Here is a 230,686-nt window from a genome sequence, read left to right on the forward strand (position 1 = left end):
TCATCACTATAAACAATTTTTAACTCATCAACTTTAGTAGCGATATTTTCTAGCCGTTGTTTTAACTGCTCAATTGTAATTCTAGTTGGTATAACAGCAATCATATCTGAAAAATGACGTTCTAATGTTCCATTCATAGCTGCGCGGTATGTTTCTGTTTGCACTTCCATCCAATCACTCCTATTCAAATGAATCCATTTTACATACCAATCAAATGTCGATATTTTCTGTTTTCTCTCTCTAACATTATAGAGTGCATTTGTAGAAGGTGTAAAATTATTATTTTGTATTATAGTTTGAAAGCTTGTAAATTAAATAAATCTTTTGTAAAATTTGTCGAAAAATAGTTCTATATAACGAATCATTTGTTATGATAGAAATGCTGAGAAAATATGAAATAGGGAGAGGAAAATGGCTGTGAAGAAATTGTTAAGCGTCTTTTTATCATTCTTGCTATTGCTTTCATTTACTGGAACTTTAGCGCAAGCAGAAGAAACTGCTTCTATGTCAGTAGAAAAAGCAATTCAAGTATTTAAGCAGCAAGGGAAAACGAAGGGGATTGTGGAAGGATATATTGTCGGATATACGCAAAGTTCTTCTAAATATACGAAGGATCCAGCTAAGTTTGATGATACAAACGTAGCAATTGCAGATTCGCCAAACGAAACGAATCCAGACAAAATCATGCCCGTTCAGTTGCCAAAAGGTGATGTGAGAACGGCAGTGAATGTAAAAGATCACCCTGAAAATATCGGGAAGAAAGTTAGTTTGACTGGGACTCTTGAATTATATTTTAGTAACCCAGGTTTAAAATCAGTAACAGCTTATAAGTTTCAAGGTGAAGGACAAAACCGTGTTAGCGATGTAGTAGCTTCACCGAACGGCGGAGAAGTTGCTAAAGGAACAGCGGTAACATTAACGACGAATACAGAAGGTGCAACGATTTACTATACGTTAGATGGCTCTAATCCTACTAATAAAAGTGTTCTTTATAATGGACAAATTATAGTGAATGAAAATAGTGTAGTGAAAGCAATCGCAGAAAAAGAAGGACTTACTTCTTCAGCAATTTCGACATTTTCATTTATTATCGTAAATAATGAACAGGTTCGTATTCATGACATTCAAGGAAAATCACATATGTCTCCTTACAACGGGAAGAAAGTAAACAATGTGGAAGGCGTTGTCACAGCGCTTGATAAAAATGGTTTTTATATAGAAGATAATCAGCCAGATAATGATCCAGCTACTTCAGAAGGTATGTACGTATATAAAAAAGATGCGAATGTAGCAGTAGGAGATCTTATTCAAGTTGATGGAGTAGTAGAAGAATATGTTGGACCAGGATATGCAGAGCGATTTGAAACAGACTTAACGACGACAGAAATTAAGGCGAGTCGCGTTGCTGTAATCGCAAAAGATCAATCTTTGCCAGCACCGATTGTACTTGGGGAAAACGGTGTGAAAATCCCAGACCAGATTATTGATAATGATGCATTTAGTTTATTTGATCCAAATGAAGATGCAATCGACTTTTATGAAAGTATAGAAGGTATGCGTGTTACGATGCCAACACCAAAAATTATTACACCTCAGAAAAACGGAAATTTATATGTAACAGTAAAAAATGGTGGAGATAAAGTAGTAACACAATATGGCACACCTCTATTAGATGAAAATCAATTAAACCCAGAGCGCCTTTCTGTAAAAGTACCTCGCGATTATGTAGCAAAAGTAGGAGATACTTTCACTGGAGATATAACAGGGGTAGTAGGATATGATTACGGTTCTTTCCGTATTTCGCCAATAACAGAACTGCCAGCTGTAGTGGATGGTGGATTTAAGCAAGTAGGCGCAAATATTCAGCCACGTCTTGATAAGTTAACGGTTGCTACATATAACATTGAAAACTTCTCAGCGAATAAAAAAGAAACAACAGATGAAAAGGTAAAAGCGTTAGCGTATTCTATTAAATACAACTTAAAAATGCCAGATATTATCGGTGTAGAGGAAATGCAAGATAATAACGGATCAATTAATGACGGTACAACAGATGCGTCATTAAGCGCAAAACGTATCATTGATGCAGTGCTAGAAATTCGTGGACCGAAGTATGAGTATGTAGAAATCGCTCCAAACAATAATCAAGACGGAGGAGCACCAGGAGCGAATATTCGCGTCGGCTTCTTCTATAATCCATCACGCGTGAAATTAGCGACGGTACCAAAGTTACTTGATAAAAATGTTGTTCGTATTGGAGACGAAAATCCATTATTTGAAAGTACACGTAAACCGTTAGCGGCAGAATTTACGTTCCAAGGACAAAACATTGTTGTCGTTGCAAATCACTTAAACTCAAAACTAGGAGATGCAACGCCATTTGGAAAAGTGCAGCCGCTCGTATTAAAAAGTGAAGACAAACGAATTCAGTTAGCACAAGAGGTAAATCATTTCGTGCAAGGAATTCAGAAAAAGAATACGAATGCACCAGTTGTCGTGTTAGGTGATATGAACGATTTCGAATTCTCTAAACCACTAAAAACACTAGAGGGAACAATCTTAAAAGATATGTTAAACACAGTGCCAAAAGAGAATCGTTACACGTACATTCACGAAGGAAATGCACAAGTGTTAGATCATATTTTAGTAACAAATAATATCGCACCACACACAATTGTAGATCCAGTGCACTTAAACTCAAATATAATGAAAGAGCACGGACGTGTAAGCGACCATGACCCAGTACTTGCTCAAATTGATTTGAAGAAAGCTTCTTAAAGAAAGGAACGCTTAGGTAACTAAGCGTTCTTTGTTTGCATCGTTATAGAATAGTATAAAGAGATGATTCCTTTTTTTGTAATCTAATGATAAAATTGATCGAATATTTAGTTTTTAATAAGGAGGACAACCATGCAGTTACAAATAAATGGAAAGGTAATGAATCAGTTTGCAATTTTTTTTAGTACGATCGTCATGCTTCAGTTTGTAGCTGATATAACAGGACTTACAAGCAATCTAGATATTACGTATAACTTAATACATACAGCAGCTTCTTATATAACATTTAGTTTGGCGGTTATTTTCACTTTAATAGGTGCAAGAAGAGAATTAAGTAAATATGCAATTGTTTCATTATGTTTAGTAATAGCGATTAAAGCGATTTATTTTGTAGCGGTTGTTATTTTATGGGGATTGGCAGGTACACCGTAAGTGAATAGTAAATAAAACCCTAATTTCCAATATAGTAAGGAAATTAGGGTTTTATTATACTTGAAACGCTTTTCTGCACCGCTCTCTTTTTTGCAACCTTCTTCTATATTTTTTTCTATCACGTTTTACTCCTTGTATATACATGATTAAGCTAACGAAGAGGAAGAAGGCACATTGTATTGTCAAAATATATGGTGACATGCCATGCAGCGGCTGCCTTGGATCATATAAATGAATAGGTGCTCCGCCTATTGTAGGGAGTACCGTATTTAGCAGGACGTAAGGAATAGAGGTAGTTGCAAATGGAAATAGAAGCGCCATATAGTCCTTTTGGGACCATGCAGATGCAGCAAGTCCTAAAAGAGCCATCAAACCTGCAAATAAAAAATTAATTCCGATATATACAGCAATGTAAGTGATGGGAGAAGTTTCATATAAGTTTGCGAACATCCCGTTATCATTTATAATGCCTGAACCAGCCGTTGGTACTCCGTCTGGAATGGTTAATTTGCAAAATAATAACGATAAGATGAATGGAAATGTATAAAGAAGTCCGCCGCAAAAAAATGTAACGATATATTTCGTTACTGAATAAGAAAATAAAGAAATTTCTTTACTGACAAACGGTTTAAAACCATCGGACTTATCCGAGTTATAACTTGTACTAAAGGGAAGACTTGCAATAACTGGCATTAATAATAAATAAACATCCATTTCATTTCCACGAAATCCAATCCATTTAATATCCGTCGATATAGGTCCATTCGCAGCGTCTCCTAAATAACGAATTACATAATAATAATGATAAATACAAATAAGAACAAATCCACTAAACATAATAATTAAAGAAACACGATTACAAAAAGCTTGCTTTATATTTAAACGAAGCGCACGCATCATGACTGAAAAAGCCTCCACTATTTTGATAAACTTGTCTATTTTCTATATTACTATTAATTGTAAAGATTTTCTTGTTTTTTTATTTGATTATTTGAAAAAGAGGAATTTTGTTGTTGTGAAGTAAGGTTTAGCTGAAATTAATTTTTCTAAAATATGGTTGACAATTAAGTATTACATTTGTAATCTTAATTATAGATTACAAATGTAATACTTAGGAGTGAAACATACGATGACAAATCAATTACCTAAAATATCTGAAGCGGAATTAGAAATTATGAAAGTACTTTGGTCGAATTCTCCACAAACAGCGAATGAAATTATAGAAGAACTGGAAGATGCAATGGACTGGAAACCAAAAACAATCCGCACATTAATTAATCGATTAGTACAAAAGGAAGCCGTTTCTTACCATCAAGATAAAGGGCGAATGTATGCTTATTATCCGTTAGTATCACAACATAATTATTTGCAAGTGGAAACGAAATCTTTACTAAAACGTTTTTGCGGTGCAGCGTTTAAGCCATTACTTGTTAATTTCTTAAAAGAGGAGAAATTATCTTCAGAAGATATTAATGAATTAAAACGCATTTTAGATGAGAAGACAGAGGAGAATAAGAGGAAGGATCGATAAAAATGATAAACACGCTTATAAATGTATACCTTCCTCATTTTTTTGATTGGCTTATAGAAACGTCACTTATGGCTAGCATATTAGTCGGATTTATTTTATGTATAAAAGTTCTATTTAGAAATAAATTAACCCCCCGGTGGCAATATATGCTGTGGATCGTATTAATGATAAGACTCCTTTTACCGTGGTCGCCAGATAGCTCTTATAGCATTTACTCATTACTTTCTTATAGTTCTAGCGTATCGGAAGTTATTCCAAAAAATATGCCGGCTACTGAGAATATAGTAAACATAGAAAGCGACCGTAAAGTGGAATTGGAATCAAATTCTAAAATGGTGACAAAAACTAGCGAACCGGAAGTAAAAGTCAGTTCGGAAAAACAGACTACATTTTCTTTATACAAACTTGCTTTGTATGTGTGGCTAGCTGGGTTAATCATATTAGCGGTCATCACGTTTCTTACAAATAGACGTTTATATTCTTACATAAAGAAACAACCGGATATTACGGATGAACAGGCCATTACAGTGTTTAATCGCTGTAAGCAATCTATGAAAATGAAGAAGGCGGTTTCGTTACGTCTAGCGGGAAAGATTGCGAGCCCAACTGTGTTTAGTTTCTTTCGTCCGAAAGTATTACTATCAAAAAAACATATGAAAGTATTAAATGAGCAACAATTACAATATGTCTTTTACCATGAGTTAGCTCATATTAAGAGAAACGATGTAGCTGTAAATTGGATTATGTACAGTTTAATCCTATTAAATTGGTTCAATCCGATTCTTTGGTACGCCTATTTTTGTATGCGAGAAGATCAAGAATTAGCCTGTGATGCATATGCACTTACTTTTATAGATAAAGAGGAACAAATTGCATACGGACATACAATTATTACCCTTCTACAACACTATTCCTATCAAGTACCAAGCCTAGCAAATTTAAGTAGAAATAAACGAACACTAAAAAGGAGAATCGTTATGATTAAAAAATTCCAAAAGAAATCGTATCGTCTTTCTTTACTTGGAGTTATTGCTATAGTTGCTATTGCATCCCTTTCTTTATTCAATGCACGTGCAACGGAAGGAAAAGAAAAGCAAGAGGATAAAGTAGAGCAGTCAAAGGATGCTTTCCAAAATGCTGTAGATACATTATTTGGTACAGAGGAAAAGGCGAGAAAAGAGTGGGGAATGTCAAACTGGCAATATGAAAACCGAACAGCCTTTTTATATCATGCTGAAAAAGCTTTGACAAAGGAAGAGTTTGAGAATTATGTGCAGTTATATAAAGAGGTATTACAGATCGAGAAAAAAGGATTAGTTAGATTAAACTTACCCGAAAATTTCCAAGGGGATATAAAAGAGGTGAAAGAAGAGCGCTTAAGTACAGAAAATCGTGAAAAATTAAAAGAAATTCGTAATAAAACAACTCCTTATGAGGATAAGGTAGGGAAGTATTTAACATATACAGTTGAAGAAGTGCAGCAACATGTTGATTTCAAAATCAAGAGGCCAACTTATACAATTAAAGGATATACCCAAAAAGACGAAAGAGTGAATTATTATCTTAAGATAAAGCCGGAATTCACTATTGAATTAGAATATGCGAACGGAAAAGGAAATTATACAATTTCTCAATCGCAAGTTTTTGGGGAAAGCAAAGACCCATTTAGCCACCAGTTTATAGTGACTGAAAATATAGAAAAGTACGAACTAGAAGGGAATCAAATATTCTACGCTACTCATCACTCGGATAGTAATTTACAAGGTATGAAGATGATTGTTCCAGCAAAAGGGAAAGATAGTGCATATCAAATTGTCATTATTAATCATAGTTTAGAGAAGCAAGGAGAAGCAGTATTTGATAAGAATGTAAATAAAGAAGAGTTAGAGAAGGTTATGCTTTCTATGGTGAAATAATAAAAAGGTGTTCTTAAGATGTATATCTCAAGAACACCTTTTCCTTTTCTCTTTTCTTCTGATAAACTATGGACAGTATGATATACACTGACTGGAATTTTTTTATACTGGAAATAATAAAAAGAGAACTTGTATAGAATGTAAGCGTGTGGTAATATCAAAGATGTACTGATTGACTATATTATCCAATTGGTCATTTTTGGAGGTGACAATGTGGCGATAGATCGAAAACGTTCTATTATTGAAGCTGCAACAAAGTCTTTTTCAGCGTTCGGTTATAAAGCAACAACGATGGATCAAGTAGCGAAGTTAGCGAATGTAGGAAAAGGAACGATTTATACTTTTTTCAAAAATAAAGAAGAGCTATTTGGTGAAATTATTTCTAATTTAATTACAGAAATGAAGCAAGTTGCAGAAAGTGCAATTCGTTCAGATGTTTCATTTTTTGAAAATGTACATAGAGCATTATATAGCATCTTGGAATTTAGAAAAGAACATCAGCTCATGATTAAATTAATTCAAGAAGAGCGCGATATGGGAACGAAAGAAGTACAAGAAGTTATGCAACAAGTTGATGTGGAAATCGTTTCTGTTATTCAATCGTATTTAAAGATTGCGATTGAAAAAGGTGAAATTAGCAAATGTGATCCAGAAATTACAGCATTTATTATGCTGCGTCTATATGTATCGCTTATTTTTGATTGGGAAAAAAATCACGAACCGCTAGAAAAAGAAAAAATTGCAGAGTTATTTGAACTTTATTTATTAAAAGGATTGTCAAACTAAGATAATCCTTTTAATTTTATAAAAAATGACCAAATGAACAATGCGGTCATATATTTAAGTTAAGGGGGGATATAGAAAAATTATAATCATAATAAGAAAAAGTTGCATAGTAATAAATTCAGGGATAAGGCATATGTATGAACAAGTATAGCCTTTTTGTTTGGGTAAAAATGACTATATGAACATTTTGGTCATTTTATAAAAAGGGGGAGAAATTATGAAAGGGAATCAGTTACTTCGGAAAGAGTTCACGGAAATTATAAAAAGTAAAAAAATATTAATTCCAATTATTGCGGTCTTATTCGTACCGATTTTATATGCAGGGATGTTTTTGTGGGCCTTTTGGGATCCGTATAAACAGTTAGATGACTTACCAGTTGCAGTAGTCAATTTAGATAAAGGCGCAGTATTTGATGGGAAACCAATTGAGGTCGGAAAAGGGCTCGTTGATAATTTAAAAGATAATAAAAGTTTTAAATGGGAGTTCGTAAGTGAAAAAGAAGCGAAGAAAGGAATGGAAGGTAGAAAGTATTACATGTTAGTGCGCATTCCAGATGACTTCTCAAGTAACGCTACAACGTTACTAAAAGACAATCCAAAGCCATTAAACTTAGAGTACATTCCAAACGAAAGTTTAAACTTCTTATCTTCACAAATTGGAGGAACAGCCATTGAAAAGATTAAAACTGAAGTATCAAGTACGTTAACGAAAACATATGCAGAGAAAATGTTCGATTCTATTAAAGACGTCTCAAAAGGATTAGCAGATGGATCAGAAGGGGCAAGTAAACTACACGACGGATCAAGTGAATTGCATGATGGTTCAAGTAAAGTGACGGATGGCCTTCATACACTTCAAGGGAAGTCTGGGGAGATGAAGGATGGAGTTCAGAAATTAGCGGATGGATCTAATAAATTAGTAGATGGGTCAGGCAAAGTAACAAACGGTTTAAATGTGCTAAATAGTAAAACAGGTGAAATGCAGGTAGGTATAGGGAAATTAGTAGATGGGTCAGGCAAAGTAACAAATGGTTTAAATACACTAAATAGCAAAACAGGTGAAATGCAGATAGGTATAGGGAAATTAGTAGATGGGTCAGGCAAAGTAACAGATGGTTTACATGCATTAAATAGCAATGCAGGTATTGGGAAACTAGTAGATGGATCAGGTAAAGTAACAGATGGTTTACATGCATTAAATAGCAATGCAGGTATAGGGAAATTAGTAGACGGATCGGGCAAAGTAACAGACGGTTTAAATACGTTAAATAGTAAAACGGGTGAGTTGCGTGATGGATCTGAGAAAGTGACCGGTGGCTTGAACAAATTAGTAAGTAAATCCGGTGAATTAAAAACAGGAACAACGGACCTATCAAATGGTATGGGAAAACTCGTTGAAGGGCAAAGCCAATTAGAGGAAGGTTCTCAAGCGATCCAAAAGGGATTGCAAGAGTTAAATAGTAACGTACAAAAGTCTGCTGCAGGCTTAGAGGAAATGCAGTCGAAAGTTCCTTCTATATTGAATACAGTAAATGAAAAAATAGATGGAGCTGGGGCGAATGTAAATCAGTTAAATGAACTTACACAATCAACAGCAGGAGATGCAAAAAATGCAGCACAAGAGGTAGCGAATTTACAAAAGCAAATTGAAAGTTTACCAAAAGAATATCAAGAGCAGTTACAACCGTTCATAACAAGTGCTGTAAAAAGTACAGCGACAGTTCAGCAAAAGGCTGCCGGAGTAGCAGGTGGAACAAATAAACTAAATGAAGAAGTAAAACAATTAAAGGGCGAAATACATCAAACAACAAATGGGTTGCAAAAAAACTTACCAAATCCAGCAGGGATAAAAACTCTAGCAGGTGGTATTGAGAAACTAACGAGCGCACAAAATGAATTTGTTAGTAAGTTTCATGGATTTGGTGAGGGATTAGATAATGCAAAAATAGGTGCCGATAAATTAAAAGATGGATCAGTTCAATTAATTGATGGAGTAACGCAATTACAAAGTGGCTCTGGAAAAGTGACAGCAGGATTAGGTCAATTATCTGCAGGAGTAAATCAATTAGCAGATGGGTCTGGTCAAGTAACAGGCGGTTTAGGAACATTATCTGTAGGAGTATCCAAATTAGCAGATGGGTCTGGTCAAGTAACAGGCGGTTTAGGGACATTATCTGTAGGTGTAACGAAATTAGCAGATGGCTCAAGCCAAGTAACAGGTGGTTTAGGAACATTATCTGCAGGAGCAAACCAAATGGCAGGTGGCGTAAATCAATTAGCAGATGGTTCAAGCCAAGTAACAGATGGTTTAGGAACATTATCTGTAGGAGCAAACCAAATGGCAGGTGGCGTAAATCAATTAGCAGATGGATCTAATCAAGTAACAACTGGCTTAGGTACTCTAAATGGTGGCCTAAATAAAATGTCAACCGGCTCAACCCAGCTAATCGACGGAGTAAATAAACTAGCAGACGGATCAGGAAAAGTAACTGATGGACTAGTGAAAGTAAACGATGGTTCAGGTGAACTTGCAGAGAAACTTGGCGAAGGAGCAGAAAAAACTGGTGAAGTAAAAGGGACGGATAAAACGTATGATATGTTTGCAAGTCCTGTAAAAGTGAAGACGGAGAAAATGGCGGAAGTTCCAAACTACGGAACTGGATTTACGCCGTACTTCTTATCACTCGGTTTATTCGTTGGGGCATTACTATTATCAATCGTATATCCATTACGTGATACAGTCGGCGTTCCGAAATCAGGGTTTAGTTGGTTTATTAGTAAGTTCGGCGTACTACTATCAGTTGGTATTATTCAAGCGATAGTAGCAGATGTTATATTACTGTTCGGATTGGGTGTAGAAGTACAAAGCATTCCATACTTCATACTCTTTAGTATCATTACAAGTTTAGCATTTATCGCATTAATTCAATGTTTAGTAACAGCATTCGGTGATGCAGGCCGTTTTATCGCCATCATCACATTAATTATGCAGCTTACAACAAGTGCTGGAACATTCCCGTTAGAGTTGATTCCGAAGTTTTTACAACCATTCAATGCTTGGTTACCGATGACATATTCTGTATCAGGACTGAAAGCAGTCGTATCAAGCGGAGACTTTGACTTCATGTGGCAAAACGTAGGGGTGCTCATGATTTTCATTGTTGTATTATCACTTGGAACAATTGCATCCTTAACTTGGATGCACAAACGACAATTTAGAAATATTGCGGAAAATCAATCGATTGAAGCTTAGAAAAAAGCACCTTTTTGGTGCTTTTTTATTTTAATAGAGGGCATCTTTTCCTTAGTTCATCTATAAATCTTTCTAAAAGCTATAGAAACGAAAGAAAAGGAATTACAACAATTTACAGAGAAACATAGGGTAGAGGAGTTGATATGATGAAAGGCAATCTTACTTATTATTTTATCGTAAATCCGCTAATAATCTTTCTTGTTTATGCCCTTTCACCTATATTGTTTGATAAAGAAGTATATACAAGTATGAAAGATGCATTTGGAATACTTACGTTCTATTATGTGTTAATGGGTGGATATTACTTTATTGATATTTTAAGTGAAAAGATAAAGAAAAAAAGTGATGGAGGATAACAAAATGACTGAAAGTGAAATGAAATTCCGGGATACGACCATTCGTAACTTTTTCGATAAAGAGGATCGTTTAAAATCGATTCCAGGTCAAAAGAAGAAAAAACTAGTATTGTTAGAGCATTTAATTAGCAAGTTAAATGCTGAAAATCAATATACAGAAAAAGAAATTAATACATTTATAAAACAATATCATGATGATTTTTGTACAATTAGACGTGAATTTATTGTACAGGGGTTTATGAATAGAGAGGATAATATGTACTGTATAAACGGGAGAGAAGTTTGGACGAAGTGGGAGGAGTTAAAATAATGAATCAGCGAGGGGATCCCCGCTGATTATAAGCCTGTGCTAGTCTTGCTGTTTCTTTGTAGTAAGTCTATGAACGCTTCAACATTCGAACTTGTAATGTATCCAAGCGTTATATGTTCATCTTCATAGTAAAATATTATTTTTTTGTCAAAGATTCTTCTCTTCGTTTCTATGGATAGAATTTTTTCATAATCAAATTCGGCAATGAATGTGTTTTTATATTGGCTAAAAAAGAGAAGTCTTTGATTAGTAGCAAGTAACATGCCAGGATACGGGACTTTATGCGTAATCATATAGCCAGTAAGTGAACATTTTAAAGTAGATAAAATTTTTTCTTCTTTATGTAATAGTTGTTTTGCAGCTGTTAAGATTGGATTCATTGTATACATTCCTTTTATTTTGATATATGAATATTGTATCAAGAGTAAAAAGATTCTCAATATGTAATATTGCATATTGGCCGTTTTATAGTTGTAATATTATTTTTAAAAAGAAAAAGTACGAGGTGATTCAATGATACGGTTAGTAAAAGAGACTGATGCAGAAGCAATTATGAATATTAGAAAAGAAATTATATTATCGGAAACTACTACAAAATTTTTCATAGTATCCCCAAAGAAGTTACCGAATGATATGAATGCAGAAAGAGAAAAGATACGGAAAAGTAATGAGAAAGGTAATCTTTATATCGTGTATGAAGTAGATGGGAAGGTAGTTGGCTTTTTAATTTTCAACCGATATGAACTAGAACGGTTACAACACGCAGGCACAATGGGAATGGGGATTAAAGAGGCGTATTGTAATCAAGGCATCGGCACGAAATTAATTGAATTTCTTATTAGTTGGGCGAAAGGGCAGAAAGGTTTAGAGAAAATTTGTTTAGGTGTAGTTTCTGTTAATGATCGGGCAATTAAAGTGTACAAACGTATGGGCTTTGTAGAAGAAGGCAGACAACGAAAGCAAATAAAGTATGAAGATGGATCATATGGAGATGACGTATTGATGGGGTTTTATATTGAATAAAGGATATATGGTATTAAGAAAAGGAATGTACATAACGTAAATTTCTAAAAGCAGTATATTGCCCATGCATTAACAGACTTTTACCTATGTATAATATTAATATAGTAAAATCATAACAACCGATATTGCAGTTTCCAATAATATACTATATAATCAATTTAAGAAAACGTTTTCATGCAAAGGGGGAGAATTTCGTGTCGACTATAGAGGACGTGGCGAAATTAGCGGGGTTATCAAGGACAACGGTTTCTAGGGTGATTAATAATCATCCATATGTTTCAGATGAGAAGAAAAAAAGGGTTCAATTAGCAATGAAGCATTTAGGCTTCGTTCCTAATTCTGCGGCGAGAAGGCTTCGTAAACAAAAAACAGAAACAATTGCGGTGCTCGTTCCAAGGATTACAAATCCTTTCTTCAGTAGATTTATCGAAGCAATCGAGATTGCTGCTTCTGAACATAAATATAAACTGATTATTTGTCAAACAAGATATTTACCGGAAAAAGAGATGGAGTATTTACAATTATTATCTACGAAGCAAGTAGATGGGATTATTCTATGTTCACTAGAAAATCCGTGGGAAGATGTAGAGCCATACTTACAGCATGGTCCAATCGTGTTGTGTAATGAATATATTGAGGAAGCAAATATTCCAACAGTGAAGTTTGATCATGCGCAAGGAGCATACATAGCTGCGAAGCATGTGTTAGATCAAGGATATCGTAATCTTATTTTTTGCCGTGGTAACGAAACCAAAGTCGTTAGCCAGCAGCGAAAAATGGGCTTTTTACGTGCAATAACTGAGAAGAGCCGCCAAGTAGAAGCGATTGACTTTCTTGAAAACGCTTTCTCTTGGGAGGATGGAAAACGAATATTCCATGAAGTATTAAAGGACAAAAAAAATCCTACCGCGATTTTGGCAGGAGGCGATGAGGTAGCAGCTGGAATTATCTCAGAGGCGAAACGCCATAACTGGAGCATTCCAGATGATCTCGCTGTTATCGGTTTTGATAATCAAATATTATCGCAGATTACAGAACCAGGTATTACGACTATTGAACAGCCAATTGATGAAATGGCCCGAAAAGTTGTCGACCTGATGATGGATAAAATCCATACGAAAAATTATCGGAAAAAAGAATTGTATGAGTTTGAACTGGAGCTCTTGGTGAAAGGTTCAACGATGAAGGATAAGATGTTATTAGCCTAGTAGACTATGTCTGCTAGGTTTTTTTATGTTCACAAACTACTATTCTTCGTGAACGCAATCGTCACATTTGTTATGGTATGCTTCGTGTTGCTCATCAATTTCTTTCCCACAGTGCGCACAAGTTTTCGTCGGTAAATTTCTGAAAAACTCCATTGGTTGATCGATCATGTCAATCCCTCCATTTCCATTTCTTACTATCATTGTATTAGTACAAAAAATAAAAGTCAACAACTGTTTTATAACAAAATTGAAAATTAATGAAAAAGTTTAGGAAATGGATTATAGTTAACAATGTAGGATGTAAGTAAAAAACTTTCTCAAGTACGGAGAAAAACTGCATTCCTACTCGGTTTTAGAAAGGATGGATACATATGAAAATGACTGTTGTCGGCTTTTGGGGCGGCTTTCCAGAAGCGGGAGAAGCAACGTCGGGGTATTTGTTTGAACACGATGGTTTTCGTTTACTTGTAGACTGTGGTAGTGGTGTACTAGCACAGCTTCAAAAATATATAACACCGTCTGATATAGATGCAGTTGTACTATCGCACTATCATCACGATCATGTTGCAGATATTGGGGTATTGCAATATGCGAGATTAATTACGAGCGCGACAACAAGGCAACTACCAGAACTACCAATATACGGTCATACGTTTGATGAGAATGGTTTCCATTCTTTAACACATGAACCGCATACGAAAGGAATCGCGTACAATCCAGAAGAAACACTTCAAATTGGACCGTTCTCGATTTCATTCTTAAAAACTGTTCATCCTGTTACATGCTTTGCGATGCGCATTACAGCAGGTAGTGATATCGTAGTATACAGCGCTGATTCCAGTTATATTCCTGAGTTTATTCCATTCACGAAAGATGCTGATCTTTTCATTTGTGAGTGTAATATGTATGCACATCAAGAGGCTGCAAAAGCAGGGCATATGAATAGTACAGAAGTAGCAAGTATTGCAAAAGATGCGAATGTAAAAGAACTTTTATTAACGCACTTACCGCATACAGGCAACCCATCTGATTTAGTAACAGAAGCAAAACAAATTTTCAGTGGTCACATTACGCTAGCGCATAGTGGCTACGTATGGAACTCATGAGGTGATACGATGTTATTTATTGATAATAAAGGAATTACAGACCCTAGAATAAACTTAGCGATTGAAGAATATTGTTTGAAGAATTTAGATATTAACGAAACATATTTACTGTTTTACATTAATGAGCCTTCGATTATCATTGGTAAAAACCAAAACACAGTAGAAGAAATTAATGCAGATTACGTAAAAGAAAAAGGTATTCATGTCGTTCGTCGTCTATCAGGCGGAGGCGCAGTATATCATGATTTAGGAAACTTAAACTTCAGTTTTATTACGAAAGATGATGGAGACAGTTTCAGCAACTTCAAAAAATTCACAGAGCCTGTAACGAAAGCGCTTAGTAAATTAGGCGTAAATGCTGAACTAAGTGGTCGTAACGACATTTTAGCTGAAGGTAGAAAAATTTCAGGTAACGCACAGTTCGCAACGAAAGGTCGTATGTTCAGCCACGGTACGTTACTATTTGACTCTGAAATCGATCACGTCGTATCAGCGTTAAAAGTAAAAATGGATAAGATTCAATCAAAAGGAATTAAGTCAATCCGTAGCCGCGTTGCGAACATTACAGAGTTCCTAAACGAAGAAATGACGACAGAGGAGTTTAGACAACTTCTTCTAGAAACAATTTTCGAAGGAGAAACAGAAATCCCAACGTATGAATTAACAGAAAATGATTGGAAAGAGATCCACAAACTTTCTGAAGAACGTTACCAAAATTGGGATTGGAACTACGGAAAATCACCGAAGTTCAACTTACAACATTCACACCGCTTCCCAGTTGGACAAGTTGATGTTCGTCTTGAAGTGAAAAAAGGAACAGTAACAGAATGTAAAATTTACGGCGACTTCTTCGGTTCACTAGATGTTCATGATATCGAAGAGCGTCTAACAGGCGTTCAGTTCGATAAAGATGCATTCACTGCAGCTTTAGAAGGCGTAGATATCGCACGCTACTTCGGTAACATTACAACAGAAGATTTCTTACATTTATTCTTCTAAAAATGAGGGAGGCTGCCATAAAGGCAGCCTCTTTCTTTTTGTAGTTTTGTCGATATAATTCCATTTACCACAAAATGTATACTTACAGGACATCTGCCTCTTATAAAGGAATATATATATGAAAAGGAGGCGAATCGAAATGAAAAGAGTAATGTACGTTATATTATTGCTCAGCTTCGTCATCGGAATGACAGCGTGTAACAGTGGATTGCCCTCAAGTCGTACAATTTTGTCTATCGGAAAACCGGCTGAGGATAATGTTATATATTTTACGCATACAGATAACAGACGAAAGATACAGGAAATACAAGACATGTTTCAAAATAAGAAGTGGAAAAGAAATGAAACATTCAGCACTGTTAATAAGACACCAGATGTCGTTTTTTCAATAGATGAAGACAATACAGGGTTACCGACATTATATGTTACGGTGTATTTTCATGAAGATGGAGCGGACGCTCTTAACTTGCACGGCGAGCATACGACGTTAAATAAAGAGGAACTTAATAAACTTAGAGAAAAGATGAATGCATATTATCCTAAAATGATTTCTGGTCTAGTTTCATAAATTACTTACAAATAAAATCCCCTTATTTTTCCAAAGTAAACTAAGAGTAGGTGGTCTGTCTATATGCAGTTAATAGAATATCACTTGCCACTTTAATTTTCTTTTAATATAATTAATTTAGAATTTTTAAATATTCTAAATTTTATAAAGGTGGGGTTTTTGTGAATCTCGTTCAATCTTTGGCTGAAACGGCAAAAAAGAAGGGGGATAAACCGGCTTATATATTTATGGATCAGTCGGTCTCATATGACCAATTAAACAAAATGGTCACAAGGTTTTCTGGCAATTTAGCAGAAATGGGCATTGGAAAAGGGGACAATGTCGCATTAGTTGTTGGGAACTCACCACATTTTTTGGTCGGTTTATACGGAACAATGAAAGCCGGAGCAACTGTTATTCCAGTTAATCCAATTTATACAGCAGACGAAATGCATTATATTTTACAAAATGGAGATGTAAAAACAATCATCGTACTCGACGTCCTTCTACCTGTTATACAATCTCTTACAACAAGACTTCCTTCATTAGAAAACATCATCATATGCGAAACCTCATCAGATTTTAACCATACAGAAACCGAAAAAATGAAAACGTTTACTAGTTTTGTGGGGACTGGAGATACAACTTACGAAGGTCCTGAACTAGATGAAGAAGATGTAGCGGTTATCCTATACACTTCGGGCACAACTGGAAAACCGAAAGGCGCTATGTTAACACATAAAAATTTATATAGTAATGCGAGCGATGTGGCTTCGTATTTACAATATACGGCTGATGACCGCGTTGTTGCGGCACTGCCTATGTTCCATGTATTCTGTTTAACAGTTGCGGTAAATGCACCGATTGTGAACGGGGCAACGATTTTAATGTTACCGAAATTTAGTCCGAAAGAAGTATTCCGTATTTGTCGTACGTACGAACCAACGATCTTTGCTGGCGTACCGACGATGTACAATTATTTATATTTATTTGAAGAAGCAAGCGCAGAAGATGTGAAGACGCTTCGTCTTTGTATTTCCGGTGGCGCATCGATGCCTGTTGCTCTTCTACAAAACTTTGAAAAACGTTTTAACGTTATTGTTTCAGAAGGATACGGTTTATCAGAAGCCTCACCAGTTACTTGTTTCAATCCGCTAGATCGTCCTCGTAAACCAGGGTCGATTGGCACAAATATTTGGCATGTAGAAAATAAAATTGTAAATGAACTTGGGGAAGAAGTACCTGTCGGCGCAGTCGGTGAATTAATCGTTCGCGGACCTAACGTTATGAAAGGATACTATAATGCACCAGAAGATACAGCTGCGACATTGAAAGACGGCTGGCTATATACAGGTGACTTGGCGAAAATGGATGAAGAAGGTTACTTCTATATCGTGGATCGTAAAAAAGATATCGTCTTAGTTGGCGGTTATAACGTATACCCTCGTGAAGTAGAAGAAGTATTATATACGCACGAATCAGTAGCGGAAGTTGTTGTAATCGGTGTTCCTGATGAAAACTTAGGAGAAGCAGTGCGAGCTTACGTCGTTCTGAAACAAACGAACGTAACAGAAGAAGAACTAATGCATTACTGTACGTTACATTTAGCGAAATATAAAGTGCCGAAAAGCATTGAGTTTTTAATAGAATTACCGAAGAATACGACGGGTAAGTTGTTAAGAAGAGCATTGAGAGAGAAAGCGATGCAAGTGTAAAAATGAGGCAACCATCTTTGAAGGTGGTTGCCTCATTTTTTTGTGCATTGATTAAGCTGTGGTGCCATATATTTAAAGCTTCATATGACCAACAAGGAGGAGATATACATAGAACAGAAGGGATTAACGCTTACGGCGAGTGCAATATCTTATTTGTGAAATTATGGATGAACTCTGAAAATGATAAGAACGGTAATTTTAATCAAAATGGAGTAGTGGACTGTGAATCAATGGCTACGGTGTTAGTAAATACATATAAATTAGAATGGAATGAAAATAGTAAGTTACCAAAAGAATTTGCTGATTTGAAAAATCATTGGGCTCGAAGTATGCCAATATTTTAGTTTAGCAAGAAAATTCAAATTCCAAGTTGACACATATGAATTACAGAATTAAAATGAAAAGAAATCGAATACAATACATTAGAAGCTAATCAGATAAACTGAAGGCGCACAATGTTCACATTTGTGAATATATTGTGTGCCTTTTTCTATTGTATAAACTAAGGGGGCTTAACGATGAAAAAGTGGGGTAAGACAGCGTTTATGAAAAGTACAGGTGTTTTATTATCAGCAGTTGTACTTTTATCAGGGTGTGGTTCGGCAACATCCACTAGTAATTCTGAAGGAAGTGGAGATAAAAAAACAGTTGAGCTTTTAAATGTTTCTTATGATCCAACGAGGGAGTTATATCAAGATTTCAATAAAGATTTTGCGAAGTATTGGAAAGAGAAGCATGGGCAAACAGTAAATGTAAAACAATCACACGGGGGATCTGGAAGTCAAGCGCGCTCTGTTATTGATGGCTTAGAAGCAGACGTTGTTACACTAGCACTTGCTTATGATATTGATGCGATTAGTAAGAAAAAACAATTAGCAGAAGATTGGCAGAAGCGACTTGCGAATAATTCCACTCCATACACGTCAACGATTGTATTTCTTGTTCGAAAAGGAAACCCGAAAGGTATTAAAGACTGGGATGATTTAACGAAAAAAGGTGTGTCTGTCATTACACCAAACCCAAAAACATCAGGCGGGGCACGTTGGAACTATTTAGCGGCGTGGGGATACGCACTGAAAAAATATAATAATAGTGAAGATAAGGCGAAAGAGTTTGTTAGCCAAATTTATAAAAACGTAGAAGTATTAGATTCAGGAGCGCGCGGAGCAACGACAACATTTGTTGAAAAAGGAATTGGTGACGTATTAATCGCATGGGAAAATGAAGCGCTATTATCCCAAAAAGAGCTTGGAAAAGATAAATTTGAAATTGTAACTCCTTCTATTAGTGTACTTGCAGAACCACCAGTAGCGGTTGTAGATAAAGTCGTTGATAAAAAAGGAACGAAAAAAGTAGCAGAAGGGTATCTTGAATATTTGTACTCAGAAAAAGGACAGGAAATTGCGGCAAAAAACTTTTATCGTCCGCGTAATGAAAAAGTAGCAGAAAAATATACATCCCAATTTCCGAAAGTTCAATTATTTACGGTAGATGAACTATTTGGTGGCTGGAAAAAAGCACAAGAGAAACACTTTAATGACGGCGGCGTGTTCGATAAAATTTATCAAAAATAATGCGTACTGCTAAAGGGGGATGAGGTGAAAGAGGATGAGGAAGAAACGTATTTTACCAGGGTTTGGATTATCGCTTGGATTTACAATGTTGTACATGAGCTTATTCGTACTTATACCACTTTCTATCGTATTTATTCAAACTTCACAGTTAGGTTGGAAGAAGTTCGCTGGGGTTATAACGAACGAGCGTGTGTTGCATTCCTATCAAGTTAGTTTTACAACTTCATTTGCAGCTGCTATTGTAAATGCCATTTTCGGTTTATTAATAGCTTGGGTGCTCGTACGCTACAAATTTCCAGGGAAACGACTATTAGATGGACTTATTGATTTACCGTTTGCACTTCCGACAGCTGTAGCTGGTATTACACTTACAACGCTTTATGCGGAAAATGGATGGATTGGGAAAATATTTAGTCTGTTTCATATAAAAGTAGCTTTTACACCACTCGGAATTATCGTTGCGCTTACTTTTATCGGTTTACCATTTGTCGTTCGAATGGTGCAACCAGTGCTGCAAAATATTGATAAAGAAGTAGAAGAGGCGGCTTCGAGTTTAGGTGCATCCCGCTTGCAAATATTTGTGAAAATCATTTTACCAGAGATCTTTCCCGCTCTTCTTGCCGGTTTTTCACTCGCATTTGCAAGAGCATTAGGAGAATACGGATCTGTCGTTTTCATCGCAGGTAATATGCCGATGAAAACAGAAATTGCACCACTGATGATTATGACGAAACTAGAACAATATGATTACGCGGGGGCAACAGCTGTAGCGACCGTGATGCTTATTATTTCTCTCCTTTTCCTTCTTCTTATTAATATGATTCAAAGCTGGAGTAGAAGGCATGAACTAAAAAGTGAATAGGGGGAGAGAAAATGGAACCAACAGTATTAGAAAAGAAAATAGTAAAAAGCGTATCAGCTAAAAAAGAATCTAAGCTTGTACCAGGCATATTAATTACGATTACAGTTTTATTTTTATCTCTCTTTCTATTACTGCCACTCATAACTATTTTTCTAAAAGCCTTTGAAAGAGGGATGGATGTATACTTTGCCGCTATCACTGATCAAGAAGCATTTTCAGCAATTAGGTTAACGCTTCTCGTTGCGTTAATCGTTGTACCGCTGAATACGGTATTCGGAATCGCAGCGGCATGGCTTATTACAAAGTTTCAGTTTAAAGGAAAACAAGTATTACTCTCTCTTATTGAACTGCCGTTTGCTGTGTCACCAGTTATCGCAGGATTAGTATTCGTTTTACTTTTCACACCGAGGGGTGCTCTTGGCGAATGGCTACTTGAACATGGAGTGAAACTCATTTTCTCTGTACCAGGCATTATTATCGCAACAATCTTTGTAACCTTCCCGTTCGTTGCACGTGAATTAATTCCGATTATGCAGGCGCAAGGGAAAAGTGAAGAAGAGGCAGCTTTATCACTTGGCGCAAGTGGCTGGAAAATGTTTTGGCGCGTTACGCTTCCAAATATAAAATGGGGTCTTTTATACGGCATGATTCTATGTAATGCCCGTGCTATCGGTGAGTTTGGAGCCGTTTCTGTCGTATCAGGTCACGTGCGTGGCATTACGAACACGATGCCGCTCCATATTGAAATTTTGTACAATGAATATCAATTTTCAGCAGCATTTGCAGTAGCGACGTTAATGTCATTAATTGCAGTGTTTACACTCGTTATAAAAAACTGGATTGAATGGCGAATGGAAAAACGACAATAAGAGGGGGATTACGGTGAGTATTCAAATTCAAGGTGTATCAAAGCAATATGGTACATTTCAAGCACTAGCAGACATTCATTTGGATATTCCAAAAGGCGAACTTGTTGCCTTATTAGGCCCATCAGGTTCTGGGAAAACGACGTTATTACGCATTATTGCAGGATTAGAAGAAGCGGATGGAGGCTCTATTTCATTTGATGGAGAAGATTTAACAGACATTCACGTGAAAAACAGGCAAGTCGGTTTCGTCTTTCAGCACTATGCGCTCTTTAAACATATGAATGTATTTGAGAATGTCGCTTTCGGTTTAAAAGTAAGAAAGAAAAGCTTAAGACCGTCAGCAGAAGCGATAGAAGAAAAGGTAACAGAATTATTAAAGCTCGTAAAAATGGATGGCTTTGCTAAACGTTATCCAGCGCAATTATCTGGTGGACAACGTCAACGTATTGCACTAGCCCGGGCACTTGCAGTCGAACCGAAAATTTTATTACTCGATGAACCGTTCGGTGCACTCGATGCGAAGGTGAGAAAAGAATTACGCAGATGGCTCCGAAAATTACATGACGAATTTCAAATTACGAGCGTATTCGTAACACATGATCAAGAAGAGGCGTTAGACGTTGCAGACCGCATCGTTGTAATGAATGAAGGCTGCATTGAACAAATGGGAACACCGGAAGAAGTATATGAAAACCCAGCAAGTCCGTTTGTATATGACTTTTTAGGAAATGTAAATTTATTTCACGGCCGCGTTCATAAAGGAAAGCTAAATGTAGGATCGGTCGAACTAGAAGCACCAGAGCATAAGCACGTTTCCAACGTAGACGGAATAGCCTACGTAAGGCCGCATGACTTATCAATCTCTCGTACGAAACAAAGCATAGATGCAATCCCGGCAAAAGTATCTTATTCTCACGCAGTCGGAAATATCGTATATGTAGAATTAAAACGAGACGGAACAGATGAATATTTAGAAGCAGAAATTACGAAAGAACAGTTCAAGCAGCTGAACATTCAAGCGGGTGATTTCGTATACGTACAGCCGAAAGAAGTGAAAGTGTTTATTCCGGAGGATTTTGTAATTTAAGAGTGTTCACTCTTAAATTACAAAATCTATTAATAAGAAAAGGTCTCCTAAAAGATATTTTAGGAGACCTTTTCTTTGTTTATCGTAATAACTTTTCTCATATGAAATGTAGTCGGAAGTTTGCATATATAATAGCGGAGCGTGTTCACACAACTATTTGGTACGAGTAGTAATGAAGAGATTCTTCTTACTTTCTTAAACACAGTTATTACAATTAGAAGACCCACATTTACGCTATTCCAATGAAACTCAATGTATTAGCTTCATTGGAATGCTAGAACAAAAGTGAATGTAAAAGTTTAGTTGAATCATGTTCATATTCTGTCGTTAGTAAATAATAATAGATGTAATTATTGTAATCTTAAATTATATAACAGAATTAATTATCTGAAATGAAATTTTAAAAATTGTTATTAAATTGTCGTATTTTGTGCACAAAATCTTCAAAACTTTAAAACTGTATTTACTTTACTCTTTGGTTTATATAAATTGTGATATGTAACATTATATATGTTAAAAATATTTCAGTGAGGTGAGTTTATGGAAGGTAAGAAACAAAGGAAGTGGTATCAGTATTTAATACAACTTATCGTAGTTGCATTAATTGTTACTTCTATACCACTGAATGGGTTGGCAGAAACGGCACCGCCGTTTACACCATCTCCAAATTCAGAACAAAGTCCAGAAGTGGAAAAGAAAGAGGAGCAGGAATTACCAGCTCCACATCCAGATCAATTAAAGAAGGATAAGGCTAAAGCACAGGCGAGTCCGACTGAGATTGTAGAAGAAAGAACGGAAACCGAAAAGGTTTTTGATAACAATGATGGTACTTTTACAAAGAGGGTATATACGGAACCGATTCATGCAGAGAAAGATGGAAAGCTAGAAGAGGTTTCACCAAAATTAGTAGAAGCACCAAATGAAAAAATTGTAACGGAAAATACAACATTAGAATCAGAGTTTGAGAAAGCGACACAAGATGGAAAGTACGTTCAATTTAAAGTAAAAGATCATACGATTCAGTATAAACTAATAAGTGCAAATGGTGAAAAAGGTGAAATGAAGCCATCACCAGTCACTGCAACACATGAAAATAATACAGTATGGTATAAAGGGGTCTTCCCAAATATTGATTTAAAGAGTACGACATTCAATGAAAATGTAAAAGAAGATTTTGTATTACGTGAGTATACAGGACACCACATTTTTACATTTGCATTAGAAACAGATTTAACACCTAGCTTACAGGAAGATGGTTCAATCGACTTCCAAGATGAGAAAAAAGAAAAAGTATTCACATTGCCGAAACCATATATGGATGATTCCAATGTGGACCAGCAATCAGGTGAGGCTGTAACGTCAGATGCAGTTCGCTACAATATTGAGAAGAAAGATGAGAAAACATATACATTAACTGTTACTGCAGATCCGCAGTGGTTACAAGCACCAGAGCGAAAATATCCGGTATATGTAGATCCTTCAATTGAATTGGATAATTTTGAAAATGCTTACGCTTCAAGTGCGTATCCAACTGTCAATTATTCAGGGGGAAAACTTTGGGATTCAGGTCAAAATGCTTATACGTTAAAAGTTGGATATTATGATGGAGCATCTGGAACTAATTTTTCATTTATTAAACCAGATGTTTCAAACTTAAAGGGTGCAAAGATTGAAAGTGCAACATTCCATGCCTATGCAGTTTGGCATTATTATGCGAATCAACCAAATGGTGTTTGGTTAGATGAAGTAACAAGTGGATGGAATGTTGGAAGTGTAAACTGGAATAACAAACCAGGTTCTAACAACATTGCACACGCTGATGTGGGCCGCGGAAAATGGGCCCAGTTCAATGTAACGAATACAGTGAAAGCATGGGTAGAAGGCGCGAGAACAAACAATGGCTTTAAGCTACATGCAAATGGTAATGGTCAAAACCATTGGAAGAAATTCATTGCAGCTGAAAATGGAACGAATGCACCATTCTTGGAAGTGAAATATTCCTACGCAAAACCAAATAAGCCAAGAGTACAAGCTTACTCAAATGGCAGTGGGAGTGGTTCTGGTCACTTCAATGTACAATGGGACGCAGTTCCAGGAGCAACAGGTTATAAAGTTGCCATTTTTAATGGATATGACTATGAATATATTCCTGTTGGGAATGTGACAAGCTGGACGACGAAAGATAAAAAGATATTCCCGACGCCAGAAGAAATTGCACAAGGGCGTTACTGGATACATGATGACGGGAAAGGTGCAGAAGCGCCTACTAACCCAGGACAAATATATAAAAATGCTTACGAGTCAGGAGGTCCATACGGGGATTATAGCGGAAGAAGTAGCTACTGGATTCGTATTGTAGCAGAGTATCCGTTTGGGGATAGTCCACTTTCAGATGAAATAGTTCCATTTATTCCATTAGAACAAGTGAAAAAGCCAGATGGATCGGCCTACATTAATGCGACAGATAAAGAAACAGGATATGTCACATTAAAGTGGGATGCAGTTCCAGCGGCTGCAGGCTATAAAGTTTGGATTTATAACGGAAAAGATTACGAAGCGTTCGATGTAGGAAATAAAACAAATTGGACAACGCAAAATGAGAAAATTTGGCCAACGAAAGATGAAATTGCAAAAGGCCAATATTTACTTCATCATGATAAAAAAGGTGCAGAATTAGCAGTTGATCCATCACCTGTGTATAAAAATTCTGGCGGAATTTATGCTGGCTTTAAAAATTATTGGTTCCGTGTAACAGCGTATAGTAAAGCCGGACATGCTGAAAGTGAAATTTCGCATGAATTTGTACCTAAATTCTCCCAAGACTTTGGATTTATGGGAATGTTTGATTACTGGGCATCTATTCCAGTTTTAAACGGACAAGTAAATGCATTTAATGGGAACTTCTTAATGAAAGAAACGGATATGACTTTATCTGGTCGTGGCCCAGATGCATCCTTAGTCAGAACTTATAATAGTCAATTAGGGCATATAGGTTTGTTTGGTAAAGGGTGGTACAGTAGTTTAGAAGAAAAAATTTGGCCAGATGCAGAGGGGAACTTACTGCTACATACTGCAAATGGTGCAGATATTACCTTTACTAAAACTGGTGAAAATACGTACCAAGCACCAACTGGTGTATATTTAGAAATTAAGAAAGTATCAGGTGGTTATGAAGTAAAAGATAAAGATCAAACAGTTACTTTCTATCATCATACAGATTTAAGAGGAATCGGGTATGTAAAAGATAAATACGGAAATACGACAACTTATGAATATGATGATGAATTCCGTTTATCAAAAATAAAGAACGCTTCTGGTAAAGAGTTAGTTGTACAATATGATGGAAATAATAAAAAAGCAGCAAAAGTAATCGGTCCAGATAGCAAGACGATTACATTTAAATATGATGGAGATTTACTCGTTTCTTCTACAACACCAGAAGGAAAAGTATATAAATACGGATATGATAATGGATTACTAACATCTATTTATGATCCGCAACATACAGATACCAAACCATATAAAACATCATATGCATACGAGAATAATAGATTAGTAAAAGTAACGGATCCATTAGGAAAAGCTACGACATTAGCATATAATACAGATGCGAAAGAAGTTACGTTAACGAATCCTAAAGGGCGTAAAACTGTTTATACGTATAACGATGCTGGAAACCCAGTCAAAACAGTTGAAGATTCTGGGCGTCTAAATTTAACAACAACATATGAATATAATGCAAATAACCTAGTAAAAACAACTACCCCGAAAAATCAAACAGAAACAGCGACCTATGATGGTAATGGGAATGTAACTTCTGTTACTGATGAAATGGGAACAGAAAAGTTTGAGTACAATAAAGACAACGGGCTTATAAAAGCGACAGATAATGAAAATCGTGAAACAACAGTTGCTTATAAAGCAGCAAATACAGAAGTGTCTGAAACTGACCAAGCAGCAAATACATCATCTTTCATGCAGTATGATCAGTTTGGAAATCCAATTGCAACAACTAGAGAGCTGGGAACAGGAGAAAACCTGATTCAAAATCCAAGCTTTGAAATGAATAACACTGAGAGATGGAATGAAGAGAAGACTAATAGTCATGGATCATTGAAAAAAGATGCAATATTCGCGCCAGGTGGATTGGGTGGATCTTCATCTTTACAAATGATAGTAAAGGCGCAAAACGCTGGTTGGGGATACCATAGTGCGATTCAAGATGTGGTAGTAGAACCAAATACAACATACACATTAAGTGGGATGATGAAAACATCATTAACTCACGCTGGTGCATTTTTTAATGTTCAGTTATTAAAAGAAGATGGAACCCCTCTTGGAAGTGGGAATAACTGGTTTGATACACGTCATAATAGGATAGAGGGCGAGAAAGATTGGACGAATCGCCAAGTAACCTTTAAGACAACAGATCAAACAAAAAAAGTTAGAATATATCTACAAGTTGATTATAATCGAGCAGATTCAAGTGGTTCCGCATGGTTTGATAAGATTCAACTAGAAAAAGGTGAAGTTTCTTCTAGCTTTAACCCAATTGAAAATAGTAGTTTAGAAAATATGGCGGGAAATGGCTGTATGCCAGGTTGGATTAGAGGAGATGGAACAAGCTGTGATTCGAAAGATGTTTCTCAGCAAGAGAGCTTTACGGGACATTCATCTATTGTATTAGAGCGTAGCCAATATGGTGGTTCAGATGTAGGATATGGCAAGCATATCACTATAAATCAGAAAAAAGCAGAACCAATTACGCTAACAGGAATGTCTAAATCAGTAAATGTAGAAAATACTGCACCAGATAAACTCTCTCGAGATTACTCTATTTGGGCAGATGTACATTATCAAGATGGTAGTGGGGAAAATTTCCAAGCGAAATTCCCAAGTGGGACAAATGATTGGAATCGTAGTGCGGTTGTAATCCCTGCCACTAAACCAATTAAACGTATGGAAGTTTATCTGCTCTTTAGAAGAGAGAATAAAGGAAAAGTTTGGTTTGATGATATACGCCTATTAGAAGGAAATGCTCTTATAAAAAATGAGTACGACAACGATGGAAATGTTGTTGCTATGTATGATGAAGAAGGACAGAAAAATACATTCACATACGATGCATCAGGAAATAAAAAGAGTGAAACCGATGAAAAAGGAAATACAAAATTATATGATTACAACAAAGATAATCTATTAACAAAGGTTACATTAAAAAATGGTACCTCTGTAAATTATCGTTATGATCATAATGAAAATACAACAGAGAAATCTGTCATGTTTGGCGGGAAAACGCAAACACACAAATATGAATATGATGTAGATAATAAAAATACAGTGTATATCGATGCGTTAAACCGTCGTATTGAAAATACGTATGATGAAAATGCAAATAATATTAAAACAAAAATGCCAAATGGCTCTATTTTAGAATCTGTTTATGATACTGCAGATCGCGTCATTGGTGAAAAGCGAAATGGAAAAGATTCATTTACATTCGAACGTGATCAAAATGGACAAGTTACGAAAGTGAAAGATCTTGTCAACGGCGTAGAACGCACGAAAACATACGACAAGGCTGACCGCGTTATAAGCGCAACAGATAGCCGAGGCGGAAAAGTTGACTGGACATATCATGACAAAGCAAATAGTAAGACAGAAAAGTTAAAAGAACAAACGATTACGCAAGGTGGATACACAAATAAAGTATCGTATGACTACAACACGTTAGATCAAAATATTCGTGTGACAGATGGGTCTCAAACGTATCGATTTGATTATGATGATCAAGGAAATGTTCGTACGTACACAGCTGGTAATGGTTCAGGTTCTACTTTTAACTATGACCATGCGAATAAAATTAAAGATTTAGTAGTAGGCACATCAAATAGTATTCTACTTTCGGAGCGATATGAATATGACCAAGCAGGTAACCGAACGAAGATTAAGTATGAAGGTGCGGGCGGAAAAGTAACAGAAACAAACTTTGTATACGACCCGATTAACCAATTATTAAATGAAGCATTACCAAACGGAACAAGTAAATCTTACACATACGATGGATTTGGAAACCGCACAAGTGTGAAAGTTGTAGAGAATGGAAAAGAAACAAAATCTATAGCGGCAACATTTAATGAAGGAAATCAGCTTGTAAAATTCGGAAACGAATCGTTAACGTATGATGTAAATGGAAATCGTACATCTGATGGAAAGTACAAGTATACATGGAACGAAGATAATCAGATTGTAGCTATCACAAAACAAGGTGAGAGCAATGCATTCGTAACGTATAAGTATGATGAGGATAATCGTCGTATTGAAAAGAATGTCAATGGTCAAGTAACACGCTACTTCTATGATGGAGATAGTATTAACCCATTGTATGAGACGGACGGTAGTGGAAAGGTACTTCGCCAATATGTGTATTCCGTAAATGGTTTACGCATGGCTATGAAATCGCAAGGGCAAACATTATACTATCACTATAATCCTCGTGGTGACGTAGTTGCGATGACAGATCAAAATAGAGAAGTTGTCGCAACGTATGAATATGATTCGTGGGGGAACGTATTAAAGAGTGAAGTAAAAGGTATCGCAGCAGAAAATCCATTTGGATATGCGGGATACATGTATGATAAAGAAATTGGTATGTATTATCTGATTGCGCGTTACTATAATCCGGAGCATGGTGTGTTCTTATCGATAGATCCAGATCCAGGTGATGAAGATGATCCAGTCACACAAAATGGTTATACGTATGCGGATAATAATCCGATGATGATGACGGATTCGGATGGTCACTCACCAACGCTATTAATTAATGCTGGTTTTGCGATTTACGATGGATATGGAGCGTATAAATCAGGCGCTAATTGGAAACGGATTGGAATAGCAAGCGCTAAAGGTTTTGTAGGTGGAGGACGAATTGGCGCTGCGAAAAGAGCACTGAAAGGTGCGAACTATCTGATTCGACCTGGTAAATACGCAAAAGGTTCGATTCCAGCATTTAAAGGGAAGTCACGTAATTTTTCAGCTAATACTCGAAAGGTAATTAATGAGTTAGGTAATAAAAATGGTTGTCATAGTTGTGGAGTAAAAAGACCAGGTACAAAAAGTGGGAATTGGATTCCGGATCATTTACCTGCCAACTCTCTTGCGAAAAAAAGAGTAAAACAAAGATTGTACCCGCAATGTTTGAAGTGTTCTAGAAAGCAAGGCGGTAGACTTTCTGCTATAGCTAAAAAGAAAAAAGCATTTAATAGGAGAAACAATTAGATATGAAACAAGAAATTGATAGAGTTAAAGAGATTCAAAAAATGATGCAGTAATATAATTAAATTGAAAATTATGTAATAAGTTAATATGTATAAAGTGGCTGTGTTATTAAAAGGAGAGGATTAATGTTCTCTCCTTTTAATTGATTATAGTTATTAAAATTAGTGGAGGTGCTTGATGAAAAAATTGATAGTAATATGTTCTTTTTTTGTCCTCTGTGTAGGTATATTGCATTACCTGTCAAAAGATGGTGAAAAAAGCAGAGGCTATTATAATGAACAAATTTCTTTTGAACAATTAAAGGAGGATTTAAAGAGGGAAGAAGAACGAGTAGTTTATTTTTATAAAGATGATTGTCAATATTGTAAAAGACTAACACCTACCGTTGTGCCGTTAGCAAAAGAAGGTGCCATCGCTTTGAATGTGCTAAACGCTGGGAAGTATATAGAAGCTTGGGATGAATTTAATCTTGAAGGAGTACCTGCAATTATTCATTTTAGAGAAGGGAAAGAAGTTTCAAGAATTGTAGGAGTAGAAGAAAAAGATGTGTATAAAAATTGGTTCCTAGAAATAAAAAAAGAGCATTCTTAATCTATATTCTGTGCCCTTTTCTAGAAGTCGATCAAAAAAACTTAAAGATTTATCGATAGCTGATTTTAGCTACGTATTAGATTTGAAAATGAAAAAATTAGAAACTTACAATCTTTACAATTGGAAGTTAATCTTTATAAAGGTATAGAAGTTTTTGCGGTATTCGATATTTAGAGTTGATAGATATTATAAATAATTTGAAAGAACTAAATTGTTTTTCTTTTGTAGGTAGTACTGTTGTCGATGGAGATTTAAATTTTTGTGAAGGAATAGAATATGTGAGCTTTACAGATAAGAAACATTATTCACATAAAAAGTTATCTTTTAACAAGGTATAATGAAAGGGGAAAAAAATGAAATTCCCAAAAGATGAAGATGGACAAGTATTAAATATGTTATACAAGCAAGGGATAGATTTTAATAAAAAACATATAGTAGATTTTTTTATTGTAATTCCTGATCAAGGTAATGGAGAAAAAATAATTGGCAGACTACAAGAGCTGGGCTTAAAGTGTGAATTAGATTATAATGAAGAATTTGAAGATTGGACATGTACTTGTTCTAAAGAAATGTTCTTAATTTATGAGGATATTGTAGAGATGCAAAAGGAATTGAGTACCCTAAGTGATGCGTTTGGTGGATATACAGATGGTTGGGGGACTTTTGTCTAATAATGAGTTTGTTTATGATAATATGCTAAATTAGACTGGGTAAAGAAATATTTGTGGAAAGAAGAGCTATTATTTGCTCTTCTTTCTTTATGTATAAATGGATTTTGGGTAGTGGAATCAGAAAGACAAACGTCTATCACTACAACCCTCGTGGTGATGTAGTTGCGATGACAGATCAAAATAGAGAAGTTGTAGCAACGTACGAATATGATTCGTGGGGTAACGTATTAAAGAGCGAAGTAAAAGGTATCGCAGCAGATAATCCGTTTGGATATGCGGGATACATGTATGATAAAGAAATTGGCATGTATTAATTGATTGCGCGTTATTATAATCCAGAGCATGGTGTGTTCTTATCGGTGGATCCTGATCCAGGTGATGAAGATGATCCTGTGACACAAAATGTATATACGTATGTAGATAATAATCCAGTAATGTTAATCGATCCAGATGGTAATATACCTGTTGCTCCACTTGTAGTGGCTGGAGCGAGAATGGCTGCCCCTCATGTAGCTCGCTATGCAGCTAAAAAGCTAGGCACTATATATATAGATATGCTAGAGGTCGAGGTTTTGAAAAGAAAGTATTAAAAGAGCTTGGATTAGCGAAAAATACTAAAAAGGTAATGGGCCGGATTCCTGATAGTTTATCTAAAGGGAGAATTACAGAAATTAAAGATGTCCGAAAGATATCATATTCCAAGCAGTTTAAACAATATGCGAAGTCAGGTAAGCGGATTGATTTGATAGTTTCTAAACATTCTAAAGTTTCCAAGCCGTTAATAAATGCGATTAACAAATCTGGTGGGAAAATAAAAGTACGCTATGGAAAAAATAAATATTATACTTATAGATAATATTTATAAATTTAAAAAATGGAGGTTTTTATGTCTATACAATTAGATATTTATACGAAGGAAGATATTTCTTCGCATGAATATGCAAAATTTTTCTTTGAAGCAATCGAAAAAATGGGATTGAAATTTACAAAAATGGCACAATATGAACCAATTAATAAAGTATTTACAATTGAACAGGCTTTGAAGATGTGGATGCATGAAGAACCAGGTTGCTATGATTTTGAGTTAGATGAGATGATGGGTACAGCCGGTGGAATGCTTGGGAGAGGAAATGGCTTTTGGTTTAATGTAGCGTGGTGGAAAGATTCTAGGGGAAAGAGTATCAATTATTTAACTATATCGTTCACAAAGAAAATTTTTACTAAATACCAAAAAGAAATACTAAGTTTTTTTGAAGGAGCATTGGTTGAATTTAATGCCATATACGGATATATCAGTGATGAAAAAATGGTAGATAGACAACATATAACAGGAACAATAAAGAATAGAATACCCGGAATATTTGAATATAATTATTTCGGGAAATCATTTGCTGATTTTATAGGGAAGGATAAGCTTCAATCTCTTCCATGGTCTAATTCTTTTCCGCTAAACGAAGGACTACTAACAGTTTTAAATGATAAGAAGGAAGAAGAATTTTTACTGTTAGAACAGCGAACGAAGGAGCTCATTGGATTGAACCTTTTTAATGGGAAATCAAGTGATTATCCAGATGTTTTGAAGGGATAGAAAAAGATTCATGTCTTTTTGAGAACTATTTTTAGAAAGAAGAGCTTATATAAGCTCTTCTTTCTTTGTATATATTAAGGTAGCTTAGTGGTAAAAACATATATGGTGTGTGGGATAATCTTATTAAAAAGTGATGCAAAAAGAATCATGATAGACAAACTTTGTATATGACCCGATTAACCAATTATTAAATGAAGCACTACCAAACGGAACAACTAAATCATACACATATGATGGTTTTGGAAACCGTACAAGTGTGAAAGTTGTAGAGAATGGAAAAGAAACAAAATCTATAGCAGCAACATTTAATGACGGAAATCAGCTTGTGAAATTCGGAAACGAATCGTTAACGTATGATGCGAATGGAAATCGTACATCTGACGGGAAGTACAAGTATACATGGAACGAAGATGACCAACTTGTAGCTATCACAAAACAAGGCGAAAGCAATGCATTTGCGACTTATAAATATGATAATGATAGTCGTCGTATTGAAAAGAGTGTAAATGGTCAAGTAACACGTTATTTCTATGATGGAGATAGTATTAATCCGTTATATGAGACGGATGGTAGTGGAAATGTTCTTCGTCAATATGTATACTCAGCAAGTGGCGCGCGTCTAGCGATGAAATCAAAAGGACAAACGTTATACTACCACTACAACCCTCGTGGTGATGTCGTTGCGTTGACAGATCAAAATAGAGAAGTTGTAGCAACGTATGAATATGATTCGTGGGGTAACGTATTAAAGAGTGACGCAAAAGGTATCGCAGCAGACAATCCATTTGGATATGCAGGATACATGTATGATAAAGAGATTGGTACGTACTACTTGATTGCGCGTTATTATAATCCAGAGCATGGTGTGTTCTTATCGGTTGATCCTGATCCGGGCGATGAGGATGATCCGGTTACGATGAATGGGTATACGTATGCGGATAATAATCCGGCGATGATGACGGATCCAGATGGGCATGCTGCTTGGTTAGTTGTTAATGCTGGTTTTGCACTTTATGATGGATATGGGGCATATAAATCAGGAAAAGGCGCAAAGGGAATTGCTAAAGCGGCTGCCAAAGGTGCAATTGGTGGTGGTAAACTTAAAGTTGCAGGTAAAGTGGCGAAAACAGCTGTTATTTATCTAAGGACAAATAAAGCAACAGGAAAACAATATGTTGGTAGAGCGAAGAATATGCAAAGGTATGAAAAGCGCCAAAAAGAACATGCAAAGAAAAATAATGCCAAATATGATTTTCAGATTTTACTTAGAACGAAACCAGGGCGACAAGCAAGAAGATATGAACAAAAAATGATTAATAAATTCGGCGGCCCGCAAAAATATGGTGGGAAACTGGAAAATGCACGTCATGAAATCGCTAAGAAAAAATGGAAACAATACTATGTTTAATTAGTGAAGGAGTGAATAAATGCAATCAGTATTATTTAATAAATTAAATTACACGTTACAGGTCGGAAAAATTCGTATGTTTATACCGGATTTTAGTTCAAAAGAATATATCATTTTTGAGGATTTAGCCGGGCTTTTAGATTTAGAGACAAATTATGATGCAATGGTTTTTATACGAAATCAAGTTAAAGAAGCGGGAATAAAAGGTAAAGTCCGTTTTGATTCAGAGAGCGATTGTGTAGAGATATATTCAACAAATGGAAAGACAATGTTACAAGTTGCGATTTTGGTGAATAAGCTTATAGACGAAGAATTTACATTTGAGAATAAAAGAGAGTATGAACAATTCATTGAATCTTGGAAACGACCTAAAAAACAACAATGGAAAGTTGGGGATGTATTTTCTATCTCTTTACCAAATGAAACATATTTTTTCGGACAAATTGTTGAATTGATGGAAGACGTGTTTCCTTTATGTGTTATATTCGATTTACATTTGAAAACAGTGCCTACTAAAGAGGAGATCGATAATGCTAACATTTTAACAGCTTTGATGCTTAATGGAATGGTATTTGACGATTATACTCTTAAGGTTATTTTTGATATGGAAATAATGGGAGAAATAAATGAAAACACTAGGAGAAATCCAGTTCGAAATGTGACTTGGTCTACGTCTCATTTAATAGATTTCTGCATGGAATACAAGTTAGAAAAAAAACAAAAGTTTGTAGAAGAGATATCCGCTAATAGAAATTTTATAATTGAGTATAACTGAGGATAGCAACTTTTATCCGTACTATAAAGCGATTTAAGGGAGATTTATAAATGACAGAAAAAATTCATGAAAGACAAGAAAGAGAAAATCAGGATATAGAAACATTAGCAGCTTTGGAGGATGCAGGATCTAATTTAACGAAAGTGCACTATCTAGAACATTACTTTTTAGTAGATACAATAGAGACTGCAGAGAAAATTGCAGAGGTACTACATGTAAAAGGTTATGATATTTATGAACCATCTGAACAACTTTCAGAAGATGGGCTACGTTACTATGTATTTATAGTGGGGAAAAATTGTATACCAACAAAAGAAAATGTTTGGGAAGAAACAAAGCAAATGGCTGAGTTAGCGATTTTATATAGTGGAACATGTGATAGTTATGACGGATGGGAAACACAAGTAATAGAATAAGTTCGGTGGTAAGGTTTGAAAAAAGCATAAACAGAACAATGTTTAGGTAATAGCTAGTAATTGTTGAAGTTCAGTGTACATTGAAAAGGCGGAGTCTCTTGGAAGGCTTCGCCTTTGTTTATATAAGATATAAATTAGTCTTATTATTCTACCACTACCGTGCACGTGGCGATGTAGTAGCGATAACAGATCAAAATGGACAAGTGGTAGCAAACTATGAATATGATGCTTAGGGAAATGTCCGAAAGGGCGACGCAAAAGGTATCGCAGCAGATAATCCATTTGGATATGCGGGATACATGTATGATAAAGAGATTGGCATGTATTATCTAATTGCGCGTTATTATAATCCAGATCATGGTGTGTTCTTATCGGTGGATCCAGATCCGGGTGATGAAGAATGGATATACGTATGGTGATGATGGTGGATCCGGATGGACATTGGGCATATCGTCTTTGGGTGACGACACAATTGTGGATTTATGATGACAGAACAGCTTATGCTAACTCTAGGGGAGTAAAAGCGGGAATAAAGGGTTGGGCAGAGAGCTATAGTTTTAATTTTATGGGTGGAGGGAATTTTGTTAGTAAATTGGGATCGTTTATAACGGGAGCATCTAAAGGGTGGAAACAATCTAAAATAAAATGTAAGGTAAAGGCGTCCCAAGTAAAAGTTGGAAATCGAAAAGCGATGCAAAGTGTGCTGAAAAGTGCAGGTAAACAAGCAATAAAGGCTGCTATAGTAAGAGGTAGTAATAAAGCTGTAGTATCATCTAAGGTGATTTTAAATGCTGTTAAAACTGGCGAAAAAGTGCGGTAGAACTAAATATACTAGTAAACAGGCTGTAGTAGTTTTAAATAAAAAAGGTAAAGTAATTACAACTTTTGCTAAAGGTTCAAAATACATAAGGAAAGGAAAAAATAAGGTTGTTTAAATTAAATAAAGAGATGCAGATTTTATTGAAACAGACATTAGAATCACAAAATAAACATTTACTATGGTTAAATGTTTATGAAGACTTAAGTATGATAGAAACTGAAAAAATAAATAAATTGAGAGATATTATAGTAGATGAATTAATGGAAAAAGGTTTTGATGAACGAGACAATATAAACGGTTTGGGAAGAGCATTAGAAGAGCTAATTGATATCTTAGGAAATTTAATACCTTAGAAAATGTTAAGCTGTATGGCAACGTTTTTAGCAGATGGAAAGTTCCGTTAATTACAGAATGAAAGATTATATAACTTCTAACAATGCGCTTAATACGAGCGTAGTTATGATTAGAGAGTTTTGTATGTGTAAAATAACTCCAAAAATATAAGGATATATTCTGAGGGCGTATGATTATATAGTATATTTATTGATTCGAATCTTTAAAAGGAGAGGAAACATGGGGAAAATAATAGGGATTATTCTGATTATAGGTGGTATGATTCCATTAATTTATGCAATGATACAAATCTATCGGCAATGGAAAGAAAAAGGGCCTTCTTTTGCTCTTAAATCAATAATTTTCCTAGCCGTAAGCATTTTGCTAGATACTGCAACAACTATTATATTGTGTATAGTAACAGTATTCATTGGTATTTGTTTAATCATCTACACATAATAAGTTCAAAAAGGCTAACTTATCGGTTGTGACTAATTGGAGGGATTGTATGAACTTCATTTTACATGGATCTAAACATACAGTTTTAGCTTCCGTTTTTGACTCATTTCAAGGTAGGGAAAAAGAGTTTAATTGGCTTATAACAGACATAGAGATTGTCGCACATCAGGAAGAGAAACTTATCCGAGATTATCCTAAAATGTCGCATCCAATAGTTTGGATAGCAGGTGAAGAACTTTCAAATCTCGTAAAGAAATATAATCCTCAATTTATTTGGGGCGTACTATCTGCATTTGATAAGTCTATAAACATTGATATTCATAATTTGCTTGTAGAACCCTATGCAAATGGAAACGAAGGGTTCTGGGTACCAAGTCCAAATATTCAGCACCCTCAAGCAAAACTTGAAATTGTTTTTTGGGATTTCAGTTTGATGTTGTTATTGAGTAACGATATAAATATTGATGATAAATTTAGAAATTACTTTAAAGAAGCTAGGGATTTAAATGGCTATAATTCGGAATTTTGATTTAAATGGAGACAACATTAATCTGTTATACGAAACAGATATGGAAAAGGGAATGGTATGCATACTCTACAAGTAGCGTATTATAAGGTGAAAAGCGGATTCTCTGTGAGGAGAATTAGATTATTATTGATTTATAAAAACAAATAGGAATAGATAAACTTAATATTATTAAATAAGAATAGTAGGATGGAATAGGGATAAATATAACTTTGAGAGAAAAGAAGGTGTATTATGGAGTTTACATTCGAAAAGGTTCAACGTATTGAAGATGCAAATATATACCGTGTTAGTAATATAACTGATATTTATGAAACAGATTTATTTGATGATTATAATCGTAATGTTGATAATTTAAGTTTACTTGTTCAAGAGAGGATTAATCAGTTTATTGTACATGTAGATAAATCTGAGGAAAAAAATGTGAAAGAAGAAATAGAGTCTAAAAACATTTCCTACACAGTTTTTGATTCGGGAAGAAGGAACATTTTCTTTGTTTTTGATTCTATACCAAGGACAGAAGTATCATATATAATCAAGTATTTTTATGGTGTAAGTATAGAAAATACTTTTGCTATTATCAGTTTAGGAAATAGCGTTGGTATTAAACTAGAGGAAATAAATCAAAGTAAATTGATGAAGTGTTTAATGGGAGAATGTGTTGTACCACAAATCGAATTAGTTCCATCATCGGCGTGTGCATTTATTCAATATGATGGTGCGCTTTTAACAATTGCTAGTAATAATTTCGATATTTATGCAACATGAAAATAATAAGAGGTAATTAAATGATTTTTTTAGCGCAAGGAGATACTGGAGATATCCAAAGTTAATTAATATGTATATATGTCGCACCACTTATATTTTTCAGAAAAGGTAACTTTAAGAATATAGGAGGATAAAAGATACATGGATAAAGAATATGAAGAACTCATAGTTAGGAGTTTTTTTTAAAAAAAAATCCAGGATAGAATTATTTTTGAACTAACTTCACCTAAAAAAAGAGTGAAGGCATTAGGGCGTTTGGCGCATAACCATGACACTATCTTAAATTCTATGTATTTTGAATCTACCCCAAAAAATATGGTGTATGCTGAAGGAATATCAACGCAATTAAAAAAATATGGAGCAAAGGATTCTTGTTACGTAATGTCCCTTATTAGTGAAATTGATGGGAGTTTTATGGGATTAGAATGTGCAATAGAAAAAGTTATTTGGTGTGGTTTACCTTGTTTAATTTCATGCATACCGAGTAAATTATTATATTTTCAAGCTGAGCAGGGGAGCGGCCCGCCTGAAAGATATATTCTACGTAAAATTTAAAAGTATATTCCTATAAAAAGATATATAAGGTAGGAGAAAGAGTGGCACCATCAATCCATTATATGAAACAGATAGAAAGCGTCCCCCGCTAAATAAAAGTAATAATTGAAAAGGATGAGTGATTATGAGGTTTTTTTTTGAGTGGTGAATTAGAAGGTGACATTGCTGAGGAATTTATAAATATAATTTCAGAAATCGGTAGTGACCTTGAAAAATTAAATAGTAATAATTATGGTAGCGAAGTAGAAGAAATAGCTATAATCCCTATAGTAGTTAACATAACTCCGGAATATGAAGCTGCGGGTTTCTTTAAAGAAAGAAAGCTTTTTAAAAAGAAGAGTAAAGTAGCAGACTTTCGATTAAGGATTGACTATGAGACAGTTTTATCTGCAGATTATGCTACGAAGAAAATATTGATAATTGAAAATATTATTCAATCTATTATACTGTTAGGGGAAAAGGCTACGTCGGACTTTAATGCAATAAAGTTAGAGCAAGATATTTTACAAGTTTTTAATATCAAAGAATTGATATAGTGGGACATTTTACAGGTGAATATTATGTAGTACGAAAATACTAAGGAACACCCTGTAGTTCCTCATAAAACATTATTTTAACTGGAAAAAGGAAAAGAAGAACATACTGTATGGTACTCTCTAGGAAAGAAATGGTGATACTATGAGATTGTATGTAGCAGATGATTCAGAATATATAAACGAAATGCTCTCATTTATGTTTGAGGATATGAGCAAGTATGATTGGATATTTGCAGATATGGTGCCGCACGTATTTAAAGGCGGAGCGGAAGTGATGGATACCATATTTGAGCAAGAAAAATTTTATATTTCAGGTGAAAATCTTTATAGCTTTTTGAAAGAGTATAAAGTTTTACTTATATTTGGAGTGGTGATTGCTGTGGAGAAAGGAAATGAAAAACTCCTTGAAAGTATTCCAGACACTCCAATTATTACAGAAAACAGAGAGTATTGGAAAGATGAGTACAATTTAACGTTGCCAGGATCATTAATGGAGTTTGGTTTTTTTGATACATCAATTTTAATGTTTGCCAGTGATGACGACTATAGCATAGAGAAATTTAAAAGCAGTTTTCAAAATGTAGTATTTTATGTAGAAGATGAATTATAAAAGCGTTAGTGAAATTTGAAAGGAAATCCATCGAGTTTTGGAGAGACGTATATAAGTAATTAGTATCTCCATGAGCGGGGATACTTCGTATTGATGCAGAAGAGCTAGTGTTGGCTCTACTTTTTTCTATATGTATTTTATAAACAATTCGATATAATCTTGATAACAAATTAATGGTAGTTTAAGATGCATGGTAATGTTACATATTAGTATGATGTGAATGCAAAACGATTGTTGAATCTTTCTAGTAAAAATAGAATAGCTGCATTAAAAATTTACAATGAACCTTATGCTATAGGAAAAGAAAGAGGGAATTGTTGATGTGGATAGCGTTTCTAGAATTTTTAGAGTTTATTATAGTTTTGAGTTTAAGTCTTATATTAACATTGGTCGTTTTTTTTCAAGAAAATTATCTGTTTGATATTAAAGAAAGTATTAGTAAGAATAGGTTTTTGTTTATTATTCTAATCATACGTATGTCTCTAGGAGTGTGGATATTATATGTTACAGAAACTACTATAATTGCTGTCTCAAAAGTGACTGCAATTCAATTAATTATTTTACTTCTTTTTTGGGCATGCTCGAAGTATGTAAAAAAAACTCGTGAAAATTGGCTAATTACTATAGTTGCTTTTGTTGTTTATGGTGTTGGTACATACATGTATATTCAGTTTGCTTTTAGAGGCTATTAATATATCATCAGAAAAGTTAGTGGTTAGAAAGATGCATTTATTAAATGTTTGTATGAAGGAAGAGCGAATATAGGCTCTTTTTTCTTTATATATAGGATAGGACATGTATCTAATCCTCGTGGGATAAATCAAAATAGAGAACGGAAGGAATCATATGAACAAAAAAGAATTAAAATTAAAGCTACTGCAAGATCTAGGTGAAGAGTTAAAAGAAGACGGTTATAAGACTAGGATTACACAACAAAGTTTTGTGAAAAAATTTGATAAAGGAAAAATTAGTATGCATTTAGCTTTTATCGATCATCCAGAAGATTTTCATGTGACGGTGGATGTGGGAATTCGGTTTGACGAATTAGAGAATATGAAAAATCAATGGGATGAAGGTTTAACAATTAAAGAGAAAAAGGAAACCTATACGATTGGGGTTGAGTTAGGGAATTTAGTCCATAGGGAGCAAAAAAGATGGTGTGTTGAAAAGAAAACCGATATTTTGCCTGTTACCATAGATATATTAAAAGAGATCAAACAATATTTCATTCCATATATTGATAAGTATGTAGATATAGAAAATGTATTTGATTTATGTGTAAGAGATGATGACGAAGCTGCATTACTAGGTACAACATTTGAGGGATATCGAGCGCAAAATGCTATTGGATTAGCTTTATTATTAAATAAAGAAGAGATGTTAGAGCAAATCATTGAAAAGAAGAAAGAGTATTTAAAGACGCGGGATAAATTTCAATTGGAGTTATTTGAAAACTTTCTTTTTAATATGAATTTAAGATAGGTGAATTTAGTTATTTATTGTAATGATTATAGTAGGTTTAATTGTTGATATTTAGTTAGCCTTTCTAGAAAAACATTAGACTCTGTTTTTTATTAATTATAAATATTAGCATCCTCTATAAGGAATCATTCAAAGTTTTTATGATTATATACAAAACCTTGAATGTAACTTATGGGGGATTTTATTTACAGATTGTGTAATGCGGAAAAGTCTATATTGAATTTTATTCGGTTTGATAGTGCCTGAGAGTGGTGATAACACACGGTAATCTTGTGCGTCAGCGATAGACCGCGCTTTTGATAGCGACTAATCCATTGATTTTAGTTAGCTTGCCTCTTTATTGGGAGTGTCAAAGAATAATTTATTTTTATAAGTTAAATGATTAAGAAGTATTATTATAAAATACTAGATAGATGCTTTTTATTATAATATATTTGAGCTCAATTATATTATGTGAAATAGGAGTGAGAATTTTGTTCGAAACAATAGTTTACGATAAAGCTAAATATCATTATGAAGGAGATTTCCCACAAGAGTTACCGATGGAGCAAGCATTTGTACATACTGGAATGTTCTTAGGTTGGATTATTGATAATCATTTATTTAGTGATGAATTCTTAGAAGAGACCGAAGAGGAAATTAATAAATTTAAACTTAGAAAAATGACTGGAACTCAGGTTTATATGTTCTGGGATGGGGTTTTAAGCGATGACATGTTAAATGATGAAGGGAATCAATTTGCAATAGATTATTTTGATTTTGAAAAAGGTTTATATTTAGATGATTATGATGATGTATTTTTAGAGTGTGATACATTATATCAAGTGCAAGATACTTGGGAAAATTACTTTAAATTAAAAGAAGTGATCGATATTAGGTATACAGAATGGAAAAAACTTAAAAATAACGGGTAAAGAGGACTTTAAGTAATGGAATATTTTTTGTTCCAAATGAAGGTTTATTATATGCTATAGAAAAGGGGAGAAATAATGAAATTCCCAAAAGATGAAGATGGACAAGTATTAAATATGTTATATAAACAAGGTGTAGATTTTAATAAAAAACACATAGTAGATTTCTTTATTGCAATTCCTGATCAAGGTAATGGAGAAAAAGTAATTGGTAGATTACAAGCATTGGACTTAAATTGTGAATTAGATTTTAATGAAGAATTTGAAGATTGGACATGTACTTGTTCTAAAGAAATGTTCTTAATTTATGAGGATATCGTAGAGATGCAAAAGGAATTGAATAAACCGGGTGAAGAGTTTGGTGGATATACAGATGGTTGGGGTGCATTTGTGTAATATTGAATTTATTTATCGTGATAAAATAAATTAGACGGAGTAAAGAAACTATTTATGGAAAGAAGGGCTTATATAAGTTCTTCTTTCTTTGTATATATTAAGATATCTTAGTGATAGAAACGTATATGATATGTGGGCGGGGGGATACCGGTAAAAGCCCGATTGGTAAGGACTAATTAAAGTTTCACTTTATATAGGTTTTGAGAGAGTAAGATATAAGGTATATTGTTTGTAGCGGAAATCTTGACGGAAGGAAGCGTGTGATAATTGGCAATGACGGATGAACAATTCGAGAATTATCTTGTTATGTGTTATGACAAATTAGAAAGTAAACAGCAAAAATTCATTTCGGATTATAATATCTATAACTTTGATGAGTATTGGTATGATCAAGATCAATGTATATTACAGTTTAAAAAAAATGGTCAAGTATTACTTGAATTTAGTGTTGTTTTTATAGGGTCTTGGTCTGGAAAGCGTAACAGTTGGATGTGGTCTTGGGCTAATGAGAATGTGGCTGATTATACAAGAAGTAAGTCTAACTGTTTGAAAGATTTACAAAAGATTACAGGAAGTGAGGTTTTTATAAATCCACTTTTTGAATGCGATCAAGAAATGGCGTATGAGCTAGCAGCCTTTTCCATTGAATATTTAGATGCAGAAGGAATGTATATGGCACCAGGTGAGAGAAGTGATGTATTTATGGCTGTTATGTCACCGCATGCGTTGTGAGTAGAGCATATGAAAAATATAGATAAGGTAAAATGAATAAGGAGTACAGTTTAATAAATTAATAAAAGGTATCATAGGTCCCTGATGCCATGGTGATAAATTTAAAGGAGTGAATTATATTGCTTGAAGTAAAGTTTTACGATTGGAAAAAAAAACGTCCTAAAAAACATTATTTGCTTGTACATGAAATTAGAATTTTCGAGCTAATTTTCTCAAAGAAAGTTAGCGAGTTTGAGATGGGATTAAGAGAGATTGAAAAAGTAACTGTCTTTTGTTTAGCTAACGAAAACACTGATATTTCATATGAAGTGAATAGAGCTTTGGGTGAAATTCGTATATATGTTCCATATGATTTTATGGACTTTTTAGCATTAAATTCAGTTGAAGAGAAATACAAAGAGTTTTGCAAATTAGTACGCCAATATGTTGTCCTTGGACTTGAAGAAAACTCTACTCTTTCATCATCTGTTGTTAAAGGGTATATAGAGGAATCTTTAGATGAAATTGTGAAGCAAAACTATGAAGGAATATTTTTAGTTGGGAAGACACCTAAGAAAAGCCCAAGCCGTAAGAAGATAGCGATATTAAAAGGAATTCATCGTGTTAAAGGTTTCCAGCTACGATGTGAAGTGTATGATGAAAAGGGATTAAAGATTCGAGATCAATTATTGGTGGAAGAGGTAGGAAATGAAATGGTGTATGCAAGATTTTTGGGTACATTAAAATGGGAAAGTGAAAATCTAATAGTAGTTCAATCTAAATCCAGTAGTTGGAAAGAAGAAATCTATCTTTAATAACAAGGTTGTATAGTAGAAAGAGGGTTGTAGAGCATAAATGAATTTTTTTCGAAAAAATAAATTAAGTGACATTCAGAAAAAATACTATGAACATTTTGGAGAGCCTAGTCAGATTCTTGAATATACCTGGGGTGAAAGAGGAGCTAAAAGAGTAGAATTAGATAATACCGCTCTAAAAAAAGGAATGCTATACGTTTTAGAATTCCCGAAAAATGAAGATAGGCCAGTATGGACATATGTGACATTAGGGATGTCAGCTGAATATATGACCAATGGTGCTAAAGGAGAATTAATTTGGTTAAATGCAAATCAAAATGAGGAAATGATTGATTTGCTTGCTGGATTAGCACATTATCCATTTATAGATGAGACCTCGTTTGATTATGGGGATACAATTTCTAATGCGGATGCTGAATCTGATTTTTCAATGAATGTGCTTTTAGTAAGCCCGGCAGTTATTGAGGCAGGAGAGTCTCCAGAGCTAATGGAGTTTTTTGAAGAAAAGGAGCTTGATTTATTTTGGTTATTACCTATTCATCAAGCAGAAAAAGAGTATATGATGGAACAAGGAGATGGAGATATTAGTGCGCTCTTTGACCTTTGGCTGGAAAAAGAGATTGATACAGAAACTTTCTGTGATCCACATCGTTTATCTACGGTTTGATAAAAATATTTTAAATAATAATTGTGAGTAAGCATCAAACTTATTAATATTAAGGAAGTTTGATGCTTATTTTTTATGTTTAGAATAAACGAGAGGTTTTTGATATATATGAAAGATATTGTATGTAAAGAATTAATAAGTCTTAAGTCTATTGTTGAAGCCTATCAATTTAAAAAAATGAGTTTGGATTATAACAAAATGTAATTTTGCTAGTAAAAGACAATCAGAATCGACCTTTTATTATTGATTTAGATAAAAAAAATGTGAATATAAATATTTTTAATTTAGAGGTGATAAATGTGAATGAACGTCTAAAGAAAATTGCAATGTTAAGAGAAAAGGTAGAGGAAAAGGCTACTAGAGAAAAGTTTTTAATGTTATGTCCGTCTATAAAAGAATTTCAGATTATTAGCGGGAAGAAAATTGCTTCATTAGTAAACTTTTTAATTGATGAAACACCGAATCCTATCAAAGTTATGAGTGAATTAAATGCTGAACAAGTTATCAATGAAATAAAAGAATTTGAACGTGAATTAACTAGTTTATTGTCTAAGAAGATTATTGTATGGTATGCACATGAAAATTGGGACTTTGGTGTGCAATTAGAATTAGAAGATTTCATGTTATATACAAAAGAAGTATTACATTTCATTGGATATGACGATGCTCAAAGAGGATTAATTTATTCTAGCCTTATTGTAGTAGATGAAGCAATGAGAAGTGCTTTTTCTTTTCTAAAGAATGAGTATAATGTCGAGATAGTACTATGGAAAGAAAGCTGAGTGTATTAGAGTGTTTTAAAACAAATTGGATGAATGGTTGAATTTATTATTAGAAGAAGTGGTGCGTGGTTTAGTGTGATAGAAAGAAAAAGAGAGTCTTCAAGGGATATGTATAAGAGAGTAAAGGAGAGAAAATATGTCTTTTTATAAAGAGGAAATAAAAGGGGATAAATTGATTATAAGTGATGAAAGCATTGATATTTTAATGGATGCTTTTCAAAATAAAGGTGAAGAGATGCCTAAAAATATATCATGGAATTTCATAGCGACGGTATTACTCGCGGGATCTTATTATGAATAAGTAAAAAACGAAGAGTCTAAATAGTCCCTTCGTTTTTTTTACTTATTTTTTCTCTACTAACTTTTTATTCTTCCAATCTAGTGTAAATAATTTATTAAATGTTTTTTGATCAACGTCTTTTACGTTGTTTCCAACCCAGTTTGCAGTTCCGAATGTGTAGCCTGGACGAAGTTGGTAGTCGTCGGCGTGTTTTGTATAAGCGACCTGTAAGTTAGATTGATCTGTATTTTTTTCAGAGATAACAACAGCAATCATACCAGGAGAGAAACCGCTATTTGTTAATGCTGGAAGTTGATCCATCGGTAGTAAATTACCTTTTGCATCAGATTCATATAGGTATGTGCGAGAGTACATGAACAGTTGGTTTCCATATAAAGAATGATAGGAGTCACGTGTGTAAATACCCCAGTTTTGATTGTTATATCCGTTAAAGAATACGTTCCACTTTACGTTTTTGTTTGTTTGGTCAATTAAATTTGTTTTATAACTAGTTTGTTTATAGCTTACAGAGTCAGACCAAGTGACTTGACCAGTTGCACCAGCTTCACCGCTAGGGCCATTAGGCGTTACAGAAGCTTTAACAGAGCCACCAAGTTGATAAGATACGCTAGATGTTACAGTCGTTTCTTCTACAGCATTTGTAGGTGCTACGTTAAAGAAACGAGCGCTGTTATCTTGAAGGTTAAATGCAACATCATATTGTGAAGGATAACGTAATGTTGCACTAGCGCCAGAGATTGGGTAGTTATCAATAGGTGCATCACTTATAGTAGGATTTGCTTTTAGAAAACTACCAGTTGTATTAATAACGGCAATCTGTTTATCAGCGCTTGGGTCATCGATAAAAGTTACCTTTAAAGACATTGTCATATTATCAGCTTGGTCATTATTAAATGTATTATAGCTCGTATGTGTTTTTGCATTTTGCCCGATATCTGTTACAACTTGCGATGTTGTTTGAGCATAAGCAGCAGGTGTTGAAAGAGTTACAGCGCTACTAGCAAAAACAGCGGATAATGCTAAATATTTTAAGTATGTTTTAGAACGTTTCATACAATCACTTCCTTTTATCTTTGTCGATATATGTCGTATTACATTTATATCGTAACATGAAAATAAAACGGAATGGATGGTTATGCATAATTGCATAGATGAGTTTTGAAGGATAACGATAATAGCATTTTATCAATCCTTATTAAGGAAATTGATGTGATTTTATTTTATCCCGCTATTTGCTGGGCAGTAAGACCCCCACCTCAAAATGCAGCGAAAGCAAAGAAGTTAGGTGGGGGATGAATAAATCCCCACTGATTAAAGTTTCATTTTATATATTCCTCCTAATCAATTCTCCAACTTGCGTCGCAACAAACGCAACATCACTATCAATTTCATCCAACACGTAAGACTCTAAAATGCCCATTACAGCTGTTCCTAAAAATTTTAAGACGATATGTTTATCGATGTTTTTATTTACTGATGTGTCTGTATTTAATTTTTTCTCTATTTCACCCATGATGAAAGTTAGTAATTTTTTTTGAAATGATAAGGTGCTGTTACTTCTAAATAGTGCCGCAAAAAATGGTTTGTGTTCTTTGAAGTATTCAAACCATATGATTGTTCCTTCTATAAATTCTTTGTTTTGCTTCTCGTAGCATATTTCTTTTAATTGGTCTAAATGATCGTCCACAATTTTATCTAATAAATTGTACTTATCTAGATAGTGTAAGTAAAACGTTTTTCTTCCGATATTTGCTTTTTCGGTAATGTTTTTAACTGTAATTTCATCAAATCCATCTGTAATTAACATTTCTATAAATGCCGATTGAATGGCGTTTTGTGATTTTATAATTCTTCTATCGATTTTCTCCATATCGTGTTCCTCCGTTGTTGATACACATATTTCTTTATGTGTGTATTATCACCCAAATGCGTAAATGTGGTCATTGAAACAAGGTTCTACTCATTTTATTATAAATATACATGTGAGTAATAACTCTCACAAGTGTAAAATTAATAATAAGATAAGGGTGGTTTTATATATGGCAGTTACGAAAAGAAATGTCCGTTTTTATGCAAGAGGATTACAAGTTGCAGGTATTTTAAATATTCCTGTAGGTGCTGAGGGAAAGAAACAAAATGCAGCGATTGTTTGTGTGCATCCAGGTAGTAGCTGTAAAGATCAAACGGCAGGATTATATGCAGAGAAGTTAGCAGAACAAGGCTATGTAACGCTTGCGTTTGATGCATCGTATCAAGGTGAAAGTGAAGGTGCACCGAGATATATGGAAGAACCAGCTGCGCGCGTTGAAGATATTCGCTCAGCGGTAGATTATTTGACTACTCTTTCTTATATAGATGAAGAACGTATCGGTGTGTTAGGCGTTTGTGCGGGCGGTGGTTATGCGGTAAATGCCGCAATGACAGAGCGCCGCATTAAAGCAGTTGGCACAGTTGTTGGTGCAAATATTGGCCGATTAAATCGTGAAGCTGATCCAATTGGGGTGTTAGAGGCGATTGGTAAACAACGTACTGCTGAAGCACGCGGAGCAGAGGAACTGATTACAAATTGGATTCCTAAAAATCAGGAAGAGTTAGTAGCAGCGGGTATGACCGATATAGATATTGTAGAAGCAGTTGAGTATTACACAACGCCACGAGGGCAAAGTGTTAACTCTCCAAATAAGCTAAACTTTACGAGCATGGGATCGGTAATTGGTTTTGATGCGTTCCATTTAGCAGATACGTTATTAACGCAGCCGCTGCAAATTATTGTCGGTAGCAAGCAAGGCGCATTCGGTTCTTATAAAGATGGTCATGAGCTGTATGAGAAAGCAGCTTCAGAGAAAAAAGATTTACTTGTTGTGGAAGGTGCGAGTCATTACGATTTATACGACCAACCAGAACCAGTAAGAATTGCAGTTGAAAAATTAACAAGTTTTTATAAAGAGCATTTGTAAAAACAATGTTGATATAAATGGTGCCTATAGTTGTTAGATACAAGTCTAACAACTATAGGTTTTTACTATGATGAGCGAAGTGCTTAATATTTACGTTATAAGTGCATAACAAGTTATAATAAAAGAAATCAATAAGGAGGCTGGCTGTGAAGAATCTTCGTTATCTCAATATATTTACGATATTAATTATATACACACTACTTATGTTTTACATCGGCTGGAACGGATGGGTTTGGCTTCATGCGGTATTTGGCTGGGAATCTTGGGGATATTATGCTTTCATAGTCGCATTTATTTCATATGCGTACATTCTCGTGCAAGTGTTTAAGTTTCTGCCATTTCTGCGAACGATAGGTTCGATTTGGTTTGCGGTCATACAATATGCACTTATGTTGTTGCCATTAGCTAATATTATGGTCTTTCTTTTACAGTTTTCAGTAGAGAAAGAAGAGGCAATTATTTGGACAGGAGCGGCTGTGATAGCTGCATTTATCTTTATCTTTGCGTACGGAGTATTTAATGCGTATAGTCCGGTAGTAAGAAAGTACGAGGTGCACATACCGAAAAAGGTAGAGGGGCGTAAAAGTTTACGCATTGCGATGGCTTCTGATATGCATTTCGGTAAACTGTCTGGCGTTTCACATTTAAAAAGACTTGTTCGTCATGTAAATGAGATGGAACCTGATATTATTTTACTGCCAGGTGATATTATCGATGATCATCCAGGTGTGTTCATTCAAAAGAATATGGGATCGATCATGAAACAAATGAAAGCTCCATTAGGCGTATATGGCGTTTTAGGAAACCATGAATACTACGGCAGAGCAGTTCCAGAGTTTTTACAAGAGATGGATAAGATTGATATTCGTATTCTTTTAGATGAAGTAATTACAATTGAAGATGACTTTTATCTCGTTGGAAGAAGAGATAAAACAGAGCGAGATCGTCAAAGCTTTAAACAATTAATGAGTACGGTAGATAAATCGATGCCTGTTATCGCAATGGATCACCAGCCATTTGAGTTGAAACAAGCAGCAGCGGCAGGTGTAGATTTATTATTATCCGGTCATACGCACCGCGGACAAATGGCGCCCAATCATATTGTAACGAGAAGAATGTACGAGCTAGACTGGGGATACGCACAAAAAGGCGCGTTCCACGCAATTGTTTCTTCTGGATTTGGATTTTGGGGACCCCCGCTTAGACTTGGTAGTAGGTCGGAGATTGTGCAGGTAGAAGTTACGTTTGAATAGGGGTTATGAAATAGAGAGCTGATTGCTCTCTATTTTTTTCAATAAAAACAAATAACAATAAATATTTATGTTGGTGCTAATTTCATAAAAGAGATACGATTATAAGACTCGATTAAAATAAAGGGGGGGGATTGTAAGTGATCATATCAGATGTACTATACGGAGAATTTGAAGTGGATCAAGTAGTAGAAGAATTAATTTCAAGTAAGTCTATGCAAAGACTAAAGGGAATTCATCAAAATGGCGCAAGTTACTTAGTGAACGAGAAATGGAATGTAACGCGCTTTGATCATTCAGTTGGTGTTATGTTATTAGTTAAAAAACTAGGTGGTTCAGTAGAAGAACAGATCGCTAGTTTACTGCATGACGTATCGCATACTGCCTTTTCCCACGTGATTGATTACGTTTTTGATAATGAAGATGAAAGTTATCATGAAGAGATATTTAGTTCTGTTGTGAAAAACTCAGAAATTCCAGCGATCCTTGCGAAGCATGGTTATAACTATGAAGATATTTTATTAGATGATTCGAAGTGGACATTACTGGAAAGGTCAGCGCCCGAATTATGTGCAGATCGAGTGGATTATACGTTACGAGATATGTATACATACGGATATATTTCTTTAGAAGAGGTTCATAGATTTTTAGAGGATATTATCGCAGTAGAGGGGAAAATGGTCCTTCAAAGTATCGAAATGGCAGAGTGGTTTACAGAAACGTATTACAAAGAAGTAATCGATTTCTTTATGAAACCAATGAATATTTACGGAAATGATATGTTAGTGAAAACGTTAAAGTTAGCTCTTCATAAAAAGGTTATTCATGCAGATGATTTCCTTCTTGAAGATGATGAGCTTATTTCGAAATTGCAGCAATGTAATGATTCAGAAGTCCATGCTTTATTAAGAAAGGTTCATCCCAATGTAAAAGTAAAAGAAGATAGAGACAATTACGATTTGTATCAGAAAAATAAAGTCCGTCTTATTGATCCTCCGTTACTTCGTGAAGGTGAAGTTATTCCAGCATCTGTTGTGTCAGAAAACATAAGACAGATGAGTGATATTGCTTATGAAAAAGCGGTGAGAGGGATGTATGTGAAAGTGATTTCGAATTAAAAAAGAAGTAGCGCATCGTTTTTAGAGCGCTACTTCTTTTTTATTAATGATCAAACCAATTCCAAATCTCAATATCTCCAAGAGTCGCATAACGTACGTGCGGGGAGTTTTGTAATTTTAATAACTCTTTCGATGGGCCAGTAATAACAATTCCGTATACTTTTACACCGTTGTCCTTTACATATTGATAACGTTTATCTAAGTTTAGTTCTTTCTCAGAAAGCGCTGATATTTTGCTTACCGTTTTTTTATGGATAGAAAGGATGCGCATCATTTCGGTTACTTTGTCTTCTTGCGTTTTCTGTCCGTCAGTTTCATTAGCGAGGAATCTTACATGTTCTGGAAACCCTATAGCTTCTCCGCCATGTAGGATATAGTCATCTACATTTTTTCTTTCTTGTCCTGTATCTAAAGCGTACCATACAGGAGTTGGAGGGAGTTCTTGTGCCTCGAATGTGCTATATAAAAGCGGTTCTAATTCTTTTAAAGTGTAAGCTTTATCAAAAGAAATTGCTACTTCTGCAACGGTTCCATCATGTACTTTTGCAAGTGTATCCCATACTTTTTTTGATGAATCCTTTAAATAATCACCCTGCTCTGTTTTTGGATGAACAAAGAAGAGTTTTGGTTGATAGAACGGATTCATCCAAGTTCGCTTCGTAACATCTACAGATGATAAGAAGCTTTTTGTTTCTATTGTACCGAGGGGCATTTCTTTTTTACCGACGGTTCGTACTAAATCAAATTGGCTATTCGTACGGAAAAAAGCTTCTACACTTGTTCCGCCTCCCATAACACGGCTATTTGGGATCGTTGCTTCAAGTGCAAGCGAAGGAACCTCTCTAATTTCTTCTAGCCTTTTATCATTATTAGCTTGAAAATAAAAGGCTGATAATACCCCGCCGATTATATAGATAACGATGCAAATTGATAATATAAAACCAAACGTTTGTAAACGATGTTTCCACTTAATTCTCCAAAAAGGAATTTTAAGATTTTTTGGAGGTAACTTTTTCTTAATTGGTTCTGTTTTTGTTAACAGCTCATCTAAGTAAGCTTCACACTCTTCACATGACTCAATATGACTTTCTAACAGTTCTTGTTCATCATGCGTGAGCGTTCCATTTTCATACTTCTTCCATAGTTTTTTAAATTCTGTACAACCCATCCGTATCACTCCTTTATGCTTTTCGTGTCTTTCCGTCCCCTGTGTAATTCAATTTTCACTTTCGCTAATGAGAGACCAGTCATTTCTGCTATTTCCTTATAGGAGAATCCATAGTAATCTCGTAGTAGTAGGACATTTCGTCTTTCGAGCGGAAGAGCGTATAAACTGTCTAACCAACTAGCAATCTCATGTTTTACGAAATATTCATGTTCTGTACTTGGCACGTTTGGTAAATGGAATTCTTCCACTGTAGTTGTTTTATACTTTTTTTCTTTTCGATACCAATCGATAAAGGCATTGTAGGCAATTGTAAATAACCACGGCCTAATTTCTTCTCCTTTATAATAGTCAATATGGACGAGCATTCGGTAAAATGTTTCTTGCATGAGATCTTCCGCATAGTGGGAATCTCCGGTTAGGGAGAGAAGATAGCGAAATAAATCTTGCATATGCTCTGAGTAAATTTCTTCTAATGATTGTTTACGTTTCACTACATTTCCCTCCCTTCATACATAACAACGAAATACATATAAAAAAGTTACAATTTTTTATGGAATTATAGTAAAAAACGTCAAGAATTGGATTACGTTCTCTTTTATCATAATACATATAAGGCGGGTGAACAGAGATGGAAAGCTATGAAACACAAATTCAAAGGTCAATTGATTATATTGAGGAAGATGTAATGGAAAAACAAACGCTGCGTAATTTAGCGCGGGTTGCAGGTTTTTCTGAGTCTCATTTTCATCGTGTATTTCAGGCGTTAGTAGGTGATACGGTAATGGAGTATGTTCGAAAGAGGAGGTTAGCCCGGGCAGCTTATCAACTTTCTCATACGGATGAAAAAGTTATTGATATCGCGTTTGAACATGGCTTTCAATCTCACGAAACGTTCACGAGAGCCTTTAAAAAATTATTTCAAATGACACCGAGTGAATATCGAAAACAAGAAATCGAAACACCGATGTATTACAGAGTAAATGTAAAGCAAAGAAAATTAAATCCGTATTTAGGAGGCATACAAATGGAATATCGTATTGTAAATAAACCAGAATTTTTAGTGGCGGGTTATGAACTGAAGACGACAAGTAAAGAAGGGAAAAACCATCAAGACATTCCAGCATTTTGGCAAGAATATTTACAAAAAGATCTTGGAACGACGATTCCGAATCGTAAAGATACGAGCCAATGGGTAGAGCTTGGATTATGTACTGATTTTAATTTAGAAACAGGAGACTTCACTTATATTATCGGAATGGAAGTTACAGACTTTGAAAATGTACCAAATGAAATTGCAAAGCGTACTTTCCCGGCAGCAACATATGCAGTATTTACAACGCCGAAAGTTCCTCATGAAGAAATGGTATCGTCTATCCACCAAACTTGGAATGCAGTATTCTCAGAATGGTTTCCGCATTCAGGATATGAACATTGCGGTGTTACGGAGTTTGAACTGTACGATGAGCGTTGCCACGAAGATAAGAGTGAGTTTGCACAAGTAGAGCTTTGGATACCGGTGAAGAAAAAATAATAAGAGGAGAAGCGAATCACTGTGGGTGGTTCGCTTTTTTATGAAATATGAAATAGTTGCTCTTATCATATGGTTTGCTAGATTTGTCGGTTTTTGTCGGTAAGTCGATATATTTAGAAAATCGCCGATATAATTTCATATACCGCTAAAACAACTCAGAAAGATGGTCTATATAATTTCATGTACCGCCGAACTCCCCCAAAAAAGAAAAGGCACCAAACAGCACCTTTCCTACGAACGAAACGGAAATACAAGAATAATCGTCGTTCCTTTTCCGAGTGCACTATCAATGGAAATTGTTCCGTTATGAGCATGAACGAGCTGTTTTGTAATGGCTAGGCCAAGTCCAGTTCCGATGTTGCTTTCTTCTGTGTTTGTTCCGCGGTAATATCGTTCAAATAGAAGTTCTTTCGTTTTTTCATCCATTCCTTTTCCGTCATCTGAAATGGAGAGTGTAAAGGAATTAGCGTTTTGTGATAGTTTTACGATGACAGTAGTTGTTTCATTATTATGTTTTACAGCATTTACGAGTAAGTTTTCGATAATACGCTGGAACCATTTTTCTTCAATGAAATATTGAATTTTATTTGAGCTCGGTACGAATTCAATATTTTGATTTTGGAGTGTTGGATTGTTAATAAATTGCAATAACACTTTTTGAACGAACTGATTGATTTCAACGTTTACGTGTTGGGCAGGAAGGCTGTTATTTTTTAATTGATACGTTAAGCTTAAATCATCAATTAATGTTGTCATATATTGAGATTTCTCTTTCATAACACTACCAAATTGCTGAATATCACGATCAGTCCAGTTATATTGATTCGATTCGAGTAATAATGCGTAGCCATATATAGAGCTAAGTGGTGTTTTTAAGTCGTGTGTTAGACCGGTAATCCATTCTTCTCGTGTTTGCTGGAGGACTTGCCTCATCGCATCATTTTTTTTGAGTGTAATAGAAAGGTGTTCTAGTGAACTTGTTACATCTCTAAACAAACGGAATGACCATTTTTCTTTACCAGATCGCCGGAACCTGACGGGTTTTCCTTTTTTACTAATAGGTTCTTCATACTTTCCACCAGCGATATTTTTAAGCCAGCGCATCGCATGTAATAACGGTTTCCCGAATTTATTACCGTACCAAATAGAAAGAATGACTAAATAAACAAATACGATAAGAAGGATTAATCCACATCCGATGAGAAACTTCTTAGTAAATACATCTTCAATTTCGTCACCTGGATAGTAGTGCTCATTTTTTGCAGTTACAACGAGAAGGTTGCCACTATTTGCATCGTAAAAGCTAGACGTATTTTCTTTATGATTCCACGGTTCTTTTTCATTAAGGGCGATTTGTATTGCTGAAAATGTTTTTTTCTTTCCAGCTGGATAGGCAAAAAACTCTTCGCCATTTTGATTAAATATTTGAAGTGCTGCTTTTTCTTTAGACAGTAACTGTTTTTCTTGATCTGTTAATGTGAACGAATCCATCGTTAAAGAGGAGTGATCCTTTTGAATTGCTGTCAGTAACGCATTGCTTTTTAACATACCACCATAAATAACAAGTACTTTCTTTTCTTCTAATTCAATTTCCCAATATGTAAATTTATAATTACTTTCGATATGATGTTGTATATATGCGACTAAAGATGTCTTCGTATAAGCATTCGGAACATCATTTGGTGTATTAAAGTGGTAGAGGATTTTTCCGTTTTCATCTACAACTTGGAGCCAATCATTTTTCTCCTTTATTAAATCTTGCACTTCAGATTGTAACGAAATATGCCCATCTTCTGAAGAGATGTATCTTGAAATTGTAAAACTATCAGAATCTGGAATGTTAGGTTCGTATAAAGTACTAGTAAGAAGAAAAATTAAATAAGTAAAAGCAGCAACTACAGCGATAAGTAATGTAACTAAAACAAAAACGTGTTGCATGATAAATTGAATAATAAGTCGTTTATTAAAATTCATATCGTCACCCTACTTTGTAACGAACTTATAACCAAGCCCGCGAACGGTTTTTATATATTCTGGTTTACTTGGATCATGTTCAATTTTTTCACGTAGTTTTCGAATGTGGACCATAACAGTGTTGTCATCGCCATTATAGGCAGGTGCTCCCCAAACTTTTTCGTATATTTCCTCTTTCGAAAATACGTAGTTCGGATTCTCGCAAAAGAAGAGTAGTAGTTGAAAGAGTTGAGCGGAGCATTCGACAATGTGCCCATCTACTGTTAGTTCTGCAGAGTGCTGATCAATTTCAAATCTTCCAAATGAAATCGAGTGTGATTTTTGTTCGTGTGGTACGGTTTGTTTCATATGTCTCCGAAGCTGTGCTTTCATGCGTGCTACTACTTCTAATGGATTAAATGGTTTCGTAATATAATCATCTGCACCGTATGAAAATCCGGATATTTTATCTAAATCAGATGCTTTTGCTGATAGGAAGAAAATTGGACAATCTGTTTGTTGGCGAATGATTGGACAAATATCAAAACCAGATTGTCCAGGAAGCATTACATCTAAAATAATTAAATCGTAATTGTTTTGCTTAGTTAGAGATAAAGCCATTTCAGCTGATGTTGCAGTTGTAATATGAGAAAAGCCTTCTTTTTCAAGAATGGTAGTTAGTAATTGTAAAATTGCTGTTTCATCATCAACGAGTAAAATATTTGCTTGGTACATAAACATCCCTCCTAATTTTCTCGAATATCATATCATCATTTTGTAACTTATGGAATTTTTAAGGAAATTTTAAGGTTTTCTTTCGCAAAAAATTAAGAATCAAATGATATGATAAAAGTAACATAGGGGAGGAGATGAGTGTGAACCCGTTTCAAGTGATGCGAGCTAGATATTTTTTAATTGTATTTGCACTATTAATTTTAATAGCGAGAAGTAGTGGCGATTTGCTAACAAGTATATTTCATATACAAAATTCTTCTTTTATAAATATCCTTATATTCTATATCCTTCCGATGGTATGGATTTCTTATGAGTATAGAAAGCACCACATTTCATTTTCATTATTTGTTAATAAAAATGAAACATTTAACTTGGTACAAGTTTTATACATTACGGTTATGTTATGCATGTTTAGTTACGGGTATCTTATTTTGTATATGTATAGTTTTGCATGGATTACACCGGACTTTATTATGAACGCCCTGCATGAACCAATTGTAGATAGTACTGGAGGATATGTATCTCAAGTCATTAGGGTCGTATTCATCGCACCAATTATTGGGGAATTTGTTTTTCGCGGATTTTTACTTCAACGTTTTGCAACAAAATGGGGAACGAGCATAGCGACCATCGTTGTAGCAATATTGTTTGCGTTGTTACATGTTGATTTCCTCGGTGCAGCCATATTCAGCATCGTATTGTCAATCGTATATATTCGTACGAAAAGTTTACTCATGCCAATTGCAATACATATGTTAAACAATGCATTTGTAATAGGTGCGTCTTTTCTAATAAGTAGAGAAAAAATTATGAGTTTTGCCGATTTCTCAAATTATACGACATTCTTTCCTGGACTTATTATTTTTATAACAGGATTAAACTTAGTACTTATCTTTTTATTTGTTAATCGTAAATATTGGAGTAAAGAAGTGCCAGTTATATATGCAGAGCAGGAAAAGAGCTTTTCAGATGTAGTCGGGAGTAAATGAGATGAAGAAGACGGTTGAAAAAATATTAAAAGACATTATAGATGTTACGTCTATTACAGATATGTGTGATAAAACATTTTGTAATCGGCTTCAACCTGTAGTAGATACGATTGTGTTTCCAGAGTAGTACTTATTTTCTAGTACTCATTTAAAAGAAAATATTATTTCTCTTCTTATTGTGTTCGGGGTTTTACTAATATTTGGTCTAATTGTAGAAGAAATGATGAAGCGCATCTTCAGAAAGAATGAAGAGAAGTATATGTGGATTCATAAAGTATTCGAGAAAGTAATGGTGGCTTTCCTTTTGTTTTATGGTATAAAAACAATCATTTACTTTATAGCTTTGAAACATCATTAATTCGAAATTTGAAAGGGATGTATAAAATTATATGAATGAAACGATATCATCAAATAAGTTTTTTTATTTGATTTTACTTAGTCTAGTGTTAATAACGACAGTGAATGTTATTTTGCGCTGGGAGGAAGCTTATTTTTTCATGTATTTAGCGCTTCATTTGCTAGGGATTTTATGTATAAGTGGTGGAGTCGTTACTGAAAAAAAGAATGAAGAAAGCGTTAATTATATGTGTGTGATCGGTCTTGTTTTACTTTTAGCTGTACAGGGGATTATGAAATATAGTTCTTTCTCTTTACAAGATTTTAGTTTATTAATAGATGTACTTCCTTAAAGAGGCTCTTTATGTTATCTAAAAAGCAAGTAGGGTACGTGTTGGTTTGCAAGTGCGATCCTTATTCCGGATTGTGAACCGAAGAAAGTGTTTAAAGATAGGCAAAACTCTTCTTATGTAGAAGAGTTTTTTTTGTAAATAAAAGGATTTCGAGCAATTCACATAATAAGCTTGTTCTAATTTAGCGTGTATGAACTTACAATAATAATAGACAGGCAGCATAGAGGAGGGAATAGCGTGAGGAAGGTTATCGGTTGGTCGCTTTTTTTGTACGTTGGATTTGCGTTACTTATATATTGGTATTTATTTGGATGGAATCATGAACTTATTCCGGACATGTATAAGGGAACGAGTGCAGATCCAGAAACGTTTATGAGTGCTAGAGAGCTTACGCTAAGCCAAGATTATTCGCGCGTGAAAAATTTACTATACTTTTTAGCGACGCCTCTTGAATGGATTATTTTATTATTTGTACTTGTGCTAGGTATTTCAAGAAAGTTTGAGAAATGGTCGAAGGAAACGACTAAAATAAGTGTTTTGCAAGTTGCGATTTATTTCTTTTATTTATCATTACTGACAACAGTGCTTGCCTTACCGATGCAATGGATTGGCCGGAAAGTGTCCGTTGATTACGGCATTTCAACGCAAAGTACACAAAGCTGGATAAAAGATCATGTTATCGGTTTTTGGGAAAGTTATGCGACTATGTTAATTGTAGTTACCGTTCTATTATGGCTTATCCGTAAATTTCCGAAGAGATGGTGGCTCGCAGGATGGGCACTCTCTGTTCCATTTACAATCTTTTTAACATTCATACAGCCTGTCGTTATTGATCCGCTTTATAACGACTTCTCGACGCTGAAAAATAAAGAATTAGAAACGAAAATTTTAGCAATAGCAGACAAAGCGGATATTCCTGCTAAACACGTATATGAAGTAAATATGTCAGAAAAAACGAATGCATTAAATGCTTACGTAACAGGAATTGGCCCTAACGCCCGTATTGTAATGTGGGATACAACGCTTAAGCAGTTAAAAGATAAAGAGATTTTATTTATCATGGCCCATGAAATGGGGCATTATGTTATGAAGCATATATATTTTGGCGTTGCAAGTTATGTATTGCTATCGTTTATAGGTATGTTTTTAATTAGTCGTATTATAAATATGTGTATTCGCAAATGGGGAGATACATTGCAAATTTCAAAAGTGGCATGTTTCTCCATTTTACCTTTATTTTTCTTAATTTCTTCTATACTCTCATTTGCAGTACAACCAGCAACAAACTATGTTTCACGTATAGAAGAAAGAGCGGCAGATCAATATGCTTTAAATATGACGAAGGACGGAAAATCTGGTGTGAAAACTTTTCAATATTTATCAAAAACAAGTTTAAGCCAAGTGAATCCGCCTGCGTTAGTGAAATTTTTCTTATACACGCACCCACCAATTTTTGAAAGAATTCATACGTTTGAACAATATGAGAAACAAAGAAAAAAGGAGTAGCTATTATGCTACTTTTTTTTATAGAGATATAAGTTTCATATTGGGAATATTTATCATTGCTTTTTATTGCGATTTTGTAAATAATAAGCTATAAAATTCTAAAAATCTATATATAAAGGAATAAAGGTGAAAAAATGTATTTTTTACAAAATTTAAAAGTGAAATATAAATTATTAGCGCTTATTTCATTAGCAGTTTTAGGTATGGTAATTATAAGCAGTGTAGCAATTCATTCTATTAATAAGATTAAGCACGATACAGAGGTTGTAGTAGATGATTATCAATATTCTGCAATTTTATTAGAAGGAATGCTTCGCACACAAAATTCACTAGAATATAACTTATTAGAGTTAATTACGGCATCACAAAATGAAGTGGCAAATAAAGAGGGAATAATTAATAATATTGAAAAGGATCTTAAAAAATATGATTCTTTATTAAAAGAATATGATGATGGTTTTAATTTAAGTAAGCAAGAGGATGAACTGTTTCAGAAGATGAAGAAATCTTTACCAAGTTATAAAGATACATATAAGAAATTATTTGAAAAGGCAAAGGCAATAAACGAGCCGCAAATGGTAAATGAATTTCAGAAGGAATTAAAACCGAAGGGAATAGAGTTAGCTGGTTATGCAGTGGATCTAGAATCGTATGTTTCAAATTTAGCTGACCAAGTATTTAAAGATTCGCAAAAAATGATTGATCGTTCCGTTATTACCTTTATCATTCTTGTAGTAGTTACTACAATCGTTATATGTATAGTAAGTTATATTATTAGCAAGCTTATAGTTGCTCCTTTACAAACGGTTAGTCGTATGATGGAAAGAGCGAAAGAAGGAGATTTAACTGTACATGGTGATTATACTGCTAAGGATGAATTAGGTGTATTAGTAAGTAATTTTAATGAGATGATTGCAGGGCTAAGAACAAATATGCAAGAAGTAGAGAATAATATTCAGCTTCTATTCCAATATGCAGACGGAGTAGCATCTGCGTCAGAAGTATCTAGTAGTGCAGCCAAAAAAATCACTATGGATATTGAAGAAGTCGCAAATGGTGCAGAGAGTCAAATGCAAGCAATGGAACAAACTGCGGGTGCGATGGAAGAGTTGACACAAGGAATGCAGAGTATAGTCAATACATCATCCTCTGTAAATGAATTATCTGCTCAATCAGCATTAGATGCAGAGAGTGGTAACAAATTAATGAAACAAATGATTCAACAGATGGATACAATCCAAAATTCGGTACATAGCGGTGTGAAACAAGTAGAGACTATGAAAGAACAATCAGAAGAAATTGTTAAAATCATTGATGTTATGCAAGGTATTACCTCCCAGATTAACTTATTAGCATTAAACGCCGCAATTGAGGCTGCACGTGCTGGTGAAAGTGGTAGAGGATTTGCAATTGTGGCAGATGAAGTGCGGAAATTAGCAGAACAATCTAGTGATTCTGCAAAACAAATTGAGAATCTTATTACTCAAGTTATGGGAACAACGAACCATACAGTACATATGATGGGGAAAGTAGATAATGAGGTACAGGCAGGTACACAAGTAGTAATGCATACAGAAAAAGTATTTGGAACAATTACAGAAAAAGTACAACAAGTATCTGAGCAAATTCAAACGGTATCTATGTCTACAGATGAAATTGCAGCGAGTAGTGAGGAAATCTCGGCTTCTGCAGAAGACATGGCTCAAATTTCTCAAAGATCATCTGACCGAACTGATAGGGTAAAAGAGTCTATTCAACAGCAAGAAAAATCTGTTCAAGAGATTTCGATTTCAATTGAACATATGCATAACGCAGCAGGAAAACTAAAACAAATAGTTGCCCAATTTACTCTTCAAAAGTAGTAGCATATTTGAGTGTTAATAAAGATAAAAAATCATCCTCTTTTAAGAAAAAAGGATGATTTTTTTATCTCGTTATTTGCTGGGCAGTAAGACCCCCACCTCAAAATTCAGCGAAAAATGCTACCCCTGAAATATAAACCATGAATATAGTAGCCTCCACTAGGTATCTCCTTTAGGTGCCAATAAAGGGAAGTTATAAAGTGAAAAGGAGTTTATAAAGAGATTGTAGAATGTTTTAGTATATAACACCTTAGATGTGACAACTTCCTTTTTGAAAAAGAAAGAAGGGAGTATAAAGCAGAAAGGTAGTGGAAATATTTCTTCTAGAAGATTTACATTTTATCTTACATTCACCAAAAAATAATACTCCTGAAACAATGAAGTTCATTTTATTTGAATGAAATAGGGAGAGAGGACAATGAAGAAAAAAATATTGGGTGTAATGATGATTGCGACAATGGCAGGAGGTATATTTGCAGGGACGAATGTGACGCCTGTAAAAGCGGAAGAGTATCCACAAATGATTGTGTTTGAAGATGTTCCATACGGATTTTGGGCATATGATGCTATTATGGACTTAGCATATCATAAAATTATATTAGGGTATGGAAACGGGAAGTATGGTGTTGGCGATCTTATAACACGTGAACAAGTAGCTGGGACTATTTACAGAACACTTGAGATAAAAGAAGAAGGGCCAGTAGCGAATCCATATAAAGATGTTTCTGATAGTACAACAACTTTTAAAAAGGAAATTTTGGCGTTAACAAAACGTGGTGTTTTTTCAGGGGATGGCCAAGGGAATTTTAGGCCGAAAGCACCAATCTCTAGAGCGGAAATGGCTGTCATTTTAAAACGAGCATTTCATTTTGAAACGAAACAAAAACATACATTTAAAGATATTCCAAAAGGCCACTGGGCAGAAGATGCAATTAGTGCGTTACAATCTAATAATGTTGTGAGAGGAACTGGGAATGACATGTATGAATTAAATCGCCCTGTACCTAGAGAACAATATGCTCAGTTTATTAATAATGCGATTATTAATTATCATTTGAAAGAGGATTGGAAGTAGAGTGAAATATGAAAGCACAAATAGAAATATTTGTGCTTTTTTGTTTGTTTAAAAAAGAATTATTATTCGTATTTATGTATTTTTATGGTTATACACAAGCTTTATAATCAACCCGATGAAAAAGACATGATGTTTAATATGATTCACAAAACCGTCACGAAATGTGTCGAAAAATATATTGTCACTATACCATTTATTCTGTATATTTTTAAAAAACATATACATATTGGGGAGATAATTTGATGAGCAAAAAATTATTAAAAACAGCTACAGCATTAACAATTATGGGTGGGGTGTTATTCTCAGCAGAGAGTAACAGTGTAAAAGCGGAAAGTGCACCGTTGCAAAAAACAAATACAATTGTATTTAAAGATGTACCACAAGGGCATTGGGCATATGAGGCAATTCATGAATTAGCGGAACAAGAAATTATTTTAGGATATGGCGATGGAATATTCGGTTTTGGGGATAATGTAACACGTGAGCAAGTTGCAGCTTTAATTTACCGTGTGTTTGATATGGAAGAACAAGATGAATATGAAAACCCATATGGAGATATTGATGAAAATTCAACAAGCTTTATCGAGGAGATATTGGCTTTAACGGAAATGGGAATTTTCCAGGGAGACGAGAATGGAAACTTTAGACCGAAGGCGACGTTAACGCGTGCGGAAATGGCACAAGTTCTTACGAATGCTTTTGACTTACAGGCAAAGGGATCTCATAACTTTAATGATGTTTCAACAAATTCATGGGCAACGAATGCAATTAGTGCAGTACAAACAAATGGTATTACAATGGGAATCGGAGAAGGTAAATTCGGTCCGTCTATGAAGGTAACGAGAGAACAATACGCACAGTTTTTACATAGAGCAATATTGCATGATATGGAACAAGGGCAGTAATAAAGTTTAACTAGTCAAAGTGAAATTTAAAAATAATACAAAAAGGTCGTTGTTGTATAACAGCGGCCTTTTTTGTATGAAATAAAGCGCGAAAGAATGGCGTTTTGAAAAAAAAATGAAATGAATTTTCAAAAAAAACTTCCTTTTCTGAAGATTTGTTATATAATATAAAACATGAAATCAAATCTGTTATAAAACAGTTTAAGAAGGGGATGCTAATATGTCGACGCAAACTTCACGGGTTACACTCGTTGGAGAAATGTTACCAGCGTACAACGAAATATTGACACCTGAGGTGCTTAGTTTTTTGAAGGAACTACATGAGAATTTTAATGAGCGCCGCATAGAACTTTTACAAAAACGTGTAGAAAAACAAAAGAGAATTGATGCAGGGGAGTTTCCGAAGTTTCTAGAAGAAACAAAACACATACGTGAAGCGGATTGGACAATTGCCAAGCTGCCAAAAGACTTAGAGGATCGCCGCGTAGAGATTACTGGACCGGTAGATAGAAAGATGGTCATTAACGCTTTAAATTCAGGAGCGCATCTTTTTATGGCGGATTTTGAAGATTCGAATGCACCAACTTGGGAAAACGCAGTTGAAGGGCAAATCAATTTACGAGATGCAGTAAAGGGAACGATTTCACATGAAAATGATAAAGGGAAAGAATATAGATTAAATGAGAAAACAGCTGTACTCATTGTACGTCCAAGAGGATGGCATTTAGAGGAAAAGCATATGCAAGTTGATGGGAAAAATATGTCGGGTAGTTTAGTAGATTTCGGCTTGTATTTTTTCCATAATGCGAAAGCTCTTTTAGCAAAAGGGAGCGGCCCATACTTTTACTTACCGAAAATGGAAAGTTATTTAGAAGCGAGATTATGGAATGATGTATTCGTATTTGCTCAAAAATATATCGGCATTCCAAACGGAACGATTAAAGCAACTGTGTTACTGGAAACGATTCACGCTTCGTTTGAAATGGATGAAATTTTATATGAGCTAAAAGATCATTCTGCTGGCTTAAATTGCGGAAGATGGGATTATATTTTTAGCTTTTTAAAGAGTTTCCGTAATCATAATAAATTCTTACTACCAGATAGAGCACAAGTCACGATGACAGCGCCATTTATGCGTTCGTATTCTTTGAAAGTAATTCAAACATGTCACCGCCGTAATGCACCAGCAATTGGAGGAATGGCGGCACAAATTCCGATTAAAAATAATCCAGAAGCAAATGAAGCAGCTTTTGAAAAAGTGCGTGCTGATAAGGAACGCGAAGCTTTAGACGGTCATGACGGGACTTGGGTTGCCCACCCTGGACTTGTACCGGTTGCAATGGAAGTGTTTAATCACATTATGAAAACACCAAATCAAATTTTTAGAAAACGTGAAGAAATATGTGTAACAGAAAACGATTTACTAGAGGTACCGGTGGGAACGATTACAGAAGAGGGCCTTCGCATGAATATTAGCGTAGGTATTCAATATATTGCATCTTGGTTAAGCGGACGGGGAGCAGCACCCATTTATAACTTAATGGAAGATGCGGCAACAGCTGAAATTTCAAGAGCACAAGTATGGCAATGGATTCGTCATGAAGGTGGAAAACTAAATGATGGTCGTAATATTACGCTTGAATTAATGGAAGAGCTAAAAGAAGAAGAATTAGCAAAAATAGAAAGAGAGATTGGTAAGGAAGCCTTTAAGAAAGGGAGATTCCAAGAGGCGACAACGTTGTTTACAGATCTCGTTCGAAATGATGAATTCGTACCATTTTTAACATTACCGGGTTATGAAATTTTATAAAAAATGAAAAGGGGATGGAACAAATGAAAAACGAAAGAATCGAGAAGTTACAAGAAAGCTGGGAATTAGATGAGCGTTGGAAAGGGATCACACGTCCATATTCGGCAGAAGATGTAATTCGCCTGCGCGGGTCAATTGATATTGAACATACGTTAGCGCGTCGCGGTGCTGAGAAGCTTTGGACATCGCTTCATACAGAAGACTATATTAACGCACTTGGCGCATTAACAGGAAACCAAGCGATGCAACAAGTAAAAGCTGGGTTAAAAGCGATTTACTTAAGTGGTTGGCAAGTAGCAGCTGATGCAAACCTTTCTGGACATATGTATCCAGACCAAAGTTTATATCCAGCGAACAGCGTACCTGCTGTAGTAAAACGAATTAATCAAACGCTTCAACGTGCGGATCAAATTCAGCATATGGAAGGAAGCGATGATACAGACTATTTCGTACCGATTGTAGCAGATGCAGAAGCTGGATTTGGTGGTCAATTAAATGTATTCGAACTGATGAAAGGTATGATTGAAGCAGGTGCATCAGGTGTGCATTTTGAAGATCAATTATCTTCAGAGAAAAAATGTGGCCATTTAGGTGGAAAAGTACTACTACCAACGCAAACAGCAGTACGCAATTTAATTTCTGCACGCCTTGCAGCAGATGTAATGGGAGTGCCGACAATTATCGTTGCAAGAACAGATGCGGATGCAGCTGATTTAATTACGAGCGATATCGATCCTGTTGATAAAGCATTTATTACAGGAGAAAGAACACCAGAAGGGTTTTACCGTACGAATGCAGGTCTTGATCAAGCAATTGCGCGCGGTTTAGCGTATGCACCGTACGCAGACCTCGTTTGGTGTGAAACGTCAGAACCAAATTTAGAAGATGCAAAACGATTTGCGGACGCAATTCATAAGGAGCATCCAGGGAAGCTACTTGCATATAACTGCTCACCTTCATTCAACTGGAAACAAAAACTAGATGAAAAAACAATTGCAAGCTTCCAAAAGGAAATCGCATCTTACGGTTACAAGTTCCAATTCGTAACACTTGCTGGATTCCATTCATTAAATTACGGTATGTTTGAACTAGCACGTGGCTATAAAGAGCGCGGCATGGCAGCATACTCTGAACTACAACAAGCAGAATTCGCAGCTGAAAAACATGGCTACTCTGCAACACGTCATCAACGCGAAGTAGGAACAGGTTACTTTGATGAAGTAGCACAAGTGATTACAGGCGGAACTTCATCAACGACAGCGTTAAAAGGATCTACGGAAGAAGCACAGTTTACGAAATAAAAGGAAGGGCACCTTTTTGAAGGGTGCCCCTTGTTATTTTCTAAACGATTCGAAAAGAGAGATTGAGTTGTCGGCAAAAAACGATACTTCCTTTTCTTTATTACTAAATCAACTCCACTCAGCCCTATGATTACGAATAAACTTCATATCTTTCTCATAATGCTCTAGATGTCCTTCATCAATCATTCTTTGGAAATTCAAGTCGCCTTCTTGCGCTTTTCGTTTCATATATGTACATAATCCTTCTAATCGAAGCAACACCATTCCTAAGTAATCTTCATCCATATTTTTATCATAGGACTGAACGAACAAATTCATTCTCTCTTTAATGCGATCTGCATGTTGCGATGAGTCATAATGAACAGCTTCACCGGATTCTGTATAATACACTCTACTTAAAGGCACACAAGTATAAAGTGTATAAGCGATATCCCATAGTCTTGGACCAGGAGCAGCAACATCGAAATCAATAATCCCTACTGGCTTCTCATTATTAAAAATAATGTTATATATGGCAAAATCATTGTGACATAAAACCTCAATGTTATTTGGCGTGTGATCCATCGGTTTCCAATCATCTAATAACAGAAAATCACTTACAGCATCATGGTAAAGGCGGAGCATCTTTGCTATTTCTTTTAATACATTATTAGATCGCATATATTCTTTTAAAGGATAATTGCCAGCTTCTCCTTCAATAAAGGATAAAATCTCTCTATCCTTTTCATCTACACCTAAAAACTTTGGAGCATAATGAAATCCTTTGTTTTCTAAATGTTGCAATAACTTATGAATCTTTTCATTGCCTGGCTTTAACTCTCGCCGAACAGTATTTTCAGAACGATATACGCTTGAGACGTTTCCCCCTGTTAGCCTTTCTTCTTTAGCGTAGTTTGACATGTGAAAATTCCCCCTGTGATTAAAAAATCCAATTCCAAATAGTAAATAGACCAACAACGGCAGAAAAGAGAAGGGAAGCAAGCAATGCTAGACAGCAAAAAGGAACTAGCTTATCTTGCCATGTTTCTTTATACTCATAAATTAACTCCTCTGCTACTTTCTTCTGCACTGAAGATAAAGGTTGATCTTTATACAAACCTTTTATATGGTTAGAATCGCCTTTAAACTTTAAAGCACGTGCAATATGATGAGGACTATTTCCCATTGATTTTTCAAATAATAAACATGATTCATGCATAATGTCTGTTTTATCCCGCTATTTGTGGGCAGTAAGACCCCCACCTCAAAATTTAGCGAAAGCGAAGAAGTTAGGTGAGGGATCAACTGCCCGTAAAAGCCCGATTGGTGAGGGCTGATAATCAGTGGGGAATGAACAAAACCCCCACTGATTAAAGTTTCACTTTATGCTCCTCTAGATACCAGTAACGTCCAGCCATTTCTGGATATTGTAATGTATAATAAATATCTCCGAGTTGTTTTCGAAGATGTAATTCATTTGGGTATGTAAAGATGAGGCCATGCAATCTATCCCTTGCTTTTCCAAGATTATTATTTTCAATATCCTCTTCAATTCTTTTTAATGTTTTTCTAGGAATTTTATTGGTCATAAACTCCTCCTTATTTAGAATAGAGATAATTATATTTTATAAGAAATACTAAAAATTAGAAATTCTATTTTCGAAAAAGATTGTACATTTTATTTTAATGTGCTATGATGATGTCAGTTGAATAGTTAAATTAAGCAATCCATATGTTATCAAGTGCTGGAAACGAACGAGAAAAAGTATGTGAGAACTAGTTTATGTTTCGTATTTGATAATGTGTGGATTCTTTTTTTAGACAGGAAGACTAAAAAATTAAAAATTTGTATTTTCTTAGGAGGAAATAATCATGGCAGTAACAGGACAAGTAAAATGGTTTAACAACGAAAAAGGCTTCGGTTTCATCGAAGTTCCAGGCGAAAACGACGTATTCGTACACTTCTCTGCAATCGAAACTGAAGGTTTCAAATCTCTAGAAGAAGGCCAAAAAGTTAGCTTCGAAATCGAAGAAGGTAACCGTGGACCTCAAGCTAAAAACGTAATCAAACTATAATTTTATAGTTGATGATGGAAAAAAGGATGGCTAATGCCATCCTTTTTTTGTTGTGGGGAAAGTTTTTTCAGAGCCTGTTTTTATATCTAAATCTCTTTTTCTATGTTACAACGGGTGAAAAATTATCTGGAATGCGTATTAGTTTCTGTAGAAGAATTAGTTCAGCAAGAGTATTTGCTGCGTATGATAGTAAATAACTATAAATTTGTATTCTCTATTGAAATAGGGGAATCTTTTCCAGATAGACCTTGAGTAACATCTTTTTTGTTAGCATTGTTGTTGGAATTTTGTACGTTTTGAGATGATGTTTCTAACAGTTGTTCTTGTTCCTTACTAGGGGTATTCAGAGCATCTGAGGGGATGCTATTAACCTGCTGGCTTAATAGATTTTCTTTGTCCATAGTATACAGCTCCTTTTTGGAATTCGATAAAAAGCAATGTAATTATAAATAGCTACTTATATATATTGTGTTTTTGAATGACATTATATACAAAACTTATATTACAAAGTTAACTAATTAACGAATTGTTAGTGATGGATAAAGATGTACAAATTTGAAGTGTTTAATAAAAATTAAAAGCGGGTAACAAGTACCAATACTCTTTCTCATGTTTTATATAAGGACCATATTACAAATCAAAAAAGATGTAGAGAACCTTGGGAGAAAATATAGTTGTTTTTTAGGGAGAAGAATAAATAAAATGATACTACAAATGTAAAAAGGCATTCCATAAAGGAAGGCCTTTTATTGTTCTTGTCCTGATTTTTTCTTCTCACGTTTTTTACATTCTGGACATTTTGATTTACGAAACGGTTTAGCAAAGAATAGCAGAATGAAAAATAAACCGAATATAATACTAGCTGAGTTTTTCACGATAATGACGCTACTATTTTTCATTTGAATCGATGGTTGGATCTCTTTTTCCTCCATAGTGGCCCTCCATATATTGGATTTACATTTTAATTATAGCAAAGTTAATTGTTTTCATGATGTGAAAATAGGAAGGGATAATAAATATTTATAGGTAGTATAAATGCTGTTTTTATAACTTTAAAATTAAATCATTACTATATCGTGATTTTTTTATTTAACAAATGTTTGATAAATGATAAAAAATTGTAAAAAAGCGGAACTTGTAAGCTATTTCCTTTTCATAGATGCTAAAATTATATATGCAGCTGCTAATATAAATGGAAAAAAGGAGATAATGGAGTATGGAAAGTAAAGTGGAACGCTATGTCGAAAATTATGTTGTAACGAAAAATACGATGGCCTTACTTCCTGTCGTTCTAAGTGAAAAGAAAATTGTTACGCGAGTCGTTGAAATGAATGATTCTTTTTTCGTATTTCAAAAACCTCTAGATATTATAGAAAGAAGTTGCCGCAAGCATGGCTCTAGTTTCTTAGGCAGAAAAGAAGGAACGAAAGAGTTAACTCATATTACACATAAAGCACCGATTGCGATTAGTCCAGCAGATCAACTTTATTTTTTCCCTACCTATTCTTACTCTAGAAAAGAGTGCGCTTGGTTGTCTCATTTTTATATTGAAAGTAATAAAGAATTAAAAGATGGAAATCTTATTATTAGATTTATAAATGGCTTTGCTGTGAAATTAGAAATATCAAAAACTAGTTTTGAAAATCAACAAAATCGTACAGCAAAATTACGTACTGAATATGAAGATCGTAGGAAAAAACAAGGGAGTCCTTGTTTTAAAGAGGTTGATAAAAAAGAGGAATCAACATTAAGACCCGCTTATGAGAGTGTGTATTTTGTGAAGGAAGGCGAAGTGTGAAAGGATGGGGGAATCCCCATTCTTTTTTGTTTATCCTGTTATTTGTGGGTAGTAAGACCCCCGCCTCAAAATTCAGCGAAAGCAAAGAAGTTAAGCGGGGGATCAACAAAATCCCCACTGATTAAAGTTTCACTTTATCAGTCTTTGTAGGTAAGGCGATATATTAGAAAAACCGAGTTGTAATTGTTATATTTAGAAAATCACCATTGTAATTTCATTTACTGAAAAAATCAAAAAAACAATCTAAATAACAAAACGAATGACACGTCCTGTCGAATATTGATAGATTATCATAGCTAAATAATGAAGGAATTCTTATGAAAGATATGGAAACTTTAATAAATACATCTCCATATGTCGTATCTACCATTTCCTCTTTCATATAAGCAATGATACAGTAGGGATAGTATTTAGAGTAAAGGGGTAAAGTGTAGAATGGATTTTCAGACAATCAAAGAGTATTTTTCACCAGAAAATATGGATCATATTGTTGAGAGTTATAAAGCGTTCGGACCACTTCTTGGTATTGGTTTACCGATGATAGAGGCGTTGATTCCAGCATTACCGCTTATCGTATTTGTACTGGCGAATGCTGTTGCATTTGGCTTTTGGCTCGGTTTTCTTTATTCATGGCTTGGATCAGTAATGGGTGCATTACTTGTCTTTTTCATCATCCGCCATTTTGGTCGCAGTCGTTTCTTTTCGTTTGTAAATAAGCATGAGAGAGTACGAAAAGCAATGGGGTGGATTGAAAGGAAAGGATTCGCACCGATTTTTGTTATATTTTGTTTTCCGTTTACACCGTCAGCGCTCATAAATGTTGTCGCTGGTTTATCCCGAATTAGTGTAAAACAGTTTGGTCTAGCGTTAGCATTCGGAAAACTTGTGATGGTTTTTATTTTAACGTATATCGGTCATGATTTAATGTCATTTATTCATAATCCGGTGAAATCAGTTATTGTAGCGATTGGTATTTTTATTTTATGGTATGTCGGTAAGAAAATCGAAGTAAAGTTAGAACTACATTAAGAATAGTCTTCTTTGTAAAGGAAAGCTTCAGTATTAAAGGATAAGGGGAGAAGCAGATGAAGAAAACTTTGAAAAAAGAAGGCATGGAGTGGATACGAACAATTTTAATTGGTGTATTATTAGCTGTATTTTTTCGAACGTTTTTCTTTTCAACGTATGTTGTAGAGGGGAAGTCAATGATGCCGACATTGCAAGATGGCAATATGCTAGTTGTAAATAAGGTGAGTTATCAAGTTGGGGACTTGAACAGATTTGACGTTGTGGTATTTCATGCGAATAAAAAAGAGGACTATGTAAAGCGGATTATCGGTTTACCTGGAGATCATATTGAATATAAGCAGGATAAGTTATATATAAACGGTCAATTTATTGATGAGCCGTATTTAGAGAAGTATAAGAAAGAGATAAACGGAAGGCAACTAACAGGCGACTTTACATTAGAAGAGTTAACGAAAGAAAAACTGGTGCCACCTGGGTTTATTTTTGTAGTAGGTGATAACCGGCTCGGGAGCTGGGATAGTAGACACTTTGGCTTTGTAAAAGCTGATACAGTCGTCGGTAAAGTTGATTTGCGATATTGGCCAATTCAAGAGGTGCAAACGAATTTTTCAAAAGGTTGATATAATAGATAGAAGTATAGAAAAAGGCAAACAACTCAGTTTGTCTTTTTTCGTGTCCTATAATACAATTATAGTAGCAAACTAACGTTCGTTATGTAAGTGAAAGGTGGGGTTACATGTCACTTCGATTTGTGATTGGTAGAGCGGGAAGTGGAAAAAGTACACTTTGTTTACGCGAAGTGCAAGAAGAGTTAAAACAACGCCCGAGAGGGAAAACAATATTATATCTTGTGCCAGAACAGATGACATTCCAGACGCAGCAGGCGTTAATTGGAAGTGAGGATGTAAGAGGTTCTATTCGGGCACAAGTTTTTAGTTTTTCACGATTAGCGTGGAAGGTACTGCAAGAAGTTGGCGGAGCGAGTCGTCTTCATATTGATGAAGCTGGTGTACATATGTTACTCCGTAAAATTGTAGAGTCTCGTAAAGATGGATTATCGGTGTTCCAAAAAGCAGCGGAGCAAAACGGTTTCTTTGAACATCTTGGTAGTATGATTGCAGAGTTTAAACGTTACAATGTAACGCCATCTAACGTATATGAAATGTGGCAACAATTAGATGCGCATAGTAGCAGTGCCGAACAAAAGTTACTAGCGAATAAAGTGTATGATTTACAGCTGTTATACGATGATTTTGAACGTGCTTTAATTGGAAAATATTTAGATTCAGAAGACTACCTGCAATTGCTAGTGGAAAAGCTTCCGCAGTCTGAATATGTAAATGGTGCGGAAATTTATATAGACGGATTTCATTCATTCTCCCCGCAAGAGTTAGAGATTGTAAGACAGCTTATGATTTGCGGAGCGAGAGTTACGATCACGTTAACGATAGATGAAAAAACGTTAGCGCAGCCAGTAAATGAACTCGATTTATTTTATGAAACGACGTTAACGTATGAAAAAATAAAACAAGTAGCGCGTGAAGAGAAAATAGAAATTGAAAAAACAATTCCACTTATGGAACAGCCGCGTTTTCATTCTCCGGCATTAGCGCATTTAGAAGCGCATTATGAAGCGCGTCCGAATGAAAAATTTAACGGTGAAGCGAGTGTAACGATTAGTACAGCTGCGAATTTACGAGCGGAGGTAGAAGGTGTTGCTCGTGAAATTCGTAAACTTGTTGCCGACGAAAAATATCGTTACCGGGATATTGCAGTGCTTCTTCGTAATGGGGAAAGTTATTACGATGTGATGCGAACGTTATTTACAGATTATAATATCCCGCACTTCATCGATGAAAAGCGCCCGATGTCACATCACCCATTAGTAGAATGTATTCGTTCTGCACTCGAGATTATTAGTGGGAATTGGCGTTATGATGCGGTGTTCCGCTGCGTGAAAACAGAGCTGTTATATCCATTAGACGTAAGAAAAGAAGCGATGCGTGAAGAAATGGATGAATTTGAAAATTACTGTTTAGCGTACGGTATACAAGGAAAGAGATGGACTGCTGAAGATCCATGGATGTATCGCCGTTATCGTTCTCTTGATGATACGAACGGGATGATTACAGACAGTGAACGTGAAATGGAAGAGAAAATAAATAGGCTACGTGACGTTGTAAGAACACCTGTTATTCGCATGCAAAAAAGGTTAAAGCGTGCAGGAACAGTTATGCAAATGTGTGAAGCAGTTTACTTGTTTTTAGAAGAACTGGATGTTCCGAAAAAACTAGAAGAATTACGTATACGTGCAGAAGAAAGTGGAGATTTCTTATTTGCGACAGATCATGAACAAGTATGGGAAGAAGTAATGAGCCTTCTTGATACATTTGTAGAGATGCTTGGGGAAGAGAAAATGTCTCTTTCTATGTTTACTGACGTTATGTCGACTGGTCTTGAGGCACTTCAATTTGCTAACATTCCGCCGTCATTAGACCAAGTGTTAATTGCTAATATTGATCACTCCAGATTATCTGATGTGAGAGCAACGTTTATTATAGGTGTAAATGAGGGTGTCATTCCAGCAGCACCTATGGATGAAGGTATGCTTTCTGATGAGGAAAGAGAAGTTCTTGGTGCGGCAGGGATTGAATTAGCGCCAACGACGAGACAAACTTTGTTAGAAGAACAGTTCGTTATGTATCAAATGGTAACAAGAGCATCTGAGAAGTTATACATTTCATGCCCGCTTGCAGATGAAGAAGGAAAGACGTTACTTGCGTCTAGCTTTATTAAGAAAATAAAAAGAATGTTCCCTAATGTGAAAGATTCATTTATTACGAATGACGTAAATGATTTATCACGTTCAGAACAAATTTCATATGTAGCAACGCCAGAAGTAACGTTATCTTACGTTATGCAGCAACTACAAACGTGGAAGCGATACGGATTTGAAGGGAATTTAGACTTTTGGTGGGACGTATATAATTTCTACGTAACTTCAGATGAATGGAAACAAAAAAGTAGCCGCGTCTTATCAAGTTTATTCTATCGAAATCGTGCGAAGAAACTAAGTACAGCAGTAAGTAGAGATTTATACGGAGATATAATTAAAGGAAGCGTCTCTCGTATGGAACTATTTAATCGTTGTGCATACGCTCATTTTGCGCAGCACGGTTTATCGCTTAGAGAGCGTGATATTTTCAAGCTTGATGCGCCAGACATCGGCGAATTATTCCATGCGGCATTAAAGAAAATTGCGGACAAGTTATTGCGTGAAAACCGCACTTGGGCGGATTTATCCATAAAAGAGTGTGAGCATCTTTCTGTTTTAGTAATAGAAGAAATTGCGCCGTTATTACAACGACAAATTTTATTAAGTTCAAACCGTCATTTCTATTTAAAACAAAAACTACAACAAATCATTTTCCGTACGTCAATCATTCTTCGTGAACATGCGAAGTCAAGCGGATTCGTACCAGTTGATTTAGAGGTGCCGTTCGGTATGGGAGGTACAGGGTCACTTCCGCCGATGGAATTCTCATTACCAAATGGTGTAAAGATGGAAGTAGTCGGCCGTATTGACCGTGTTGATAAGGCAGAAGATGAAAACGGGACGTTCTTACGTATTATTGATTATAAATCAAGTTCAAAAGCGTTAGATTTAACGGAAGTGTATTACGGATTAGCACTTCAAATGTTAACGTATTTAGATGTTGTTACTTCGAATGCACAGACGTGGATGAAAAAAGGCCAAGCAGCATCACCAGCTGGTGTATTGTATTTCCATATTCATAACCCAATCGTTGAGATGAAAGGTGACGCAACGGAAGCTGAAATTGAAAAAGAAATTTTAAAGAAATTTAAAATGAAAGGACTCGTATTAGGAGATGCTGACGTTGTTCGTTTAATGGATAACAAACTTTCAACAGGAAGCTCAGATATTATTTCTGCTGGCCTGAAAAAAGACGGTAGCTTTAGTGCGCGTTCAAGTATTGCAAGTGAGCAAGAGTTTAACGTACTGCAAAAATATGTACACCATACGTTTGAAAATATCGGAAAAGATATTACAGAAGGTGTTATCGATATTGCTCCTTATAAAATGGGGAATAAAGCAGCATGTACGTTCTGTAACTTCAAATCTGTTTGTCAATTTGATGAGTCACTGGAAGATAATCAGTTCCGATCGTTAAAAGATATGAAAGATAGCGAAGCGATGGAGAAAATAAGAGAGGAGGTTGGCGGAGAATGATAGAAAATTGGCCTAAAAAACCAGAAGGTAGTCAATGGACAGATGACCAGTGGAAAGCTGTTGTAGCTAACGGACGTGATATTTTAGTTGCGGCTGCAGCTGGATCAGGTAAAACAGCAGTATTAGTTGAACGTATTATTAAAAAGATTATTAATGAAGAGAACCCAGTCGATGTCGACCGCCTGCTCGTTGTAACATTTACGAATGCAGCAGCACAAGAGATGAAAAACCGAATCGGAGAAGCGTTAGAAAAGGTATTAATTGATGAACCAGGCTCTCAACACGTAAGAAAGCAGCTGAGCCTATTAAATAAAGCTTCCATTTCAACAATTCACTCATTCTGTTTACAAGTAATTAGAGGATATTACTACATGCTTGATGTTGATCCTCGTTTCCGTATTGCGAATCAAACAGAAAATGAATTGTTAAAAGAAGAAGTGCTAGATGACATATTAGAAGAAGAGTATGGCATCGAAGATAATACGATATTCTTTGAACTCGTTGATCGTTATACGAGTGACCGTAGTGATGATGACTTACAACGTATGATTTTAGCGCTTCATACAGAATCAAGAGCGCATCCAAATCCGGAAAAATGGCTTGATAAATTAGTAGAAGCATATGACGTAGAAGGAAAGACAATTGAGGATTTAGTATATGCTTCTTATTTATTAGAAGATGTGAAATTCCAGCTTGAAACAGCGGAACAGCATATTCGTAAGGCAACTGAACTCGCAATGCTTCCTGACGGTCCAGCGCCTCGCATTGAAACCCTGCAAGCAGATGTAGCTTTACTTGGAACGCTATCATCAGCTGCTCGTGAGTCGTGGACAAGTTTGTATGAAGCGATGCAAAACGTATCGTGGCAAACGTTAAAGCGTATTAAGAAAAGTGATTACAATGAAGATGTTGTAAAACAAGTAGACTCTCTTCGTAATAAAGCGAAAGATGAAGTGAAGAAATTACAAGAAGAGTTATTTAGCCGCAAACCTGAAAGTTTCTTACGAGATTTTCAAGATATGCACCCAGTATTAGAAAAGCTTGTTCAACTTGTAAAAGTATTTACAGAGCGTTTCCAAGCGATGAAGCGAGATAAAGGAATGGTCGATTTCACAGATTTAGAGCATTTCTGTTTACAAATTTTAAGTGAACAAAGTGAAAATGGTGAAATGAATCCGTCAGCAGTGGCGCTCCAATATCGTAATAAATTTGCTGAAGTATTAGTCGATGAATATCAAGACACGAACTTTGTACAGGAATCCATTATTAAATTCGTAACGAAAGATTCTGAGAGTGAAGGAAACTTGTTCATGGTTGGTGACGTAAAGCAGTCGATTTATCGTTTCCGACTAGCCGAGCCAGGCTTATTCCTAGGAAAGTATAAACGTTTCACACAAGAAGGATTGGGCGGCGGAATGAAGATTGACTTAGCGAAAAACTTCCGTAGTCGTCATGAAGTACTAGCAGGTACGAACTTTATTTTTAAACAAATTATGGGCGAAGAAGTTGGGGAAATTGACTACGATGCTGACGCTGAACTAAAGCTAGGTGCTACCTATCCAGAAGGTGAAGATGTAGCAGCAGAATTATTATGTATTCAGCAAACGGAAGAAGTAATAGACGGTGAAGAAGGTGCAGAAGTCGAAAAAGCACAGCTTGAAGCTCGCCTTATGGCGCAGCGCATTAAAGCGATGGTTGATTCCGGTTATGAAGTGTATGACCGTAAAAATGATAGTATGCGTCCGGTGCAATATCGCGATTTCGTTATTTTACTTCGCTCCATGCCGTGGGCCCCGCAAATTATGGAAGAGTTAAAATTACAAGGAATTCCAGTATACGCTGACCTCGCGACTGGTTATTTTGAAGCGACGGAAGTAAATATTATGATGAACGTATTCCGCGTTATTGATAATCCGATGCAAGATATTCCGCTTGCCGCTGTACTTCGTTCCCCAATCGTTGGGTTGAGCGATGAAGAACTTGCAACGCTTCGTGCTCATGGAAAGAAAGGCTCGTTTTATGAAGTAATGAGCTCATTCTTAAAAGGGGCACCGCTTGAAGAGGAGCAAGAACTTCATGATAAATTAGAGTGGTTTTATAACTTACTGCAAGGATGGCGTGAATTTGCCCGTCAACAATCCCTTTCTGATTTAATTTGGAAAGTGTACGGTGAGACAGGTTATTACGACTTCGTTGGCGGTTTACCAGCAGGAAAGCAAAGACAAGCAAACTTACGCGTACTATATGACCGTGCAAGACAATATGAAGCAACATCATTTAGAGGGTTATTCCGCTTCTTACGTTTTATTGAACGTATTTTAGAACGCGGTGATGATATGGGTACGGCGAGAGCCCTAGGTGAACAAGAAGACGTTGTTCGCATTATGACGATTCATAAAAGTAAAGGGCTAGAGTTCCCGGTCGTATTTGTAGCTGGACTCGGTCGTCGTTTTAATACACAAGACTTAATGAAACGTTTCTTATTGCATAAAGATTTCGGTTTCGGTTCGCAATTTATCGATCCGCGTAAACGAATTAAATATACAACATTATCACAGCTTGCGATTAAGCGTAAAATGAAAATGGAATTAATTGCGGAAGAAATGCGCGTACTATACGTAGCATTGACGCGTGCGAAAGAGAAGTTAATTTTAATCGGAACAGTTAAGGATGCAAATAAGGAAATGGAAAAATGGCTTGATGCGAGGGAACATAGTGAATGGTTATTACCAGATCACATACGTGCCGGAGCGTCTTGTTATTTAGACTGGATTGCACCTTCATTATATAGACACCGTGATAGTGAAATGCTTCTTGAATTAGGACAAGGAAGTATTCCAGATGAAATTTACGGATATGACACTAGCTGGAAAGTAGAAGTTGTGGACGGTAACACACTACTTGCACAAGAGCCAGTTCAAGAAGAGAAACAAGAATTGTTAGAAGCACTTCGTGAGAAAAAGGCTGTTCCCCTGCAAAGTGAACGGAAAGAAGAAGTGTACGACAGATTAATGTGGAAGTACGGATATGAGGATGCGACATCTCATCGTGCGAAGCAATCTGTTACAGAAATAAAGAGAAATTATCAATCTGAAGAAGGTAGCGATAACGCCTTTATTAAAAAACTACGTGCACCAATTAAAACACGCCCGCGCTTTATGGAGAAAAAAGGGTTAACGTACGCAGAGCGCGGAACAGCAGTCCATGCCGTTATGCAGCATGTTGATTTGAAGAAGCCGATTACGGTTGAAGTTCTTCAAGAGCAAATTGCTGGAATGGTAAATAAGGAATTATTAACATTCGAGCAGGCGGAAGAAATAGCGATTGAAAAAGTAATTTCATTCTTTGACAGTGACTTAGGTAAAAGGGTATTAGCGGCGAAAAGTGTTGAGCGTGAAGTACCATTTACGATGATGCTTGCAGCAGAAGAAGCATATCAAGATTGGCAAGGGAAGAGTGAAGAAACGATTCTTGTCCAAGGGGTTATCGACTGCATGATTGAAGAGGAAGATGGCATTACGTTAATCGACTTTAAAACAGATACGATTGAAGGGAAATTCCCAGGCGGATTCGAACAAGCGAAACCAATTTTAGAAGATCGATATAAAGTGCAGCTTTCGTTATATGCAAAAGCACTGGAGAAAAGCTTACAACATCCTGTAAAAGAGAAATGTTTATACTTCTTTGATGGGAATCACGTTGTAAATATTGAAGAATAGAGGGGCTTGAAAATGGTAACGGAAAAAACGTTAAGAACTTGTGAACAGGGACACGAGTACTATAAAAGTAGCGATTGTCCAACTTGCCCAGTCTGTGAGAAAGAGAGAAAACCAAAAGAAGGTTTTCTCTCTCTTCTTTCAGCGCCAGCAAGAAGGGCATTAGAGCACCGTGGAATTCAAACTGTAGAAGAACTCTCAAAATATAGTGAAAAAGAAATTTTAAAACTGCATGGTATGGGACCTGCGTCTTTGCCGAAGCTTAGGAAGGCTTTGGAGGAGAGTGGGTTATCATTTAAATAAAATGAAATAGTGCCTCTTCACTACTTACGTGTTTATACCACTATTTGTGGACAGTGAAGCTCTTGCTTATTAAAATTTCATTTTAATAATTTTGAATTACATAAAAGAAAAAAGTAGGAGAATATCTCCTACTTTTTTTACGCTGTTCCAATCTGATCTTGATCTGCCACATCAGAATCAAATGTATTCGTTGCACTAACACCGTTAAACGTATTCACGACAAACCCAACATTGGAAGCTCCAGATCCGTTATAGGCTTTCGTGTTTTCTTTCGGAGATACGTTATAAAAATCTCCTAAGTTGAAAGAGCCGTTACTGTTTTGCACGACGAGATTTCCTACAACTGAAGGCATACCATCCACCTACTTTACTAAGCTTTTTAATTACTATATGAATTATTGTGCGGAAGGTTCATCCGTAATATATTGGCGGATTTGTATAATACGAGAGTTATTAAAACCATAATCAACATTTCCAATTTGAAAGCAACCAGAATTTAAAAGTGTCCGCAATTCAACGTTATTCACTTCAATAAAAGGGCATTCATTTACAATATTTAATTTTACATCTGTCGTTCGTTTTGGAATTGTAATGTGTTCATCTGTAAAGATTTCAAAAGCATCAAAGCGACCTTCTCCCCGTATATAAAAAGGAATTTCACGGTGGACGGCAATAGCTCTACTTTTTAATTCCATTTGGTTTGCATCTCCAACTTGAAATACGGCAGTAATCCCTAAAGAAATAATAGAAACATTTTGGACAATGGACACATGATGCAACATAATTTTTCAGTCTCCTTAACCTGGAGTAGGAGGGACATCTGTTACTAATGGTACAAATGGACCCTCTGTAACTGTTTCAAATGGTGTATCGAGAATAGAAGATAGAATGAGGAGATTTGCATCTCCAATTAAAAAGAGTGCGGACGACGATACACCGTTCATTTTAATCTGTCCGACTTTTAACTCACGGTTTACAACGTTAAGGTTCATACATACTTACTCCTTTCGGAAATTTCCCGGTATGTGCTGAATAAAGGAGAGAAAGGCTTTGTCAATATCTTGTTTCATTGCCTGAATAATGATATCTCGTAAATAATCTGGATCTGTTGAAATACCTTCATATGATTGCGCTTGTGATAAATAATAAGGGAGTCGATGCTCCATCTGTTTTTTTATGTCATCCACCATCATTTGTCGATACATTTCATCAAGCGGTGTTCTCTCTTCTTGTTCAAAATGGAGAATACGATTATATGCTTCTTCATCTAAGTATCGATGCATTTCTTGGAGGATACCTTGATAAAAGTCTGGGTTTGTTTCGGTTTCAGGGTTTACCTTCAATGTTTCTGTATCCACTTGAAAATCTTCAATTTGTTGTCCTTTTGCTGAAAATGGGTTTAAACCAATATTTAAAGTACCATTTAAATTTTCGACTTTTAATTGATCGAATTTGTATTCCACTTTTCCTACAGAAGAGGAGGGGCGATTTTTTAATTCGTTAAGCTCTTCTTGGAGTTGGCGCACTTGATCTTCTAAATTTAGGATGGCTGCTTGTTGTGTTTGAAGAGCTTGTTGAAGTTGGTGTAAGTAAGTATATATATCTTGATTCATTTGTGAAACCTCCTTTTCAATAGGGAGGGTAAAAATATTCCTGCTATATATTTATGACAAGGATGTCTTAAGAAGAACTAGTTGATGGTTTGATAGAAATAATTTGTCCTTTTGCCTGTAATGGGCGAAGCGGTTCCGTAAATCCGCCCGTATTTGAAAATTTAGATAGGGCTTTAATACTTCCGGCAGTACCAATTTGGAACACAGAAGAGGTTGTAATGCTATCAATTTTAATACTGTTGATGATGATACTTTGGTTTACATAAAAATTCAATGCAATTGCCTCCTTTAAGTTGAGCCAATTATCGCTTGATCGATTACATCTGAATCGTTGACAGTCGTTGCACTTTGATAATTGTAGACAGAAACATTATCTCCAACGTTGAAAGAGCCGGCCCCGGCGAAAGCACGTGAGTAACTAATAGGCCTAATCGCAAATACATCTCCAATATGAAAAATACCACTTGATCCAATATTGACGATACGAATATGTCCGACCATAGCTGGCATACAAAACACCCTTCGTTTTTAAAATTTTCTTTTCTACTATTGTATGGGCGTTTCCAATAAAATGTGTATTTTTTTGAAATAAAAGAAACACACGCATTATTGCGTGTGTGTTTTGAACGTTTGATTAGGGTGTAAATCCGTATGTACATGACAAATTACATTTAAGAGCCTGTCCAGTTCTTGGCTACAATCCACTGTTTTTTGAGAAGTCATTCCATAGCGTTCAGCAAAATAAATCATTTTTTCACGTTTTTTTTCAATCGCTTGCTCAAACATTGAAATCGGCTCCATCTCTAAATGAAATTTTTAGTATATATGTAGTACATATTATACAAAAACTTCATAAAAAAGAAATGCATTCGCTAAAAAAAGTAAAATTTCTACATTTTATGCCAAATGATAAAGGGGTAACGAATAGGGGATGAGAAGAATATTGTAAAAATTAGCGTGCATGAGAAGGTTTTTTTCTTGCGGATGCGAATACAATTAAAGGGTATGAGTTTTAGGATGGAGAGTGGAAATATTGCGTTTTGTAACGGCGAAGAAAGAAGAAAAGGTATTTGTAGGTATTGTAGATGAAGAAGAAGAAAAGGTATTACACTTAAGAGAAGCGCAAAGACAAAAAGGGGAAAAGGTTACAATCCCTATTACAATGTTAGAGTGTATTGAAAGAGGGACTGAATGCTTTGAGAAAGTATGTGAAATTGTAAATTGGGCAAAAGAGAACGGGGAAGCGGCGTATTATCCGTTAACAGAGGTGAAAATATTAGCGCCGATTCCAAGGCCAAGAAAGAATATTTTGTGCGTTGGAAAAAACTATCGTGAGCATGCGGTAGAAATGGGCGGAGTAGAGTCTATTCCAGAAAATATAATGATCTTTACGAAAGCCCCAACAACAGTTATTGGCATAAATGAGCAAATTAATGGTCACCCTCATGCAACGGACGAACTAGATTATGAAGGAGAATTAGCTATCATTATTGGTAAGCGAGGGAAGCAAATAAAAAAAGAAAAAGCGCTTGAGCATGTTTTTGGTTATACGATTATCAATGATGTAACAGCTCGAGACATTCAAAGAAAACATAAACAGTTTTTCCTTGGGAAAAGCTTCGATACATTTTGTCCGATGGGACCGTATTTAATTCATAAATCGGTGGTTAATGCGCCGAATGCATTACACATTGAAACGGTAGTAAATGGAGAAGTAAGGCAAACTTCTAACACAAATAAAATGATTTTTTCAATAGAAGAAATTATTTCAACGATAAGTAAAGGAATGACTTTAGAACCAGGTGATATTATCGCAACAGGAACGCCGGCTGGTGTCGGAAAAGGTTTTACACCACCGAAGTTTTTACATGCTGGTGATGAAGTGGTCATTACAGTAGAAGGAATTGGTACTTTACGAAATGTAGTGAAATAAAGAAAAGAGCTATCTTGTTAAAAGATAGCTCTTTTTTTATGGCCTTGGGTTATAGAGGTAATCGATAACGGCAAAAGTGTAAAGACCAATGAATGCAAGTGTACAAATGCCAAATAGTATAACCGTAAGTGTGCTTTTTTCTCGTCCAAAACCAATGATAGTAAGAATAACAGCAGTCCAAAATGATGCTTTCAGTAGTGTGAGTGTAGTAGGAGTTGAGTAATGAAGCCATGTTGTGGAAAGTAGGAAACCAAAGAATGTAACTAAAATAAAAGCTGTAGCTAAATAGTTAATATGTTTACCATATCTTAATAGCATGTCGCACCTCCTTTACGATTTTAAAATACAGAAAATTACAATTTCATCTTAATATAAATGAATATAAAAAGAAAGAGGTTGTCCCAACATGTCGGACAACCTCTCTATCATTACGATAATACAGCTTTAATTTTTTGGAATGCCCACTCTAAATCTTCTTCAGAGATTACTAGAGGTGGTGCGATACGAATTACATTTTCGTGTGTTTCTTTACATAATAGACCAGCTGCTTTTAGTTGTTCACAGTAAGGACGAGCTGGCTCGTTTAATTCGATACCGATGAATAAACCTTTACCACGAACTTCAGTGATCATTGGGTTATCAATCTCTTTTAATTGCCCAACTAATTTTTCACCTAATTGAAGAGAACGCTCTGTTAATTTTTCTTCTTCTAACACTTCAAGAGCCGCGATAGAAACAGCACATGCAAGTGGATTACCACCGAATGTAGAACCGTGAGAACCTGGCTCAAATACACCTAAAATGTCGCGGTTTGCTGCTACGCAAGAGATTGGGAACACACCGCCGCCAAGTGCTTTACCAAGTATGTACATGTCAGGAGTTACATTGTCCCAGTCACAAGCAAATACTTTACCAGTACGGCCTAAGCCAGTTTGGATTTCATCTGCTACAAATAAAACGTTTTCTTTTTTACATACTTCAAAAGCTTCTTTTAAGTAACCAGTTGGTGGGATATTAATTCCTGCTTCACCTTGAATTGGCTCTAAAATGAATGCTGCTGTGTTTGGTGTAATTGCGGCTTTTAATGCTTCTAAATCACCGTAAGGAATTACAACGATGCCAGGAAGCATTGGACCGAATCCACGCTTGTACTCTTCATTTGAAGACATAGAAACAGAACCCATTGTACGTCCGTGGAAGTTATCTTCACAAACGATGATTTCAGCACGGTTTGCTTCCACTTTCTTCACATCATAAGCCCAGCGACGAACTGTTTTAATTGCAGTTTCAACAGCTTCAGCACCTGTATTCATTGGAAGTACCATTTCTTTATTAGTTAGTTTCGCAACTTTTTCGTACCAAGGACCTAATTGATCGCTATGGAAAGCACGAGAAGTTAACGTAACACGATTAGCTTGGTCAATTAAAGCGTTAATAATTTTCGGGTGACGATGACCTTGGTTTACTGCAGAATATGCACTTAATAAGTCCATATAGCGGTTTCCTTCAGGATCTTCTACCCAAACACCTTCTGCTTTAGAAATAACGATTGGAAGTGGGTGATAGTTATTTGCTCCGTATGTGTCTGTAAGTTCGATAATATCCTTAGTTTGAATCATGATTGTTCCCCCTTTTGTTATTACAAGAAGTTTGTAAATACTCTAAATATTATAGCATTTAAATGTAAAAAAGCGAAACATTTCCTGAAAATAAATGAACATGTTATCATATAGAGTGAAAAAGTGTGAAAAGAGGAGGTAAGGGATACGATGGTACATATGCATATTACAGCATGGGCGTTAGGTTTAATTTTATTCTTCGTTGCGTATTCACTTTATTCAGCAGGAAGAAAAGGGAAAGGTGTACATATGGGGCTTCGCCTAATGTATATCATTATTATTGTGACAGGCTTCATGTTGTACATGAGTATTGTGAAGACAGCAACAGGTAGCATGCACATGTGGTATGGCTTAAAAATGTTAGCTGGTATTTTAGTTATCGGTGGAATGGAAATGGTTCTTGTGAAAATGAGCAAAAACAAACCAACAGGGGCGGTTTGGGGCTTATTTATTGTTGCGCTAGTAGCAGTATTTTACCTTGGGCTGAAATTACCGATTGGCTGGAAAGTATTCTAATAAAAAATAAAGCCACCTTATAATCTCAAAGACTTGGGAGATTATAAGGTGGTTTTTTACTTTATCCCGTAAACATCAGATTGGTGAAGGCTAATAATCAGTGGGCTCCCCCGCTGATTAAAGTTTCACTTTATGTCGCATCGATATGCAACTCTTCTCCATTTACTTTCGTAAAACGGAACATATTTTTATTTGACGTAGTGTGACGGACGAAATGGTGCTGCAGTGTACAGATCATTTCTTCGTTATCAAACAAAAGAATATTTACTCCTTCGCGTGACTCCTCTTGCGGTAAGAAAGATAAATAATTATGACAATACATGCAATCATATAAAGAGTAGTGAAGTGATTGCAATGATTCGGTTAATAATGTGAAGACAGAGTCAGGTAATTCCTCCAGCCATTCATTATAGCTAAGAAGTAACTTTTTTCGAATACGTATCATTTCACCATTTTGCAAATGGTGTTGCTCGTTGGCGATTTGTAATACATCTTGTTCATAGAAACGGGCTGGTAGCCAATTGTTATTATACAAAATTTCAAACCCATCTTCGGCAATATCTTCTAATAAAAACGCTTCATCATTTTCATCATCAAAGAATACCCACTCATTGTTTATATATTCTACATTACCGACTGTATGAGCACGGGGCTGATTATATAAAATATGTTTACGTTGTATCATACACGATTTCTCCTTTATGAAAAGTAGTTATTCCTGTTATAGACAGTTCGTGCATTCTTTATAACTAGACACATATAGACATAGGTGGGCATACAATAAAACACGTTTTACTGAGTGAAAATGCTATTCCATATGTGGATAGTAGGTTATCGTCAAGTTTTTCATTTTTTTGATCCGCACTCACAGGGTGGGGATTACTGCACGTTCGAGAAAAGAAATAAGATGGAAGGATGATTTATATGTGCGGGATTACAGGATGGGTGGATTATAAACGCTCATTAGAAGGAGAAAGAGATGTCGTTACGAAGATGGCTGAGACGTTAGCGAAACGGGGGCCGGATGATAATAAAGTTTGGATTAAAGGAAATGTCGCATTTGGGCATAAGCGGTTAATCGTTGTGGATCCTGAGGGCGGTAAACAGCCGATGACTTGTTTAAAAGATGAAACGAATTACGCCATTTGCTATAACGGTGAACTTTATAACACAGAAGACATTCGAAAGGAATTATTAAGAAGAGGATATACGTTCAAAGGTCATTCTGATACAGAAGTATTATTAGCTTCTTATATTGAATGGAAAGAAGAATGTGTCGATCATTTAAACGGTATATATGCGTTTGCAGTATGGGACGAACAGAAAGAACAAGTATTTATTGCGAGAGATCGATTAGGTGTAAAGCCACTTTTTTATAAATATGATAGCGGACGCTTACTATTTGGTTCGGAGTTAAAAGCGATATTGTCGCATCCAGATGTGAAGGCGGAAGTAACGTTAGAAGGATTATCAGAAATATTCGGGCTCGGACCGTCAAGAACGCCTGGCCACGGTATTTATGCTGGTATAAAAGAATTGCGTCCAGGTCATGCGATGACATTTTCAAAGAACGGTTTGTGTATATGGAGATATTGGAATGTAGAAAGTAAAAAACATGAAGACTCTTTTGAAGAAACAGTAGAGAAAACGCGCTTTTTATTACAAGATGCTATTACAAGACAGCTTGTTTCTGATGTACCACTATGTACTTTTTTATCGGGTGGTGTAGATTCGAGCGCTATTACAGCTATTGCAGCGAAAGAATATGAGAGATCGGGAAAAGGGCAATTACACACGTATTCTATTGATTACGAAGATAATGACAAATACTTTAAAGCGAATGCATTCCAGCCAAATTCAGATGCTCCGTTTATTAATTTAATGACTGAGACATTTCAAACAACCCATCATCGCTGCGTCATTTCGAATGAAAAATTAGCAGAGTATTTAACTGAAGCAGTACTCGTTCGTGATTTGCCTGGTATGGCAGATATCGATTCGTCATTATTATGGTTTTGCCGAGAAATTAAACAAGATTTTGTCGTTGGCTTATCTGGAGAATGTGCAGATGAAATATTTGGTGGATATCCGTGGTTTTATAGAGAAGATGATTTACAATCGAGTGCATTTCCGTGGATGCGTTCTACAGAGGCACGTGAACAACTTCTAAAAAAAGAATGGAGAAATAAATTAAATTTACAACAATATGTACAAAGGCGCTATGAAGAGTCGATTCAAGAAGTTCCTATTTTAGAGGGGGAAAGTCCGCTAGAAGCAAAAAGACGCCAATTATTTTATTTAAATATGATATGGTTTATGACAACATTATTAGACAGAAAAGACCGCATGAGTATGGGAGCGAGCTTAGAAGTACGTGTTCCATTTGCAGATCATCGTCTTGTCGAATATGCGTGGAATATTCCTTGGGAAATGAAAATGTATAAAAACCGCGAAAAAGGTCTATTACGTAAAGCGTTAGAAGGTGTACTTCCACATGACATCTTATATAGAAAGAAGAGTCCTTATCCGAAAACGCACAATCCGCACTATACAAAAGCAGTAACAGTATGGCTTCAAAATCTATTAACGGATAAAGGTTCAATTTTACACGAACTGTTTGATAAAGAGCAGTTGAGCGGATTAATTCAGTCTGGCGGCAGTGCATTTCAAACACCATGGTTTGGTCAATTGATGACTGGGCCACAGCTTTTAGCTCATTTAGCACAAATTCACGTTTGGTTTAAAGAATATGGGGTAAATATTAAAGAATAGGAGAAAAGCGACTTACTTTATAAGTAAGTCGCTTTTTATTAAATAAATTGTCATATAAAATTCAGAATCATATTAGAAAAAATCCTTATTTAGAATAATTATCTTTACGTATTTATTATTAGTTGTTATAATTGGAAACAAATGTTCTTGAAAAAGATTCTCATTTATAAAATTGAGGTGTTATATAGATGAAAAAGAAAAAAATAGGTTTACTCGTAATGGCGTATGGAACACCAGAATCATTAGACGATGTAGAGGCGTATTATACACATATCCGTCACGGGCGTAAGCCATCAGAAGAAGCGCTTGAAGATTTAATTGGGCGCTATAAAGCGATTGGTGGAATTTCGCCGCTTGCAAAAATTACGAAAGAACAGGCGCATAAATTAACAGATTCAATGAATAATATATTTACAGAGTATGAATTTACTTGTTACTTAGGTTTAAAACATACTGCTCCGTTTATAGAAGATGCTGTAGAAGAAATGAAGCGTGATGGGATTGAGCAAACGATTAGTATCGTATTAGCGCCGCATTATTCTACATTTAGCATTAAAGCGTATAATGACCGTGCTATTCGTCTTTCAAAAGAAATCGGTGGTCCTGTTATTGAATCAATTGAACAATGGTATGATGAACCGAAGTTTATTTCGTATTGGGCAGACCAAATAAAAGAAACGTTTACAGAAATTGATGATAAAGAGAAAGCAGTCGTAATTTTTTCAGCGCATAGTTTGCCAGAAAAAATTATTGCAGCAGGAGACCCATATGTAGAACAACTAAAGCATACGGCAGATTTAATTGCAGAAGCTGCAAATATTCAAAACTATACAATCGGTTGGCAAAGTGCTGGGAATACTCCAGATCCGTGGATTGGTCCAGATGTGCAAGATTTAACGAAAGATTTATATGAAGAGCATGGGTACGAATCTTTCATATATTGCCCAGTTGGTTTTGTAGCGGAGCATTTAGAAGTTTTATATGACAACGATTATGAATGTAAAGTTGTAACGGATGAATTAAATGCCAAATATTTTAGACCAAATATGCCGAATGCGCAATCTGCATTTATCGACTGTTTGGCTGAAATTGTTTCCAAAAAAGTGAAGGAAATAGTTGACAAAGATCTAGTTTTGAATAATAATTAGTTTATAATAATTTTAAACAAATAATAATTACTATGAAAGAAAGAGGAGGATCCCCCTAGATGAATCCAAATAATCGCTTAACAACAAACCAAGGTGCTCCAGTTGGAGACAACCAAAATTCTCGTACAGCTGGTCGTCGTGGACCAGTATTATTAGAAGACTATCATTTAGTAGAAAAACTTGCACACTTTGATCGTGAACGTATTCCGGAGCGTGTTGTGCATGCACGTGGTGCAGGTGCTCACGGTGTATTCGTAACGAAAAATAGTATGAAGCAATATACGAAAGCTGCATTTTTACAAAATGAAGGAACTGAAACACCTGTATTTGTTCGTTTTTCAACGGTTATTCATGGTCAAGGTTCTCCTGAAACAGCACGTGACCCACGTGGGTTCGCTGTTAAATTTTATACAGAAGAAGGAAACTACGATATCGTAGGTAATCATTTACCAGTTTTCTTCATTCGTGATGCAATTAAATTCCCTGATATGGTACATTCTTTAAAACCAGCACCTGATACGAATATTCAAACGCCAGATCGTTACTGGGATTTCATGACGTTAAGTCCAGAATCTACACATATGATGACATGGGTATTTTCTGATTACGGTACACCAGCAAGTTATCGTGAAATGGAAGGTTTCGGTGTCCATTCATTTAAATGGATTAATGAAGAAGGTAAAATTGTTTATATTAAATACCACTGGAAACCACAGCAAGGTGTACGTAACTTAAATGCGAAAGAAGTGCAAGAGGTACAAGGGAAAGACTTCAATCATGCTACTCGTGACTTGTTCGACGCGATCGAAAAAGGAAATCACCCGAAATGGGATTTACACGTACAAGTTATGCAATTAGATGAAATGGATTCTTTAGACTTTGATCCACTAGATCCAACGAAAGTATGGCCAGAAGATCGCTTCCCGTTAATTGAAGTAGGGACAATGACGTTAAATCGTAATCCGAAAAACTTCTTTGCAGAAGTAGAACAAGTAGCGTTCTCTCCAAGTGCCACTGTAAATGGTATTGAGCCATCGGAAGATAAATTATTACAAGGTCGTTTATTCTCTTACCCAGATACACAGCGTTATCGTCTTGGTGCAAATTACTTACAAATTCCTGTAAACTGCCCATACGCAGCTGTTCATAATCAACAACGTGATGGTGCGATGCAAGTGAATCAAAACCCATCTACAATCAACTACGAACCGAGCCGTCATGCTGAAAATCCAGTTGAAGACCCAGCTTACCGCGATTCAACTATGAAAGTAGAAGGCTATGTATCTCGTGAAAAAATTGAGAAACCAAATGACTTTAAACAAGCAGGTGAGCGTTACCGTTCATTCTCTAAAGAAGAGCAAGATAACTTAATTGCAAACTTAACAAATGACTTGAAAGACGTAAATGAACGCACGAAATTACTAGCTGTTTGTAACTTCTTCCGTGCAGATCAAGAATACGGTATGCGTTTAGCGCAGGCATTAAATGTTGATATTACGCAATATGTAGGAAATGCTCCGAAATAAATCGGAAAAGACGACTGGGTTTCGGTCGTCTTTTTTATGTGTAAAGTTACACGCAGGTATTCTTCAGTTTCGTTATGTCGGAATTTGTTGGTAAATCGATATCTTGTGTCGAAACGTTGATATATTGAAAGGAACAATCGATATATTTGAAAAATCGTTGATATATCCAAAAAACCGTTAATATATTTCCAGTTATACTAGGTGGGGTATGTTGCCCGGTGCGCAAAAAAGAGATGCAATCTATTACTAATAGATTGCATCTCTTTTTTAGTTCACTCGCTCAGTATACTCATAAGCTTTCTCCCCATGCATCGAAATATCAAGTCCCATATGTTCCTCGTGCTCATCTACCCGGACAGGGAGGAAGAAGTTGATTGCTTTAATAATGGCATACGTCATTATAATTGTGAACGCATATGTTGCGCCGATCGCTACAAGTTGTTTCAACAGCAGCGAGGCGTTTCCGTAAAATAATCCGTTAGCGCCATCGCCGTTTACGGCAGTAGTTGCAAATAATCCTGTCGCAATACCGCCCCAAGTTCCACCGATGCCGTGACATCCGAATGCATCGAGTGTATCGTCGTATCCGAATTTTGTTTTTAAGAAAAAGACCGCTCCGAAGCATAATACGCCGCCAATTGCTCCGATAAGAAGAGCTGAGAAAGGTGTAACGAACCCGCAAGCTGGTGTAATAGCGACTAGACCGGAAACGGCGCCACAAGCAGCTCCCATCGCAGTCGGTTTTGATTGGAAGAACCACTCTGAAAGCATCCAAGTTAATGCTGAGGCAGCAGCGGCTATATTTGTATTAATAAATGCAGTTAAAGCTACGTCGTTTAAGGATAATGCGCTGCCGACGTTAAAACCGAACCAGCCAAACCATAATAAGCCTGCGCCTAACATTGTAAATGGCAAATGGTGAGGAGAAGAACCATTTATGTTTTTTCGTTTTCCGAGGAAAATAGCTAATACAAGACCAGCAACTCCGGAAGTGATGTGAACGACGTTTCCGCCAGCGAAGTCTAGTGCACCAAGTTCCCTTAGCCACCCGCCGACGCCCCATACCCAATGAGCGACAGGATTGTAAACAATCGTTGTCCATAAAAGGATAAAAATAAGAAAGGCAGAAAATCGCATTCTTTCAGCAAATGCACCTGAAATTAAAGCTGGAGTTAAAATGGCGAACATGAGTTGAAACATCATGAATAAATTGTGAGGAATAGTAGATGAGTAGTCTGGATTTGGTGCGTAGGTAACTCCGTTTAGACCGAACCAATCAAGTGTACCGATAAGCCCGTGCCAATCTGGTCCGAATGATAAAGAATAGCCGATAACAATCCATTGAATCGAAACGATAGCCATTGCACTATAACTATGCATCGTTGTACTGAGTACATTTTTGCTGCGAACCATACCTCCATAAAAAAGTGCCAATCCTGGTGTCATCAACATGACCATTACTGTCGTCACAAACATAAAAACTGTATCTCCCATATTCATGAGCTCTCCTCCTATAATGTTAGAAAAAATAACATCGTTTTGTTATGTTTCATATCATATTCGAAAAAGAACTAAAAATCAACTAAAAATTCAGAAAAATATATACATGATGTTAGAAAATGTAACATAGATTATTTTGTGAGGATTGAAATCGACATATGCGTTTCTCTCGGATAATTGGTATAATATTCTTACAATTAAAAACTTGGGGGATGCGTGTGGGAAAAATACGGACTAGGAAACTATTCATTTGTTTTTGCTTAGCTTTTGTTTTGTTTGTACCAATACATACTTTTGCAGACGAAAAAAGAGAGTGGAAAGATGAAGTTATATACTCCATTATGATTGATCGCTTCAATAATGGAGAACCGAAAAATGACAAACAATTAGAAGTTGGTAATTTAGAAGGGTATCAAGGCGGGGATATAAGAGGAATTATAAAAAGGTTGGATTACATAAAAGAAATGGGTTTTACTACCGTTATGCTTTCGCCGCTTTTTGAAAGTGGAAAATACGATGGATTAGACGTGCGAAATTTTAAAAAGGTAAATGAACATTTCGGGACAGACAATGATGTGAAAGAACTTGTAAAAGAAGCTCATGCAAAAGGAATGAAAGTTGTATTTCAATTTCCGCTTGGAGAAAACGAACGACAGGTAATTGACGCAATGAAATGGTGGATAAAAGAAGTTGATTTAGACGGAAGTTATGTTATACATAGTGAAAAAAAGCCGCGTTCCTTTTGGGATAACGCGCAAAAAGATATGCAAGTGATAAAGAAAGATTTTCGTATTATGACAAAGGAGGATAGCGAATACAACGAAAAAATCGTAGAATCGTTTTCCGAAGCGGATGTATCGGTGAAATCGTTATACGATGTGAGTAAAAAAGAAGGGGAATTTGTTACGTTTTTAGATGATCAAGAAACAAAAAGATATGCGCGTATTGCAAAAGAAAATATGTATTATCCGCCATCACGTTTAAAACTGGCGCTTACTTATTTGTTAACATCACCTGGGATTCCGAATTTTTATTACGGAACTGAAATTGCGTTAGATGGAGGAAGTGTACCCGATAATAGACGATTAATGGACTTTAAGTCAGACGAAAAGTTTATGCAACACATAACAAAACTAGGTGAACTTAGGCAGGCGAGACCGTCTTTACGACGCGGTACGTTTGAGCTTCTGTATGATAAGAGCGGGATGAGTATACTAAAACGAAAATATAAAGATGAAGTAACTTTAGTAGCAATTAATAATACGAAAGAAACACAAAAAGTCTCCTTACCTGCAAGTGCAATTGGTGAAAAACAAGAGTTAAGAGGATTGTTGCAGGATGAAATTATAAGAGAGGAAAACGGAAAATTTTATCTCGTTTTAAAGCGTGAAGAATCAAACGTGTATAAAGTTAACGGAGAAACAGGTGTGAATTGGTTATTTATCTCCTTAATCGTTGGTGTGAATGTATTATTTATTGCGTTTCTAATTGCAGTTAAAAGGAAGCGTAGATGAGATGAGAAATTACTCGCTCTATGTTCATGTCTTCTTATTGTATTTGTAAGTTTGTTCGGCGGGGCAATAGTGTTATTCTGTTGATATGAAATTTCTTAAGAGAAACGACGTGAGAATGAAAACGTCCCTAGTGAGAGGAGGGCTAGGTTAGGAAGAGGATTTTCTTCCTAACCTGTTTTTTGTGTTAGCACCGATAGGGAAGAATCTTTGAAGCAATCAATAATTGCAACTATATTAATTTTACATTACATTAAAAGTTAGAGAATACTCTTATACTAATACAGTGCTAAATAGTAGGTGGGAAAATGGAGTTTTACGATTTGGGTATTACCATTAAAGAGCTTAGAATTAAAAAAAATATATCACAATCCGAATTATGTCATGGAATATGTTCGCAAAGTCAAATTAGCAAAATAGAAAAAGGTGTGATTTATCCATCTAGTATATTGTTATATCAATTATCAGAAAGACTTGGTATTGACCCAAATAATATATTTGCATTAACTCAAAACAAAAAATTAAAATATGTAGAAAATGTAAAATGCGTAATAAAAGATTGCTTAAAGCAAAAACAATACAAAGAACTTTATGAAATAGTGAAAAAAGAGAAAAACGAAAATAACTTCCAATCAACAGAAGATAAACAATTTTTAATATGGCATGAAGCGATTGCTATATTTATGGTGGATAAATCAATAAAAACTGCTTTAGATTTTTTAAATAATGCATTAAAATTAACTGTAACTAATTCTGATTTTTTATCAGAAAGAGAAATAGATATTATGCAGACAATTGCTATATTCCATGGGGAAAATAAAGAATATGAAAAAAGTATTAATATATTAAGAAGGTGTTTAACTAATTTTAATAAGTTAGATTTTCCTAGAGATAAAGAAATTAAATTGAAAATTATTTTTAATTTAGCAAAAATTTTAGGTCATGCAAATCAACATGAAGAGGCAGTAAAATACAATGATATGGGTATCAAACTAGCTATTAATCTAAATACTTTATATTTACTAGGTGAATTATACTATGGAAAAGCTTGGAATTTATTGAAACTTAAACAACCTAATGAAGAAGATGTTGCAAATAACATGAAAAAAGCATTATTTATATTTGAACTAACAGAAAAAGAAAATCTGATAAAAATGGTTAAAGAAAAATATTTTGAAAACCAAACTGAAAAAAGTCACTCATAATTCATTTGGAAATCACTTGAAATATAATAAAACCTACAGGGGAAATCTCTGTAGGTTTTATACTTATAAACTTGCTTCTAAAATATTAGTGCTTAATATAAATTTTTGAATAAGAGTTTACTTAGCGCTTTAGTGTACTTTTTATTTTGAAGTCTGCATCTTTATTAACAATTTATGCTTCTTTTTAATTACATCCAAATATTGTTAAGATTGAGATGGTTCAAGTCGGAGGAAGGCACTTTGAGGTGTCTTTTTTTTATGACCTTTATCATTAACTATTTAATGTTTTTTAAATGATTACATGACATATTTTTTTTGTACCAAGCTTTGTTGATACAGTTAGATTTATCCGTTAGTGTATTCGTATTATTAGAACATCCTACAGTATTTAGGGAGAATGTGGCTAATAAAAACCATAATATTAATTTCTTCAAAAAACCACTTCTAACTCTTTTTTAATTAACATTTTTTAGACCCTTACTAATTTTACATTACATTAAAGGTTGGGAAATATTCTTATACTCATAAATTGTTACGTTTTGGCGGGGAGAGGAATTATGAGTTACAGCGATTTTTAAGATGACTTTGGCCCAGGATGTGGTTATTAAGAAAAGTAATTCAAATTGAAGGGGAAACGTCTTAAGGTATATTTTTCTTATTTTCAATAAGGTCTGCTAAATACATGCATAAAACAAATTCTACAATAAGGCCTAGTTTAATCATGTGCTCACTTGTAAAGTATTCGTATGGTTAGACTCTGTTCACTTAGTGATTTTCACCGCATATACCATTTTTCTATGGTTTGTTCTCGGAATATTGTCTCTACAAAACAAAAAACTCCTCTAATTAAGAGGAGTTTTCTTTTTAGCGGTAGTTAATGAACTGTACGTCGATTGGTAAATCAGCGCTACGAACAGCTGCGATTACTGCTTGTAAGTCATCACGGCTTTTCGCTGTAACACGTACTTGATCATCTTGTACTTGTGTTTTTACTTTTAATTTCATTTCTTTAATGATGTTGTTAATTTTTTTCGCGTTATCTTTATCGATACCTTGTTGAAGTGTTGCGCGTTGGCGAACAGTGTTGCCAGTTGCAGCTTCAACTTTTCCGTAATCTAAGTTCTTAATTGGAACGTTACGTTTTACAAGTTTAGAGATAAGAACGTCTTTTACTTGCTCTAATTTAAACTCGTCATCAGAAGTTAAAACAAGTACTTCTTTTTCTAATTTAATATCACTTTTACTTCCTTTAAAGTCATATCGGTTTTGGATTTCTTTTAATGCGATGTTAATTGCGTTTGTTACTTCAGGTAATTCTACTTTCGAAACGATGTCAAAAGAACTATCTTTTGCCATAGTTAGCACCTCCAAATAAATTTCTAATCTTGTTATGTACTGTACATACTAAAGTATAGCTGAAAACGAGTCTAGACTTAAGTGTTTTCGTACTTATATTCATGTAACCTTATTTTATTATAGTGAATTTTGGGCAGTTGGACAAATACAGGAAAAATCATGTTATAATTAACTTTTGTTTGGAATGATAAAAAAGATAATTTTATATATATAGAAGGGAATTAAAAAATATGTATTTGCAAATAGGATCGATTGAACAGGTAACTGTTTTACGCGAAACGGAAATTGGATATATGGTTGGGAATGAAGAAGAAGAAATTTTCCTACATAAAAACGAAGTAGCTGGAGAAATTGAAGAAGGCGATACGATTGACGTATTCTTATACCTTGATCACCAAAATCGTATTTCAGCAACAATGAAGGAGCCAATTATTACAACTTATGATTGGAACTGGGTAAAGGTTGTAGAAGTTATTCCTAGTTTAGGTGTGTTTGTTGATATTGGTGTGTCAAAAGATATACTAATTCCAGCTGATGAGTTCCCGATTTATATGCCAGTATGGCCAGAAGTAGGCGACGAATTATATTGTACGTTAAAATTAACGAATCGTGATCGTTTAATTGCTCTTCCAGCAAGAGATAGTGATATGCAAGAAATCGTTGTAGATGCGACACCATCTATGCGTAATAAAAACGTAAATGGACGTGTGTATCGTTCACTTCAAGTTGGTTCGTTCGTATTAACAGATGAGCATTTCCGTGCATTTTTACATCATACAGAAAGAAAAGAGCAAGTTCGCATCGGTCAGCGTGTAACGGGACGTATTATTGATGTAAAAGATGACGGTACAATTAACATTTCACTTCTTCCTCGTAAAGAAGAAGGAATGGAAGATGATGCTGCAGTAATTTATGCATATATGGAAGAACGAGGCGGAGCAATGCCGTTTTGGGATAAGAGCCATCCAGAAGATATTAAAGAACGCTTTAACATGAGTAAAGCTGCATTTAAGCGCGCACTTGGTAAGTTGATGAAAGAAGAAAAGGTTTACCAAGAAGAAGGCTGGACTTACTTTAAGAAATAAAGTAAATGAAAAAAGAACTATTCTTTCTCTGAATTTTTAAGAGAAGAGATAGTTCTTTTTTATTATAAAGTAGATAAAAAGTAAATAAAGTGTAATAAAACGTTTAATCTACAAATATTTTACTGTATTTATAAGGAAAAAAGAATATAAAATGGTAAATTGTCGGAAAATATACATTTTTAGAAAAAATGTCACAATATTGTCATTTTTATGTTGAACCCCCTCGGGAAATTCTTTAAATTGTTAATTGTAAGAATAAAACCGATGCGAATTAGGGGTGAATGTATGGAAAAGAGGCCAGTTAAGAAAAAATGGTATAGGCAATTAATCCAACTTATCGTAGTTGCACTAGGTGGAGTTGGAAGAGTTGGCTATTTCGCAGCAAAATTAAAATATAGTATTCATGCGACAGAGCACTTAGCGAACCCAGCGCGTCAAATGTCTAAATCTGCTACAGTATTAGTTCGAAGTTTTGGTAGAAAGCATATAGATAAAAGAAATCCACATGACCGATTTGTGCAAACGTTAGGTAAAAAACATATTGTTGTATCAAAAACTAAAAAAAATAACATTATTAGTCTAGGGCATCGCTCGAAGAAGGATAAAAATTGGAAGAAGGTGGAATGGTGGAAATAAAAAAAGAAATTGAGTTGGTGTTTTTAGGGGATGAAAAAAAGATAACCATTGTATCATTTGGGTCTATGTATCCAAATGATGATGAGCTGTATTTACGTGATTTACAACTGAATTTCTTAGCTGTATCCTCGAATAATATTCATTATGAGTGTAAAGGGCCAATGTTTTTGACGAGTGAAATAATTAAATTTGGGGAAGAACTAGAAGCATTACTACGAAAAGATATTAAGGAAGCTGTATTAAGTGCTGATGAAGAGGAAATAGAATTTAAAGTGAAGCTAAAAAAAAATCGATTTTTAGTATACTTTACTTTTGTTAAAAATGATTTGATTAATGAAAAATGGGAGTATGAAACATCATTCGGGATGGAAGTAAAAGTTGTAGAAGAGATGTGTTGTAAAATAAAAAAAATATATAGTTAATTAGGAGGTCATTGAAAAAGTCCACTTAAAAAGAAAAAGGAGTTCATCACCTACTATTTACAGGGGATGAACTCCTTTTTTCGAAATAATCACTTTTTTGGTGGAGGGTTTGATAAAATGATTTCTTATGGTATTTATTACAAAGGCTATGAATCTAATAAAAGGGTATAGTTATTAAAGACTGCTTGTATTTATTGATAGCAAGGAGGGGATGATAATGAAATTCCTAAAATATGAAGATGGACAAGTATTAAATATGTTATATAAACAAGGTATAGACTTTAATAAAACACACATAGTGGATTTCTTTATTGTAATTCCTAATCAAGACAATAGGGAAAAGTAATTGGCAGATTACAAGCATTGGATTTAAAGTGTGAATTAGTTTTAATGAAGAATTTGAAGATAGGGATTGCGCGTTATTATAATCCAGACCATGGTGTGTTCTTATCGGTGGATCCTGGATCCGGGTGATGAAGATGATCCGGTTACGATGACGAATCAGGATAAAGAAGTTGTAGCAACGTATGAATATGATGCATGGGGTAACGTCTTAAAGAGCGAAGCAAAAGGAATCGCAGCAGACAACCCATTCGGATATGCGGGATACATGTATGATAAAGAGATTGGTATGTATTACTTGATTGCAAGATACTATAACCCAGACCATGGTGTGTTCTTATCGGTGGATCCAGATCCGGGTGATAGTGATGATCCAGTGACGCAGAATGGGTATACGTATGGTGATAATAATCCGGTGATGATGGTGGATCCGGATGGACATTGGGCATATCGCTTTTGGGGTACGACGCCGATGCCGTATCATAATAATCGGACAGCATATGCACATGTTAAGGGAGTTAAGTCTGGGTTGGTTGCGGTAAGAGATAGTTATGCAGGATTTGTTGGAATGGGAAATGGATTGAATAAGGCATTTACTTTTGGTGTCGGCTGGGCTTTTGGATGGAAAACATCTAAAAATAACTCAAAAAAGAAAATTGCAAACTTATCTCCTGGACAGCGTGTTGCAAAACAGCAAATCATAAAAAATACAGTGAAATCAGCGGCTAAAGGGGCGTTTTTTGTTGGTAGTAAAGCTGTTGGAGGAATAGGGCTTATCCCGGACTTGGTAGTTTATGTAGATGGATATTATAAAGGATATAAAAAAGGATATACGGAGTATAGAACGAAAAAAACTAATTCTAAGAAAAGGAGGAAGTAGATTAGTAATATGGAGATGACACAGATATTTATTGGTGTATATAATGTTGTTTTAATTTTAGTTGTATTAGCGATTATGTTAAAAAAGAAACAATATAAAGTGGTAACGGTGTTAGTAGTGAGTCTAATATATATATTCATAGCAACCTTTACTCCATATAGATCGTTCTTTAGTAATACAATGAATGTATTAATAGTGATCTCTTTGATGATTAGTGGAATATTAGCTAGTATGTTTGAAAAAGAAAAATAAAGTAAAGTTGATTCAGTGTATCTCAAAATTTAAACAGGTAGTTTAATTTTGGGATACACTTTTTTATTTAAAATAACACCTTCCTGCTACTACAATTTTTGATTTGGGACGAAATTTGAGTAGTTGTTTAGAGAGTCGAAATGATGCTAGATTACATTCAATAGCATTAGATAGTTTATGTAATCCACTATGTCATTTAGAGGGGGCATACCTAGCTGCTTTTTATCATGCAAATAGAGAAGTTGTAGCAACGTATGAATATGATTCGTGGGGTAACGTACTAAAGAGCGACGTAAAAGGTATCGCAGCGGACAATCCATTTGGATATGCGGGATACATGTATGATAAAGAAATTGGCATGTATTATCTAATTGCGCGTTACTATAACCCAGAGCATGGTGTGTTCTTATCGGTGGATCCTGATCCGGGTGATGAAGATGACCCAATTACCATGAATGGGTATACGTATGGTGATAATAATCCGGTGATGATGGTGGATCCGGATGGGTATAAGGCAAAAAAAGTTGTAAGTGGATATAAATATTGGAAAAAAGGTAAGCATGAATATTACCAAAGAAGTTATAAGCAAACTAAATTTAATTATTATTCAGGACAAATTGCGAGAGCAGTTGTCAGTTTTAATGCTGGTAATGTAGTTAAGAACATTGGTTTAAAATATATAAAAGCTCCAAGTCGACAGAAGAGTTTAGAGATAGTAGGGGGCTAGTATGTTGGGGGAAAATTTATAAAGCCAGTCCCAGAACCGGGTACTAAAATTACTTTAACTTATAGAAAAAAATTGAATTCTAAACAGTGGTATTTAAAATATGACGAAGGTAAATCAAAAGGGAAATGGAAGAAAGCCAAATGGTAAAAGTGAATAATATGCTTAAAAGGTTCAGAATTATTGATTTGCTATTTATATATATAGTAGCTTATGTTTTAGTAGATCAGCCTTCGGATTTGAAAAAGATAGTCTTCTTTCTTGCTGGCATTACCATATTTATACTAGAGAAAGTTATGCTGTCTTCAAAAAAATTCAATCAATATTTAAAAAATGTCAGGGAAGGATTTATATCTGATGTACTGATAGGAGTGTTGTTTTTTTGGTATATCTTTAATGTTCTTAATATAGCTACTTTACTTGTTTTATTAATAATTTGTATTTTGAAATTCAAGGAAGATATTGATGTGCTTTTGCGTAAGTAAATAGTTTTCTCTTGAATTTATTATTGGCCTATGGATTAACACGAATGGAAACAGAGCAAATTGAAACATTAATAGATTATAAAATTAAGGGAAGAGGCGAGAAAATGTCTTCTTCCTTTTCTATACACATGGAATGAAGCAGATGGCTCTGTTGCAAAGTTTTTTACAGATAGAAAGTTAGGATGGGGCATATACGTTTACAACAAAGACGGTGTCCGCCTAGCAATGACCGACAAAGATGGACAAATAGTCGCAAGCTATGAATATGACGCATGGGGTAACGTCTTAAAGAGCGAAGCAAAAGGAATCGCAGCAGACAATCCATTTGGATATGCCGGATACATGTATGATAAAGAGATTGGCATGTATTACCTGATTGCGAGATACTATAATCCAGAACATGGTGTGTTTTTATCGGTGGATCCTGATCCGGGCGATGAGGATGACCCGGTTACAATGAATGGGTATACGTATGCGGATAATAATCCAGTCATGCTGACCGATCCAGATGGTCATTTTGCTTGGATGGCATTGAACGCAGGTTTTGCGGCTTATGATGGTTATAAAGCGTATAAAAAGAATGGCTGGAAAGCAGCTGCAGTAGCTGTTGGTGCTGGATTAGTTGGTGGGGCAGCTTATAAAGGTGCAAAATTAGCATATAACACATTTAAATATGGTACAAAGCTTAAGTTTACTAATATTACGACAAAGAAATCCAAGCCTAATTTTCAGGCGAATATAAGTCTATGCCAATTACACAATAGATTGGGAAAAGCAGGATGGAATCAAGAAACATTTTACAAAAATGGTTTGCAAATTAGGAATTTCACTAAAAATGGAAGGAAAATAACTACTCGCGATGGATCTAGTGGTGGTTTTAATACTGCTGATTATTATCCAAGAGGGAAGAAGAAAAAGAATAATGTTATTAAGTTTAGGTTAAAGGGAAAGGGGAAAAAGGTTGAAAAAAATAGATAGCTTATTTCAGCTTACCGAGAACGAGTATAGTTCTGTTTATACAAGGATTGCCGAGATAGTAGATATGGAAAAAAGTTTACCAGAGTATGTAGTAAGAGGTGATCTTGATAAATATGTATTGTTATTTAGTGACTATGAATTTGATGAAGATGAATTTCTTGATTCGTTAAAACAAATAGGCGAAGTTTTAGGAGAGCGTACGGCATATATATGTACAAAACAAACCTTTCAATATCGAACCTTTCTATTTTTTACTAAGAGTGGATATTATGATGAAGATGTAAAAAAGGCAGCAAAGTTTGATGTAAATATATCATCAGAAGACTATTGGGACATAATCACATGGCGGGAAGAAAAGGATGGAAAAGAGTTCGGATTATCACTGCGTGATCATTATGTACTGTATATACTATTTTCTTCTGGAAAGGTGTTATTGGTGATCGATGTTCATAATGAAGTGGCATTGTTAATTAGTGAAAAAGATATTTATAGAGAGCAGATGATTGATTCCATGATATGGAAGACTCTTTCTGATTTTCTTATTGAAACGGAGGAGTACCATAAAGAAATTTTTCGCGATGGAGGAAAAAGGTATAGGAAAGCTTTAATTGAAAACTATGCTGGTCTGCAATAAAGGAATGACAATGCAAGTATTGAAAGTAGTAATATTTTATACATGTCGTTCTAGGATTATAAAATTAATTCATTGCTAATATTCTTTTTAATGATGAGTGGGATATAAAGTTTTATAGATTCAGTGCATCTCGAAAATTAAACAGGTAATTTTTGAGATGCACTTTTTATTTTAAATAATCTATTATTCTTAAGGAAGGGGTAGTATTCCACCGTTATATGGGATAGATGGAAATGGGACTGCCCTTCGTCAATATATGCATTTAATAAATGGTGTACGTGGAGCAATGAAATCACGAAGACAAACAGTATACTACAACTTCTTCATGGTGACGTAGTCGCGATGACAGATCAAAATAGGGAAGCTGTAGCAACGTATGAATAGGATTCGTGGGGTAACGTATTAAAGAGTGATACGAAAGGTATCGCAGCAGACAATCCATTTGGATATGCGGGATACATGTATGATAAAGAAATTGGCATGTATTATCTGATTGCGAGATACTATAATCCAGAACATGATGTGTTTTTATCGGTGTGTCCTGATCCGGGTGATGAAGATGATCCTGTGACGCAGAATGGGTATACGTATGGTGATAATAATCCAGTGATGATGGTGGATCCAGATGGGCATTGGGTGTGGTTTGCAGTAAATGCTGGTTTTGCAGCTTATGATGGCTATAAAGCTTATAAATCAGGAAAGGGTTGGAAAGGGGTAGCAAAAGCTGCAGCTATAGGCGCAATTGGCGGAGGAAAATTAAAACTAACAAAAACAATTACAAAACCGGTTTATTTTACAAAGTTATTAGGAAAAAATGCAAGAGCGCATAAATCAAGAATTAATAAGGATTTGCCAGGTGGAAAAGCTGTTGCAAAAAGTATTTTTAGACATTATACAAAAGGGCAAAAGGTGATAAATCATAGAAAAGGAAATTCAGTTAGAAGACATACTAAAGACAATCGAATTCAAATTAGAATGGTAAAACGTAAAGATGGCACGTGGAAAGTTAATTTAGATATTAAAAGAAAAAGAATATACGAAGATATTCATTTTTAAGTATATAATACTGAAATTTTAATTAGGAGTGAAGAAGATTGATAGGAATGCCACATTATATAGTTCCGGTGCAAGTTCATCCAAAAGCTATAGATGCTTTAATGAAAGAAGCGGAGATCAAGATATTAAGTTTAACACCTATAATGCAAAAAGATGATAATACTATAATCAGTTCAGAAATAGCCATTCAACTAAAAGATAATTTATATTTAAATGTTTCTGTTGCTAGGTCAGAGATGAAATTTGAAGATGAAGTAGAGCACCTTCAGGTAATAGTGGGAAGAAATGTTCCCAATATAACCGATGGAAATCCTAAAAATATACTAGTTTTCGAAAAGTTTTTGAGGATAAGGGGAAATGTTCAGTGTGAACTATTAGTGGAAGAAGAAAAATATACAGATTTATCTTCAAAGAAAGTACTCTATACTTCCGAATGTGGAACAGGTATATTATTAAAAAATGATGAGGAAACTGTCTTAATAACTTGTAATGAATTTTGTACAATTTTAGTAACAAAAGATCAAGAAATAATTAATGATATATTAAATAAGCGTTATAATTTTACTAGATTAAAAGGATGAAATGAAAAATAAGGGAATGTAAATAAATCTGTACTATTTGTAAAGGACATATATTTAACAAAGGAATCCAGTTTGTCAAGTTTGGAAATAAATCGTTAATGTTTCGGGATGCATTTTTTATTTTAAATAATTCATTTTTTCATTAGCATTATAAAATAAAGAAAAAATTAGAAATAGTGATGGAAGATTAAAAAGCACGATCTTATTTTTAAATAAGGTCGTGCTTCCTTTTAATTCTCCTGCTCACGCGTAAGAGTAAACGTATCTTTCAAATCACTATCATTTATTTTAATATTTGCCTTTTTTAATTCCTCTTGTAACAATTTTTTGCTGAATACAGGATCAGCAGTACGTTCTTCCTCTAAGTTTTTGCGAATAGAGTTTTTTACCTCATCGTAAGGTTTTAAATCTTTTTTATCAGTTAATTTAATAACGTGATAACCGTTTGATGATTTTACGGGATTGCTAATTTGTCCAACATTTAGTTTGTAGGCAGCGGTTTCGAATTCAGGAGCCATTGTACCTGAATTGAAGTATCCAAGGTCTCCACCTTTATCTTTTGATAGCAGATCTTGTGATTCTTGTTTTGCTAATTCTTCAAATGAAGCACCAGCATCTAGTTTACTCTTTATTTCTTTCGCTTCATTTTCGTCACTTACTAAAATGTGACTCGCTTTAATTTCTGGCTTATAGTGGTCTTTTACATCTTTTTCTGTAATGCTTTTCTTAATCGCTTCATTCATAGCAAGTTTGAACTTAATTTGATTTTTGAAATCCTCTTCATCTTTTAAACCATAATTTTCTAATACTTTTTTGAATTGATCTCCATATTGTTTTTTTACTTTTTCTACTTCTTTATTTACCTCTTCATCAGGTACTTTATATTTTTTTGTGATGACGTCTTGTGCCATCATTTCGTATAGCATGTCTTTTCCGTAACGATCTTTCAATTGTTTTTCGAAGTTATCCTTTGTAATGGTGGAGTCTGTTGCTGTAGCGACTGTAGCTGAGCCATTCTTTTGTCCGCAAGCAGATAGCATCAATATACTTATTAGTGCAGTAATAATGAAAATATGTTTCCCTCTCATGCCAACACCTCATCCGAATATGTTATCGCTATTGTAGAATATAGAAGTGAACATGAAGTGAATTTTTAATGTTTTTTCCTTTAAAATGTAAAAAAGTACATCAACATAATTGTTGATGTACGATGGAATCAAAGGTGATCGGTCTTTTTAGAGTATGCACGTTTACCTTGCTGAATATTTTTTTGCTCTTGCTCATTTTTTTGTGTGCGTTTTGCGTTATTATCGCGTGCTTTTTTGTCGTTATCACTCGTATGTGGCATATGTATCAACTCCATTTCTAAACGTTGTACGTTTATCATTTCCTTTTTCGTAAAGACTATGTATAGCGGTGCATTTATGAAGGGTAAAGGTGGATTCGAAATGGATTTGAAGTTGAATTATACTGAACTTATAAAGAAGTTAATCGTTGTAATCATCGCAGGTTTATTAAACGCGATTGGGATGAATTTATTTTTAACGCCAGCAAAAGTGTATGCGAGCGGCTTTGCTGGATTGTCTCAATTATTATCACAAATATTAGGTGATTTTTTATCGATTCACATATCTACGGGAGTATTGTTTAGCTTATTTAATATTCCTGTCGTTATTTTAGCGTGGAAAAAGGTTGGAAAGGCCTTCACCTTTTTTAGTTTTCTTTGTGTTATATTTATGACTCTGTTTCTAGAAATCATCCCTGTTAGAGCGGTTTCGAATGATATCATATTAAATGCGATTTTTGGCGGGATTATTTCGGCAATTGGAGTAGGGATTGCTTTAAAGTGGGGTGCTTCTACAGGTGGATTAGATATTATCGCCATGATTTTATCAAAAATAAAAGATAAGCCTGTCGGTACATACTTTTTCTTTTTTAATGCAATTATCATTATCGCTGCTGGCTATGTATATGGATGGGAAAAAGCGTTATATACGCTAGTGACTTTATATGTATCAACGAGAATTATTGATGCAATTCATACTCGTCATGTAAAGATTACAGCATTAATTGTTACGAAGAATGGGGCAGATGTAAGAAAGGCGATTCACTCGCGATTAGTAAGAGGGATTACAACGATACCAGCAACAGGTGCTTATACGAATGAAAATAAAGAAATGTTAATGATGGTTATTACTCGTTATGAGTTATACGAATTAGAGAGGATTATTAAACAAGTGGACCCAGGTGCATTTACAAATATACTGCAAACAGTTGGGGTGTTCGGATTGTTTCGGAAAGATTAAAGAGGACCAAAGTTGGTCCTCTTTTTTAATGTAAATTCGTAATGTTTTGCAATTGCTCTTGCATTTCACGGAGCTGAACTTTTTCAGCAGTTGAAGAGTTTGCGTAAGCGGATTGCAAAGCATTTTTTGCTCTATACACGAGATCTTGTTGCTCAGTACCGCTTGAACAAGATACGGCATTTTCAACAGCATCTCTAGCTTGTTGGAATAGTAAGTTCCCCATTTAAACCCCTCCAAAAGAAGAGTTACTTCTTGCTTTTTCTGCCTCAGCTAATGTACCTCTGTACGGGAATCTTGCATCATGCTTCATAACAGCATCGGCTCCTTGTTGGATAAAACGTTTTGATTTGTTCTTTTTACCCATTCGAAAAACCCCCTTTATTTAGCTGAAAACAATCGACGCGATGTCTCATGCGTCTACTTATAGTATGGACATTTGGCAGGAAACTATAAGTAGGGAATTTTTAGATTACAACCCAAGAACCTCTTCTAAATATAAAGCAATACCATCTTCTTCGTTCGTTAACGTCGTATGGTTTGCGAGTGATTTTAATTCAGGGATGGCATTTCCCATTGCGATGCCGTGACCAGCAAATTCAATCATTTCAAAATCATTATCTTCATCACCGAAAGCGATAATGCGCTCTTGTGGAATGTTGTAATGACTAGAAATTTTTTGTAATCCAACTGCTTTATTTAATCCGCTTTTCACAATTTCAATAATCGGCCAAGGTGCGCCCCATTTTCTATGGTCGATTACTTCCGCATGCATATCGGTTAAATGTTGACGAATTGCAGTAGAATGCTCGTCATGTGCGTCAATTAATAAGCAAGTTGGATGATCGTTTAAAATATTTAATAAGTCTCCCGTAAAAATCTTAGGAGAGCCGAATTCGAAAATATGTTTTTTATCTTCATCAATTTCACGAACATACACATCGTCCATTACTTCCGCGTATATATTTTTTACGCCAAAATCAAAGCAAGCTCGGACAATTTCTTGCGCTGTTGCTAGCTCAAGAGGAGAGTGATGTGTTCCCCAGTTTGAATCAAGAGGATGATGTACGTAAGCGCCGTTAAAGTTTACGATAGGTGTGTTAAGATCAAGTTCTTTATAGTAATCATAACTAGCACGGAATGGACGTCCTGTTGAAATAACAACAATATGTCCCTGTTCCTTTGCTTTTGCAATTGTATGTTTCGTTCGAGTGGAAATTATTTTGTTGTCTGTTAATAAAGTGCCGTCTAAGTCTAATGCGATTAAATGTTGTTTGTTCATAATTTCACCTCTTATAATAATTTTTTTGTATCTATCTGTATTTCCGTTTTTAATATGCAGAAATAAGAGGTTAGACTCGGTGAAATCACCATAGATGGAAATTTCACTATATATCCATCTTACGTCTCAAAGTGCTGTGGTGTCTACTATTTATCGTTGGAAATTAAGAAAAGTCAATATCTTTTTAGAAAGTTCAAACAATGTTTCTTTCATTATGTACAAATTGTGAAAAGGGTTACATTGCTCGTGTGATGAGGCATATAATGAACATGTAATCTTCTCGTATATGTTTGACTCTCCTTTGAAACTAGCCTAGAGTAGGTTGGTTTCTTTTTTTTTTCTACAGGTAGGAAAGAAATCCCTGCTTACGCTTGTGTCATTCATATATATGTACAAGAATGAGATGTAGTACTGTTTCCTAAACATGACAGAAAAGCTTTCTTTTAAAATGGATATACTAATGAGGCAAGACGTCATGGAAGGAGAATGAAGATGGGACAAAATCGCAGGTTTCGTTCTGGACAAAAAGCGCCGAATGATGGCATTTACGTAGAAATTGGTGAAACGGGAAGTATGGTGAAAGATCCGCAAATGGTGAAATTAACTGCCGGTGAAAAGTTTCCGGATAACACGAATCATAACCGCCAGTGGACATATAAAAGAAAACCGTAACAGAAGCCGCAATCATTATTGCGGCTTTTTTGTCGTTACACATTGTAATTTCATTTACCGTATTTTTTAGCAGTATAATGAATGCTCTCTTTTTCTTTTTCAAATAATAAGTTTGAAAATACATAGGCAAAATTATTGTATAAAAAAGTCAGTTGGCGTATAATCAAATCAAAGGTCAAAGAAAGTCAAACTTTTGGAGGGCTGTAAAGATGGACTTAAATCAAATGACAACAAAAACACAAGAGGCGATTATGAGTGCCCAATCTTTAGCGGTATCTCATCATCACCAAGAGGTGGATACTGTTCATCTATTACTTGCATTATTAGAAGAGCAAGATGGATTAGCAGTACGTATATTTCAAAAAATGAATGTTGATATAGAAGCATTAAAGCAAGGTGCTGAAAGTTTAATTAAAAAGAAACCTTCTGTAACGGGGAGCGGTGCAGAAGTTGGGAAATTGTATGTAACGAGCGCTCTGCAACAACTTCTTGTAAGAGCAGGAAAAGAAGCAGAAAAACTGCAGGATGATTACATTTCAGTAGAACATGTATTGCTTGCTTTTTCTGAAGAAAAAGGCGATATAAATCAATTATTTACAAGATTGCATATTACGAAAGATAACTTATTACAGTCTTTAATGACAGTTCGGGGGAATCAAAGAGTGACGAGCCAAAATCCAGAAGCAACTTATGAAGCGTTAGAAAAATATGGTCGTGATTTAGTGGCGGAAGTGAGAGCAGGGAAAATTGATCCTGTAATCGGCCGTGATAGTGAAATACGACGTGTAATCCGTATTCTTTCACGTAAAACGAAAAACAATCCTGTTTTAATTGGGGAGCCAGGTGTTGGTAAAACAGCAATCGTTGAAGGGCTAGCACAGCGTATCGTGAAAAAGGATGTACCTGAAGGATTGAAAGATAGAACGATTTTTGCGTTAGATATGAGTGCACTCGTAGCTGGTGCGAAATTCCGTGGTGAGTTCGAAGAGCGTCTGCAAGCTGTATTAAATGAAATTAAAAAGAGTGAAGGACGCATTTTATTATTCATTGATGAACTTCATACAATAGTTGGAGCTGGTAAAACAGAGGGAGCCATGGATGCAGGAAATATGTTAAAACCGATGCTTGCGCGCGGTGAACTGCATTGTATCGGGGCGACGACGCTCGATGAATATCGCAAATATATTGAGAAAGATCCAGCGCTAGAAAGACGTTTCCAACAAGTATTAGCAGAAGAACCAACTGTTGAAGATACAATTTCCATTTTACGTGGATTAAAAGAACGCTTTGAAATTTATCACGGTGTAAATATTCATGACCGTGCGATTGTAGCAGCGTCAGTTTTATCAGATCGATATATTTCAGATCGCTTCTTACCTGATAAAGCAATTGACCTTGTTGATGAAGCGTGTGCAACAATTCGTACAGAAATTGATTCTATGCCAACAGAATTAGATGAAGTAACGCGCCGCATTATGCAGCTGGAAATTGAAGAAGCGGCTCTTGGGAAAGAAACGGATCGTGGTAGCCAAGAGCGTCTAAAAACATTGCAACGTGAATTATCGGATTTAAAAGAAGTTGCAAGTGGCATGAGAGCGAAATGGGAGAAAGAAAAAGAAGACATTCACAAAGTTCGTGACTTACGTGAACATTTAGAACGTTTGCGTCGTGAATTAGAAGAAGCAGAAGGCAATTACGATTTAAATAAAGCAGCGGAACTTCGTCACGGGAAAATTCCCGCAATTGAAAAAGAGTTAAAAGAAGCGGAAGAAATGGGCGCGCATAATAAACAAGAAAATCGTTTATTACGTGAGGAAGTAAGTGAAGAAGAAATTGCAGATATTGTTTCACGCTGGACTGGTATTCCTGTTGCGAAACTCGTGGAAGGTGAACGCGAGAAATTATTACGCTTAGAGCAAATCTTATCAGAGCGTGTCATCGGACAAGAGGAAGCAGTAAGCTTAGTGTCAGACGCAGTTCTTCGTGCTCGCGCTGGTATTAAAGATCCGAACCGCCCGATTGGTTCTTTCATCTTCTTAGGACCAACAGGTGTTGGTAAAACAGAACTTGCAAAAACGTTAGCCCAGTCTTTATTCGATAGTGAAGAGCAAATGATTCGCATTGACATGTCTGAGTATATGGAAAAACACGCCGTGTCTCGCTTAATTGGTGCACCTCCTGGATATGTAGGATATGAAGAAGGCGGTCAATTAACAGAAGCGGTAAGACGTAAACCATATTCCGTTGTTTTATTAGATGAAATTGAAAAAGCACATCCAGAAGTATTCAACATTTTATTACAAATGTTAGATGATGGACGCATTACAGATTCACAGGGCCGTACAGTGGACTTTAAAAATACAGTTATTATTATGACTTCAAATATTGGATCTGCTCATTTACTAGATGGATTAGAAGAAGATGGTTCCATTAAAGAGGAATCAAGAGACCTTGTAATGGGGCAATTAAGAGGACATTTCCGCCCTGAATTTTTAAACCGTGTGGATGAAATTATTTTATTCAAACCTCTTACAACGAATGAAATTAAAGGCATTGTTGATAAAATTGTAAAAGAACTACAAGGTCGTCTAGCTGACCGTCACATTACAGTAGAATTAACAGATGCAGCAAAAGAATTTGTTGTGGAAGCAGGTTTCGACCCAATGTACGGAGCTCGTCCATTAAAACGATACGTACAGCGTCAAGTGGAAACGAAATTAGCACGAGAATTAATTGCAGGAACAATTACTGATAATAGTCACGTAGTTGTTGATGTAGAAAATAACGAGTTAGTCGTTCATGTGAAATAAAAATAAAAAAGAGTTCGGATAAAATCCGGACTCTTTTTTTAGTGTTGTTCTACTGGCTCGTTTGGAATTGCAGCTGAAATTGCTAGTACTAACACAGCAAGAACAACTGAGAAAATAGACGCTTGGTTAAAGTCGTATGTACCGCCAGTCATAGAGCCGATTACATAGCTCATCATATGTACAAGTAAGAACGACCAAATTAATGCCCAAATGAAACGCATATTTTACACCTCTATTCGTTCAATCTGTCCTTATTGTAACACAATTGAAAAAAGAATATAGAAAAATATTTGTAGATTTTTCAACGCAAATTTGCATTCCGTTCATACATTATAAAAGAGTGGTTTTATATGTTTAGAAAATAAGGCGGGGGAAAAATGAGTATTACGGAACGTTTTTTTTACTTAGAAAAAGAACCATGTGTCATTTATTTACCGGAGAAGCCAAATGGATTTTCTGTTATGCTCCTCGGTGATTATAACTACTTTATTGAGAATGGTACAAGTTTATGGACACAGCATGCGGGTAGATCTTATTTTTTACATGGCCTTATTGAGCAAGGCTACACAGTCTTTTCTTCTAATTTATACGGAAGACATTGGGGAAACGACCAATCTGTTCGTCTAGCGAAACGTTTATATGACGTTGTGTTGAGAAAAGAGACATTGAATGCGAAAATGCACATTATGGCAGATGGTATGGGAGCACTTGTAGCACTCGAAATGATGAACAAATACCCTGAGTGTATACGCTCTGTCATTATGTTAAATCCGTGTTTAGATTTACCAGAATATGTGGAGTTTGAGAAAGAGCATAAGTTTTTTTACAAGAGACTCGTGAAGGAATTAAGTTTGGCGTATGATGCCAAAGAAGAAGAATTAGAATCAAAAATAAATAAGAAATCATTTACGCTTCTTCCATCTTGTGTACCTGTTAAAATTTTCGTATCAACACAAGAAAAAAGAGGAAGAAAACAGCAGTTGCGTAGATATGAGAAAATGAGGCAACTAAATCAATGTGATACTTCTGTCTTGTTCCATCTGCAAGATGTGAAATATAAAATGGTTAGGCAAACGACCGATTTCTTTAAAAAATATGAAGAAGAATTATGAAGCTCCCATATACATAAATGAGGAGCTATTTGTTTCAGAGGGAAAGGGTTGGTGGTATGGAACGCGTGCTAATTGTAGGTGCACTTACGTTTGTAGGTTATCACCTTGTAAATAAAATGATTGCAGAAGAAGTGGAAGTATATGGTCTTGATTTTGATGAATTCGATAGTATGACGAAAATTAATGAAGAGAAGTTATTATTAATTGGGCGAAATGCATTATTTACGTATTATTCGATAAGAGATGAAGAGGGATGGAGATCGGTTGAGGAAGAGAGATTCGATACTGTTTACTTTTGCTTATATGAGCCAAATCAGCAAAGTGGATTTCGGAATGAAAGAGTCATATTACAATATTTAAAGCGAATTATAAGAATGTGTGAAGAACAAAAAGTGAAGTTAAATTTAATTTCTTCTATTGAAGTAGGCAGTACAGATGAATCCGAAAATAAGCGACTATTTTTGAAAGTAGAAGAAGGATTGAAAAAAGGGAATTTACAATATAGTGTATTTCGAGTTCCAACATTATATGGACCGTGGCAACCGTCCTTTATGATGTTTCATCAGCTTATTTTATCAGAATTAGGTGAAAAAGAGTGCCGTTGTACGATTGAGGAAAAGGGGAATGATTTACTTTACGTTGAAGATGTATGTGAATACTTATGGGAAAATGGAACGAACGGGGCGCATCTTGGTATATACAATTTACTTAGTGGTAAACAGTCATTATGGGAAAAAGGTATGAATCTTTTACGCGCGGATGATAAAGTAAATAAAAATAATAACGAAGTAAGAGATGAGGCTATCGAGGTAATTTCAATAAAAAGAAATACTCCGTTAGAATACGGTTTAAATAAGCAACTGGCACACATGAAAAAATATAAAGAGTTATACGAAGGGTAGTACGCGTGTTACACTATTGTATGTGAAAGTTTTAATGGAGAGGAAGAGCATAATATGAACGAAAAAAGCATGCAGTTTTTACAAATCGCAATGAAGCATTTACCGGAAGCAAAGGCAATTTTAGATGATAATGGAATTGCACTTGATATGGAGAAGGCACAGCCGGTGTTAGAGTTGTTAATGAAAGTTATGAACGAGGCCTATGAGCTCGGGAAAGCAGATAAAGAATAAAAAGAATAAAAAGCATCTTTTTAAGATGGAAGAGAGGCCCGAACCGTGGATAGAAGCGGTCAGGGCCTTTTTTATTCTTGCCTGGGAGAAAACCAGAGATATGAAGAGGATAAAGGAAAAGTAGTGAGGAGAACTCTCTAGTTTAGAAGGAAAGCAGATAAAGAATAAAAAGCATCTTTTTAGATGAAAGAGAGGATCGAACTGTAAATAGAAGCGGTTTGAGTCTTTTTATATTTGAGAGGTATGTTTCCGTTTCTTTTAATGAAAAATAACGTGAATAATGCGTTAGCTTTCTGTTTTATGCGAAATATATTCTAGACAAAAATACATTTATGTTTTAAAATTAGTACCAAGTCATAATAATTGATATAAAACGGAGGGCTGCGATGTGAACGTGGGCATTTTAGGGATCGGAAGATATGTGCCAGAAAAAGTAGTCACAAATCACGATTTAGAGAAAATAATGGAAACATCCGATGAATGGATTCGTACGAGAACGGGAATTGCAGAAAGACGCATTGCCGATGATACAATAGATACTTCATATATGGCCGTAGAGGCTTCTAAAAAAGCACTTGAAGATGCAGGAATTAGCGGAGAGGATATCGATCTTATTTTAGTAGCAACAGTAACACCAGATCGTGCTTTTCCAGCAGTTGCTTGTGTAATTCAAGAAGCAATAGGAGCGAAACATGCAGCCGCAATGGATTTAAGTGCAGCATGTGCTGGTTTTATGTACGGAATGATTACAGCGCAGCAATTTATTCAAACAGGAACGTATAAAAATGTATTAGTAGTTGGTAGTGATAAACTATCTAAAATTGTAGACTGGAACGATCGAAATACAGCAGTACTATTTGGAGACGGAGCCGGTGCTGTCGTAATGGGAGCTGTTTCAGAAGGTAAAGGCGTTCTATCTTTTGAATTAGGAGCAGACGGAAGTGGCGGCAAGCACCTTTATCAAGACGAGTATGTTATGATGAATGGCAGAGAAGTGTTTAAATTTGCCGTTCGTCAACTTGGTGATTCTTGTCTTCGCGTTTTAGATAAAGCTGGTCTTACGAAAGAAGATGTGGATTTCTTAGTACCGCATCAAGCAAACATTCGTATTATGGAATCTGCAAGAGAGAGGTTAAATTTACCACAAGAAAAAATGAGTATGACGATTGAGAAGTTCGGTAATACATCAGCTTCTTCAATTCCGATTGCAATGGTAGAGGAATTGCAAAACGGACGTATTCAAGACGGTGATTTAATTATACTTGTTGGTTTTGGCGGCGGATTAACATGGGGAGCAGTCGCTCTTCGTTGGGGTAAATAAGGACTGAGAGAAAAAAAGGAGTGTATTTTGTATGGAAAAAAAGAGGGTCGTAATTACAGGACTAGGAGCTGTTACACCGGTCGGAACAGATGTTGAAACAGCGTGGGAAAACATTAAAAAGGGTGTATCTGGAATCGGGCGACTTACAAGAATTGATCCAGAACTATTTCCAGCAAAAGTAGCAGCGGAAATTAACGACTTTGAAGTCGAGAAATATATTGATAAAAAAGAAGCGCGCCGTATGGATCGCTTTACACAATATGCAGTAGCAGCAGCGAAAATGGCAGTTGCAGATGCAAAGCTTGAAATTACAGAAGAAAACGGACCTCGAATTGGTGTATGGATTGGATCTGGTATTGGCGGTATGGAAACATACGAAGAACAATTTAAGATTTTTACTGAGAAAGGCCCACGCCGCGTGAGCCCATTCTTCGTGCCGATGATGATTCCAGATATGGCAGCAGGTCAAGTATCAATCGCAACAGGAGCAAAAGGAATTAACACTTGTTCTGTAACGGCTTGTGCATCTGGTGCAAACTCAATTGGTGATGCATTTAAAGCAATTCAGCGTGGTGATGCTGATGCAATGATTACAGGCGGAGCAGAAGCACCGCTAACAAGTATGGCATTCGCAGGATTTAGCTCAGCGAAAGCATTAACATTTAATGAAGACCCAGCAACGGCTTGCCGTCCATTTGATAAAAACCGTAGCGGTTTCGTAATGGGTGAAGGTTCAGGTATTCTAATTCTTGAAGAATTAGAGCACGCATTAGCACGCGGTGCTCACATTTACGCGGAAATTGCTGGTTATGGTGCAACTGGAGATGCGTTCCATATTACAATGCCTGCTCCTGGTGGGGAAGGCGGAGTGCGTGCAATGCGTCAAGCTTTAGCTGATGCAGGCCTACAGCCAGAAGATATTGATTACATTAATGCGCACGGTACAAGTACTGATGCGAATGAAAAATATGAAACGATGGCAATTAAAGAAACTTTCGGCGAGCACGCGTATAAAGTAGCGATTAGCTCAACGAAATCAATGACAGGTCACTTATTAGGAGCAGCTGGTGCTGTTGAAGCGATTTTCTCTATTAAATCAATTACAGACGGAGTAATTCCTCCAACAATTAACTATGAGACACCGGATCCAGAATGTGACTTAGATTACGTACCAAATCAAGCGAGACACCAAGAAGTAAATGCAGTATTAAGTAACTCATTAGGATTCGGTGGTCATAACGCAGTGTTAGTATTTAAATCGTATAAATAATCGATGAAATAAGGAGTTTTTTCGCAATAGATTGCGAAAAAACTCCTTATTTATTTTTACGCCTTTTTCTCCTGTAGCATATACATAAGAAAAAGGAGGGATAAAGATGGGGATTGTTGAAACAGCTGAATGGCTACATTTATATTATGGACGGCCAGAAAAACTTTGTGAGAAATTTACGAAGTATATTCCGTTGCCAAAAGAAAGGTTGTATCGCTTTTTAATTTCAAAAGGGATGTATCGCCCGATCATGCGCGGAGAAAAGGAAATTAAAGAATTAGAGGAAAAGGAAATTTGGAAAGAATTGAGCCTGGAGTATGATAAACTGAAAAATTGGTTAAAAGGTCCAGATGTCCCTGTCTTTATTTTATTATCAGATTCCTATAATCGAACTGTACAAGAAGAGTATAACGGTAGGGCTGGATTATCTATGCGTCATGTTATTTTCTTATTCGTATGTGGGCGGAATTCGGTAGAAGAATTAAAAGTGTTATTGGCGCATGAATATCATCACATATGCAGGTTACATCAAATTGAGACGAAAGAAACAGAATATACATTACTTGATACGATGATTATGGAAGGGCTAGCGGAACAAGCAGTAACAGAAAGGTATACAGAAAAAAACAATGCACCGTGGACGGCGTATCTTTCAAAAGAAGAGGCTGTTTATTATTGGAAAAATGTTGTACATGAAAGAATAAGTATAAAACGAGGAACGAGGGAACATGACATCTTATTAAATGGCTTTCACTCTTATCCGAAGATGCTTGGCTATGCGCTCGGATTTCATATTGTCAAAGATTGTGTAACTTTGGAAGGAGAAGATACACTTTCTTTATTATCTATAGATGCAAAAGAAATATTGAATAAAGCAAATACATTTCATATATAAAAAAACAGGAATTCTATTTCCTGTTTTTTTAGTATTAATAGAAGAAAAAATAATAATTAGAATATATTTCCTCAAGTGGAATAAAGTTAAGCAAAAATGAACATAATGATTGGTACAAACAGTAGTGAAGTGAGGGGTAGTGAATGTTATATCTACATGATGTATGGGTAAATTGGTTTGAAGGTGAAGAGAATGGGTATAACGTTTGTCATTTTTACGAATGGCGGAAAGATGATACGATTGAGCTATTAGATCAAGTGCCATTATTAAAAGTAGATGCCACATTATATCATTACATCGAGAACGAATTGTTAGAGCTTCCGCAAAAAATGCTGGAAGACGTACATCATAAGGCTTATATTCGTAAAAATCATGAACGTTTGCAGCAAGAGTATTGCTTTGTTGTTACAGATGGAAAAGGAATTATTGCGATTGACACAATTGGTTACAATGTACCAATTCGCAAAAGTAGACTTATACCACGTCAAGAGCAGATGGTATATGAGATGGTAGAAAACGTACAAGCAGAAAAGTATGAGTTCCAAGTAGAAGAAACAGAAAAAGAACATCATATTTTATCACCATCGCCTTTCATTATGAATGGCTTGACTCGTAAAGAAAGACAGCTAAAACAATTATTATTTATGGCGTTAGATCAATTACATACAACGAAAAACACAGCAGAAATTCGCTATTGGTTCACAGAGTGGGATCCATCAGCATATGGAATGGTTCAACATATGGAATTTGAAGATATTTGGGCTAAGCTGTATGATGAAGCGAAAACAGGCTGGTCTGATAAGCACGAACAATTATGCGAGCGTCTCGTAAAAGGACAGCCATTTTTTGAAAAGTTATGGGAAATGGAAAATGAGCAAAAGGTAAATTAAAAAACCGCCAATTGGCGGTTTTTTAATTTTGTAGAAATCTAGTTCCAGCGGCAAGAATGTTCGGTGGCTTCGCGCCTTCCTGCGAGGCAAAAAGCGCCTCTACGTCAGGAGCTCCATCCCCCTCACATTCTAAACGAGCTCTTCGCATCTAAGAACCTTCCCCACAAGAAGGTAAAAAGGACCTTCTGTGGGGAAGAACCTTAGCCGTCAGGGCTAAGCAGTCGCCTCCGCTTTTTGTAGAAATCCAGCTCCGGCAGCGAGCTCTTCGTGTCTAAGAACCTTCCGCATAAGAAGACAAAAAGCGTCTTCTATGCGAAAGAACCTTATCCAGTCAGAGCTGAACGAGCTGCCTCCGCTTTATATGTTACCTACGTTTTCTGCTTAGTCCCATTGCGTTTTCTACTTTGCGTAGTTGTTTGAATGCAACGCGGTTTGCTTTTTCTGCACCTTTGTCTAGGATTTCGTCTAGTTCTGGTGAGTTGATTAGTTCGTTATATTTGTCTTGGATTGGACGAATAGCTTCTACGACTACTTGCGCTAGGTCGCCTTTGAAGTCGCCGTATCCTTTTCCTTCGTACATTGCTTCGATTTCTTCAACTGTTTTTCCAGAGAATGAAGAGTAGATTGTTAATAAATTAGAGATACCAGGTTTGTTTTCCTTATCAAATTTCACAATACCTTCAGAGTCAGTTACAGCACTCTTAATTTTCTTTTCAATTGTTTTTGGCTCATCAAGCATACTAATCATTGATTTTGGATTCGGATCAGATTTACTCATTTTTTTCGTAGGCTCTGTTAATGACATAACGCGAGCTCCTACTTTTGGAATGCGAATTTCAGGCATTGTGAAGATTTCGCGGTAACGTTTGTTGAAACGCTCTGCTAAGTCACGTGTTAATTCGATATGTTGCTTTTGGTCATCACCAACCGGCACGATTTCAGTGTTGTAAAGTAAAATATCAGCAGCCATTAATGGTGGATACGTAAGTAATCCAGCTGGAACTGAATCTCTACCAGAAGCTTTATCTTTATATTGCGTCATACGTTCTAATTCTCCAACGTAAGCAACAGATTGCATGATCCATCCTAGTTGAGCGTGTGCTGGTACTTCTGATTGTACAAATAAAGTAGCTTTTTCAGGATCGATGCCGCATGCTACATAAAGTGCAGCAAGACTGCGGATGTTTTTACGAAGCCCGACGGGATCTTGAGGTACTGTAATCGCATGTTGGTTTACAATACAGAAATAACAGTCGTGTTCATTTTGAAGCTCTGTAAACTGCTTCATTGCTCCTAAATAGTTTCCAAGTGTAATCGTTCCACTTGGTTGAATACCAGAAAAGATAACTGACATAAGTAATTCCTCCTAAAATAGAATGCGTGATGTGGGGAAGAGAAGGCAAACAAAAAAGCCCATTCATCCCAAAAACTATAGGGACGAATGGACCGTGGTACCACCCTAATTATTTCACTACTGTGAAATCTCTCTAATCCATAATAACGTTTGGATATAACGCCAAAGCCTACTACTTTCGGTTCGGTTTGGTGCTCAAAAGCCCATTCCATACTGTACAATTACTTGTTCACACCAACCACAAGCTCTCTGAAATTGCCTCAATATGTACTCTTCTTTATCATCGCATACATATAAATTTATTTATTGTTACTTGAGCTCTTTTAATATGAAAGAACTAAAGTTTTATAACAAAATGTTTTGCTGATTATTATATCATATGGGATAGTGTTTGCAAACTACATCAAAATAGTAAAGCTAATGAGGGTCGAGAACAACCCAAGGAAGATACCTGTAATACAAATTGGATATGTCCATTTGAATGAATATGTTTTATAAATACGTTCTTTCTTATCTGTAGGTTCCTCGACTTCTTCAATTAAAGAGTCAATCTTTTTGTTCGTACCAAATACTCTTTGGAATGCGTAAATGGTTACATTGAAAAAACCATTTTGAAATATGTATAAAAAACCGCCGATAAGAATAAAAAACAGTGCAATATAAAACAAAATGTTGACAAAGTTCAACAAAAATTGAGATGAAATGAGGAATGCACCAATACTAGAAGCAATCATCGCTATAAAAATTAGTATACAAGTATGAAAAAAAACTTTATTCAAAATATTCCCCTCCGTCAAAATATTACTAGAATTATTATACTATAAAAGCTATAATAAGTACTAGGATTAATTTTTTGAAAATTATACGCAATTAAAGGTCTGATTTTAAGATGATGGTAGCAATGTTAATGTATCCCTTTACGAAAAATTAAAAATATAAATATTTTATTAAAAATTTTAACAAAAAAACAAAAAACTATATTCACAATTGTTATATTATATGTATAATGAAAATTGTAGAAACTTGGAGATTATTCTTTCAATTCTACTTTTTAACAAGTGAGGGTACAGGAAGTGCAATTAGGGGAGGCAACACAACATGAAGAAAAAGATACCGTTATTACTTGCATCAACTTTAACTGCAAGTATGTTGCTTAGCGCGTGTAGCTACCAAAAAGATGACGCAAAAGCAAAAGGGAAAGAGAACGCTACGAGTAGTAGTAACGGAAAACAGATTCTTAATTTAACAGAGTTATCTGAAATTCCGTCAATGGATGCATCATTGGCATCTGATTCTTCATCTTCTACAGCATTAAATAATACGATGGAAGGTTTATATCGTATTGGCAAAGATCAAAAGAGAATGCCTGGAGTTGCAGAAGATGTCGAAAAGCTAGATGATGGGAAGAAATACATATTTAAATTAAGAAAAGATGCGAAATGGTCGAATGGGGAACCTGTAACAGCTAAAGATTTTGTGTATTCATGGAAAAGAGCAGTAAATCCAGATACAAAAGCAACGTATTCGTACATTATGTTCGATATTAAAAATGCAGAGAAAATTCATAAAAAAGAATTACCTGCTGACCAATTAGGTGTAAAAGCGATTGATGATTATACATTAGAAGTAGAATTAGACAATCCCGTTCCTTACTTTATCGATTTAACAGTTTATCCAGTATTTTACCCACTAAATGAAAACTTTGTAAAAGCACAAGGGGATAAATTTGGTTTAGAGGCAAATACAACATTATATAACGGTCCATTCGTTATGAGTGATTGGAAACATGAACAAAGTTTCCAATTCAAGAAGAATCCTTCATATTGGGATAATAAAACGGTTAAAATCGAAGAAATCAACTTTAATATTGTAAAAAATACAGCAACTGATGTAAATTTATATGAGACAAACGCGATTGATCGAGCGGCTTTAACGTCTGAATTTGTTGATAAGTTTAGAAAAAGCCCAGAGTTCCAAACAAGAAAAGAAGCAGGGGTTGCTTACTTAAGATTTAACCAAAGTAATCAGTACTTAAGTAATAAAAACTTAAGAAAAGCAATTTCAATGTCCTTTGACCGTGATAACATTGCAAAAGTTATTTTAAATAACGGTGCAATTGGAGCTTACGGATTTGTTGGAAAAGATTTCGCTGAAGGTCCGAATAAAAAAGATTTCCGAGCTGAAAATGGAAAGCTAGTTGAAACAAATCCAAAAGAAGCGAAAAAGCTTTGGGAAACAGCGAAGAAAGAGCTTGGAACTGATAAAATCGAACTAGAATTCTTAAACTTTGATAATGAAGATGCTAAAAAAGTTGGGGAATTCTTAAAAGGTGAGATGGAAAAGAACTTACCAGGTTTATCAATTAAAATTAAACAGCAACCATTCGCACAAAAAAATAAATTAGAAGATTCTCAGCAATATGATATTGCGTTTGGTATTTGGGGACCAGATTTCCCAGATCCAATCTCATATTTAGATATGTTTGTTACGAATGGTTCTCAAAATAAAACAGGGTATTCTAATCAGAAATATGATGAGTTAATCCTAAAAGCTAAAACAGATACAAAAGATTTACAAGCTCGCTGGGACAACCTTCTAGAAGTAGAGAAGATGTTAATTAAAGAGGATGCAGTTATCACTCCAATCTTCCAAAAAGGTTCAGCGTATGTAGTAAAAGGTGCCGTAAAAGATATTATCCCAATTAACTATGGTGGTAAATTAACTTACAAATGGGCATCTGTTGAACAAAAATAATCTTTTTTTCCATCGTTTACAAGGGTATATGCCTATGATGGGCATATGCTCTTATTTTAAAAAAATAAAAGTAAGAATATTTTAAACTATCTTATTGCTTTTGAGAAAAACGGGGAGGTGCTTGATATGGGACGTTATGTATTAAAACGTTTCGTGTACATGGCTTTGACATTATTTTTAATTACTACACTGACTTTCTTTTTGATGAAATTACTTCCGGGTTCTCCGCTTAAAAACCAGGAGAAGCTATCACCGGCACAAAAAGAAATCATTCTTGAAAAATACGGATTGAATGATCCGGTACCAGTTCAATACGCACGTTACTTAGGTAACCTAGCAAAAGGTGATTTAGGGGTATCATTCCAATATGATAACCGCCCAGTAACAGACATGATTGTGGATCGTATTGGACCATCAGCCCAATTAGGTTTACAAGCGATTATATTAGGAACATTTATCGGTTTAATTTTAGGTATTGTTGCCGCACTTCGTAATAATACGTGGGTAGATTATAGTGCAACAGTTATTTCGGTACTCGGAATGTCGGTACCATCATTCGTATTCGCCGCATTACTGCAATATTTCGTAGGGGTAAAACTTGGCTGGTTCCCAGTAGCATTCTGGAAAGGACCAGAGTTTACTGTAATGCCTACAATTGCATTATCGATGGGAGTTATCGCAACAATCGCACGTTTCTCTCGTGCAGAATTAATTGAAGTTATGCAAGCCGATTACATTTTAACAGCGAAAGCGAAAGGAATTAGCCAAGGCGTTATTATTGTCAAACATGCACTTCGTAATGCGTTAATTCCAGTTGTAACAATTTTAGGACCAATGGTTGCGGCATTAATTACAGGAACACTTGTTATCGAGCAAATTTATGCTGTACCAGGACTTGGGGAACAATTCGTTAAATCGATTACTTTAAATGACTATACAGTTATTATGGGAACTACGATTTTCTATAGTGCAATCTTCATTTTAGTTATTTTCATTGTCGATATTTTATACGGAATTATTGATCCTCGTATTCGTTTAGCGGGAGGGAAAAAATGATGAAAGATGTACAAAAATTATCTCCAGATTTATTTCAACAAGCCAATCAAAATAATGTTGATAATGAAGTCATTGCCCGTCCAAGCCTAACGTTTTGGCAAGATGTAAGAAGACGTTTATTCCAACATAAAGGTGCGATGCTTGGCCTTGTATTATTAGTTATCATTGCACTATTAGCGATTTTTGGACCGATGGTAAGTAAACACTCGTATAAAGAGCAAGATTTAGGTCGAGCGAAATTACCACCAAAAATTCCAGTTATTGAAAATGTTCATTGGTTACCATTTGACGGTACAGATCAATATGGTGTTGACCAATATGAAAAACGTGATATTAAAGAGTACTTCTGGTTTGGTACAGATGATCTTGGCCGTGACTTATGGACAAGAACATGGGAAGGTACACGCGTATCATTATATATCGCTCTTTTAGCAGCAGCAATTGACTTAGTAATTGGGGTTGCATACGGAGGTATTTCAGCATTCTACGGCGGTAGAGTAGATAACATTATGCAACGTATTATGGAGATTATTAACGGTATTCCATACTTAATCATCGTTATTTTAATGGTAATCATTATGGGATCTGGTATTTGGTCAATTACACTCGCGATGGCGATTACAGGTTGGATAGGGATGTCGCGTATTGTTCGTGGACAAATCTTAAAGTTAAAAAACCAAGAATATGTATTAGCATCTCGTACATTAGGTGCAACAAATACACAATTAATTGTGAAACATTTAATTCCAAACGTAATGGGACCTATTATCGTAATGACAATGTTTACAATTCCATCAGCGGTGTTTGGTGAAGCGTTCTTAAGTTTCATCGGTTTAGGAATTCAGCCGCCATTTGCGTCACTAGGTTCTCTTGTAAATGATGGTTATAAATCTATTCAAACGTATCCGCATATGATGTTCATCCCTGCGGTTGTCATCAGTATATTAATTTTAGCGTTTAACTTAATGGCAGACGGATTACGCGACGCGTTAGATCCAAAAATGCGTAAGTAAAAGAGGGGAGAGGCAAAGATGAAAACATTGTTAGAGGTAAAAGATTTACAAGTCTCCTTTGATACACATGCAGGTGAAGTACAAGCTGTACGCGGCGTTACTTTTGATTTGAAAAAAGGAGAAACATTGGCGATTGTAGGAGAATCTGGTTCAGGGAAATCAGTTACTTCTAAAGCGTTAATGGGATTAATTCCGAATCCTCCTGGACGCATTAAAAATGGTGAAATCGTATTTGAAGGTCGTGACTTAACGAAATTAACAGAAAAAGAAATGCAGCAAGTACGCGGTAAAGATATCGCGATGATTTTCCAAGATCCAATGACATCATTAAACCCAACGATGACAATTGGAAATCAAATTATGGAAGGTCTAATTAAACACCAAGGGATGAGTAAAGCAGATGCACGTAAAGTTGCTTTAGAATTAATTGACCTTGTAGGTATTCCAAATCCAGAAGCTCGTTTAAAACAATATCCTCACCAATTCTCAGGTGGTATGAGACAGCGTGTAGTTATTGCGATGGCGTTAGCTTGTAACCCGAAATTATTAATTGCCGATGAGCCGACAACAGCGCTAGACGTTACGATTCAGGCGCAAATTTTAGAACTTATGAAAGACATTCAGCAAAAAACAGAAGCAGCAATCATTTTCATTACGCATGACTTAGGTGTAGTAGCAAACGTTGCGGACCGAGTGGCAGTTATGTACGCTGGTAAAGTTGTTGAAATTGGAACTGTAGATGAAATTTTCTACAATCCGAAACATCCATATACTTGGGGTTTAATCGCATCTATGCCAAGTTTAGATGGTTCAGAAGAAGAGTTATATGCAATCCCTGGAACGCCTCCAGATTTATTGAAGCCGCCAAAGGGAGATGCTTTTGCACCACGTAACCCACAGGCACTGAAAATTGATTTTGAAATGGACCCACCTTTATTTAAAGTAAGTGATACGCACTATGCGGCAACTTGGTTACTTCACGAGCAAGCTCCAGAAGTAAAACCGCCAGCAGTCGTTGAAAAACGCATTCTTCAAATGAAAGCAGGTGAACAACATGACTAAACAACGTGAGAAATTAATTGAAGTAAAAAATGTAAAGCAGCACTTCGACGTGAGTGGTGGTGTTGTCAAAGCGGTTAATGATATTTCATTTGATATTTACCGCGGAGAAACATTTGGTCTTGTAGGAGAATCAGGTTGTGGTAAATCGACAACTGGAAGAACGATTATTCGTTTATATGATGCAACTGCTGGTGAAGTATTGTTCGATGGTGAAAACGTACATGGTAAGAAATCACGCGCAGAACTGAAGAAATTCAACCGTAAAATGCAAATGATTTTCCAAGATCCATACGCATCATTAAATCCTCGTATGACAGTAGGGGATATTATCGCAGAAGGTATTGATATTCACGGATTAGCGAAAAGTAAAAAAGAGCGCATGGACCGTGTTCATGAACTATTAAACACAGTTGGTTTAAATAAAGAGCACGCAAACCGTTTCCCACACGAATTCTCAGGTGGACAACGTCAGCGTATCGGTATCGCTCGAGCGCTTGCTGTAGACCCAGAATTTATCATTGCCGATGAGCCGATCTCAGCACTTGACGTATCGATTCAGGCGCAAGTTGTAAACTTACTGAAAAAGTTACAAAAAGAAAAAGGTTTAACATACTTATTCATCGCCCATGATTTATCAATGGTAAAATACATTAGTGATCGTATTGGTGTAATGTACCGTGGCCAAATCGTTGAGTTAACAACAAGTGATGAATTATATGCGAATCCAATTCATCCATATACGAAATCACTATTATCAGCGATTCCACTTCCAGATCCAGATTATGAGCGCAATCGTAAACGTATCGTATATGATCCATCACAGCATAATTATGGTAGTGAAGCACCAACAATGCGTGAAATTCGCCCGGGACATTTCGTACTATGTTCGGAAGCGGAGTACAAGAAATATAAAGAGATTTATCAATAAGAAAAAGAGCCATTCTTCTGTTATGGAAGGATGGCTCTTTTTCTACTATATAAAAGAATTGTATACATTTGTCGGTCAGTCGATATATTTAAAGAATCGCCGATATAAATCTCATGTATCATTAGTGATATCCATATGCAAAATTACTGAACTTGAACAGAGACATTCTCCTCTTGTTCTTCAGGTTTAACAAGTGCATAACGCTCCCATGCTCTACTTTTCCAGCGGAAGAACATAATAATGGCACGTGTCCATTCGTCGATGGCGATTGCTAGCCAAATACCAACGAGCCCCATATCTAAATGAAAGGCGAAAAAGTAACCTAGTGGTAAACTCATTAACACCATAGAGAATGCACCGATTAAAACAGGATATTTTGCATCACCAGCTGCACGAAGCGAATTAATGATGACGATATTCATCGTACGTCCCGTTTCAAGTAGTACACTTAGTAAAAGAACACTTGCGCCTAACCCGATAATGTACGGATTATCTGTAAACAGTCCCATTAATTGTGTACGGAATGTAATAACGAGAGCGACCATACATAAAGTTACACCAATCGCCCATTTTACACTTTTCCACAAGCGTTCGTATGCTTCATCTTTTTCGCCACCACCAACGAGGCGGCCAATAATAATGGCTGTTCCCATACCAATTGCAATAGCGAATAAATAAGTGAACATAGAAATGTTCGTAGCGTATTGTCTAGCCGCTAACGATTCCGTTCCTAAATATGTTGCATAGTATAAGAAGACAATTTGACAAGCTTGATACATAACTTGCTCAAAAGCAGATGGAATCCCGATTTTTAAAATTTTCCCGATATATTCTTTTGATAAGGTGAAATAATATTGTAATTTCACACGATATTCCATAACGCGGTATAGTAACCAGAAGAAAACAATAAGCGCTATAAGTCGGCTGACAGCAGAAGAAATGGCAGCCCCTTGTACACCGAGCTCAGGAAAACCAAATTTCCCGAAAATGAGTACGTAGTTTCCAGCGATATGAATCATATTCATTCCGAGTGAAATAAACATCGCTTGCTTTGTAAAACCGTGTACACGGATAATTGCGGCTAATGAGTTAATAATAGCTTGTAGGAAGATGGCTCCTCCGACGATAGATAAGTAGTTTTGCGCATACGTTAGTACATCGCCTTGTAAGTTCATTGCGAGCATCATATGTTTCGAAAATAAAAGAAAACCAGTGCTTATAACGAGCCCAACTATTAAATTTAATGTGACGGCTAATGCTGATATTTTAGATGCTTCCATAAAGCGTTTGGAACCGAGGTATTGAGATACGACGATAGCTGCGCCGTTCCCGATGACTTCTAGTACCAAAATAGCGATATGGAGGTATTGATTCGCTGCACCAACCCCAGATACAGCATCGTCTGATAATGCACTTAACATGAAAGTATCAGCGATCCCCATTAACATAAAAAGAAAAACTTCTAGAAAAATAGGCCATGTTAATAAGAATAAACTTAATTTCTCAGTAGGCCCGTTTTTTGCCTGAATTGCTGCCATGTCCGTCCCCTCTTTACCGATATCTATTTTTAGCAAAATGTATCGTAACATACTTTCTTAACCTTTGCACTCATTTTAGCCTACATATTTTTATTATGAAGAGAGTGCTATTTTATGATAAAAACAAAAGGATAATTATACATAAAGTATTATGAGATATAAAATTCATTTTTCTCTGATAATTTAGAAAAGTATAAAAAATATTGTTTTTAACACTTTAGTAAGAATAATCAGCAATATGAAACGTTTACAAAGATTTATTTTTTAACAGGAAATTTTAATGAAATAGAAATATAAATATACAAAAAATATATTTGTGTGTATAATATGAATTATTAGAACATATATATATTTCTTTCTGTTTGAAAATGAAAGGGCTAACATTTTTATGGAGGGTGGAAGTATGAAAAAAAAGATGCCAGTTTTTGTAGTATCAACAGTAGCAATGAGCATGATGTTAGGGGCATGTAGCTACCAAAAAGATGAACCGCAAGCGAACGCAAAAGGGGATAGCGGGAAAAGCGGTGCGAAGCAAGTTATTAACTTAATTGAAACGCAAGAAATTCCAACGATGGATCCAGCGTTATCAGCTGATGCAGTTTCTTCAAGAGTAATGGGTAATACGATGGAAGGCTTATACAGTTTAGGAAAAGATGATAAGCTAGTTCCTGGTGTAGCGAAGGAATTCCAAAAATCAGAAGATGGTAAAAAATATACATTTAAATTACGTGAAGACGCAAAATGGTCAAATGGTGATCCTGTGACGGCAAAAGATTTCGTATACGCATGGCAAAGAGCGATTAACCCAGATACAGCTGCGAAATCAGCGTACATTATGTATGATATAAAAAATGCAGAGAAAATTAATAAAAAAGAGATGAGTCCGGATCAATTAGGGGTAAAGGCGATTGATGATTATACATTAGAAGTGGAATTAGATAATTCAATTCCATACCTTGTAGATTTAATGGTATATCCAATCTTCTATCCTGTGAATGAAAAGTTTGTGAAAGAGCAAGGTACGAAGTTTGGTTTGGAAGCGAATACAACGCTTTATAACGGACCATTTACATTAAGTGATTGGCAACATGAACGTAGCTTTAAAATGACAAAGAGCGCGTCATATTGGGACAATAAAGAAGTGAAGATTGAAGAAGTAAACTTTAATATTGTAAAAGATACATCTACGCCAATTAACTTATATGAAACAAATGCAATTGATCGAGCGTCGTTATTAGCGGAGTTTATTGATAAATATAAAGGAAAACCAGATTTCCAAACAGTAGAAGATACATCTGTATTCTTCCTTCGTTTAAATCAAAAAGATCCAGCTTTAGCAAATAAAAATATTCGTAAAGCAATTTCACTTGCTTTTGACCGTAAGCCATTCGTGGATACATTATTAAATAACGGTTCTAAGCCAGCAACAGGATTAATTCCTGATAACTTCATTAAAGGGCCAGATAAAAAAGATTTCCGTGCTGTAAACGGGGATATTGTAAAACCAAACGTGAAAGAAGCGAAGAAATATTGGGAAGCTGGTAAAAAAGAACTTGGTAAAAATGAAATCGAATTAGAATTATTAAATGAAGATGTAGAGTTATCAAAGAAAACTGGTGAATATTTAAAAGGTGAATTAGAAAAGAATTTACCAGGTTTAACAGTAAAAATTAAACAACAACCATTCGCACAAAAACTAAAATTAGAAGATGCGGGCGATTATGTCATGTCATTCTCTGGATGGAGTGCGGACTTCCCAGATCCAATTACATATCTTGATATGTTTGTAACAGATGGGTCACAAAATAAGATGAAGTACTCTAATCCAAAATACGATGAAATCATTATGAAGGCGAAAAAAGATGGAAGCGATGTAAATGCTCGTTGGAAGAACTTATTAGAAGCAGAAAAAATGTTACTTGATGATGCTGCGATCGTTCCAGTATATCAACGTGGTAGAGCATATTTACAAAGAGATTCAATTAAAAATATGTATAACCATAAATATGGCGGCGATTTAAGCTTTAAATGGGCGTCAGTAGAGAAGTAAGAAAAAAAGCAGGTGATCGCCTGCTTTTTTTTAATACGTTCGTTTCTTATAAATGCCTTTTCCGCCAACTTGGTTCCAGCCAGATTGTACATCCAAACTTTTGTTAACAAACTTCATTTTTTCTTTTCCACCAAAGAGCTTTTCGCCGATGCTATTTGTAATGACACCAATCAATGCTGTTATTCCGATGATGAGGGCAGCAACCGTAATAAAATCAATAAAAAAAGCAATCATTTGAAAACTCCCCCTTTGCCTGTCTGTATGTTTATTGTATGAGATAAAAAATGAAAAAGAAAGAAATGTCAGAAAAATATTTAATTTACTTTAGAAATCGTGTAGACAGGAGGGAGGATATTTGTTAAAATGAGAACAAACGTTCCTTTTTATTCTCATTTGTATAGTCTTACATTTCTTAATTGATTTATCAAGAAAAAGTAAGAAAACGTTCTCTTTTTCATAGGGAAGATTATAGATAAATAACTATATATTATATGAAAAATCTATGAGAAGTGAGTAGTAAAAGGATTGAAAGTTATTGTTAAAGTACAGCTGAAGTGAGCGTAATCATGTTACATAGCAGTGAAATGCACGGAAGAGTTTTCTCAACTAGCAGGAAATTTACTGTATATTTCTTGCAAAATCTATTGTATAATGATTATAGAAGTTACTTATTAAAAGTAATTGTTGTTTATTATAAGTTGTTGCTTACATGAAATGCGATTTTTGTACTTTTCAATAAGACAAGTTATCGCGAAAAATTGCTGAAGTTAGAAATTAAAACTGTATTTAGTACAGAATTTGTACTCTTTAAGGAGAGTGAGCTTTGTATGGTAACATTATATAGTTCTCCAAGCTGTACGTCTTGTAGAAAGGCGAAATTATGGCTAGAGGAAAATCATATTCCCTATACAGAACGTAATATTTTCTCAGATCCATTAACGATTGAGGAAATTAAAGAGATTTTACGTATGACAGAAAGCGGAACGGATGAGATTATTTCTACTCGTTCGAAAGTTTTCCAAGAATTGAATGTAAACTTAGAGTCTTTACCACTTCAAGATTTATATAAGATGATTCGTGACTATCCAGGGATTTTACGTCGTCCAATTATGATTGACGAGAAACGCCTTCAAGTTGGTTACAACGAAGACGAAATTCGTCGTTTCTTACCACGTACAGTAAGAACGTTCCAATTACGTGAAGCACAACGTCTTGTAAATTAATTATAATAATATGAAAACCTTCTACCTATTATATAGTAGAAGGTTTTTTTTAATGTTTCACATTGCGTAATCGAACTTGTTGTACGATAAAGCCGATGCATAAAATAGTGAAAATGAACAAATAAGGAATGCTTGTAGTGAAACTTGGATTGTTATGAAAAAAGGTTGCAAGTCTGTCTTCATGTGTAACCATTTTTCCTGCAGTATAGGCAAGAATCGCTGCACCGCAATAAATGAGGAATGGAAATCGTTCCATAAGTATTAAAATAAGTTTGCTGCCCCAAATAATAATCGGGATAGAAATGAGTAAGCCGATTATGACGAGTAAAAATCTCCCGTGAGCTGCACCTGCAATGGCAATAACATTATCAAACCCCATAACGAGATCCGCGAAAACAATTGTCCGCACAGCTTGAAATAAAGTTGTTTTTCCTTGAATAGAAGAAAGATCGTTGCTATTATCGGTTAATAAATTGACTGCAATTAATGTAAGTAAAACCCCGCCAATCAATTGTAGAAATGGAATGTCGAGTAAATAGACAGCTAGTATAGTAAGGATGATTCTTAGTACAATCGCTAAAAGAGTACCGATCAAAATAGCCTTATTTCGTTTCGATTCAGGTAAATTTCGGCTAGCTAGTGCGATGACGATTGCATTGTCACCACCTAATACAACATCGATACCGACAATCATTAGTACGGATGTTAAAAACTCTAAGTCCATTCGTCTGCCTCCATTTATGATGTTTTAATAAGCGAACTATATGTATGTGATGAAGAAAGTTGTTGTTAAATAATCTCTTCTAATAGAAGTTTCACTTTATTACAGTGTACGGGGGAATGTGGAAATGTATGTCCAAATTTTTTGTAAGTAAGAAATCGCTATAATAATATATTTATGTAGTTTATCGAGTAAAGATAGGCATATAACTATTTTTGTAAAATAAATCGATTTTATTTCCATTCTGGAGAATCTTATCATAAAATGAGAGTACAAGAATCTATTGATTTGTCATATGAGTGGGGAATCCCTTCATAACAATTCTAAGCAGGAAGGGAGAGTTGTATTTTGGATATTGAAAGAATTAATGATCATACGATGAAATTTTTTATTACGTACATTGATATAGAGGATAGAGGATTTAATCGTGAAGAAATTTGGTATGATCGCGAACGAAGTGAAGAGCTCTTTTGGGAGATGATGGACGAAGCTCGTGATCATGACGATTTCTTTATTGATGGACCGTTATGGATTCAAGTGCAAGCAGTCGATAAAGGGATTGAAGTACTTGTCACGAAAGCAGAGCTTTCAAAGGACGGACAAAAGCTGGAACTACCGATAGGGGTAGACAAAATTATAGATATTCCTCTAGATGAAGGCATCGAATCATTATTCCAACAAGAATTAGTCGAAGAGGTAGAAGAACAAACAGGAACAAACTTTAATGAAGATGGTACGTTTGGCTTTTTAATTAAATTTAATGATTTTGAAGATGTCATTTCATTAAGTCATCGTCTTATCTTTGAAGATATAAAAGATGAGCTGTATTCATTTGAGGACCGCTATTATGTATATGTGGAATTCGATGAAGTGCTACATGATGAAGAAGAAATCGATCGTATTTTAAGTATTATTTTAGAATATGGAGAAGAATCAACTTTAACAATTCATCGTGTAAGTGAGTATGGAAAACAAATTGTGAAAGAGCATGCGCTTGAAACGATTCGCAATAATTTTCCTGCTAAAACGTAGGCCGATTTCTGTAGTATGAAATCGGCTTTTTATATGAAGAATAGGAAAGCTTTCTTAGTTAGGAGGTAAGAGATGAAAAATACGTTAAAGCTGATTTTCTTTATACTGCTATTGTTCGCATTATTTGTTTCGTTACGTATGTTTATTGATGTAGCATTTTATTCAGATGTGATTGGGATAAAAGATGTTTCGATTTTAGGTATTATTAGTATTTTATTTACAGTATCTGCGTTTTTAATTGGTTGCGTTATTTTCTTAGAAAATCGACATCCATCTAAAACACTTACATGGTTAATTGTTTTAGGGATTTTTCCGGTATTTGGTTTCTTTGCTTATTTATTATTCGGACAAAATTTTCGAAGAAAAAGAATGTTCCAAAAGAAGGCGTTACTTGATGAACAGGCGTTTTTACAATATAAAGGGCATGAAGATTACGAAGAACGAATTTTACGCAATCATAAGCATCAAGAACTGTTATTTCGTTTAGCGGATCGATTAGGAGCTTTAAATATTTCATTTCAAACTGAAACGAGGACATTAACAAATGGAGATGAAACGTTTCGGGCTATTTTAAATGGGTTAAAACGAGCGAAACATCACATTCATATGGAATATTACATTGTGCGTGATGATAAATTAGGAACAGAAATTAAAGATATTTTAATACAAAAATCGAAAGAAGGCGTTGTTGTTCGCTTTTTATATGATGCGGTTGGAAGTTTTAAGTTATCGAAATCGTATATTGAAGAATTAAACGATGCAGGTGTAGAAATGATTCCATTCTTTCCTGTGCGCTTTCCGATTTTAAACGATAAGATTAATTATCGAAATCATAGGAAAATTGTTGTGATTGATGGGAACGAAGGATTTGTAGGCGGATTAAATATCGGTGATGAGTATTTAGGGAAAAATAAATATTTTGGCTTTTGGCGAGATACGCATTTGTATTTACGTGGTGAAGCGGTTCAAAGTTTACAACTTATTTTCCTTCAAGACTGGTTTTATATGACTGGAGAGGCTGTGCTAGCCCCTGAATATTTACAAGCAAAAGCAGTTGAGGGTGATCATTGGGGAGGAGTGCAGCTAGTTGCAGGTGGCCCCGATAATAAGTGGGAAACGATTAAGCATTTATATTTCGCAATGATCGCTTCTGCTCGGAAATCTATTTGGATTGCAACGCCGTATTTTATTCCGGATGATGATATTTTATCCGCATTAAAGGTTGCTGCACTTGCTGGTATTGATGTTCGTTTATTAATGCCGAGTAAACCGGATAAGCGTACTGTCTTTTACGCATCGAGATCGTACTTCCCAGAGCTTTTAGATGCAGGAGTAAAGATATATGAATACGAAAAAGGTTTTCTTCATAGTAAAATTGTCATCGTTGATTCTGATTTAGCTTCAATTGGGACAGCTAATATGGATATGAGAAGTTTTCATTTGAATTTTGAAGTAAATGCCTTTTTATATGATACAGATAGCATTCGAAAACTTGTTCAAGACTTTAAAGATGATTTAGAAGAATCAAGTGAAATTCATGGTGATCATTTTCATAAAAGACGTCTTCATAGACGAATTGTTGAATCAACGTACCGATTATTATCACCTTTATTATAAAAAGAGATGTCCGAAATTGGGACATCTCTTTTTTAAAAGGAATTTGTAACAAATTGTAGAATATAAGGAGCTGAAAGGGTGTGATTACGATATTTATCGCTAAAAGAGAAAACGGTGAAAAAATTCATTTACTCTATAATTGTAATGAAGAGCTTTTGCGCCGTATGCGTCAACAAGAACGATTCTTTTGTGTAGCTTGCGGAAAGGAAGTGCAAATGAAATTAGGGAAACAAAAAAGTTGGCATTTTGCTCATAAAAAAGTGGATTCATGTCTTGCCTTTTATGAAGCGGAATCAAAGTATCATATGCATGGTAAAGAATTGTTATATAGATGGTTCAAACGTCAAAACTTTCAGGTGGATATAGAGTACTACCTCCCAGAAATTAAGCAACGACCAGATATTTTTGTAGAGAGGGCGGGTAGAAAAATTGCAATTGAATACCAATGTGCAAACCTCGCTATAGAGCAGCTGTACAAAAGAACATATTCGTATTGGCAAGCTGGTATACAGGTCATTTGGATCGTTGGTGGAAATCAATTGAAAAAGCAATCTGCATATTGGATGAAATTTTCCTCACTTATGGCTTTCTCCTTACAATCTTATCCTCAGCCACTTCTTATTTTCTTCTGTCCGAAACAAAAATCATTTATGAAATGTGCATTTGTCACTCCCTTTTCTACAAATGTTTTTTTCTCACATACTATATATTTACCAACTGATGCGACTACTTTTGAAATGCTTTTTTCTCCTGTTCCTTTCGGGAAAGAAAGACTGGGTGAAGAGTGGAAGAAGAGAAAGAAAAACTTTCGCCAAAATGCCTTACCGATTTGGAATTATAATTATAAGTCATTATTACGCCTCTTATATCAATTTAAATGTACCCCAGCGAGCTTTCCTTCTGAAATTGGTGTTCCACTCCCTTCTGCATTTGCTTTTCAAACAAACCCATTTATATGGCAAGCTTTTCTATATATGAAGTGTATAGGGGAGCTTGCAGTGGGAGAGTGTATTTCTCTTCAATACGTGTGTAGTTATGTAAAAAGGTATACGAAAAGGCGGATACTTCCGTACTTTTCGCAGCACATATGGAAAATGGCAGTTACTGAATATATGACATTTTTATGCTATATAGGTGTTTTACGTAAAGTGGGAACTTATACGTACCGAAAAATAAGGGATGCCGTGATGTTAAAAACAGAGGAGGAAATTATGAAACATGATGAGATTTGCTTAATACATGCGCTATCTTTATTTGAGGCAAATTTTAACATGAGAGGAGGAAAAGCGGATATAATAAAGAATGATTGTGAAGGAATTACATAAGAAAAAACGAATTGTACTTAAGTAGAGATATTTAAAGGAGGGCTTAAAGAATGTCTGAACAAAACAAAGCGAAAGCATTACCAGATCGCAACGAGATTGAAGAAGCAAGTACGTGGCGATTAGAAGATATTTTCCAAACGGATGCAGAATGGGAAAAAGAATTCCAAGCTATTAAAGAGCTATTACCGAAGTTAACTGAATTTAAAGGGAAACTTGGTGACTCTGCGGACAATTTACTTGAGGCATTGCAATATGAAGATGAAATATCAATGCGATTAGGTAAGTTATATACATATGCTCATATGCGTTACGATCAAGATACAACAAACTCTGTATATCAAGCATTAAATGATCGTGCAACAAATTTATATTCACAAGTATCTAGTAGCACAGCGTATATTGTGCCTGAAATTTTATCGATTTCAGAAGATACATTGCAAACATTCTTGAAGGAAAATAGAGATTTAAGTGTATATGAACATGCATTAGAAGAAATTACACGTCAACGCCCGCACGTATTATCAGAAGCTGAGGAAGCTTTATTAGCAGAAGCATCTGAAGTAATGAGTTCATCAAGCAGTACATTCGGTATGTTGAATAACGCGGATTTAAAATTCCCATCTATTAAAGGGGAAGACGGAGAAGAAATAGAAATTACACATGGCCGTTACATTCAGTTTTTAGAAAGTGATGATCCTCGTGTTCGCAAAGATGCATTTAAAGCTGTATATGAAACGTACGGAAAATTTAAAAACACATTCGCAAGTACGTTAAGCGGAGCAGTAAAACGTAATAATTTCAATGCGCGTGTTCGTAAATATGATTCTGCTCGCCAAGCTGCACTGAGCAATAATAATATTCCGGAAGCAGTATACGATCAACTCGTTGAAACAGTAAATGACAACTTACATTTATTACACCGTTACATCGATATTCGTAAGCGTGCACTAGGACTTGATGAGCTTCATATGTATGATTTATATACACCACTTGTACCAGAAGTGAAAATGAATGTGAAATACGAAGAAGCGCAAGACCTTTTATTAAAATCTTTAAACGTACTTGGTGATGAATATGTTGATATTTTGAAAGAGGCATATGAAAATCGCTGGGTAGATGTGTATGAGAATAAAGGAAAACGAAGCGGGGCATATTCATCTGGTGCATATGGAACAAATCCGTATATTTTAATGAACTGGCATGATAATGTAAATAATTTATTTACACTTGCTCATGAGTTTGGTCATTCGGTGCATAGTTACTATACAAGAAAAACACAACCGCACGTATATGGTGATTATTCCATCTTCGTAGCAGAAGTGGCATCTACTTGTAATGAAGCGCTTCTAAATGATTATTTATTAAAAACGACAGGAGATAAGAAAGAGCGTCTATATTTATTAAATCATTATTTAGAAGGGTTCCGTGGTACTGTATTCCGTCAAACGATGTTTGCAGAGTTTGAACATATTATTCATAAGAAAGTACAAGAAGGACATGCTGTTACGCCAGACATGTTAACGGAAATTTACTATGATTTAAATAAGAAATATTTCGGTGACGCTTTAGTAATCGACGAAGAGATTGGTTTAGAATGGTCTCGTATTCCACACTTCTACTACAACTATTACGTATATCAATACGCAACAGGATTTAGTGCAGCGACAGCTCTATCTAAACAGATTTTAGAAGAAGGACAACCAGCAGTAGAACGTTATATTAACGAGTTCTTAAAAGCAGGAAGCTCTGATTATCCAATTGAAGTGCTGAAAAAAGCAGGAGTAGATATGGCATCTCCTGAACCAGTAAAAGAGGCGCTACAAGTATTTGAAGAGAAATTAAATGAATTAGAAGCATTATTATTTGAAGAAAAGTAATGAAAAAAGACGAGGGATTGTATCCTCGTCTTTTTGTTGAATAGATTCAATGTCGATATTTGTCGGAGAGAAAGGTGAATTTCTTTGTTTTTCTAACTGAAAGGATAGTTTTACGACTGATTTTTAAAATTAAAACCCTTTGAATCGTTTTTTATAATTGAAATAAGAGAGAGTGATAACGATGATTCCGAATAAAAGAGGTAAGGCAATAATTTTAGGAAAAGCTTGTAGTAGAGAGAGGATGTACAAGAAAAAAGAAACGATGACAGCTAGAAAGAGAAGAGCAATATAAGATTTTTTCATAAATAAACCCCCTAAATGACCTTTTTTATAGCTTATTCAAAAATGAAAACGTTTAGAATGTGACAAAAGTGTGAAATTCGACAAAAGGGGTTGTCATTTGACGTCGAATCTTGTAATATAATAAGCGTGAACGAATTCACATACAAACATATACCCCTTTGTTTGAACGTGAAAATTTCTCCCATCCCCTTTAATATTTTTATAAGCCGTAAAGAAGAAGACCTGGTGTTTACACCAGGTCTTTTTCTTTTGCTATCCATTTCCAATAACGTTCGCATTTTACTTCTATCATTTGTACTTTTCGTTTCAGTTGTAATTTTTTTAGTTCGCGTTCAATTTCTTGTTGCGGACAATCATAAATAAATGCTACTTCTTTTGAAGATATAAATTGTGTTGCCTCTAGTAACACTTCTAAAGGTGGTAATGGTTCTGGCTCAATTTCACATTTTACAAGTTCTTTCAATAATTGTACGTATACATCGTAGGAATAATTTCCAGCGATTTTAATACCTTCTTCATCTGAGTTCGCATGAAAAAAGACGAGGGAAGGTATTTCTGTAATATGCATTTCATTCGTGAATTTCAAGTCACACTGGAAAGCTTTTTTTGCACTAGCAGAATGTAGATCTTTTTTAAATTCTTCTACATCAATATTGCTATCTTTCGCACATGCAAGTAATAGTTCGCAGTCAGGGTTTGATACATTTTCAAGGAAAATGTATTCTTGGAGTTTTCGCAAAAACTTCGAACCTGCTTTTCGGCCTTGCAACTCCGCTGCCTTAATTGCCATCGAAACTAAATATGGTGTTGATGATGCTTCTTGCATATGTACCTTTCCATCACATGAAAAACCTTGTAAACTGGTTGTCTTTTCCCACACAAATCGAATATTAGCAGGTTTATTCCATTTGTGTGAGGAAGCGTTCGTTCCATCCACTTTTCCTGTTACGATATGACGAATAGAGAAGTATTTCCCGTATTCAAGCCATAGTTTAATAATAAAAGGCTCAATTTCCCAGCAATCTTTACAAAGTGGATCAATAAATAAATATGCTTCTACAGACTTATGCTCGCATGCGGAAGGAGATGGCATATTTATATGCTTTGCTTCCTGCTTATCCATTACACTTCACCTGTTTCGTTTGGAGTATTAACCATATGCTGAGCGGTTAATGCTAAACGTTCAAAAACAAACTCTCTTATATGACCATGAACTCCAGTATCATCCATTGCTTGCTCCATACATGATAGCCAAGCCTCTGCTCGTTTTGGAGTAATCTCAAACGGAAGATGGCGTGCCCTTAACATAGGATGACCATGTTCTTCAGTGTACAAATTAGGACCACCTAAATATTGTGTTAAAAATTGCTTCTGCTTCCTAGCGGTTTCTGTTAAATCTTCCGGGAAGATGGGAGATAAGTCAGGGTGTTTACTGACATAGGAATAAAATGTATCTACTAATATTGCAATGCATTGTTCACCGCCAATTCCTTCAAATGGTGTCATCGGTTGCTTGCTCATCCTTTATAAACTCCTTTTTCCATGAAATGTATATCTATTGTAGCAATGGAATGTTCGAGAGGGCAAATAAACAGCTTTCTCAAAGATTCTTTGCTTATTCTACGGGTGTAAACTTTTTTAGTGAGATGTATCCACTAGTGAAACATATTCACTAGTGGAATTTTCACTTTAGCGTGCTTTTTTTTGTTTGGCAAGGAAAAAGCGTTTTACTTTGTTATTTGTATGGCGAACAGGTATGTTATGTTGCGTTAATAAATGAATAAATGCAGCTTTTCCTGTTTCTTCATCTTGTACTTCAAATTCAATTTCATAATCATCGTGATTGTAATAGAAACTATGATCAAAGACAAGCGTTCCGCCTTTAAATAATGTTTCTGCTCTTTCTGTTGTTAAACTACCCATATATGTTAAAGCAGAAACAGGAATTTGTAATTTGTGTAATTGATCTACTACTGCTCCTTGAATGATTGTGTTTGTTCCCATCATCATTTTTGCTTCGTCTTCTGTTACGACTTGATGCGTTTCTAATAAACCGATTTCTGCAGGTTGTTTCAACGTTAACGTATAAGTTGCTCCTTTATGACGAATACGAAGTGCAGAGCCAGCTTCTTTTAACGAGAAGTCAGGTGTTTCAAAGTAGTGATTCACTTGTTTTGTAAATGCTTCAATAGAAAACGATTTACATAATGTATCGAATTCTTCTTTTGTAACGATATTTTTGAATTCAATTTCAATTTCTTGTGTCATTGTATAATCTCCTTTTGAAAAATAATTCTTTACACATTATCGCTTTTTCATAAATTTGGTTCAATGTTTTATTTGTTTGCGTCCATGTTATGATACAATAATACTGTTAAGTAAGACAGGAAGTTGAGATGGAGGAGTTAGAGCATGCAAAATAAAATCCAAGTTAAGAGCGTAGAAAAGAGAGAGAATGCTCTTATTTTTTGTGCGGAAAATAGTGAAATAGAGGTAAAGGAGTTAAGTGCGCGTAATCACGTACTTGTAGACTCAGACAATTTATCATTTTTATATATCTTAGAAAATGAATCATCTTTCATTTATGTAAGTATTCCGCACACATGCTGGGAAGCAATGCATGAAGCGATGAATAACGATGTGGTTATGTTCGTTCGCGTGAATGACATTGAAATGGAATTAGAAGGATTAAAAGAAGAAGTAGAATATTTAGTTGAAAATATTGAAGGTAATGCAAATTACGGAGAAGAATTAGTAACTGCTGTAGAAAAAGTATTTCTATAAGCAAATGGATTGATTTTGGTGGTGGTTGAAATGAATCGAAATTGGGAAGAATTTTTAGCACCTTACCACCAAGCGGTGGCAGAGCTAAAAGTGAAACTAAAAGGAATGCGTACTCAATTTGCAATGTTAACAGAGCATTCTCCAATTGAGTTTGTAACAGGAAGGGTAAAGTCGGTTGCAAGTATTATTGATAAAGCGGAGAAGAGAAATGTACCGCTAGACCGATTGAGAGAAGATATGCAGGATATTGCTGGGCTTAGAATGATGTGTCAATTTGTTGATGAGATTAAGCCTGTTGTAGAATATCTTCGAAAACGAAATGACTTTGAAATCGTGGAAGAACGTGATTATGTCACGCAAAAGAAAGATAGCGGTTATCGTTCTTATCATGTTGTCATTAGTTATCCTGTTCAAACGATTCAAGGTGAACAAAAAGTATTGGTAGAAATCCAAATACGCACGCTAGCAATGAACTTTTGGGCAACAATTGAGCATTCTTTAAATTATAAATATAGTGGACGTTTTCCTGAAGATATTAAAATACGATTGCAACGTGCAGCTGAAGCGGCGTTTTTATTAGATGAAGAAATGTCTTCTATTCGTCTTGAAATTCAAGAAGCGCAAAAGGCTTTTTCAAGAAAGCAAGAAACGAAAGATTCCGAATCATAAACTAAAGGGTGTTGGGCGATGAAATTTACAATTATGTCAAAGGGAGATCAATCATCAGATACACTGGCAAGCACGATGAAAGAGTACTTGCTAGATTTTGGATTTATAATGGATGAAAAGGAACCCGATATTGTAATTTCTGTTGGGGGAGATGGAACGCTTTTATATGCGTTTCATCGTTATTATAATCGATTGGATGAAACAGCATTTGTTGGTGTACATACAGGACATCTAGGTTTCTATGCAGATTGGTTACCGACAGAAGTAGAGAAATTAGTAATTGCGATTGCGAAAACACCATTCCAAGTGGTGGAATATCCGCTTTTAGAAGTTATTATTCGCTATGTGAATGGAAGTAAAGAGTCACAGTATTTAGCGATGAATGAGGCGACTGTAAAAAGTGCAGAAGGTACATTAGTAACAGAAGTAGAAATACGCGGAGAATATTTTGAAACATTCCGCGGAGATGGCCTTTGTATCTCTACTCCTTCAGGAAGTACCGCGTATAATAAAGCGCTTGGCGGAGCAATTATTCACCCATCTATTGAAGCGATTCAAATTGCAGAAATGGCGTCCATTAACAATCGTGTATTTCGTACTGTAGGATCGCCACTCGTATTGCCGAAGCATCATACATGTGTGTTAAAGCCAGCTGCAGGAATGAACTTACAAATTACAGTGGATCATTTAACGATGGTTCATCAAGATGTGAAATCAATCCAGTATCGCGTCGCAAACGAGAAAGTACGATTTGTTCGTTTCCGCCCATTCCCGTTCTGGAAACGAGTTCGTGACTCGTTTGTTGCAGATAAATAGAAAGGGTTATATATTTGAACAGATTTACATTGAAATGGGATATAGGGCCGGCTGAAGAGGGAACTTTAGTTAGGGAATTTTTGAAAACGAAAGGTATTTCTAAAGCCGCTTTAACGGATATAAAGTTTCATGGCGGAGCAATTGAAGTAAATGGTCAACATGCGAGTGTTCGTCATCAGTTGCGTGCTGGTGAAGAATTACGTGTCTTTTTTCCAGTGGAGGAAAGAAGTGAAGGGATGATGGCAGAAGATATTCCTTTATGCATTATATATGAAGATGACGCGGTTCTTATCATTAATAAAGAGGCGAATATGTCAACGATTCCGTCTAGAGAACATCCGGCAGGAAGTGTTGCCAATGCGCTGTTATCTCATTATGATAAGCAGCATCTTGCAAGTACAGTGCACATCGTAACACGTTTAGATCGTGATACTTCGGGGCTTATGCTTATTGCAAAAAATCGTTTCGTGCATCACCTTTTATCGAAGCAGCATCAACAAAAAGCTGTGAAACGAACGTATGAAGCAATTGTTCACGGAAAGATTGTAGAACGAGAAGGAATGATTGATGCACCAATTGGTCGAAAATCTGATAGCATTATTGAGCGAATGGTTTGTGAGGATGGACAAAGGGCAGTTACTCATTTTAAAGTAATTGATAGTACATATCATAAGACACATGTAGCGCTTGAGCTTGAGACAGGAAGAACGCATCAAATTCGTGTGCATATGGCTCATATAGGACATCCATTACTTGGTGATAGCTTATATGGAGGGAGAAGGGATGAAATGAAACGGCAAGCACTTCATAGTAAATCTTTGACGTTTTATCATCCTATTTTAGAGAAAGAGATGTCTTTCACTATAAAGCTTCCAAGCGATATGCAAGAAGTGTTGCGGCATACTTAAAAAGGGAACAAAATTCTTATATTATAAAGAATTTTGTTCCCTTTTTTCTTAGCGGAATAATATTAAAATTTGGTTTTCACCCGTACGCTTTATAACGAAAAATCCACTTTCGGCTTTTGTAGCAATGCCATTGTCATTTGGAAGACAAAATCCATGTGCTTCGCAAGTTCCGTCATCACGTACTAACATTTGTCCAATTAATCCGACAGGAAGCCACTCGGCGCGATCTTTTCTTGCTACATATTTGCGAGTTGGATCCCATTCTGTATTTAAAAGAGGTTGTATTTCTTCGGTTTCCGTCCATACATATTGGCGTTTTCCAAAGTTATCTGTTTTATAACGTTTTTCCCAACTTAAAGCCCCGCTATTTCCTATAAGGGCAGGGGTTGCACTAGATATTCCTAAAATGAACGAGTCGTGTGAAGTAGCTATCCGAATTTTTTCTTCGCTACTAAATGTAACGAAATAACCGACATCAATAGGTTTATGATCTTCGGTTTCAAACATTTGTGCAAAATCCGTTCCACTTGCATTGTAAGACGCACCCTCAATGTACATTTCTCCATTATGGGCAAGCCATTTAGCCCCGATATTATGGTCGGTGTCGCTTACACCATTTGCAATAAACCAAGAATAAGCTTCTTCTGCAGTGCCGAAGCGCCCCATAATATGGCTACCTGCAAAATGAGCTGTTGATGTATGATGACCTTCCGCATGAGAAGAGGATCCGTTAGCGATAGTTGCGGTTCCTTCTGCGTGTGCTGCTTCGCCTAAAGCAATCGTCTGTTTACCCTCTGCATGAGAATAAGCTCCGCCTGCTGTCGTTTCACTTCCCTCACTATGCGAACTATGTCCAGTTGCTTTTGAGTTTGATCCCTCTGCATGAGAGAAAGAACCTTTTGCGTGTGTTAATAAGCCTTCCGCATGTGCTGCCATGCCCTCCGCATGAGAGTGAAGCCCTTCCGCATATGCATATCGGCCGCCCCTTTTAACTTTTGTATTTTCAGGTGTAGGTGTCTCAATTATGAGTGGTTTTTCAGTTTGTATATCATTCGATGAAGCCAATGCCTCTTTTATTTTTTTTACTTTGTTTATAATAGCAGCTGGAATTTCTGGTTCCACTTTTTTATTTATTGCTACAGAAATATTTTCTTCCGTCTTTTCTTCTGTTTGATTAGAATGTATTACCTGTTCATCTTGATTTGAGAGCTGTTTATTTTTTTGTTGCATCTTTATTTTTCTGCGATCGATTATGCGGCTCATCACAGCATTTTCTAAAGAGACATATGTTGGTTTTACTTTGCTTTTTTTTGATGACTCTTGTTCTTCCAGTTCTTCTATCGCTGCAGCCCGAATACTACACCAGTTGTTAATTCCGTACATGGGCAGATATAAAGGGGGAAATTTTCTTTTTTGTTTAGAAGATTTTTTCTTCATTCTGTCACCTCCTGCGACATTATATGTAGTGTAATTAAAAAAAGATGCACTTTATTGCATCTTTTTTTAATTACTTTACCTAGTTTTATATGAGATCTGCCTAAATAATACGGTAATCTTTCGCTAAGTAAGGTAGTTATGAAATTGGACGGAATTTCTCAGCGACAAAAGGTAAAGAAGAAGGAACAGAGATAGTCTCCATTTCAGGATAACGTAATCCGGTTAATTTGCCACCAAATACAGCACCAGTATCAATATTGACTGTCTGATTGACGAATCGAGGTTCTGCTACTGGTGTATGTCCATATACAATCCAAGCTTGCCCCTTGTACTCTTGCGCCCAATCGCGACGGACAGGTGAGCCATCGGCATGCTTTTCTCCTGTAATATCGCCATATAATACAAAGGTTTGTACTTTTTTATCTCGTCTTCCTATGTAATCTTGCCGAATCCCAGCGTGACATACGATTACTCTTTTTTCATCTAGTATGTGGTAGAGGGGTGATTGTTCATAAAGAGTGATAAACTTTTCTTTTATAATGATTTGCTTATGAGAAGGAAGTGCCTCATATTCAGCAACAGTTGTTTCAAGTCCGTGAGCGACTGTTACATTACGCCCAAGGAAAAATCGATATAGTTTATTACAGTGATTTCCAGGAGCGTAATAAGCTTCTTTTTTATGTATGACAAGTTCCCATACAATTTCAATCATACGTAATGAATGAGGACCACGGTCTGTAATATCGCCAACGAATGCAAGTTTACGTTGGTCAGGGTGAACCGGTAGACCGCTACTCCAGTTATATCCTAGCTTCTCTGTTAAATTTTGAAACTCTTGGAAGCATCCATGAATATCTCCTATAATGTCATATTTCATATTTAAACCTCCATCGTATTTTTCATTAGTATATCTGAAAAAGGATAGAGATAAAAATATAGCGTTTTTGTGTTGTTCATTTAAACATAAAGATTTTCGTTCTTGAGCGAACATTTAAAATGAATCCAATCGCAATCATGTATGTAAGCAGTGAACTTCCTCCGTAACTCATAAGAGGTAATGTTATCCCTGTAATGGGGAGTAATCCGATTGTCATCCCGATATTTTGGAATACTTGGAAAGTAAACATTCCGATTGTACCAGCGCAAATGTAACTACCGAAAGGGTCATTACTTTCTAAAGCAATATGAATCATTCGAAAAATGAGTAAGAAAAAAAGAGAAATAATGACACTTGCGCCTAGAAATCCAAATTGTTCAGCGACATTAGTGAAAATAAAATCTGTATGTGGTTCTGGAAAATATACTTGTCCATTTTCCCACCCTTTTCCTTGCATTTCTCCGGATCCAGTCGCTAAGAATGCTTGTCTTAATTGATAGCCTTGTGCATCATATTTGTAAGGTGCTAACCATCCGTAGAAGCGATTTAATTGATATTCTTTTAAAATGTGTGCTTTAAAGAAATCTGTGTGAGTAAAAAAAATATATATTAATGTAGATCCAGCAACGAAAGTACCTGAAACTAATCCAAAAATAAAACGCCATCGTATGCCAGAAACTAGTATCATTGCTGCAAGCATCGCTGAAATGACCATTGTGTTTCCTAAATCTGGTTCTTTTGCAATAAGTAGTAGTGGTGGCAAGCTTGTCGCAAATATTTTTCCAAGTAGTAAAAAATCATCATGTATCGTTTGGGAAAAATATTTCTCATTATGATTTGCTATAATTCGTCCAATGACGATAATTAAAAACAATTTCATAATTTCAGAAGGCTGAAAATTTCCGATGCCTGGGAGCCTGTACCAAGCGGTAGCGCCTTTAATTGTAACGGCACCTGGTACTTGAAGTTCTAGCCCAATAAGTAGTACCATTGCAAAGCTGTACAAATACCAAGCAATTTTTTGATAACGATCGAAGTCGATAATCATAATAACACCAATGGCTATAAATCCAATGAAATACCATTGGATTTGCTTTAGTACAAAATTGACGTTTTGTAAAAATGGCGGTAAAGAGGCTTGCGCACTTGCAATAGCACAACAACTAACAATCCCAATGGCAAATAAAATAAATAGTAATACGTAGTCTATTTGATATTGAGAATTTGGATCTTTCAATGTAGGTATTCCTTTCTACTGCTCTTTATAGTAATGGATTTTATCCCGCATTAATGGGCAGTAATACCCCCACCTCAAAATTCAGCGAAAGCGAAGAAGTTAGGTGGGGGATCAACTGGCCGTAAAAGCCCGATTGGTGAGAGCTGATTAAAGTTTCACTTTATAGTATGAGAAAGAATGTATGAACTATACGAATGATTCACATATAGTCCATACACTTTTAATTTTGCAGAGTAGTTTAATTGTTTAGCTCTTTAATAATTATATCCAAACAATGAGAGAGACGTACATGTGCGTCAGGAAAAATATCTAGTTGATGAAGATAGTATTTTAAGGAACTTTTACACCATTGGTAAGCACTAAGTAGAGCTGCTCTATAGTCCGTAGTATTTTGTAAAAAGCCATATTCTTTTGCTGTTATAACAAGGTGTGTGAAATCTTCACAACCTTGAAGGAGCTTATTGTGTATTTGTTGTCCAGCATGGTAGCGAAATTGACTTAAAGGCTCAGAAATGTATATTGCATTTCCTTTAGAAAGTAAAGAAATCCATGAGGCCATATCAACACTACAAGAATATTGTCGCTCTTTAAGGGTGCCAAAAGGTTCAGTGAGCAATTCCTTTCGGAACAAAGTAGTTGTAGGCTCACCGATAATGTTGTGTCCGCCCTTTAACATCCAATTACCTAAAAATATCCCGTTTAATGGGGTGTCTTCACTATATAACCTTTGTGTTGGATGGGAATCACCTATTAGATTTCCATGATCATCAATGCGTACTCGATAAGAAGTAACAAGAGCAAGATTTTTATTGGGATCTTGCTCAAAATAGGTCATCATTTTTTGTATTTTATGCTTATAAAACACGTCATCGTCCATTAAAAAATTTATATACTCACCATTTGATTTTTCTATGAGCATAAGGTCATTGTGAAATTGTCCTAGAGTAGGGGTATTTCGAATGTATGTTATATTTTTATAATTTGGTAAGTATTGTTCACGTATTAAAGTTGCTGTTTCATCATTTGTACTATCATCTCCGATGATGATTTCAATATTTGAATAAGTTTGTGCCAATGCACTTTCTAGAGCAATTTTGAAATAATGAGGCCGATTATAAGTAGGAATAAGGATGGAAACGAGAGGTGGATTTTTTTCATTCATCATACATAACTTCCTTTCAGAAGCTTTTTTTTGTAAGAACAATATCTTGGTAACTTGTATATTCATGTCTGCCGCACCATAAACCGTAATGCGGCTTATTGATTATTTCTAGGCCGTACTTATTCAATAGATTGCAAATATCTGTCTCAGGATAAGCAACTGCGAAATTCGGAATATCTTTATTTACAACGTAGCAATTTTCGATTCGATGATAAAAACCTAATGTACTTTGTCCTGCATTTAAATAATAGGACGATTCAGGGTTTATAAGAAAGAATGTAATGAAACATCTCCCGTCTTTTTTTAATACACGTACAATTTCAGATACGTAATGTTCTAATTCTTTTGGGAGAAGATGTGTAAATACAGAAGTTAAAAAGATAAAATCGAATGTTCCGTCTTCATAGGGAAAACGATATTGAGAGGCATCTTCTTTTCCTTCCGGATTATAGAATTGATTGTATATGTCAACATGTTCAAAGTGAAAATTATTACGCATAGTTGAAATGTTATTTTGACACCAAGTAATTCCATCTTTAAACAAATCAAATCCATAATACGCTCCATCATCATTTAAGTAATTCATTAATGGTACAGCCATTCGGCCGACACCGCAGCCTACATCTAATACTTTTTCATTTGATTTTAAAGCGCCAATTTGAATAAAATGCTTTAGGAACTCTTTTCCAACCTTTTTGAAGTCGCCACCTACATATTGGACGAGTTCAGGAGGGGGGAGTAAAGTCATTTCTTTGTTAAATTCGCTCATGAGTATACCCCTTTCTTATGTGAGAATATGCAGTAACTCTATTAATGAAATTTTCAATTTGTAGTGAGAGAACACAGGAAAACAATTATTATATGTAGGGAGATTCCGAAAAAGAATACTTAATTGGATCAGAAGTAAGAGAAGAATGAGTGAAAATGGAATCTCCTATAGATTAAATCTTTTTTATTCTTTTCTCCAATAAACGCCAAATACATCAATTTTAGTAATAGGGGCTTTTAAATTCCGTTGATTTCTAAAGTCTGTCACAGCCTCAGCGCATGGTGGTAGCCCGTAGTCATCGATAATTATATAGCCACCTTTAGAAACTTTATCATATAAGTTCACGAGACCATCCATGGTGGATTCATACATATCACCATCAAGCCGTGCAATTGCTATTTTTTCAATTGGTGCTGTTGGTAAAGTATCTTTAAACCAACCTTTTAAAAATTTCACTTGATCATTTAGTAAATCATATTTTTTGAAATTCTCTTGTACTTGTTCTAAAGAGACGCGTAAGTAATCGAATGTGTGTAAATAATCACCGTAATCTTTTGGATATTGCTCTAGATTCGGTGCTGGCAAACCTTCAAATGAATCTGCAACCCACACATTACGATCCGTAATGTTGTTTGCTTGTAAAAAACCATTCATAAAAATGCATGATCCTCCGCGCCATACACCTGTTTCAATAAAATCACCTTCTATATTTTCACGAACAACGGTTTCCATCGCCTCTTGTAATTGGTTCATACGTTCTCGACCAATCATGCTATGTGCTGCTCTTGGCCAATCCATTCCATCATGACGTTCACTTTTTGAGACATTTGGTTTTACAATTTTTAAGTTATGGTTTTCGGCATATTGCTTAATGAATAAAGGGAGGGGGACTGTAACTGGTTCGAATTCTAGTTCTTTCGAAATATGTAGAGATGCGGGTAAGTATGCCTCATATTCTAACCATATTTCAAATAAAATTGTCTTCTTTAGCAATTCGAGATAAAGCTGAACAGCAGATTTACTTTCCATATTTGTGCCTCCTGCAAAATGTCATACAACAATATGATTATGTAGGTACCGAATGTTTCATGATTGAATTTGAAATTGAAAAAAGCAGTAAAACTGATATCAGTTTTACTGCTAAGTAAAAATTAAGCAACCTTTTCAATAATAATGGATGCACTCGTGCCAAGAGCTAATGATAGCCCAAGCCCTGTAACAATTACTTCAACTAATGATGGAGTTGTCGTAATTTGCGTAATTGCTTGAATAACGATAGGTGCTCCGAGTGAGATTAAACTCGATCCAGTACCTGGTACAGGTACTCCATTCACTTGGATTGTAAGACCTCCTAATAGACTTGCAGTTGCAGTGTTAGCGATAACAGTGATTTTATAGAATCCAGTTTCACTAATTACGAAAGTATCAGCATCTAATTGAGAAATTGCTGTACCAAACTGAGATCCAACAGTATTAAATGGTACTGGATCATTAATTCCTAAATCTAAAGAAATCCCACCGGAGTTAAATGCGTATAGTCCTGCTGGAAGTCCTAGTCCTGATGGTCCAGTCGGTCCAGTCGGTCCAGTAGCCCCAGTCGGTCCAGTAGCTCCAGTAGCTCCAGTGTCACCAGTCGGCCCCGTAGGTCCAGTAGCTCCAGTGTCACCAGTCGGCCCCGTAGGTCCAGTAGCCCCAGTGTCACCAGTCGGCCCCGTAGGTCCAGTAGCCCCAGTGTCACCAGTCGGCCCCGTAGGTCCAGTAGCCCCAGTGTCACCAGTCGGCCCCGTAGGTCCAGTAGTCCCAGTGTCACCAGTCGGTCCAGTCGGCCCCGTAGGTCCAGTCGGCCCAGTCGGCCCCGTAGGTCCAGTCGGTCCAGTTGGCCCGGTAGGTACAGTCGGCCCCGTAGGTCCAGTCGGCCCAGTCGGCCCGGTCGGCCCAGTCGGAAGGGTAAACGGTGGTATCGGTGGTAATGTAGGTCCTACAAGATTAGGGTCAAATGCACTAGCTGATAAAGATTCATCGGGATTTAATCCATTTGAATAATTATTATTTGACATAAATTCACCTCCATAAAGCGTTCATTATATAGTAGATGCAAAACCGAAAGAAAATGACACGGACATTTGAATTATTGAAAAGAAATCTTAAACTACTTGAACAATTTAAAAAAATGGAAAGTTTAGTATATGTATAACATATGATTGATTTGGAAGAGGGTGATTATGTTGAACAAGCAAGGAATTACAATTAGTTTATGTATGATTGTTCGAGATGAGGAGGAGACAATAGCCCGTTGTTTAGACACAGTTGAAAAAATTGTGGATGAAATTATAGTGGTTGATACAGGCTCCGTCGATCGAACGAAAGAAATCGTAGAGAAATACACTTCTAACATATATGATTTCCAGTGGATTGATGATTTTGCAGCAGCAAGAAATTTTTCTTTTTCAAAAGCGACGCAAGAGTATATATTGTGGCTAGATGCAGATGACGTATTATTAGAAGATGCTCAAGAAGCATTGAAACTTTTAAAAAGAGAATTAGATCCTAAAATTGATGCTGTTTCGATGCCTTATCATCTTGCAATGGATTCTAACGGGAAACCTTTATATTGTACAAAAAGAAATCGACTTGTAAAGCGTGAAAAACAATTTCAATGGTTTGGAAAGGTTCATGAGTATTTAGCTATTTCTGGTGAGGTTTTTAGTAGTAATGTTGCTATTACACATAAAAAAGAAAAAAAAGTAACAGATCGTAATTTGAAAATTTTTCAAAATACTGTAGCTGCAGGTGAAGAATTGAGTCCGAGAGATTTATTTTATTACGCAAATGAATCTACGGATAACCAAAAATATGATGATGCAGTTCTTCTATATGAAACATTTCTTAATCAAGACGAAGGATGGTATGAAGAAAAAATTTATGCATGTGGTAAACTAGGAGATTGCTATGCGAAGCTCGGAATGTGGGAGAAGGCAATCGAATCTTGTGTGAAGTCGTTTCGGTATGACGTCCCTAGAGGAGAGAATTGTACAAGAATAGGATATATATATATGGAACAAGAAAAATATAATGAAGCGATATTTTGGTTTAAACTTGCAACGGAAGTACCAATGGCAACGGAAAGTCCTTTCCATAGTCCAGCTAGCTACACATGGCTACCCTATTTACAAATGTGTATTTGTTATAGCAGGTTAGGAGAGCAGGATAAAGCGTATTATTACAATGAATTAGCAGCTTCTTATGTTCCGAATAATGCTGCAATTGAATATAACCGTAAATATTTTCGGGGGGTTTTTGATAAACCATATAAAGTGTAATGGGTTTCGTTTTTTAGAAATGATGTATCTTTATTCTAACTCTAATAGATTGGTTATATATTAGAGTATCGGTAACGTAACCAATATAGATAAAAGATTTTATACTGCTATTTGTGGGCTAATAATCATTGGGGGATGAACAAAATCTGCACTTTATAGAATTCATATGAGATTTATATTTCTAATTCAATTTGCATAAGGAGTGTGTGAAATGAATCGCGAAAAAAGTTCTTTATATGAAGAAAAATCCGAGCATTATTATAATGCAGCGAATCCGAATTTATTAAAGCATATAAAAAAGGAATGGAAAGAAGTTCTTGATATTGGTTGCTCGAGCGGTGCATTGGGAGCGGCTATTAAAGAAAATGGTACACGTGTATCAGGAATTGAGGCATTTCCAGAGGCGGCAGAAAAAGCGAAAGAAAGACTAGATCATGTTATTTTAGGGGATATAGAAAAAATAGATCTTCCTTATGAGGAGGGACAATTTGATTGCATCCTATTTGGAGATGTATTAGAGCATTTATTTGATCCGTGGGCTGTGATAGAAAAAGTAAAGCCATATATAAAGAAAAATGGTGTGATTTTAGCAAGTATACCAAACGTTGCTCATATTTCAGTATTAGCTCCCTTACTTGCCGGAAATTGGACGTATACAGAATATGGTTTATTAGATAAAACACATATTCGTTTCTTTACATTTAATGAAATGCTAAGAATGTTTTTAAAAGCAGGATATGTTATTAGTAAAGTAGATCGTGTATATGTTGATCATAAAATGTATGAGCCACTTATTGAGGAGTTATATGGAATTTGTAAAAAATATCGTCTTGGAAGTGGCTTCATGGCTGAGACAGTTGTATTTCAGTATATTATTGAAGCTGAAAAATCACAATTATGAGTACTGCAGACAAAACAATATTATTTGTTACATGTATAAATGATCGGAAATTGTATGCAAACTGCGTTCGACATATATTGCAATTGTTAGTACCGCCAGGGTATATTGTACAATTTATGCCGATTCGAAATGCGAAAAGTATGACGAGTGGATACAATCAAGCCATTTCGCATCCAGCGAAGTATAAAGTGTATTTACATCAAGATGTTTTTATTATAAATAGGGCTTTTTTATACGGATTACTTCAATTATTTGAGGAACATGAACACCTTGGTATGATTGGGATGGTTGGAGCGCAATATGTTCCTCCGACTGGTGTATGGAACGAAGGGCGTGGAATTGTAGGAAAGGTCATTGGTTATATGAATGATTTGTTTTATATGGCAAGTTTAGAACAACCGTATCATGAATCAAAAACATTTATTCCTGTAGAATGTATTGATGGTTTATTAATGGCCACACAATATGATGTTCCGTGGCGAGAAGACTTATTTGACGGATTTGATTTTTATGATGTATCTCAATCATTTGAATTTAGAAAAGCAGGATATACAGTTGGTGTACCTGTACAGCGTGATGCTTGGTGTATCCATTATCATTTTGATGTGAATATGACGAACTATGAAAAGTATCGGAAAATATTTGTGGAACAATATATGTCAGATGTAAATAAGGAAGAATAAAAGGGGGGACAAAAATGAAAGATCATACAATATTAGTCGTTATCTGTGTAAATAATGAGGAGCTTTTCAAACAATGTGAGAGCCAAATAAGAAACATTTTTGTTCCCCCAGGTTATGTCGTGCAAATTTTTCCGATACGAGATGCACAAAGTATGGCAAGTGCATACAACCGAGCCCTTTCATATCCAGCGAAATACAAAGTGTATATACATCAAGATACATATCTTATTAATCGAGACATGTTTTCTACACTTATATCTCTTTTTAAAGAAAATGAAAAGCTTGGTTTAATAGGAGTCGCTGGGGCTCAGTTTTTACCGAATAACGGGATATGGTGGGAAGGAAAAAATTTAGTAGGGAAAGTGATTGAGTATAGAAGACAGAATTATCAATTATTAAATTTAGATCAGGTTTTTTATGGTAATCAACCATTTTTGTCAGTTCAGGCAATTGATGGCTTATTCATGGCAACGCAGTATGATATTCCGTGGCGAGAAGATTTGTTTCAAGGGTTTCACTTTTATGATGTGTCACAGTCTTTAGAGTTTCAAAGGGCTGGTTATTTAATTGGTATCCCAAATCAAGCAAATTTATGGTGTATTCATTACAACGGGGATGAGTTTGATGCGGATACATATGAGAAGTACCGGAAAGTGTTTGTAGAACATTACAAAGATATATTATCTCCATCATAAAGGAGAGATGCAAAGTGAAAGGAATTATTTTAGCAGGTGGTACTGGATCGAGATTATATCCAATAACGAAAGTAACGAATAAACATTTACTTCCTGTTGGTCGGTATCCAATGATTTATCATGCGGTATATAAGCTAAAACAATGCGATATTACAGATATTATGATTATTACAGGTAAAGAGCATATGGGGGATGTTGTTAGCTTTTTAGGGAGTGGTCATGAATTTGGGGTTTCCTTTACGTATCGTGTGCAAGATAAAGCGGGCGGGATCGCACAGGCGTTAGGGCTTTGTGAAGATTTCGTCGGGAATGATCGTATGGTAGTTATATTAGGGGATAATATTTTTTCAGATGATATTCTTCCGTATGTTGAAGAGTTTGCAAATCAAGAAGAAGGTGCGAAAGTGCTATTGCAATCTGTAGAAGATCCCGAAAGATTTGGCGTAGCACATATTCAAAACCGAAAAATAGTTGAAATTGAAGAAAAGCCGAAAGAGCCGAAAAGTTCTTATGCGGTTACGGGAATTTATTTGTATGATTCGAAAGTCTTTTCTTATATTAAAGAATTAAAACCTTCTGCGCGGGGAGAACTTGAAATTACAGATATAAATAATTGGTATTTAAAACGAGGGGTACTTACTTATAATGAAATGAGCGGTTGGTGGACTGATGCGGGAACTCATGCTTCGCTTCAAAAGGCGAATACGTTAGCGCGTGATATTAATTTTGGGAAACAGTTTAACGGAGAATAGGTGAGAATATGAAAGTTGTAGAAACAAATTTTACCGATGCAAAATTGTTAGAACCGAGGTTGTTTGGAGACGAGCGTGGCTTTTTTTCAGAGAGTTATAATAAGCAGGTGCTAGAAACATTAGGGATAACGTATTCATTTGTACAGGATAACGTATCTTATTCGGCTAAGGCAGGAACGATTCGGGGACTACACTTTCAAAAAAAACCGAAAGCACAAACGAAACTCATTCAAGTTATGCAAGGGGCAATTTATGATGTTATCGTTGATTTACGAAAAAAATCACCAACATTTAAACAATGGAAAGGATATATTTTAAGTGCAGATAACCATCGGCAATTACTAGTGCCAAAAGGGTTTGCGCATGGATTTTGCACGCTTGTTCCGCATACTATCGTTATGTATAAAGTAGATGAATATTATAGCGCAGAGCATGACTCAGGATTACTTTGGGAAGATAAAGATTTAGCAATTCCTTGGCCAGTAACCGATCCTATATTGTCCGATAAGGATCAGATATTACCATTATTAGAGGAATATGAAGATAGTTTTTAAGTAGGAGCGTTGTTTATGAATATATTAGTAACAGGTGGGGCTGGATTTATTGGAAGTAATTTCGTTCATTACATGCTACAAAGTTATGAAACATATAAAATTATTAATTACGATGCATTAACATATAGCGGGAATTTAAATAACGTAAAATCTCTTCTGGATCACCCGAATTACTCTTTTGTAAAGGGAGAAATTCAAAATGGAGAGCTATTAGAACACGTTATAAAAGAGCGGGACGTACAAGTGATTGTAAATTTTGCAGCTGAATCACATGTGGACCGTAGTATTGAAAATCCGATTCCTTTTTATGATACAAATGTAATTGGGACGGTCACTTTATTAGAACTAGTTAAAAAATATTCGCATATAAAACTTGTGCAAGTATCAACGGATGAAGTGTATGGCTCTTTAGGAAAAACAGGGAAGTTCACAGAGAAAACGCCGTTAGCTCCAAATAGTCCATATTCTTCAAGTAAGGCGAGCGCGGACATGATAGCTCTATCTTACTATAAAACATATCAATTACCGGTTATAGTAACGCGTTGTTCTAACAATTATGGACCGTACCAGTATCCTGAAAAATTAATTCCATTAATGGTTACGAATGCACTAGAAGGAAAAAAACTACCGTTATATGGTGATGGTTTAAATGTAAGAGATTGGTTACATGTAACGGATCATTGCAGTGCGATTGACGTTGTTTTGCATAAGGGACGTGTCGGAGAAGTATATAATATAGGTGGAAATAATGAAAAAACAAATGTAGAAGTTGTGGAACAAATTATTACTCTTTTAGGAAAAACAAAAAAAGACATTGAATATGTTACAGATCGTTTAGGGCACGATCGTCGTTATGCGATTGATGCAGAGAAAATGAAGAATGAATTTGATTGGGAACCGAAATATACGTTTGAACAAGGATTACAAGAGACGGTGAAATGGTATGAAAAGAATAAGGAATGGTGGAAACCACTAAAAGATTAGTAAGGGGCATGTTAAATGAAAGAGAGGGTTATCATAACAGGAGCAAACGGTCAATTAGGAAAGCAACTATTTGAAGAGTTAGACTCTGAAGAATATGATATATATCCATTTGATAAAAAGTTATTAGATGTGACAAATATATCCCGAATACAACAAGTGGTACAAGAAATAAAACCACATATAATTATTCATTGTGCTGCCTATACGAAAGTAGATCATGCGGAGAAAGAACAGGATCTTGCATATAGAATAAATGCAATCGGAGCTCGAAATGTAGCGGTTGCTTCACAATTAGTAGGGGCGAAGCTAGTTTATATTAGTACTGATTATGTATTTCAAGGCGCCAGACCAGATGGATACGACGAATTTCATAGTCCAGCGCCGATAAATATATATGGGGCCTCTAAGTATGCGGGGGAGCAGTTCGTCAAAGAGTTACATAATAAATATTTTATCGTTCGCACATCGTGGCTATATGGTAAATATGGGAATAATTTCGTGAAAACGATGATGCGATTAGGAAAAGAAAGAGATGAAATATCTGTTGTAGCGGATCAAGTTGGCTCTCCTACGTATGTGGCGGATTTGAATATGGTTATTAATAAGCTCATTCATACTTCTTTATACGGTACATACCACGTATCAAACAGAGGCTCATGCTCTTGGTTTGAATTTGCACAAAAGATATTTTCGTACGCCAATATGAAAGTGAATGTATTACCTGTTTCAACGGAAGAATTCGGGGCTGCGGCTGCGAGGCCCAAATATTCTATTTTTCAACATAACATGCTAAGATTAAATGGTTTTTCACAAATGCCGTCTTGGGAAGAAGGATTAGAGCGGTTTTTTATAGAAACCAAAAGTCATTAACAAATTTCTGTTAATGACTTTTTTGTTTGCCTTTAAGCGGTTTTATGGTACTATAATTATAGTATCAGGTACTAATAACAAGTATAAGTATTTCTGGGAGGATATATCATGGAACTATTACAAGGGAAAACATTTGTTGTTATGGGCGTTGCGAACCAAAGAAGTATTGCATGGGGAATAGCTCGCTCTTTGCATAATGCAGGTGCAAAATTAATATTCACATATGCAGGAGAACGTTTAGAAAGAAACGTTCGTGAATTAGCGGACACATTAGAAGGACAAGAATCACTTGTATTACCTTGTGATGTAACGAATGATGAGGAACTTACAGCTTGCTTTGAAACAATTAAACAAGAAGTAGGTACTATTCACGGTGTAGCACATTGTATTGCTTTTGCAAATCGCGATGACTTAAAAGGTGAATTTGTAGATACTTCTCGCGATGGATTTTTACTTGCACAAAATATTAGTGCATTCTCTTTAACAGCTGTAGCAAGAGAAGCAAAAAAAGTAATGACAGAAGGCGGAAATATTTTAACGTTAACATACCTTGGCGGCGAGCGCGTTGTGAAAAATTATAACGTTATGGGTGTTGCGAAAGCTTCATTAGAAGCGAGCGTGAAATATTTAGCGAACGATTTAGGTCAACACGGTATTCGTGTTAACGCTATTTCTGCAGGACCAATTCGTACGTTATCTGCAAAAGGTGTAGGCGATTTCAACTCAATCTTAAGAGAAATTGAGGAGCGCGCACCACTTCGTCGTACAACAACGCAAGAAGAAGTTGGCGATACAGCAGTATTCCTATTCAGTGATTTAGCTCGCGGTGTAACAGGAGAAAACATTCACGTTGATTCAGGGTATCATATCCTAGGATAAATATAATATTAAATTTTAAAGGACAATCTCTAAATGATGAGATTGTCCTTTTTATTTGTTCTGAGAAAGAACGATTTTTAACGAAAGTTCTTATCAGGTGATGAATATAACTATAATAGTACACGATTTATTTAGCTACGTATGGAAGTGGGAGGGACGAGTGTGAAGAATAAAAATAAAAGTTCAACAGTTGGAAAACCGTTGTTATATATCACGCAAGTAAGTTTAGAACTTGCTGCACCGAAAATAAAAAGGATTATTCTGACAAACTTTGAAAATGAAGATCAAAAAGAGCAAAGTAATAAACAAGAAAATATTGTAAGCAGTGCTGTGGAAGAGGTAATAGAGCAAGAACAACAAGAAGAGCAGCAAGTGGAAGAAAAAGTAGAAAAAATAGAAGAAAAAGAAGAACACGCAGAACAAGAAGAGGAAGAACTAGAACCAGTAAGAACTGTCCCGTATAATAAATCATTTAAGGATATGAATAATGATGAAAAAATTCATTTTTTACTAAACCGCCCTCATTACATTCCGAAAGTAAGGTGCAGAATAAAAACAGCTACAGTCTCATATGTTGGATCGATTATATCGTATCGGAATGGCATTGTATCTATTATGCCTCAAAATAGTATGAGAGATATTAGGTTGTCTATAGATGATATCCAATCGATTAGTATGGCCGGTTTTTAAATATGTAAAGGTGGTAGAAAGCTTCTACCACCCCAATAGTTTTTTAGTTTACTTAACGATAGAAACGTCGCGTAAGCATTGAATCGCACAGAAACAGCTTAAATCAACAGTAATACAAGTAGTTGTAGATATTAATCTTGCATTTGGTACAGCTAAAAACGTACAAATTGGATCGTCACCAGGTGGTACCGGAGAACTGTCACCTAAAACTACAGTTAATACACGTAGTACAGCACAGCTATCGTCATCTACACTTTCCACACGGAAAATTGGAGAACGGCAGCTAGTAAGGCTTGATGATGGTGCAAATGCTTCAAAAGGTTCTCCAGTTTTTGTGTATAAAATAAAAGGGCGTGTATTAGCTACTGATGCAGTATTGTGTGCACCTAAGAATGGGATTTCACAACCAGATCCACATGTTGTTGTAGAACAATCTTGTAATTCATTGATGAATTTTACAACGTCAACTACACAATGAGAAGAGCCATGGTGTTTATTTTCGTTACAACTCATTAATGTCACTCCTTATCTTCTTGTTTGTATTTACATTAATAAGATATTGGAGTCGAGGAGATTTGGTCACAATCTCAAGACCTTTTTTTTTAAATAGGCGAAAGAGGATAAGGGAAGGTGGAATCATGCTGTTTACAAGCTGGCTTTTATTTTTTATTTTTGCGTTAGCTGCTTTTAGGCTCACTCGTTTAATTGTTTATGATAAAATTACAGCCTTTTTGCGAAGACCATTTATTGATGAATTAGAGATTACGGAGCCGGATGGAAGTGTATCAACGTTTACAAAAGTGAAAGGTAAAGGATTAAGAAAGTGGATTGGCGAATTGTTAAGCTGTTATTGGTGTACAGGTGTATGGGTTAGTGCTTTTTTATTAGTCTTATATAATTGGATTCCTATCGTTGCAGAACCGTTACTTGCATTATTAGCCATTGCAGGAGCAGCAGCAATCATTGAAACGATTACAGGATATTTTATGGGAGAATAATATATTTTCATAATAAGAGAAAAAGCGGAGTTTAAAAGAATGAGGGAACGGAAATAAAGAGTTGTTCATATAGTAAATAGACAGAATTGACAGTAGAGGAGATGTTTGCTGTGAGCAATAATCCAAGGCAAAATTCATATGACCTGCAGCAGTGGTATCATATACAGCAACAACACCAAGCACAACAACAGGCATATCAAGAACAATTACAACAACAAGGATTTGTGAAGAAAAAGGGATGCAATTGTGGGAAAAAGAAGAACACAATAAAACAATATGAAGAATGAAACACTCATGCTACTGTGAGTGTTTTTTATTATATATAAAAAGCGGTATTTCTGTATTAGAAATACCGCTTTTTACTAGCTAATTTGTGCAACTGTTAATGCTGCAGCACGAATGTCTACAGTTCCAATTAACTGAACTGGCACAATTTGAATTAAGTCACCAGGATTTAAGTTAATAAGAATAACACCGCTGGATACGTCTACTTCACCAGTACCAATAACGTTAGAACGAACTGCTGTACCTGATCCAGGAATAATGTTAGCTGGTGTATTTAATGATAAGAAGAAACGACCAGCTTCTGGTGCAACAGGTGAGTTATCAAGACTAATTGTTAATGTATAACTGATTTGATAAATACCAGCTCGTAGAATTCGAATGCCATCTCCGACACTTACTGTATCATTTATTACAGGAACAGTAATATTTGGGTTTGGACTTACGCTAGGTAATAATAGTGGTGTAAATAGTGAAGCAAACTGAGGTGCAGACGCGTTGAAAGCAAAACCAAAGGCAGGTAGTGTACTAGCTGGCTTCGCCTCGCAATCGATTTTAGTAAATTCGCAATCAGAAGAGAACATGTTTTTCACTCCTTTATCTGTTTCTACTTTCAGTTAATGAAAAGGACAGGTTCTATGTTCTAGACAAGTTCCCAATTTTAAGAAATTTACATAAGAATACTCTTTAAGCATGGATTGGGTGGCAGAATTATCTGCCACCCAATCCATGCTTAACTCATTATTTAGTTTTAAATAGAAACATCGCGTAAGCATTGAATAGCGCAGAAGCAACTTAAATCAACAGTAATGCAAGTGGAGGTTGATATTAGTCTTGCATTTGGTACAGCTAAAAACGTACAGATTGGGTCGTCACCAGGTGGTACAGCGGTACCATCACCTAAAACTACAGTTAATACACGCAATACAGCACAGTCATCATCATCTATACTTTCTACGCGGAAAATGGGAGATCTGCAGCTAGTAAGGCTTGAAGATGGTGCAAATGCTTCAAAAGGTTCTCCAGTTTTTGTGTATAAAATAAAAGGACGTGTATTCGCTACTGATGCATTGTTATGTGCACCTAAAAATGGAACTTCGCAACCAGATCCACATGTTGTCGTTGCACATTCTTGTAGTTCATGTATAAAACGAACAACATTCGATACACAGTTGAAATCACACTCATGTTGATGATCTTCATTACAATTGCAGCTCATTATGTTCACTCCTTCTCGTGAGTTCTGACATACACTATTACAATATGAGTGGAATATGGCTGATATTACGTTAATTCTCACGATAAAAACAAGGAATTTATATAGGAGGGATGTACATAACGTGATATAAAAAAAAGACATCCTTATTTAGTGGATGTCTTTTCAGGTAAATCTTTTCGCACAGTATATAAAAAACGAGATATATCTAATTTCTTTCCTCTGAAAAATTGCGGAGAAGAAATATAAAGTTCTTCTTTCGCACGTGTAATGGCGACATACAGTAATCGGCGTTCTTCTTCTAACGCTTCAGAAGTTTCCGTAACACGATCATTTGCATCTTTTAAAGAAGAAGTGTGGGGCAGGATTCCATCACTCGCTCCAAGTAAAAAGACACATGGAAATTCAAGGCCTTTTGCGTTATGGATTGACATAAGTGAAACGGCATCTTTTTGCGGCATTGTTTTTAATGCTTCCATTTCTTTTTGACCTTGAATCGCCTCGTCGATAAATTGTAAATAAGCTGGAATATCGGTGAAACGAGTTGCAGACTCCAGTAATTCTTCCAACATTTCTTCTTGTATGTCTTTATGCATCGTAAAGGAAGAACGATCGTTACTTTGTAAGTACTCTAAATATTTTCCTTTACCATGAATGATTTCTTTTAATGCTTTTTTCGGTTCTAATTCTTTAATAAACTTAATAAAATCGATGCGCTCATTTACCTTTTTCACTTGAAAAGGTTTTAAGCTTGGATTTAATAGTAAGAAATGAAGAAGAGAAGGGAAGCGCCCCTCACCATATTTCCATTGTTCACGTTCAATAAATGAAATACAATCATCACGTCCGATATACATCGTCGGCAATATGTTTGAAAGTGATTCTAGTCGAAACGGCTCAATCACGAGTCTTAAATGATCTAATACAGGCTTAATTAAAGAATGTTCATAAAATGATTGGCTCGCCCCGTGTTTAATAAACGGGATTTTATGAATGGTAAGCTGATCAAGTAACGAACGACTTACAGAATGTGTGCGATACAGTAAACAAAAATCTTTATAGTTTCGGTCACCGCTATCTACTTTTTCTTGAATGAGCTGCAAAATTTGATTTGCTTCATCAAGAGTGGTAGCAGGTCTTGCATAAAAAGGTTGTACACCTTCTTCACGAACGGAGTATAGCTCTTTATCAAAACGTTCTTGATTTAATTTTATAACTTCATTTCCAAGCCCGACGATAAAGGGATTGGATCGATAATTCGTATTTAGTGCAATGATTGTTGTGTTATCAAATTCTTTTGGAAAAGATAAAATAATTTGGTGACTTGCCCCTCGCCAGCCATAAATTGCTTGATCATCATCACCTGCGATGAACAAATTATTTCTTGGCGTGGCTAACAATTTTACAATTTCATATTGTGCATAGGATGTATCTTGAAACTCATCTACTTCAATGTAGTGAAAACGTTGTTGTAATTGAGTTAGTAAAGGAGCATTATTTTCTAACATGTAATATGTTTCCAATAAGATGTCATCGAAGTCAATATAATTGTATCGTTGTTTTACCTCTTCAAAACGTTCATATACTTCTTTAAATTCTTGTTCCACTGGTGTTTTCGCTTTTACATCTTTCGGACGATTTAATTTGTTTTTCTCAAGTGAAATCATCGCGAGCATCGTTTCCGCATCATAATCGTCTTTTAAACGCAATTCTTTTAAGATTTTCTTTATCATAATTTGTTTATGTTTTTCATTTGCTAAAATTTGCTGATTATAACCTTGACTACGAAGTAATTTTAAGAAAACAGAGTGGAATGTACCAGCAACAACGTAGCTACTTGCTGCATGATTCATACCTGGTAACTTCGCAACACGACTTCGGATTTCTTCAGCTGCTTTTTGTGTAAATGTAAGTAATAAAATATTTCGTGGATGAACTTGTTTTACATTTACTAAATAACCAACGCGAGTTGTTAAAACCGATGTTTTCCCGCTTCCAGCACCAGCTAGTGTAAGAACAGGACCTTCTGTTGTGCGCACGGCTTCTAATTGTTTTTCGTTTAAAAAAACATTTTGTTGTTCAAGAGCGCGGAAATAAGCCGCGTCTACATCTTCTTCCATAATTAAATGGGTAGATGTTTTCGGAATATGATATGTCGCACGCGGAATATCAGCGTGTGTTAACGATTTTTGTGAAAATTTTTCTTGTGTCATATGTTCACCTTCAAAACTATAGCATCAACATTTAACTTTAGCGGAAGAAAAAGAAAATAGCAATGTAAAAAAACAGGAGGGGTCACCTCCTGTTTTCAAATTACAATTTTTTTATCATTACAACGTGCGGGATATTTGCTTCCATAAATACATCAGAACTTGTTACATATCCAAGTTTTTTATAGAAATTTTCAGCATGTGTTTGAGCGTGAAGTTTCAATTTTGGTAGCGAATTTTCTTTTGCATACGCTTCAAGAGAATCCATAACAATTTTTCCAATCCCTTTTTTGCGATGGGAATTTAGCACGCAAATGCGTTCCATTTTTCCTATACCATCAAGGATGCGAAAACGTCCAGCACCAACTGGAACATCATTGTCATATATAACAACGTGTGTTGAAGTTTCTTCAAACTCATCGTACTCTTCTTCAGCAGAGACACGTTGTTCATTTACAAACACTTGTTTACGTACAGAGAATGCATCTCTTAGTTGTTCGTCCGTTTGTACAATCTGTGCGTGCAAATTAGTTGTTCCCCTTTCCAAGACGGAATGTTTCGTGTACAGTCCATGTTCCATTTTCTAATTGATATAGAAGATGGAAACGATCAATTGGTTGTTCGTAATAGAAATCTTTCATACGTAATCGGCCCAACACATCAGCATGCTCTGCATCTGATAAGCCTTGTCCGATTGTTAAATGAGGTACGAAAGCATATTCGCGTTCTTGCGTGAATAACCCGCTATGCATTTCTTCATTTAAGAAAGTAAGTTCAGGTGTTTTTTCTACTTTAAAGTAAAGGACGTTATTAACAGGTGCGAAAGAACCAACTTTCCCAACATGAAGGGTGAAAGGGTTCGTTTTACTTGCGATTGTATGTAACTCGTTTACAATCGACTCTAATTGTTCATCTTGCGCCTCAAAGGGTGTTTTCAATGTAATATGTGGCGGAACTAATGCGTAGTGCGGGTCATAACGTTTACGCAATCCGTTCGCTTTATCTTGAATCATTTTAGATGGAAAAATTACAATGCCTAATTTCATGTTCCAATTCCTCCCTTTGTAAGTCTAGTTAGATTTTGAGATAAATAAATCTCTTTATCTATTATATCAAATTATTCTGAATACTGCTCTCTATTATTTCATTGATAGAATATGAGAGAAGGCTTTCGGTAAATCAGTCTGCCAATATTTCCAAGTATGATTGCCTTCAAATTCCTCGTAATGCGTGATGAAGTTTCTATCTGTAAGAAGCGTATTTAACTCACGGTTCGGCCCTACGAAATCAGATACTTGTCCATCAGTACGCTTTACAGCCGTTTCTTCTGTACCGATGACGTGATACAGTTCTAACGCCTGTGGATCTTTGAATTCTTTTGCTAAGTTCATCACTGTCTCATCCACAAATGGTGATTGCATAACGACTTTACCGAATGTATGCGGATACATAAGTGCAGTCATAAAGGAAACTGTTCCGCCAAGAGAATCACCAATTAAAACACGACCTTTTCCCATTTGATACGTTGGATAATTTTCATCAATATATGGTGCAAGTTCATGAGCAAGGAAACGAATATATGCAGCATTTTTCACTTCATTTGGGAAATATTTTTCTTTACGATCATGTACATTTTTATATGGAATACCGACAATAATTGTACGGTCAATTTCTTCGGTTTCACGAAGGCGCTCAATTACACGGTGCGCTTTACCGAGCTGAAAATAATCTCTACCATCTTGTGCAATTACAACTGTATGTTTGTGCAGTGGTGTGTAATTTACTGGTAAATAAACGAGAAGTGTAACATCTTCTTGAAGTGATGCGCTATAAAATGAAATTTCTTCAATTCTCCCTATTGTTTGACTCATGTAGATCCCCCTAAATAAAAATTTACTGTAACGATTGTAAGAGCGACGCTTGTAGTGAAAAGGAAAGAAATATTCACTAATTGGTGCCTTAATTTCTATTTTACCATAATGGTACGAAGAATCTAAAAAATTAGTATTTAAGTTACGAAAGAAAACGGATATAATGAAGTGGGATTTTTGACAGGTGAGAGGGGAGACAGGATTTGAAACAAGAAAAATCAATCGCACTACCATTGGCTATTTCTATAATTGCTATTTCCTTTGCAGCAGTTTTTGTAAAGATGTCCTCAGCACCATCTTCAATATTAAGTATGTACCGATTATGGATTATCGTACTTATTATGCTGCCTATCGTATGGAAAAAAAGAGAGGAATTTAATAGGATTCAAATGAAAGATTGGGGCTTTTTAATTGGATCTGGTTTCTTTTTAGCACTTCATTTTCTTTTATGGTTTGAATCTTTAAAGCATACAACAGTTGCTAGTTCAACAATTATTTTGGCGCTTCAACCAATCGTATCTTTAGTTGGAGGTTTTTTTCTATTTAAAGAAAGAACAACATATTCAGCCATTGCAACGATGGGAATCGCTATTTTGGGAGTAATGTGCATTGGTTGGGGAGATTTAGGTTTAAGTAAGCAAGCAATTTATGGTGACATATTATCCTTTCTAAGTGTAATAGCGGTTGTCGGTTATTTATTTATCGGGCAAACGACAGTGAAGAAAGTATCGCACTGGATTTATAGCTTTACAGTCTTTGCGTTCGCAGGTCTTTTTATGGGGATTTATAATGTCATATTACAAGTACCCTTTACAGGTTATACGAAGTGGGATTGGACTGTTTTTCTTTTACTTGCGGTTGTGCCGACAGTGTCACATGTAATTAATAACTGGCTATTAAATTATGTAAATGCAACGACAATTTCAATGAGTATTTTAGGAGAACCTGTTGGAGCATCTATACTTGCGTTCTTCTTACTTGGAGAAAAATTAAATGCAATGCAAATTATCGGTAGCATGCTCGTATTGTTTGGTGTCTCTGTTTTCTTACTGCAGCAACAAAAACGTACAGCAAAAAATGTCGTAAACGAGCCGGTGTATACACAGGAATTATAGTGTTAGGGGAGAAAAGAGAAGTTGTGATACTTCTCTTTTTGTTTTATGGAAATACGGGTGTAGAAGGGGGAGGAAAATGGAATTTCCATCAAAAAAAGATGTATGGTTACATCCAATTTTTTTTTTGTTGTAGGTGCCTGTTTTGCTCCTATATTTGCAGGGAGAGAATATTTTCTTTTGCTTTTTACAATTCCATTAGCAATGTTGTTTAGTTGGAGTTGATTTTTGGCAAAATATATTGCCGGGAAAGAAACAATTACGATTAGATCGGGTCTCGTTACAAAACGTATATTTATACGAGATATAAAACAAATTTCAAATACGAAAAATCCAATAGCAGCTCATGCATTATCATTTGAACGACTTGAAATTGTTTACGATACACATAAAAACAGAAATTATTTCTCCAAGAAATAAAGAACAATTTATTAACCTTGTAAAAAGTAAAAACTCAAATATTGAAACAAAGTAAAAGAGTGGCTACGAAGCCACTCTTTTACTTTGGGTTTGTCATATAAGGTTGTACGTGAATGACACATAGGTCACGGAATTTGCCTTCAGCAGTTGTAACAATTACGACTGCTTTACCTGCACTTTTTCCAGTAATCGTCACGGTGTCACCTTTTGGATATATGGTGATGATATCAGAATTCATATTTGACCAAATAAGCTCTTTATTCGTTGCTTGTATTGGCAAAGTAGAGGCTGCTAACACAATGTTTTGTCCCGTTTTTATTTTTAATTTATGTTTTTCCATATGAACACCGATGACTGAAATAACAGAAGGAGCAATTGAAATTTTAGGCGGGTTAGGTTGCATGTTTAAACAAGACGCAGAAGTATTTGTGATAGGTGAAAATTTTCGTGTTTGTTGTTGCTGGAAAGCTGCTAACATGTTGGAGTCCCCTTTCTGTATAAGTGCTGATACTCATACTATAAAGGAGTAGTGTTATGTTAAATTTAACGAAACATAAAGAATTTGTTAAATTTGATAAGAAGATTGTCGAACTGTAAAAAATCTCTGCTGTTACGATAACAGCAGAGATTTTTTTATAAATTATGACGATGTTGTTTTTCGAAATCCTCAAATTGCTCTTCAACTTCTTTTGAAGGTTGTGTTAGTAAACTAACAATTACGATGGCTAGTAAACTAATAGCGAAACCTGGAATCATTTCATATAAGAAATCTTTTAAGAATTTGAATTGAGTCCAGATAATAACAGTAGCGGCACCAGAAATCATACCAGCAAGCGCGCCCCATTTCGTCATACGTTTCCAATATAAGCTTAATAAAATAGCAGGTCCGAATGAAGAACCAAAACCAGCCCAAGCGTATCCAACAAGAGCTAAAATCGTATCATTTTGTTTAAACGCTAAAGCGCACCCAACTAATGCAATAACAAGTACAGCCATACGACCGACAAATACAAGTTCTTTATCAGAGGCAGAACGTTTGAAGAATGTGCGATATAAGTCTTCCGTTACGGCACTAGAAGTAACGAGTAACTGAGATGAGATTGTACTCATAATCGCTGCTAAAATTGCGGCTAATAAAAATCCAGTAATAAGTGGGTGGAATAAAATTTTCCCAAGTTCAAGGAAAATTGTTTCTGGGTTAGATAATGTTAACTCTTGTTGTGAATAGTAAGCAATACCAATAAGACCAGTAAACATAGCTCCGACAACAGAGAAAATCATCCAGCTCATACCAATTCTTCGTGCGCTTTTAAGTTCTTTTACAGAAGCGATTGCCATAAAGCGTACGATAATATGAGGTTGTCCGACATAACCAAGGCCCCATGCAAATAGAGAAATCATTCCTAAAGTAGAGGCACCTTTAAAAATATCTAGACGTGTTGGATCTACAGATCGAATTGTATCAAATGCAGGTCCAAGTCCGTTCGAATTCATAATTGTTACGATAGGAACAAGAATAAGAGCAACTACCATAATGATTCCTTGCACGAAGTCTGTCCAACTTACTGCTAAGAAACCACCAAATAATGTGTAAGCTACAACAACGCCTGCTACAATGAATAATCCAACATGATAGTTCATGCCAAATGAATTTTCAAATAATACAGCGCCTGAAACTAATCCTGAAGCTACATAGAAAGTAAAGAAAATCATAATAACAAGTCCAGATACTAAACGTAGCATATGAGATTTGTCGTGGAAACGGTGTTCCAAAAATTCTGGGATAGTAATAGAGTTATTTGCAATTTCTGAGTAGGTACGTAAGCGAGGAGCGACATAAAGCCAGTTTGCGTATGCGCCTAGTGTTAGGCCGATCGCAATCCAACTACTACTTAATCCAACGCTAAACATTGCACCGGGTAATCCCATTAAAAGCCAACCACTCATATCGGATGCTCCAGCACTTAATGCTGTTACTGCGGGGCCTAGTGTACGCCCGCCAAGCATATAATCTGTTAAGTTGGACGTTCGTTTGTAGGCGAAATAGCCAATTACTAACATCCCGAGCATGTAGATAGAGATCGAAGTTAAAGTTAACATCTGCGTACTCATGTAGTTCCCCTTCCTTTTGTCATGTCTTTTGATGCGTTATGCATATTTATAATCTATCATGATTATTCTGAAAAATCCATATAGAAATATGAATTTTCAGAAATGTAAGCGTTTTTTGATGTCATTTTACTTTTTTAATATATAATATTCATACAAAAAACCTTATTTTTAATAGAGTATTTATTATATTTACATAAAAAGAGGTTGTTTTGTCAATATAATATTGAAAGGAAAGAAAAATAAAATTTTTAAAAAAGTATTGACTTGTGAAAAAAGTCAGGTCTATAATGAGTGCAACTTAAAAAAATGCAAGCGTTGATGAAGAAGAGTACACATGATGAACATGTCAGAGAGCTGATGGTTGGTGCGAATCAGTATGGAATTGATGTGGAATGGGCTTCGGAGCTTCCAAACCGAAACGAAAGAAGTAGGCTTTGGCGACATGATCTCATCGATACAAGAGACACGTATTGTTTTTGATACGGTAAAGTGCGTTACATTTGTAACGAATTAAGGTGGCACCACGGGAGTACCCGTCCTTTCTATAGGATGAGTACTCCCTTTTTGTGTATAAAAAATTAAATAAGTGAAATCGTTTAAGTAAGAAGAGTACGTATATTGGAGACGTTACAGAGAGCCGGGAATAGGTGGGAGCCCGGTACGGTGCCATATACGGAATGGGCTTACGAGAGGTATGCTGAACAATTATATTCAGTAGGCAACCCGGGTTCCGCCGTTACAAGGATAAGGTATAAATTTTGTACCTGAACAAAGCGGGATGCTTTTGCATCCAACACGAGGTGGTACCGCGGTATATTTATCGTCCTCTACATATTTTCGATATGTAGGGGACTTTTTTATTTTTCAGAGTGAGGTGAAGGACATGATGACGAAAGAAGAATTTATAAAACAAAAAAGAGAGAGAAAGACATTTTTAGTAATTACTGAAGAAGAAGGAGATAGCATTACGCCAATTTCTTTATATAGACGTATGAAAGGAAAGAAGAAATTTTTATTAGAAAGTTCACAGCTTCATCAAGATAAAGGGCGTTATTCTTACTTAGGATGTAATCCTTATGGAGAAGTAAAAAGCGTTGGTACGGAAGTAGAACGAACGATTTTCGGCCGGGCAGAAAAGTTACAAGGTAACGTACTACAAGTGTTAGAAGAAATAATCGCATCATCACAAGTAGACAGCCCATTTCCATTTTGCGGAGGAGCAGTTGGTTATATTGGATATGATGTCATTCGGCAGTATGAAAACATTGGAGCGGATTTACACGACCCATTAAATATTCCGGAAGTACACCTCTTACTATATCGTGAGTTTATCGTTTACGATCATTTACGCCAAAGGTTGTCGTTTGTATATGTATGCAGGGAAGATGATTCATCAGATTATGAGGAAGTATACGAAAGGCTACGATTATACAAAGAGGAAGTGCTACAAGGAGAAGAAACTGAAGTAAATGCAATACAATCCACATTATCATTCACTTCTTCTATAACGGAAAAAGAGTTTTGTGGGATGGTAGAAATGGCGAAAGAATATATAAGAGCCGGAGACATATTCCAAGTCGTACTGTCACAGCGTTTACAAAGTGAATGTATTGGTGATCCATTCGCGTTATATCGAAAACTTCGAATTGCAAATCCATCACCATATATGTTCTATATCGATTTTCAAGATTATGTTGTACTCGGTTCTTCGCCAGAAAGTTTGCTATCAGTAAGGGAGGATAAAGTGATGACGAATCCAATTGCTGGTACAAGACCGAGAGGGAAAACGAAGAGGGAAGATGAGGAAATCGCAAAAGAACTGTTAGACAATGAGAAAGAGCGAGCAGAGCATATGATGCTTGTAGATCTTGGGCGAAACGATATTGGTAGAGTGAGCGAAATCGGCTCGGTTACGATAGATAAATATATGAAAGTAGAAAAATACTCTCACGTTATGCACATTGTATCTGAAGTTTACGGAACATTGCGAAAACAAATGAGTGGATTTGATGCATTAGCGTATTGTCTACCAGCAGGAACAGTGTCGGGAGCTCCGAAAATTAGAGCGATGGAAATTATAAATGAGCTAGAGAATGAAAAAAGAAATGTATACGCGGGTGCAGTTGGATACGTTAGTTTTTCAGGGAATCTTGATATGGCGCTCGCTATTCGAACGATGGTCGTAAAGGGTGAAAAAGCATACGTTCAGGCAGGAGCGGGAATTGTTTATGATTCAGACCCAGTAGCTGAATATGAAGAAACGTTAAATAAAGCGAGAGCACTATTGGAGGTAATGAAATGATTGTACTAATTGATAATTATGATTCATTTACTTATAACTTGTATCAACTGTTAGGTGAATACGAAGAAGATATTGTAGTCGTAAGAAATGATCAAATAACGATAGAACAGCTAGAAGAGATGAATCCAAGAGGAATTGTACTTTCACCAGGACCAGGAAAACCAGAGGATGCTGGCATTTGTATCGATGTCATCCGCCATTTTTATAAGAACGTTCCCATATTAGGGATTTGCCTTGGTCATCAGGCGATTATATCAGCATTTGGAGGAGACATTGTTAGAGCAGAACGTATTAAACATGGGAAAACATCACGTGTGAAACATAACGGAACGTCAATCTTTTCATACGCTACACAGCCGCTAACGGCGATGCGCTATCATTCCCTTGTTGCAGAGCACACGAGCTTGCCAAAGTGTTTTGACATACTAGCGACAGCGATGGACGATGGAGAAATAATGGCAGTCCGTCACAATTATTATCCGCTCTTCGGATTACAGTTTCATCCGGAATCAATCGCGACAGAAGAAGGCGGAAAGTTAATATGTGCCTTTTTAACAGAAGTGAAGGAGGAGGAAAGAGTATGAATAGCTATCTTCGTAAATTAGTGGAGGGGAAACATTTAACAGAAGAGGAAATGTATAGAGCAGGGCTTCTTTTATTAAATGAAAACATATTGGAAAGTGAAATTGCAGCTTTTTTAGTCTTACTGAAAGCGAAAGGTGAAACTGCAGAAGAAATATACGGCCTTGTTCGAGCTCTTCACGAAAAGGCACTACCATTTTCGAACCATATACAAGGAGCGATGGACAATTGCGGAACGGGTGGTGACGGTGCCCAAACGTTTAATATTAGTACAACATCGGCATTTGTACTGGCAGGAGCTGGCGTAAAGGTTGCAAAACATGGTAATCGAGCTGTTTCTAGTAAAACAGGAAGTGCGGACTTATTAGAAGAATTAGGTGTAAATATTAGCAGTACGCCAAACGAAATTGATTATTTACTAGAGCATGTCGGCATTGCATTTTTATTTGCACCAGCGATGCATCCAGCACTAAGGCGCATTATGAAAATAAGAAAAGAGTTAAACGTGCCGACGATCTTTAATTTAATTGGTCCTTTAACAAATCCGGTAAATTTAGAAACACAATTTGTCGGCATTTATAAACGAGATATGTTACTACCAGTTGCGCAAGTATTACAGAAGCTGGGAAGAAAACAAGCGCTTGTCGTAAACGGAAGTGGATTTTTAGATGAAGCATCATTACAAGGAGAGAATCATGTTGTCATTTTAAAAGATAATGAAATAGTAGAAATGAGTATTGATCCAGAAAAGTATGGTTTTTCAAGAGTGAAAAATGAAGAGATTAGAGGAGGGAATTCAAAAGAAAATGCAAAGATTACGCTTGAAGTATTGAGCGGAGAAAAGAGTGTTTATCGCGATACCGTTTTATTAAATGCAGGTCTAGCTCTTTTCGCAAATGGAAAAACAGAAACGATTGAAGAAGGAATTAAACTCGCGGCACATAGCATTGACTCTGGAAAAGCATTAGCCAAATTAAACTTATTAATTGTAGCAAGCAACGAAAAATTAGAAAGGGTGAACTAAAGTGGGGACGATTTTAGATAAAATTGTAGAACAGAAGAAAAAGGAAGTTGCGGAGTTATATGAAATATATACACCAGTAAAAACAAAAAGAAAGACACATTCACTTGTAGAAGCGTTACAGCAGTTTACTGTCATTGCAGAAGTAAAGCGAGCATCACCATCAAAAGGAGATATCAATTTACACGTTGACGTACGAAAACAAGTGGGAACATATGAGAAATGTGGTGCAGGAGCAGTATCTGTTTTAACAGATGGTCAATTTTTTAAAGGATCGTTTCACGATTTACAAACAGCAAGAGAAGAAAGTAACATTCCGCTTTTATGTAAAGATTTCATAATCGATAAGATTCAAATCGATAGAGCGTATGAAGCGGGAGCAGATATTATTTTACTAATCGTAGCAGCGTTAACGAAAGAGAAGTTAAAAGAGTTGTATAGCTACGTGTTAGAAAAAGGATTGGAAGCGATTGTTGAAGTTCATGATGAACAGGAATTAGAAACTGCGATTGTATTAAATCCGCACGTTATTGGCATTAATAATCGTAATTTAAAAACGTTCGAAGTAGATTTAAGCCAAACTGAAAAGCTTGGAAAAAGATTGAATGAGGAGAAACTACTTTGGATTAGTGAAAGTGGCATTCATTCAAAAGAGGATATTATTCGTGTTAAAAGAGCTGGAGCCAAAGGTGTATTAGTTGGAGAGGCGCTTATGACATCATCTTCTATTAGTAGTTTTTTTGAAGATTGTAAGGTGAATATATGAAAGTGAAAATTTGTGGCATCACTGATGTGGAAACAGCGAAAAGTGCGTGCGAATATGGCGCAGATGCACTCGGATTTGTTTTTGCAGAAAGTAAGCGGGAAATCACTCCAAAGAGAGCGGAAGAAATCATTCAGGAGCTTCCAGCCAACGTGTTAAAAATCGGTGTTTTCGTAAATGAATCAGTAGAAGTGATCCAGAAAATTGCAGATGAGTGCGGGTTAACACATGTACAACTACATGGGGATGAAGACAATTATCAAATTAGAAGATTGAATATTCCGTCTATAAAGTCACTAGGAGTAACTTCAGAGAGTGATATGAAAAACGCCCAAGGGTATGAAGCGGATTATATATTATTTGATAGCCCGAAAGAAAAGTTTCATGGAGGAAATGGAAAGACATTTTCATGGGAACTACTTAGAGATATGCCAAAAGAATTGCGAAAGAAAACGATATTAGCTGGTGGATTAAACGCTCTTAATATAGAAGAAGCAATTCGAAATGTTCGGCCATATATGGTCGATGTGAGCAGCGGAGTAGAGACAGAAGGAAAGAAAGATGTAGAGAAAATAAAACAATTTATTATAAAAGCGAAGGAGTGTTCCAAATGAACTACGCATATCCAGATGAAAAAGGACATTACGGTATATACGGAGGACGATACGTTCCAGAAACGTTAATGCAATCTGTACTAGAACTAGAAGAAGCATATAAAGAAGCGATGCAAGATGAAGCATTTCAAAAGGAATTAAATCATTATTTAAAAACGTACATCGGAAGAGAAACACCGCTATATTATGCTGAAAATATGACGAAGTATTGCGGTGGTGCAAAGATTTATTTAAAACGTGAAGATTTGAATCATACAGGAGCTCATAAAATTAACAATACAATCGGTCAGGCACTACTTGCAGTGCGAATGGGCAAGAAAAAAGTTGTCGCTGAAACAGGAGCTGGACAACACGGAGTTGCAACAGCTACTGTATGTGCTCTTCTCGGATTAGAATGCGTCATTTTTATGGGAGAAGAAGATGTAAGACGTCAAAAATTAAATGTGTTCCGAATGGAATTACTCGGAGCGAAAGTAGAAAGTGTAGCGGCAGGTAGCGGTACATTAAAAGATGCGGTAAACGAGGCGCTTCGTTACTGGGTTTCACATGTGCATGATACGCACTACATTATGGGATCTGTTCTCGGACCACATCCATTCCCGCAAATTGTCCGTGATTTCCAAAGTGTAATTGGAAATGAAACGAAAAAACAATATGAGGCGTTAGAAGGAAAGTTACCAGAAGCAGTCGTTGCTTGTATTGGCGGTGGTAGTAATGCGATGGGGATGTTTTATCCGTTCGTACACGATGAAGAAGTTGCTCTTTACGGCGTAGAAGCAGCTGGAAAAGGCGTTCATACAGAAAAGCATGCAGCAACTTTAACGAAAGGAAGCGTTGGCGTTCTCCACGGATCAATGATGTATCTTCTGCAAAACGAAGAAGGACAAATTCAAGAAGCACACTCTATTTCAGCAGGACTTGATTATCCAGGTGTTGGTCCAGAACATAGCTTGCTAAAAGATATTGGCCGCGTTTCTTATCATTCGATAACAGACGAAGAAGCATTAGAAGCATTTCAATTATTAACGAAAAAAGAAGGTATTATCCCGGCGTTAGAAAGCTCGCATGCTGTCGCATACGCATTAAAATTAGCTCCGAAAATGAAGGAAGATGAAGGACTTGTTATTTGTTTATCTGGCCGTGGTGATAAAGATGTAGAGAGTATAAAACGTTATATGGAAGAGGTGTAAAAAATGGGAGTAGAAAAAATTAAAGCAGCGTTTGAAAATGGCAAGAAAGCATTTATTCCGTACGTAATGGGCGGAGATGGTGGCCTTGAAAAATTAAAAGAAAGAATTCGTTTTCTAGATGAGGCTGGAGCAAGCATCGTTGAAATTGGTATTCCGTTTTCAGATCCAGTCGCAGATGGCCCAACGATTCAAAGAGCAGGGAAACGAGCGCTAGATAGCGGCGTAACATTAAAAGGCATTTTTCAAGCGTTAGCAGAGGTAAGGAAAGAAGTACAAATGCCTTTTGTTCTTATGACATATTTAAATCCGGTACTTGCATTCGGAAAAGAGAGATTCATTGAGAACTGTATAGAAGCAGGTGTAGACGGCATCATCGTTCCAGACTTACCGTATGAAGAACAAAATATTATTGCGCCGTTACTTCGAGAGGTAAACATTGCGCTCATCCCACTGGTTACCGTAACGAGTCCTATTGAAAGAATTGAAAAAATTACGAGTGAATCAGAAGGGTTCGTTTATGCTGTTACAGTAGCGGGCGTAACGGGAGTACGTCAAAACTTTAAAGAGGAGATTCATAGTTACTTAGAAAAAGTAAAATCACACGTCAACTTACCAGTAGTCGCTGGATTCGGCATCTCAACAAAAGAACATGTAGAAGAAATGGTTACAATATGCGACGGAGTTGTCGTTGGAAGTAAGGTCATTGAGCTTTTAGAAAATGAAAAGCGAGAAGAAATATGTGAATTAATATATGCAACAAAACAAAAAGAAGAGGCATAGTCTCTTCTTTTTGTTTTGCGTAATAAGTGTTAAAATATACAGAAAATACATATAATTCAGAGGGGGAGAAGGCATGCTAAGACGTAAATTACTATATCTATTTTTAACTGTACCATTATACGCTTGGCTCATTAGCATGACGAAAATAGAGTTAATGGCTCTATTTTTAGGGTATGTATTCATCTTTTCCAACTTAAATCGCATTCAAGAACAGTCTATTTTAGAAATATGTCTATTTTCGATTAGTATAGAATTATTTAGTATCGTTTCGATTGTATTATTAAACGAACTATTTCTACGGATTCATTCATTTACATTAATGAAATTTTGGAATATTATATTGCAAGCAATATGTACTTACATTGTGTTTGTTGTGTTGAAAGAAATAGTCGGAAAGCAGACAGTTTTTCAGGATAATAGAAAATGGGAGTGAATGAAAAGGAGCCGTTTGGTTCCTTTTTTGAATCTGTTTTAAAAACAATTGAAAATTATAGCATCTGTTATATAATAGTTAAAAATTGTATTTTAAACGAAATGAGATGATAACATGGCCATATTGTTGGCACTTATCCCAATTATGATGATTTTCATTTGTTTATTTTTATTTAAACAAACGTCATTAAGGTCTTCGTTAATTTCTTATGCTGTGTCTGTTGGAATCGTTTTACTCTCGCCAACGTTTCAATTAGGGATAAGTGAAACTGTACACGCAACGATTAAAGGATGGTTAATTTGTTTTATTGTCGGGTACGTTTTATTTTTCGGTATTTTTTTATTTCACCTCATGAACAAAATGGGGTACATCGATCAAGTGGCACGTTTTCTAGAAGCAGTGACGCAAGATCGCTTATTACAAATGCTGCTTATGTGTTTTGGCATTTGCCCGCTTATTGAATCAGTAACTGGATTCGGTATCGGCTTCATGGTTGCAGCACCTATTTTTCTTTCACTAGGATATAAACCACTTCAAGCTGTACTACTCTCATTCATCGGCTTACTAGCTAGTTCATGGGGCGCAATGGCAACTGGTACGATTATCGGTTCGCAGCTAATAAATATGCCTCTTACAACACTTGGCACAAATACAGCGCTATTCAGTATTCCGATGTTTGCTTACTTCGTTATTCTTTCTTTACACGTTGTTGGCGGCTGGCGAGCGGTTATAGAAAAGTGGAAAGAAGGAGTAGGATTCTTTCTATTATTTTCTCTCGGAATCTACCTTTCTAATGCGTACGTAAGTGTTGAACTAGCAGGGATATTAAGTTCTATCGTTACGATTACATTTGGCTTTCTTATCATTAAATTAAAAGGAAAAAGTGGGCAAAATCTTATAACAGAACATGCGGCTGCAACGGAGAGAGAAGTATCCATTATAAAAATTATTAGCCCTTATATATTTCTAACAGTTTGTATTTTACTTTCTCGCCTCGTTCCTGCATTACATGACTTGTTCAGATCATATGCAGTCCTTGATTTGAAATCATACTCTTACAAATTAGAAATGCTGTATTCACCAGGATTTTGGCTCGGTATGACTTGCTTATTTACTATTATTTTCTTCCGCATCCCGTCTAATATTATTAAACAATCACTCTCACAAACGATCAAACAATGGATTCCTTTTGCGATTACGACGACAATGTTTATCGCCATTTCAGAACTCATGGGTGCATCAGGCATGCATTCATTACTCGCAAAGACAGCTGGTGATACATTTGGAACCTTTTTCGTTTTCGTTGCTCCGTTTATTGGCGCTATTGGTGGATTTTTAACAGGTAGTAACGCAGGATCAAATGCAATGTTTATAAAACTCCAAATGCAAACCGCACAAAACGTAGCACTCCCGTGGCAATATGTCACAACCCTTCAAAACACTGCATCATCAGTAGCGACAATCGCTTGTCCATCACGGATTACATTAGGTGCTTACTTATGTAATATCCCTTACCGTGAAAATGAACTATTAAAGAAGACGACGTTAATGATCTTTGGTGCGGTTTTACTTGTAGTGGTAGAGGTTATTGTTTGGTATATGTTGAGAAATTAAAAATCCTCTTAACATAGGAGGATTTTTTTTATGAATGGATAATGATTTAAATATGAATAGCTTCTACTAAATGAATAGGAGATGAAATGTATGCCCCTAAAAAACTACGGTGTGTTAAAAGGTACAGTTATACAATCAAAGATTGGAAAAGGGAAAACACCTCATTATCAAGTTCATTTACAGGGCGAGACAGGAGTAGATTATCGTATTGCAATTAACGTAAAGTCACAAAGTTATCCATCAGAAGTTTTATATTTTGCGAGTAACAATATTAAGTCAGAGGCGATTCATATTTTACCGACATTACCATTCGGTTTTACAGAAATAAAAAACAATGAACCGAAAGTAGCTTTAGATTATATAAGAGGAAATCTATTTGACTCAAATCAAATGATTCCTTTACCTCCCGAAAAAGCAGGAGCAGATAATGATTTAAATGAAAAAATAGAACGTTATATAAAGCGAGCGATAGAAGAAAAAGCAATTATTTACGCGTTTGGCGAAAGATGGGGACCAGAAGAAAATACACCAGATTCCTATTTTCATTTCAAACCAGGAAACGGTATACATGATATTCACATGAATCAAGGGAATGTAGAGAAATGGAAAGCTGATAATGGCATATGGCAAGACGGAGGAATACTCATTCACTTCGAGAAGGAAGAAGAATGGATTGGTATCTTTCTGGCATTCCAATCACAGTCATGGTGTACCGATGAAGAAGGGCATGCTCGTGTGCCTGTTGAGCATTGTGATTATAAGGGGAATAATTAACAAGAAGAGGGCGTTCAAAAAGAACGCCCTCTTCTTATTTTATAAAACGAAAAACTAACGAGTGTAGAAAGACAAGAGAACAGCAGTGCCACACTAGAAAACGCAATGAGATACATATTATATTTCATAACCTGTCCAATTAGCTGATTACTGTCGTATTGAAATAGTCCTGCGATTATGTTGAATAAAAATAATACGATAAACATGACGATCACACCGTCTATTGATCCTTTAATATCTGGTTTACTTAAAGCGATATGTGCAGAAATACAAATGGCGATAAATAAAAATAGCCAAAAGGAAGGATTCAATAAATTACTTATTGTAAATAAGCTTTTCAATAATACAAACGTCGACAAGAGCATGTTTTGAACCATTTCTATATTAATAGAAGTAGAAGCGATTGTTTTTTCGAGAGTTGTATTAAATAAGAAATATGAATTCGGTACGAAATAGCGCATTAAAAGGATTAACGCAGTAATACCAGAAATAATAGGACCAATTCCAATGAAGAAGTTCCCAATTCGTTGATATACACTTTTTTGATTGTATTGATGTTGTACGTATCCTAAAGCACCTTGACTTGTATCTGTTGGGAAAAACTGCGTTCCTACAATTTTATGACGAAATAGCACACACATAATGGCATGTCCAAGTTCGTGAATCGGAACACCAATCCAAGCCGTTAAAAGGAATCCTTTTCTTCCGAAAGCTCTCGACCAATACATGCGTGTGAGAGATTCTAAATATCCTAATAAAAATCCAATTACAATGATAACGCCAATTAAAGATAATAATTGGATTACGCTTGTAAGGAGTATTTGAAAAATTGAGGTTACCAATTCCATTGCCAGTCATCCAATCTGTTAAAAATATTATTTATTCTGTTTCATAATAGCATTTTTTTCAAGATTACTAGCACATATATTTTCTTTCGGAAGAAGGATTTCAGAATCTTTTTCTTGTAGTCATGTTTTATGTACAAATTCATATATTGAATTTGTAACACCCTATACGGTATATCCTTAAGGAGGGATAAGAGAATGAAATGTCCGTCATGTCATACAGAAAATGCAGCGGAGGCAAAATTTTGCGGGAATTGTGGACATTCGTTAACGGAAGAAGTAGTGGCAAGTAGTGGCCAAGAAGAAGGGCCGGAACAAGTACGTGCGGCACAAGCAAAGGAAGCTCGGCCAAATGAAACGGTAGAGCAAGCGAAGCGGTTCGCGAGCGGCTATTTTCAATTTTTTAAACATGCATTACAAGCACCCACAGCGATTATGAAAAGCGGCGCTATTGAAGTGCGAAATGGAATTGTAAGTCTTGTTCTTATTTGTTTTTTAGGAGCATGTATTTTTTATAGAATGATGAGTGCAGCATCAGCAGTTACGAGAACATTTGCACCAGATATATCTACTCCCACGTTTTTTGGAGAATCTATAACGGTCTTTTTCTTTTTATTAATTTTAACTTTATTTGTCGGATTTATTATTTTTGTAAGTGGTAAGATGATGAAATCGTCTTTTTCGTTTCTTGAAGTATTTGGTATATGGGGAACGATAGCGACGCCGACTATTGTCATATTAGTCCTTTCTTTTCTTTTTAGTTTCTTATTAATCTTTTTCTTACCTATATTATTATCCGTAGCTGCAACTTATATAGGGATTAGTATAACTGTAGCCGTATTAAAGCTAGACAATGGCGGATTAGATCTCGTTTACACACTTATTATTGCAAATGTTTTAATGGGAATTGCAACGTTCATTGTACTTTGGTCTTACATTAGTACGATAATTCAAGCCTTAACAAAGGGAATAACTGGCTTCTAATGAAAAGGTGGTTGACTGAATGAATGTATGTCCAAAGTGCGGAGCTCAGTTTGAAGATGGTGTGCAATTTTGTCAAAACTGCGGGTCGAAGAGGGGACGTCCTGTAGTAAAGAAGAACATGAGCGGCGGTACAAAAGTTGGCATTACACTGTTAGCACTATTTGTTATAGTGATTATTGGCTTGTATTTGTACGGAGCATCGTATTATACGCAGGTGGCACAAGTAGACCGGATGATTACGATTTTACAAGAGAGGGATGGAGAGAAATTAGCTGAGATCGTTACGGCAGATGATCCATCGGTTATGATAACGAGAGAGAGTTTAACGCCTCTATTTTCATATATAAAAGAAAATCCATCTTACGTAAATGAATTAAAAGGATATTTGAGACAAGGTGAAAAACAACGGGACGGAATAGAAAGAGTTGATTTTTCATTAACGAAAGACGGAAAGTATTTCTTTATATTTGATCGATATAAATTGAAAGCGAAGACGTACTATACAACTTTGCTTACAAATGAAAAAGGCGTATCGTTAAAAATGAATGGAAAAGAAATTGATAAGACAGATGACAAAAAGTTTGAGAAGCAATATGGGCCATTTCTTCCGGGAAATCAAGTGTTTCAATCAGATTATAAAAATGACTATGTAAAATTATCTCGTGAGGAAAAGGTTGTACTTATGAAACAAAGCCAATATAACGTAACGATAGATTTAACGTTGCAAGGTCAATATATTACAGTTCAAACGAACGCGCCTGGTGCAACATTGTACGTAAATCAAAAACCGGTTACAGCGCTGGCAGGAGAAGAAATTACATGGGGGCCTGTAGCGACTGATGGAAGTGCGACGATTTATTTAGAACGAAATGGAGAAAGCGGACGAGAAACGACACAAGTAGAGACGATAACGACACTTTCGTCTTATAATCTTCCATTCCAAAAGAAAAGTACAGAAAAAACAGTTGTTTATAATGTTACTCCAACGCCCGCGACTGGGCATGTATATAATGGTTTCATCTTTCCAGATAGTGATATTCGAAAATTAACGAGTGCAGATTTAACATATTTATCGAAAGAGCAGTTGAAAATTGCTAGAAATGAAATATATGCAAGGCATGGACATATTTTTCAAACGAAAGATATGCAAGCGTATTTTGCAAAACAGTCTTGGTATAGAGAAAATCCTTATTTTAAAGGAACGTTAACAGATATTGAAACTTATAATATTGAACTAATCAAATCAAGAGAATAGGCACTTGAAAAAGGTACAGTGTATATTGCTGTACCTTTTCTATCGTTATTTAGCTGGACCAGGATCCCTTGAGAAAAAGATATGAAAGAGAAATGTGACTTTACTTGATCCTCCTGATGTACTAGCTTCTATATGTGATAAAGGACCAGACGTTAGAGCAGCCTCGGAATGGGGTGGTACGACTATTTTGAGCGCATGATCTGATTCTGGTGAAGCAGTAACAGTAATTGTATCATCAGAGAAGTTTATAATTTTAACAGAACCGACTGGAAAGATGGACTTGCCAGCATGTGATGCTGAAGCGAATTGGGTAGCTTTCCAAATATCTTGCGCAAACGTATCATCGTTAGATAACCAAGCACGAGCGCTATATATTGTTGCATTAATGGAAAATTCTTGGTCAAGTGAGACGGCGGGTTTCGGTTCTTTTGGTTCTTGCGGTTCATCTGGAAGCTGGGCGAGAAGGCCGGCGCACATATATTTCACCTACTTTCAATAGTAACTGTTATAGCATATTAAACATGTTGTTTATAAGACACGACAGTTACCTATTCATACATAAGTTTGTGCACCAAATTTGAAGATAAAATTCTCTTTCTTTACAATGGAGGTAGGTGTTATTTTTATAAAATATGGAAAACGTAAAGAGTATGTAAAAAAGAAGGAGTGGTAAAGTGAACTATGTCATTATTGGCGGAGATGCAGCTGGTATGAGTGCAGCTATGCAAATTGTTAGAAACGATGAAAATGCAAATGTTGTGACGCTAGAAAAAGGTGAAATTTATTCGTACGCACAGTGTGGGTTACCGTATGTCATTAGTGGTGCTATCGCTTCAACGGAAAAGTTAATCGCGCGTAATGTAAAGACGTTTCGTGATAAATACGGAATTGATGCGAAAGTACGACATGAAGTAACGAAAGTAGATACGGAAAAGAAAATGGTATACGCAGAGCATACGAAGACGAAGGATGTCTTTGAATTTCCATATGATCGATTGTTAATTGCGACTGGAGTGCGTCCTGTTATGCCAGAATGGGAAGGACGGGAATTACAAGGCGTTCATCTTTTAAAAACAATTCCTGATGCTGAGCGCATATTAAAAACGCTAGAAACGAATAAAGTTGAAGATGTAACGATTATTGGCGGTGGCGCAATCGGACTGGAGATGGCAGAAACATTCGTCGAACTTGGTAAGAAAGTAAGAATGATTGAGCGAAATGATCATATCGGTACGATTTATGATGCAGATATGGCAGAGTACATACATAAAGAAGCAGATAAGCATCATATTGAAATTTTAACGAATGAAAATGTAAAAGCGTTTAAAGGGAATGAACGAGTAGAAGCAATTGAAACGGATAAAGGTACGTATAAAGCAGATCTTGTTTTAGTGTCGGTAGGAGTGAAGCCAAATACTGATTTTCTTGAAGGGACAAATATACGTAAGAATCATAAAGGGGCAATTGAAGTAAATGCATATATGCAAACGAATGTGCAAGACGTATATGCAGCTGGTGATTGCGCAACACATTACCACGTTATAAAGGAAATTCATGATCATATCCCGCTCGGAACGACTGCCAATAAACAAGGCCGACTTGCTGGACTGAATATGCTTGATAAACGAAGAGCATTTAAAGGTACGTTAGGTACAGGCATTATTAAATTTATGGATTTGACGCTTGCAAGAACAGGATTAAATGAAAAAGAAGCGAAAGGGCTACACATCCCGTATAAAACAGTCAAAGTAGATTCGACTAATATGGCGGGCTATTATCCAAATGCGAAACCACTTTACTTGAAATTACTATACCGTTCCGACACGAAACAATTATTAGGCGGACAAGTAATTGGAGAAGAAGGTGTAGATAAACGGATTGATGTAATCGCAATGGCACTCTTCAATAAAATGAGCATTCACGATTTAGAAGATGTCGACTTAAGTTATGCCCCACCATATAACAGCGTTTGGGATCCAATTCAGCAAGCGGCAAGGAGAGCGGAATAGCACTTTTTAAAGTGCTATTTTTTTTACAATGAGGGAGTAAATAAAGTTTCACTTTATTTTGAATATACCGTTTCCCCTTGAAAACATATTACGTATCGCTTATATTTTCATATAGTATTTATTTTTTAAACGAAGCAATGAACGAACCAGGGGGCGCAGTATGGCAATTAACATGAAAACAATCGAAGAATGGATTGCTGAATCAAATGCAAGACATGAAGAAGACTTTGGACACGTTGTGGAAGAAATGAAAGAAGTATGTGTCGGACTTGATAACGCGACATTAATTTATACGAAAAATGTATTTTGTTTCGGTAAAAAAGTAGAAGTATTTTTCTTCTTCCAAGACCATGTCGTGATTGGACAAGAAAAAGACGAATATGTTGAGATTGAAAAATTAAAGTATGATGCCATTACAAATAGTAACTTAAAAACAAATGACAAAAATACTACGTTAGAATTAAAGTTTGCTAACGGACAATCTATCAATTTAGATAGTTTAAATGATAACTACGGTACGAAAAATTGGTTATTTGCTAGACAAATTAAGAGTATTTTTAAGTTAATCTAGTAAAAAAGCACGCCGTCTACCGGCGTGCTTCTAACAATGCAAATCCCCTTTTAACCAATTCCGCGCCCGATATGCCCCAACTGGAACTTGAATAAGAGATGTTTCATTCCCAGCATCTATTCCGTACAATTGATCACATGAATTTGTATCAAAACTAAGTAAAGGATGCCCGCCCATCCCCATCGCGGTCGCTGCAAAAACGAGTTTATGAACGAGTATACCTGCTTCCATTTGATGAATACGGTACCCTCTATAGCCTAATGCATTTGTATAGTAATCTTTCTTTCCGACTACATGTAAGCAAAGTGGTACTTGAAAAAGGTTCACGTTATCCATCGTCATACTAGACTGAAGTGAGTAGCGAAGGTCTCCATATCGAATTGGTTGTATGGAATGTGTTTTACTGTTATAAGCGTAAGCCCCGTTTTTAATATTTTTCACGTTATAAAAACATCCATATAAGGAGACGCTTGTATTTTCATTTGTATACTTACCGTCAAGATCGTTGTAATAGGGGAAGGAGAGACTCGCTTCTTGTAGTAAAGTAGCGAGCTCGGCTGCATCCCATTTCGTTAAAGTAAAGTCAGCATCAGGGGAATACCGTTTTCTGCAAAGTTGCAAGAAATCATAAGATAAACGCTCTACTTTCGGCAGTTGTACAGCATGCTCATGATATTGATAGTGCTCTTCATGAGCTAGTGTTTGGAAGTGTGCTGTCGATTCGATCATAGAAGCTTCATTTATTTTTGTTATCATCGGATATTCATCTACATGTTTTGAGCGAACGAAATGTTCATGTGCGAGCGGCGGAATTTGTTGCAACAACTCATGAGAAGTAACTGTTTTATTTTCATGGTAATCATTGTGAAACCAATTAGTTTCTGGCTCTGTACTTAAAGGAATAACGGCATACACACTTTCTTCACCTTCTGACAATCCGAGTAAATGGTTCAGTGCACGGTCTAGAAATTGAAAGTATACGCCGTTCGTATAACCGAACTGTTTTGCACATTCAAGTAATTGTCCAATGAGAACCCCGCTATCTAATCCTTGAAGGCGATATGAAAAGTTATTGTATTTAAAGAAGTTTTTCCAAAACATAGTGGATACGAATGCGGCACCGAAACAATCATGTATATTACAGCGATTACTGAGTGCGTCTGCTAAATAAGAATCGAAATTTCCTTCGCGAAGTAAAATAAGCCGGTGATGCGCGGCGTCATAATGGTAAATGCCGTCTGGATAATCGTCAATCTTTAAATAGATATACAATTCATTCGGATATAAAGCACCGCCTGAAGGAATGGATCTACGTAATACATTTCTCTCGCTATTTAGCTGACATAATTGTGTTACACCAAATGAATACCAAAGGTAGTGACCAATCTCATTTAGAGTAGGTGTAGTAGAAGAGTTCGATAAAGATAACGGGATTTCTAAGGAGAGCGGGATGTTAGGTACATTTCGATATAATTTATAAGGAAGCGGTGCGTCTTTCCAGTCCACCTCATGATTCGGCATAATTTCATCGATAGAGAAATGGAGATGATGTAAAAAAGTATTTAGCTGCATGAAATCCCTCCTTTACTATGGAAACGGATGTGGATGTGGATTTAATTTTTCATTTGTTAAAGGTTCGTCTGTATATCCAAGTGTCATCGGTATGGTATATACCCGGTCCAGTCCTGTAACCCGAGTAAGATGGTGTCCGAACGTCATCGGTAACATACCTGGAATAATAACTTTTACACAGTGTAGTCCGTTCTTTTCTATAAGGGGAACGGTTTGATCTACAACGATTACTTCAAGGTCAGATTGATGCAAACGATTTAAAAGTTGGTGGAGATCGGATGTTAAATCCATATCAAATGATTGTGATACATTCATTTCTTGGAACATTTGCACCGGTGCATCTTCTCGTAAAAGGAAGTGAAGACGTTCTTCCGTTTCTTTCAATCCATACAGCATACTATGGTCTTCCATTTTATTAACGAAATAAGGATCTTGTAAGCATTTTTCGTAGTATTCTCTTTTGTGCTCGAGCTCATCGTCTGTTATAAGTAACATGCCTGCTATTTCTTGAATGGCACTTTTTAAAGCTCGAATAGGATCTAAATGAGCGCCTCCTGCACAAACAACGTTCATTCCATTTTCACGCGTATTTTTTGCAATTACCCATAAGCTAGGGATGCCGTGTTCCATCGTCGCGTTAAAAGCGTGTAATTCATATCCGGTAATCGTACGTAACCGCTGAATCATTAATTGTAATTCTGTATCATTTGCTGAACTCAGATCAAGGCGGGGAAGAGGTAATTCTGCATACCAAGTGAGTAAGAAGGCATCACGCTCTACAATTTCTAAAATGCCGTGAAAAATCGCTTCTTCTAAACTACCGCCAATTGCACATCCATTTGATGTTTCATACACGAAAGCGTCTCGATGACCGAGGCTATAATAAGCAATTGATTCAGGAACTAAAAGCGGTCTGTTTTGTGATAAAGAATATCCCCATACCCAGTTTTGCTCATAATCAGGATCAAACGGTTTAAATGGAAAATTATCACGATTGTAATGTTCATTTGTATGTACACCGAGCGAGAGGGGATTTAGTGCGTGTTCCTCTAAATCATGAAAACTACCATGCACATTTGTCTTTTTCCCGCGAGGCGACATCCCGCAATATCGTTCTAAACCTTCTAAAATAGCAGTTGCTTCACTCACTGCAAATGAATGAGTTCGGCCTGCAACACCTTCATTTCCGAACATTAATGGCATGTTTATAATGACGTCAGCGAATGGTAATAATGAATGCTGCATTTTGCCGTTCAACATACCGACCCGATAATCTAAATAGTCTCTCGTTAAAAATGTGTTTAATTCATGAATGGAACGGCAGCGATACGTTTCGGTGCTTACTTTTAAACTCGGTTGTAAAGAAATTTCCGCAGCATCCGCAGCATCATTAGGTAAATTACTACATACAGGACAGAGAGGATCTGGAAGAAAAGAATGCCGCGTACATTGTAATGTTTGTAAGTTTAGTAAAATAAGTTCATTTTCTAAAGAAGAATGGTTATGAGTTAATATTTTTTCTGTTTCTGCGCAAATAAGATGGCACATTTGTAACATTCCATTTTGGGTGGCACGTACATCACGCCTCGTTACATCATCTGCTTTAAAGGCATATTTCCGCTGTAGTTCCCACATTTCTTTTTGGTCAAAGCCAGCGATAAAACGGCGTCCATCAGAACAATGGGAACATCCGGGCGTAAGAGGATGAATGTAAGGACCGATAATACCTTCGCCAAATGAAGTAAAACCACGTAGCCATGAAATATGATTTGACCGAAAAATTAGCTCAGCGTCATGATGAATAGTAGAAGGAGATCCGTCATGTAATACGAGAGCGAGATGAATATTTTCAGGAAGTACTTCTGGAAGGGTATGCTGACGAATGATGGAATATTGTTTGCATAATTGATCATGTACATAGTCTGCAAGAAGGCCATCTCCTATAAGCAATATATTTTGAGTCATAGACCGTCCTCCTTTGCAATTAATACCCCATACACACCGTCTAAGTTTTCTTTCAAAAATGGTTCGATTGCTAAATCAAACACGAAGGGATAAAAATTATGTTCTTCTAAATGCTGTAAGGCAAGCTGTAAAGATTGCACACTTGGAATTTCTTCTTCCGCTTGTATTTCCACTCTAAAAGAATCCGTGTCATATAAAATAATAGATGATTCAGGCAAGATATTAGCTCTGTAAGGAGTCTCTTCACTTTGAATGTGGAGCAGTGATAGTTGTAGTGCGTTCCGTAAGGCTAACGTCATATTAATATTAGATGCACCGTACCATCTATCATTTATACCAACCCAAATGACTGGAAAACTGAGAATCTCTTCACTCATTGCAATTTTAGGTGTTTCATGAATTGTAGCAAGAGCATCGTAATAAAATCTACAATGTTTATCGTGAATATCAGTTAAATCAATCGTTGTAAGTTCTTCTAGCATATGTGACTGCCGCTCATACAGTTTATTGTTTAAATGTTGTTGTAGTGCCCGGTAAAATCCTTCTGTCATCGTTTCTCCAGCACCGATACCGATATCGTTATGTTCAGGAATAAGGCGGTGAATGATTTCTGCTACATATGTTTCAATTCCTGTTAAACCGGCTTCTCGGCGTGCTTCATTATGAGTCAATCCACTGCAAGTCATAAGAGGCAGAAGGGGAGCTGGGCCATCTGATAGTGGAGTGGCTACTTGAATATAGCACTGTGATAACGGTAATTGATATGAATCTTGTTCATCCCATACCTGGAATATACCGGCTTCTTTAGAAGTTAATGAGTCGAAAAAGCGGAATATATCAGTTGAAGTATGTTGGCCATACCGATGCTCAAGTTTTTCAGAAAGATTTTCTATCGTATCAATTGTAAAACTTTCATCAGTTGCAAGAGGATGTTTTATAAAAGAATGCCACGTTCCTTCAAGTGTTTCATAGTTTAATAAAAAGAATTGTGCTTCTTTTTCCCGATAAGAATCATCTGCGACATGCTTAAATAATTCAAAAACGATTACATTTGCTAACATGGCAGATGTAATTGGTGAGAAGGAATTAGATGAATTTTCATTTTGTAAAGTCGTTTCATGTAGTCGATGCCATGCGGATTCCCAGCATTCATCACGATTTTCCGTTACGACAGGCCCAGCTATACCGAGTGTAGATAAACAAATAGCTGGTATAAAATTCTTTTTCGTTTCTCTACAAATAGTGTGAACTGTTTTTAAACCGTCAATGTCTCCGTTTTGAGAAATATATAAAATCCAATCAAAAGGTTCGAATACTTCATGCAAGGGACGGTCAATTGTAGTATCGATTTCTTGAAGGAGTACACTGTTATCAACTTCATATGCACGTTCTATTAGCTCATGTATTCTGTCATAGTTTGTTTCATCTCGATCTGTAACGAGGTAATGAAATGTAGGTAAACCAGATTCTAATAAAGAAGAAACTAAGGAAGTAAGCATATCCCCAGAACCAAGTACAAGGACATTTGCCCCGCGGTACGTTTCAAATTTTAAAGCACCTGAATGAGAATCAGCTTCTAAAAATTCAATTTGTGAAGCATATCTGTCGAGTAATGTACTGTTTAATTCATGAGGTGCATCTTGATTTGCATCGCGAACGAAACCATTTTCATATAAAATCTCTCCAATTTCAAATACACGATTTTGATAGGGGAGAGGGAGGCCATCGGTTATTTCTGCTAAAGAATAATTCCCGTTAAACATTGGCATTAATTTTTCAATCCAGTCATAAATTCCATCACCGTCCATGCGAAATGAACTGGCGTTATTTCGAAAATAGACACCCCCGTTTGAATCGGGGAGGAAGAAAGTATCCTTATTTACTTTAAGTTTTGCATGAATTGGAAGGTTATTCATTTTAATCCTCCTTACGTTTAGGCATACATTATTACCTTATGTCATGAAATTTGTCCCGTATGAACACAATAAAAAAAGGCTGTAGAATGAATCATTCTACAGCCTTTAATAGATTTTTAATCTATCAACCTTCTAATAATAATGACTTTGGATCTTCAAGCATATCTTTAACAGCAACAAGGAAGCTAACTGCTTCTTTACCATCAACAATACGGTGATCGTAAGATAAAGCAATGTACATCATTGGGCGGTTTTCCATACGCTCGTTATCAATTGCAACTGGGCGTACTTGGATTTTATGCATTCCTAAAATACCAACTTGAGGGCTATTTAGGATCGGTGTTGACATTAGAGAACCGAATACACCACCGTTTGTAATTGTAAATGTACCACCTTGTAGTTCTTTTAATGAAAGTTTGTTATCGCGTGCTTTTTTACCTAATTCACGAATTTCGCTTTCGATTTCAGCGAAGTTTAATTGGTTAGCATCGCGTACAACTGGAACAACTAATCCATCTGGAGCTGCTACTGCAATACCGATATCATAGAATTTTTTAATGATAAGCTCGTCACCTTGAATTTCAGCATTTAATAATGGGAATTGTTTTAATGCTGCAACAACTGCTTTTGTGAAGAATGACATGAAGCCAAGACGTACATCATGTTTTTTCTCGAAAGCATCTTTGCGTTCTTTACGTAATTCCATGATCGCACTCATATCAACTTCGTTAAATGTTGTTAACATTGCAGATGTTTGTTGAACTTCTACAAGACGTTTTGCAATTGTTTGACGGCGGCGGGACATTTTCACGCGCTCAACTGGTTTTTCAAATTCCGTTTTTGCAACTGGAGCAGGAGCTGGACTCTTTGGAGCAGCTGGTGCTTCTTTTGGTGCTGCAGCATGAGCTTGTACATCATGTGGTCTCACGCGTCCAAGTGGATCTGTACTACGTACGTCGTTTAAGTCGATTCCTAATTCACGAGCCATCTTTCTAGCAGCTGGTGATGCGATAGGACGGTTTGTATTTGGTAACCCTTGTAGTGTTGCAGTTTGCTCAGCACTTGGTGCCGCAGCTTTCGGTGCTTCAGCAGCTGTTTCTTGTTTTGGTTGCTCAGCAGCCGGTGCAGGTGTACTTACTGCAACTGGTGCTCCATTAGCATCTAAAATTGCGATAGTTGCGCCAACTTCAACTGTATCCCCAGGTTCGCCTAGTAACTTCGATACAATACCTGAATCTTCTGCAATGATTTCTACATTGACTTTATCAGTTTCAAGCTCAACAACGCTGCCACCTTTCTCAACTTTGTCGCCTACGTTGATAAGCCATTGTGAAATAGTTCCTTCAGTAATAGATTCTGCAAGCTCAGGTACTTTAATTTCGATCATTTTAAATGTCCTCCCCTTATTTGCCTAACGGTGTGTTTTTTCTTCTTTTGTCTTCGGTAATCTCCATTTGTTAGCCTGGCCTTGGGCAGATATTCTGCCCAAGGAACAAGCTAGAAACCTTCATTGTTACTTTTTAGTTGCTGTAAACTTCAATTTCTTGTTTATCTTGACGGAAGTTATACTTCACATCTAAAGCATGTGCAACAATTAGCTCTTGCTCAGCTTTGTGAGCGAATGGATCGCCGCCAGATGGACTAGAGCGATCAGGACGTCCAATGTAGCCTGTTTTCACTTTATCTCCAGCAAGTTCGAACAGAATTGGAGCCATGTAATGCCATGCGCCCATATTACGAGGTTCTTCTTGAACCCAAATGATTTCTTCTAAGTTTTTAAAGCGTTTAATAATAGATTGAACTTTCTCAGCAGGGAATGGGTACAATTGCTCAATACGAACGACATGAACTTCGTCTAAGTTGTACTCATGTTTACCCGACTCGATTTCTGCTGCTAAGTCAATCGCCATTTTACCTGTGCTTAAAACAAGACGTTTTACTTTATTTGGTTTCATGCCAAGGTTTTCTTGTTCTAAAGCAGGTTGGAAACGTCCTTCGCTTAACTGACTAGCAGTTGAAAGCGTAAGTGGGTGACGTAATAAACTCTTCGGCGTCATCAATACTAATGGTCGAACAGCTTCTGTTCCTAAGATAGATGCTTGACGACGCAGGATATGGAAGTATTGAGCCGCGCTCGTTAAGTTTGCAACTGTCCAGTTATTCTCAGCAGCTAACTGTAAGAAACGCTCAGGACGTGCACTAGAGTGCTCTGGTCCTTGACCTTCATAACCGTGTGGTAATAGAAGAACTAAGCCAGATTTTTGACCCCATTTTGCTCTTCCAGCTGAAACGTATTGATCAAATAATGCTTGCGCAGTATTTGAGAAGTCACCATATTGCGCTTCCCACATAACAAGAGTTTCTGGAGCGAATACGTTATAACCATATTCGTAACCAACAACAGCAGCCTCTGATAACGGACTGTTATGAACAGAGAACGATGCATTAATGTTTGGTAAGCGATGTAACGGTGAATATGTTTCATTTGTATCAGTATCGTGTAATACGATATGACGGTGTGCGAATGTACCACGCTGTGAATCTTGACCAGTTAAACGAATTGGCGTACCTTCTTGTAAAATAGAAGCGAATGCTAACGATTCAGCAAGTGCCCATTCAATTTTACCGTTCTCTTCAAGAGCATCTTTACGGCGCTCAAGAATTTTCTTCACTTTCGGATATACGTTAAATCCTTCTGGCCAAGATAGTAGACCTTCATTAATTGCACGAAGTGAGTCAATCTCAACACCAGTATCAATTGGTTGAATACCTTTTGCAACAACATCTGGTACTTTAACGTGAATTGTTGCGTCGCTCGTATCAGCTGGTGGTACTTGTGCATAGTCGGATTTTAATTGCTCTTGTGTAAACTGTGTAATTGTTTCAACCTCATCTGCATTTAGAACACCAGCAGCTTGTAATTGATCTGCATAAATTGCCCTTACAGTTGGATGGTTTTTAATTTTTTTGTACACTTGTGGTTGCGTAACTGCTGGATCATCCATTTCGTTATGACCGTAGCGGCGGTAACCAATTAAATCGATTAAGAAATCTTTTTTGAACAACATGCGATATTGAATCGCAAGGTTAGCAGCTGCAAGACAAGCTTCCGGATCATCAGCGTTCACGTGAACAATCGGAATATCGAAACCTTTTGCAAGGTCACTAGAATATTTCGTAGAACGAGAATCATAGCTATCAGTCGTAAAACCAACTGCATTGTTTGCGATAACATGAATCGTTCCCCCTGTTTGATACGCGTTCAATCTGCTTAAGTTGAGTGTCTCAGATACAATACCTTGACCAGGGAATGCAGCATCACCATGAACTAAAATTACGAATGATTTTGAAGTATCTTGATCTGGAAGACCAGATTTTTTACGATTCTCTTGAGCAGCACGTGCGAAACCTTCTACTACAGGATTCACGAACTCAAGATGACTCGGGTTATTTGCTAATGTCACGCGAGTGCTAACTTCTTCGTTACTAACGACTTGTTCTCTACCTAGGTGGTATTTCACATCGCCAGTCCAGCCAGAATTAGCCACTGCGCCTTCTATTTTTGCATGTTTGAACTCAGCAAACATGTGGCTATATGGTTTTTCTAATACGTGAGCAAGTACGCTTAGGCGACCGCGGTGAGCCATACCAATCATGACATCCTCTACGCCGTTCTTAGCACCTTCTAGAACAATTTCATCTAAAACAGGTACAAGCATATCAACGCCCTCGATAGAGAAACGTTTTTGCCCAACGAATGTTTTATGCAAGAATTGCTCGAAACCTTCAACAGCTGTTAAACGTTTTAAAAGAGCAGTTCGTTTTTTATTTGATAGTGGTTGACGCAATGAATTTGATTCCACCATTTGATGCAACCACGCGCGTTCTTCACTATCTTGTATATGAGAAAATTCATAAGCTAAAGATTTTGTATAAACGTCTTTTAATCTATGAATTACATCAAGTGCAGTGTGAATACCTTCTGGTGCATCTGGCCATACTGTTTTCGCTGGAATCGCTTTCAAGTCAGCGTCGCTCAGTTCGTTCAATGCTTTCTCAAGAAGAGATTGTCCATTTGCAGCATCTTCCATCGGGTTGATGTGAGCCAACGTGTGCCCGAAAGAACGAATCTGCTCAACAAGTTGAACGACTTTAAGAATTTTTTCAATGTTACCTGTGTTTTGAGGAGAAAAATGTGTTGCTGTGTTGTCCCCTGTTACGACATCATCTTGAAACGAAGGAGCTCCAAAAATTTCAAAAAGCTCTTGTAATTCCGGATCAACAGAACCTGCTCCAGTTACGTAAAGATCATACTGTTCAATAACATAACCAAGGTTCGGACCGTGGAACTTGGCCCAAGGGTTTGTCGTTGTATTCTTCCTCGTCATTTGTTTAAACCTCCCAATGCATATAATCCTTTTCCATACAAAGGTGCATTTTGCTCTTTTTCAATAAGTAATGAATCAATAATCAATGTAAATGTTTTCTTTACTCTTATGTTATTACAATAATTTACATAATACCAAACACTATTACTTATCTGTTTTGTAAAAAAACATTCACAATAACTTATCACCCAAGTTAATCTTTCATGTTATAAAGTAATTTTACAGAAAAATGGGGTGGATATATTTGGTATGCCTATACTAATAGCTATAATTGTTGCATTTAAATATAGGTATAATAGTTAGAATGTTTCGATAAAATTAGTTTGAATTATGTATATTGAAATAATAAGCGCTTTCATAGATATTATACAACAATATAACGGAATATAGTATAAAAAATAAAAAATTATGAATTTATCGTAAACTTTATTTAGATAGTGTTAAATATTGAAAGGAAAGTGAAGGATTTCTACAAAAAAAGTTGCTAAACATAAAAAATGCTCCATAAACAGTTAGTTTCTATAAATATGACGAAAAACACCGTAAAACAAATAACGTATTTCGTGAAATAAAGAAATAAATGAAATGTTTTAAAAGGATAAAACAAATATGGAGATATTAAATTTTAAAAAAAGAAGTGAGGAGATATAGTAACAGTTATTTACAGTGTTCCGTGTTTCGCTTCAAAATAGACGTGCTGAAATTGAAAAAAAGTTTCTTCTATATAAATAGCGTGAATAATAATCAAAATATATGTAAAGGGAACTTGACGTAAAGTTTCCTTTACATATATACTCGGTATATGGAAGGAGGGAGAAATTTCCTTGGAAAATAAAATGGTCGAATACCGAAAAAAATTTGGACTATCTCAAGAAAAGTTGGCTGAGAAACTTGGAGTTTCCAGACAAACCATTATCTCAATTGAAAAAGGGAAATACGATCCATCACTTCCGCTAGCATTTGAAATAGCGAAAACATTTCAGACAACAATAGAACATGTATTTATTTATAAAGGAAAAGAAGAGGGGGAATAGGGATGAATTATTCACAAAAGTACTTTGTAATTATGGGGATTATTTTTCTATTTATGAGTGGATTTATGATATTAACAGGTATAATGACGCATTCTGCACCGCCAGCCATAACGTATCCATTGCTTGGGATGATGATTATGTGTTTCTGTCTAAGCTACTTGCATCCGCAATTTAAAGAAAAAGACGAGCGAATGAAACTTATTCGTTATAAAGGAATGTTTGTAACCTTTTTTGCATTAACGGCATATTATCTTCTTTTCTCTATCGGCTTAAACTTAAAAATACTTACACTATCTGCTACTGAATTATTGAATATACTTATGGCACTTACGATGAGTACCGTCTTTATCTCATTTGTTGTTTTGGCAAAAAGATATTAAGATGGAAGAGAGAAAGGAAGATTAACATATGCAAATGATGTATGCTTTTGGCATTGGGCTTGTATTATTTTTAGCAGTATTCTTATTTATTCGTAAAGACGTTCAAGGCGGGACGTTAACGAAACGAGGATTTTATAAAATGATCGGCTGTTTAGTTGTTATGTTTATAGCGATTATTGTAATGATTGTTTTAATAAGTCGGTCACTATAGAATGTAAAAACGAAACCTTACTTCGGTAAGGTTTTTTCTTTATTGTTCAACCTAAAAATTACCACTAAATCCATTTACTATAAATAACTTATATTATATAATCCAATGAAATGATAGATAAGGAGTGTAGTATATGAATAAAAAAACTATCTTCTATTTATTAACTTGTCTACTACTTGTAGCTAGTACTACTTATATAATATGTAACAAACGAGAACAAGTGCCACCTATGTTAGTATGGGACGAACAAGAATACTATGTTACGAATGAATCTGCCAAAATAGAAGAAGTTGGGCAAAAACTTGGCGAAGTAACAAAGAAAATTAAAACAAGTAAAAAACCTACTAAAAATAAAGAATCTAATACATTACAAGAGAAAACAGAAGTATTCACAATGATTGAGGAAGAAAAAAGTGATTACCCGCCTTTAATCATAAAGGAAGCTTATAGTGATAAATATAGGGTAGTGAGGCCGATTTTGAAGCAAGTATTATGATGAAAAGGAGATTCATATGCAGACAGTAATTTCGTATCCGTGGGTGTTAAGAAAAATATTTGTCTTTTTCCTCCTATCGGTGCTGTTTACATTTTGATGAATAGAGGAGTGCTACAAAAGAGAGATTTTATATTTATTATTTGCTGCTATGAATATATCACTTTGGTTATTGCTTATGATTTTTGATTGGAGTATGTGGATGGTAGTAGGGCATTATTTGTTTGGAGCAGTTGTTATTGTTTTTTCGAATATGAATAAGAGCTAAGCCAGCAACCTTAAAGTTGCTGGTTTTTATTTTGCTATTTATAATGAAGAAACAAATTTTTAATAGAGAGTAGTGGGCGTTATGAGATGGAAAGAAGGAACGTTTGAAAAAATAGACACGAATAACTCATCTGTTGAGCAACTTATAAACACGTTTAAGGAACAAAACTTAATTGGTGGAGCAATAATAAGCTGTTTTAAAGTGCATAACGAAAATTTTTTTAAAGAAATACCACATTCGAAAGATGGACATGAGCACTTCTTTAGAAGAATCTTCAACTCTTTAGATATAATCAATAACTTAGAAGAGTTAAAAATACATACATCAGACAAATATAAGTTTCGTTTTAAAGAGCAGCTGGCAGTTATGCTTGATGGTAGCATTGCTGCGCAAATTTTGTGGGGCGGAGCATATGAAGGGTTTAAGGAACGACCAGTTATCGCAAAACAATTAGCAGTCAATGTATGTCAATATATGTTCCAAGATCGATACGAAGATATTAAAGTGTTCGAAAGCTATCGCCCTTGGACAGATTGGTTTTACGATGTTGCGTGGGATGTTACTTGGATGGTGTTAGATAGTAGGGAGCGTAAAGTGTGGTTTATTTGTGTTACGGATTGATGGGGGGATGGACAAACAATGATATCAGTTGTCATCAAGCAACTATAAGATAGCAACTTGTGAAATTGAATTTAAATAAAGACAAGGAGTGCGACTGTGACATCTTTGGAGAAGCTGTTTGGTTGGAAGTGATTGACTTGTATAAAGAAGAGAAACCATATCACGTAGAAGGTTGATATGGTTTCTCTATTTATGAACCCGGAGAGGCTCGAACTTACGATGTTCTTCATTTTGACACATATATTAAATTACATGGGTATATACGGAGTATCTCGTATCATTATTAATTTTAATTTTTTTGTAAAGCTCCTTTGTTACTCTCCATAAAATAAACTCAAACCATTTTGAACAGAGCGTTGTAATCGTTTAAGTTCAAGTTCTAATACCTCTTTGCCTAAAGGGGTAAGCACGTAACACTTCTTTCTATCTATCGATGCTACCTCATCAATTAGTTCTTCGGTTAATAGCTTTTTAATAATCCCATACAATGTGCCTGGTCCAAGTTTGACTTCTCCATGGGTAAGGTTTTCAACCTCTTGCATAATTCCATAACCATGTATAGGTTTTAGTAATGACAGTAAAATATAGTATTGTGGTTCTGTTAATGGGATGTATTGTTCTACTGCGGTCTTCATTATTACCACCTCCGATATATCGTATATCGATATCTTAAGCCGTTTTTTCAATAAATGCAACCAAGGAAATGGACTTACATATATATAGGGAGAAAGTAGAATAGAAGTGTACAATATGTGTAATCAATTTATGAAAAATTGGATTTTTTTTGAAATATGCAGTATTGCATATTTATACTTCGTAATCTTATGGTATCCTGAAATTGTTAGATATGGTATATATTTTATTTTCCTCAATGCCAGTTGAAACGTAGTAAATAATAGTCATATCTAACATCACTTATTCTGTTTATTTATATAGTATGTATAAGTGATTTTAAAAATAATTGAGTAGACATAATGAAAGGAGATGAAAACATAATGTTAAATTTAAAATTCATGGAAATCGAAAATGAAGAATTAAACTGTGGTTGGTGTATGGCAGGTGGCGCGGTTGTAGGTGGCGGCGCAGCAGTTGGAATTGGTATTCTTTTAACTTAATAAAAGGGGTTTCGTCATATGAAACAGTTATTCTATACAGAAGTTGAATTAGAAGAATTGAACTCAGCAACTAGTTGGGCTCAATCGGTAGCTATGGGCGGCGTTGGAATTTACGTCATTTTAACTTGATAATATAAAAAATATCATTGTTTTAGAAGGTGAAAAGCATGAAAACACTAACTTTTAAAGAAGTACAGTTAGAAGAACTAAACTCAGTACCGTGGAATGTGAAAATTGCGGTAGCGGGTGGCGTCGGTGTAGCATCAGGTGTTGCAGCAGTACTTATTATTACTTGATTTTTGTACAAATAAGCTATTTGTATGAAAAAAGGAGGTGACAACATGAAAACATTATCTTTTAAAGAGGTTGAATTAGAAGATTTAAACGTATGGGACATGATTGGTTACGGTCTTGGCGCAGGTGCACTAGCAGGTGGAGCAATCCTTGTACTTACATGATTTTAGCTAATAAAATTAGTTTTTTGAAAATGTAATAAGGAGGTGAAAAACATGAAAACATTATCTTTTAAAGAGGTTGAATTAGAAGATTTAAACGTATGGGACATGATTGGTTACGGTCTTGGCGCAGGTGCATTAGCAGGCGGGGCAATCCTTGTACTTACATGATTTTAGCTGTGGAGAATTGTATTTTGAAAATGTAATAAAGAGGTGAAAAAAGTGAATACATTATACTTCAAAGAAGTTGAATTAGAAGAAGTAAACTCTTATACAGATGCTGCTGGATTTGCGATTGGATTTGGTATTGGAGTAGGTCTAGTATTAACTTGATCTTAAATAATATTAACGTAAATAATTTAAAAAGGAGGTAAACAAATGAATACATTATACTTCAAAGAAGTTGAGTTAGAAGAAGTAAACTCTTATACAGATGCTGCTGGATTTGCGATTGGATTTGGTATTGGAGTAGGTCTTGTACTAACTTGATCTAAAATAATGATGGTAATAAACTAAAAAATTTAAGGAAGGAGGCGAAAAAGATGAAAACATTATTCTTTAAAGAAGTTGAATTAGAAGAATTAAATTCACATGGTACAGATTTCTGGACTGGAGCAGGTATTGGAGCAGGTGTTGTTGCTGCTGGAGCTGCCGTAGCTGGTGTACTAATTGTAACATGATTAATGTTGAGTGTTTAATATCACTTTTGATATTGTAACCTACGATTACATGCTATTTTTTGTATATTAAGTTATTAAACGAATATGCAACATTGCATATTCGTTTTTCTTTATTTCATGTTATTCTCAAATAGTTATATATGGTATTTAATGGTACCCCGTATTTCTATGATATAAAAGTTATTAAAACCATCTATAATTTCATTCATTTAGTATTTTTATATCTATATATAATGATGATTTTCTAGTTGATACCTCTGAAGACTTTATGGGAGGAGATGAAAACACAATGCTAAATTTAAAATTCTTAGAAATTGAAAGTGAAGAATTAAACTGTGGCTGGTGTATGGCAGGTGGCGCGGTTGTAGGTGGAGGCGCAGCAGTTGGAATTGGTTTTATTTTAACTTAATAGGGTAGTGAACGATCAATGCTGAAGAGATAGGCACATACTAACCTGATTATATATCCAAATAGATTTTTGGGAAGCTTAAAACAGGAGGCGGAAAAAGTGAAAACATTATTCTTTAAAGAAATTTCGCTAGAGGAATTAAATTCACATGGTACAGATTTTTGGGTTGGAGCAGGTATTGGAGCAGGCGTAGTTGCAGCTGGAGCAGGCGTGGCTAGCGTACTGATTTTAACGTGATGGATATGAATAAAAATCTACTTTTTATTATAATTCCAGCTTTAATAGTATTTGGTTTAATTGTTCTTGTTAATAGTAGTAATTTATATATGAACATTGCTTTAGCAACTACAATAACGCTAGCTTCTGGCATTTTAGTGGGCAGAGTACTACAATTACGAAAAAATTAAATAGTAACACACTATAACATAAAATGTTCCAAATATTCACTGTATAATCGCTGGTTTAAAGTGCCTGTTTCGTTACTTTAACAAAATTCACATGATCTCACCTGTAAGAATTTTTATATTCAAAACGAGAGGTGAAGAGTATGAAGAAATTGCACTTTAAAGAGGTTGAAGTAGCAGAGTTAAATTCATTCTGGACTGGCGCTGCTGTTGGAGCTTTAATTTCTGGTGGTGGAGTAATTTTACTTACATGATCTCAGCCGTAAAAATAGAATTTTCTTAATGAAAAACGTGAGGTTAAAACATGAACAAACTACACTTTAAAGAAGTTGAATTAGAAGAATTAAATTCAAAAACTGACATCATTTACTGGGCTACAGGAGCAGTTCTTGTTGCGGGTCAAGTAATAATAATAACTTGATTTCTGTAGTTAAATATTGATGATTTATAAAATAATAATTTTCAGAGGTATCAACTAGAAAACCAGGGGGACGAACTAATGATTGGAATTTCGTGCATAATTGAAGAAAACGGTTTATTTAAAAATATCAATGAAGGTAACGCAAAAGAGCTATTTTCTGCTAAAGCCAAAGATATACACTTTGATAAATTTGATTTTGAAAATAACACTTTTATTGATTTTGTTGACTATCTAGACTTTCAAGAATACCAAAAGTATATATTTTTCGTTGGTGGGAGCTTGCAAAGAATATATAAATTAGTTCAATTTTTAGAAACTGAGTTAGAAGAAACAGATTTTTGTATAGTCGATGATAATTTAGAAGTAAAACATGGGGATTTTGAATTGATAGACATGTTACAGCCGTTAAAAGATATGTTCCAACTAGAGAAAGAAAAGGCTAAGTTGTCTCACATGCAATATTTAAGAAATGGGTTAATGACATTATTTTCAGGCGTATATCCAGCTGTTATTAATAAAAGAACGCTAAAACATCTCTATGTAGAAAATTGTAATGTCATTCAGAATATCGAACCAGATGTGTATTATAACATGGCTGTAAACAGTTCAATTTTTATTGATCAATCTAGTGAAGAAATTGAACTAAATAGCAATGACTTGAAAGACATACCAAACATTATATTATTAAATAATTCTGTTCCGAGTTTTCAAAAAGAAGATTTGACGTCATTAGATGTAGAAGAGTTAGAAGAATTAATAAGCAAGTTTAAAAATTCAGGGGTTATTGATAACAAAGAAAGTAAAAAAGCGATTTTTGATTATGCGACTATGACAAAGACTAGTACAAATAATAGATTGTTTGTCTATTCTGACGGGATTTTCAATGATTACTTGAAAGAATATATAATTTCAAAAAACATTAAGCTAAATTACTTTGATATTGTTTCAAAATATCAAAATAATGAAGAACAAGATAAAGTAGAGGCGATGATTAAGAACATCATTCCGATGATGTATAATTTGGCAGCATCATTTAAAGGTGGGGCAACTACTTTTACTACGCCTTATACAAAGAACAAACTGGACCTAGTAGTAGATTCAATCGTTGAATTCAAATTAATTGGAATTCAAAATAATAGAGGTTGTTTTGTTTATAATATCCGCACTAATAAAGTTTTTGAAACGGATGAAACTTTCCTTGAAATTTTAGAAGCCGATCTTAAAAATAACCAAAGCTACCTAAAAGATCGTTTCAAAGATCAATATGATGCAATTATGAATGAATATAAGGGGTTGGTGGAACATGCATAGTAAGTATATATTTGGCCCCTTTTTACGAAAAGTTAAAAGAGGAAACGTGGAAATTTCGGATGATATTTATTCAGATACCGACTTTGCTGATTTTTATAACCGCTCGATAAATGAAAAATTTGAAATAAATGATTTAGATTTCTATAGAGAGAAAATCAATAATGATGATGTAGTACTAGAAATAGGATCAGGTAATGGTCGGGTATTTAATGTTCTATCTAGAGAAGGTGTCAATATTTACGGGATTGAACCACAATTGGAAATGATTAAATATATCGACACTAGTTACAGGGATAAGATTTTCAATATTGGTATAGAGGACCTGGATACGATTAAAGGTATTAAATTCACAAAAATTATTATACCAGCCACGACTGTTTCTTTATTTTCAGAAGAACAATTTAAAAGTTTTTTAATTAAAACAAAAGATTTATTGGATATTCATGGCTCCATCATTTTTGATTTCCTTAAACCTTCGTGTATAAAAGAAAATTGTGATAAAGTTTTAAATTTTAAAACAGATGATAGTGTGTTTTTTGTAAGTAATGCCATTATAGAAAATAAATATGTTTTAAATATATTTATGGAAGGCAATGGTGTTAAAAAAGTGGGATATTCAGTGAAAAATCTACACACTATTGAATATTTTGAGAAAGTCTCTGAAGAGTTACATTATAAATTAAATATATTATATAGCGGAGAAAATATATATTTCTTGGAGTTGGAAAATTGTGAAGAATAATACCTATGTTGTTCCAATGGGGGATATTACGCAATCCCCTTTTTATAATATGATAATCGAAGAAGCTAAAGATAGTTTTTTACTAGATACAACTGGAAAAAAATATTTAGATCTTAGAAGCGGTTTATGGAATGTTTCATTGGGATACAAGGAAGAGTTATACCAAAGAATTTCATCTCAATTTAATGAGTATTTACAAAAATCATTAACTTTTTTAGATATCCATGCATACAATCATCCTTTGTATAATGATTATAGTAATGCCTTGCTACAGTTTATTAATGAAAAAGATTCTGCGTATACTAAAGTCTTTTTCACAAATAGCGGTTCGGAAGGAACAGAGTTAGCAACAAAGGTTGTAAGACATTTAAACAACAAAGATAAAAAAATTATTACGTATGATAAAAGTTATCATGGTACCTTTTTTGCAGGGGTATCAGCTAGTGGATTAGATGAGAAGATTACGGAAGATTATCAACCAAAACTAGATGGATTCTTAAGTGTAAAAACTCCTCAAAATCGTGATGATGAAGATCATGTGTTGAATTTTATAGAGGAAAATCATCAAAATATATCTGCTTTTTTATTTGAACCTATTATTGGTTCAGGCGGAGTGTATATTTTTAATAAAGAATTTATTAAAAAACTACACAGCACATTAAAAAAATTCAACATACTACTAATTTTTGATGAGGTGGCAACAGGTTTTTATAGAACGGGCAATCGCTTTTTCTTTAAAGAATTAGGGGTGACTCCAGATATTTTAATTTTGAGCAAATCGATTAACAATGGAATTCTCCCATTTGGAGCAGTCGTAATTTCAAAAGAAATTGAAGACGCTCTCAAAGGTAAGCATATCGAGCATTTCTCTACTCAAAACGGAAATCTGCTAGGGGTACTATCAGCAAAGATTACATTAGAATATATTTTAGAAAATGAGACAAGTATTATTAGCAATGTTCGAGAAATCGAAAATATAGTAACAAATACGCTTAAGATGAAAAATATTGGTTACACGGGTATCGGGGGGATGTATTCGATCCCTGTGAATGATCCAATTAAAACTATGGAAATAGTTAACGGATTAAAAGAACTCGGTATTTTAGTCTATCATTACATGGATAATGATGAAGGTAATGGCATTACACTATTTCCTACCCTTTTAATAGATACGAAGGCATTTTCAAAAGCTATGAAAATAATTGCAAAGAGGGTATTAGTTTGAAAGAAGTAAATAACTTAAATGTTTGCAATGTAAATCTTGAATACCACATAGACGACTATGTTTATATATATAACCCTAAGAATGAGAGAATGATACAAGCAGATCAGAATACACTAGAGTATCTTAGGAGCTATAATACTGAAACTAGCGAAAAAGTAGAAGGTTTAGAAAGATTTTTGCATGGCAAAAAAAAATACAATCTATTAAATTTTAAGTTGCTAAAATTAAGTATAAGCACAAAGGGATTTGAAACGCTATATAAAATCGAAAACATTAAGATTTTTAAGTACTTGTTCGTATGTTTACTTTTATTTTTTGCAATTACTTTTCCTGTAGTAGTGAAAAAGGGTTATACGATCTTCAATAGTGGTGCAATGAACTTTAATGTATATCATTTGATATACATATACGTAGCACAGTTATTTATCGTTTCGTTCCATGAATTTTCGCATTATTATACTTACAGAAAATATATTAGATCTGACAAAATGCGTTTTGGAATAATAATTCGATATTTCTTTTTATTATTATTTTTTACAAATGTTAACTATATGAGGACGCTCGATAAGAGAAAAAAAATAGCAATAATGTTGTCAGGTGTTATGGGACAAATGATTTTAGGAAGTCTATTAGCAATCATGTATCTTTTGTCAAGTTCTGACGTGATATTATACATATATATTACTAATTGTATAATTATTTTTACTAATATGATGCCATTTTTAAAGTTAGATGGTTATTGGATTATAAATCAAATGATAGATTCAGAAGATTATATGAATAGTTTCAAACAATTTATATTTAAACGACAAAAGATAAAATCTTCTGAGTTACTACTCGGACTAGTAAATTGTATTCTCATAGCCACAGTTATTTTAAGTGGTGTTTATTGGGTATTCGATGTTGTAAGGAGAGGAATAATGTGAGTGGTAATATACTGATACTAGGCGCAGATGGATATATTGGTAAAGACTTACAAACGGTAATAGATGATACAAAAAATATATACTGTATCGATAAAACGTATAAAGAAAAAGTAATGAAAGAAACCAATAAAGTCTATTTCAATTTAGATGTTAGCCAAGAAGAAGATATTAGATTTTTATCCACTTACTTTGAAGAGAACAATATAACAATAGATGGTGTTATCAACCTAATCGGGGTTAATACTTTATCTAATTTTTATAATGTGACAAATGAAGCGTGGGATAAAACATTTGATATAAACATTAAGAGTTTTGTATTTTTACTCAAGTCCATCTATAGCTCACTTTCACACCGCGTTTCAATTGTAAGTGTAGCTTCACAAAATGGTATAGTGGCACATGAGGATAGAATTGCTTATGGTACTTCAAAAGCAGCGCTGATTCACTTAACAAAAAATTTAAGCATTGATTTTTTGAAAGATCAACAGAGAGATATTAAGGTGAATTGTGTGTCGCCGTCCTATATTATCAACGATAATAACGAAAGTTATTTGAAGTCCTTTGAAGGAAATAAGTTATTGAAAAAAATTCCATATAGAAAATTTGTTGAAATTTCAGATGTAACAAATGTCATTTTATTTTTAATGTCTGATAAAAGCGATGCCATTAGAGGGCAAAATATTGTGGTTGACTATGGATATACAATTGTATAAATAAATCATCTTGGGAATTAAGGGTGTGGATAATGAGTTTACTAATTAAAGATTTAACAAAGAAATTTGACGAGCATGTTGCAGTGAATAATTTGAATATCGAGATACCAAAAGGTGAAATATTTGGATTCTTGGGCGGGAATGGAGCAGGTAAAACGACTACATTTCGAATGATACTTGGACTTTTATCGAAATCAAGTGGGACCATTTCATGGAATGGTAAACCTATAAATTATGGTGTTACAGATAAAATTGGGTATTTACCGGAAGAACGTGGTCTTTATGCGAAAATGACTGTCAAAGAACAAGTTAACTTTTTTGCAAAACTAAAGAACATGAAAAGTAAAGATGCAGAAAAAGAACTTCACTATTGGCTGGAGCGTTTTAATATTACTGAGCATCTGAACAAAAAGGTAGGAGAACTTTCTAAAGGGAATCAGCAAAAAATCCAGCTGATAACAGCGATTATACATAAGCCTGAACTCTTAATTTTAGATGAACCATTTAGTGGTTTAGACCCAGTAAATGTTGAAATGTTAAAAGACGCTGTTCTTGATATGCAAAAACAAGGGTCGTCAATTCTTTTTAGTTCACATCGTATGGAACATGTGGAAGAGTTATGCCAACACATTTGTATTATGCACAAAGGTGTACCTGTTGTTCAGGGTGACATTGCCAAAATTAAAAGTGATTTTGGTAAAAAGAACGTTGTAATCGTTGGCGATCATGACTTTGACCATTTGAAAGAAATAAAAGGTGTAGAAAGTATGAAGAAACGTAAAAATGCAGTTACTCTTAAAATTTCATATGAAGAAGTGTCACATGTTTTATTTAAAGAGATAACAAAATTAGGGTATGTTAAAAAGTTTGCAGTAGAAGAGCCTACATTAAATGATATCTTTATTGCGAAAGTAGGTGCACAAAATGAGTAGTTTCTGGACAATTTTTTTACAAAACTATAAATCTAAAGTGAAATCAAAATCATATTTTGCTATTACAATAATAGTTTCTATGTTAATTATAGGATTGATGAATTTTGACAAGATTTATAACTTGTTTGCAGGGAACGAGGAGGATCAAGTTGTTGTTGTTACAGAAAAAGAAGAATTATATTCAACCATTCATCAAGTGTTTAAAAATGTCGATAGTAAGATACAAGTTAAACGTAGCACGGATAAACAAAAAGCAGAATCAGGTGTTAAAAATGGTGATTATACATATGCAATCGTTGTAGAGGAATTGAATAATAAACAATTAAAGGCTACGTATATAACTGAGACGGATGTAAATCAGCAAGATGTTAGCAAGGTTCAAACGATTTTATCTCAAATACAATCTTCTAATTTCGCCCAGCAATTGAATCTATCTCAAGATGAATTAAAGGTGTTAACAACGCCAGTAGAAATTCATACCAAAACGGTTTCAGATAAGGTTAAAGATGGAGAACATACTGAGGGTGTAGGGATTTTAATTAATGTCTTTATCATGCTAAATTATCTAATGATATTAATGTATGCTGCACAATTAGCAACAGATGTTGCAACAGAGAAATCTTCTCGTGTTATGGAGTTAGTTGTTTCGAGTATTTCGCCTACCAAACATTTATATGCGAAGCTATTCTCAACATTATTGGCTGGTATTACGCAAATCATAATTTGGGGCTTGGTCGCAACTGTTGGATATAAAACAGCAATTAATGATTCGAAAAATGATATTTTAAATAGTATTGATTTAAATTCTGTTGCTCCAACTCTAGTGTTTTATGGGATTCTATTCTTCACATTAGGATTCTTATTATATGGCTCATTATCTTGTCTATTTGGCTCTATCATTACGCGTATAGAGGAATCTTCTCAAGCTGTTATGCCGCTGATGTTTATGTTACTTGCTGCTTTGTATATAGCAATTTATGGAATGTCAAACCCAAGCAGCATGGTTGTTACCGTTACTAGTTATGTACCTTTCTTCACTCCTATTGTTATGCTTGTACGAATTGGATTCCTCAATATCCCAGTATGGGAGATTGCGCTTGCATTAGCAATTCTAATTGCAACAATATGTATGATGATTGGTTTAACGAGTCGTGTTTACCGCGGTGGCGTATTAATATATGGTAAAGGTGCATTTAGTAATATCAAAAAGGCAATCAAATTAGGGCAAAAATAGGATTCGTCTATTCATTTCTAAACTTAAATTTACAAAGATCTGCATAGTTAAACTGTGTAGATCTTTTTTGTTGAGAAATTTATATAAATAAATATAAAAATTGCTGTATTAGGCTATTTTTCAAAGAGAATTTTAAAAAGCTCCCAAAAGAGAGTAAAGAATCGAGTTCTAGCGAACAACGTAGAGCGATAATTAATATAATTTATGTCTTTCTCCAAAATGGAGAAAAGAAGTAGGGAAAAATTTAGTTTTAATAATAATCATTTATTTGCTACATAAAGAAAACCCCTTGACTATCAAGGGGTTTTTCATATGACCCCGGAGAGGCTCGAACTCACGACCTCCACCCTGTCAAGGTGGCGCTCTCCCTGCTGAGCTACGGGATCCCAACTATAAATGTTACCATCAGCAATGTATTTTCATTTCATTCGTGTAATCGGAGGATTTGTACAATTTGTTGAGTATTGTAACATTTGATGTATTCCTATAATAGCAACGAACTTTAATGGTGTAAAGATGTAATTTTCCGAATATTTATATTCTAATTTTTGTATAAAAAAATAAGCCCCGAAGAGCTTATTTTAATAATAATATCAACGCAATTATCAATGATATTTTCAAAAATACAATCATAAATAATGGAGCTTGTTCATAAGCTATCGTCCTGTAACTGTCATTCCTGCTGTGTAAATTGTATCAATAGAACCGTCAGCGCCTTTTATTTCGACTTTATAACGATATGTTCCATCCTCATAAATATCATCGCCATATCCTGTGAAAGTTGCAATTTCATCATTGCTTCCAGCTGGGACCCATTGATTTTGCCAACGGAAGTTGGTTTCAAATTCTCCCCATCTATCGCCATATTTCTTTTCAAGGCTGACATTGTAATGAATTTCTTCAGCTCGGTCATTTGTAATTCTTGCAATTACGCTGTTACCAAAAGTAACTTGTGTAGAGTGTACCTGAACTGTAACACCGTTCACCGTTTCACCAGGACCACAAATGTAATGACAACCATCCCATTCGTCAGCATGTGCTTTTGGTGTTTCAATGTTCATAGCTGTTAAACCGCCTAAAGCTAAAGCTCCTGTTAATAATACTTTACTAAATGTTTTCACTTGAAATTCCCCCTAAGTATATTCTCAATTCGTTCGATAGATATCACATTAATCTAATGGAACGTTTTTTCCTTAAGTGTATTCGCTATGAATCTTTCATCTTGTAGTAATCTAACCTCTACATAAAATTTCATAGTTTTGATTCCATATATGTATCATGATTTACATAGAATAAATCTGTTAATACGTTTTGGGTATTTGCTTATCCCACTACTCTTTATTACCTTTTATTGGTAAAACGTTGGTTTTATTATATACCATTATTATCTATTTACAAGAGAAAACAATACTGTATGCAAAAATGCATAATAAAAAACACTACTTGTATTCTGAATTACAGAATACAAGTAGTGTTGGGTTTCAATTAATATTTAATTGGAACCTAATGCTAATTTTTTATGTTTAACAGTATACATATATCACTGTTTTTTTAGTCATAATTGATAAAATTTGGTCAGGGGACACTCTTCCTGTTGAGCTATGGGATCTTTAAAAGGGAAAGTATAAGCGATTATGAGAGTAATGTATGAAGGGATAATGATGAGAAGCGAATTTAGTAGAAAGTAGTCTTTGGATGTAGAGGTTATATTATTTCCGATACCAATCCAAAGGACCTTCATCACTCAAATCAACAAGAAAAGGGAACAAGAAGTGTAAAGGTAAGCTTATAAGTTCTGGCATAGCGTTCACTGTTTTCTTTGATAGATATTGCCTCCCAAAACAATACGGACAATCTTTTTCAAATGTTATGAGAAGCGACCATACATCTTTTACTTTCCACTTCGTTTTACAATACGTACAACGCGCCATTGAGTTCCTCCTCAGTTTAAGGTGTTTTCTAATATATTCTACTTTATTGTACGAAAGTCATTTGAATTTGATGTGGTAAAATGCAAAACAAGCCTAACCTCGTTCTACATTCAGGGAGGGGCTAGGCTTGTTTTAATTCCGTTCAATGTCTCTTTGTATCAGGCTGTTTATACATTGCCTAGATAGCTTCGTGTTAAATTCGGGAGAATAATTTTTCCATCTTTACTGTATTTTTCGAATAGCTCTGATAGGAGAAAAATAAAGTTTTTATACTGTTCGTCATTTTCTTTCGGAGCATAAGATGCTGATAAATTCCTTCCCAAAAACCCTTCATAATCAAAAAGTAAATAATTTTGATATTCTTTAAAATCATACTTTCCATCTTTAAAAAAGTTGTTAAATACTTCTGGAGTTTCATCTATTCCACCGCTAAAGCCTTTAAAGTTTGGACAGGTTTTCTGGCAAATTTCTGCATTCTCTTTAATAAGTGGACTAGTTAAATCTCTACTATTCCAAACAAGTGCAACATTTGCTTTTTGTTTTAAAATTCGTTGGCATTCGATTTTGAAAGCCTCTTTATCAAACCAATGAAATGCTTGGGCAACAGTTACTAAATCTACACTATTTTCTTTTAAAGTGGTATTTTCAGCAGTTGCTTTTATGGATTGAAAACGAGAATATAGTTTTAATGATTGCTCAGCCATCTTTCTCATATCATCATTTGGCTCAACTCCAATAACATGTAAACCACTTTCAAGCAGCTGGTGGCTAAATATCCCCGTACCTGAACCAATATCAGCCACAATCTGATTCCCTTTCAGTTGGTTAGCTGAAAGCAAGTAATCAATATATTCATTAGGATAACTAGGGCGATATTTTGCATATATATCGGCCCTGTCAGTAAAATTTTCTGTTGTTTTCACAGTACTACCTTCTTTCTTACGATATGATGTACAGAAATAGAAATTAAATATGAATTCAGGCATCAGTCTTTAAGTCTACAACTTAAGAATCCAGCTAAATAGAGGGCCTCAGTTTCTTTATTCAAATATCCTTTATCCGTTTAGTATACTATTTTAGATAATATCTTCCAAAAGACTAGAATGGCTTACTCAATTATGTTTTAAAGTGTATATTTTTATGGATTTATTTAATAATTTATGAGCGATTGTATGTCGTATTACGTTTACGTAGGTAAGAGATTTTTATTTTTGCTATTTAAATTGGCCAATATATCCTTTTTACAATTTACTGAAAATCATGTATAACAGAGATACATGATTATTTTATCTCGCTATTTGCGGGCAGTAAGATCCCTTACCTCGAAATTCAGCAAAAGTAAAGAAGTTAGGTTCGGGTCGGAATGCCCGTAAAAGTCCGATTCGTGAGGGTTGATGAAAGTTTCACTTTATAAATATTCAGAAGTAGAGGGAGAAAAGTTGTAATGGTAAGAAAAACGTTCAAGATGCGCGTGTCTAAAAATAGAACGATTTCGATTAATGGATCGATTCTTGATGTGGATGTTACACATGATGAATTTTTACAAGAGTTTGTTGAGTGGGTTGATTCTAAAGGTTGGTCGTTTATGGGAATAACAGATGAGATTACGCCCGAGGAAGCTAGTCAAAAGTTAATAGATTCGTTGATTGATGAGAAGGATAAGAAAGAGTAATTCCTTCTTATTTTTATTGTATATTTATGTTCTTTATCGTAAAAGTATGATATAGTAAAAAATAGTGAAATTTCTTCCAATATAATACAAATTACATATGATTGGTAGATTTATTATTTTGTTAAGGAGTAAATGGAAAAGGGAGAGTCATATGGTAAATTTTAAGAAAATTTTGGTTTTTATTACAGTTATTTGTTCGTTTTTTTTGACGCCCATAACATTGCGTGCTGAGACGAATATTGGAGTAAATCCAGAACAAGTTGCACCACCACCTGCGGAAGGACCGAATGTTTTTAGTCAGTTTGCAACGACAATTGATGCGAAAACAGGAGATGTTTTGTATGATAAAAACGCATATCACCGAGCATATCCTGCTAGTACGACGAAGGTGTTAACAGCGATTTTACTCATGGAGCATACAAAGCCAGAGGATCAATTTACATTTTCACAATTAGCATTAGATCAAGAGAAGAGTAATTATCAAATTGAGTTTCAACCTGGAGAGACAATTAATAGAAATACTGCGCTTATGATTTTAATGGTGCTGAGTGCGAATGATGTGTCGTATGCGATTGCGGAGCGGATTGGCGGGAGTGTTGAGAATTTCGCTAATATGATGAATGAGAAAGCGAAGCAATTAGGAGCGAAAGATAGCCACTTTGTAACACCGAATGGATTGCATGATCCGAACCATTATACGACGCCGTATGATATGGCTATGATTACGAAGGGTGTGCAAAAGTATCCTGAAATTTTACAAGCGATGAATACGAAAAGAACGACAGTTACGACGTCTAGGCAGACGGTGTCTATTTTTAATAAATCTAATTTTTTTGAAAATCCATATAGCATTGGCGGTAAGACAGGGTTTACGAATGAAGCACGTAATACACTTGTTTTATTAAATGAGAAAGATGGAAATCGTATTATAAGCGTAGTAATGGCTTCTCAAAGACCTGAAATTTATGAAGATTTGAAGCAGATGGCGGAATATTCTTTCGGTCAATTTACGAAGCAAATGGTGCTTGATAAACATAATTGGCATCAAAAAACAACATATTTAAATAAAGATGTTAATTCTGAGTTGGAACAAAGTGCGGAGCTTATGCTTAAGAAAGATGAAGGGAAAAATGTGAAAACTATTTTCCGGGCGGCTTCATTAGATAAAGAATCTTTATATCATAAAGGAATACATCGTGGTGAGGTAGTTGGTGCAGTTGATATTACGAAAAATAATCAAACAATTGCGACGGTAAATGTTCTTTCAACAGAAGATGTCACTTTTACGATGCCTAAAAAAGATACAACTATGCCTGAAGTAAAAGACTCAAATGTGAAAGTAATAAGTGTTGGGATAGGTGCGATTATATTATTTGGAGCAATTTTATATGTAGTGTTGCGCCGAAATACAAAAGGAATGAAATCAGAAGATAAATAAATTACTAATAAAAAGACTGTGTAAAATTTTGGCACAGTCTTTTTTCTATATTTTAAATAACTAATAATTGTAAATTTTCTTATTGCAATAACTTAAAGTTCGTTATATCATTTACTTGTGTTCTTGTTAAAGAACAAAGTGGATGTTGCATACTTCAAATAATATAAAACAACGGAGAGGGAGAGAGACGATGAAATTAATATGGAAGATAATTAGCAACGCGATCTCATTTGTTTTATTTGCATTGATGGTTTTTTTAGCTTTTGTAGTTATTTCTTCAAAAGCAAGCGGTGGTGATCCGACAGTGATGGGATATCAATTTAAGAGCGTTCTTTCAGGATCAATGGAGCCGACGTTTTTAACAGGATCAATCATTGCAATAGAACCAAACAAAGATGGTTCTAAATATCAAAAAGGTGATGTTATTACCTTTAAAGAGAAAGATCAAAAAATTATCACTCACCGTATTATCGGTGTGAAAGATACAAATGGAAAAGTAATGTATGAAACAAAAGGGGATAACAACAACGGACCAGATTTAGAGCCAGTACTTGCAGAAAATGTAGTTGGAAAGTATGCAGATATTACAGTTCCATATGTTGGTTATTTACTGAATTATGCGAATTCAAAAGCGGGAGCAGCATTACTTCTTATTATTCCAGGAGTCTTTTTGCTTGGTTATTCCGCTATTTCTATTTTTGGTGCTATTCGTAGCATTGACGGAGAAAAGAAAGATAAAAAAGTAGAACAATCCGTCTAGTTCGTTTGGTTATACTTTCCGTTTAGGAAGTTAACAAATATATATTAAGGGGATATGGACATGACTTTAAAGAAAAAATTAGGAATGGGTATTACATCAGCAGTATTAGGAGCAGCTTTAGTTGGTGGAGGAACATTTGCATTTTTCAGTGATAAAGAAGTGTCAAACAATACATTTGCGGCTGGAACACTGGATTTAGCATTAAATCCATCAACAGTTGTTAACGTATCGAATTTAAAACCTGGGGATACAATTGAAAAAGAATTTAAACTAGAAAATAAAGGTTCTTTAGATATTAAAAAGGTTCTACTGAAAACAGATTATAATGTAGAAGATGTAAAGAAAGATAATAAAGATGATTTTGGTAAACATATTAAAGTAACATTCTTAAAAAATGTAGATAAGCATGAGACAATTGTGAAACAAACTACTTTAGATAAATTAAAAGGTGACACACTTACAGCTGTAGATAATGATTTATCGGCTTGGTTCTGGGATGAAAAAGGTATTTCAGCAGGTAAATCTGATAAATTCAAAGTGAAATTTGAGTTCGTTGATAATGGAAAAGATCAAAATCAATTCCAAGGCGATAAGTTACAATTAAATTGGACGTTTGATGCACAACAAACAGCAGGTGAAGAAAGATAATAATAAAAAGGGCTATCACATGGATAGCCCTTTTTCTATTTTTCTAGTATTTGTCTATCAATTTTAATAGTTCTTTACTATAATATAGATAATGTTCTGTATAAAGAACGTAATGTTCGATGGGAGAGATTAAGATGCTGAAAAGACCGCGTAATTTTAAAAAGATGCTTATATTGCCGTGTATGTGTTCTATTACGTTTTATTTAGGATCTCAAATTATGACGCATACAGAAGCGGCGTTCATTCATGAAACGAAAGTAGAAGCGACGCTTTCTACAGCAATTATATTTCCGAAAACAGTTAATACGTTAAAAGAGCAATCTGAGAAACATAAACAGCTTATTGAGCGTGAGTATGGAACGATGAAGGGGAAATCGAAAGCAACTTCTATTGAAGAAATAAAACAGGCGATTTCTGTATGGCAACAAGGGCGTGAGAAAATTGTTGCTGAGAAGGAAGCTCTGCAAAATGTATATACTGAAATAGAAGCTCCTTACAATCAAATACAAGAAGAATTAAAGGTAAATAAAGATGAGTCGATGCAGCAAGTGTCCATATATGTAAATGAAGGCTTTCGCAGTATCAAAGAGAAGCGTGACTATATTGAGAAAGAAATTAGCTTGAAAGCTATTGATGAGCAAATTCAAGCTCTTCAGCAACAATTAAACGCTGCAATTGAAGCGGAAGGACAAAAGAAAGTAGAAGAACAAAAGAAAGCAGAGGAACAGAAGAAAGTAGAAGAACAAAAGAAAGTAGAAGAACAAAAGAAAGCCGAAGAACAAAAGAAAATAGAAGAACAAAAGAAAGCCGAAGAACAAAAGAAAGCAGAGGAACAAAAGAAAGCCGAAGAACAAAAGAAAGTAGAAGAACAGAAGAAAGCCGAAGAACAAAAGAAAGTAGAAGAACAGAAAAAAGTAGAAGAGCAAAAGAAAGTGGAAGAACAGAAAAAGCTAGAAGAGCAGAAGAAAGCGGAGTAACTGCTTTAGTGAAACAGCCAGAAAACAAGAATGTGGTGTAAGAGAGAGTGAACGAATAAGCAAGACTAGTAATATTTATACGAGTGTGAGGGAACGTTAGCCCTCACCTCTTTGTTTTTCTTTTTTCTTATAGTATTAAATGATTTGAGTGTGAAAAAAGTTATAAATTATCATTTTTTTTCTGAAAAGTCTAAAAAATATTGAGAAATAAAAATAACTGAAAATATTAATAAATATGTGTTGTGTTTATATAGAGTTGTTCGTTATAATGAACATAAGGTTTTTAAAAAAGAACGCATATTAGCTAAGCTAATATAGTTTTCTTTACATCTCTTATTGAAAAATAAGTGATAAAAATATAAAAAAAAGCTAGGGGGAATTGATTGTGAGTCTGAAAAAGAAATTAGGTATGGGAGTTGCATCAGCAGCATTGGGGTTAGCTTTAATTGGTGGAGGAACATTTGCATTCTTTAGCGATAAAGAAGTATCAAACAATACATTTGCAGCTGGGACGTTAGACCTTACATTAAACCCTAAGACGCTTGTAGATATTAAAGATTTAAAACCAGGGGATTCTGTTAAGAAAGAGTTCTTATTACAAAACAGCGGTTCGTTAACTATTAAAGACGTTAAATTAGCAACAAAGTATACTGTTAAAGATGCAAAAGGTGATAATGCTGGTGAAGACTTTGGTAAGCACGTTAAAGTAAAATTCCTTTGGAACTGGGATAAACAAAGTGAGCCTGTATATGAAACAACTTTAGCAGACTTACAAAAAGTTGATCCAGATCTTTTAGCTAAAGATATCTTTGCTCCTGAGTGGGGAGAAAAGGGTGGATTAGCAGCTGGTACAGAGGATTATCTATGGGTACAATTTGAATTCGTAGATGATGGAAAAGACCAAAATATCTTCCAAGGTGATACATTGAATTTAGAATGGACATTCAATGCCAACCAAGAAGCTGGGGAAGAAAAATAATAAAAAAGCGGGTATTCCCGCTTTTTTTTATAAAGAAAAAGAAGTGCTGGTTGTAAGCACTTCTTTCTATTATTATTTTTGATTTTGCTTCCACTTTGTAAATTCAAGAAATTCACGAAATTGTTCTTTGGAGACACCAGAGTTCATTGCATCTTTAACGAGTTGTGTCCATTCGGAGTCTAGGTTAGTTTCCTTTGTTGTTTCATCATGAAGTAAAGTATCAACTGGAATTTGTAGAACTGCTGCGATCTTTTCAAGAAACTGAATGGAAGGGTTTTTTTGTAAATTTCGTTCTATAGAACTAATGTAAGATTTAGCAACGCCAGCTTTTTCGGCAAGTTCAGTTAATGAAATCCCTTTTTGTAAACGAAGGCGTTTTATACGTTCTCCAATCATATTTGCGCACCTTTCTATCAATATGTAGTTGTCTTATGATGTCATTATTATAACATAAACTTCGTTAAAAAGAACAAACCTATTGAGCCTGACTGGATGGCTTCATACGTTGGAAAAATTGCTCGATGTCTTGCATGGCGATACCAGCATCTAGAGCTTCAAGTATTAAATCAATCCATTCTTGATCCAGTGCGTCTGTCTTATCTTTGTACAAATGTAATTCCTCCCTAATTATCGGTCATAATTGCTGCTACAGAATACATGATAATGCAATCGGATTTTGTGTTTTATATAGTGAATTATCAAATATTGTGTAGATGAAACAAAGATAAAATCCCCATTAAACTCCCTCTATGGAAATTATAAATTGTTCGATAAAAACTTTCAATATTTTCAGAAAACATTGTTGAATTGTGATATATTCGTATGCTAACTATGAAATTTTTACAAATATATTAAAAATATTACATAATATGACTAAATATTGAAAAAATATTGAATTTTTAATAAAATTCAATTTGTAATACATATTATTTATTAGGGGAGGAAATAAGGGATGAACAAGAAACCGTTCAAAGTTTTGTCATCAATCGCTTTAACAGCTGTATTAGGCCTTTCATTCGGAGCTGGTACTCAATCTGCATATGCTGAAACGCCTGCGAATAAAACAGCTACGAGCCCAGTTGATGATCACTTAATTCCGGAAGAACGTTTAGCAGATGCGCTAAAAAAACGTGGGGTAATTGATTCGTCAGCTTCAGAGAAAGAAACAAAGAAAGCTGTCGAAAAGTATGTAGAGAACAAAAAGGGTGAAAATCCTGGGAAAGAAGTACCAAATGGGGATCAACTTACGAAAGAAGCATCTGATTTTTTAAAGAAAGTGAAAGATGCGAAAGCAGACACGAAAGAAAAATTAGATAACCCTGCAACAGGAACACCTGCAGCGACAGGCCCAGTTAAAGGCGGTCTAAATGGTAAAGTACCAACTTCTCCAGCGAAACAAAAAGACTATAACGGTGATGTACGTAAAGATAAAGTACTCGTTTTACTTGTAGAGTACGCTGACTTTAAACATAATAATATCGACAAAGAGCCTGGATATATGTATTCTAACGATTTTAATAAAGAACATTATGAAAAAATGTTATTCGGCAACGAGCCGTTTACATTAGATGATGGAAGTAAAATTGAAACGTTTAAACAATATTACGAAGAGCAATCTGGTGGTAGTTACACAGTGGACGGAACAGTTACAAAATGGTTAACAGTTCCTGGTAAAGCTGCTGATTACGGTGCAGATGCTGCTAGCGGCGGTCATGATAATAAAGGACCAAAAGGCCCACGTGATTTAGTAAAAGATGCATTAAAAGCAGCTGTAGATAGCGGTCTTGATCTATCAGAGTTTGATCAATTTGATCAATATGATGTAAATGGTGATGGAAATAAAAATCAACCGGATGGTTTAATTGATCACTTAATGATTATTCATGCAGGTGTTGGACAAGAAGCAGGTGGTGGTAAATTAGGTGATGATGCAATTTGGTCACATCGCTGGACAGTTGGACCAAAACCATTCGCAATTGAAGGTACACAAGCGAAAGTTCCATATTGGGGTGGAAAGATGGCAGCGTTCGACTACACAATTGAACCAGAAGATGGAGCAGTTGGTGTATTCGCGCATGAATATGGTCATGATTTAGGTTTACCAGATGAGTATGATACACAATATAGCGGTGCTGGTGAGCCAATTCAAGCTTGGTCTATCATGAGTGGCGGAAGCTGGGCTGGTAAAATTGCAGGTACAACACCAACGAGCTTATCACCACAAAATAAAGAGTTTTTCCAAAAAACAATCGGTGGTAACTGGGCAAATATCGTAGAAGTAGATTACGAGAAATTAAATAAAGGTATCGGCCTAGCAACATATTTAGACCAAAGTGTTACGAAATCTAACCGTCCAGGTATGATTCGTGTTAACTTACCAGACAAAGATATAAAAACAATTGAGCCGGCATTCGGAAAACAGTATTACTACAGCACAAAAGGTGATGATCTTCATACGAAGATGGAAACACCACTATTCGATTTAACAAATGCAACGACTGCAAAATTTGACTTCAAATCATTATATGAAATTGAAGCAGAGTATGATTTCCTTGAAGTACACGCTGTAACGGAAGATGGTCAACAAACGTTAATTGAAAGACTTGGTGAGAAAGCAAATAGTGGAAATGCAGATTCGACAAATGGAAAATGGATTGACAAATCATATGATTTAAGCCAGTTCAAAGGTAAGAAAGTAAAATTAACATTTGATTACATTACTGATGGTGGTTTAGCATTAAATGGTTTCTTACTTGATAATGCTTCATTAACAGTAGATGATAAAGTAGTATTCTCTGATGACGCAGAAGGTACGCCACAATTCAAATTAGATGGTTTTGCTGTTTCTAACGGAACAGAGAAGAAAAGCCATAACTACTATGTTGAGTGGAGAAACTATGCTGGTTCAGATAACGCGTTAAAATTTGCACGTGGTCCAGTATATAACGCTGGTATGGTTGTATGGTATGCAGATTCAGCTTACACAGATAACTGGGTAGGTGTACATCCAGGACACGGTTTCCTAGGTGTAGTTGATTCTCATCCAGAAGCAATTGTAGGAACTTTAAATGGTAAACCGACAGTGGAAAGTAGTACGCGATTCCAAATCGCAGATGCGGCGTTCTCATTCGATAAAACGCCAGCTTGGAAAGTTGTATCTCCAACGCGTGGAACGTATACGTATGATGGTTTAGCAGGTGTACCGAAGTTTGATGATTCTAAAACGTATATTAATCAACAGATTCCAGATGCAGGACGTATTTTACCGAAGCTTGGTCTGAAGTTTGAAGTAGTAGGACAAGCTGATGATAATTCTGCAGGTGCTGTTCGTTTATATCGTTAATACTGTAAAACTACCGAGAGATTTTCTTTCGGTAGTTTTTTTGTGAGCAATGAATTTTATATAGCTGAAAAAGTCATATATAATGTAACCTTAAGAATAGAAATTTGTTATATATGAAGTCTATATAAATAATGAAAGAATTGGATAAAAATAGTGGGAGAAGGTGAGTGAATGAGTATTTCCTCTATTGTAAGTAGGCAAAAGGAATATTTTTTAAAAGGGCATACGAGAAGCATCGAAATGCGAAAGAATAATTTGAAGAAGCTTTATGAAGGCATTCAGCATTTTGAAGAAGAAATATTTCAGGCATTGAAATTAGATTTAAATAAGTCAGTTCACGAGTCGTTTACAACGGAAGTTGGATATGTATTAAAAGAAATTTCCTTTCAATTGAAACATATGTCATCGTGGAGTAAACCGAAACGAGTTCGAACAGCACTTACTCATTTTGGATCAAAAGGAAAAGTAGTGCCAGAACCGTATGGTGTGACACTTATTATTGCACCGTGGAACTATCCTTTTCAATTAGCAATTGCACCACTTGTAGGAGCACTGGCAGCTGGAAATACAATCGTTTTAAAGCCGTCAGAGTTAACACCAAGCGTTTCAAAAGTGCTTAAGAGAATGTTAGATGAATTATTCCCAGAAGAGCTTGTAGCGGTAGTAGAAGGTGGCGTTGAAGAGAGTACATCTTTGCTGAGGGAACCATTTGATTATATTTTCTTTACTGGTAGTGTTGGCGTTGGAAAAGTTGTAATGGAAGCAGCAGCGAAACAGTTGACGCCGCTCACTTTAGAACTTGGCGGGAAAAGTCCTTGTATTGTACATAAAGATGCAAAGATAGAGATGACAGCAAGAAGAATTGTTTGGGGTAAGTTTTTAAATGCAGGGCAGACGTGTGTAGCGCCTGATTATATGTATGTGCATTCTTCCGTGAAAGAAAAGCTAATTGAGGCACTGCGACATGAAATTATAGAGCAGTATAGTAAAGAACCTTTGCAAAATGAAAATTATGTGCGTATTGTAAGTGAGCGTCATTTCGAAAGATTATGTGGATTTTTACAAGATGGTCAAGTCGTAATTGGTGGAAACTATAAGAAAGATACATTACATATTGAACCGACAGTACTAGCGGATATTACATGGAAAGATACTGTTATGGAAGACGAAATTTTTGGTCCGATTTTACCAATCATAGAGTACGACAACATAGAAGATGTAATTGGCACAATCCAGCAACATCCGAAGCCGTTAGCGTTATATGTATTTTCTGAAGATAAAGAAGTACAAAAGAAAGTGACGAGTAATATTTCATATGGTGGAGGCTGTATTAATGATGTTGTCTATCATCTTGCCACGCCATATTTACCTTTTGGGGGTGTTGGAAGTAGTGGATTAGGGGGTTATCATGGGAAAGAAAGTTTTCGGACTTTTTCACATTATAAAAGCATTTTAGCCCAATCTACAGCATTCGACATGAAAATTCGTTACTCTTCTACAAAAAGTGCTTTAAAATTCATACGAAAGTTGTTAAAATGATGATGGTGTTTATCAGTAGGCGTAGCCGTATGATAATAGCCCCTTCGCAATGGAAGGGGTTTTTCTGTTCGACGTTATGTATCATGCGAAAATGAATCAAACATACTACATAAAGAATAGAAACGAACGCTTGTTAAATAACCATTTTTGTTTGGATCGAAACAAAAAATAGTCTATAGAACATAAATATTTATTCATGAATATAAAAATTTAAAATTTAAGGTAGATAGGACGGGAAAATGAAAAAGATTATTAAAGTTGAAGCAGTTGAAAAACATTTTGGAAATCAAGTGATTATCCCACCTCTTTCTTTAGATATTAAAGAGGGAGAGTTTTTAACAATTTTAGGGCCGAGTGGCTGCGGGAAAACGACTTTACTTCGTATGATCGCAGGATTTGAAACTCCAACTAAAGGGAATCTTTTATTAGATGATGAAAGAATTAACGATTTGCCGCCATATAAGCGTCATATGAACCTAGTGTTCCAACATTACGCACTATTCCCACATATGACAGTAGAGAAGAATATTTGTTTTGGTATGAAAATGCAGAAAGTATCAGCAGCAGAGCAGAAAGAGCGTGCTGAAGAGGCAATGCGTTTAACGCAGTTACTTGAGTTCCGTAATCGTAAACCTGCGAAGCTTTCTGGTGGACAACAGCAGCGTGTTGCAATTGCAAGAGCGATTGTAAATAATCCGCGTGTATTACTATTAGATGAGCCACTTGGAGCGCTTGACTTTAAGTTACGAAAAGACTTGCAACGTGAATTGAAAAACTTACAACGTAATTTAGGAATTACGTTCATATACGTAACGCACGATCAAGAAGAAGCAATGAGCATGAGCGATCGTATTGTCGTTATGAATAAAGGACATATCGAACAAATCGGAACGCCGAAAGAAATTTATAATAAGCCGAAAACATTGTTCGTTGCGACATTCATCGGTGAAAATAATATTGTGAAGAACGGGGAAGGCTATGTAGCAATTCGCCCTGAAAATGTAAAAGTACGTTCGGTTGAAGAACCAATTTTAAAAGAATACCATCTTGGACATATTGAAGATATTGAGTTTGTCGGAAATATGGAGAAGCTTTATGTACGTGATGAGAAAACATCAGAATTACTAATGGCATATCAAACTGCTGAAGAGGCAGCGCAGTGGAGCATTGGAGATAATGTATATGTAGGCTGGGAGCAAGAGGACGAGGTGACCTTAAATTGAAAAAAGGGAAATTACTCGCACTACCTACAGTCGCGTGGCTGCTAATTTTCTTCCTAATCCCGCTCGTATTCGTATTAGGATTCGCCTTCATGCAGCGCGGAGCTTACGGGACAGTAGAAATGCAATTTACGCTGGAGAATATATCCCGTGTATTTGATCCATTGTACTTAGGAACGTTATGGGAAACTGTTAAGATCGCAGTTATTACAACAGTAATATGTTTATTAATTGGTTATCCGTTTGCGTATACAATTACAATTGTTGACCGCAAATACCGCTCTATTCTTTTATTATTGGCAACGATCCCGTTTTGGATTAACTTTCTTGTTCGTTCATACGCATGGATTGTTATTTTACGTTCACAAGGTCTTGTGAATACGTTGTTATTAAAGCTGGGCATTATTAGTGAACCGTTAAATTTATTATATAATACTCCTTCTGTAATACTCGGAATGGTCTATTCTTTATTACCATTTATGATTTTACCAGTGTATGCAGCAATTGAGCAGCTGGATAAGCGTAAGCTAGAAGCGGCTTATGATTTAGGAGCAACACCAATAAAGGCATTTTGGAATATAACAGTGCCGATGACGATGTCAGGAATTGCGACTGGTTCTATTTTAGTATTCGTTTCTTCTATCGGAATGTTTGTTGTATCAGACGTGATGGGCGGATCGAAAGTAGCATTAATCGGAAACGTTATTCAAAATCAATTCTTAGGTGCACGTGACTGGCCGTTTGGATCTGCGTTATCGATTATCGTTGTTCTATTCTCTGTTCTGTTAATTTACTTATATTATCGTGCAACGAAAGTATATAAATATAATGAGAACGGAGGGGAATAGGCAAAGATGAAGAAGTTTTTAGTTTCTTATTCTTGGTTAATTTTGTTATTCTTGTATTTTCCAATGATGGTTTTAATGGTCTATTCTTTCAACGACTCTCGCATTAATGCGGAGTGGGAAGGTTTTACATTCCATTGGTATACAGATTTATTTCAAAAACAAGATGTTATTGATGCATTTGTAAATAGTATTACGATTGCAGTTATAACAACGATTGTGACAACGGTACTTGGTGTATTCTTTGCAATTGCTTTACATCGTTATAAATATCGTTTCGAAGGGGCTATTAATGGCCTTGTATATTTACCAATTTTAATTCCTGATATTTTAATGGGATTATCTTTACTAATTCTTTTCAGTCAGTTAGGAATGGAACTTGGACAAACAACGATTATTATTGCACATATTACATTTAGCATTTCGTTTGTTGTTGTTATTTTAGCTGCGCGTCTTTCAAGTATGGGACGTGACTTAGAAGAAGCTGCAAATGATCTAGGAGCAACGCCTTGGCAAACGTTTCGTTATGTAACGTTCCCAGCAATTGCACCGGGAGTTATTTCGGCAGCATTATTAACATTCACATTATCAATTGATGATTTTGTAATTAGTTTCTTCGTATCAGGACCAGGATCAACAACATTGCCACTATACATTTACAGTATGGTTAAGCGCGGAGTATCACCAGAAATTAATGCTCTTTCTACAATTTTAATTGTTGCTATCGTAGGATTAATGGTTCTATCTGAAATCTTCCGAAACAAAGGTGCAGATGGTGAAGAAAACTCTGGAGGACACCTTCCTTTATAATACGAACGATATAGAAAGTACAAGGGGGTAATAAACCGATGAAATTAATGAAAAGAATAGCTGGCGCAGCAATTAGCTTTAGCCTTGTTGCTGGTGTGCTTGCTGGTTGTGGTGAAAAGAAAGAAGAATTAAATATTTATAGTTGGGCTGACAATTTTGATGAGCAAGTGCTAAAAGATTTTGAAAAGAAGTATAATGTGAAAATTAACTATGACAAGTACGCAAGTAATGAAGAAATGCTTGCGAAATTACAAGCTGGTGGCGCAAAGTATGACTTAATCCAGCCGTCTGATTACATGGTTAAAACAATGGCGAAAATGGACTTATTAGCACCGTTAGATAAAAAGAATATCCCGAATATCGAAAACATGGTTTCTAATTTTAAAACACCTGCGTTTGATCCAGAGAATAAATATTCTTTAGTGTACACTTGGGGTGTAACAGGGATTGCATACAATAAAAAGTATGTGAAAGAAGCACCTACAAGCTGGGCTGACTTATGGAATGAGAAATATAAAGGACATGTAACGTTACTAAACGATTCTCGTGAAGTATTAGGAATGGGTCTTAAGAAGCACGGGTTCTCAAACAGTACGAAAGACGATGCACAATTAAAGACAGCAGCAGATGATTTAAAGAAGCTGCTTCCAAACTTATTAGCGTTTGATACAGATAACATTAAACAAAAATTCATTACAGAAGATGCTTGGATCGGAACAGTTTGGTCTGGAGATGCAGCATTTATCGCAAAAGATAATAAAGATGTAGAATATGTTGTACCAAAAGAAGGCGGCACAATTTGGGCTGATACGTTAGCAATTCCAAAAGGTGCAAAACATAAAGAGCTTGCTGAGAAATTTATGAACTACTTACTAGATGAAAAAGTAAGTGTGAAAAACTACGAGTCAATTGGTTACAGTAATCCAAATGAAAAAGCTCATCCTCTTCATAGTAAAGAATACCGTGATAATCACATGATTTTCTTAACGAAAGAAGAGTTAGATCGTACAGAATGGCTTGTTGATGTAGACGATAAGTTAAAAGACTATGATCGTTACTGGACAGAGCTAAAAACAAAAGGTAAATAAGCAAGGAAATGCGGTTTCTAAAGTAGAAATCGCATTTTTTCATAGTAGGAGGAAATCGTTTGAAGAAGAAGTTACATCAGTATGAGGTAATGTGTATCGGTTTGTTATTTGCTGTATTTGGTATTGTTGCTTGGCGCGTACATGCAGGTGGCGTTACAGTGATGGATACATATGTCCGTGGATTAGTAAGAGGGCTACAAACGGAAAGTTCTCTTACATTTTTCTCGTACTTTACAAAATTGGGATCAGCAATTGGGATAGTCGCTACGCTCGTTATAAGTTTGCTTGTTTTTTGGAAGAAGCGTTATTATGCTGCGATGATTGTATATCCAATGGGAATTTTAGTAACACATCTTGTGAATAAAGGGATAAAAGAGATTGTAAAGAGAGAACGTCCGTCATTAAATGAAGCGCTAGATGCACTTGGATATAGTTTTCCTAGTGGACATGCAATGCTATCAATTATGACATTTGGATTTCTTACTTATATCATTGCTGCTAATTTGAAAAGCGTAGCTGGGAAATGTGTCACAACGATTTTGATGGGTATAGTAATTCTATCGATTGGATTAAGTAGAGTCATTTTAAATGTACATTACCCAACTGATATTTTAGCTGGGTACTGCGTAGGTGGTATTTTGTTAATTATCGCGATTTACTACCATCGTTTACTTACTGAGAGATTAGGGCTTAATAAAGAGAGATAGAAAAACGTCTGGAAAAACTATTATTATAGTTTTTCCAGACGTTTTTTGTTTATATCAAGATGTGATACAGTATAAGTGACAATTGAATTATGTAAAGTAGGTGAAAATGTGTGAAGACAAATGTACATAAAGTTGATAAGTGGGGGAAGTTAGGAGCCTTTTTGTATCAGTTTCGTTATACAGTAATTGTAGCGTTACTGTTGCTCGCAATCGCACTTGGGATTTTTGCTCCAAAGCTACCGGGAGTATTAGGTGGTGACGGTTTCCAAACGGAAGGCGACTATCAAAAAACGAAAGAAATTTTAGATAAAGATTTTAAGAAGTCTCAAGATACGCTGCTGCTCGTTTTTGAGAAAAATAAAGATGCTTCGCATGAGGAATTTAAAAAGCGAATAAATGAAATTGTAAAGAATGTTCAAGAGAAAGAGAACTATGAATCTTTCCATCACCCAATCCAAAATAAAGAAATGCTACAAGATGACATCGGCTATGCGACAATTTTATTTTCCGGGAAAACAAATAAGGAACGAATGGAAAAGACATTACAATTTGCTGATGAGATTGAGAAAGAAAGTAATATAGCATTAAAAGTAACACCTACAGGGTTTCCGAAAATTAATAAAGAGATTAATGAAAGAACGCAAAATGATTTAAAAGTAGCAGAGATGATTGGATTACCAATTGCGTTTCTTGTATTACTATTTTCGTTTGGTAGCCTTTTGGCATCAATTTTACCGATTTTGAATGGGGCGCTTAGTGTTATTAGTACGATGGGTATATTGTATTTCATCGGTGTTGATAAAGAACTATCTATTTTCGTGTTAAACGTTGCACCGATGATTGGACTTGCATTATCTATTGATTTTGCGCTATTATTTGTGAACCGTTTTCGAGAGGAAGTTGCTAAACGAACGGTAAAAGAAGCGATAGCAATTACATATCAAACGGCAGGACGTGCGATTGTATTTTCAGGATTATGCGTATTTGTTGGGTTATCCGGTTTGTTTTTCTTTAAGATAGATTATATTCAATCTGTCGCGATTAGCGGAATGATTGTTGTCATTATGAGTATTTTATTCTCACTCACACTTCTTCCAGCACTATTATCGTTAATCGGTAAAAGAATATTAAAAAAGAATCAAGTAGCACATACGCCGGCAAAAGCATGGCGTAAATTTGCAAAATTTGTGATGAAACATCCAATTGCAATGATTATTGTTGTTACAACATTTATTGTTATTTGCTTATTACCGTTACGTACAGCTAATTTGCAGTTCCCTGGTGTTGAAGCTTTACCTGAAAAGAGTGATACAAGGATTGCATATGAAAAGTATGAAGAAGCATTTAATGAAACTGTCAAAACACACGCTGATGTTACGTTAGTTGTAGAGACGAAAAAAGATATGAAAGAAAAAGAAAGTCTACAAAAGATAGAAGAAGTCGTTCAAAAGTTAAAAGGTGATAAGAAAGTACATGAAGTAAGAAGTTTATACGACGGGTTAACTGGAATGAAAGCAGATCAAGTTGTTGGAATGTTGCAGTCGCCAGAATCAGCGAAACTAGCTCCTGTATTTGAAGCATACACGCAAGGGAATAAGACGACGATAGAAATATTTTTGAAAACAAAACCACGTACAGAGACTGCAAAACAGTGGGTACGTGACTTTAAAAAGAACTATAAAGAAACGGATGTTACGTATTATCTAGGCGGAATGACGACGTTTCAACAAGAATTAGAAGATGAAATTAAAGATAAAGTTGTAATTGGTATGTCTGTTATATTTGGATCGACCTTTGTTATATTATTATTTGCATTCCGATCTATACTCATTCCAATTAAGGCAATTGTTATGAATATACTTAGTTTAAGTGCAACCATTGGAATTGTTGTTTGGTTATTTGAAGGTGGTCATTTCGGTTTAGAAGCAAGTCCGGTTCTGTTTGTCTTACCAATCTTCATTTTTGGCCTCGTATTTGGGCTTAGTATGGATTATGAAGTATTTCTTATTTCACGTATTCATGAGCTCTATGAAGAAACAGGAGATAACGATCAAGCAACGTTAGAAGGGCTCGTTTCAACAAGTAGAATCATTACATCAGCTGCTTTAATAATGATTGTTGTAACTGGTGCATTCGCATTTACTGATATTTTACCAGTAAAGCAGATGGGTCTTGGCGTTGCATTAGCAATATTTCTTGATGCAACAATTATTCGTCTTATGCTCGTACCAAGCTTAATGAAGTTATTTGGAGACTGGAACTGGTGGTTACCATTTCGAAAAAAACGAGAAAAATCATCGTAAAAAATGCTCATCAATATGATGAGCATTTTTTATGAATAGCAAAGCCTACATTTTGCAAATAGTATGTGATAAGAACATTACATAATAAGTAGGTGAAGGCAATGTTTCGTTATTTTAAGTTTAAGTTAAATGATACAGTACAGTTTGCCGAGAACGATGGGCATATGTATCGCATTGTCGGTTATCGGTTAGAAAAAGGATTTTATCCAAAAGATGAATGGACTCATATCATTTATGAACTACTTAGAGAATTTGACGGGTATACGATGGATGCAGAAGAGGAAGAACTTGTAAAGGTCGTTCAAGTAGAGGATGAGTATTACAAAATACAAGAAGTATCAGGTTATCGCTATCCAGTAAAAATGAAACAAAAACAACAAGTGATGAAAATAGAAAAGATGGACGATTTATTAGATGCTTACAATGATTATAAAAGGTTGGCGGATTTCTTTAAGGATTTATCGTATGAACAAAAAGCTGAAGAAGTATTGTTAGAAATGAAAAGACTTAGAGCTTGAGGGGCAGTCTATTATAAGACTGTCCTCTATTTTTGACGGTGCATCAAAGTGTGTTTTCCGTTACAATGAGAGAATCAATAGAAATAAGGTGATAAACAGTATGGAAACAAAGAAAAAGGGTGAATGGTGTGAAATTACCGTTCCAGCTAAATGGAATGGTATAAGTATTGAATCGGTATTAAAAGTAGAATGGGAAATACCGAAAAAGCTATTACATCAGCTTCGTATGGAAAAAGGTGTTACGGTTAACGGGGAACAAAGAAGATGGAATGAGCTTTTAAGAGAGAACGATAAGTTACAAGTCCATATGTTTGCGGAGGAAGAGTACGGTGTAGATCCAGAATATGGTGAATTACATGTAGTATACGAAGATGATCACGTACTTATCGTAAATAAACCAGAGCAAATGGACACACACCCTGCTGAAAAAGGTGGAACCGGGACGCTTGCAAACCTTGTTGCTTTTCATTTTCAAATGCAAGGTTTAGAGACGAAGGTGCGTCATATTCATCGTTTAGATAAAGATACGACAGGTGGTGTCGTGTTTGCTAAGCATAGAATTGCTGGTTCAATTATGGATCGCTTATTAATGGAAAGAAAAATTAAAAGAACGTACGCAGCGCTCGTTGAAGGGAAAGTAAAGAAGAAACAAGGAAAGATTGATGCTGCTATCGGAAGGGATCGCCATCATGCTACAAGGCGTCGTATTTCTCCAAAAGGTGACCAAGCTATCACATATTATAAAGTAGAAAAGTATTTTAAGAAGCAAAACACGACTCTCGTAACGTTACAATTAGAAACGGGTAGAACACATCAAATTCGTGTTCATATGAGTCATAATGGTAATCCATTAGTTGGGGATGTATTATATGGTGGACAAACAAAATATATGTCCAGTCAAGCATTGCATGCGATGAAGATACATTTCTTGCATCCAATTACGAAAGAAGCGATTGAAGTTGATGTGCCGTTTCCTACAAAGTTAAATAATAAAATAAAAGAATTTCAAAAAGAAAATGCGTAAAGTATAAGTTTTAACTTGAAAAAAGTAGATTTTTGCAGGGATTTCTCTAAAAGAAGCGAAGCCGTTAAGAGAAAAGAGAGGTGAGAATCACTTGATTAAATATAAGTATGTACTGGGAATATTTTTCGCTTGTCTTTTACTTACTCTATTTCTCTATCCCTATTTACCAAATCGTATGGCAGTACATTGGAATGTAAATGGTCAGCCAAACGAGTTTATGAGTAAACAAGTCGTTGTAGCATTTATTCCCTGTTTTATTATTTTTTCATATGGATTTTTGTATATTATTTCACATAATATATTTAAGTTTAATGAAAGAGAGCATGGTATTATAGGCGGATTTATAAAGAAAATTACGTTATTTATGTTGTTTATTCATACGCTTATTCTCTTTATTAATTTTGGGGATTTGATATCCTTTCAAACAGGATTAACGATTGGGATTAGTATGTTTCT

General features: G+C 35.5%; 227 protein-coding genes, 1 tRNA gene, 15 pseudogenes and 3 other annotated features (2 of these 246 cut by a window edge). Of the genes and pseudogenes, 170 read left to right on the forward strand and 73 right to left on the reverse strand.

Annotated elements, in window-relative coordinates; all coding sequences use genetic code 11:
• A protein-coding gene (locus tag ACX9TM_RS05720; protein WP_000453703.1) for a DUF4026 domain-containing protein crosses the window boundary here: on the reverse strand, positions 1 to 170 show its beginning. It extends 1,183 nt beyond the left edge of the window; only the first 170 of its 1,353 coding nucleotides appear in the window; its start codon is at positions 168 to 170; the stop codon falls past the left edge of the window.
• A gap of 241 nt (positions 171 to 411) precedes the next feature.
• Here ACX9TM_RS05720 and ACX9TM_RS05725 point away from each other — a divergent pair, with 241 nt between their 5' ends.
• Positions 412 to 2,778: a DUF6359 domain-containing protein gene (locus tag ACX9TM_RS05725; RefSeq protein WP_065381842.1), complete on the forward strand. Its 2,367-nt coding sequence runs from the start codon at positions 412 to 414 to the stop codon at positions 2,776 to 2,778.
• A 132-nt stretch (positions 2,779 to 2,910) separates the two neighbouring features.
• Positions 2,911 to 3,210: a hypothetical protein gene (locus ACX9TM_RS05730; protein ID WP_001176848.1), complete on the forward strand. Its 300-nt coding sequence runs from the start codon at positions 2,911 to 2,913 to the stop codon at positions 3,208 to 3,210.
• 54 nt (positions 3,211 to 3,264) lie between these two features.
• Here the strand turns inward: ACX9TM_RS05730 and ACX9TM_RS05735 are convergent, their stop codons facing one another.
• Positions 3,265 to 4,110 (reverse strand): hypothetical protein, encoded by an 846-nt coding sequence (locus tag ACX9TM_RS05735; RefSeq protein ID WP_000984145.1) that lies wholly within the window; start codon positions 4,108 to 4,110, stop codon positions 3,265 to 3,267.
• Between the two features lie 229 nt (positions 4,111 to 4,339).
• On the opposite strand from ACX9TM_RS05735, the gene ACX9TM_RS05740 reads away from it, so the two are divergent.
• From ACX9TM_RS05740 to ACX9TM_RS05765, 6 genes are all read left to right on the forward strand, one after another.
• Complete coding sequence (locus ACX9TM_RS05740) at positions 4,340 to 4,741, forward strand: BlaI/MecI/CopY family transcriptional regulator (RefSeq protein ID WP_000184504.1); 402 nt, start codon at positions 4,340 to 4,342, stop codon at positions 4,739 to 4,741.
• Positions 4,742 to 4,743: 2 nt separating this feature from the next.
• A complete protein-coding gene (locus tag ACX9TM_RS05745) occupies positions 4,744 to 6,657 on the forward strand; it encodes a M56 family metallopeptidase (RefSeq protein WP_065382104.1) in 1,914 nt (637 codons plus the stop codon).
• A 213-nt stretch (positions 6,658 to 6,870) separates the two neighbouring features.
• Positions 6,871 to 7,443, forward strand: coding sequence for a TetR/AcrR family transcriptional regulator (locus ACX9TM_RS05750; RefSeq protein WP_000963381.1), 573 nt, complete (start codon positions 6,871 to 6,873; stop codon positions 7,441 to 7,443).
• Between the two features lie 217 nt (positions 7,444 to 7,660).
• The gene (locus tag ACX9TM_RS05755) at positions 7,661 to 10,696 is read left to right on the forward strand and encodes a YhgE/Pip domain-containing protein (protein ID WP_000678080.1); all 3,036 of its coding nucleotides are present in this window, start codon (positions 7,661 to 7,663) and stop codon (positions 10,694 to 10,696) included.
• A 143-nt stretch (positions 10,697 to 10,839) separates the two neighbouring features.
• A complete protein-coding gene (locus ACX9TM_RS05760) occupies positions 10,840 to 11,052 on the forward strand; it encodes a hypothetical protein (protein ID WP_001986098.1) in 213 nt (70 codons plus the stop codon).
• 4 nt (positions 11,053 to 11,056) lie between these two features.
• Complete coding sequence (locus ACX9TM_RS05765; RefSeq protein WP_000140291.1) at positions 11,057 to 11,362, forward strand: DUF2087 domain-containing protein; 306 nt, start codon at positions 11,057 to 11,059, stop codon at positions 11,360 to 11,362.
• Positions 11,363 to 11,388: 26 nt separating this feature from the next.
• On the opposite strand, the gene ACX9TM_RS05770 is transcribed toward ACX9TM_RS05765, so the two are convergent.
• Complete coding sequence (locus ACX9TM_RS05770; RefSeq protein ID WP_001068218.1) at positions 11,389 to 11,742, reverse strand: PH domain-containing protein; 354 nt, start codon at positions 11,740 to 11,742, stop codon at positions 11,389 to 11,391.
• 133 nt (positions 11,743 to 11,875) lie between these two features.
• Here ACX9TM_RS05770 and ACX9TM_RS05775 point away from each other — a divergent pair, with 133 nt between their 5' ends.
• Positions 11,876 to 12,385 (forward strand): GNAT family N-acetyltransferase, encoded by a 510-nt coding sequence (locus ACX9TM_RS05775; RefSeq protein WP_000620467.1) that lies wholly within the window; start codon positions 11,876 to 11,878, stop codon positions 12,383 to 12,385.
• Between the two features lie 194 nt (positions 12,386 to 12,579).
• Positions 12,580 to 13,593, forward strand: a complete 1,014-nt coding sequence (locus tag ACX9TM_RS05780) for a LacI family DNA-binding transcriptional regulator (RefSeq protein ID WP_000103715.1) — start codon at positions 12,580 to 12,582, stop codon at positions 13,591 to 13,593.
• A 39-nt stretch (positions 13,594 to 13,632) separates the two neighbouring features.
• On the opposite strand, the gene yhfH is transcribed toward ACX9TM_RS05780, so the two are convergent.
• On the reverse strand, positions 13,633 to 13,761 hold the full coding sequence (gene yhfH / locus ACX9TM_RS05785; RefSeq protein WP_000567010.1) for a protein YhfH: 129 nt from the start codon (positions 13,759 to 13,761) through the stop codon (positions 13,633 to 13,635).
• 203 nt (positions 13,762 to 13,964) lie between these two features.
• On the opposite strand from yhfH, the gene ACX9TM_RS05790 reads away from it, so the two are divergent.
• The 17 genes and pseudogenes from ACX9TM_RS05790 to ACX9TM_RS05870 all read left to right on the forward strand — a co-directional run bounded on the left by ACX9TM_RS05790 (position 13,965) and on the right by ACX9TM_RS05870 (position 35,079).
• On the forward strand, positions 13,965 to 14,699 hold the full coding sequence (locus ACX9TM_RS05790; protein WP_000784668.1) for an MBL fold metallo-hydrolase: 735 nt from the start codon (positions 13,965 to 13,967) through the stop codon (positions 14,697 to 14,699).
• Between the two features lie 9 nt (positions 14,700 to 14,708).
• The gene (lplA, locus tag ACX9TM_RS05795) at positions 14,709 to 15,698 is read left to right on the forward strand and encodes a lipoate--protein ligase (RefSeq protein WP_065382105.1); all 990 of its coding nucleotides are present in this window, start codon (positions 14,709 to 14,711) and stop codon (positions 15,696 to 15,698) included.
• Between the two features lie 139 nt (positions 15,699 to 15,837).
• Positions 15,838 to 16,266, forward strand: a complete 429-nt coding sequence (locus tag ACX9TM_RS05800; protein WP_063220298.1) for a hypothetical protein — start codon at positions 15,838 to 15,840, stop codon at positions 16,264 to 16,266.
• A gap of 161 nt (positions 16,267 to 16,427) precedes the next feature.
• Positions 16,428 to 17,960 carry a fatty acid--CoA ligase family protein gene (locus ACX9TM_RS05805; RefSeq protein ID WP_006916060.1) on the forward strand — a complete coding sequence of 511 codons (1,533 nt, stop codon included), beginning with the start codon at positions 16,428 to 16,430 and terminating at the stop codon, positions 17,958 to 17,960.
• A gap of 167 nt (positions 17,961 to 18,127) precedes the next feature.
• Positions 18,128 to 18,304 carry a hypothetical protein gene (locus ACX9TM_RS05810; protein ID WP_048656907.1) on the forward strand — a complete coding sequence of 59 codons (177 nt, stop codon included), beginning with the start codon at positions 18,128 to 18,130 and terminating at the stop codon, positions 18,302 to 18,304.
• A 174-nt stretch (positions 18,305 to 18,478) separates the two neighbouring features.
• The gene (locus ACX9TM_RS05815; protein ID WP_000758703.1) at positions 18,479 to 19,534 is read left to right on the forward strand and encodes a sulfate ABC transporter substrate-binding protein; all 1,056 of its coding nucleotides are present in this window, start codon (positions 18,479 to 18,481) and stop codon (positions 19,532 to 19,534) included.
• Positions 19,535 to 19,568: 34 nt separating this feature from the next.
• Positions 19,569 to 20,396: a sulfate ABC transporter permease subunit CysT gene (gene cysT / locus ACX9TM_RS05820; protein WP_048656902.1), complete on the forward strand. Its 828-nt coding sequence runs from the start codon at positions 19,569 to 19,571 to the stop codon at positions 20,394 to 20,396.
• An 11-nt stretch (positions 20,397 to 20,407) separates the two neighbouring features.
• Positions 20,408 to 21,265 carry a sulfate ABC transporter permease subunit CysW gene (cysW, locus tag ACX9TM_RS05825; RefSeq protein WP_063220297.1) on the forward strand — a complete coding sequence of 286 codons (858 nt, stop codon included), beginning with the start codon at positions 20,408 to 20,410 and terminating at the stop codon, positions 21,263 to 21,265.
• A gap of 13 nt (positions 21,266 to 21,278) precedes the next feature.
• Positions 21,279 to 22,352 (forward strand): sulfate/molybdate ABC transporter ATP-binding protein, encoded by a 1,074-nt coding sequence (locus ACX9TM_RS05830; RefSeq protein ID WP_048656904.1) that lies wholly within the window; start codon positions 21,279 to 21,281, stop codon positions 22,350 to 22,352.
• Positions 22,353 to 22,892: 540 nt separating this feature from the next.
• Positions 22,893 to 29,630, forward strand: coding sequence for a DNRLRE domain-containing protein (locus ACX9TM_RS05835; protein ID WP_065382106.1), 6,738 nt, complete (start codon positions 22,893 to 22,895; stop codon positions 29,628 to 29,630).
• Between the two features lie 177 nt (positions 29,631 to 29,807).
• Positions 29,808 to 30,221: a thioredoxin family protein gene (locus tag ACX9TM_RS05840; RefSeq protein WP_063220295.1), complete on the forward strand. Its 414-nt coding sequence runs from the start codon at positions 29,808 to 29,810 to the stop codon at positions 30,219 to 30,221.
• 353 nt (positions 30,222 to 30,574) lie between these two features.
• Positions 30,575 to 30,892, forward strand: coding sequence for a ribonuclease E inhibitor RraB (locus ACX9TM_RS05845; RefSeq protein ID WP_065382107.1), 318 nt, complete (start codon positions 30,575 to 30,577; stop codon positions 30,890 to 30,892).
• A gap of 122 nt (positions 30,893 to 31,014) precedes the next feature.
• A pseudogene (locus tag ACX9TM_RS05850) lies at positions 31,015 to 31,748 on the forward strand (RHS repeat-associated core domain-containing protein); the annotation flags it as partial.
• Positions 31,749 to 31,778: 30 nt separating this feature from the next.
• Entirely contained in the window at positions 31,779 to 32,480 is a 702-nt protein-coding gene (locus tag ACX9TM_RS05855; RefSeq protein ID WP_065381921.1) for a hypothetical protein, read from the forward strand.
• A 154-nt stretch (positions 32,481 to 32,634) separates the two neighbouring features.
• Positions 32,635 to 33,888, forward strand: a pseudogene (locus ACX9TM_RS05860) (RHS repeat domain-containing protein); the annotation flags it as partial.
• 19 nt (positions 33,889 to 33,907) lie between these two features.
• Positions 33,908 to 34,663: an Imm26 family immunity protein gene (locus ACX9TM_RS05865; protein WP_065381920.1), complete on the forward strand. Its 756-nt coding sequence runs from the start codon at positions 33,908 to 33,910 to the stop codon at positions 34,661 to 34,663.
• A 50-nt stretch (positions 34,664 to 34,713) separates the two neighbouring features.
• Positions 34,714 to 35,079, forward strand: a complete 366-nt coding sequence (locus ACX9TM_RS05870; protein ID WP_046392442.1) for a ribonuclease E inhibitor RraB — start codon at positions 34,714 to 34,716, stop codon at positions 35,077 to 35,079.
• 42 nt (positions 35,080 to 35,121) lie between these two features.
• On the opposite strand, the pseudogene ACX9TM_RS05875 reads toward ACX9TM_RS05870, so the two are convergent.
• Positions 35,122 to 35,214, reverse strand: a pseudogene (locus tag ACX9TM_RS05875) (IS6 family transposase); the annotation flags it as partial.
• Positions 35,215 to 35,222: 8 nt separating this feature from the next.
• Here ACX9TM_RS05875 and ACX9TM_RS05880 point away from each other — a divergent pair.
• The 17 genes and pseudogenes from ACX9TM_RS05880 to ACX9TM_RS05960 all read left to right on the forward strand — a co-directional run.
• A pseudogene (locus ACX9TM_RS05880) lies at positions 35,223 to 35,608 on the forward strand (RHS repeat-associated core domain-containing protein); the annotation flags it as partial.
• Between the two features lie 398 nt (positions 35,609 to 36,006).
• Entirely contained in the window at positions 36,007 to 36,252 is a 246-nt protein-coding gene (locus ACX9TM_RS05885; protein WP_065381919.1) for a hypothetical protein, read from the forward strand.
• 220 nt (positions 36,253 to 36,472) lie between these two features.
• Complete coding sequence (locus ACX9TM_RS05890; RefSeq protein ID WP_016117399.1) at positions 36,473 to 36,691, forward strand: hypothetical protein; 219 nt, start codon at positions 36,473 to 36,475, stop codon at positions 36,689 to 36,691.
• Between the two features lie 49 nt (positions 36,692 to 36,740).
• The gene (locus ACX9TM_RS05895) at positions 36,741 to 37,220 is read left to right on the forward strand and encodes a hypothetical protein (RefSeq protein WP_065381918.1); all 480 of its coding nucleotides are present in this window, start codon (positions 36,741 to 36,743) and stop codon (positions 37,218 to 37,220) included.
• A 231-nt stretch (positions 37,221 to 37,451) separates the two neighbouring features.
• Positions 37,452 to 37,985 carry a hypothetical protein gene (locus ACX9TM_RS05900; RefSeq protein ID WP_000397230.1) on the forward strand — a complete coding sequence of 178 codons (534 nt, stop codon included), beginning with the start codon at positions 37,452 to 37,454 and terminating at the stop codon, positions 37,983 to 37,985.
• A 692-nt stretch (positions 37,986 to 38,677) separates the two neighbouring features.
• Entirely contained in the window at positions 38,678 to 39,076 is a 399-nt protein-coding gene (locus ACX9TM_RS05905; protein ID WP_065381917.1) for an Imm44 family immunity protein, read from the forward strand.
• A 142-nt stretch (positions 39,077 to 39,218) separates the two neighbouring features.
• Positions 39,219 to 39,686 (forward strand): hypothetical protein, encoded by a 468-nt coding sequence (locus tag ACX9TM_RS05910; protein ID WP_001242144.1) that lies wholly within the window; start codon positions 39,219 to 39,221, stop codon positions 39,684 to 39,686.
• Positions 39,687 to 40,006: 320 nt separating this feature from the next.
• Entirely contained in the window at positions 40,007 to 40,378 is a 372-nt protein-coding gene (locus tag ACX9TM_RS05915) for a hypothetical protein (protein ID WP_065381916.1), read from the forward strand.
• Between the two features lie 154 nt (positions 40,379 to 40,532).
• Positions 40,533 to 41,168, forward strand: coding sequence for a hypothetical protein (locus ACX9TM_RS05920; RefSeq protein ID WP_063220286.1), 636 nt, complete (start codon positions 40,533 to 40,535; stop codon positions 41,166 to 41,168).
• 473 nt (positions 41,169 to 41,641) lie between these two features.
• Complete coding sequence (locus ACX9TM_RS05925; protein ID WP_065381915.1) at positions 41,642 to 42,082, forward strand: DUF7832 domain-containing protein; 441 nt, start codon at positions 41,642 to 41,644, stop codon at positions 42,080 to 42,082.
• 75 nt (positions 42,083 to 42,157) lie between these two features.
• A complete protein-coding gene (locus tag ACX9TM_RS05930) occupies positions 42,158 to 42,475 on the forward strand; it encodes a ribonuclease E inhibitor RraB (protein ID WP_065381914.1) in 318 nt (105 codons plus the stop codon).
• 267 nt (positions 42,476 to 42,742) lie between these two features.
• Positions 42,743 to 43,207 (forward strand): DUF6882 domain-containing protein, encoded by a 465-nt coding sequence (locus ACX9TM_RS05935; RefSeq protein ID WP_063220284.1) that lies wholly within the window; start codon positions 42,743 to 42,745, stop codon positions 43,205 to 43,207.
• 119 nt (positions 43,208 to 43,326) lie between these two features.
• A complete protein-coding gene (locus tag ACX9TM_RS05940) occupies positions 43,327 to 44,001 on the forward strand; it encodes a hypothetical protein (protein ID WP_061456910.1) in 675 nt (224 codons plus the stop codon).
• Positions 44,002 to 44,041: 40 nt separating this feature from the next.
• The gene (locus tag ACX9TM_RS05945; protein WP_001008993.1) at positions 44,042 to 44,668 is read left to right on the forward strand and encodes a suppressor of fused domain protein; all 627 of its coding nucleotides are present in this window, start codon (positions 44,042 to 44,044) and stop codon (positions 44,666 to 44,668) included.
• A 108-nt stretch (positions 44,669 to 44,776) separates the two neighbouring features.
• Positions 44,777 to 44,961 (forward strand): annotated as a pseudogene (locus tag ACX9TM_RS05950) (hypothetical protein); the annotation flags it as partial.
• A gap of 6 nt (positions 44,962 to 44,967) precedes the next feature.
• Positions 44,968 to 45,450, forward strand: coding sequence for a hypothetical protein (locus tag ACX9TM_RS05955; protein WP_033693220.1), 483 nt, complete (start codon positions 44,968 to 44,970; stop codon positions 45,448 to 45,450).
• 136 nt (positions 45,451 to 45,586) lie between these two features.
• The gene (locus ACX9TM_RS05960) at positions 45,587 to 45,751 is read left to right on the forward strand and encodes a hypothetical protein (protein WP_000011709.1); all 165 of its coding nucleotides are present in this window, start codon (positions 45,587 to 45,589) and stop codon (positions 45,749 to 45,751) included.
• 42 nt (positions 45,752 to 45,793) lie between these two features.
• Here ACX9TM_RS05960 and cytK2 read toward each other — a convergent pair whose 3' ends face one another.
• Complete coding sequence (gene cytK2, locus ACX9TM_RS05965; protein ID WP_063220282.1) at positions 45,794 to 46,804, reverse strand: beta-channel forming cytolysin CytK2; 1,011 nt, start codon at positions 46,802 to 46,804, stop codon at positions 45,794 to 45,796.
• A gap of 271 nt (positions 46,805 to 47,075) precedes the next feature.
• Positions 47,076 to 47,621: a TetR/AcrR family transcriptional regulator gene (locus ACX9TM_RS05970; RefSeq protein ID WP_000410998.1), complete on the reverse strand. Its 546-nt coding sequence runs from the start codon at positions 47,619 to 47,621 to the stop codon at positions 47,076 to 47,078.
• Positions 47,622 to 47,790: 169 nt separating this feature from the next.
• Between ACX9TM_RS05970 and ACX9TM_RS05975 the strand changes: the two genes are divergently transcribed.
• From ACX9TM_RS05975 to ACX9TM_RS05985, 3 genes are all read left to right on the forward strand, one after another.
• Positions 47,791 to 48,708: an alpha/beta hydrolase gene (locus ACX9TM_RS05975; RefSeq protein WP_000301566.1), complete on the forward strand. Its 918-nt coding sequence runs from the start codon at positions 47,791 to 47,793 to the stop codon at positions 48,706 to 48,708.
• A gap of 146 nt (positions 48,709 to 48,854) precedes the next feature.
• Entirely contained in the window at positions 48,855 to 49,961 is a 1,107-nt protein-coding gene (locus ACX9TM_RS05980; protein ID WP_063220280.1) for a metallophosphoesterase, read from the forward strand.
• A 137-nt stretch (positions 49,962 to 50,098) separates the two neighbouring features.
• Positions 50,099 to 51,076 (forward strand): HD domain-containing protein, encoded by a 978-nt coding sequence (locus ACX9TM_RS05985; RefSeq protein WP_065381913.1) that lies wholly within the window; start codon positions 50,099 to 50,101, stop codon positions 51,074 to 51,076.
• Between the two features lie 43 nt (positions 51,077 to 51,119).
• Here the strand turns inward: ACX9TM_RS05985 and ACX9TM_RS05990 are convergent, their stop codons facing one another.
• Together ACX9TM_RS05990 and ACX9TM_RS05995 are read right to left on the reverse strand one after the other, a co-directional pair.
• On the reverse strand, positions 51,120 to 52,244 hold the full coding sequence (locus ACX9TM_RS05990; RefSeq protein ID WP_063220278.1) for an anti-sigma factor: 1,125 nt from the start codon (positions 52,242 to 52,244) through the stop codon (positions 51,120 to 51,122).
• A 5-nt stretch (positions 52,245 to 52,249) separates the two neighbouring features.
• A complete protein-coding gene (locus tag ACX9TM_RS05995) occupies positions 52,250 to 52,735 on the reverse strand; it encodes an RNA polymerase sigma factor (RefSeq protein WP_000824008.1) in 486 nt (161 codons plus the stop codon).
• Positions 52,736 to 52,872: 137 nt separating this feature from the next.
• Here ACX9TM_RS05995 and ACX9TM_RS06000 point away from each other — a divergent pair, with 137 nt between their 5' ends.
• Entirely contained in the window at positions 52,873 to 53,775 is a 903-nt protein-coding gene (locus ACX9TM_RS06000; protein WP_000446855.1) for an AraC family transcriptional regulator, read from the forward strand.
• Between the two features lie 231 nt (positions 53,776 to 54,006).
• On the opposite strand, the gene ACX9TM_RS06005 is transcribed toward ACX9TM_RS06000, so the two are convergent.
• The gene (locus ACX9TM_RS06005) at positions 54,007 to 55,749 is read right to left on the reverse strand and encodes a sensor histidine kinase (protein WP_065381912.1); all 1,743 of its coding nucleotides are present in this window, start codon (positions 55,747 to 55,749) and stop codon (positions 54,007 to 54,009) included.
• 9 nt (positions 55,750 to 55,758) lie between these two features.
• Complete coding sequence (locus ACX9TM_RS06010) at positions 55,759 to 56,463, reverse strand: response regulator transcription factor (RefSeq protein WP_000283871.1); 705 nt, start codon at positions 56,461 to 56,463, stop codon at positions 55,759 to 55,761.
• 140 nt (positions 56,464 to 56,603) lie between these two features.
• Here ACX9TM_RS06010 and ACX9TM_RS06015 point away from each other — a divergent pair, with 140 nt between their 5' ends.
• The 10 genes and pseudogenes from ACX9TM_RS06015 (at position 56,604) to aceA (ending at position 66,600) form a co-directional block, all read left to right on the forward strand.
• Positions 56,604 to 57,452 carry a CPBP family intramembrane glutamic endopeptidase gene (locus ACX9TM_RS06015; protein WP_001067985.1) on the forward strand — a complete coding sequence of 283 codons (849 nt, stop codon included), beginning with the start codon at positions 56,604 to 56,606 and terminating at the stop codon, positions 57,450 to 57,452.
• A 1-nt stretch (position 57,453) separates the two neighbouring features.
• Positions 57,454 to 57,810: pseudogene (locus tag ACX9TM_RS06020) on the forward strand (hypothetical protein).
• Between the two features lie 31 nt (positions 57,811 to 57,841).
• Positions 57,842 to 58,141, forward strand: coding sequence for a DUF2101 family protein (locus ACX9TM_RS06025; RefSeq protein ID WP_001006050.1), 300 nt, complete (start codon positions 57,842 to 57,844; stop codon positions 58,139 to 58,141).
• A 237-nt stretch (positions 58,142 to 58,378) separates the two neighbouring features.
• Positions 58,379 to 59,647, forward strand: a complete 1,269-nt coding sequence (locus ACX9TM_RS06030) for a M48 family metallopeptidase (RefSeq protein WP_001233316.1) — start codon at positions 58,379 to 58,381, stop codon at positions 59,645 to 59,647.
• 134 nt (positions 59,648 to 59,781) lie between these two features.
• A pseudogene (locus ACX9TM_RS06035) lies at positions 59,782 to 60,561 on the forward strand (MCP four helix bundle domain-containing protein); the annotation flags it as partial.
• A gap of 156 nt (positions 60,562 to 60,717) precedes the next feature.
• Positions 60,718 to 61,509, forward strand: a complete 792-nt coding sequence (locus tag ACX9TM_RS06040; RefSeq protein ID WP_407543961.1) for a methyl-accepting chemotaxis protein — start codon at positions 60,718 to 60,720, stop codon at positions 61,507 to 61,509.
• A 418-nt stretch (positions 61,510 to 61,927) separates the two neighbouring features.
• A complete protein-coding gene (locus ACX9TM_RS06045; RefSeq protein ID WP_000727102.1) occupies positions 61,928 to 62,584 on the forward strand; it encodes an S-layer homology domain-containing protein in 657 nt (218 codons plus the stop codon).
• Positions 62,585 to 62,826: 242 nt separating this feature from the next.
• A complete protein-coding gene (locus ACX9TM_RS06050) occupies positions 62,827 to 63,489 on the forward strand; it encodes an S-layer homology domain-containing protein (RefSeq protein WP_000038567.1) in 663 nt (220 codons plus the stop codon).
• Positions 63,490 to 63,709: 220 nt separating this feature from the next.
• Positions 63,710 to 65,299 (forward strand): malate synthase A, encoded by a 1,590-nt coding sequence (aceB, locus tag ACX9TM_RS06055; protein WP_000107336.1) that lies wholly within the window; start codon positions 63,710 to 63,712, stop codon positions 65,297 to 65,299.
• A gap of 23 nt (positions 65,300 to 65,322) precedes the next feature.
• Positions 65,323 to 66,600 carry an isocitrate lyase gene (gene aceA, locus ACX9TM_RS06060; RefSeq protein ID WP_000787346.1) on the forward strand — a complete coding sequence of 426 codons (1,278 nt, stop codon included), beginning with the start codon at positions 65,323 to 65,325 and terminating at the stop codon, positions 66,598 to 66,600.
• 108 nt (positions 66,601 to 66,708) lie between these two features.
• On the opposite strand, the gene ACX9TM_RS06065 is transcribed toward aceA, so the two are convergent.
• The 3 genes and pseudogenes from ACX9TM_RS06065 to ACX9TM_RS06075 all read right to left on the reverse strand — a co-directional run.
• Positions 66,709 to 67,500 carry a phosphotransferase gene (locus ACX9TM_RS06065; RefSeq protein WP_000073790.1) on the reverse strand — a complete coding sequence of 264 codons (792 nt, stop codon included), beginning with the start codon at positions 67,498 to 67,500 and terminating at the stop codon, positions 66,709 to 66,711.
• Between the two features lie 19 nt (positions 67,501 to 67,519).
• Positions 67,520 to 67,810: pseudogene (locus ACX9TM_RS06070) on the reverse strand (DUF6584 family protein); the annotation flags it as partial.
• Positions 67,811 to 67,964: 154 nt separating this feature from the next.
• Positions 67,965 to 68,168, reverse strand: a pseudogene (locus ACX9TM_RS06075) (DUF6584 family protein); the annotation flags it as partial.
• A gap of 283 nt (positions 68,169 to 68,451) precedes the next feature.
• Here ACX9TM_RS06075 and cspA point away from each other — a divergent pair.
• A complete protein-coding gene (gene cspA, locus ACX9TM_RS06080) occupies positions 68,452 to 68,655 on the forward strand; it encodes an RNA chaperone/antiterminator CspA (protein WP_000301522.1) in 204 nt (67 codons plus the stop codon).
• A gap of 197 nt (positions 68,656 to 68,852) precedes the next feature.
• Here cspA and ACX9TM_RS06085 read toward each other — a convergent pair whose 3' ends face one another.
• On the reverse strand, positions 68,853 to 69,056 hold the full coding sequence (locus ACX9TM_RS06085; RefSeq protein WP_000356912.1) for a hypothetical protein: 204 nt from the start codon (positions 69,054 to 69,056) through the stop codon (positions 68,853 to 68,855).
• 345 nt (positions 69,057 to 69,401) lie between these two features.
• Complete coding sequence (locus ACX9TM_RS06090; protein ID WP_000391373.1) at positions 69,402 to 69,587, reverse strand: hypothetical protein; 186 nt, start codon at positions 69,585 to 69,587, stop codon at positions 69,402 to 69,404.
• 284 nt (positions 69,588 to 69,871) lie between these two features.
• On the opposite strand from ACX9TM_RS06090, the gene ACX9TM_RS06095 reads away from it, so the two are divergent.
• The 6 genes from ACX9TM_RS06095 to ACX9TM_RS06120 all read left to right on the forward strand — a co-directional run bounded on the left by ACX9TM_RS06095 (position 69,872) and on the right by ACX9TM_RS06120 (position 79,753).
• The gene (locus tag ACX9TM_RS06095) at positions 69,872 to 70,453 is read left to right on the forward strand and encodes a competence protein ComK (protein ID WP_065381911.1); all 582 of its coding nucleotides are present in this window, start codon (positions 69,872 to 69,874) and stop codon (positions 70,451 to 70,453) included.
• A 435-nt stretch (positions 70,454 to 70,888) separates the two neighbouring features.
• Positions 70,889 to 71,482 carry a TVP38/TMEM64 family protein gene (locus tag ACX9TM_RS06100; protein ID WP_089603475.1) on the forward strand — a complete coding sequence of 198 codons (594 nt, stop codon included), beginning with the start codon at positions 70,889 to 70,891 and terminating at the stop codon, positions 71,480 to 71,482.
• Between the two features lie 56 nt (positions 71,483 to 71,538).
• Positions 71,539 to 72,102: a signal peptidase I gene (lepB, locus tag ACX9TM_RS06105; RefSeq protein WP_000751919.1), complete on the forward strand. Its 564-nt coding sequence runs from the start codon at positions 71,539 to 71,541 to the stop codon at positions 72,100 to 72,102.
• Positions 72,103 to 72,218: 116 nt separating this feature from the next.
• Entirely contained in the window at positions 72,219 to 75,734 is a 3,516-nt protein-coding gene (addB, locus tag ACX9TM_RS06110; RefSeq protein WP_065381910.1) for a helicase-exonuclease AddAB subunit AddB, read from the forward strand.
• Complete coding sequence (gene addA / locus ACX9TM_RS06115) at positions 75,731 to 79,453, forward strand: helicase-exonuclease AddAB subunit AddA (protein WP_065381909.1); 3,723 nt, start codon at positions 75,731 to 75,733, stop codon at positions 79,451 to 79,453. Before addB ends, addA begins: the two co-directional genes overlap by 4 nt.
• Before the next feature lie 12 nt (positions 79,454 to 79,465).
• Positions 79,466 to 79,753, forward strand: coding sequence for an RNA polymerase alpha subunit C-terminal domain-containing protein (locus ACX9TM_RS06120; RefSeq protein WP_000255728.1), 288 nt, complete (start codon positions 79,466 to 79,468; stop codon positions 79,751 to 79,753).
• Positions 79,754 to 79,890: 137 nt separating this feature from the next.
• Here ACX9TM_RS06120 and gerPF read toward each other — a convergent pair whose 3' ends face one another.
• The 7 genes from gerPF to ACX9TM_RS06155 form a co-directional block, all read right to left on the reverse strand.
• Positions 79,891 to 80,106, reverse strand: coding sequence for a spore germination protein GerPF (gerPF, locus tag ACX9TM_RS06125; protein ID WP_001141566.1), 216 nt, complete (start codon positions 80,104 to 80,106; stop codon positions 79,891 to 79,893).
• A 42-nt stretch (positions 80,107 to 80,148) separates the two neighbouring features.
• Positions 80,149 to 80,535, reverse strand: a complete 387-nt coding sequence (locus ACX9TM_RS06130; RefSeq protein ID WP_000902324.1) for a spore germination protein GerPE — start codon at positions 80,533 to 80,535, stop codon at positions 80,149 to 80,151.
• 15 nt (positions 80,536 to 80,550) lie between these two features.
• The gene (gene gerPD / locus ACX9TM_RS06135; protein ID WP_001052807.1) at positions 80,551 to 80,745 is read right to left on the reverse strand and encodes a spore germination protein GerPD; all 195 of its coding nucleotides are present in this window, start codon (positions 80,743 to 80,745) and stop codon (positions 80,551 to 80,553) included.
• 6 nt (positions 80,746 to 80,751) lie between these two features.
• Positions 80,752 to 81,366, reverse strand: a complete 615-nt coding sequence (gerPC, locus tag ACX9TM_RS06140) for a spore germination protein GerPC (protein ID WP_001070760.1) — start codon at positions 81,364 to 81,366, stop codon at positions 80,752 to 80,754.
• Positions 81,367 to 81,433: 67 nt separating this feature from the next.
• On the reverse strand, positions 81,434 to 81,640 hold the full coding sequence (gene gerPB, locus ACX9TM_RS06145; RefSeq protein ID WP_001012508.1) for a spore germination protein GerPB: 207 nt from the start codon (positions 81,638 to 81,640) through the stop codon (positions 81,434 to 81,436).
• Between the two features lie 14 nt (positions 81,641 to 81,654).
• Positions 81,655 to 81,876 carry a spore germination protein GerPA gene (gerPA, locus tag ACX9TM_RS06150; protein WP_001111187.1) on the reverse strand — a complete coding sequence of 74 codons (222 nt, stop codon included), beginning with the start codon at positions 81,874 to 81,876 and terminating at the stop codon, positions 81,655 to 81,657.
• A 96-nt stretch (positions 81,877 to 81,972) separates the two neighbouring features.
• On the reverse strand, positions 81,973 to 82,152 hold the full coding sequence (locus ACX9TM_RS06155; protein WP_000462841.1) for an aspartyl-phosphate phosphatase Spo0E family protein: 180 nt from the start codon (positions 82,150 to 82,152) through the stop codon (positions 81,973 to 81,975).
• 247 nt (positions 82,153 to 82,399) lie between these two features.
• On the opposite strand from ACX9TM_RS06155, the gene ACX9TM_RS06160 reads away from it, so the two are divergent.
• Positions 82,400 to 83,299: a fumarylacetoacetate hydrolase family protein gene (locus ACX9TM_RS06160; protein WP_001213071.1), complete on the forward strand. Its 900-nt coding sequence runs from the start codon at positions 82,400 to 82,402 to the stop codon at positions 83,297 to 83,299.
• 36 nt (positions 83,300 to 83,335) lie between these two features.
• Here the strand turns inward: ACX9TM_RS06160 and ACX9TM_RS06165 are convergent, their stop codons facing one another.
• Complete coding sequence (locus ACX9TM_RS06165) at positions 83,336 to 83,617, reverse strand: hypothetical protein (RefSeq protein WP_065382234.1); 282 nt, start codon at positions 83,615 to 83,617, stop codon at positions 83,336 to 83,338.
• Positions 83,618 to 83,727: 110 nt separating this feature from the next.
• On the reverse strand, positions 83,728 to 84,918 hold the full coding sequence (gene rocD, locus ACX9TM_RS06170) for an ornithine aminotransferase (RefSeq protein WP_000616662.1): 1,191 nt from the start codon (positions 84,916 to 84,918) through the stop codon (positions 83,728 to 83,730).
• A 150-nt stretch (positions 84,919 to 85,068) separates the two neighbouring features.
• On the opposite strand from rocD, the gene ACX9TM_RS06175 reads away from it, so the two are divergent.
• Positions 85,069 to 85,434 (forward strand): YisL family protein, encoded by a 366-nt coding sequence (locus tag ACX9TM_RS06175; protein WP_000233494.1) that lies wholly within the window; start codon positions 85,069 to 85,071, stop codon positions 85,432 to 85,434.
• A gap of 130 nt (positions 85,435 to 85,564) precedes the next feature.
• Here ACX9TM_RS06175 and ACX9TM_RS06180 read toward each other — a convergent pair whose 3' ends face one another.
• Positions 85,565 to 86,119 (reverse strand): DUF2777 domain-containing protein, encoded by a 555-nt coding sequence (locus ACX9TM_RS06180; RefSeq protein WP_000616046.1) that lies wholly within the window; start codon positions 86,117 to 86,119, stop codon positions 85,565 to 85,567.
• A 239-nt stretch (positions 86,120 to 86,358) separates the two neighbouring features.
• Here ACX9TM_RS06180 and asnB point away from each other — a divergent pair, with 239 nt between their 5' ends.
• The 3 genes from asnB (at position 86,359) to katB (ending at position 90,880) form a co-directional block, all read left to right on the forward strand.
• Complete coding sequence (gene asnB, locus ACX9TM_RS06185) at positions 86,359 to 88,206, forward strand: asparagine synthase (glutamine-hydrolyzing) (protein WP_000334000.1); 1,848 nt, start codon at positions 86,359 to 86,361, stop codon at positions 88,204 to 88,206.
• 188 nt (positions 88,207 to 88,394) lie between these two features.
• Positions 88,395 to 89,354: a ferrochelatase gene (gene hemH, locus ACX9TM_RS06190; RefSeq protein ID WP_000727377.1), complete on the forward strand. Its 960-nt coding sequence runs from the start codon at positions 88,395 to 88,397 to the stop codon at positions 89,352 to 89,354.
• Between the two features lie 59 nt (positions 89,355 to 89,413).
• On the forward strand, positions 89,414 to 90,880 hold the full coding sequence (gene katB, locus ACX9TM_RS06195; protein WP_001069177.1) for a catalase KatB: 1,467 nt from the start codon (positions 89,414 to 89,416) through the stop codon (positions 90,878 to 90,880).
• A 267-nt stretch (positions 90,881 to 91,147) separates the two neighbouring features.
• Here the strand turns inward: katB and ACX9TM_RS06200 are convergent, their stop codons facing one another.
• Positions 91,148 to 92,380 carry an ammonium transporter gene (locus tag ACX9TM_RS06200; protein WP_001055855.1) on the reverse strand — a complete coding sequence of 411 codons (1,233 nt, stop codon included), beginning with the start codon at positions 92,378 to 92,380 and terminating at the stop codon, positions 91,148 to 91,150.
• A gap of 158 nt (positions 92,381 to 92,538) precedes the next feature.
• Here ACX9TM_RS06200 and ACX9TM_RS06205 point away from each other — a divergent pair, with 158 nt between their 5' ends.
• Both ACX9TM_RS06205 and ACX9TM_RS06210 read left to right on the forward strand, forming a co-directional pair.
• Positions 92,539 to 93,894 carry an alpha-amylase family glycosyl hydrolase gene (locus ACX9TM_RS06205; protein ID WP_013141814.1) on the forward strand — a complete coding sequence of 452 codons (1,356 nt, stop codon included), beginning with the start codon at positions 92,539 to 92,541 and terminating at the stop codon, positions 93,892 to 93,894.
• 305 nt (positions 93,895 to 94,199) lie between these two features.
• Positions 94,200 to 95,096, forward strand: a complete 897-nt coding sequence (locus ACX9TM_RS06210) for a helix-turn-helix domain-containing protein (protein WP_000397889.1) — start codon at positions 94,200 to 94,202, stop codon at positions 95,094 to 95,096.
• Positions 95,097 to 95,960: 864 nt separating this feature from the next.
• Here the strand turns inward: ACX9TM_RS06210 and ACX9TM_RS06215 are convergent.
• Positions 95,961 to 96,452 (reverse strand): YajQ family cyclic di-GMP-binding protein, encoded by a 492-nt coding sequence (locus tag ACX9TM_RS06215; protein ID WP_001040149.1) that lies wholly within the window; start codon positions 96,450 to 96,452, stop codon positions 95,961 to 95,963.
• Positions 96,453 to 96,682: 230 nt separating this feature from the next.
• Here ACX9TM_RS06215 and ACX9TM_RS06220 point away from each other — a divergent pair, with 230 nt between their 5' ends.
• The 12 genes and pseudogenes from ACX9TM_RS06220 to ACX9TM_RS06275 all read left to right on the forward strand — a co-directional run bounded on the left by ACX9TM_RS06220 (position 96,683) and on the right by ACX9TM_RS06275 (position 104,527).
• A complete protein-coding gene (locus ACX9TM_RS06220) occupies positions 96,683 to 97,537 on the forward strand; it encodes a CvfB family protein (RefSeq protein WP_000281265.1) in 855 nt (284 codons plus the stop codon).
• A 285-nt stretch (positions 97,538 to 97,822) separates the two neighbouring features.
• Positions 97,823 to 98,173: a hypothetical protein gene (locus ACX9TM_RS06225; protein ID WP_063220273.1), complete on the forward strand. Its 351-nt coding sequence runs from the start codon at positions 97,823 to 97,825 to the stop codon at positions 98,171 to 98,173.
• Positions 98,161 to 98,595: a WapI family immunity protein gene (locus ACX9TM_RS06230; protein WP_224742196.1), complete on the forward strand. Its 435-nt coding sequence runs from the start codon at positions 98,161 to 98,163 to the stop codon at positions 98,593 to 98,595. The genes ACX9TM_RS06225 and ACX9TM_RS06230 overlap by 13 nt, the downstream gene beginning before the upstream one ends.
• A 217-nt stretch (positions 98,596 to 98,812) precedes the next feature.
• A pseudogene (locus tag ACX9TM_RS06235) lies at positions 98,813 to 99,011 on the forward strand (ribonuclease E inhibitor RraB); the annotation flags it as partial.
• Positions 99,012 to 99,076: 65 nt separating this feature from the next.
• Positions 99,077 to 99,817: pseudogene (locus ACX9TM_RS06240) on the forward strand (RHS repeat-associated core domain-containing protein); the annotation flags it as partial.
• A gap of 9 nt (positions 99,818 to 99,826) precedes the next feature.
• Complete coding sequence (locus tag ACX9TM_RS06245) at positions 99,827 to 100,069, forward strand: hypothetical protein (protein ID WP_000426143.1); 243 nt, start codon at positions 99,827 to 99,829, stop codon at positions 100,067 to 100,069.
• Positions 100,070 to 100,295: 226 nt separating this feature from the next.
• Positions 100,296 to 100,581 (forward strand): annotated as a pseudogene (locus ACX9TM_RS06250) (RHS repeat-associated core domain-containing protein); the annotation flags it as partial.
• Positions 100,582 to 100,936: 355 nt separating this feature from the next.
• Positions 100,937 to 101,278 carry a hypothetical protein gene (locus ACX9TM_RS06255; RefSeq protein ID WP_000241493.1) on the forward strand — a complete coding sequence of 114 codons (342 nt, stop codon included), beginning with the start codon at positions 100,937 to 100,939 and terminating at the stop codon, positions 101,276 to 101,278.
• Positions 101,279 to 101,503: 225 nt separating this feature from the next.
• Positions 101,504 to 102,256 (forward strand): RHS repeat domain-containing protein, encoded by a 753-nt coding sequence (locus ACX9TM_RS06260; RefSeq protein WP_000129999.1) that lies wholly within the window; start codon positions 101,504 to 101,506, stop codon positions 102,254 to 102,256.
• Entirely contained in the window at positions 102,240 to 102,890 is a 651-nt protein-coding gene (locus ACX9TM_RS06265; protein ID WP_063220269.1) for a hypothetical protein, read from the forward strand. The genes ACX9TM_RS06260 and ACX9TM_RS06265 overlap by 17 nt, the downstream gene beginning before the upstream one ends.
• Positions 102,891 to 103,092: 202 nt before the next feature.
• Positions 103,093 to 103,946 (forward strand): annotated as a pseudogene (locus tag ACX9TM_RS06270) (RHS repeat-associated core domain-containing protein); the annotation flags it as partial.
• Between the two features lie 47 nt (positions 103,947 to 103,993).
• Complete coding sequence (locus ACX9TM_RS06275; protein WP_065212163.1) at positions 103,994 to 104,527, forward strand: hypothetical protein; 534 nt, start codon at positions 103,994 to 103,996, stop codon at positions 104,525 to 104,527.
• A 230-nt stretch (positions 104,528 to 104,757) separates the two neighbouring features.
• Here ACX9TM_RS06275 and prsA read toward each other — a convergent pair whose 3' ends face one another.
• Together prsA and ACX9TM_RS06285 are read right to left on the reverse strand one after the other, a co-directional pair.
• Positions 104,758 to 105,615, reverse strand: coding sequence for a peptidylprolyl isomerase PrsA (prsA, locus tag ACX9TM_RS06280; protein ID WP_063246166.1), 858 nt, complete (start codon positions 105,613 to 105,615; stop codon positions 104,758 to 104,760).
• 128 nt (positions 105,616 to 105,743) lie between these two features.
• Positions 105,744 to 105,875: a DUF3941 domain-containing protein gene (locus tag ACX9TM_RS06285; protein ID WP_001120851.1), complete on the reverse strand. Its 132-nt coding sequence runs from the start codon at positions 105,873 to 105,875 to the stop codon at positions 105,744 to 105,746.
• A 100-nt stretch (positions 105,876 to 105,975) separates the two neighbouring features.
• On the opposite strand from ACX9TM_RS06285, the gene ACX9TM_RS06290 reads away from it, so the two are divergent.
• Positions 105,976 to 106,833 carry a YitT family protein gene (locus ACX9TM_RS06290; protein WP_000364431.1) on the forward strand — a complete coding sequence of 286 codons (858 nt, stop codon included), beginning with the start codon at positions 105,976 to 105,978 and terminating at the stop codon, positions 106,831 to 106,833.
• A 25-nt stretch (positions 106,834 to 106,858) separates the two neighbouring features.
• Here ACX9TM_RS06290 and ACX9TM_RS06295 read toward each other — a convergent pair whose 3' ends face one another.
• From ACX9TM_RS06295 to ACX9TM_RS06305, 3 genes are all read right to left on the reverse strand, one after another.
• Positions 106,859 to 107,056 (reverse strand): DUF3813 domain-containing protein, encoded by a 198-nt coding sequence (locus ACX9TM_RS06295; RefSeq protein WP_000527407.1) that lies wholly within the window; start codon positions 107,054 to 107,056, stop codon positions 106,859 to 106,861.
• Entirely contained in the window at positions 107,057 to 107,197 is a 141-nt protein-coding gene (locus tag ACX9TM_RS06300) for a hypothetical protein (protein ID WP_000516816.1), read from the reverse strand.
• A gap of 105 nt (positions 107,198 to 107,302) precedes the next feature.
• Positions 107,303 to 108,112, reverse strand: a complete 810-nt coding sequence (locus ACX9TM_RS06305; RefSeq protein ID WP_001041232.1) for a Cof-type HAD-IIB family hydrolase — start codon at positions 108,110 to 108,112, stop codon at positions 107,303 to 107,305.
• Between the two features lie 492 nt (positions 108,113 to 108,604).
• On the opposite strand from ACX9TM_RS06305, the gene ACX9TM_RS06310 reads away from it, so the two are divergent.
• Complete coding sequence (locus ACX9TM_RS06310) at positions 108,605 to 108,784, forward strand: YjzC family protein (RefSeq protein ID WP_000531421.1); 180 nt, start codon at positions 108,605 to 108,607, stop codon at positions 108,782 to 108,784.
• Between the two features lie 209 nt (positions 108,785 to 108,993).
• Positions 108,994 to 111,594: an ATP-dependent chaperone ClpB gene (gene clpB, locus ACX9TM_RS06315; RefSeq protein ID WP_000365401.1), complete on the forward strand. Its 2,601-nt coding sequence runs from the start codon at positions 108,994 to 108,996 to the stop codon at positions 111,592 to 111,594.
• Between the two features lie 38 nt (positions 111,595 to 111,632).
• On the opposite strand, the gene ACX9TM_RS06320 is transcribed toward clpB, so the two are convergent.
• A complete protein-coding gene (locus ACX9TM_RS06320; protein WP_001211116.1) occupies positions 111,633 to 111,815 on the reverse strand; it encodes a YjzD family protein in 183 nt (60 codons plus the stop codon).
• A 156-nt stretch (positions 111,816 to 111,971) separates the two neighbouring features.
• Here ACX9TM_RS06320 and ACX9TM_RS06325 point away from each other — a divergent pair, with 156 nt between their 5' ends.
• From ACX9TM_RS06325 to ACX9TM_RS06355, 7 genes are all read left to right on the forward strand, one after another.
• Complete coding sequence (locus tag ACX9TM_RS06325; protein WP_000028712.1) at positions 111,972 to 112,706, forward strand: lipase family protein; 735 nt, start codon at positions 111,972 to 111,974, stop codon at positions 112,704 to 112,706.
• Between the two features lie 29 nt (positions 112,707 to 112,735).
• Entirely contained in the window at positions 112,736 to 113,608 is an 873-nt protein-coding gene (locus tag ACX9TM_RS06330) for an NAD-dependent epimerase/dehydratase family protein (RefSeq protein ID WP_065212159.1), read from the forward strand.
• A gap of 54 nt (positions 113,609 to 113,662) precedes the next feature.
• On the forward strand, positions 113,663 to 113,839 hold the full coding sequence (locus tag ACX9TM_RS06335) for a ComZ family protein (protein ID WP_001986215.1): 177 nt from the start codon (positions 113,663 to 113,665) through the stop codon (positions 113,837 to 113,839).
• 388 nt (positions 113,840 to 114,227) lie between these two features.
• Positions 114,228 to 115,160: a beta-ketoacyl-ACP synthase III gene (gene fabH / locus ACX9TM_RS06340; protein ID WP_001100547.1), complete on the forward strand. Its 933-nt coding sequence runs from the start codon at positions 114,228 to 114,230 to the stop codon at positions 115,158 to 115,160.
• A 31-nt stretch (positions 115,161 to 115,191) separates the two neighbouring features.
• Complete coding sequence (gene fabF / locus ACX9TM_RS06345) at positions 115,192 to 116,430, forward strand: beta-ketoacyl-ACP synthase II (RefSeq protein ID WP_000412656.1); 1,239 nt, start codon at positions 115,192 to 115,194, stop codon at positions 116,428 to 116,430.
• A gap of 106 nt (positions 116,431 to 116,536) precedes the next feature.
• Entirely contained in the window at positions 116,537 to 117,325 is a 789-nt protein-coding gene (locus ACX9TM_RS06350) for a DUF2268 domain-containing putative Zn-dependent protease (protein WP_000513277.1), read from the forward strand.
• A gap of 143 nt (positions 117,326 to 117,468) precedes the next feature.
• Positions 117,469 to 118,215, forward strand: coding sequence for a YjbA family protein (locus ACX9TM_RS06355; RefSeq protein ID WP_000966127.1), 747 nt, complete (start codon positions 117,469 to 117,471; stop codon positions 118,213 to 118,215).
• A 364-nt stretch (positions 118,216 to 118,579) separates the two neighbouring features.
• On the opposite strand, the gene trpS is transcribed toward ACX9TM_RS06355, so the two are convergent.
• Positions 118,580 to 119,569 carry a tryptophan--tRNA ligase gene (gene trpS / locus ACX9TM_RS06360; RefSeq protein WP_000110982.1) on the reverse strand — a complete coding sequence of 330 codons (990 nt, stop codon included), beginning with the start codon at positions 119,567 to 119,569 and terminating at the stop codon, positions 118,580 to 118,582.
• A 76-nt stretch (positions 119,570 to 119,645) separates the two neighbouring features.
• Positions 119,646 to 119,862: a binding site (T-box leader), on the reverse strand.
• A 105-nt stretch (positions 119,863 to 119,967) separates the two neighbouring features.
• Positions 119,968 to 120,348 (reverse strand): DUF3899 domain-containing protein, encoded by a 381-nt coding sequence (locus tag ACX9TM_RS06365; RefSeq protein WP_001044997.1) that lies wholly within the window; start codon positions 120,346 to 120,348, stop codon positions 119,968 to 119,970.
• 319 nt (positions 120,349 to 120,667) lie between these two features.
• On the opposite strand from ACX9TM_RS06365, the gene ACX9TM_RS06370 reads away from it, so the two are divergent.
• The 5 genes from ACX9TM_RS06370 to ACX9TM_RS06390 all read left to right on the forward strand — a co-directional run bounded on the left by ACX9TM_RS06370 (position 120,668) and on the right by ACX9TM_RS06390 (position 126,382).
• On the forward strand, positions 120,668 to 122,323 hold the full coding sequence (locus ACX9TM_RS06370) for a peptide ABC transporter substrate-binding protein (protein ID WP_000727217.1): 1,656 nt from the start codon (positions 120,668 to 120,670) through the stop codon (positions 122,321 to 122,323).
• 126 nt (positions 122,324 to 122,449) lie between these two features.
• A complete protein-coding gene (gene opp3b, locus ACX9TM_RS06375) occupies positions 122,450 to 123,379 on the forward strand; it encodes an oligopeptide ABC transporter permease (RefSeq protein ID WP_000534167.1) in 930 nt (309 codons plus the stop codon).
• A complete protein-coding gene (opp3C, locus tag ACX9TM_RS06380) occupies positions 123,376 to 124,392 on the forward strand; it encodes an oligopeptide ABC transporter permease (RefSeq protein ID WP_000974106.1) in 1,017 nt (338 codons plus the stop codon). The genes opp3b and opp3C overlap by 4 nt, the downstream gene beginning before the upstream one ends.
• An 18-nt stretch (positions 124,393 to 124,410) precedes the next feature.
• A complete protein-coding gene (locus ACX9TM_RS06385; RefSeq protein WP_000854346.1) occupies positions 124,411 to 125,454 on the forward strand; it encodes an ABC transporter ATP-binding protein in 1,044 nt (347 codons plus the stop codon).
• Positions 125,447 to 126,382 carry an ABC transporter ATP-binding protein gene (locus tag ACX9TM_RS06390; RefSeq protein WP_000166348.1) on the forward strand — a complete coding sequence of 312 codons (936 nt, stop codon included), beginning with the start codon at positions 125,447 to 125,449 and terminating at the stop codon, positions 126,380 to 126,382. Before ACX9TM_RS06385 ends, ACX9TM_RS06390 begins: the two co-directional genes overlap by 8 nt.
• A 143-nt stretch (positions 126,383 to 126,525) precedes the next feature.
• Here ACX9TM_RS06390 and ACX9TM_RS06395 read toward each other — a convergent pair whose 3' ends face one another.
• Complete coding sequence (locus ACX9TM_RS06395; protein WP_002182545.1) at positions 126,526 to 127,971, reverse strand: MATE family efflux transporter; 1,446 nt, start codon at positions 127,969 to 127,971, stop codon at positions 126,526 to 126,528.
• A gap of 352 nt (positions 127,972 to 128,323) precedes the next feature.
• Here ACX9TM_RS06395 and ACX9TM_RS06400 point away from each other — a divergent pair, with 352 nt between their 5' ends.
• Positions 128,324 to 129,970 carry a peptide ABC transporter substrate-binding protein gene (locus ACX9TM_RS06400; RefSeq protein ID WP_000728609.1) on the forward strand — a complete coding sequence of 549 codons (1,647 nt, stop codon included), beginning with the start codon at positions 128,324 to 128,326 and terminating at the stop codon, positions 129,968 to 129,970.
• A 30-nt stretch (positions 129,971 to 130,000) separates the two neighbouring features.
• Here ACX9TM_RS06400 and ACX9TM_RS06405 read toward each other — a convergent pair whose 3' ends face one another.
• Positions 130,001 to 130,204 carry a hypothetical protein gene (locus ACX9TM_RS06405; protein WP_000559971.1) on the reverse strand — a complete coding sequence of 68 codons (204 nt, stop codon included), beginning with the start codon at positions 130,202 to 130,204 and terminating at the stop codon, positions 130,001 to 130,003.
• A gap of 593 nt (positions 130,205 to 130,797) precedes the next feature.
• Here ACX9TM_RS06405 and spx point away from each other — a divergent pair.
• Positions 130,798 to 131,193, forward strand: coding sequence for a transcriptional regulator Spx (gene spx, locus ACX9TM_RS06410; RefSeq protein WP_000258267.1), 396 nt, complete (start codon positions 130,798 to 130,800; stop codon positions 131,191 to 131,193).
• A 49-nt stretch (positions 131,194 to 131,242) separates the two neighbouring features.
• Here the strand turns inward: spx and ACX9TM_RS06415 are convergent, their stop codons facing one another.
• Complete coding sequence (locus ACX9TM_RS06415) at positions 131,243 to 131,917, reverse strand: TerC family protein (protein ID WP_000362607.1); 675 nt, start codon at positions 131,915 to 131,917, stop codon at positions 131,243 to 131,245.
• Positions 131,918 to 132,262: 345 nt separating this feature from the next.
• On the opposite strand from ACX9TM_RS06415, the gene mecA reads away from it, so the two are divergent.
• The 4 genes from mecA (at position 132,263) to pepF (ending at position 137,765) form a co-directional block, all read left to right on the forward strand.
• The gene (gene mecA, locus ACX9TM_RS06420; protein WP_000350713.1) at positions 132,263 to 132,946 is read left to right on the forward strand and encodes an adaptor protein MecA; all 684 of its coding nucleotides are present in this window, start codon (positions 132,263 to 132,265) and stop codon (positions 132,944 to 132,946) included.
• A 72-nt stretch (positions 132,947 to 133,018) separates the two neighbouring features.
• Positions 133,019 to 134,563 (forward strand): cardiolipin synthase, encoded by a 1,545-nt coding sequence (locus ACX9TM_RS06425; protein ID WP_000799194.1) that lies wholly within the window; start codon positions 133,019 to 133,021, stop codon positions 134,561 to 134,563.
• An 80-nt stretch (positions 134,564 to 134,643) separates the two neighbouring features.
• On the forward strand, positions 134,644 to 135,888 hold the full coding sequence (locus ACX9TM_RS06430; protein ID WP_065382045.1) for a competence protein CoiA: 1,245 nt from the start codon (positions 134,644 to 134,646) through the stop codon (positions 135,886 to 135,888).
• Between the two features lie 50 nt (positions 135,889 to 135,938).
• Complete coding sequence (gene pepF / locus ACX9TM_RS06435; RefSeq protein ID WP_065382046.1) at positions 135,939 to 137,765, forward strand: oligoendopeptidase F; 1,827 nt, start codon at positions 135,939 to 135,941, stop codon at positions 137,763 to 137,765.
• Positions 137,766 to 137,894: 129 nt separating this feature from the next.
• Here pepF and ACX9TM_RS06440 read toward each other — a convergent pair whose 3' ends face one another.
• From ACX9TM_RS06440 to ACX9TM_RS06455, 4 genes are all read right to left on the reverse strand, one after another.
• Positions 137,895 to 138,068, reverse strand: a complete 174-nt coding sequence (locus tag ACX9TM_RS06440; RefSeq protein WP_000750355.1) for a hypothetical protein — start codon at positions 138,066 to 138,068, stop codon at positions 137,895 to 137,897.
• Positions 138,069 to 138,297: 229 nt separating this feature from the next.
• Positions 138,298 to 139,191 carry a ClpXP adapter SpxH family protein gene (locus ACX9TM_RS06445; protein ID WP_000360645.1) on the reverse strand — a complete coding sequence of 298 codons (894 nt, stop codon included), beginning with the start codon at positions 139,189 to 139,191 and terminating at the stop codon, positions 138,298 to 138,300.
• Entirely contained in the window at positions 139,191 to 139,589 is a 399-nt protein-coding gene (locus tag ACX9TM_RS06450; RefSeq protein ID WP_000043390.1) for a globin domain-containing protein, read from the reverse strand. Before ACX9TM_RS06450 ends, ACX9TM_RS06445 begins: the two co-directional genes overlap by 1 nt.
• A gap of 168 nt (positions 139,590 to 139,757) precedes the next feature.
• Positions 139,758 to 140,336, reverse strand: coding sequence for a CYTH domain-containing protein (locus tag ACX9TM_RS06455; protein WP_065382047.1), 579 nt, complete (start codon positions 140,334 to 140,336; stop codon positions 139,758 to 139,760).
• A 144-nt stretch (positions 140,337 to 140,480) separates the two neighbouring features.
• Here ACX9TM_RS06455 and ACX9TM_RS06460 point away from each other — a divergent pair, with 144 nt between their 5' ends.
• Genes ACX9TM_RS06460 through ACX9TM_RS06475 form a run of 4 tightly spaced genes read left to right on the forward strand, consistent with a single transcriptional unit; the run spans position 140,481 to position 143,245 of the window.
• Positions 140,481 to 140,852: a UPF0738 family protein gene (locus ACX9TM_RS06460; protein WP_001180003.1), complete on the forward strand. Its 372-nt coding sequence runs from the start codon at positions 140,481 to 140,483 to the stop codon at positions 140,850 to 140,852.
• A 30-nt stretch (positions 140,853 to 140,882) separates the two neighbouring features.
• Positions 140,883 to 141,521, forward strand: coding sequence for a GTP diphosphokinase (gene yjbM, locus ACX9TM_RS06465; protein ID WP_001081482.1), 639 nt, complete (start codon positions 140,883 to 140,885; stop codon positions 141,519 to 141,521).
• A gap of 18 nt (positions 141,522 to 141,539) precedes the next feature.
• Positions 141,540 to 142,337, forward strand: coding sequence for an NAD kinase (locus ACX9TM_RS06470; protein WP_000673190.1), 798 nt, complete (start codon positions 141,540 to 141,542; stop codon positions 142,335 to 142,337).
• A 14-nt stretch (positions 142,338 to 142,351) separates the two neighbouring features.
• Entirely contained in the window at positions 142,352 to 143,245 is an 894-nt protein-coding gene (locus tag ACX9TM_RS06475; protein WP_001079134.1) for an RluA family pseudouridine synthase, read from the forward strand.
• Positions 143,246 to 143,293: 48 nt separating this feature from the next.
• Here the strand turns inward: ACX9TM_RS06475 and ACX9TM_RS06480 are convergent, their stop codons facing one another.
• The 7 genes from ACX9TM_RS06480 to ACX9TM_RS06510 form a co-directional block, all read right to left on the reverse strand.
• Positions 143,294 to 144,682: a peptidase G2 autoproteolytic cleavage domain-containing protein gene (locus ACX9TM_RS06480; protein ID WP_000730518.1), complete on the reverse strand. Its 1,389-nt coding sequence runs from the start codon at positions 144,680 to 144,682 to the stop codon at positions 143,294 to 143,296.
• Positions 144,683 to 144,818: 136 nt separating this feature from the next.
• Positions 144,819 to 145,559 (reverse strand): bis(5'-nucleosyl)-tetraphosphatase PrpE, encoded by a 741-nt coding sequence (gene prpE, locus ACX9TM_RS06485; protein ID WP_033695708.1) that lies wholly within the window; start codon positions 145,557 to 145,559, stop codon positions 144,819 to 144,821.
• 76 nt (positions 145,560 to 145,635) lie between these two features.
• Entirely contained in the window at positions 145,636 to 146,796 is a 1,161-nt protein-coding gene (locus ACX9TM_RS06490; protein WP_000654702.1) for an FtsW/RodA/SpoVE family cell cycle protein, read from the reverse strand.
• Positions 146,797 to 147,034: 238 nt separating this feature from the next.
• A complete protein-coding gene (locus tag ACX9TM_RS06495) occupies positions 147,035 to 147,961 on the reverse strand; it encodes a glycosyltransferase family 2 protein (RefSeq protein ID WP_000980807.1) in 927 nt (308 codons plus the stop codon).
• Between the two features lie 13 nt (positions 147,962 to 147,974).
• A complete protein-coding gene (locus ACX9TM_RS06500; RefSeq protein WP_001288765.1) occupies positions 147,975 to 148,727 on the reverse strand; it encodes a class I SAM-dependent methyltransferase in 753 nt (250 codons plus the stop codon).
• 183 nt (positions 148,728 to 148,910) lie between these two features.
• The gene (locus ACX9TM_RS06505; RefSeq protein ID WP_000444381.1) at positions 148,911 to 149,756 is read right to left on the reverse strand and encodes a TylF/MycF family methyltransferase; all 846 of its coding nucleotides are present in this window, start codon (positions 149,754 to 149,756) and stop codon (positions 148,911 to 148,913) included.
• Positions 149,757 to 149,878: 122 nt separating this feature from the next.
• On the reverse strand, positions 149,879 to 150,784 hold the full coding sequence (locus tag ACX9TM_RS06510) for a BclA C-terminal domain-containing protein (protein ID WP_065382048.1): 906 nt from the start codon (positions 150,782 to 150,784) through the stop codon (positions 149,879 to 149,881).
• 165 nt (positions 150,785 to 150,949) lie between these two features.
• Between ACX9TM_RS06510 and ACX9TM_RS06515 the strand changes: the two genes are divergently transcribed.
• The 10 genes from ACX9TM_RS06515 (at position 150,950) to ACX9TM_RS06560 (ending at position 159,055) form a co-directional block, all read left to right on the forward strand.
• Positions 150,950 to 152,047 carry a glycosyltransferase gene (locus ACX9TM_RS06515; RefSeq protein ID WP_050228929.1) on the forward strand — a complete coding sequence of 366 codons (1,098 nt, stop codon included), beginning with the start codon at positions 150,950 to 150,952 and terminating at the stop codon, positions 152,045 to 152,047.
• A gap of 211 nt (positions 152,048 to 152,258) precedes the next feature.
• Entirely contained in the window at positions 152,259 to 152,948 is a 690-nt protein-coding gene (locus ACX9TM_RS06520; protein WP_050228927.1) for a class I SAM-dependent methyltransferase, read from the forward strand.
• Positions 152,945 to 153,631: a glycosyltransferase family protein gene (locus tag ACX9TM_RS06525; protein ID WP_025709871.1), complete on the forward strand. Its 687-nt coding sequence runs from the start codon at positions 152,945 to 152,947 to the stop codon at positions 153,629 to 153,631. Before ACX9TM_RS06520 ends, ACX9TM_RS06525 begins: the two co-directional genes overlap by 4 nt.
• A gap of 14 nt (positions 153,632 to 153,645) precedes the next feature.
• Positions 153,646 to 154,326: a glycosyltransferase family protein gene (locus ACX9TM_RS06530; protein WP_060634678.1), complete on the forward strand. Its 681-nt coding sequence runs from the start codon at positions 153,646 to 153,648 to the stop codon at positions 154,324 to 154,326.
• A 14-nt stretch (positions 154,327 to 154,340) separates the two neighbouring features.
• Positions 154,341 to 155,078, forward strand: coding sequence for a sugar phosphate nucleotidyltransferase (locus ACX9TM_RS06535; RefSeq protein WP_000676156.1), 738 nt, complete (start codon positions 154,341 to 154,343; stop codon positions 155,076 to 155,078).
• 8 nt (positions 155,079 to 155,086) lie between these two features.
• Positions 155,087 to 155,632, forward strand: a complete 546-nt coding sequence (gene rfbC / locus ACX9TM_RS06540) for a dTDP-4-dehydrorhamnose 3,5-epimerase (RefSeq protein WP_000869415.1) — start codon at positions 155,087 to 155,089, stop codon at positions 155,630 to 155,632.
• A 15-nt stretch (positions 155,633 to 155,647) separates the two neighbouring features.
• Complete coding sequence (rfbB, locus tag ACX9TM_RS06545) at positions 155,648 to 156,616, forward strand: dTDP-glucose 4,6-dehydratase (RefSeq protein ID WP_001024160.1); 969 nt, start codon at positions 155,648 to 155,650, stop codon at positions 156,614 to 156,616.
• Between the two features lie 15 nt (positions 156,617 to 156,631).
• Positions 156,632 to 157,486 carry a dTDP-4-dehydrorhamnose reductase gene (gene rfbD, locus ACX9TM_RS06550; protein WP_000664653.1) on the forward strand — a complete coding sequence of 285 codons (855 nt, stop codon included), beginning with the start codon at positions 156,632 to 156,634 and terminating at the stop codon, positions 157,484 to 157,486.
• 108 nt (positions 157,487 to 157,594) lie between these two features.
• Complete coding sequence (gene fabI / locus ACX9TM_RS06555; RefSeq protein ID WP_000421886.1) at positions 157,595 to 158,365, forward strand: enoyl-ACP reductase FabI; 771 nt, start codon at positions 157,595 to 157,597, stop codon at positions 158,363 to 158,365.
• A 141-nt stretch (positions 158,366 to 158,506) separates the two neighbouring features.
• Positions 158,507 to 159,055: a spore coat CotO family protein gene (locus ACX9TM_RS06560; protein ID WP_072770188.1), complete on the forward strand. Its 549-nt coding sequence runs from the start codon at positions 158,507 to 158,509 to the stop codon at positions 159,053 to 159,055.
• 48 nt (positions 159,056 to 159,103) lie between these two features.
• Here the strand turns inward: ACX9TM_RS06560 and exsY are convergent, their stop codons facing one another.
• Complete coding sequence (exsY, locus tag ACX9TM_RS06565; protein WP_001277744.1) at positions 159,104 to 159,568, reverse strand: exosporium assembly protein ExsY; 465 nt, start codon at positions 159,566 to 159,568, stop codon at positions 159,104 to 159,106.
• A 125-nt stretch (positions 159,569 to 159,693) separates the two neighbouring features.
• Here exsY and ACX9TM_RS06570 point away from each other — a divergent pair, with 125 nt between their 5' ends.
• Positions 159,694 to 160,053 carry a DUF1360 domain-containing protein gene (locus ACX9TM_RS06570; RefSeq protein WP_000899662.1) on the forward strand — a complete coding sequence of 120 codons (360 nt, stop codon included), beginning with the start codon at positions 159,694 to 159,696 and terminating at the stop codon, positions 160,051 to 160,053.
• A gap of 101 nt (positions 160,054 to 160,154) precedes the next feature.
• Positions 160,155 to 160,340 (forward strand): hypothetical protein, encoded by a 186-nt coding sequence (locus ACX9TM_RS06575; RefSeq protein ID WP_029948404.1) that lies wholly within the window; start codon positions 160,155 to 160,157, stop codon positions 160,338 to 160,340.
• A 75-nt stretch (positions 160,341 to 160,415) separates the two neighbouring features.
• Here the strand turns inward: ACX9TM_RS06575 and exsF are convergent, their stop codons facing one another.
• The 6 genes from exsF to ACX9TM_RS06605 all read right to left on the reverse strand — a co-directional run bounded on the left by exsF (position 160,416) and on the right by ACX9TM_RS06605 (position 165,632).
• Positions 160,416 to 160,919: an exosporium protein ExsF gene (gene exsF / locus ACX9TM_RS06580; protein ID WP_000492939.1), complete on the reverse strand. Its 504-nt coding sequence runs from the start codon at positions 160,917 to 160,919 to the stop codon at positions 160,416 to 160,418.
• A gap of 167 nt (positions 160,920 to 161,086) precedes the next feature.
• Complete coding sequence (gene cotY, locus ACX9TM_RS06585; RefSeq protein WP_001277719.1) at positions 161,087 to 161,554, reverse strand: spore coat protein CotY; 468 nt, start codon at positions 161,552 to 161,554, stop codon at positions 161,087 to 161,089.
• A 143-nt stretch (positions 161,555 to 161,697) separates the two neighbouring features.
• Positions 161,698 to 163,764 (reverse strand): ATP-dependent helicase, encoded by a 2,067-nt coding sequence (locus ACX9TM_RS06590; RefSeq protein WP_000191197.1) that lies wholly within the window; start codon positions 163,762 to 163,764, stop codon positions 161,698 to 161,700.
• Positions 163,765 to 163,864: 100 nt separating this feature from the next.
• Positions 163,865 to 164,287 (reverse strand): GNAT family N-acetyltransferase, encoded by a 423-nt coding sequence (locus ACX9TM_RS06595; protein WP_000543297.1) that lies wholly within the window; start codon positions 164,285 to 164,287, stop codon positions 163,865 to 163,867.
• 1 nt (position 164,288) lies between these two features.
• Complete coding sequence (locus ACX9TM_RS06600) at positions 164,289 to 164,807, reverse strand: YjcG family protein (RefSeq protein ID WP_000765863.1); 519 nt, start codon at positions 164,805 to 164,807, stop codon at positions 164,289 to 164,291.
• 93 nt (positions 164,808 to 164,900) lie between these two features.
• A complete protein-coding gene (locus ACX9TM_RS06605; RefSeq protein WP_000084013.1) occupies positions 164,901 to 165,632 on the reverse strand; it encodes an alpha/beta hydrolase in 732 nt (243 codons plus the stop codon).
• A 203-nt stretch (positions 165,633 to 165,835) separates the two neighbouring features.
• Between ACX9TM_RS06605 and ACX9TM_RS06610 the strand changes: the two genes are divergently transcribed.
• Both ACX9TM_RS06610 and ACX9TM_RS06615 read left to right on the forward strand, forming a co-directional pair.
• Positions 165,836 to 166,747, forward strand: coding sequence for a DMT family transporter (locus ACX9TM_RS06610; protein ID WP_000806939.1), 912 nt, complete (start codon positions 165,836 to 165,838; stop codon positions 166,745 to 166,747).
• A gap of 76 nt (positions 166,748 to 166,823) precedes the next feature.
• Positions 166,824 to 167,219, forward strand: a pseudogene (locus tag ACX9TM_RS06615) (PH domain-containing protein).
• A gap of 24 nt (positions 167,220 to 167,243) precedes the next feature.
• On the opposite strand, the gene ACX9TM_RS06620 reads toward ACX9TM_RS06615, so the two are convergent.
• Together ACX9TM_RS06620 and putP are read right to left on the reverse strand one after the other, a co-directional pair.
• The gene (locus ACX9TM_RS06620) at positions 167,244 to 167,642 is read right to left on the reverse strand and encodes an Ig-like domain-containing protein (RefSeq protein WP_000878731.1); all 399 of its coding nucleotides are present in this window, start codon (positions 167,640 to 167,642) and stop codon (positions 167,244 to 167,246) included.
• 155 nt (positions 167,643 to 167,797) lie between these two features.
• On the reverse strand, positions 167,798 to 169,276 hold the full coding sequence (gene putP / locus ACX9TM_RS06625) for a sodium/proline symporter PutP (RefSeq protein WP_000107208.1): 1,479 nt from the start codon (positions 169,274 to 169,276) through the stop codon (positions 167,798 to 167,800).
• 306 nt (positions 169,277 to 169,582) lie between these two features.
• Positions 169,583 to 169,820: a binding site (T-box leader), on the forward strand.
• Between the two features lie 42 nt (positions 169,821 to 169,862).
• Positions 169,863 to 170,107: a binding site (T-box leader), on the forward strand.
• A gap of 52 nt (positions 170,108 to 170,159) precedes the next feature.
• Between putP and trpE the strand changes: the two genes are divergently transcribed.
• The 10 genes from trpE (at position 170,160) to ACX9TM_RS06675 (ending at position 179,349) form a co-directional block, all read left to right on the forward strand.
• The gene (trpE, locus tag ACX9TM_RS06630) at positions 170,160 to 171,578 is read left to right on the forward strand and encodes an anthranilate synthase component I (RefSeq protein WP_065382227.1); all 1,419 of its coding nucleotides are present in this window, start codon (positions 170,160 to 170,162) and stop codon (positions 171,576 to 171,578) included.
• Positions 171,575 to 172,162 (forward strand): aminodeoxychorismate/anthranilate synthase component II, encoded by a 588-nt coding sequence (locus ACX9TM_RS06635; protein WP_065382226.1) that lies wholly within the window; start codon positions 171,575 to 171,577, stop codon positions 172,160 to 172,162. The genes trpE and ACX9TM_RS06635 overlap by 4 nt, the downstream gene beginning before the upstream one ends.
• A complete protein-coding gene (trpD, locus tag ACX9TM_RS06640) occupies positions 172,159 to 173,184 on the forward strand; it encodes an anthranilate phosphoribosyltransferase (RefSeq protein WP_065382225.1) in 1,026 nt (341 codons plus the stop codon). Before ACX9TM_RS06635 ends, trpD begins: the two co-directional genes overlap by 4 nt.
• A 1-nt stretch (position 173,185) precedes the next feature.
• Entirely contained in the window at positions 173,186 to 173,947 is a 762-nt protein-coding gene (gene trpC, locus ACX9TM_RS06645; protein WP_000536699.1) for an indole-3-glycerol phosphate synthase TrpC, read from the forward strand.
• A complete protein-coding gene (locus ACX9TM_RS06650; protein ID WP_065382224.1) occupies positions 173,944 to 174,558 on the forward strand; it encodes a phosphoribosylanthranilate isomerase in 615 nt (204 codons plus the stop codon). The genes trpC and ACX9TM_RS06650 overlap by 4 nt, the downstream gene beginning before the upstream one ends.
• Positions 174,555 to 175,748 carry a tryptophan synthase subunit beta gene (gene trpB, locus ACX9TM_RS06655; protein ID WP_063220255.1) on the forward strand — a complete coding sequence of 398 codons (1,194 nt, stop codon included), beginning with the start codon at positions 174,555 to 174,557 and terminating at the stop codon, positions 175,746 to 175,748. The genes ACX9TM_RS06650 and trpB overlap by 4 nt, the downstream gene beginning before the upstream one ends.
• Before the next feature lie 3 nt (positions 175,749 to 175,751).
• On the forward strand, positions 175,752 to 176,528 hold the full coding sequence (gene trpA, locus ACX9TM_RS06660; RefSeq protein ID WP_000537825.1) for a tryptophan synthase subunit alpha: 777 nt from the start codon (positions 175,752 to 175,754) through the stop codon (positions 176,526 to 176,528).
• Positions 176,529 to 176,601: 73 nt separating this feature from the next.
• Positions 176,602 to 176,961 (forward strand): DUF4029 domain-containing protein, encoded by a 360-nt coding sequence (locus ACX9TM_RS06665; RefSeq protein WP_000946131.1) that lies wholly within the window; start codon positions 176,602 to 176,604, stop codon positions 176,959 to 176,961.
• 114 nt (positions 176,962 to 177,075) lie between these two features.
• Positions 177,076 to 178,575 carry an L-lactate permease gene (locus ACX9TM_RS06670; RefSeq protein ID WP_065212154.1) on the forward strand — a complete coding sequence of 500 codons (1,500 nt, stop codon included), beginning with the start codon at positions 177,076 to 177,078 and terminating at the stop codon, positions 178,573 to 178,575.
• Between the two features lie 90 nt (positions 178,576 to 178,665).
• Complete coding sequence (locus tag ACX9TM_RS06675; protein WP_016122115.1) at positions 178,666 to 179,349, forward strand: DUF2278 family protein; 684 nt, start codon at positions 178,666 to 178,668, stop codon at positions 179,347 to 179,349.
• Positions 179,350 to 179,363: 14 nt separating this feature from the next.
• Here ACX9TM_RS06675 and ACX9TM_RS06680 read toward each other — a convergent pair whose 3' ends face one another.
• Positions 179,364 to 180,197, reverse strand: coding sequence for a hypothetical protein (locus ACX9TM_RS06680; RefSeq protein WP_050252143.1), 834 nt, complete (start codon positions 180,195 to 180,197; stop codon positions 179,364 to 179,366).
• A 195-nt stretch (positions 180,198 to 180,392) separates the two neighbouring features.
• On the opposite strand from ACX9TM_RS06680, the gene ACX9TM_RS06685 reads away from it, so the two are divergent.
• Both ACX9TM_RS06685 and ACX9TM_RS06690 read left to right on the forward strand, forming a co-directional pair.
• Positions 180,393 to 181,178, forward strand: a complete 786-nt coding sequence (locus ACX9TM_RS06685) for a zinc ribbon domain-containing protein (RefSeq protein WP_050279596.1) — start codon at positions 180,393 to 180,395, stop codon at positions 181,176 to 181,178.
• Between the two features lie 19 nt (positions 181,179 to 181,197).
• Positions 181,198 to 182,433, forward strand: a complete 1,236-nt coding sequence (locus tag ACX9TM_RS06690; protein WP_063220253.1) for a TcaA 3rd/4th domain-containing protein — start codon at positions 181,198 to 181,200, stop codon at positions 182,431 to 182,433.
• Positions 182,434 to 182,478: 45 nt separating this feature from the next.
• On the opposite strand, the gene ACX9TM_RS06695 is transcribed toward ACX9TM_RS06690, so the two are convergent.
• The gene (locus ACX9TM_RS06695) at positions 182,479 to 182,910 is read right to left on the reverse strand and encodes a hypothetical protein (RefSeq protein ID WP_072770190.1); all 432 of its coding nucleotides are present in this window, start codon (positions 182,908 to 182,910) and stop codon (positions 182,479 to 182,481) included.
• 197 nt (positions 182,911 to 183,107) lie between these two features.
• Here ACX9TM_RS06695 and ACX9TM_RS06700 point away from each other — a divergent pair, with 197 nt between their 5' ends.
• Together ACX9TM_RS06700 and ACX9TM_RS06705 are read left to right on the forward strand one after the other, a co-directional pair.
• Positions 183,108 to 184,442, forward strand: coding sequence for a CoA-disulfide reductase (locus ACX9TM_RS06700; protein WP_001110222.1), 1,335 nt, complete (start codon positions 183,108 to 183,110; stop codon positions 184,440 to 184,442).
• Positions 184,443 to 184,602: 160 nt separating this feature from the next.
• Positions 184,603 to 185,013 (forward strand): DUF3908 family protein, encoded by a 411-nt coding sequence (locus ACX9TM_RS06705; protein ID WP_000996782.1) that lies wholly within the window; start codon positions 184,603 to 184,605, stop codon positions 185,011 to 185,013.
• A 30-nt stretch (positions 185,014 to 185,043) separates the two neighbouring features.
• On the opposite strand, the gene ACX9TM_RS06710 is transcribed toward ACX9TM_RS06705, so the two are convergent.
• The 5 genes from ACX9TM_RS06710 to odhA all read right to left on the reverse strand — a co-directional run bounded on the left by ACX9TM_RS06710 (position 185,044) and on the right by odhA (position 194,854).
• Positions 185,044 to 186,585, reverse strand: coding sequence for a SagB family peptide dehydrogenase (locus ACX9TM_RS06710; RefSeq protein ID WP_065382405.1), 1,542 nt, complete (start codon positions 186,583 to 186,585; stop codon positions 185,044 to 185,046).
• A gap of 15 nt (positions 186,586 to 186,600) precedes the next feature.
• Positions 186,601 to 188,550, reverse strand: coding sequence for a TOMM precursor leader peptide-binding protein (locus ACX9TM_RS06715; RefSeq protein ID WP_065382406.1), 1,950 nt, complete (start codon positions 188,548 to 188,550; stop codon positions 186,601 to 186,603).
• The gene (locus tag ACX9TM_RS06720) at positions 188,547 to 190,466 is read right to left on the reverse strand and encodes a putative thiazole-containing bacteriocin maturation protein (RefSeq protein WP_072770192.1); all 1,920 of its coding nucleotides are present in this window, start codon (positions 190,464 to 190,466) and stop codon (positions 188,547 to 188,549) included. Before ACX9TM_RS06720 ends, ACX9TM_RS06715 begins: the two co-directional genes overlap by 4 nt.
• A 124-nt stretch (positions 190,467 to 190,590) precedes the next feature.
• On the reverse strand, positions 190,591 to 191,853 hold the full coding sequence (gene odhB / locus ACX9TM_RS06725) for a 2-oxoglutarate dehydrogenase complex dihydrolipoyllysine-residue succinyltransferase (protein WP_000569891.1): 1,263 nt from the start codon (positions 191,851 to 191,853) through the stop codon (positions 190,591 to 190,593).
• A gap of 133 nt (positions 191,854 to 191,986) precedes the next feature.
• Positions 191,987 to 194,854: a 2-oxoglutarate dehydrogenase E1 component gene (odhA, locus tag ACX9TM_RS06730; protein WP_000197120.1), complete on the reverse strand. Its 2,868-nt coding sequence runs from the start codon at positions 194,852 to 194,854 to the stop codon at positions 191,987 to 191,989.
• A gap of 824 nt (positions 194,855 to 195,678) precedes the next feature.
• On the opposite strand from odhA, the gene ACX9TM_RS06735 reads away from it, so the two are divergent.
• The 6 genes and pseudogenes from ACX9TM_RS06735 to ACX9TM_RS06760 all read left to right on the forward strand — a co-directional run bounded on the left by ACX9TM_RS06735 (position 195,679) and on the right by ACX9TM_RS06760 (position 197,861).
• The gene (locus ACX9TM_RS06735; protein ID WP_000428513.1) at positions 195,679 to 195,888 is read left to right on the forward strand and encodes a helix-turn-helix transcriptional regulator; all 210 of its coding nucleotides are present in this window, start codon (positions 195,679 to 195,681) and stop codon (positions 195,886 to 195,888) included.
• A gap of 2 nt (positions 195,889 to 195,890) precedes the next feature.
• Positions 195,891 to 196,268 (forward strand): hypothetical protein, encoded by a 378-nt coding sequence (locus ACX9TM_RS06740; protein ID WP_001109895.1) that lies wholly within the window; start codon positions 195,891 to 195,893, stop codon positions 196,266 to 196,268.
• 28 nt (positions 196,269 to 196,296) lie between these two features.
• Complete coding sequence (locus ACX9TM_RS06745) at positions 196,297 to 196,479, forward strand: DUF3976 domain-containing protein (protein ID WP_001178303.1); 183 nt, start codon at positions 196,297 to 196,299, stop codon at positions 196,477 to 196,479.
• 133 nt (positions 196,480 to 196,612) lie between these two features.
• On the forward strand, positions 196,613 to 196,975 hold the full coding sequence (locus ACX9TM_RS06750) for a hypothetical protein (protein WP_065382373.1): 363 nt from the start codon (positions 196,613 to 196,615) through the stop codon (positions 196,973 to 196,975).
• Positions 196,976 to 196,991: 16 nt separating this feature from the next.
• Positions 196,992 to 197,240: pseudogene (locus ACX9TM_RS06755) on the forward strand (hypothetical protein).
• Between the two features lie 81 nt (positions 197,241 to 197,321).
• Complete coding sequence (locus ACX9TM_RS06760; RefSeq protein WP_139256959.1) at positions 197,322 to 197,861, forward strand: hypothetical protein; 540 nt, start codon at positions 197,322 to 197,324, stop codon at positions 197,859 to 197,861.
• Between the two features lie 314 nt (positions 197,862 to 198,175).
• On the opposite strand, the gene ACX9TM_RS06765 is transcribed toward ACX9TM_RS06760, so the two are convergent.
• Positions 198,176 to 198,496 (reverse strand): PadR family transcriptional regulator, encoded by a 321-nt coding sequence (locus ACX9TM_RS06765; protein WP_030024068.1) that lies wholly within the window; start codon positions 198,494 to 198,496, stop codon positions 198,176 to 198,178.
• A 647-nt stretch (positions 198,497 to 199,143) separates the two neighbouring features.
• On the opposite strand from ACX9TM_RS06765, the gene ACX9TM_RS06770 reads away from it, so the two are divergent.
• From ACX9TM_RS06770 to ACX9TM_RS06815, 10 genes are all read left to right on the forward strand, one after another.
• Complete coding sequence (locus tag ACX9TM_RS06770; protein ID WP_255309924.1) at positions 199,144 to 199,272, forward strand: hypothetical protein; 129 nt, start codon at positions 199,144 to 199,146, stop codon at positions 199,270 to 199,272.
• Between the two features lie 701 nt (positions 199,273 to 199,973).
• Entirely contained in the window at positions 199,974 to 200,111 is a 138-nt protein-coding gene (locus ACX9TM_RS06775) for a hypothetical protein (RefSeq protein ID WP_165775606.1), read from the forward strand.
• Positions 200,112 to 200,619: 508 nt separating this feature from the next.
• Entirely contained in the window at positions 200,620 to 200,757 is a 138-nt protein-coding gene (locus tag ACX9TM_RS06780) for a hypothetical protein (RefSeq protein WP_162840212.1), read from the forward strand.
• Between the two features lie 666 nt (positions 200,758 to 201,423).
• The gene (locus ACX9TM_RS06785) at positions 201,424 to 202,656 is read left to right on the forward strand and encodes a hypothetical protein (protein ID WP_048655958.1); all 1,233 of its coding nucleotides are present in this window, start codon (positions 201,424 to 201,426) and stop codon (positions 202,654 to 202,656) included.
• Complete coding sequence (locus ACX9TM_RS06790) at positions 202,649 to 203,398, forward strand: class I SAM-dependent methyltransferase (protein WP_048655959.1); 750 nt, start codon at positions 202,649 to 202,651, stop codon at positions 203,396 to 203,398. The genes ACX9TM_RS06785 and ACX9TM_RS06790 overlap by 8 nt, the downstream gene beginning before the upstream one ends.
• Entirely contained in the window at positions 203,388 to 204,623 is a 1,236-nt protein-coding gene (locus ACX9TM_RS06795; protein ID WP_048655960.1) for an aminotransferase class III-fold pyridoxal phosphate-dependent enzyme, read from the forward strand. The genes ACX9TM_RS06790 and ACX9TM_RS06795 overlap by 11 nt, the downstream gene beginning before the upstream one ends.
• Entirely contained in the window at positions 204,620 to 205,549 is a 930-nt protein-coding gene (locus ACX9TM_RS06800) for a zinc metalloprotease (RefSeq protein ID WP_048655961.1), read from the forward strand. The genes ACX9TM_RS06795 and ACX9TM_RS06800 overlap by 4 nt, the downstream gene beginning before the upstream one ends.
• Positions 205,546 to 206,262: an SDR family oxidoreductase gene (locus ACX9TM_RS06805; protein WP_048655962.1), complete on the forward strand. Its 717-nt coding sequence runs from the start codon at positions 205,546 to 205,548 to the stop codon at positions 206,260 to 206,262. The genes ACX9TM_RS06800 and ACX9TM_RS06805 overlap by 4 nt, the downstream gene beginning before the upstream one ends.
• A 32-nt stretch (positions 206,263 to 206,294) precedes the next feature.
• Positions 206,295 to 207,194: an ABC transporter ATP-binding protein gene (locus ACX9TM_RS06810; RefSeq protein ID WP_000054722.1), complete on the forward strand. Its 900-nt coding sequence runs from the start codon at positions 206,295 to 206,297 to the stop codon at positions 207,192 to 207,194.
• Entirely contained in the window at positions 207,187 to 208,428 is a 1,242-nt protein-coding gene (locus tag ACX9TM_RS06815) for an ABC transporter permease (RefSeq protein ID WP_065382159.1), read from the forward strand. Before ACX9TM_RS06810 ends, ACX9TM_RS06815 begins: the two co-directional genes overlap by 8 nt.
• 313 nt (positions 208,429 to 208,741) lie before the next feature.
• On the opposite strand, the gene ACX9TM_RS06820 is transcribed toward ACX9TM_RS06815, so the two are convergent.
• From ACX9TM_RS06820 to ACX9TM_RS06835, 4 genes are all read right to left on the reverse strand, one after another.
• Positions 208,742 to 208,814, reverse strand: a tRNA-Val gene (locus ACX9TM_RS06820).
• A 270-nt stretch (positions 208,815 to 209,084) separates the two neighbouring features.
• Positions 209,085 to 209,549, reverse strand: coding sequence for a hypothetical protein (locus ACX9TM_RS06825; RefSeq protein WP_048534153.1), 465 nt, complete (start codon positions 209,547 to 209,549; stop codon positions 209,085 to 209,087).
• Between the two features lie 588 nt (positions 209,550 to 210,137).
• Positions 210,138 to 210,359: a hypothetical protein gene (locus tag ACX9TM_RS06830; RefSeq protein ID WP_065382160.1), complete on the reverse strand. Its 222-nt coding sequence runs from the start codon at positions 210,357 to 210,359 to the stop codon at positions 210,138 to 210,140.
• 167 nt (positions 210,360 to 210,526) lie between these two features.
• Positions 210,527 to 211,282, reverse strand: a complete 756-nt coding sequence (locus ACX9TM_RS06835; protein ID WP_065382161.1) for a class I SAM-dependent methyltransferase — start codon at positions 211,280 to 211,282, stop codon at positions 210,527 to 210,529.
• Between the two features lie 521 nt (positions 211,283 to 211,803).
• Between ACX9TM_RS06835 and ACX9TM_RS06840 the strand changes: the two genes are divergently transcribed.
• From ACX9TM_RS06840 to calY, 6 genes are all read left to right on the forward strand, one after another.
• The gene (locus tag ACX9TM_RS06840; RefSeq protein ID WP_000251856.1) at positions 211,804 to 212,031 is read left to right on the forward strand and encodes a hypothetical protein; all 228 of its coding nucleotides are present in this window, start codon (positions 211,804 to 211,806) and stop codon (positions 212,029 to 212,031) included.
• Between the two features lie 151 nt (positions 212,032 to 212,182).
• Complete coding sequence (locus ACX9TM_RS06845) at positions 212,183 to 213,469, forward strand: D-alanyl-D-alanine carboxypeptidase family protein (protein ID WP_000247030.1); 1,287 nt, start codon at positions 212,183 to 212,185, stop codon at positions 213,467 to 213,469.
• Between the two features lie 190 nt (positions 213,470 to 213,659).
• Positions 213,660 to 214,229 carry a signal peptidase I SipW gene (sipW, locus tag ACX9TM_RS06850; RefSeq protein ID WP_000767792.1) on the forward strand — a complete coding sequence of 190 codons (570 nt, stop codon included), beginning with the start codon at positions 213,660 to 213,662 and terminating at the stop codon, positions 214,227 to 214,229.
• 60 nt (positions 214,230 to 214,289) lie between these two features.
• Positions 214,290 to 214,877, forward strand: a complete 588-nt coding sequence (locus ACX9TM_RS06855) for a CalY family protein (protein WP_000172852.1) — start codon at positions 214,290 to 214,292, stop codon at positions 214,875 to 214,877.
• Between the two features lie 134 nt (positions 214,878 to 215,011).
• Positions 215,012 to 215,854: a DUF4047 domain-containing protein gene (locus ACX9TM_RS06860; RefSeq protein WP_065382162.1), complete on the forward strand. Its 843-nt coding sequence runs from the start codon at positions 215,012 to 215,014 to the stop codon at positions 215,852 to 215,854.
• 385 nt (positions 215,855 to 216,239) lie between these two features.
• Entirely contained in the window at positions 216,240 to 216,833 is a 594-nt protein-coding gene (gene calY, locus ACX9TM_RS06865) for a biofilm matrix protein CalY (RefSeq protein ID WP_000053713.1), read from the forward strand.
• 72 nt (positions 216,834 to 216,905) lie between these two features.
• Here the strand turns inward: calY and ACX9TM_RS06870 are convergent, their stop codons facing one another.
• Together ACX9TM_RS06870 and ACX9TM_RS06875 are read right to left on the reverse strand one after the other, a co-directional pair.
• Complete coding sequence (locus ACX9TM_RS06870; RefSeq protein ID WP_000578885.1) at positions 216,906 to 217,229, reverse strand: helix-turn-helix domain-containing protein; 324 nt, start codon at positions 217,227 to 217,229, stop codon at positions 216,906 to 216,908.
• A 79-nt stretch (positions 217,230 to 217,308) separates the two neighbouring features.
• On the reverse strand, positions 217,309 to 217,443 hold the full coding sequence (locus ACX9TM_RS06875; RefSeq protein ID WP_000276219.1) for an anti-repressor SinI family protein: 135 nt from the start codon (positions 217,441 to 217,443) through the stop codon (positions 217,309 to 217,311).
• 342 nt (positions 217,444 to 217,785) lie between these two features.
• On the opposite strand from ACX9TM_RS06875, the gene inhA1 reads away from it, so the two are divergent.
• The 11 genes from inhA1 to ACX9TM_RS06930 form a co-directional block, all read left to right on the forward strand.
• Positions 217,786 to 220,176: a M6 family metalloprotease immune inhibitor InhA1 gene (inhA1, locus tag ACX9TM_RS06880; protein WP_001035936.1), complete on the forward strand. Its 2,391-nt coding sequence runs from the start codon at positions 217,786 to 217,788 to the stop codon at positions 220,174 to 220,176.
• Positions 220,177 to 220,347: 171 nt separating this feature from the next.
• Complete coding sequence (locus ACX9TM_RS06885) at positions 220,348 to 221,715, forward strand: aldehyde dehydrogenase (RefSeq protein ID WP_000028375.1); 1,368 nt, start codon at positions 220,348 to 220,350, stop codon at positions 221,713 to 221,715.
• Positions 221,716 to 221,954: 239 nt separating this feature from the next.
• The gene (potA, locus tag ACX9TM_RS06890) at positions 221,955 to 222,938 is read left to right on the forward strand and encodes a spermidine/putrescine ABC transporter ATP-binding protein PotA (protein ID WP_000720333.1); all 984 of its coding nucleotides are present in this window, start codon (positions 221,955 to 221,957) and stop codon (positions 222,936 to 222,938) included.
• Positions 222,935 to 223,783, forward strand: a complete 849-nt coding sequence (gene potB / locus ACX9TM_RS06895; protein WP_000715500.1) for a spermidine/putrescine ABC transporter permease PotB — start codon at positions 222,935 to 222,937, stop codon at positions 223,781 to 223,783. Before potA ends, potB begins: the two co-directional genes overlap by 4 nt.
• A gap of 6 nt (positions 223,784 to 223,789) precedes the next feature.
• Positions 223,790 to 224,590, forward strand: a complete 801-nt coding sequence (potC, locus tag ACX9TM_RS06900) for a spermidine/putrescine ABC transporter permease PotC (protein WP_000714192.1) — start codon at positions 223,790 to 223,792, stop codon at positions 224,588 to 224,590.
• Between the two features lie 38 nt (positions 224,591 to 224,628).
• The gene (potD, locus tag ACX9TM_RS06905; protein WP_000772484.1) at positions 224,629 to 225,678 is read left to right on the forward strand and encodes a spermidine/putrescine ABC transporter substrate-binding protein PotD; all 1,050 of its coding nucleotides are present in this window, start codon (positions 224,629 to 224,631) and stop codon (positions 225,676 to 225,678) included.
• A 59-nt stretch (positions 225,679 to 225,737) separates the two neighbouring features.
• Positions 225,738 to 226,385 carry a phosphatase PAP2 family protein gene (locus tag ACX9TM_RS06910; RefSeq protein ID WP_000727797.1) on the forward strand — a complete coding sequence of 216 codons (648 nt, stop codon included), beginning with the start codon at positions 225,738 to 225,740 and terminating at the stop codon, positions 226,383 to 226,385.
• Between the two features lie 110 nt (positions 226,386 to 226,495).
• Positions 226,496 to 228,688, forward strand: coding sequence for an MMPL family transporter (locus ACX9TM_RS06915; protein WP_000856405.1), 2,193 nt, complete (start codon positions 226,496 to 226,498; stop codon positions 228,686 to 228,688).
• Positions 228,689 to 228,789: 101 nt separating this feature from the next.
• Positions 228,790 to 229,206: a hypothetical protein gene (locus tag ACX9TM_RS06920; protein ID WP_000490301.1), complete on the forward strand. Its 417-nt coding sequence runs from the start codon at positions 228,790 to 228,792 to the stop codon at positions 229,204 to 229,206.
• 100 nt (positions 229,207 to 229,306) lie between these two features.
• On the forward strand, positions 229,307 to 230,230 hold the full coding sequence (locus ACX9TM_RS06925) for an RluA family pseudouridine synthase (protein WP_065382272.1): 924 nt from the start codon (positions 229,307 to 229,309) through the stop codon (positions 230,228 to 230,230).
• Between the two features lie 91 nt (positions 230,231 to 230,321).
• Positions 230,322 to 230,686, forward strand: the 5' portion of a protein-coding gene (locus ACX9TM_RS06930; RefSeq protein ID WP_006917704.1) for a DUF1648 domain-containing protein. It continues 247 nt past the right edge of the window; only the first 365 of its 612 coding nucleotides appear in the window; its start codon is at positions 230,322 to 230,324; its stop codon lies beyond the right edge, outside the window.

It is taken from the genome of Bacillus sp. LH1 (assembly GCF_057924895.1).

Coding starts and splice junctions, on each gene's coding strand:
- ACX9TM_RS05725 (WP_065381842.1), top strand. CDS start 412: ATGGCTGTGAAGAAATTGTTAAGCGTCTTTTTATCATTCTTGCTATTG.
- ACX9TM_RS05730 (WP_001176848.1), top strand. CDS start 2,911: ATGCAGTTACAAATAAATGGAAAGGTAATGAATCAGTTTGCAATTTTT.
- ACX9TM_RS05735 (WP_000984145.1), bottom strand. CDS start 4,110: ATGATGCGTGCGCTTCGTTTAAATATAAAGCAAGCTTTTTGTAATCGT.
- ACX9TM_RS05740 (WP_000184504.1), top strand. CDS start 4,340: ATGACAAATCAATTACCTAAAATATCTGAAGCGGAATTAGAAATTATG.
- ACX9TM_RS05745 (WP_065382104.1), top strand. CDS start 4,744: ATGATAAACACGCTTATAAATGTATACCTTCCTCATTTTTTTGATTGG.
- ACX9TM_RS05755 (WP_000678080.1), top strand. CDS start 7,661: ATGAAAGGGAATCAGTTACTTCGGAAAGAGTTCACGGAAATTATAAAA.
- ACX9TM_RS05760 (WP_001986098.1), top strand. CDS start 10,840: ATGATGAAAGGCAATCTTACTTATTATTTTATCGTAAATCCGCTAATA.
- ACX9TM_RS05765 (WP_000140291.1), top strand. CDS start 11,057: ATGACTGAAAGTGAAATGAAATTCCGGGATACGACCATTCGTAACTTT.
- ACX9TM_RS05770 (WP_001068218.1), bottom strand. CDS start 11,742: ATGAATCCAATCTTAACAGCTGCAAAACAACTATTACATAAAGAAGAA.
- ACX9TM_RS05775 (WP_000620467.1), top strand. CDS start 11,876: ATGATACGGTTAGTAAAAGAGACTGATGCAGAAGCAATTATGAATATT.
- yhfH (WP_000567010.1), bottom strand. CDS start 13,761: ATGATCGATCAACCAATGGAGTTTTTCAGAAATTTACCGACGAAAACT.
- ACX9TM_RS05790 (WP_000784668.1), top strand. CDS start 13,965: ATGAAAATGACTGTTGTCGGCTTTTGGGGCGGCTTTCCAGAAGCGGGA.
- lplA (WP_065382105.1), top strand. CDS start 14,709: ATGTTATTTATTGATAATAAAGGAATTACAGACCCTAGAATAAACTTA.
- ACX9TM_RS05800 (WP_063220298.1), top strand. CDS start 15,838: ATGAAAAGAGTAATGTACGTTATATTATTGCTCAGCTTCGTCATCGGA.
- ACX9TM_RS05810 (WP_048656907.1), top strand. CDS start 18,128: ATGAACTCTGAAAATGATAAGAACGGTAATTTTAATCAAAATGGAGTA.
- ACX9TM_RS05815 (WP_000758703.1), top strand. CDS start 18,479: ATGAAAAAGTGGGGTAAGACAGCGTTTATGAAAAGTACAGGTGTTTTA.
- cysT (WP_048656902.1), top strand. CDS start 19,569: ATGAGGAAGAAACGTATTTTACCAGGGTTTGGATTATCGCTTGGATTT.
- cysW (WP_063220297.1), top strand. CDS start 20,408: ATGGAACCAACAGTATTAGAAAAGAAAATAGTAAAAAGCGTATCAGCT.
- ACX9TM_RS05835 (WP_065382106.1), top strand. CDS start 22,893: ATGGAAGGTAAGAAACAAAGGAAGTGGTATCAGTATTTAATACAACTT.
- ACX9TM_RS05840 (WP_063220295.1), top strand. CDS start 29,808: ATGAAAAAATTGATAGTAATATGTTCTTTTTTTGTCCTCTGTGTAGGT.
- ACX9TM_RS05845 (WP_065382107.1), top strand. CDS start 30,575: ATGAAATTCCCAAAAGATGAAGATGGACAAGTATTAAATATGTTATAC.
- ACX9TM_RS05855 (WP_065381921.1), top strand. CDS start 31,779: ATGTCTATACAATTAGATATTTATACGAAGGAAGATATTTCTTCGCAT.
- ACX9TM_RS05865 (WP_065381920.1), top strand. CDS start 33,908: ATGCAATCAGTATTATTTAATAAATTAAATTACACGTTACAGGTCGGA.
- ACX9TM_RS05870 (WP_046392442.1), top strand. CDS start 34,714: ATGACAGAAAAAATTCATGAAAGACAAGAAAGAGAAAATCAGGATATA.
- ACX9TM_RS05890 (WP_016117399.1), top strand. CDS start 36,473: ATGGGGAAAATAATAGGGATTATTCTGATTATAGGTGGTATGATTCCA.
- ACX9TM_RS05895 (WP_065381918.1), top strand. CDS start 36,741: ATGAACTTCATTTTACATGGATCTAAACATACAGTTTTAGCTTCCGTT.
- ACX9TM_RS05900 (WP_000397230.1), top strand. CDS start 37,452: ATGGAGTTTACATTCGAAAAGGTTCAACGTATTGAAGATGCAAATATA.
- ACX9TM_RS05910 (WP_001242144.1), top strand. CDS start 39,219: ATGAGATTGTATGTAGCAGATGATTCAGAATATATAAACGAAATGCTC.
- ACX9TM_RS05915 (WP_065381916.1), top strand. CDS start 40,007: ATGTGGATAGCGTTTCTAGAATTTTTAGAGTTTATTATAGTTTTGAGT.
- ACX9TM_RS05920 (WP_063220286.1), top strand. CDS start 40,533: ATGAACAAAAAAGAATTAAAATTAAAGCTACTGCAAGATCTAGGTGAA.
- ACX9TM_RS05930 (WP_065381914.1), top strand. CDS start 42,158: ATGAAATTCCCAAAAGATGAAGATGGACAAGTATTAAATATGTTATAT.
- ACX9TM_RS05945 (WP_001008993.1), top strand. CDS start 44,042: ATGAATTTTTTTCGAAAAAATAAATTAAGTGACATTCAGAAAAAATAC.
- ACX9TM_RS05960 (WP_000011709.1), top strand. CDS start 45,587: ATGTCTTTTTATAAAGAGGAAATAAAAGGGGATAAATTGATTATAAGT.
- cytK2 (WP_063220282.1), bottom strand. CDS start 46,804: ATGAAACGTTCTAAAACATACTTAAAATATTTAGCATTATCCGCTGTT.
- ACX9TM_RS05970 (WP_000410998.1), bottom strand. CDS start 47,621: ATGGAGAAAATCGATAGAAGAATTATAAAATCACAAAACGCCATTCAA.
- ACX9TM_RS05975 (WP_000301566.1), top strand. CDS start 47,791: ATGGCAGTTACGAAAAGAAATGTCCGTTTTTATGCAAGAGGATTACAA.
- ACX9TM_RS05990 (WP_063220278.1), bottom strand. CDS start 52,244: ATGGGTTGTACAGAATTTAAAAAACTATGGAAGAAGTATGAAAATGGA.
- ACX9TM_RS06000 (WP_000446855.1), top strand. CDS start 52,873: ATGGAAAGCTATGAAACACAAATTCAAAGGTCAATTGATTATATTGAG.
- ACX9TM_RS06005 (WP_065381912.1), bottom strand. CDS start 55,749: ATGAATTTTAATAAACGACTTATTATTCAATTTATCATGCAACACGTT.
- ACX9TM_RS06010 (WP_000283871.1), bottom strand. CDS start 56,463: ATGTACCAAGCAAATATTTTACTCGTTGATGATGAAACAGCAATTTTA.
- ACX9TM_RS06025 (WP_001006050.1), top strand. CDS start 57,842: ATGAATGAAACGATATCATCAAATAAGTTTTTTTATTTGATTTTACTT.
- ACX9TM_RS06040 (WP_407543961.1), top strand. CDS start 60,718: ATGCAAGCAATGGAACAAACTGCGGGTGCGATGGAAGAGTTGACACAA.
- ACX9TM_RS06045 (WP_000727102.1), top strand. CDS start 61,928: ATGAAGAAAAAAATATTGGGTGTAATGATGATTGCGACAATGGCAGGA.
- ACX9TM_RS06050 (WP_000038567.1), top strand. CDS start 62,827: ATGAGCAAAAAATTATTAAAAACAGCTACAGCATTAACAATTATGGGT.
- aceB (WP_000107336.1), top strand. CDS start 63,710: ATGTCGACGCAAACTTCACGGGTTACACTCGTTGGAGAAATGTTACCA.
- aceA (WP_000787346.1), top strand. CDS start 65,323: ATGAAAAACGAAAGAATCGAGAAGTTACAAGAAAGCTGGGAATTAGAT.
- ACX9TM_RS06065 (WP_000073790.1), bottom strand. CDS start 67,500: ATGTCAAACTACGCTAAAGAAGAAAGGCTAACAGGGGGAAACGTCTCA.
- cspA (WP_000301522.1), top strand. CDS start 68,452: ATGGCAGTAACAGGACAAGTAAAATGGTTTAACAACGAAAAAGGCTTC.
- ACX9TM_RS06085 (WP_000356912.1), bottom strand. CDS start 69,056: ATGGACAAAGAAAATCTATTAAGCCAGCAGGTTAATAGCATCCCCTCA.
- ACX9TM_RS06090 (WP_000391373.1), bottom strand. CDS start 69,587: ATGGAGGAAAAAGAGATCCAACCATCGATTCAAATGAAAAATAGTAGC.
- ACX9TM_RS06095 (WP_065381911.1), top strand. CDS start 69,872: ATGGAAAGTAAAGTGGAACGCTATGTCGAAAATTATGTTGTAACGAAA.
- ACX9TM_RS06100 (WP_089603475.1), top strand. CDS start 70,889: ATGGATTTTCAGACAATCAAAGAGTATTTTTCACCAGAAAATATGGAT.
- lepB (WP_000751919.1), top strand. CDS start 71,539: ATGAAGAAAACTTTGAAAAAAGAAGGCATGGAGTGGATACGAACAATT.
- addB (WP_065381910.1), top strand. CDS start 72,219: ATGTCACTTCGATTTGTGATTGGTAGAGCGGGAAGTGGAAAAAGTACA.
- addA (WP_065381909.1), top strand. CDS start 75,731: ATGATAGAAAATTGGCCTAAAAAACCAGAAGGTAGTCAATGGACAGAT.
- ACX9TM_RS06120 (WP_000255728.1), top strand. CDS start 79,466: ATGGTAACGGAAAAAACGTTAAGAACTTGTGAACAGGGACACGAGTAC.
- gerPF (WP_001141566.1), bottom strand. CDS start 80,106: ATGCCTTCAGTTGTAGGAAATCTCGTCGTGCAAAACAGTAACGGCTCT.
- ACX9TM_RS06130 (WP_000902324.1), bottom strand. CDS start 80,535: ATGTTGCATCATGTGTCCATTGTCCAAAATGTTTCTATTATTTCTTTA.
- gerPD (WP_001052807.1), bottom strand. CDS start 80,745: ATGAACCTTAACGTTGTAAACCGTGAGTTAAAAGTCGGACAGATTAAA.
- gerPC (WP_001070760.1), bottom strand. CDS start 81,366: ATGAATCAAGATATATATACTTACTTACACCAACTTCAACAAGCTCTT.
- gerPA (WP_001111187.1), bottom strand. CDS start 81,876: ATGCCAGCTATGGTCGGACATATTCGTATCGTCAATATTGGATCAAGT.
- ACX9TM_RS06155 (WP_000462841.1), bottom strand. CDS start 82,152: ATGTTTGAGCAAGCGATTGAAAAAAAACGTGAAAAAATGATTTATTTT.
- ACX9TM_RS06165 (WP_065382234.1), bottom strand. CDS start 83,617: ATGCTATTAAGATATGGTAAACATATTAACTATTTAGCTACAGCTTTT.
- rocD (WP_000616662.1), bottom strand. CDS start 84,918: ATGATTCAAACTAAGGATATTATCGAACTTACAGACACATACGGAGCA.
- ACX9TM_RS06175 (WP_000233494.1), top strand. CDS start 85,069: ATGGTACATATGCATATTACAGCATGGGCGTTAGGTTTAATTTTATTC.
- ACX9TM_RS06180 (WP_000616046.1), bottom strand. CDS start 86,119: ATGATACAACGTAAACATATTTTATATAATCAGCCCCGTGCTCATACA.
- asnB (WP_000334000.1), top strand. CDS start 86,359: ATGTGCGGGATTACAGGATGGGTGGATTATAAACGCTCATTAGAAGGA.
- hemH (WP_000727377.1), top strand. CDS start 88,395: ATGAAAAAGAAAAAAATAGGTTTACTCGTAATGGCGTATGGAACACCA.
- katB (WP_001069177.1), top strand. CDS start 89,414: ATGAATCCAAATAATCGCTTAACAACAAACCAAGGTGCTCCAGTTGGA.
- ACX9TM_RS06200 (WP_001055855.1), bottom strand. CDS start 92,380: ATGAATATGGGAGATACAGTTTTTATGTTTGTGACGACAGTAATGGTC.
- ACX9TM_RS06205 (WP_013141814.1), top strand. CDS start 92,539: ATGCGTTTCTCTCGGATAATTGGTATAATATTCTTACAATTAAAAACT.
- ACX9TM_RS06210 (WP_000397889.1), top strand. CDS start 94,200: ATGGAGTTTTACGATTTGGGTATTACCATTAAAGAGCTTAGAATTAAA.
- ACX9TM_RS06215 (WP_001040149.1), bottom strand. CDS start 96,452: ATGGCAAAAGATAGTTCTTTTGACATCGTTTCGAAAGTAGAATTACCT.
- ACX9TM_RS06220 (WP_000281265.1), top strand. CDS start 96,683: ATGTATTTGCAAATAGGATCGATTGAACAGGTAACTGTTTTACGCGAA.
- ACX9TM_RS06225 (WP_063220273.1), top strand. CDS start 97,823: ATGGAAAAGAGGCCAGTTAAGAAAAAATGGTATAGGCAATTAATCCAA.
- ACX9TM_RS06230 (WP_224742196.1), top strand. CDS start 98,161: ATGGTGGAAATAAAAAAAGAAATTGAGTTGGTGTTTTTAGGGGATGAA.
- ACX9TM_RS06245 (WP_000426143.1), top strand. CDS start 99,827: ATGGAGATGACACAGATATTTATTGGTGTATATAATGTTGTTTTAATT.
- ACX9TM_RS06255 (WP_000241493.1), top strand. CDS start 100,937: ATGGTAAAAGTGAATAATATGCTTAAAAGGTTCAGAATTATTGATTTG.
- ACX9TM_RS06260 (WP_000129999.1), top strand. CDS start 101,504: ATGACCGACAAAGATGGACAAATAGTCGCAAGCTATGAATATGACGCA.
- ACX9TM_RS06275 (WP_065212163.1), top strand. CDS start 103,994: ATGCCACATTATATAGTTCCGGTGCAAGTTCATCCAAAAGCTATAGAT.
- prsA (WP_063246166.1), bottom strand. CDS start 105,615: ATGAGAGGGAAACATATTTTCATTATTACTGCACTAATAAGTATATTG.
- ACX9TM_RS06285 (WP_001120851.1), bottom strand. CDS start 105,875: ATGCCACATACGAGTGATAACGACAAAAAAGCACGCGATAATAACGCA.
- ACX9TM_RS06290 (WP_000364431.1), top strand. CDS start 105,976: ATGGATTTGAAGTTGAATTATACTGAACTTATAAAGAAGTTAATCGTT.
- ACX9TM_RS06295 (WP_000527407.1), bottom strand. CDS start 107,056: ATGGGGAACTTACTATTCCAACAAGCTAGAGATGCTGTTGAAAATGCC.
- ACX9TM_RS06300 (WP_000516816.1), bottom strand. CDS start 107,197: ATGGGTAAAAAGAACAAATCAAAACGTTTTATCCAACAAGGAGCCGAT.
- ACX9TM_RS06305 (WP_001041232.1), bottom strand. CDS start 108,112: ATGAACAAACAACATTTAATCGCATTAGACTTAGACGGCACTTTATTA.
- ACX9TM_RS06310 (WP_000531421.1), top strand. CDS start 108,605: ATGGGACAAAATCGCAGGTTTCGTTCTGGACAAAAAGCGCCGAATGAT.
- clpB (WP_000365401.1), top strand. CDS start 108,994: ATGGACTTAAATCAAATGACAACAAAAACACAAGAGGCGATTATGAGT.
- ACX9TM_RS06320 (WP_001211116.1), bottom strand. CDS start 111,815: ATGCGTTTCATTTGGGCATTAATTTGGTCGTTCTTACTTGTACATATG.
- ACX9TM_RS06325 (WP_000028712.1), top strand. CDS start 111,972: ATGAGTATTACGGAACGTTTTTTTTACTTAGAAAAAGAACCATGTGTC.
- ACX9TM_RS06335 (WP_001986215.1), top strand. CDS start 113,663: ATGAACGAAAAAAGCATGCAGTTTTTACAAATCGCAATGAAGCATTTA.
- fabF (WP_000412656.1), top strand. CDS start 115,192: ATGGAAAAAAAGAGGGTCGTAATTACAGGACTAGGAGCTGTTACACCG.
- ACX9TM_RS06350 (WP_000513277.1), top strand. CDS start 116,537: ATGGGGATTGTTGAAACAGCTGAATGGCTACATTTATATTATGGACGG.
- ACX9TM_RS06355 (WP_000966127.1), top strand. CDS start 117,469: ATGTTATATCTACATGATGTATGGGTAAATTGGTTTGAAGGTGAAGAG.
- trpS (WP_000110982.1), bottom strand. CDS start 119,569: ATGTCAGTTATCTTTTCTGGTATTCAACCAAGTGGAACGATTACACTT.
- ACX9TM_RS06370 (WP_000727217.1), top strand. CDS start 120,668: ATGAAGAAAAAGATACCGTTATTACTTGCATCAACTTTAACTGCAAGT.
- opp3b (WP_000534167.1), top strand. CDS start 122,450: ATGGGACGTTATGTATTAAAACGTTTCGTGTACATGGCTTTGACATTA.
- opp3C (WP_000974106.1), top strand. CDS start 123,376: ATGATGAAAGATGTACAAAAATTATCTCCAGATTTATTTCAACAAGCC.
- ACX9TM_RS06385 (WP_000854346.1), top strand. CDS start 124,411: ATGAAAACATTGTTAGAGGTAAAAGATTTACAAGTCTCCTTTGATACA.
- ACX9TM_RS06390 (WP_000166348.1), top strand. CDS start 125,447: ATGACTAAACAACGTGAGAAATTAATTGAAGTAAAAAATGTAAAGCAG.
- ACX9TM_RS06395 (WP_002182545.1), bottom strand. CDS start 127,971: ATGTTACGATACATTTTGCTAAAAATAGATATCGGTAAAGAGGGGACG.
- ACX9TM_RS06400 (WP_000728609.1), top strand. CDS start 128,324: ATGAAAAAAAAGATGCCAGTTTTTGTAGTATCAACAGTAGCAATGAGC.
- ACX9TM_RS06405 (WP_000559971.1), bottom strand. CDS start 130,204: ATGATTGCTTTTTTTATTGATTTTATTACGGTTGCTGCCCTCATCATC.
- spx (WP_000258267.1), top strand. CDS start 130,798: ATGGTAACATTATATAGTTCTCCAAGCTGTACGTCTTGTAGAAAGGCG.
- ACX9TM_RS06415 (WP_000362607.1), bottom strand. CDS start 131,917: ATGGACTTAGAGTTTTTAACATCCGTACTAATGATTGTCGGTATCGAT.
- ACX9TM_RS06425 (WP_000799194.1), top strand. CDS start 133,019: ATGAAAAATACGTTAAAGCTGATTTTCTTTATACTGCTATTGTTCGCA.
- pepF (WP_065382046.1), top strand. CDS start 135,939: ATGTCTGAACAAAACAAAGCGAAAGCATTACCAGATCGCAACGAGATT.
- ACX9TM_RS06440 (WP_000750355.1), bottom strand. CDS start 138,068: ATGAAAAAATCTTATATTGCTCTTCTCTTTCTAGCTGTCATCGTTTCT.
- ACX9TM_RS06445 (WP_000360645.1), bottom strand. CDS start 139,191: ATGGATAAGCAGGAAGCAAAGCATATAAATATGCCATCTCCTTCCGCA.
- ACX9TM_RS06450 (WP_000043390.1), bottom strand. CDS start 139,589: ATGAGCAAGCAACCGATGACACCATTTGAAGGAATTGGCGGTGAACAA.
- ACX9TM_RS06455 (WP_065382047.1), bottom strand. CDS start 140,336: ATGACACAAGAAATTGAAATTGAATTCAAAAATATCGTTACAAAAGAA.
- ACX9TM_RS06460 (WP_001180003.1), top strand. CDS start 140,481: ATGCAAAATAAAATCCAAGTTAAGAGCGTAGAAAAGAGAGAGAATGCT.
- yjbM (WP_001081482.1), top strand. CDS start 140,883: ATGAATCGAAATTGGGAAGAATTTTTAGCACCTTACCACCAAGCGGTG.
- ACX9TM_RS06470 (WP_000673190.1), top strand. CDS start 141,540: ATGAAATTTACAATTATGTCAAAGGGAGATCAATCATCAGATACACTG.
- ACX9TM_RS06480 (WP_000730518.1), bottom strand. CDS start 144,682: ATGAAGAAAAAATCTTCTAAACAAAAAAGAAAATTTCCCCCTTTATAT.
- prpE (WP_033695708.1), bottom strand. CDS start 145,559: ATGAAATATGACATTATAGGAGATATTCATGGATGCTTCCAAGAGTTT.
- ACX9TM_RS06495 (WP_000980807.1), bottom strand. CDS start 147,961: ATGATGAATGAAAAAAATCCACCTCTCGTTTCCATCCTTATTCCTACT.
- ACX9TM_RS06500 (WP_001288765.1), bottom strand. CDS start 148,727: ATGAGCGAATTTAACAAAGAAATGACTTTACTCCCCCCTCCTGAACTC.
- ACX9TM_RS06505 (WP_000444381.1), bottom strand. CDS start 149,756: ATGGAAAGTAAATCTGCTGTTCAGCTTTATCTCGAATTGCTAAAGAAG.
- ACX9TM_RS06510 (WP_065382048.1), bottom strand. CDS start 150,784: ATGTCAAATAATAATTATTCAAATGGATTAAATCCCGATGAATCTTTA.
- ACX9TM_RS06515 (WP_050228929.1), top strand. CDS start 150,950: ATGTTGAACAAGCAAGGAATTACAATTAGTTTATGTATGATTGTTCGA.
- ACX9TM_RS06520 (WP_050228927.1), top strand. CDS start 152,259: ATGAATCGCGAAAAAAGTTCTTTATATGAAGAAAAATCCGAGCATTAT.
- ACX9TM_RS06525 (WP_025709871.1), top strand. CDS start 152,945: ATGAGTACTGCAGACAAAACAATATTATTTGTTACATGTATAAATGAT.
- ACX9TM_RS06530 (WP_060634678.1), top strand. CDS start 153,646: ATGAAAGATCATACAATATTAGTCGTTATCTGTGTAAATAATGAGGAG.
- rfbC (WP_000869415.1), top strand. CDS start 155,087: ATGAAAGTTGTAGAAACAAATTTTACCGATGCAAAATTGTTAGAACCG.
- rfbB (WP_001024160.1), top strand. CDS start 155,648: ATGAATATATTAGTAACAGGTGGGGCTGGATTTATTGGAAGTAATTTC.
- rfbD (WP_000664653.1), top strand. CDS start 156,632: ATGAAAGAGAGGGTTATCATAACAGGAGCAAACGGTCAATTAGGAAAG.
- fabI (WP_000421886.1), top strand. CDS start 157,595: ATGGAACTATTACAAGGGAAAACATTTGTTGTTATGGGCGTTGCGAAC.
- ACX9TM_RS06560 (WP_072770188.1), top strand. CDS start 158,507: ATGGAAGTGGGAGGGACGAGTGTGAAGAATAAAAATAAAAGTTCAACA.
- exsY (WP_001277744.1), bottom strand. CDS start 159,568: ATGAGTTGTAACGAAAATAAACACCATGGCTCTTCTCATTGTGTAGTT.
- ACX9TM_RS06570 (WP_000899662.1), top strand. CDS start 159,694: ATGCTGTTTACAAGCTGGCTTTTATTTTTTATTTTTGCGTTAGCTGCT.
- ACX9TM_RS06575 (WP_029948404.1), top strand. CDS start 160,155: ATGTTTGCTGTGAGCAATAATCCAAGGCAAAATTCATATGACCTGCAG.
- exsF (WP_000492939.1), bottom strand. CDS start 160,919: ATGTTCTCTTCTGATTGCGAATTTACTAAAATCGATTGCGAGGCGAAG.
- cotY (WP_001277719.1), bottom strand. CDS start 161,554: ATGAGCTGCAATTGTAATGAAGATCATCAACATGAGTGTGATTTCAAC.
- ACX9TM_RS06590 (WP_000191197.1), bottom strand. CDS start 163,764: ATGACACAAGAAAAATTTTCACAAAAATCGTTAACACACGCTGATATT.
- ACX9TM_RS06600 (WP_000765863.1), bottom strand. CDS start 164,807: ATGAAATTAGGCATTGTAATTTTTCCATCTAAAATGATTCAAGATAAA.
- ACX9TM_RS06605 (WP_000084013.1), bottom strand. CDS start 165,632: ATGAGTCAAACAATAGGGAGAATTGAAGAAATTTCATTTTATAGCGCA.
- ACX9TM_RS06620 (WP_000878731.1), bottom strand. CDS start 167,642: ATGTTAGCAGCTTTCCAGCAACAACAAACACGAAAATTTTCACCTATC.
- putP (WP_000107208.1), bottom strand. CDS start 169,276: ATGAGTACGCAGATGTTAACTTTAACTTCGATCTCTATCTACATGCTC.
- trpE (WP_065382227.1), top strand. CDS start 170,160: ATGATGACGAAAGAAGAATTTATAAAACAAAAAAGAGAGAGAAAGACA.
- ACX9TM_RS06635 (WP_065382226.1), top strand. CDS start 171,575: ATGATTGTACTAATTGATAATTATGATTCATTTACTTATAACTTGTAT.
- trpD (WP_065382225.1), top strand. CDS start 172,159: ATGAATAGCTATCTTCGTAAATTAGTGGAGGGGAAACATTTAACAGAA.
- ACX9TM_RS06650 (WP_065382224.1), top strand. CDS start 173,944: ATGAAAGTGAAAATTTGTGGCATCACTGATGTGGAAACAGCGAAAAGT.
- trpB (WP_063220255.1), top strand. CDS start 174,555: ATGAACTACGCATATCCAGATGAAAAAGGACATTACGGTATATACGGA.
- trpA (WP_000537825.1), top strand. CDS start 175,752: ATGGGAGTAGAAAAAATTAAAGCAGCGTTTGAAAATGGCAAGAAAGCA.
- ACX9TM_RS06665 (WP_000946131.1), top strand. CDS start 176,602: ATGCTAAGACGTAAATTACTATATCTATTTTTAACTGTACCATTATAC.
- ACX9TM_RS06670 (WP_065212154.1), top strand. CDS start 177,076: ATGGCCATATTGTTGGCACTTATCCCAATTATGATGATTTTCATTTGT.
- ACX9TM_RS06675 (WP_016122115.1), top strand. CDS start 178,666: ATGCCCCTAAAAAACTACGGTGTGTTAAAAGGTACAGTTATACAATCA.
- ACX9TM_RS06680 (WP_050252143.1), bottom strand. CDS start 180,197: ATGGAATTGGTAACCTCAATTTTTCAAATACTCCTTACAAGCGTAATC.
- ACX9TM_RS06685 (WP_050279596.1), top strand. CDS start 180,393: ATGAAATGTCCGTCATGTCATACAGAAAATGCAGCGGAGGCAAAATTT.
- ACX9TM_RS06690 (WP_063220253.1), top strand. CDS start 181,198: ATGAATGTATGTCCAAAGTGCGGAGCTCAGTTTGAAGATGGTGTGCAA.
- ACX9TM_RS06695 (WP_072770190.1), bottom strand. CDS start 182,910: ATGTGCGCCGGCCTTCTCGCCCAGCTTCCAGATGAACCGCAAGAACCA.
- ACX9TM_RS06705 (WP_000996782.1), top strand. CDS start 184,603: ATGGCAATTAACATGAAAACAATCGAAGAATGGATTGCTGAATCAAAT.
- ACX9TM_RS06710 (WP_065382405.1), bottom strand. CDS start 186,585: ATGCAGCTAAATACTTTTTTACATCATCTCCATTTCTCTATCGATGAA.
- ACX9TM_RS06715 (WP_065382406.1), bottom strand. CDS start 188,550: ATGACTCAAAATATATTGCTTATAGGAGATGGCCTTCTTGCAGACTAT.
- ACX9TM_RS06720 (WP_072770192.1), bottom strand. CDS start 190,466: ATGAATAACCTTCCAATTCATGCAAAACTTAAAGTAAATAAGGATACT.
- odhB (WP_000569891.1), bottom strand. CDS start 191,853: ATGATCGAAATTAAAGTACCTGAGCTTGCAGAATCTATTACTGAAGGA.
- odhA (WP_000197120.1), bottom strand. CDS start 194,854: ATGACGAGGAAGAATACAACGACAAACCCTTGGGCCAAGTTCCACGGT.
- ACX9TM_RS06740 (WP_001109895.1), top strand. CDS start 195,891: ATGAATTATTCACAAAAGTACTTTGTAATTATGGGGATTATTTTTCTA.
- ACX9TM_RS06745 (WP_001178303.1), top strand. CDS start 196,297: ATGCAAATGATGTATGCTTTTGGCATTGGGCTTGTATTATTTTTAGCA.
- ACX9TM_RS06750 (WP_065382373.1), top strand. CDS start 196,613: ATGAATAAAAAAACTATCTTCTATTTATTAACTTGTCTACTACTTGTA.
- ACX9TM_RS06760 (WP_139256959.1), top strand. CDS start 197,322: ATGAGATGGAAAGAAGGAACGTTTGAAAAAATAGACACGAATAACTCA.
- ACX9TM_RS06765 (WP_030024068.1), bottom strand. CDS start 198,496: ATGAAGACCGCAGTAGAACAATACATCCCATTAACAGAACCACAATAC.
- ACX9TM_RS06770 (WP_255309924.1), top strand. CDS start 199,144: ATGAAAACACTAACTTTTAAAGAAGTACAGTTAGAAGAACTAAACTCA.
- ACX9TM_RS06775 (WP_165775606.1), top strand. CDS start 199,974: ATGAAAACATTATTCTTTAAAGAAGTTGAATTAGAAGAATTAAATTCA.
- ACX9TM_RS06785 (WP_048655958.1), top strand. CDS start 201,424: ATGATTGGAATTTCGTGCATAATTGAAGAAAACGGTTTATTTAAAAAT.
- ACX9TM_RS06790 (WP_048655959.1), top strand. CDS start 202,649: ATGCATAGTAAGTATATATTTGGCCCCTTTTTACGAAAAGTTAAAAGA.
- ACX9TM_RS06810 (WP_000054722.1), top strand. CDS start 206,295: ATGAGTTTACTAATTAAAGATTTAACAAAGAAATTTGACGAGCATGTT.
- ACX9TM_RS06815 (WP_065382159.1), top strand. CDS start 207,187: ATGAGTAGTTTCTGGACAATTTTTTTACAAAACTATAAATCTAAAGTG.
- ACX9TM_RS06830 (WP_065382160.1), bottom strand. CDS start 210,359: ATGGCGCGTTGTACGTATTGTAAAACGAAGTGGAAAGTAAAAGATGTA.
- ACX9TM_RS06840 (WP_000251856.1), top strand. CDS start 211,804: ATGGTAAGAAAAACGTTCAAGATGCGCGTGTCTAAAAATAGAACGATT.
- ACX9TM_RS06845 (WP_000247030.1), top strand. CDS start 212,183: ATGGTAAATTTTAAGAAAATTTTGGTTTTTATTACAGTTATTTGTTCG.
- sipW (WP_000767792.1), top strand. CDS start 213,660: ATGAAATTAATATGGAAGATAATTAGCAACGCGATCTCATTTGTTTTA.
- ACX9TM_RS06855 (WP_000172852.1), top strand. CDS start 214,290: ATGACTTTAAAGAAAAAATTAGGAATGGGTATTACATCAGCAGTATTA.
- ACX9TM_RS06860 (WP_065382162.1), top strand. CDS start 215,012: ATGCTGAAAAGACCGCGTAATTTTAAAAAGATGCTTATATTGCCGTGT.
- ACX9TM_RS06870 (WP_000578885.1), bottom strand. CDS start 217,229: ATGATTGGAGAACGTATAAAACGCCTTCGTTTACAAAAAGGGATTTCA.
- inhA1 (WP_001035936.1), top strand. CDS start 217,786: ATGAACAAGAAACCGTTCAAAGTTTTGTCATCAATCGCTTTAACAGCT.
- ACX9TM_RS06885 (WP_000028375.1), top strand. CDS start 220,348: ATGAGTATTTCCTCTATTGTAAGTAGGCAAAAGGAATATTTTTTAAAA.
- potA (WP_000720333.1), top strand. CDS start 221,955: ATGAAAAAGATTATTAAAGTTGAAGCAGTTGAAAAACATTTTGGAAAT.
- potC (WP_000714192.1), top strand. CDS start 223,790: ATGAAGAAGTTTTTAGTTTCTTATTCTTGGTTAATTTTGTTATTCTTG.
- potD (WP_000772484.1), top strand. CDS start 224,629: ATGAAATTAATGAAAAGAATAGCTGGCGCAGCAATTAGCTTTAGCCTT.
- ACX9TM_RS06920 (WP_000490301.1), top strand. CDS start 228,790: ATGTTTCGTTATTTTAAGTTTAAGTTAAATGATACAGTACAGTTTGCC.
- ACX9TM_RS06925 (WP_065382272.1), top strand. CDS start 229,307: ATGGAAACAAAGAAAAAGGGTGAATGGTGTGAAATTACCGTTCCAGCT.